The organism is uncultured Roseobacter sp. (genome assembly GCF_947496515.1).
Taxonomy (GTDB): Bacteria; Pseudomonadota; Alphaproteobacteria; order Rhodobacterales; family Rhodobacteraceae; genus Roseobacter.
Genome location: NZ_CANMDB010000002.1, coordinates 57,672 through 282,973 on the forward strand (window position 1 = coordinate 57,672; position 225,302 = coordinate 282,973).

Annotated in this window: 217 protein-coding genes, 2 tRNA genes and 1 pseudogene (2 of these 220 cut by a window edge); 116 read left to right on the forward strand and 104 right to left on the reverse strand. The window is 62.9% G+C overall.

The annotated features are described in order from the left end of the window. The 4 genes from Q1A53_RS03890 to recR form a co-directional block, all read left to right on the forward strand. Window positions 1-1,563 carry the 3' portion of a DNA polymerase III subunit gamma/tau gene (locus tag Q1A53_RS03890; RefSeq protein ID WP_299963156.1) on the forward strand. 207 nt of this gene lie to the left of the window's left edge, so 1,563 of the gene's 1,770 nt are visible here — the last part of the coding sequence; its start codon lies beyond the left edge, outside the window; the stop codon is at window positions 1,561-1,563. Window positions 1,564-1,708: 145 nt separating this feature from the next. Then, a complete protein-coding gene (locus Q1A53_RS03895; RefSeq protein WP_299963157.1) occupies window positions 1,709-2,053 on the forward strand; it encodes a YbaB/EbfC family nucleoid-associated protein in 345 nt (114 codons plus the stop codon). Between the two features lie 4 nt (window positions 2,054-2,057). Continuing rightward, window positions 2,058-3,032, forward strand: a complete 975-nt coding sequence (locus Q1A53_RS03900; protein ID WP_299963158.1) for a hypothetical protein — start codon at window positions 2,058-2,060, stop codon at window positions 3,030-3,032. A gap of 27 nt (window positions 3,033-3,059) precedes the next feature. After that, the gene (gene recR, locus Q1A53_RS03905; protein ID WP_299963159.1) at window positions 3,060-3,653 is read left to right on the forward strand and encodes a recombination mediator RecR; all 594 of its coding nucleotides are present in this window, start codon (window positions 3,060-3,062) and stop codon (window positions 3,651-3,653) included. Window positions 3,654-3,687: 34 nt separating this feature from the next. Here recR and Q1A53_RS03910 read toward each other — a convergent pair whose 3' ends face one another. After that, window positions 3,688-4,458, reverse strand: coding sequence for a DUF1013 domain-containing protein (locus Q1A53_RS03910; protein WP_299963160.1), 771 nt, complete (start codon window positions 4,456-4,458; stop codon window positions 3,688-3,690). Window positions 4,459-4,595: 137 nt separating this feature from the next. On the opposite strand from Q1A53_RS03910, the gene Q1A53_RS03915 reads away from it, so the two are divergent. Both Q1A53_RS03915 and Q1A53_RS03920 read left to right on the forward strand, forming a co-directional pair. Continuing rightward, complete coding sequence (locus Q1A53_RS03915) at window positions 4,596-5,225, forward strand: ribonuclease T2 (protein ID WP_299963161.1); 630 nt, start codon at window positions 4,596-4,598, stop codon at window positions 5,223-5,225. A gap of 29 nt (window positions 5,226-5,254) precedes the next feature. After that, a complete protein-coding gene (locus Q1A53_RS03920) occupies window positions 5,255-5,506 on the forward strand; it encodes a hypothetical protein (protein WP_299963162.1) in 252 nt (83 codons plus the stop codon). On the opposite strand, the gene Q1A53_RS03925 is transcribed toward Q1A53_RS03920, so the two are convergent. Together Q1A53_RS03925 and Q1A53_RS03930 are read right to left on the reverse strand one after the other, a co-directional pair. Then, window positions 5,503-6,492: an NAD(P)H-quinone oxidoreductase gene (locus Q1A53_RS03925; RefSeq protein ID WP_299963163.1), complete on the reverse strand. Its 990-nt coding sequence runs from the start codon at window positions 6,490-6,492 to the stop codon at window positions 5,503-5,505. The genes Q1A53_RS03920 and Q1A53_RS03925 overlap by 4 nt on opposite strands. 62 nt (window positions 6,493-6,554) lie before the next feature. Beyond that, on the reverse strand, window positions 6,555-7,253 hold the full coding sequence (locus Q1A53_RS03930; RefSeq protein ID WP_299963164.1) for a COQ9 family protein: 699 nt from the start codon (window positions 7,251-7,253) through the stop codon (window positions 6,555-6,557). Between the two features lie 115 nt (window positions 7,254-7,368). On the opposite strand from Q1A53_RS03930, the gene rpsU reads away from it, so the two are divergent. The 9 genes from rpsU to ccoS all read left to right on the forward strand — a co-directional run bounded on the left by rpsU (window position 7,369) and on the right by ccoS (window position 15,926). Beyond that, complete coding sequence (rpsU, locus tag Q1A53_RS03935) at window positions 7,369-7,575, forward strand: 30S ribosomal protein S21 (RefSeq protein ID WP_007118112.1); 207 nt, start codon at window positions 7,369-7,371, stop codon at window positions 7,573-7,575. 643 nt (window positions 7,576-8,218) lie between these two features. Beyond that, the gene (gene ccoN, locus Q1A53_RS03940; protein WP_299963165.1) at window positions 8,219-9,832 is read left to right on the forward strand and encodes a cytochrome-c oxidase, cbb3-type subunit I; all 1,614 of its coding nucleotides are present in this window, start codon (window positions 8,219-8,221) and stop codon (window positions 9,830-9,832) included. A 12-nt stretch (window positions 9,833-9,844) separates the two neighbouring features. Beyond that, window positions 9,845-10,570 carry a cytochrome-c oxidase, cbb3-type subunit II gene (gene ccoO, locus Q1A53_RS03945; RefSeq protein WP_299963166.1) on the forward strand — a complete coding sequence of 242 codons (726 nt, stop codon included), beginning with the start codon at window positions 9,845-9,847 and terminating at the stop codon, window positions 10,568-10,570. A gap of 13 nt (window positions 10,571-10,583) precedes the next feature. Then, on the forward strand, window positions 10,584-10,769 hold the full coding sequence (locus Q1A53_RS03950; protein ID WP_299963167.1) for a cbb3-type cytochrome c oxidase subunit 3: 186 nt from the start codon (window positions 10,584-10,586) through the stop codon (window positions 10,767-10,769). After that, on the forward strand, window positions 10,766-11,632 hold the full coding sequence (gene ccoP / locus Q1A53_RS03955; protein WP_299963168.1) for a cytochrome-c oxidase, cbb3-type subunit III: 867 nt from the start codon (window positions 10,766-10,768) through the stop codon (window positions 11,630-11,632). Before Q1A53_RS03950 ends, ccoP begins: the two co-directional genes overlap by 4 nt. A gap of 58 nt (window positions 11,633-11,690) precedes the next feature. Beyond that, window positions 11,691-13,124, forward strand: a complete 1,434-nt coding sequence (gene ccoG, locus Q1A53_RS03960; protein ID WP_299963169.1) for a cytochrome c oxidase accessory protein CcoG — start codon at window positions 11,691-11,693, stop codon at window positions 13,122-13,124. Further along, window positions 13,121-13,585, forward strand: coding sequence for a FixH family protein (locus tag Q1A53_RS03965; RefSeq protein WP_299963170.1), 465 nt, complete (start codon window positions 13,121-13,123; stop codon window positions 13,583-13,585). The genes ccoG and Q1A53_RS03965 overlap by 4 nt, the downstream gene beginning before the upstream one ends. Next, the gene (locus Q1A53_RS03970; protein WP_299963171.1) at window positions 13,582-15,771 is read left to right on the forward strand and encodes a heavy metal translocating P-type ATPase; all 2,190 of its coding nucleotides are present in this window, start codon (window positions 13,582-13,584) and stop codon (window positions 15,769-15,771) included. The genes Q1A53_RS03965 and Q1A53_RS03970 overlap by 4 nt, the downstream gene beginning before the upstream one ends. Continuing rightward, the gene (gene ccoS / locus Q1A53_RS03975; RefSeq protein ID WP_299963172.1) at window positions 15,768-15,926 is read left to right on the forward strand and encodes a cbb3-type cytochrome oxidase assembly protein CcoS; all 159 of its coding nucleotides are present in this window, start codon (window positions 15,768-15,770) and stop codon (window positions 15,924-15,926) included. Before Q1A53_RS03970 ends, ccoS begins: the two co-directional genes overlap by 4 nt. 371 nt (window positions 15,927-16,297) lie before the next feature. On the opposite strand, the gene Q1A53_RS03980 is transcribed toward ccoS, so the two are convergent. After that, a complete protein-coding gene (locus tag Q1A53_RS03980; RefSeq protein ID WP_299963173.1) occupies window positions 16,298-17,746 on the reverse strand; it encodes a D-alanyl-D-alanine carboxypeptidase family protein in 1,449 nt (482 codons plus the stop codon). Between the two features lie 172 nt (window positions 17,747-17,918). Continuing rightward, window positions 17,919-18,641 (reverse strand): HAD family hydrolase, encoded by a 723-nt coding sequence (locus tag Q1A53_RS03985; RefSeq protein WP_299963174.1) that lies wholly within the window; start codon window positions 18,639-18,641, stop codon window positions 17,919-17,921. An 86-nt stretch (window positions 18,642-18,727) separates the two neighbouring features. On the opposite strand from Q1A53_RS03985, the gene clpS reads away from it, so the two are divergent. The 4 genes from clpS (at window position 18,728) to hemF (ending at window position 21,860) form a co-directional block, all read left to right on the forward strand. After that, complete coding sequence (clpS, locus tag Q1A53_RS03990) at window positions 18,728-19,069, forward strand: ATP-dependent Clp protease adapter ClpS (RefSeq protein ID WP_299963175.1); 342 nt, start codon at window positions 18,728-18,730, stop codon at window positions 19,067-19,069. Window positions 19,070-19,072: 3 nt separating this feature from the next. Next, complete coding sequence (locus Q1A53_RS03995; RefSeq protein ID WP_299963176.1) at window positions 19,073-20,065, forward strand: class I SAM-dependent methyltransferase; 993 nt, start codon at window positions 19,073-19,075, stop codon at window positions 20,063-20,065. A gap of 27 nt (window positions 20,066-20,092) precedes the next feature. Next, window positions 20,093-20,893 carry an SDR family oxidoreductase gene (locus Q1A53_RS04000; protein ID WP_299963177.1) on the forward strand — a complete coding sequence of 267 codons (801 nt, stop codon included), beginning with the start codon at window positions 20,093-20,095 and terminating at the stop codon, window positions 20,891-20,893. 73 nt (window positions 20,894-20,966) lie between these two features. After that, entirely contained in the window at window positions 20,967-21,860 is an 894-nt protein-coding gene (hemF, locus tag Q1A53_RS04005; protein WP_299963178.1) for an oxygen-dependent coproporphyrinogen oxidase, read from the forward strand. A gap of 112 nt (window positions 21,861-21,972) precedes the next feature. On the opposite strand, the gene hemC is transcribed toward hemF, so the two are convergent. Continuing rightward, entirely contained in the window at window positions 21,973-22,920 is a 948-nt protein-coding gene (gene hemC / locus Q1A53_RS04010) for a hydroxymethylbilane synthase (RefSeq protein ID WP_299963180.1), read from the reverse strand. Between the two features lie 103 nt (window positions 22,921-23,023). On the opposite strand from hemC, the gene hemE reads away from it, so the two are divergent. From hemE to Q1A53_RS04035, 5 genes are all read left to right on the forward strand, one after another. Continuing rightward, window positions 23,024-24,058, forward strand: a complete 1,035-nt coding sequence (hemE, locus tag Q1A53_RS04015) for a uroporphyrinogen decarboxylase (RefSeq protein WP_299963182.1) — start codon at window positions 23,024-23,026, stop codon at window positions 24,056-24,058. An 85-nt stretch (window positions 24,059-24,143) separates the two neighbouring features. Further along, window positions 24,144-24,220 (forward strand) — tRNA-Met (locus Q1A53_RS04020). 220 nt (window positions 24,221-24,440) lie between these two features. Then, window positions 24,441-25,478 carry a TRAP transporter substrate-binding protein gene (locus tag Q1A53_RS04025; RefSeq protein WP_299963184.1) on the forward strand — a complete coding sequence of 346 codons (1,038 nt, stop codon included), beginning with the start codon at window positions 24,441-24,443 and terminating at the stop codon, window positions 25,476-25,478. A 57-nt stretch (window positions 25,479-25,535) separates the two neighbouring features. Further along, the gene (locus Q1A53_RS04030; protein WP_299963186.1) at window positions 25,536-26,036 is read left to right on the forward strand and encodes a TRAP transporter small permease; all 501 of its coding nucleotides are present in this window, start codon (window positions 25,536-25,538) and stop codon (window positions 26,034-26,036) included. A gap of 13 nt (window positions 26,037-26,049) precedes the next feature. Further along, window positions 26,050-27,369: a TRAP transporter large permease gene (locus tag Q1A53_RS04035; RefSeq protein WP_299963188.1), complete on the forward strand. Its 1,320-nt coding sequence runs from the start codon at window positions 26,050-26,052 to the stop codon at window positions 27,367-27,369. 40 nt (window positions 27,370-27,409) lie between these two features. Here Q1A53_RS04035 and Q1A53_RS04040 read toward each other — a convergent pair whose 3' ends face one another. Further along, window positions 27,410-29,074, reverse strand: a complete 1,665-nt coding sequence (locus tag Q1A53_RS04040; RefSeq protein ID WP_299963190.1) for an ABC transporter substrate-binding protein — start codon at window positions 29,072-29,074, stop codon at window positions 27,410-27,412. Window positions 29,075-29,317: 243 nt separating this feature from the next. Here Q1A53_RS04040 and Q1A53_RS04045 point away from each other — a divergent pair, with 243 nt between their 5' ends. Then, window positions 29,318-29,719, forward strand: a complete 402-nt coding sequence (locus tag Q1A53_RS04045) for a RidA family protein (protein WP_299963192.1) — start codon at window positions 29,318-29,320, stop codon at window positions 29,717-29,719. Here Q1A53_RS04045 and Q1A53_RS04050 read toward each other — a convergent pair. The 4 genes from Q1A53_RS04050 to Q1A53_RS04065 all read right to left on the reverse strand — a co-directional run bounded on the left by Q1A53_RS04050 (window position 29,701) and on the right by Q1A53_RS04065 (window position 32,701). Next, on the reverse strand, window positions 29,701-29,916 hold the full coding sequence (locus Q1A53_RS04050) for a hypothetical protein (RefSeq protein ID WP_299963194.1): 216 nt from the start codon (window positions 29,914-29,916) through the stop codon (window positions 29,701-29,703). The two genes, Q1A53_RS04045 and Q1A53_RS04050, sit on opposite strands and share 19 nt — an antisense overlap. After that, window positions 29,913-30,434, reverse strand: coding sequence for a DinB family protein (locus Q1A53_RS04055; protein ID WP_299963197.1), 522 nt, complete (start codon window positions 30,432-30,434; stop codon window positions 29,913-29,915). Before Q1A53_RS04055 ends, Q1A53_RS04050 begins: the two co-directional genes overlap by 4 nt. Beyond that, entirely contained in the window at window positions 30,431-31,681 is a 1,251-nt protein-coding gene (gene fahA, locus Q1A53_RS04060; RefSeq protein ID WP_299963198.1) for a fumarylacetoacetase, read from the reverse strand. The genes Q1A53_RS04055 and fahA overlap by 4 nt, the downstream gene beginning before the upstream one ends. Before the next feature lie 210 nt (window positions 31,682-31,891). After that, window positions 31,892-32,701, reverse strand: a complete 810-nt coding sequence (locus tag Q1A53_RS04065; RefSeq protein WP_299963200.1) for a division plane positioning ATPase MipZ — start codon at window positions 32,699-32,701, stop codon at window positions 31,892-31,894. A 304-nt stretch (window positions 32,702-33,005) separates the two neighbouring features. On the opposite strand from Q1A53_RS04065, the gene Q1A53_RS04070 reads away from it, so the two are divergent. Then, window positions 33,006-33,209, forward strand: a complete 204-nt coding sequence (locus Q1A53_RS04070) for a hypothetical protein (protein ID WP_299963202.1) — start codon at window positions 33,006-33,008, stop codon at window positions 33,207-33,209. A 125-nt stretch (window positions 33,210-33,334) separates the two neighbouring features. On the opposite strand, the gene Q1A53_RS04075 is transcribed toward Q1A53_RS04070, so the two are convergent. Beyond that, a complete protein-coding gene (locus tag Q1A53_RS04075; protein ID WP_299963204.1) occupies window positions 33,335-33,673 on the reverse strand; it encodes a hypothetical protein in 339 nt (112 codons plus the stop codon). Between the two features lie 93 nt (window positions 33,674-33,766). Between Q1A53_RS04075 and Q1A53_RS04080 the strand changes: the two genes are divergently transcribed. Next, window positions 33,767-35,041, forward strand: a complete 1,275-nt coding sequence (locus Q1A53_RS04080) for a methyl-accepting chemotaxis protein (RefSeq protein ID WP_299963206.1) — start codon at window positions 33,767-33,769, stop codon at window positions 35,039-35,041. Between the two features lie 193 nt (window positions 35,042-35,234). Here Q1A53_RS04080 and Q1A53_RS04085 read toward each other — a convergent pair. The 12 genes and pseudogenes from Q1A53_RS04085 to Q1A53_RS04140 form a co-directional block, all read right to left on the reverse strand. Then, window positions 35,235-36,496: pseudogene (locus Q1A53_RS04085) on the reverse strand (IS3 family transposase). 329 nt (window positions 36,497-36,825) lie between these two features. Further along, a complete protein-coding gene (locus tag Q1A53_RS04090; RefSeq protein ID WP_299963208.1) occupies window positions 36,826-36,954 on the reverse strand; it encodes a hypothetical protein in 129 nt (42 codons plus the stop codon). A 1,057-nt stretch (window positions 36,955-38,011) separates the two neighbouring features. Continuing rightward, complete coding sequence (locus Q1A53_RS04095; RefSeq protein ID WP_299963210.1) at window positions 38,012-38,386, reverse strand: hypothetical protein; 375 nt, start codon at window positions 38,384-38,386, stop codon at window positions 38,012-38,014. Between the two features lie 11 nt (window positions 38,387-38,397). After that, entirely contained in the window at window positions 38,398-38,784 is a 387-nt protein-coding gene (locus Q1A53_RS04100) for a response regulator (RefSeq protein ID WP_299963212.1), read from the reverse strand. A 41-nt stretch (window positions 38,785-38,825) separates the two neighbouring features. After that, the gene (locus tag Q1A53_RS04105) at window positions 38,826-39,671 is read right to left on the reverse strand and encodes a CheR family methyltransferase (RefSeq protein ID WP_299963214.1); all 846 of its coding nucleotides are present in this window, start codon (window positions 39,669-39,671) and stop codon (window positions 38,826-38,828) included. After that, window positions 39,668-40,126 (reverse strand): chemotaxis protein CheW, encoded by a 459-nt coding sequence (locus Q1A53_RS04110; RefSeq protein WP_299963216.1) that lies wholly within the window; start codon window positions 40,124-40,126, stop codon window positions 39,668-39,670. Before Q1A53_RS04110 ends, Q1A53_RS04105 begins: the two co-directional genes overlap by 4 nt. Next, entirely contained in the window at window positions 40,123-42,387 is a 2,265-nt protein-coding gene (locus tag Q1A53_RS04115) for a chemotaxis protein CheA (RefSeq protein ID WP_299963217.1), read from the reverse strand. The genes Q1A53_RS04110 and Q1A53_RS04115 overlap by 4 nt, the downstream gene beginning before the upstream one ends. 10 nt (window positions 42,388-42,397) lie before the next feature. After that, window positions 42,398-42,763 (reverse strand): response regulator, encoded by a 366-nt coding sequence (locus Q1A53_RS04120; RefSeq protein WP_299963219.1) that lies wholly within the window; start codon window positions 42,761-42,763, stop codon window positions 42,398-42,400. Then, complete coding sequence (locus tag Q1A53_RS04125) at window positions 42,760-43,035, reverse strand: STAS domain-containing protein (protein WP_299963221.1); 276 nt, start codon at window positions 43,033-43,035, stop codon at window positions 42,760-42,762. Before Q1A53_RS04125 ends, Q1A53_RS04120 begins: the two co-directional genes overlap by 4 nt. Before the next feature lie 225 nt (window positions 43,036-43,260). Beyond that, on the reverse strand, window positions 43,261-44,343 hold the full coding sequence (locus Q1A53_RS04130) for a methyltetrahydrofolate cobalamin methyltransferase (protein WP_299963223.1): 1,083 nt from the start codon (window positions 44,341-44,343) through the stop codon (window positions 43,261-43,263). 15 nt (window positions 44,344-44,358) lie between these two features. Further along, window positions 44,359-45,285 carry a methylenetetrahydrofolate reductase gene (locus Q1A53_RS04135; protein WP_299963225.1) on the reverse strand — a complete coding sequence of 309 codons (927 nt, stop codon included), beginning with the start codon at window positions 45,283-45,285 and terminating at the stop codon, window positions 44,359-44,361. A 48-nt stretch (window positions 45,286-45,333) separates the two neighbouring features. Next, window positions 45,334-45,630: a virulence factor gene (locus Q1A53_RS04140; protein ID WP_299963227.1), complete on the reverse strand. Its 297-nt coding sequence runs from the start codon at window positions 45,628-45,630 to the stop codon at window positions 45,334-45,336. A 279-nt stretch (window positions 45,631-45,909) separates the two neighbouring features. Here Q1A53_RS04140 and Q1A53_RS04145 point away from each other — a divergent pair, with 279 nt between their 5' ends. The 3 genes from Q1A53_RS04145 (at window position 45,910) to Q1A53_RS04155 (ending at window position 48,408) form a co-directional block, all read left to right on the forward strand. Beyond that, a complete protein-coding gene (locus Q1A53_RS04145; RefSeq protein ID WP_299963229.1) occupies window positions 45,910-47,025 on the forward strand; it encodes a Ppx/GppA phosphatase family protein in 1,116 nt (371 codons plus the stop codon). Beyond that, window positions 47,025-47,747, forward strand: coding sequence for an RlmE family RNA methyltransferase (locus Q1A53_RS04150; protein WP_299963231.1), 723 nt, complete (start codon window positions 47,025-47,027; stop codon window positions 47,745-47,747). Before Q1A53_RS04145 ends, Q1A53_RS04150 begins: the two co-directional genes overlap by 1 nt. A gap of 106 nt (window positions 47,748-47,853) precedes the next feature. Continuing rightward, complete coding sequence (locus tag Q1A53_RS04155) at window positions 47,854-48,408, forward strand: hypothetical protein (RefSeq protein WP_299963233.1); 555 nt, start codon at window positions 47,854-47,856, stop codon at window positions 48,406-48,408. Between the two features lie 135 nt (window positions 48,409-48,543). Here Q1A53_RS04155 and Q1A53_RS04160 read toward each other — a convergent pair whose 3' ends face one another. From Q1A53_RS04160 to acnA, 3 genes are all read right to left on the reverse strand, one after another. After that, window positions 48,544-50,088 carry an alanine/glycine:cation symporter family protein gene (locus Q1A53_RS04160; protein WP_299963235.1) on the reverse strand — a complete coding sequence of 515 codons (1,545 nt, stop codon included), beginning with the start codon at window positions 50,086-50,088 and terminating at the stop codon, window positions 48,544-48,546. An 11-nt stretch (window positions 50,089-50,099) separates the two neighbouring features. Continuing rightward, entirely contained in the window at window positions 50,100-50,537 is a 438-nt protein-coding gene (locus Q1A53_RS04165; RefSeq protein ID WP_299963237.1) for a universal stress protein, read from the reverse strand. Window positions 50,538-51,001: 464 nt separating this feature from the next. Beyond that, window positions 51,002-53,692 carry an aconitate hydratase AcnA gene (gene acnA, locus Q1A53_RS04170; RefSeq protein WP_299963239.1) on the reverse strand — a complete coding sequence of 897 codons (2,691 nt, stop codon included), beginning with the start codon at window positions 53,690-53,692 and terminating at the stop codon, window positions 51,002-51,004. Between the two features lie 230 nt (window positions 53,693-53,922). On the opposite strand from acnA, the gene Q1A53_RS04175 reads away from it, so the two are divergent. Next, the gene (locus tag Q1A53_RS04175) at window positions 53,923-54,618 is read left to right on the forward strand and encodes a thioredoxin family protein (RefSeq protein WP_299963241.1); all 696 of its coding nucleotides are present in this window, start codon (window positions 53,923-53,925) and stop codon (window positions 54,616-54,618) included. A 590-nt stretch (window positions 54,619-55,208) separates the two neighbouring features. Here the strand turns inward: Q1A53_RS04175 and Q1A53_RS04180 are convergent. From Q1A53_RS04180 to purB, 3 genes are all read right to left on the reverse strand, one after another. Next, window positions 55,209-56,264 carry a FliG C-terminal domain-containing protein gene (locus tag Q1A53_RS04180; RefSeq protein WP_299964426.1) on the reverse strand — a complete coding sequence of 352 codons (1,056 nt, stop codon included), beginning with the start codon at window positions 56,262-56,264 and terminating at the stop codon, window positions 55,209-55,211. Window positions 56,265-56,472: 208 nt separating this feature from the next. Beyond that, window positions 56,473-56,634 carry an adenylosuccinate lyase gene (locus Q1A53_RS04185; RefSeq protein ID WP_299963243.1) on the reverse strand — a complete coding sequence of 54 codons (162 nt, stop codon included), beginning with the start codon at window positions 56,632-56,634 and terminating at the stop codon, window positions 56,473-56,475. Between the two features lie 87 nt (window positions 56,635-56,721). Continuing rightward, window positions 56,722-58,035 (reverse strand): adenylosuccinate lyase, encoded by a 1,314-nt coding sequence (gene purB / locus Q1A53_RS04190; RefSeq protein ID WP_299963245.1) that lies wholly within the window; start codon window positions 58,033-58,035, stop codon window positions 56,722-56,724. 80 nt (window positions 58,036-58,115) lie between these two features. On the opposite strand from purB, the gene Q1A53_RS04195 reads away from it, so the two are divergent. Beyond that, complete coding sequence (locus Q1A53_RS04195; RefSeq protein ID WP_299963247.1) at window positions 58,116-58,559, forward strand: DUF6314 family protein; 444 nt, start codon at window positions 58,116-58,118, stop codon at window positions 58,557-58,559. 59 nt (window positions 58,560-58,618) lie between these two features. Further along, window positions 58,619-59,224: a biotin transporter BioY gene (locus tag Q1A53_RS04200; RefSeq protein ID WP_299963249.1), complete on the forward strand. Its 606-nt coding sequence runs from the start codon at window positions 58,619-58,621 to the stop codon at window positions 59,222-59,224. 133 nt (window positions 59,225-59,357) lie between these two features. On the opposite strand, the gene Q1A53_RS04205 is transcribed toward Q1A53_RS04200, so the two are convergent. After that, a complete protein-coding gene (locus Q1A53_RS04205) occupies window positions 59,358-60,578 on the reverse strand; it encodes a bifunctional alpha/beta hydrolase/OsmC family protein (RefSeq protein WP_299963251.1) in 1,221 nt (406 codons plus the stop codon). 371 nt (window positions 60,579-60,949) lie between these two features. On the opposite strand from Q1A53_RS04205, the gene Q1A53_RS04210 reads away from it, so the two are divergent. Next, window positions 60,950-61,837: a DUF3445 domain-containing protein gene (locus Q1A53_RS04210; RefSeq protein WP_366872340.1), complete on the forward strand. Its 888-nt coding sequence runs from the start codon at window positions 60,950-60,952 to the stop codon at window positions 61,835-61,837. Window positions 61,838-61,945: 108 nt separating this feature from the next. Here the strand turns inward: Q1A53_RS04210 and Q1A53_RS04215 are convergent, their stop codons facing one another. The 3 genes from Q1A53_RS04215 to Q1A53_RS04225 all read right to left on the reverse strand — a co-directional run bounded on the left by Q1A53_RS04215 (window position 61,946) and on the right by Q1A53_RS04225 (window position 65,101). Continuing rightward, window positions 61,946-62,866, reverse strand: coding sequence for an alpha/beta fold hydrolase (locus Q1A53_RS04215; protein ID WP_299963253.1), 921 nt, complete (start codon window positions 62,864-62,866; stop codon window positions 61,946-61,948). A gap of 443 nt (window positions 62,867-63,309) precedes the next feature. Beyond that, window positions 63,310-64,713, reverse strand: coding sequence for a type I glutamate--ammonia ligase (gene glnA / locus Q1A53_RS04220; RefSeq protein WP_299963255.1), 1,404 nt, complete (start codon window positions 64,711-64,713; stop codon window positions 63,310-63,312). A gap of 49 nt (window positions 64,714-64,762) precedes the next feature. Beyond that, a complete protein-coding gene (locus Q1A53_RS04225) occupies window positions 64,763-65,101 on the reverse strand; it encodes a P-II family nitrogen regulator (protein ID WP_299963257.1) in 339 nt (112 codons plus the stop codon). A gap of 165 nt (window positions 65,102-65,266) precedes the next feature. Between Q1A53_RS04225 and Q1A53_RS04230 the strand changes: the two genes are divergently transcribed. Beyond that, complete coding sequence (locus Q1A53_RS04230) at window positions 65,267-66,775, forward strand: NAD(P)H-hydrate dehydratase (protein ID WP_299963259.1); 1,509 nt, start codon at window positions 65,267-65,269, stop codon at window positions 66,773-66,775. A 421-nt stretch (window positions 66,776-67,196) separates the two neighbouring features. On the opposite strand, the gene Q1A53_RS04235 is transcribed toward Q1A53_RS04230, so the two are convergent. From Q1A53_RS04235 to Q1A53_RS04255, 5 genes are all read right to left on the reverse strand, one after another. Then, window positions 67,197-69,398, reverse strand: a complete 2,202-nt coding sequence (locus tag Q1A53_RS04235; RefSeq protein ID WP_299963261.1) for a DUF6851 domain-containing protein — start codon at window positions 69,396-69,398, stop codon at window positions 67,197-67,199. Window positions 69,399-70,178: 780 nt separating this feature from the next. Next, window positions 70,179-70,685 carry a DUF3299 domain-containing protein gene (locus Q1A53_RS04240; RefSeq protein WP_299963263.1) on the reverse strand — a complete coding sequence of 169 codons (507 nt, stop codon included), beginning with the start codon at window positions 70,683-70,685 and terminating at the stop codon, window positions 70,179-70,181. A 43-nt stretch (window positions 70,686-70,728) separates the two neighbouring features. Beyond that, window positions 70,729-71,979 (reverse strand): ABC transporter permease, encoded by a 1,251-nt coding sequence (locus tag Q1A53_RS04245; protein ID WP_299963265.1) that lies wholly within the window; start codon window positions 71,977-71,979, stop codon window positions 70,729-70,731. Next, on the reverse strand, window positions 71,976-72,677 hold the full coding sequence (locus tag Q1A53_RS04250; RefSeq protein ID WP_299963267.1) for an ABC transporter ATP-binding protein: 702 nt from the start codon (window positions 72,675-72,677) through the stop codon (window positions 71,976-71,978). Before Q1A53_RS04250 ends, Q1A53_RS04245 begins: the two co-directional genes overlap by 4 nt. Beyond that, window positions 72,674-73,288 (reverse strand): DUF2796 domain-containing protein, encoded by a 615-nt coding sequence (locus Q1A53_RS04255; RefSeq protein ID WP_299963269.1) that lies wholly within the window; start codon window positions 73,286-73,288, stop codon window positions 72,674-72,676. Before Q1A53_RS04255 ends, Q1A53_RS04250 begins: the two co-directional genes overlap by 4 nt. Before the next feature lie 249 nt (window positions 73,289-73,537). Between Q1A53_RS04255 and Q1A53_RS04260 the strand changes: the two genes are divergently transcribed. Further along, window positions 73,538-73,807: a hypothetical protein gene (locus tag Q1A53_RS04260; RefSeq protein WP_299963271.1), complete on the forward strand. Its 270-nt coding sequence runs from the start codon at window positions 73,538-73,540 to the stop codon at window positions 73,805-73,807. A gap of 618 nt (window positions 73,808-74,425) precedes the next feature. Here the strand turns inward: Q1A53_RS04260 and parE are convergent. Continuing rightward, window positions 74,426-76,384, reverse strand: coding sequence for a DNA topoisomerase IV subunit B (parE, locus tag Q1A53_RS04265; RefSeq protein WP_299963273.1), 1,959 nt, complete (start codon window positions 76,382-76,384; stop codon window positions 74,426-74,428). Between the two features lie 334 nt (window positions 76,385-76,718). Here parE and Q1A53_RS04270 point away from each other — a divergent pair, with 334 nt between their 5' ends. Further along, window positions 76,719-77,465: a PEP-CTERM sorting domain-containing protein gene (locus Q1A53_RS04270; protein ID WP_299963275.1), complete on the forward strand. Its 747-nt coding sequence runs from the start codon at window positions 76,719-76,721 to the stop codon at window positions 77,463-77,465. 90 nt (window positions 77,466-77,555) lie between these two features. Here the strand turns inward: Q1A53_RS04270 and Q1A53_RS04275 are convergent, their stop codons facing one another. Continuing rightward, a complete protein-coding gene (locus Q1A53_RS04275) occupies window positions 77,556-78,854 on the reverse strand; it encodes a dienelactone hydrolase (RefSeq protein WP_299963278.1) in 1,299 nt (432 codons plus the stop codon). A gap of 220 nt (window positions 78,855-79,074) precedes the next feature. Between Q1A53_RS04275 and Q1A53_RS04280 the strand changes: the two genes are divergently transcribed. Further along, the gene (locus tag Q1A53_RS04280; RefSeq protein WP_299963280.1) at window positions 79,075-80,448 is read left to right on the forward strand and encodes an MATE family efflux transporter; all 1,374 of its coding nucleotides are present in this window, start codon (window positions 79,075-79,077) and stop codon (window positions 80,446-80,448) included. A gap of 51 nt (window positions 80,449-80,499) precedes the next feature. Here the strand turns inward: Q1A53_RS04280 and Q1A53_RS04285 are convergent, their stop codons facing one another. Together Q1A53_RS04285 and Q1A53_RS04290 are read right to left on the reverse strand one after the other, a co-directional pair. Continuing rightward, the gene (locus Q1A53_RS04285; RefSeq protein ID WP_299963283.1) at window positions 80,500-81,294 is read right to left on the reverse strand and encodes an N-formylglutamate amidohydrolase; all 795 of its coding nucleotides are present in this window, start codon (window positions 81,292-81,294) and stop codon (window positions 80,500-80,502) included. 313 nt (window positions 81,295-81,607) lie between these two features. Beyond that, complete coding sequence (locus Q1A53_RS04290) at window positions 81,608-82,642, reverse strand: phosphotransferase family protein (RefSeq protein WP_299963285.1); 1,035 nt, start codon at window positions 82,640-82,642, stop codon at window positions 81,608-81,610. 103 nt (window positions 82,643-82,745) lie between these two features. On the opposite strand from Q1A53_RS04290, the gene Q1A53_RS04295 reads away from it, so the two are divergent. The 4 genes from Q1A53_RS04295 to Q1A53_RS04310 all read left to right on the forward strand — a co-directional run bounded on the left by Q1A53_RS04295 (window position 82,746) and on the right by Q1A53_RS04310 (window position 87,320). Beyond that, complete coding sequence (locus Q1A53_RS04295) at window positions 82,746-83,981, forward strand: acyl-CoA dehydrogenase family protein (protein ID WP_299963287.1); 1,236 nt, start codon at window positions 82,746-82,748, stop codon at window positions 83,979-83,981. A gap of 191 nt (window positions 83,982-84,172) precedes the next feature. Continuing rightward, window positions 84,173-85,189 carry a membrane dipeptidase gene (locus Q1A53_RS04300; RefSeq protein ID WP_366872449.1) on the forward strand — a complete coding sequence of 339 codons (1,017 nt, stop codon included), beginning with the start codon at window positions 84,173-84,175 and terminating at the stop codon, window positions 85,187-85,189. Next, a complete protein-coding gene (locus Q1A53_RS04305) occupies window positions 85,186-86,838 on the forward strand; it encodes a hypothetical protein (protein WP_299963291.1) in 1,653 nt (550 codons plus the stop codon). Before Q1A53_RS04300 ends, Q1A53_RS04305 begins: the two co-directional genes overlap by 4 nt. After that, window positions 86,835-87,320 (forward strand): hypothetical protein, encoded by a 486-nt coding sequence (locus Q1A53_RS04310; protein WP_299963293.1) that lies wholly within the window; start codon window positions 86,835-86,837, stop codon window positions 87,318-87,320. The genes Q1A53_RS04305 and Q1A53_RS04310 overlap by 4 nt, the downstream gene beginning before the upstream one ends. Before the next feature lie 9 nt (window positions 87,321-87,329). Here Q1A53_RS04310 and truA read toward each other — a convergent pair whose 3' ends face one another. Then, window positions 87,330-88,109: a tRNA pseudouridine(38-40) synthase TruA gene (gene truA / locus Q1A53_RS04315; RefSeq protein WP_299963295.1), complete on the reverse strand. Its 780-nt coding sequence runs from the start codon at window positions 88,107-88,109 to the stop codon at window positions 87,330-87,332. 114 nt (window positions 88,110-88,223) lie between these two features. Between truA and Q1A53_RS04320 the strand changes: the two genes are divergently transcribed. The 7 genes from Q1A53_RS04320 to Q1A53_RS04350 all read left to right on the forward strand — a co-directional run bounded on the left by Q1A53_RS04320 (window position 88,224) and on the right by Q1A53_RS04350 (window position 96,891). After that, window positions 88,224-89,636, forward strand: coding sequence for a YcjX family protein (locus tag Q1A53_RS04320; RefSeq protein ID WP_299964431.1), 1,413 nt, complete (start codon window positions 88,224-88,226; stop codon window positions 89,634-89,636). Beyond that, window positions 89,633-90,082 (forward strand): GNAT family N-acetyltransferase, encoded by a 450-nt coding sequence (locus Q1A53_RS04325; protein WP_299963297.1) that lies wholly within the window; start codon window positions 89,633-89,635, stop codon window positions 90,080-90,082. Before Q1A53_RS04320 ends, Q1A53_RS04325 begins: the two co-directional genes overlap by 4 nt. Further along, the gene (locus tag Q1A53_RS04330) at window positions 90,082-91,086 is read left to right on the forward strand and encodes a YcjF family protein (protein ID WP_299963299.1); all 1,005 of its coding nucleotides are present in this window, start codon (window positions 90,082-90,084) and stop codon (window positions 91,084-91,086) included. Before Q1A53_RS04325 ends, Q1A53_RS04330 begins: the two co-directional genes overlap by 1 nt. 45 nt (window positions 91,087-91,131) lie before the next feature. Then, window positions 91,132-92,748, forward strand: coding sequence for a cyclic nucleotide-binding domain-containing thioredoxin-disulfide reductase (locus Q1A53_RS04335; protein ID WP_299963300.1), 1,617 nt, complete (start codon window positions 91,132-91,134; stop codon window positions 92,746-92,748). 319 nt (window positions 92,749-93,067) lie between these two features. Then, window positions 93,068-96,142 (forward strand): isoleucine--tRNA ligase, encoded by a 3,075-nt coding sequence (gene ileS / locus Q1A53_RS04340; protein WP_299963301.1) that lies wholly within the window; start codon window positions 93,068-93,070, stop codon window positions 96,140-96,142. Next, window positions 96,123-96,389: a DUF3253 domain-containing protein gene (locus Q1A53_RS04345; RefSeq protein ID WP_299963303.1), complete on the forward strand. Its 267-nt coding sequence runs from the start codon at window positions 96,123-96,125 to the stop codon at window positions 96,387-96,389. The genes ileS and Q1A53_RS04345 overlap by 20 nt, the downstream gene beginning before the upstream one ends. Window positions 96,390-96,435: 46 nt before the next feature. Continuing rightward, entirely contained in the window at window positions 96,436-96,891 is a 456-nt protein-coding gene (locus Q1A53_RS04350; protein ID WP_299963305.1) for a methylated-DNA--[protein]-cysteine S-methyltransferase, read from the forward strand. A 96-nt stretch (window positions 96,892-96,987) separates the two neighbouring features. Here Q1A53_RS04350 and Q1A53_RS04355 read toward each other — a convergent pair whose 3' ends face one another. From Q1A53_RS04355 to fsa, 4 genes are all read right to left on the reverse strand, one after another. Then, window positions 96,988-97,695 carry a CDP-alcohol phosphatidyltransferase family protein gene (locus tag Q1A53_RS04355; protein ID WP_299963307.1) on the reverse strand — a complete coding sequence of 236 codons (708 nt, stop codon included), beginning with the start codon at window positions 97,693-97,695 and terminating at the stop codon, window positions 96,988-96,990. A gap of 617 nt (window positions 97,696-98,312) precedes the next feature. After that, on the reverse strand, window positions 98,313-99,233 hold the full coding sequence (locus tag Q1A53_RS04360; RefSeq protein WP_299963309.1) for a tyrosine recombinase XerC: 921 nt from the start codon (window positions 99,231-99,233) through the stop codon (window positions 98,313-98,315). Then, window positions 99,230-99,886, reverse strand: a complete 657-nt coding sequence (locus tag Q1A53_RS04365) for a DUF484 family protein (protein ID WP_299963311.1) — start codon at window positions 99,884-99,886, stop codon at window positions 99,230-99,232. The genes Q1A53_RS04360 and Q1A53_RS04365 overlap by 4 nt, the downstream gene beginning before the upstream one ends. 340 nt (window positions 99,887-100,226) lie before the next feature. After that, the gene (fsa, locus tag Q1A53_RS04370; protein ID WP_299963313.1) at window positions 100,227-100,880 is read right to left on the reverse strand and encodes a fructose-6-phosphate aldolase; all 654 of its coding nucleotides are present in this window, start codon (window positions 100,878-100,880) and stop codon (window positions 100,227-100,229) included. A 118-nt stretch (window positions 100,881-100,998) separates the two neighbouring features. On the opposite strand from fsa, the gene Q1A53_RS04375 reads away from it, so the two are divergent. The 4 genes from Q1A53_RS04375 to Q1A53_RS04390 all read left to right on the forward strand — a co-directional run bounded on the left by Q1A53_RS04375 (window position 100,999) and on the right by Q1A53_RS04390 (window position 105,994). Continuing rightward, window positions 100,999-103,203, forward strand: coding sequence for a primosomal protein N' (locus Q1A53_RS04375; RefSeq protein WP_299963315.1), 2,205 nt, complete (start codon window positions 100,999-101,001; stop codon window positions 103,201-103,203). Between the two features lie 382 nt (window positions 103,204-103,585). Continuing rightward, complete coding sequence (locus Q1A53_RS04380) at window positions 103,586-103,768, forward strand: hypothetical protein (RefSeq protein ID WP_299963317.1); 183 nt, start codon at window positions 103,586-103,588, stop codon at window positions 103,766-103,768. 62 nt (window positions 103,769-103,830) lie between these two features. Beyond that, window positions 103,831-105,063, forward strand: a complete 1,233-nt coding sequence (locus Q1A53_RS04385; protein WP_299963319.1) for an MFS transporter — start codon at window positions 103,831-103,833, stop codon at window positions 105,061-105,063. Between the two features lie 64 nt (window positions 105,064-105,127). Then, on the forward strand, window positions 105,128-105,994 hold the full coding sequence (locus Q1A53_RS04390; RefSeq protein WP_299963321.1) for a 50S ribosomal protein L11 methyltransferase: 867 nt from the start codon (window positions 105,128-105,130) through the stop codon (window positions 105,992-105,994). A 97-nt stretch (window positions 105,995-106,091) separates the two neighbouring features. Here Q1A53_RS04390 and Q1A53_RS04395 read toward each other — a convergent pair whose 3' ends face one another. Beyond that, entirely contained in the window at window positions 106,092-106,301 is a 210-nt protein-coding gene (locus Q1A53_RS04395) for a DUF1127 domain-containing protein (RefSeq protein ID WP_299963323.1), read from the reverse strand. A gap of 317 nt (window positions 106,302-106,618) precedes the next feature. Here Q1A53_RS04395 and ruvC point away from each other — a divergent pair, with 317 nt between their 5' ends. The 18 genes from ruvC (at window position 106,619) to folD (ending at window position 122,661) form a co-directional block, all read left to right on the forward strand. Next, entirely contained in the window at window positions 106,619-107,125 is a 507-nt protein-coding gene (ruvC, locus tag Q1A53_RS04400) for a crossover junction endodeoxyribonuclease RuvC (protein WP_299963325.1), read from the forward strand. Window positions 107,126-107,225: 100 nt separating this feature from the next. Continuing rightward, window positions 107,226-107,894, forward strand: a complete 669-nt coding sequence (gene ruvA, locus Q1A53_RS04405; protein WP_299963328.1) for a Holliday junction branch migration protein RuvA — start codon at window positions 107,226-107,228, stop codon at window positions 107,892-107,894. A 19-nt stretch (window positions 107,895-107,913) separates the two neighbouring features. Then, entirely contained in the window at window positions 107,914-108,933 is a 1,020-nt protein-coding gene (ruvB, locus tag Q1A53_RS04410; protein WP_299963330.1) for a Holliday junction branch migration DNA helicase RuvB, read from the forward strand. 37 nt (window positions 108,934-108,970) lie between these two features. Beyond that, window positions 108,971-109,600, forward strand: coding sequence for a hypothetical protein (locus Q1A53_RS04415; RefSeq protein WP_299963332.1), 630 nt, complete (start codon window positions 108,971-108,973; stop codon window positions 109,598-109,600). Continuing rightward, window positions 109,597-109,947 carry a nuclear transport factor 2 family protein gene (locus Q1A53_RS04420; protein ID WP_299963334.1) on the forward strand — a complete coding sequence of 117 codons (351 nt, stop codon included), beginning with the start codon at window positions 109,597-109,599 and terminating at the stop codon, window positions 109,945-109,947. Before Q1A53_RS04415 ends, Q1A53_RS04420 begins: the two co-directional genes overlap by 4 nt. Next, window positions 109,937-110,347 carry a tol-pal system-associated acyl-CoA thioesterase gene (gene ybgC, locus Q1A53_RS04425; RefSeq protein ID WP_299963336.1) on the forward strand — a complete coding sequence of 137 codons (411 nt, stop codon included), beginning with the start codon at window positions 109,937-109,939 and terminating at the stop codon, window positions 110,345-110,347. Before Q1A53_RS04420 ends, ybgC begins: the two co-directional genes overlap by 11 nt. Window positions 110,348-110,448: 101 nt before the next feature. After that, window positions 110,449-111,144 (forward strand): protein TolQ, encoded by a 696-nt coding sequence (tolQ, locus tag Q1A53_RS04430; protein ID WP_299963338.1) that lies wholly within the window; start codon window positions 110,449-110,451, stop codon window positions 111,142-111,144. Between the two features lie 3 nt (window positions 111,145-111,147). Next, window positions 111,148-111,624: a protein TolR gene (tolR, locus tag Q1A53_RS04435; protein WP_299963340.1), complete on the forward strand. Its 477-nt coding sequence runs from the start codon at window positions 111,148-111,150 to the stop codon at window positions 111,622-111,624. A gap of 9 nt (window positions 111,625-111,633) precedes the next feature. Beyond that, window positions 111,634-112,809: an energy transducer TonB gene (locus Q1A53_RS04440; RefSeq protein ID WP_299963342.1), complete on the forward strand. Its 1,176-nt coding sequence runs from the start codon at window positions 111,634-111,636 to the stop codon at window positions 112,807-112,809. Beyond that, window positions 112,806-114,134: a Tol-Pal system beta propeller repeat protein TolB gene (gene tolB / locus Q1A53_RS04445; protein WP_299963344.1), complete on the forward strand. Its 1,329-nt coding sequence runs from the start codon at window positions 112,806-112,808 to the stop codon at window positions 114,132-114,134. Before Q1A53_RS04440 ends, tolB begins: the two co-directional genes overlap by 4 nt. Window positions 114,135-114,221: 87 nt before the next feature. Further along, complete coding sequence (gene pal / locus Q1A53_RS04450) at window positions 114,222-114,743, forward strand: peptidoglycan-associated lipoprotein Pal (RefSeq protein WP_299963346.1); 522 nt, start codon at window positions 114,222-114,224, stop codon at window positions 114,741-114,743. 4 nt (window positions 114,744-114,747) lie between these two features. Then, entirely contained in the window at window positions 114,748-115,584 is an 837-nt protein-coding gene (gene ybgF / locus Q1A53_RS04455; RefSeq protein ID WP_299963348.1) for a tol-pal system protein YbgF, read from the forward strand. Window positions 115,585-115,588: 4 nt separating this feature from the next. Continuing rightward, the gene (tilS, locus tag Q1A53_RS04460) at window positions 115,589-116,836 is read left to right on the forward strand and encodes a tRNA lysidine(34) synthetase TilS (RefSeq protein ID WP_299963350.1); all 1,248 of its coding nucleotides are present in this window, start codon (window positions 115,589-115,591) and stop codon (window positions 116,834-116,836) included. A gap of 81 nt (window positions 116,837-116,917) precedes the next feature. Next, entirely contained in the window at window positions 116,918-118,843 is a 1,926-nt protein-coding gene (ftsH, locus tag Q1A53_RS04465) for an ATP-dependent zinc metalloprotease FtsH (protein WP_299963352.1), read from the forward strand. A gap of 115 nt (window positions 118,844-118,958) precedes the next feature. Continuing rightward, entirely contained in the window at window positions 118,959-119,555 is a 597-nt protein-coding gene (locus Q1A53_RS04470) for an MOSC domain-containing protein (RefSeq protein WP_299963354.1), read from the forward strand. Between the two features lie 146 nt (window positions 119,556-119,701). After that, window positions 119,702-121,378, forward strand: coding sequence for a formate--tetrahydrofolate ligase (locus tag Q1A53_RS04475; protein WP_299963356.1), 1,677 nt, complete (start codon window positions 119,702-119,704; stop codon window positions 121,376-121,378). A 60-nt stretch (window positions 121,379-121,438) separates the two neighbouring features. Next, on the forward strand, window positions 121,439-121,747 hold the full coding sequence (locus Q1A53_RS04480; RefSeq protein ID WP_299963358.1) for a chorismate mutase: 309 nt from the start codon (window positions 121,439-121,441) through the stop codon (window positions 121,745-121,747). Window positions 121,748-121,758: 11 nt separating this feature from the next. Next, window positions 121,759-122,661 (forward strand): bifunctional methylenetetrahydrofolate dehydrogenase/methenyltetrahydrofolate cyclohydrolase FolD, encoded by a 903-nt coding sequence (gene folD, locus Q1A53_RS04485; RefSeq protein ID WP_299963360.1) that lies wholly within the window; start codon window positions 121,759-121,761, stop codon window positions 122,659-122,661. A gap of 126 nt (window positions 122,662-122,787) precedes the next feature. Here folD and Q1A53_RS04490 read toward each other — a convergent pair whose 3' ends face one another. From Q1A53_RS04490 to tldD, 15 genes are all read right to left on the reverse strand, one after another. Beyond that, on the reverse strand, window positions 122,788-123,210 hold the full coding sequence (locus Q1A53_RS04490) for a PaaI family thioesterase (RefSeq protein ID WP_299963362.1): 423 nt from the start codon (window positions 123,208-123,210) through the stop codon (window positions 122,788-122,790). Beyond that, the gene (gene pdeM / locus Q1A53_RS04495; RefSeq protein WP_299963364.1) at window positions 123,210-123,872 is read right to left on the reverse strand and encodes a ligase-associated DNA damage response endonuclease PdeM; all 663 of its coding nucleotides are present in this window, start codon (window positions 123,870-123,872) and stop codon (window positions 123,210-123,212) included. Before pdeM ends, Q1A53_RS04490 begins: the two co-directional genes overlap by 1 nt. A 39-nt stretch (window positions 123,873-123,911) precedes the next feature. Next, complete coding sequence (locus tag Q1A53_RS04500) at window positions 123,912-126,356, reverse strand: ligase-associated DNA damage response DEXH box helicase (protein ID WP_299963367.1); 2,445 nt, start codon at window positions 126,354-126,356, stop codon at window positions 123,912-123,914. Window positions 126,357-126,583: 227 nt separating this feature from the next. Further along, window positions 126,584-127,810: an oxidoreductase gene (locus Q1A53_RS04505; protein ID WP_299963369.1), complete on the reverse strand. Its 1,227-nt coding sequence runs from the start codon at window positions 127,808-127,810 to the stop codon at window positions 126,584-126,586. Then, window positions 127,807-128,109, reverse strand: coding sequence for a metalloregulator ArsR/SmtB family transcription factor (locus tag Q1A53_RS04510; RefSeq protein ID WP_299963371.1), 303 nt, complete (start codon window positions 128,107-128,109; stop codon window positions 127,807-127,809). The genes Q1A53_RS04505 and Q1A53_RS04510 overlap by 4 nt, the downstream gene beginning before the upstream one ends. Before the next feature lie 59 nt (window positions 128,110-128,168). Further along, complete coding sequence (locus Q1A53_RS04515; RefSeq protein ID WP_299963373.1) at window positions 128,169-128,399, reverse strand: hypothetical protein; 231 nt, start codon at window positions 128,397-128,399, stop codon at window positions 128,169-128,171. Window positions 128,400-128,417: 18 nt separating this feature from the next. Then, complete coding sequence (locus Q1A53_RS04520; RefSeq protein WP_299963374.1) at window positions 128,418-128,612, reverse strand: hypothetical protein; 195 nt, start codon at window positions 128,610-128,612, stop codon at window positions 128,418-128,420. 207 nt (window positions 128,613-128,819) lie between these two features. Further along, window positions 128,820-129,110 carry a GNAT family N-acetyltransferase gene (locus tag Q1A53_RS04525; RefSeq protein WP_299963376.1) on the reverse strand — a complete coding sequence of 97 codons (291 nt, stop codon included), beginning with the start codon at window positions 129,108-129,110 and terminating at the stop codon, window positions 128,820-128,822. Beyond that, window positions 129,103-129,741, reverse strand: a complete 639-nt coding sequence (locus Q1A53_RS04530; RefSeq protein WP_299963378.1) for a 3-oxoacid CoA-transferase subunit B — start codon at window positions 129,739-129,741, stop codon at window positions 129,103-129,105. The genes Q1A53_RS04525 and Q1A53_RS04530 overlap by 8 nt, the downstream gene beginning before the upstream one ends. 7 nt (window positions 129,742-129,748) lie before the next feature. Then, complete coding sequence (locus Q1A53_RS04535) at window positions 129,749-130,774, reverse strand: PAS domain-containing protein (RefSeq protein ID WP_299963380.1); 1,026 nt, start codon at window positions 130,772-130,774, stop codon at window positions 129,749-129,751. 12 nt (window positions 130,775-130,786) lie between these two features. Next, complete coding sequence (locus Q1A53_RS04540) at window positions 130,787-131,500, reverse strand: CoA transferase subunit A (RefSeq protein WP_299963382.1); 714 nt, start codon at window positions 131,498-131,500, stop codon at window positions 130,787-130,789. A 208-nt stretch (window positions 131,501-131,708) separates the two neighbouring features. Further along, window positions 131,709-132,359: a hypothetical protein gene (locus tag Q1A53_RS04545; protein WP_299963384.1), complete on the reverse strand. Its 651-nt coding sequence runs from the start codon at window positions 132,357-132,359 to the stop codon at window positions 131,709-131,711. Window positions 132,360-132,437: 78 nt separating this feature from the next. Beyond that, window positions 132,438-135,149 (reverse strand): type I DNA topoisomerase, encoded by a 2,712-nt coding sequence (gene topA / locus Q1A53_RS04550; protein WP_299963386.1) that lies wholly within the window; start codon window positions 135,147-135,149, stop codon window positions 132,438-132,440. A 232-nt stretch (window positions 135,150-135,381) separates the two neighbouring features. After that, window positions 135,382-136,530 (reverse strand): DNA-processing protein DprA, encoded by a 1,149-nt coding sequence (dprA, locus tag Q1A53_RS04555; RefSeq protein ID WP_299963388.1) that lies wholly within the window; start codon window positions 136,528-136,530, stop codon window positions 135,382-135,384. Between the two features lie 453 nt (window positions 136,531-136,983). Beyond that, window positions 136,984-138,405: a metalloprotease TldD gene (tldD, locus tag Q1A53_RS04560; protein WP_299963390.1), complete on the reverse strand. Its 1,422-nt coding sequence runs from the start codon at window positions 138,403-138,405 to the stop codon at window positions 136,984-136,986. A 180-nt stretch (window positions 138,406-138,585) separates the two neighbouring features. On the opposite strand from tldD, the gene coxB reads away from it, so the two are divergent. From coxB to Q1A53_RS04615, 11 genes are all read left to right on the forward strand, one after another. Continuing rightward, a complete protein-coding gene (gene coxB / locus Q1A53_RS04565; protein ID WP_299963392.1) occupies window positions 138,586-139,467 on the forward strand; it encodes a cytochrome c oxidase subunit II in 882 nt (293 codons plus the stop codon). Window positions 139,468-139,520: 53 nt separating this feature from the next. Then, the gene (cyoE, locus tag Q1A53_RS04570; RefSeq protein WP_299963394.1) at window positions 139,521-140,459 is read left to right on the forward strand and encodes a heme o synthase; all 939 of its coding nucleotides are present in this window, start codon (window positions 139,521-139,523) and stop codon (window positions 140,457-140,459) included. A gap of 1 nt (window position 140,460) precedes the next feature. Continuing rightward, complete coding sequence (locus Q1A53_RS04575) at window positions 140,461-140,625, forward strand: cytochrome C oxidase assembly protein (protein WP_299963396.1); 165 nt, start codon at window positions 140,461-140,463, stop codon at window positions 140,623-140,625. After that, the gene (locus Q1A53_RS04580) at window positions 140,625-141,209 is read left to right on the forward strand and encodes a cytochrome c oxidase assembly protein (protein ID WP_299964433.1); all 585 of its coding nucleotides are present in this window, start codon (window positions 140,625-140,627) and stop codon (window positions 141,207-141,209) included. The genes Q1A53_RS04575 and Q1A53_RS04580 overlap by 1 nt, the downstream gene beginning before the upstream one ends. Before the next feature lie 22 nt (window positions 141,210-141,231). Continuing rightward, a complete protein-coding gene (locus Q1A53_RS04585; protein WP_299963399.1) occupies window positions 141,232-142,038 on the forward strand; it encodes a cytochrome c oxidase subunit 3 in 807 nt (268 codons plus the stop codon). Window positions 142,039-142,130: 92 nt separating this feature from the next. After that, window positions 142,131-142,799, forward strand: coding sequence for an SURF1 family protein (locus Q1A53_RS04590; protein ID WP_299963401.1), 669 nt, complete (start codon window positions 142,131-142,133; stop codon window positions 142,797-142,799). 4 nt (window positions 142,800-142,803) lie between these two features. Beyond that, entirely contained in the window at window positions 142,804-144,192 is a 1,389-nt protein-coding gene (gene thrC / locus Q1A53_RS04595) for a threonine synthase (protein ID WP_299963403.1), read from the forward strand. Next, window positions 144,189-145,451: a pitrilysin family protein gene (locus Q1A53_RS04600; protein ID WP_299963406.1), complete on the forward strand. Its 1,263-nt coding sequence runs from the start codon at window positions 144,189-144,191 to the stop codon at window positions 145,449-145,451. The genes thrC and Q1A53_RS04600 overlap by 4 nt, the downstream gene beginning before the upstream one ends. Continuing rightward, a complete protein-coding gene (locus tag Q1A53_RS04605) occupies window positions 145,451-146,035 on the forward strand; it encodes a GNAT family protein (RefSeq protein WP_299964435.1) in 585 nt (194 codons plus the stop codon). Before Q1A53_RS04600 ends, Q1A53_RS04605 begins: the two co-directional genes overlap by 1 nt. Window positions 146,036-146,269: 234 nt before the next feature. Further along, on the forward strand, window positions 146,270-147,088 hold the full coding sequence (locus Q1A53_RS04610; RefSeq protein ID WP_299963408.1) for an MBL fold metallo-hydrolase: 819 nt from the start codon (window positions 146,270-146,272) through the stop codon (window positions 147,086-147,088). A 41-nt stretch (window positions 147,089-147,129) separates the two neighbouring features. Then, entirely contained in the window at window positions 147,130-148,563 is a 1,434-nt protein-coding gene (locus Q1A53_RS04615) for an FAD-binding oxidoreductase (RefSeq protein WP_299963410.1), read from the forward strand. Between the two features lie 202 nt (window positions 148,564-148,765). Here Q1A53_RS04615 and Q1A53_RS04620 read toward each other — a convergent pair whose 3' ends face one another. The 4 genes from Q1A53_RS04620 to Q1A53_RS04635 are packed head-to-tail and all read right to left on the reverse strand — an operon-like array spanning window position 148,766 to window position 151,516. Further along, window positions 148,766-149,296, reverse strand: a complete 531-nt coding sequence (locus Q1A53_RS04620; RefSeq protein WP_299963412.1) for an adenine phosphoribosyltransferase — start codon at window positions 149,294-149,296, stop codon at window positions 148,766-148,768. 11 nt (window positions 149,297-149,307) lie between these two features. After that, window positions 149,308-149,928 (reverse strand): LysE family translocator, encoded by a 621-nt coding sequence (locus Q1A53_RS04625; protein ID WP_299963414.1) that lies wholly within the window; start codon window positions 149,926-149,928, stop codon window positions 149,308-149,310. 47 nt (window positions 149,929-149,975) lie between these two features. Beyond that, window positions 149,976-150,647, reverse strand: a complete 672-nt coding sequence (locus Q1A53_RS04630; protein ID WP_299963417.1) for a DUF2927 domain-containing protein — start codon at window positions 150,645-150,647, stop codon at window positions 149,976-149,978. Continuing rightward, window positions 150,644-151,516 carry an S-methyl-5'-thioadenosine phosphorylase gene (locus Q1A53_RS04635; protein ID WP_299963419.1) on the reverse strand — a complete coding sequence of 291 codons (873 nt, stop codon included), beginning with the start codon at window positions 151,514-151,516 and terminating at the stop codon, window positions 150,644-150,646. Before Q1A53_RS04635 ends, Q1A53_RS04630 begins: the two co-directional genes overlap by 4 nt. 295 nt (window positions 151,517-151,811) lie before the next feature. Between Q1A53_RS04635 and Q1A53_RS04640 the strand changes: the two genes are divergently transcribed. After that, a complete protein-coding gene (locus tag Q1A53_RS04640; RefSeq protein ID WP_299963421.1) occupies window positions 151,812-153,440 on the forward strand; it encodes a SulP family inorganic anion transporter in 1,629 nt (542 codons plus the stop codon). Between the two features lie 907 nt (window positions 153,441-154,347). Here the strand turns inward: Q1A53_RS04640 and Q1A53_RS04645 are convergent. Further along, window positions 154,348-155,175 carry a GMP synthase gene (locus tag Q1A53_RS04645; RefSeq protein ID WP_299963423.1) on the reverse strand — a complete coding sequence of 276 codons (828 nt, stop codon included), beginning with the start codon at window positions 155,173-155,175 and terminating at the stop codon, window positions 154,348-154,350. 182 nt (window positions 155,176-155,357) lie between these two features. Next, window positions 155,358-155,963 (reverse strand): flavin reductase family protein, encoded by a 606-nt coding sequence (locus Q1A53_RS04650; protein WP_299963425.1) that lies wholly within the window; start codon window positions 155,961-155,963, stop codon window positions 155,358-155,360. 85 nt (window positions 155,964-156,048) lie between these two features. Between Q1A53_RS04650 and Q1A53_RS04655 the strand changes: the two genes are divergently transcribed. The 16 genes from Q1A53_RS04655 to Q1A53_RS04730 all read left to right on the forward strand — a co-directional run bounded on the left by Q1A53_RS04655 (window position 156,049) and on the right by Q1A53_RS04730 (window position 173,835). Then, window positions 156,049-156,555, forward strand: coding sequence for an N-acetyltransferase (locus Q1A53_RS04655; protein WP_299964438.1), 507 nt, complete (start codon window positions 156,049-156,051; stop codon window positions 156,553-156,555). 99 nt (window positions 156,556-156,654) lie between these two features. Continuing rightward, entirely contained in the window at window positions 156,655-157,416 is a 762-nt protein-coding gene (locus tag Q1A53_RS04660; protein WP_299963427.1) for an EcsC family protein, read from the forward strand. A gap of 307 nt (window positions 157,417-157,723) precedes the next feature. Continuing rightward, window positions 157,724-158,185 (forward strand): NUDIX hydrolase, encoded by a 462-nt coding sequence (locus tag Q1A53_RS04665; protein WP_299963429.1) that lies wholly within the window; start codon window positions 157,724-157,726, stop codon window positions 158,183-158,185. 64 nt (window positions 158,186-158,249) lie between these two features. Beyond that, window positions 158,250-158,675 carry a DUF1178 family protein gene (locus tag Q1A53_RS04670; RefSeq protein WP_299963431.1) on the forward strand — a complete coding sequence of 142 codons (426 nt, stop codon included), beginning with the start codon at window positions 158,250-158,252 and terminating at the stop codon, window positions 158,673-158,675. Window positions 158,676-158,679: 4 nt separating this feature from the next. Beyond that, window positions 158,680-159,315, forward strand: a complete 636-nt coding sequence (locus tag Q1A53_RS04675) for an SDR family oxidoreductase (protein ID WP_299963433.1) — start codon at window positions 158,680-158,682, stop codon at window positions 159,313-159,315. A gap of 81 nt (window positions 159,316-159,396) precedes the next feature. Beyond that, complete coding sequence (locus Q1A53_RS04680; RefSeq protein ID WP_299963435.1) at window positions 159,397-160,635, forward strand: aspartate kinase; 1,239 nt, start codon at window positions 159,397-159,399, stop codon at window positions 160,633-160,635. A 47-nt stretch (window positions 160,636-160,682) separates the two neighbouring features. Continuing rightward, on the forward strand, window positions 160,683-162,926 hold the full coding sequence (ptsP, locus tag Q1A53_RS04685) for a phosphoenolpyruvate--protein phosphotransferase (RefSeq protein WP_299963437.1): 2,244 nt from the start codon (window positions 160,683-160,685) through the stop codon (window positions 162,924-162,926). A 311-nt stretch (window positions 162,927-163,237) separates the two neighbouring features. After that, window positions 163,238-164,518 carry an urea ABC transporter substrate-binding protein gene (gene urtA / locus Q1A53_RS04690; RefSeq protein ID WP_299963439.1) on the forward strand — a complete coding sequence of 427 codons (1,281 nt, stop codon included), beginning with the start codon at window positions 163,238-163,240 and terminating at the stop codon, window positions 164,516-164,518. 82 nt (window positions 164,519-164,600) lie between these two features. Beyond that, complete coding sequence (gene urtB / locus Q1A53_RS04695) at window positions 164,601-166,526, forward strand: urea ABC transporter permease subunit UrtB (RefSeq protein ID WP_299963441.1); 1,926 nt, start codon at window positions 164,601-164,603, stop codon at window positions 166,524-166,526. A gap of 3 nt (window positions 166,527-166,529) precedes the next feature. After that, window positions 166,530-167,693, forward strand: coding sequence for an urea ABC transporter permease subunit UrtC (gene urtC, locus Q1A53_RS04700; RefSeq protein WP_299963443.1), 1,164 nt, complete (start codon window positions 166,530-166,532; stop codon window positions 167,691-167,693). Beyond that, window positions 167,693-168,442, forward strand: coding sequence for an urea ABC transporter ATP-binding protein UrtD (urtD, locus tag Q1A53_RS04705; RefSeq protein ID WP_299963445.1), 750 nt, complete (start codon window positions 167,693-167,695; stop codon window positions 168,440-168,442). Before urtC ends, urtD begins: the two co-directional genes overlap by 1 nt. After that, window positions 168,435-169,130 (forward strand): urea ABC transporter ATP-binding subunit UrtE, encoded by a 696-nt coding sequence (urtE, locus tag Q1A53_RS04710; protein WP_299963446.1) that lies wholly within the window; start codon window positions 168,435-168,437, stop codon window positions 169,128-169,130. Before urtD ends, urtE begins: the two co-directional genes overlap by 8 nt. A gap of 168 nt (window positions 169,131-169,298) precedes the next feature. Continuing rightward, window positions 169,299-169,763 (forward strand): (2Fe-2S)-binding protein, encoded by a 465-nt coding sequence (locus tag Q1A53_RS04715; protein ID WP_299963448.1) that lies wholly within the window; start codon window positions 169,299-169,301, stop codon window positions 169,761-169,763. Window position 169,764: 1 nt separating this feature from the next. Then, window positions 169,765-171,945, forward strand: coding sequence for a molybdopterin cofactor-binding domain-containing protein (locus Q1A53_RS04720; RefSeq protein WP_299963450.1), 2,181 nt, complete (start codon window positions 169,765-169,767; stop codon window positions 171,943-171,945). Between the two features lie 77 nt (window positions 171,946-172,022). Further along, on the forward strand, window positions 172,023-173,375 hold the full coding sequence (locus tag Q1A53_RS04725) for an AarF/ABC1/UbiB kinase family protein (RefSeq protein ID WP_299963453.1): 1,353 nt from the start codon (window positions 172,023-172,025) through the stop codon (window positions 173,373-173,375). Beyond that, entirely contained in the window at window positions 173,365-173,835 is a 471-nt protein-coding gene (locus Q1A53_RS04730; protein WP_299963455.1) for a CIA30 family protein, read from the forward strand. Before Q1A53_RS04725 ends, Q1A53_RS04730 begins: the two co-directional genes overlap by 11 nt. Window positions 173,836-174,065: 230 nt before the next feature. Here the strand turns inward: Q1A53_RS04730 and Q1A53_RS04735 are convergent, their stop codons facing one another. The 12 genes from Q1A53_RS04735 to Q1A53_RS04790 form a co-directional block, all read right to left on the reverse strand. Next, window positions 174,066-174,995 (reverse strand): polysaccharide deacetylase, encoded by a 930-nt coding sequence (locus Q1A53_RS04735; protein ID WP_299963457.1) that lies wholly within the window; start codon window positions 174,993-174,995, stop codon window positions 174,066-174,068. 7 nt (window positions 174,996-175,002) lie between these two features. Then, window positions 175,003-175,704, reverse strand: a complete 702-nt coding sequence (locus Q1A53_RS04740; RefSeq protein ID WP_299963459.1) for an SDR family oxidoreductase — start codon at window positions 175,702-175,704, stop codon at window positions 175,003-175,005. Beyond that, window positions 175,701-176,480: an SDR family oxidoreductase gene (locus Q1A53_RS04745; protein WP_299963461.1), complete on the reverse strand. Its 780-nt coding sequence runs from the start codon at window positions 176,478-176,480 to the stop codon at window positions 175,701-175,703. Before Q1A53_RS04745 ends, Q1A53_RS04740 begins: the two co-directional genes overlap by 4 nt. Further along, window positions 176,470-177,267 carry an ABC transporter ATP-binding protein gene (locus Q1A53_RS04750; protein ID WP_299963463.1) on the reverse strand — a complete coding sequence of 266 codons (798 nt, stop codon included), beginning with the start codon at window positions 177,265-177,267 and terminating at the stop codon, window positions 176,470-176,472. Before Q1A53_RS04750 ends, Q1A53_RS04745 begins: the two co-directional genes overlap by 11 nt. A 2-nt stretch (window positions 177,268-177,269) precedes the next feature. After that, window positions 177,270-178,046, reverse strand: a complete 777-nt coding sequence (locus Q1A53_RS04755) for an ABC transporter permease (RefSeq protein ID WP_299963465.1) — start codon at window positions 178,044-178,046, stop codon at window positions 177,270-177,272. 9 nt (window positions 178,047-178,055) lie between these two features. Then, a complete protein-coding gene (locus Q1A53_RS04760) occupies window positions 178,056-179,063 on the reverse strand; it encodes an ABC transporter substrate-binding protein (protein WP_299963467.1) in 1,008 nt (335 codons plus the stop codon). A 146-nt stretch (window positions 179,064-179,209) separates the two neighbouring features. Next, a complete protein-coding gene (gene speB / locus Q1A53_RS04765) occupies window positions 179,210-180,157 on the reverse strand; it encodes an agmatinase (RefSeq protein WP_299963469.1) in 948 nt (315 codons plus the stop codon). Next, entirely contained in the window at window positions 180,154-180,600 is a 447-nt protein-coding gene (locus Q1A53_RS04770; RefSeq protein ID WP_299963471.1) for a nucleoside deaminase, read from the reverse strand. Before Q1A53_RS04770 ends, speB begins: the two co-directional genes overlap by 4 nt. Window positions 180,601-180,611: 11 nt before the next feature. After that, on the reverse strand, window positions 180,612-181,688 hold the full coding sequence (locus Q1A53_RS04775) for an ABC transporter ATP-binding protein (RefSeq protein WP_299963473.1): 1,077 nt from the start codon (window positions 181,686-181,688) through the stop codon (window positions 180,612-180,614). Window position 181,689: 1 nt separating this feature from the next. After that, window positions 181,690-182,472 (reverse strand): ABC transporter permease, encoded by a 783-nt coding sequence (locus Q1A53_RS04780; RefSeq protein ID WP_299963475.1) that lies wholly within the window; start codon window positions 182,470-182,472, stop codon window positions 181,690-181,692. Beyond that, window positions 182,472-183,326 (reverse strand): ABC transporter permease, encoded by an 855-nt coding sequence (locus Q1A53_RS04785; protein WP_299963478.1) that lies wholly within the window; start codon window positions 183,324-183,326, stop codon window positions 182,472-182,474. The genes Q1A53_RS04780 and Q1A53_RS04785 overlap by 1 nt, the downstream gene beginning before the upstream one ends. Before the next feature lie 42 nt (window positions 183,327-183,368). Next, entirely contained in the window at window positions 183,369-184,502 is a 1,134-nt protein-coding gene (locus Q1A53_RS04790) for a spermidine/putrescine ABC transporter substrate-binding protein (protein ID WP_299963480.1), read from the reverse strand. 469 nt (window positions 184,503-184,971) lie between these two features. On the opposite strand from Q1A53_RS04790, the gene Q1A53_RS04795 reads away from it, so the two are divergent. Then, window positions 184,972-188,193: a 2Fe-2S iron-sulfur cluster-binding protein gene (locus Q1A53_RS04795; protein WP_299963482.1), complete on the forward strand. Its 3,222-nt coding sequence runs from the start codon at window positions 184,972-184,974 to the stop codon at window positions 188,191-188,193. Window positions 188,194-188,241: 48 nt separating this feature from the next. Here the strand turns inward: Q1A53_RS04795 and Q1A53_RS04800 are convergent, their stop codons facing one another. Continuing rightward, window positions 188,242-188,724 (reverse strand): copper chaperone PCu(A)C, encoded by a 483-nt coding sequence (locus tag Q1A53_RS04800; RefSeq protein ID WP_299963484.1) that lies wholly within the window; start codon window positions 188,722-188,724, stop codon window positions 188,242-188,244. Between the two features lie 58 nt (window positions 188,725-188,782). Further along, window positions 188,783-189,145 carry a hypothetical protein gene (locus Q1A53_RS04805; RefSeq protein WP_299963486.1) on the reverse strand — a complete coding sequence of 121 codons (363 nt, stop codon included), beginning with the start codon at window positions 189,143-189,145 and terminating at the stop codon, window positions 188,783-188,785. 131 nt (window positions 189,146-189,276) lie between these two features. Here Q1A53_RS04805 and Q1A53_RS04810 point away from each other — a divergent pair, with 131 nt between their 5' ends. Continuing rightward, a complete protein-coding gene (locus Q1A53_RS04810) occupies window positions 189,277-190,731 on the forward strand; it encodes an aldehyde dehydrogenase family protein (RefSeq protein ID WP_299963488.1) in 1,455 nt (484 codons plus the stop codon). Between the two features lie 6 nt (window positions 190,732-190,737). Here Q1A53_RS04810 and Q1A53_RS04815 read toward each other — a convergent pair whose 3' ends face one another. Genes Q1A53_RS04815 through Q1A53_RS04845 form a run of 7 tightly spaced genes read right to left on the reverse strand, consistent with a single transcriptional unit; the run spans window position 190,738 to window position 197,017 of the window. Beyond that, window positions 190,738-191,673 (reverse strand): AEC family transporter, encoded by a 936-nt coding sequence (locus Q1A53_RS04815; RefSeq protein ID WP_299963490.1) that lies wholly within the window; start codon window positions 191,671-191,673, stop codon window positions 190,738-190,740. Between the two features lie 45 nt (window positions 191,674-191,718). Further along, a complete protein-coding gene (locus Q1A53_RS04820; protein ID WP_299963492.1) occupies window positions 191,719-192,519 on the reverse strand; it encodes an MBL fold metallo-hydrolase in 801 nt (266 codons plus the stop codon). Continuing rightward, on the reverse strand, window positions 192,516-193,325 hold the full coding sequence (locus tag Q1A53_RS04825; protein ID WP_299963494.1) for a TatD family hydrolase: 810 nt from the start codon (window positions 193,323-193,325) through the stop codon (window positions 192,516-192,518). The genes Q1A53_RS04820 and Q1A53_RS04825 overlap by 4 nt, the downstream gene beginning before the upstream one ends. A 33-nt stretch (window positions 193,326-193,358) precedes the next feature. Next, window positions 193,359-194,465, reverse strand: a complete 1,107-nt coding sequence (locus Q1A53_RS04830; protein ID WP_299963496.1) for a DNA polymerase III subunit delta' — start codon at window positions 194,463-194,465, stop codon at window positions 193,359-193,361. Continuing rightward, window positions 194,462-195,100 carry a dTMP kinase gene (tmk, locus tag Q1A53_RS04835; RefSeq protein WP_299963498.1) on the reverse strand — a complete coding sequence of 213 codons (639 nt, stop codon included), beginning with the start codon at window positions 195,098-195,100 and terminating at the stop codon, window positions 194,462-194,464. The genes Q1A53_RS04830 and tmk overlap by 4 nt, the downstream gene beginning before the upstream one ends. A gap of 4 nt (window positions 195,101-195,104) precedes the next feature. Continuing rightward, window positions 195,105-196,274: a D-alanyl-D-alanine carboxypeptidase family protein gene (locus Q1A53_RS04840; RefSeq protein ID WP_299963500.1), complete on the reverse strand. Its 1,170-nt coding sequence runs from the start codon at window positions 196,272-196,274 to the stop codon at window positions 195,105-195,107. 23 nt (window positions 196,275-196,297) lie between these two features. Further along, window positions 196,298-197,017, reverse strand: a complete 720-nt coding sequence (locus Q1A53_RS04845; protein ID WP_299963502.1) for an SPOR domain-containing protein — start codon at window positions 197,015-197,017, stop codon at window positions 196,298-196,300. Between the two features lie 253 nt (window positions 197,018-197,270). On the opposite strand from Q1A53_RS04845, the gene Q1A53_RS04850 reads away from it, so the two are divergent. Continuing rightward, a tRNA-Ser gene (locus tag Q1A53_RS04850) sits at window positions 197,271-197,360 on the forward strand. A gap of 237 nt (window positions 197,361-197,597) precedes the next feature. Here Q1A53_RS04850 and Q1A53_RS04855 read toward each other — a convergent pair. After that, window positions 197,598-198,476, reverse strand: coding sequence for a LysR family transcriptional regulator (locus tag Q1A53_RS04855; RefSeq protein ID WP_299963504.1), 879 nt, complete (start codon window positions 198,474-198,476; stop codon window positions 197,598-197,600). Between the two features lie 122 nt (window positions 198,477-198,598). On the opposite strand from Q1A53_RS04855, the gene Q1A53_RS04860 reads away from it, so the two are divergent. The 6 genes from Q1A53_RS04860 (at window position 198,599) to Q1A53_RS04885 (ending at window position 204,397) form a co-directional block, all read left to right on the forward strand. Beyond that, window positions 198,599-199,726, forward strand: a complete 1,128-nt coding sequence (locus Q1A53_RS04860; RefSeq protein ID WP_299963506.1) for an ABC transporter ATP-binding protein — start codon at window positions 198,599-198,601, stop codon at window positions 199,724-199,726. After that, window positions 199,726-200,646 (forward strand): sugar ABC transporter permease, encoded by a 921-nt coding sequence (locus Q1A53_RS04865; RefSeq protein ID WP_299963508.1) that lies wholly within the window; start codon window positions 199,726-199,728, stop codon window positions 200,644-200,646. The genes Q1A53_RS04860 and Q1A53_RS04865 overlap by 1 nt, the downstream gene beginning before the upstream one ends. 124 nt (window positions 200,647-200,770) lie before the next feature. Further along, window positions 200,771-201,577 carry a carbohydrate ABC transporter permease gene (locus Q1A53_RS04870; RefSeq protein WP_299964440.1) on the forward strand — a complete coding sequence of 269 codons (807 nt, stop codon included), beginning with the start codon at window positions 200,771-200,773 and terminating at the stop codon, window positions 201,575-201,577. Between the two features lie 101 nt (window positions 201,578-201,678). Continuing rightward, on the forward strand, window positions 201,679-202,941 hold the full coding sequence (locus Q1A53_RS04875; protein ID WP_299963510.1) for an extracellular solute-binding protein: 1,263 nt from the start codon (window positions 201,679-201,681) through the stop codon (window positions 202,939-202,941). A 68-nt stretch (window positions 202,942-203,009) separates the two neighbouring features. Then, a complete protein-coding gene (locus Q1A53_RS04880) occupies window positions 203,010-203,834 on the forward strand; it encodes a metallophosphoesterase (protein ID WP_299963512.1) in 825 nt (274 codons plus the stop codon). 203 nt (window positions 203,835-204,037) lie between these two features. After that, window positions 204,038-204,397 carry a hypothetical protein gene (locus Q1A53_RS04885; RefSeq protein WP_299963514.1) on the forward strand — a complete coding sequence of 120 codons (360 nt, stop codon included), beginning with the start codon at window positions 204,038-204,040 and terminating at the stop codon, window positions 204,395-204,397. 630 nt (window positions 204,398-205,027) lie between these two features. Here Q1A53_RS04885 and Q1A53_RS04890 read toward each other — a convergent pair. Then, window positions 205,028-206,071 carry an isocitrate lyase/phosphoenolpyruvate mutase family protein gene (locus Q1A53_RS04890; RefSeq protein WP_299963516.1) on the reverse strand — a complete coding sequence of 348 codons (1,044 nt, stop codon included), beginning with the start codon at window positions 206,069-206,071 and terminating at the stop codon, window positions 205,028-205,030. Between the two features lie 71 nt (window positions 206,072-206,142). Here Q1A53_RS04890 and Q1A53_RS04895 point away from each other — a divergent pair, with 71 nt between their 5' ends. Continuing rightward, window positions 206,143-207,045 carry a LysR substrate-binding domain-containing protein gene (locus Q1A53_RS04895; protein ID WP_299963518.1) on the forward strand — a complete coding sequence of 301 codons (903 nt, stop codon included), beginning with the start codon at window positions 206,143-206,145 and terminating at the stop codon, window positions 207,043-207,045. A 162-nt stretch (window positions 207,046-207,207) separates the two neighbouring features. Here the strand turns inward: Q1A53_RS04895 and Q1A53_RS04900 are convergent, their stop codons facing one another. After that, window positions 207,208-208,200 carry a GlxA family transcriptional regulator gene (locus Q1A53_RS04900; protein ID WP_299963520.1) on the reverse strand — a complete coding sequence of 331 codons (993 nt, stop codon included), beginning with the start codon at window positions 208,198-208,200 and terminating at the stop codon, window positions 207,208-207,210. A gap of 66 nt (window positions 208,201-208,266) precedes the next feature. On the opposite strand from Q1A53_RS04900, the gene Q1A53_RS04905 reads away from it, so the two are divergent. Continuing rightward, window positions 208,267-209,493: an MFS transporter gene (locus tag Q1A53_RS04905; protein ID WP_299963522.1), complete on the forward strand. Its 1,227-nt coding sequence runs from the start codon at window positions 208,267-208,269 to the stop codon at window positions 209,491-209,493. Between the two features lie 216 nt (window positions 209,494-209,709). Here Q1A53_RS04905 and Q1A53_RS04910 read toward each other — a convergent pair whose 3' ends face one another. Beyond that, window positions 209,710-210,639: a glutathione S-transferase C-terminal domain-containing protein gene (locus Q1A53_RS04910; RefSeq protein ID WP_299963524.1), complete on the reverse strand. Its 930-nt coding sequence runs from the start codon at window positions 210,637-210,639 to the stop codon at window positions 209,710-209,712. Between the two features lie 873 nt (window positions 210,640-211,512). Between Q1A53_RS04910 and Q1A53_RS04915 the strand changes: the two genes are divergently transcribed. Then, the gene (locus Q1A53_RS04915) at window positions 211,513-214,077 is read left to right on the forward strand and encodes a calcium-binding protein (RefSeq protein ID WP_299963526.1); all 2,565 of its coding nucleotides are present in this window, start codon (window positions 211,513-211,515) and stop codon (window positions 214,075-214,077) included. Window positions 214,078-214,685: 608 nt separating this feature from the next. Here Q1A53_RS04915 and Q1A53_RS04920 read toward each other — a convergent pair. From Q1A53_RS04920 to Q1A53_RS04940, 5 genes are all read right to left on the reverse strand, one after another. Further along, window positions 214,686-215,048, reverse strand: a complete 363-nt coding sequence (locus Q1A53_RS04920; protein ID WP_299963528.1) for a hypothetical protein — start codon at window positions 215,046-215,048, stop codon at window positions 214,686-214,688. Window positions 215,049-215,211: 163 nt separating this feature from the next. Next, on the reverse strand, window positions 215,212-215,583 hold the full coding sequence (locus Q1A53_RS04925) for a DUF2237 domain-containing protein (RefSeq protein WP_299963530.1): 372 nt from the start codon (window positions 215,581-215,583) through the stop codon (window positions 215,212-215,214). Between the two features lie 92 nt (window positions 215,584-215,675). Further along, window positions 215,676-216,710, reverse strand: coding sequence for a DUF2332 domain-containing protein (locus Q1A53_RS04930; RefSeq protein ID WP_299963532.1), 1,035 nt, complete (start codon window positions 216,708-216,710; stop codon window positions 215,676-215,678). Next, complete coding sequence (gene pth, locus Q1A53_RS04935) at window positions 216,707-217,420, reverse strand: aminoacyl-tRNA hydrolase (RefSeq protein WP_299963534.1); 714 nt, start codon at window positions 217,418-217,420, stop codon at window positions 216,707-216,709. Before pth ends, Q1A53_RS04930 begins: the two co-directional genes overlap by 4 nt. A 111-nt stretch (window positions 217,421-217,531) precedes the next feature. Next, complete coding sequence (locus Q1A53_RS04940) at window positions 217,532-218,197, reverse strand: 50S ribosomal protein L25/general stress protein Ctc (RefSeq protein ID WP_299963536.1); 666 nt, start codon at window positions 218,195-218,197, stop codon at window positions 217,532-217,534. A gap of 149 nt (window positions 218,198-218,346) precedes the next feature. Here Q1A53_RS04940 and Q1A53_RS04945 point away from each other — a divergent pair, with 149 nt between their 5' ends. After that, window positions 218,347-219,510 carry an MFS transporter gene (locus tag Q1A53_RS04945; protein WP_299963538.1) on the forward strand — a complete coding sequence of 388 codons (1,164 nt, stop codon included), beginning with the start codon at window positions 218,347-218,349 and terminating at the stop codon, window positions 219,508-219,510. Here the strand turns inward: Q1A53_RS04945 and Q1A53_RS04950 are convergent. Beyond that, window positions 219,507-220,673 (reverse strand): alpha-hydroxy acid oxidase, encoded by a 1,167-nt coding sequence (locus Q1A53_RS04950; protein ID WP_299963541.1) that lies wholly within the window; start codon window positions 220,671-220,673, stop codon window positions 219,507-219,509. The two genes, Q1A53_RS04945 and Q1A53_RS04950, sit on opposite strands and share 4 nt — an antisense overlap. 140 nt (window positions 220,674-220,813) lie before the next feature. Here Q1A53_RS04950 and Q1A53_RS04955 point away from each other — a divergent pair, with 140 nt between their 5' ends. Next, complete coding sequence (locus tag Q1A53_RS04955; protein ID WP_299963542.1) at window positions 220,814-221,959, forward strand: twin-arginine translocation pathway signal protein; 1,146 nt, start codon at window positions 220,814-220,816, stop codon at window positions 221,957-221,959. After that, window positions 221,952-222,434: a MarR family transcriptional regulator gene (locus Q1A53_RS04960; RefSeq protein WP_299963544.1), complete on the forward strand. Its 483-nt coding sequence runs from the start codon at window positions 221,952-221,954 to the stop codon at window positions 222,432-222,434. Before Q1A53_RS04955 ends, Q1A53_RS04960 begins: the two co-directional genes overlap by 8 nt. Before the next feature lie 13 nt (window positions 222,435-222,447). Here the strand turns inward: Q1A53_RS04960 and trpA are convergent, their stop codons facing one another. Beyond that, window positions 222,448-223,239 (reverse strand): tryptophan synthase subunit alpha, encoded by a 792-nt coding sequence (gene trpA, locus Q1A53_RS04965; protein ID WP_299963546.1) that lies wholly within the window; start codon window positions 223,237-223,239, stop codon window positions 222,448-222,450. Window positions 223,240-223,386: 147 nt separating this feature from the next. Here trpA and Q1A53_RS04970 point away from each other — a divergent pair, with 147 nt between their 5' ends. Further along, complete coding sequence (locus Q1A53_RS04970) at window positions 223,387-223,581, forward strand: hypothetical protein (RefSeq protein ID WP_299963548.1); 195 nt, start codon at window positions 223,387-223,389, stop codon at window positions 223,579-223,581. A 72-nt stretch (window positions 223,582-223,653) separates the two neighbouring features. Next, entirely contained in the window at window positions 223,654-224,751 is a 1,098-nt protein-coding gene (gene ychF, locus Q1A53_RS04975) for a redox-regulated ATPase YchF (protein WP_299963550.1), read from the forward strand. Between the two features lie 37 nt (window positions 224,752-224,788). Here ychF and Q1A53_RS04980 read toward each other — a convergent pair whose 3' ends face one another. Both Q1A53_RS04980 and Q1A53_RS04985 read right to left on the reverse strand, forming a co-directional pair. Next, window positions 224,789-225,190, reverse strand: a complete 402-nt coding sequence (locus Q1A53_RS04980; RefSeq protein WP_299963552.1) for a hypothetical protein — start codon at window positions 225,188-225,190, stop codon at window positions 224,789-224,791. An 11-nt stretch (window positions 225,191-225,201) separates the two neighbouring features. Further along, window positions 225,202-225,302 carry the 3' end of a pyridoxal phosphate-dependent aminotransferase gene (locus Q1A53_RS04985; RefSeq protein ID WP_299963554.1) on the reverse strand. The gene runs 1,102 nt beyond the window's last position, so the window shows 101 of its 1,203 coding nt (coding positions 1,103-1,203); its start codon lies beyond the right edge, outside the window; the stop codon is at window positions 225,202-225,204.

Consider the following 225,302-nt stretch of genomic DNA (forward strand, 5'->3'; position numbering starts at 1 on the left):
ATCGGACCTGCCGGCGAGGGCGGGCCGACCACCGAGCCCTGCGGTACCTGCGAGCATTGCACGGCGATCATGGAAGGTCGGCACGTCGATGTGCTGGAGATGGACGCGGCCTCCAACACCGGGGTGGCCAACATTCGGGAGATCATCGATTCGGTTCATTATCGCGCTGCCTCCGCGCGCTACAAGGTCTACATCATCGACGAGGTGCACATGCTGTCGACGGGGGCGTTCAACGCGCTTTTGAAGACGCTGGAGGAACCACCTGCCCATGTGAAGTTCATCTTTGCCACAACCGAAATCCGCAAGGTGCCGGTGACTGTCCTGTCACGGTGCCAGCGGTTCGATCTGCGCCGGATCGAGCCGGAGGAGATGATCGCGCTGATGCAGCGGATCGCAACCGCAGAAGGCGCGCAGATCGCCGGAGACGCGCTGGCGCTGATCGCGCGGGCGGCGGAAGGCTCGGCACGGGACGCGACGTCGCTTCTCGATCAGGCGATCAGTCACGGGGCGGGGGAGACGACGGCGGATCAGGTCCGCGCCATGCTGGGTCTGGCGGACCGGGGCCGGGTGCTGGATCTCTTCGATCTCATTCTCAAGGGGGATGCGGCGGGTGCGCTGAGCGAGCTTTCCGCACAATATGCAGCCGGTGCGGATCCACTGGCGGTGCTGCGCGATCTGTCCGAAATCACCCATTGGGTGTCGGTGGTCAAGATCACGCCGGAAGCGGCCGACGACCCGACCGTCTCGCCCGATGAGCGCGCCCGTGGTGTCAGCATGGCCGAAGCGCTGCCGATGCGGGTGTTGACACGGATGTGGCAGATGCTGCTGAAGGCACTCGACGAGGTCGCAAGCGCGCCAAATGCCATGATGGCCGCGGAGATGGCGGTCATCCGGCTGACCCATGTGGCGGATCTGCCCAGCCCGGAGGAGTTGGTGCGCAAGCTTCAGGGCAGCAGCGCCCCGACCCCATCGGCCGGTGCGGGTGGGCAGGCTGCGGGTCAGCCTGTGCAAAGCCCAGGCGCGCGTGCCGCGGGCGGGGGGGCCTCGGCTGTCGCCTCGGCCCGGACCAGCGGCTCCGGCAGCGCGGGGCCGTCTGCGGCGCGCGCCGTGGATCTGGATGCGGCGCTCGCGCGCTTTCCGACCTTTGATCACGTGGTGGAACTGATCCGGCAGAACAAGGACGAGGTGCTGCGGGTTCACGTGATCCAATACGTGCGGCTGGTCAGCTATCAGCCGGGACGGATCGAATTCGAACCCGCCCGGGATGCGCCAAAAGATCTGGCCCAGCGGCTGGGGCGCCAGTTGCAAAACTGGACGGGCAACCGATGGGCGATTTCAGTCGTGAGCGAGGGTGGCGGAGAGACGATCGACGAGGTCGAAAACGCCAAGAAGCACGCACTGGAAGCGGCAGCGGTGGCGCATCCGTTGATGCAGGCGGTCATGGACGCTTTTCCCAAGGCGCAGATCACCGCCATCCGCACTCCCGAAGAGATCGCCGCCGAAGCGGTTCAGGAGGCTCTGCCCGAAGTTGAGGACGAGTGGGATCCCTTTGAGGATGGGTAACTTACGCGTTGCGTTTCCGAACACCGTCGTGGGTTTTGCCCTGCCGGGCGTCATTTTCGAGCCGAAGGTGACAGCGTGGCTCGATAAGGATTAGATAGACATCAGACAACGGCTCCTCGGGCCACAGCAGATAAAGGAGGGCGGGATGCTCAAAGGATTAGGCGGGCTCGGCGATATGGCGGGCATGATGAAAAAGGCGCAGGAGATGCAGGGCAAGATGGCCCAGTTGCAAGAAGACATGCACAGCATCACAGTTGAAGGGGCCGCAGGTGCGGGGCTCGTGAAGGCGACCTGCACGGCCAAGGGCGAGCTCAAGACGCTGGACATCGACCCGTCGATTTTCAACGGCGATGACAAGGAAGTCGTGGAGGATCTGATCCTGGCGGCGATCAAGGACGCCCAGACCAAAGCGAGCGAACGCGCGCAGGAAGAAATGGCAAAGCTGACCGAAGGGCTTGGGCTGCCGGCGGATATGAAATTGCCGTTCTGAGGACGTGCAGCGGCACCCGCCCGTGACGGTCGAGATCCCCGCATACTGGACGCGGTGGGGCGGGGTGGTCGTGCTGGCGTCGGGGCTGATGGCTGCGGTCTACGCGGTTGTGCAGATCGCGCAGGTCGGCGTTCTGCGAGACGCGCCGCTGATCGTGCTGGTCACGGTCAATACGGTCTTCATCTACCGCTTTGGCATCTACCTGGCACCGCGGGTCGGCGCGTTGATCGCCGAGTTTCCGGCGGCGGGGCGAGATGCCCAAGCGGCAGTGAACCGCTTTTTCGGCGATCCGGCAACGGCTTTCCCGGCTGTCGTCTATGCGGGGCTCATCGCCTTTTCGGTCTGGCGTCTGGATCCCTGGCGCGATGTGGCAGGCCTGATGCCGTGGCTCTGCGCCTTCATCTTCGTCAACAACCTGATCGTAGGCACCGTTGTCATCGCGCTGGTGAGGTTCTGGCGGATCATGCTCAGTGAGTTGACCACGCTGGACATCCGCATCCTGAACCTCAATCGCGCGCCGGTGATCGGCCTTTTGCGGCTCAACAGCCAGATCGTCATGGCAACTGCGCTGGTGACCTGCCTGTCCATTCTGGGTCTGGTATTGTCCGACTACGTGATCGAGCCGATCATCATCTTCTTTTCTGCATCGGCTCTGGCGCTTGTGGTGGCGACCTATGCGGTCCCCGTCCTGCCGCTGTCCAACCTACTGGCAGCGCGCAAAACCGAAGAGCTCGACCGGATCGAACGGTTGATCGAGGCGCGGGTAAGGTTGCTGAGCGGTCAGCCGCTCCGCGCCGATCTTGGCATGGCTGAGGATGCGCTGCCGCCGCTCGAGGCGCTGACCGAAGCGCGGGATCTGTTGCTCAAGATCCGGACGTTGCCGCCGGGGGGGCAGATTTCTGTTTCCGCGGCGGCGATTGTGACGTTCTTGTCTTTCATCCCCACCATCATAGACTATGCCACGCGCTCCCTTTTCTGAGCGCCGGGGACAAGAGGCAGACAGCCCATGAGCAGCACCAGAGATATCGACGCGCTGATTGAGCTGATGGCCAAGATGCCGGGGCTCGGGCCGCGCTCGGCCAGACGTGCGGTGCTGCATCTGATCCGCAAGCGGGCGCTGCTGCTGACACCGTTGGCGGACATGATGCAGCAGGTCGCCGCAACGGCGCGGGAGTGCCTGAATTGCGGTAATGTGGGCACCTCGGAGGTCTGCGATATCTGTGCCAGTGAGGCGCGGGCCAATGGCGAGCTGTGTGTTGTGGAGGATGTGGCCGATCTCTGGGCCATGGAACGCGCGGGCGTCTTCAAGGGTCGTTACCATGTACTGGGCGGCACGCTTTCGGCGCTCGACGCGGTGGGCCCGGACGAGCTGCGGATCCCGCGGCTCGTCGACAGGGTCGAAAGCGAGGGCGTGCGCGAGGTGATCCTGGCACTGAATGCGACGATCGACGGACAGACGACAGCGCATTACATCGCCGACCAGCTGGAAGGCCGCGTAGCGCTGACATCGCTGGCGCAAGGCGTGCCGATTGGGGGGGAGCTAGATTACCTCGATGACGGCACGATCACGGCGGCGCTACGCGCGCGCAAGGCGCTTTGAAGCGCCTTGTCACCGCTGGTGTTCGCCGTATCGCCTATCTGGAACCGGTCTCGTCATCTTCCACATCGGCAGGACCGTCGGGCAGATTGAAGAAGCTGTCCGCATCGGCGAAGTCTTCTTTCTTTTTCTCTTCATCGTCCGCATCTGGCTTGCCAGTGAGGGTGAAGGTCTCAAGGCCTTCGATGGCCGTCGGGATCTTGGGTTCCGCTTCCATGCCGAGGCTCTGCTCGGTGCTGACCAGTTTGCGCCGCTCATCATCGCTCATCACGGGTGCGTCCGCAGCTTTCTTGGCGGCGGCTTTCTGAACCGCGCCATCAAGTTCGGATTGCTTGCAAAGACCCAGGGCAACGGGGTCGATCGGCTGGATATTGGAAATGTTCCAATGCGTCCGTTCGCGGATCGCCTGGATCGTCGGTTTTGTGGTGCCCACCAGCTTGCTGATCTGACCATCCGTCAGCTCGGGGTGAAATTTCACCAGCCACAGGATTGACGCGGGCCTGTCCTGCCGTTTGCTGAGCGGGGTATAGCGCGGGCCGCGCCGCTTTTCCTCACCCTGGGCGGCGGCGTTGAACTTCAGCTGCAGCTTGTGCAGCGGGTTCGCCTGTGCCGCGTCAATCTCATCCTGCGTCAGCTGGTTGTTGGCAATCGGATCGAAGCCCTTCACACCTTGCGCCACATCGCCATCGGCGATGCCCTGCACTTCCAGCTCATGCATACCCACGAAGTCTGCAATCTGCTTGAAGTTGATGGTGGTGTTATCCACCAGCCAGACGGCGGTGGCTTTCGCCATGATCGGTTTTGCCATTTTACTTACTCCTGTCTACGTGCCATCGCCCACATCTTTCCCGTCGCCTGAAAGGCGGTCCCGGGGGCCGGAACGGTTTCCATTGTGGGGGAACTTGTGATGTATATAGGCGGGTGAGCGGGATAAGGAAAGACCCAATGCGCGTGGTGATCTTGTGGTTCTTGATGGCGGTGCCGGGTCTCGCGCAGGAGCATCGCGCGGGCGCGTTCGACTACTACGTGCTGTCGCTGAGCTGGTCGCCCAACTGGTGCGCCCTCGAAGGGGATGCACGTGGCTCGGACCAATGTGATGCCCGGCATGATCATGGCTGGATCCTGCACGGGCTCTGGCCGCAGTACGACCGGGGCTACCCTCAGGACTGCACCACGACAGAACGACCGCCCACCCGCGCTATGACGGCGCGCATGTCGGATATCATGGGGACATCCGGGCTGGCGTGGCACCAATGGCGCAAACACGGCACCTGCAGCGGGCTGTCAGCGCAAGACTATTTCGCGCTGTCGCGGGACGCCTACGGTCGCGTCACACGACCCGGGGTGCTGCGGCAAGTGGAGGACACCCTGAAACTGCCCGCCGCCGTGATCGAGGCCGCATTTCTGGAGGCCAATCCAGCGATCTCCGGGAGCGGTCTGACGATCACCTGCCGTCAGGGCCACATTCAGGAAGCGCGCATTTGCTTGACCCGCGCGCTGGAGCCGCGCGCCTGTGGTGCCGATGTGCGGCGGGATTGCACGCTGGACGATGCTCTTTTTACGCCGATCCGATGACACTTCGTTCCATCGGTCTGGCGGCGGTGGTGAACATTGCACTGCCGCTTGCAACGTCACCGCTGATCAAATCAGTCACCTTCTCACATGCGCGGATCAGTATCTTCTTGATCGCGGTGATCGTAATTTTCACGCTTAATCAATATATTGGCCTGTCACGCCGGTGGCTTTGGCCGCTGCAAACCTGCAATATTCTGAGCGCGATGCTCGTCGGCGCACTCACCGTCTTCATGGCCTTGCCCGCGCTTCCCGGCCTTCTACGAGCGCTGGCGGCATCCTAATCGCCTGCCACCCGCAGGGCGATCTTGCCGATATGGTCGGAGCGTTCCATACGCGCATGCGCGTCGGCCGCGTTCTCCAGGTCGAAGACCTCGTCCATTACCGGGGCGACCTTGCCCGCGGCCAAAAGCGGCCAGACGTGCGCCTTGAGATCCTCTGCGATGCGCGCCTTGGCCAGATCACTTTGCGGGCGCAGCGTGCTGCCGGTGATCGTAAGCCGCCGCATCATCAGGGGCGCAAAGTTTACCTCAGCCTTGGGCCCGCCCAGAAAGGCGATCTGCACCAGGCGCCCGTCCTCGGCCAGCGACTTCAGGTTGCGCACGATGTACTCGCCGCCCACCATGTCCAAAATCACATCCGCGCCCCCCACGGCGCGCATCTCCGCCACGAAATCGGCCTCGCGATAGTTAAAGGCCGCTTCGGCCCCGAGGGCGACACACGCCTCGCACTTCGCGGCCGTCCCCGCCGTGGCGAAGACCCGCGCGCCGAAAGCGCAGGCAAGCTGGATCGCGGTTGTGCCGATTCCGGACGAGCCGCCGTGGACCAGAAACCGCTCCCCCGCACGCAGCCCGCCACGGGTAAAGACATTGGACCAGACGGTAAAGAACGTCTCCGGCAGGCAGGCGGCCTCTTTCAGGTCCAGCCCGTCCGGGACCGGCAGACAATGCGCGGCAGGGGTGGCAACATACTCCGCGTAGCCGCCGCCCGGCAGCAGGGCGCAGACCGCATCACCCACGGCCACATCACCGACGCCTGCGCCGATGGCGACGATCTCACCCGCAGCTTCCAGCCCAGGCAGATCACTGGCACCCGGGGGTGGCGCATAAAGCCCCGCGCGTTGCAGTGCATCGGGCCGGTTCACGCCTGCCCAGGCCACTTTGATCACCACCTCGCCCGCGCCTGGTTCCGGCCGAGGGCGGGAGGTGAGCTGCAGGACGTCCGGGGCCCCGGCCTGGGTGATCTCAACGGCGCGCATCATCTGGGACATTTCGGATTTCCTTTCTGTTGCACCTGCCTAAGCAGCCGGGGCGAGAAAGGCAAACCACGGCGTCAGCTGCGCGGCGCCATCCAGGTGCCGGGGAAATCGCCCTGTGAGGGTCGGTTGGGCGCCTTGATCCGACCCAACAGCCAGGCGGGCCCGGCAAAGACACGGCTGAGCGTGGGGCTGTTGCGCATCTGTGACTTGAGCTTTTCGATCTGCATAACCTCCCCGATGCGGCGATCGAGAAAATCCCAGGTGGCCGAATTATCGGGGCTGTCATCGCCCAGCCAATAAAGCACCGTGGACGCGTAGACCCCGCTGAGCGTGGCGCGTTTGGTGTACCAGTTCACATCGTCGGAGGTATCGCCCAAGGCGGTCCAGATGGCATCCGCCGTGCCCCAGATCAACCGCGCGCCCTCGGCGGCGTGCATGGGAAGCGCAAAGAGTGTGCTGCCGCGGCGCACCGCTTCCTTGTCGGTCACCGCCTCGATGCGAAAGCGCACGGCGGCGGCGACCTTTTCGCGGAACTTCATCTCGCTGAGATCTTCCGACGCAATCCGTGCCACCATCGCCGCATCGCCCCTGTGGTGAAACGCCACGGCGAGATCCACCGCGCCGCGCGGAAAGATCGCGGCGGCCACGGTTGGGTTGATGTCGGTATCGGCTACGGCGGCCTGAAATGTCGCCCGCGACCAGCCATCAAACGGCACGTGCACCAGTGCTGCATCCAAAAGCTGTGTTTTTGCGGTTTCATATGATGTGGTCACGGCTGGCTCTCCCCGATGTTGCGGCATCCTCGACTGGACAAACTAGGTCGTCCTTGCTATAGGCCCACTTCCTGCAATTCATTGCAACTCAACTTAGAAAGGTGGTGAAAACCACATGCAGGTCAGTGTTCGCGACAACAATGTCGATCAGGCGCTTCGTGCCCTGAAGAAAAAGCTCCAGCGTGAGGGTGTCTTTCGCGAGATGAAGCTCAAGCAACATTTCGAGAAACCGTCCGAGAAAAAAGCACGCGAGAAAGCTGAAGCGATCCGCCGCGCCCGTAAACTGGCGCGTAAAAAGGCCCAACGCGAAGGGATGATGTAAGCATCTCGCCGCTACGGCCTTGGTAGTTCTGAACCCCCGCACGCCAGGCGCGCGGGGGTTTTCTTTTTTGATCCAAGCGGGCACTCAGAGCTTGCTCCGCCCAACGCGACAGAAGCGCGCAGGTCCGGCGCCGTGCGTCGCGCATGTGCTGCCTGTGCGATGCCGGACCGCCGTGGATTTCGGGCGGGAATGGTGTGCTGAACCTCGTTGGAAGAGCCAGGGTCATGGCTGAGGAAACGCGCCCGTCGGAAATGGCATAATTCAACTTTGGGGCCGGTAAACAGCGGTTTTTGTGCGGCATAACCAGCCCAACGCCAAAGCCGAGCCACCTTCAAGCTGAAGGCAGGTCTGATTGCGATGCCTCCTGACTGTCTTAAGGGTTCGCAAACCACGTCCCGGCTAGACACTGTGACCGCCCGCCGCCGCGCGCGGCACAGCACATGCGAGGGGCAGATGTGAATGGCAACCGGACCACACCGCAGGCTTTCAAAATTTCCAATACACGCTAACGTAGCGACAGAAGACGAAAAATCTGCGGGTTGATTGATGCAGATCAAAGCGCGCCAAATCTCCGCAGGCCAAACCGACCGTATGATTACGTCCCCACGCCTGCGCGGGGCCAATCGAAAGGGAACCCGGATCAATGAACACCGGTACATTCAACTACATAAAACTGGTGGTGCTGGCGCTCGCCACGTTGTTCACCATGATTGCTGCAAGCTACGCGCGCGATCTGGCCTATCAGGTGCACATGATCCTCTTCATGGTCATCGCGGCAGGTTTGTTTCTGGTCACGTTACGGGCCACGGATGAGCCGGCAAGGCCGACACCGACCCATGAGTATTTTGACAGCGTCGTGCGCGCGGCAGTCATCGCGACAGCGTTCTGGGGCGTGGTGGGTTTTCTGGCAGGGACATGGATCGCTTTCCAGCTCGCCTTTCCCGCGCTCAATTTCGAGTGGTCGGAGGGCTACGCCAATTTCGGGCGCCTGCGGCCTCTGCACACCTCGGCGGTGATCTTTGCCTTTGGTGGCAACGCGCTGATCGCGAGCTCTTTTTTCATCGTGCAACGCACCTGCGCCGCGCGGCTCTGGGGCGGTAATCTGGGCTGGTTCGTGTTCTGGGGATACCAGCTTTTTATCGTGCTCGCGGCCACGGGCTATCTGCTCGGCGGCACGCAGTCCAAGGAGTACGCGGAACCCGAGTGGTATGTGGACATCTGGCTGACCATCGTGTGGCTGGCGTTTCTGGCCTGTTTCCTCGGCACGCTGATCAAGCGCAAGGAGCCGCATATCTACGTGGCCAACTGGTTCCTGCTTGCTTTCATCGTCACCGTCGCGATGCTGCATGTGGTCAACAATATTTCCATTCCCGTGTCGATCTGGGGCAGTAAATCCGTACAGGTCTTCTCCGGTGTGCAGGACGCCATGGTGCAATGGTGGTACGGGCACAACGCTGTGGGCTTCTTCCTGACCGCGGGTTTCCTCGGCATGATGTACTACTTCGTGCCGAAACAGGCCGAACGCCCGGTGTTCAGCTACAAGCTCAGCATCATTCACTTCTGGGCGCTGATCTTCTTGTACATCTGGGCCGGGCCGCACCATCTGCACTACACCGCCTTGCCTGACTGGGCGGCGACGCTGGGCATGGTGTTTTCGATCATCCTGTGGATGCCCAGCTGGGGTGGTATGATCAACGGCCTGATGACGCTGCAGGGCGCCTGGGACAAGCTGCGCACCGACCCGGTGTTGCGGATGATGGTCACCAGCCTCGCGTTCTACGGCATGTCCACCTTCGAGGGACCGATGATGTCGATCCGCTCGGTCAACTCCCTGAGCCACTATACCGACTGGACCATCGGGCACGTGCACTCCGGTGCGCTCGGCTGGAACGGGCTGATCACATTCGGTGCGCTCTATTACCTGGTGCCCGTGCTGTGGAAGCGCGAGCGGCTCTACAGCCTGACCCTTGTCAGCTGGCACTTCTGGCTCGCCACGATTGGCATCGTGCTCTACGCGGCCTCGATGTGGGTGACCGGCATCATGGAAGGTCTGATGTGGCGCGAAGTGGATGCCAACGGCTTCCTCGTCAACAGCTTTGCCGATACCGTCAGCGCCAAGTTCCCCATGTATGTGGTGCGTGGCCTCGGTGGGGTGCTCTTCCTCTCCGGCGCCCTGATCATGTGCTACAACCTGTGGATGACCGTCCGCGCAGCGCCTGCCAAGGCGTCGCTCGGCACGGCTGTCCCCGCTGAATAAGGAGGGGCTGGTATGTCGATCCTCACAAAACACAAGGCAATCGAGACCAACGCGACCCTTCTGCTGGTGCTCAGTTTTCTGGTGGTCTCCATCGGCGGGCTGGTGCAGATCGTGCCGCTGTTCTATCTGGAGAACACCATCGAGGAAGTGGAGGGCATGCGCCCCTACTCGCCTCTGGAACTGGCCGGTCGCGACATCTACATCCGTGAAGGCTGCTACGTCTGTCACAGCCAGATGATCCGGCCCATGCGCGACGAGGTGGAGCGTTACGGCCACTACTCGCTGGCTGCGGAATCCATGTACGACCATCCGTTCCAGTGGGGGTCCAAACGCACGGGCCCGGATCTGGCGCGGGTCGGTGGTCGCTATTCGGACGACTGGCACATCGACCATCTGCGCAACCCCAAATCGGTCGTGCCGGAATCGATCATGCCCCCCTACGGCTTTCTGGAACGCACGCTGATCGACGGTGAATACATCGGTGATCTGATGCAGACCCATGCCATCGTGGGGGTGCCCTATACCGAAGAGATGCTGGCCGAGGCGCGCGCTGATTTCCGCGCTCAGGCCGATCCGGACAGCGATTTCGACGGGCTGCTGGAGCGCTACCCGGGCGCGCAGGTGCGCAACTTTGACAACGCTCCGGGCATTTCCGAGGCCGACGCCTTGATCGCCTATCTGCAGATGCTGGGCACGCTGGTCGATTTCTCGACCTTCACCCCAGACGCCAGCCGGTAGAGGGGAAACCAGCATGGAAACCTACACCTTCTTACGCGAATTCGCCGATAGCTGGATGCTGCTGCTGCTCTTTTGCATCTTTATCGGCGTGGGATTTTGGGTCTTTCGACCGGGTAGCCGCAAGGTGCACGACGAGAGCGCCAACATGATTTTCCGAAACGACGACCGACCCGCCCCGGAACAGGAGGCCAAGAAATGAGCGAGATCCCCCCGAAGCAAGAGGGCGACCCCAACACCACAGGCCACAGCTGGGACGGGATCGAGGAGTTTGACAACCCGATGCCACGCTGGTGGCTCTGGACCTTTTACGCGACCATCGTCTGGGGCATCGGCTACGTGATCGCCTATCCGGCCTGGCCGCTCGTTTCTTCCGCGACAGCGGGCTTGCTGGGCTACTCCACCCGTGGTGAGGTTGCCGTGGAAATCGCAGCCGTCGAAGAGGCCAATGCCGGGATCAACGCGGAGCTTGCCGCGGCCGAACTCACGGAAGTGTCCGCCAATACCGAGCTGAATACCTATGCGGTCTCTGCGGGTGCTGCCGTTTTCCGGACATGGTGTGCGCAATGTCACGGCTCGGGTGCGGCTGGTTTCGTGGGCTACCCGAACCTGCTGGACGACGCGTGGCTTTGGGGCGGTGATATCGAGGCGATTTACACGACGATCGCCCACGGTATCCGCAACGAGGATGATCCCGACGCGCGGTTCTCCATCATGCCGGCCTACGGTGAGATTTTCAGTGAGGAAGAGATCGCGCAGGTCGTGAACTACGCCATGACCCTCTCTGGTCGCACGCCGCAGGATGCCAGCCTCGTGGAACCCGGTTCTGCGCTTTTCGCGGACAATTGTGCCGCGTGCCATGGCGACAACGGGCTCGGCAATACCGAGCTGGGCGCGCCGAACCTCAGCGATGCAATCTGGCTCTATGGCGGGGACTACGACACGCTGATCGAAACTGTGACCTATAGCCGCTATGGCGTTATGCCCCCTTGGACCCAGCGGCTGTCCGAGGCAGAGATCCGCGCAGTTGCACTCTACGTCCACCAGCTCGGGGGCGGCGAATAACATTGCCCTCGGGGCGCTCAAATCTTCGCCCTCCCGTGCCAAACCCGCAAGGACTGTCGTGACCGATCAAGCGCCACCTCCCAGCCTATACGCCGCCCGCGAACCGATCTTTCCGCGGCGTGTTTCGGGCCCGTTCCGCAATCTCAAGTGGATCATCATGGGGGTGACGCTTGGCATCTACTATATCTTCCCGTGGATCCGCTGGGATCGTGGGCCTGAACTGCCCAATCAGGCGGTGCTGCTCGATCTGGCGAACCGGCGGTTTTATTTCTTCTGGATCGAGATCTGGAGCCACGAGTTCTACTTCGTCGCCGGGCTGCTCATCATGGCGGGGCTGGGGCTGTTTCTCTTCACCTCGGCCCTCGGTCGTGTCTGGTGTGGGTATGCGTGCCCCCAGACCGTCTGGACCGATCTCTTCATCAAGGTCGAACGCATGGTCGAAGGTGACCGCAACGCGCGCCTGCGACTGCACCGGCAGGAAAAGATGGATGCGCGCAAGCTGCGGCTGAGGCTGACCAAATGGACACTGTGGCTGCTGATCGCTGTGGCGACGGGCGGGGCCTGGGTCTTTTACTTCGCCGATGCGCCGACGCTTTTCGTCGACCTTTTTACCGGGCAGGCGGCTGCCGTGGCCTATATCACTGTGGCGATCCTGACCGCGACGACCTTTGTTTTTGGCGGCTTCATGCGCGAGCAGATTTGCATCTATGCCTGTCCCTGGCCGCGCATCCAGGCTGCGATGATGGATGAGGACACGCTGACCGTCGCCTACAGGGAATGGCGCGGCGAGCCGCGCAAGCACAGTCAGGAGGCCAAGGATGCCCCGCAGGGTGACTGCATCGATTGCATGGCCTGCGTTAACGTCTGCCCGATGGGGATCGACATTCGCGACGGGCAGCAACTGGAGTGTATCACCTGCGCGCTCTGCATCGACGCCTGTGATGACGTGATGGAGCGGATCGGCAAACCACGCGGGCTGATCGACTACATCGCCCTGTCCGATGAGGAGCGTGAACGCGCCGGGGCGGAGCCGCGCCCGGTGTGGAAGCACGTGTTCCGCCCGCGCACACTGCTTTACACGGCCCTTTGGGGCGGGGTCGGGGTTGCGCTGATCGTGGCGCTCTTTATCCGCTCGGACATCGAGATGACCGTGGCTGCCGTGCGCAACCCGACCTTCGTCACCCTTTCGGATGGCTCGATCCGCAACACCTACGACATCCGCCTACGCAACAAGAACAACGAAGAACGCCTGTTCCGCATCTCCGCCGTCGGGGATCCGGCGCTCCGCGTCCAGTTGGAAGGCACCCCCTATGCCTCCGTCGATGTGCCTGCGGATACATCGTTCTTGCAGCGGGTCTATGTCGTGGCGCCCCCCGGATCCGACCCCGCCGCGGCGGAGCGGACGGAGGTGCGGTTCTGGATCGAGGATCTCAGCAATGGCGAGCGCGCGTACCGCGACAGCAGTTTCAACGGGAGAGGGCAAGCCCAATGACCAAGCAACTGACCGGCAAGCATGTGGCCATCATCTTCGTCTCGGCCTTCAGCGTGATCATTTCTGTCAATCTGCTGCTGGCCTACAGCGCGATCAGCACCTTCCCCGGGCTGGAGGTCAAAAACTCCTATGTGGCCAGCCAGACCTTCGATGTGGATCGGGCGGCACAGAATGCGCTTGGCTGGTCTGTGTCGGCGCAAAAGCAGGGCCCGCAGGTTGTGCTGTCGATCACCGATGCAGCCGGAGCGCCAGTAGAGGTTGCCGCCCTGGATGCAACCCTGGGCCGCGCAACCCACGTGCGCGATGACCAGCGCCCTGATTTCGTGTTCGACGGCGCACGCTACGTGGCGCCCGCAGCGCTGGCGCCCGGCAACTGGAACCTGCGTATGAAGGCCACGGCACTGGATGGCACCAAGTTTCAGCAACGGGTCATTCTTCACATTCCCAAAGAGGCGTCTTGAGCAGCGTCGCCACAAACGGGCCGGTCGCCTGCCCTGGCTGCGTTGCCGGTGTGGCGCCGGTTGAGGCCGCTCCCGTGGCCGGGCAGATCATGTTGTCCTTGCCGACGATCCACTGTCAGGCCTGTATCGCGCGTGTCGAGGACGCGCTTGCTGCGTATCCGGGCGTCACGTCAGCGCGAGTGAATTTGACGCTGAAACGTGTCGCTGTCGATGCTGCCCCTGATGTCGCTGCCGCAGATCTGGTGGGTTTATTGGAGCGCCAGGGGTTTGAGGCACATGAGCTTGACGTCTCCGTTCTGACCGAGACGACGACCCGAACTGCGGGCCGCGACTTGCTGATGCGGCTTGCGGTTGCCGGGTTCGCCTCAATGAACGTGATGCTGCTGTCGGTGGCGGTGTGGTCGGGGGCAGCGGATGCCACACGCGATCTTTTTCACTGGATCTCAGCGGCGATTGCACTGCCGGCCATCGCGTTTTCTGCGCAGCCGTTCTTTCGCAACGCATGGGCTGCCTTGCGCGCCGGGCGTCTCAACATGGATGTGCCGATCAGTCTGGCCATTGTGCTGGCGCTCGCCACATCCCTTTGGGAGACGTGGCTGTCAGGGCATCATGCGTATTTCGACGCCGCACTGACACTGACCTTCTTTTTGCTTGCAGGGCGGTGGCTGGATGCACGGGCGCGGGCTGCCGCGCGCTCTGCAGCCGAGGAGTTGACCGCGCTCGAAGTGCCCCGCGCCTGGCGTGTGGAGGCGGGAACAGCGGTCGAGGTGCCGGTGGCCGACTTGCGTCTGGGTGACGCGGTGCTGGTCAAGCCTGGCGCACGCGCCGCCGTTGACGGTGTGGTGATGAACGGTCGATCAGAGGTCGACCGCGCGCTGCTGACAGGCGAGACGCTGCCCGAGGTGCGCGGACCCGGTGACGTGGTCGCTGCGGGAGAGCTGAACCTCACCGGCCCCCTGACGGTGCGTGCGAAGGCCGTAGGTCAGGACACATCACTGCACCGAATGGCGGCGTTGGTGGCTGTCGCGGAAAGCGGGCGGTCGCGCTATACCTCGCTCGCGGACCGCGCGGCCAAGCTCTACGCCCCCGGGGTGCACATCCTGTCGGCGCTGGCGTTTCTGGGGTGGCTGATCTGGTCGGGCGATCTGCGTGTGTCGCTCAATATTGCGGCTGCGGTGCTGATCATCACCTGCCCCTGTGCTCTCGGTCTGGCTGTTCCCGCGGTGACGACAGCCGCTTCGGGAAGGCTGTTTGGCAAGGGTCTTTTGATCAAGAATGCAACAGCGCTGGAGCGGTTGGCAGAGGTTGATACGGTCGTCTTCGACAAGACCGGGACGCTGACCACCGGTGCACCGGAATTGACCAACTGGGATGATCTGACCGCAGCTCAGAAATCGGTGGCCCGGGCGCTTGCGGCCGGATCAGCGCACCCGCTTTCCGCTGCGATTGCCGAGGCGGCACGTCAGGAAGGATGCAGTCCGGCACTTCTTGATGCGCTTCGGGAAAAGCCTGGTTTTGGTACAGAGGGCGAGATGGCGGGGAGACCGGTGCGGCTGGGGCGGCCCGACTGGGTGGGTGTCGAAGACGACGGTCAGACGGACACGATTGCGGCACTTGATGCGGGCACCGGGTCGCCGATCGTCCTGCGGTTTCGTGATGCTCCACGGTCGGATGTGGCAGAGACGATTGCGGCGCTGACGGCGCAGGGGCTCAACGTCAGTCTTCTGTCAGGGGATCGGGAGACGAGCGTCGCACAGTTCGCAGGCACATTCGGGATCGACGATTGGCATGCCGGGATGCGGCCCGAAGACAAACTGAACATGATTGCGAAGCTGCAGGAGCAAGGCCGCAGAATCCTCATGATCGGCGATGGTCTGAACGATACCGGAGCCTTGGCCGCGGCACATGTTTCCATCAGTCCGGGCAAGGCGCTCGATGCCGCGCGCGCCGCGTCCGATATGGTCCTGTTAGGGGCGGAACTGGCGCCGATTGCCGAAGCAGTCTCGGTTGCGCGCCAGGCCACCAAACGGATTCGCGAGAACTTTCAGATCGCGACAATCTATAACGTGGTTGCGGTCCCGCTGGCGGTGGCCGGTCTGGCAACGCCGCTGATTGCCGCTCTGGCGATGTCCACGTCGTCGATTTCGGTCTCGCTCAACGCGCTGCGGGTCAGGGGGCGGGGATGAACGTTCTGGCGTATCTCATCCCCATTTCGCTGTTTTTGGGCGGTATCGGGCTTGTGGGATTTCTGTATACGTTAAAGACCCGTCAGTACGATGATCCCGAGGGTGACAGCCGCCGGATCCTGAGTGACAGGTGGGACGATGCACCCAAACCCTAGGGTCATGGAATTAGTCCGTCGGCGTCGGGTTGGTGGTATATCTGTTCAAAAGAGCTCGACTTAGCGCAACGGGGTGTCGCGCAACACAGGTGCCATTTAACATGTCTACATCATTGGCGCCGTCACATAGGCTGTGACGAAAAATAGCCTGAGCCGCGCGACCCGAGACCCGGGATAGCCAGAGCGACGTGGCACACCGATGACCATAAAGGGCCATGGCATTCTTACGCAGGCGGGGCAGGGGTCGCCGTGCCCAGGTTGGCGCTATGCTTTGGGGCAGACCAGCGCTGCATCAACCTATGTAAAGGCCGCATCTGGCCATGCGCGACGTCGTCAAGCGGCGTGCCCGCCAAGGCCAGATGTATGATGCGTCAAGATGGGCCAACCATCATGCAGCTCAGGTTGCGCGCGGCCAGCCGCCGACAGGCCAGATCAGCGCTGTCCCGGGTCATGCCAAGGAAGTTCGCGTCAAAACCTGTCGGCTGTCTGACGACCTTCCGCAGCGTGCCTTCGAGCGTTGCCATTTCCGCCAGTGCCGTTGTGACCAACGCGCGCTCCGCATTATAACGGGTGGCAAAGCGACCGACATTCACGCCCCATTGATGCCCGCCGGAAGTTGATAGCCGGGTGACAATCTCTGTTTCCTGAACGGCTGGCGTCGCTTCGGCCATTTCCGTCACCGTGCCCGTGTCACTGGCGCTGCCTTCCGCGGGGCGCATGATCGGGCGCAGGTTTGCCGTCGCTAGTGCTGCGTTACGTGGCACGATCGGTGCTGCGACAGGTTCTGCTGGAATGTCCTGTGCCGCAACGAGCGCCATCTGAATGTCTGCCGACAAGACACCGCTCGCGCTGGCAAGTGCGGCCGGAGGGGGTGGTGTTGTACCTGCGCGCACCTGTGGTCGCAGACTGGTCCGGGTGATGCCGCTGACCCGCGTAATCGCGCCCGGTCCGCCCGGTTGATATGCCGGTTTCTTGGGCTTTCTCAGGGCCACCCGGCTGGGCGCACGCTTGAAGCCCATATCCAGCAGCTCGGCGACGCGCGCGTTGCGCGCACGGGTGGAGGTGCCCCCGAACATCGTGGCGATGATACGTTCGCGTCCGCGCTCCGCAGAGGCCACCAGGTTGAAACCTGCCGCGCGGGTGTAGCCGGTCTTGATCCCGTCCGCACCACGGTAGGCTGCGAGCAACCGGCGATTTGTGTTCGCGACCTCACGGATGCCTGCGTGGGTCGAGCGCCGCGAGAAGAGGTTATAGTACTCGGGATAGTCATAGAGCACGTGACGCCCCAGGATCGACATGTCTCGCGCCGTTGAAAGATGCCCCTTTTCTGTCAGCCCATGGGCATTCTTGAAGGTGGTCCGTGACATGCCCAGTGCCTTGGCCGTGCGGTTCATCCGACGGGCAAAGGCCGCCTCCGACCCTTCGAGCGCTTCTCCGATGGCGGTGGCTGCGTCATTGGCCGATTTCACAGCTGCCGCGCGGATCAAATACCGAAAGGCGATGCGCTGCCCGGATTTCAGCCCAAGCTTCGACGGTGGTTCGGATGCGGCGAAGCGTGAGATGCGCACTTTGGTATCGAGCGAAATCTCGCCCCGCTCGACCGCCTGGAAAGCGATGTAGAGTGTCATCATCTTAGTAAGCGATGCAGGATGCAGCCGGGTATCGGCGTTGCGCGAATGCAGCACCTCGCCGGATCGTGCGTCCATAACGTAGGCGGCATAGGGTGCGGCGGCCGCGCTGAGCGGCAAAATCACCAAAAGCCAAAGTGCTGCGAGTACAAATAGCCCGTAACGGGCCGGCACAAAACGCCGAACCTTCATGATAACCTGCCTTTTCTGCCTCATGCCGCCGATTGTTTCGACTGGCTTTTCTGCGCCAAAGCGTAGCACAGGTTTCCAGTTCCATAAAGCCTATGAATTAAGGTATTTACGTTAACTTTTGGTAACCGTGATCGCACTCAATGCTTGCGCAATTGCCGTGGTGTTTTGTCACTCATTCGCCCTGTTTCCGATCCACCTCTATCTGATCTATCAGTGGCATCAGTCCAGCCAGGCAACTCAACATGTGGTAGCGCGCGCTTGGTTCAGGAACAGGAGCATGCTCGTAGTCCCAGGCGTATGGGTGATCAAGCAGAATGCCCCAGCCGCCCGCCGCGATCATGGGCAGGACGTCGGAGCGCATGGAATTGCCGATCATCAGCCCACCGCTGGCGCCCTCGCCGTACCGGGAAAAGATCTCTCCGTAGACCTGCGGTGTCTTGTCGGAGACAATTTCGACGCCATGAAAAAGATCGCGCAGCCCAGACTGCGCCAGCTTGCGCTCCTGATCCAGCAGATCCCCCTTGGTAATCAGCACAGTGCGGTGCGTCCGGCTGACCGCCTGAACCGTCTCGCGCGCATCCGGCAAGAGCTCCACCGGATGGCGCAGCATCTCGCGGCCTGCGTCGAGGATCTCACTGATCACCTGCGCCGAAACCTCGCCATCGGTTACTTCTATCGCGGTCTCGATCATCGACAGGGTAAAGCCTTTTACCCCGAACCCGTAGTGCTGCAGATTGCGCTTTTCAGCGTCCGTGAGCCGGGCCAGCAGCCCGTCCCGTTCCGTGTAATCTGTCAAGAGCGTCGCGAAGTGGGCCTGCGTCAGTTGAAAGAAGCGCTCGTTATGCCAGAGCGTGTCATCGGCATCAAAACCGACGGTATGCAGTGCCGCAGCCATGACCACGCCCCCTTTTCTAAATGACCAAACGGGTTATATAGAGCGCTCAACGACTCATCACCCCATCCTTTGAAGCAGGAGCAGAAATGCATCGCGACCCGATCCTGATGGCAGACCGGTCAGACGACGATGGCGATACATCCATCCTGACCGCCACCAAGCCCAAGACCAAACGGCCGCCGCTCTACAAGGTGTTGCTGTTGAACGATGACTTCACGCCGATGGAATTCGTTGTGCACGTGCTTGAGCGCTTCTTCGGTCTCAACCATGCGCAAGCATTCGAGATCATGCTGACGGTACACAAGAAGGGCGTCGCGGTGGTCGGTGTGTTCAGCCACGAAATCGCGGAAACGAAAGTCGCGCAGGTCATGGATTTCGCGCGCAGACACCAACACCCGCTGCAGTGCACGATGGAAAAAGAAGAGTAGCCGTTGATTGATACGCGCGTTGCGCTGGCGCTTGAAGCTGGCAGTGCGGTCCTGCCCCCTGATGGGCTGATCGCTGTCTTCCGTCCTCCGGCGCAGGCACGTCTGGACAGATTGCCCAAGGATCGTACCGAGATCATCGTTGATGCCAGACCGGACTACGATCTCTGGCAAGCTCGGGGTTTCAGGTGCACGGTCGATCCGCAGGAAAGCTACGCCGGCGCGATTGTCATCATCCCTCGCGCCAAGGCCGAGGCGCGCGCCCTGATTGCAAAAGCGTCAGCACTGACCGGGGGCGCGCTGGTCATCGACGGGCAGAAAACCGATGGTGTTGACAGCCTGCTGCGCGAGATGCGCAAGAGGGTGGTCGTTGAGGGGCCTATCAGCAAGGCCCATGGCAAGCTCTTCTGGATCAATAGATCCGACGATGTAAGCTTTGAGGATTGGGTCGCGGGACCCGCGCTGACCCCGGGCGGTTTCTGGACAGCGCCCGGGGTTTTTTCCGCCGATGGAATAGATCCTGCCTCTGCCCTGCTGGTCGAGACCTTGCCGGATGATCTTGGCCCTTGTGTCGCGGATCTGGGTGCGGGCTGGGGGTTTCTCTCGGCGCATATCCTGACGCGGCCGGAGGTGAGAGAGGTGCATCTGGTCGAGGCGGGCCATATGGCGCTTGCCTGCGCGCAGCATAATGTGACCGACGCACGGGCGCATTTTCACTGGGCGGATGCGACCACCTGGCAACCGGCTGAGGCCCTCGATACCATCGTCATGAACCCGCCTTTTCATGCCGGGCGCAAGGCCGACCCGTCGCTCGGTCAGGGATTCGTTGAGGCTGCAGCGCGACTGCTGAAACCACAGGGGCAGCTCTTCATGGTGGCAAATCGGCACTTGCCATATGAGGCGACATTGCACAGGCTCTTTACCAACTGCGCCGAGATTGACGGAGACAGCCGCTTTAAAGTGTTCCACGCCAGCCGTCCTCGGCGCACGCACCGCTGAGCCTCTTTCCACCGCAAGGAAACGCCTATGTCATTTTCCATCAACGGCAAGACCGCCATCGTCACCGGTGCCGCCAACGGCATCGGACTTGCCATTGCCCGCCAGTTCGCGGACCGGGGGGCCAATGTCATGTGCGCTGACATGGACGAAAAGCGGCTGCAGGATGAATGGGGAGATGCGGCTGAGGAAGGAACGGTGCGTTACTTTGCCGGGGATCTGCGTCAGCGGCTGACCATCGCCAATCTGGTCTCTGCCACCATTGACGCTTTCGACCGGGTGGATATTCTGGTGAACGGATCCCGTCAGGTCATGCCGACGGAGGCGCTGAATGTGGAGGATACCTCCGTTGCGGTGCTGCTGGAGCAAAACCTGATGACGGCCCTTCAACTGACCCAGCAGGTGGCCAAGCGCATGATCAAGCAAGGTGCTGATCAGGCCGAAGGGCAGCTGGGGTCGATCATTAACCTCAGCTCCATCGCGGCCCGGCAGACCCGGCCGGAACTGATGGGCTATTCCATCGCCTCGGCGGCACTGGAGCAGATGACCCGCTCCATGGCGCTGGCGCTGGCGCCCGAGCGGATCCGCGTGAATGCGGTTGCCTTTGGGTCGGTGATGAGCGCGTCGCTGAAATCCTCCGTCGTTGAGCACACCGATTGGCGGGAGGAAATTCGCGATCACACGCCGCTGGGCCGGATTGCGGGGCCAGCGGAGCTTGCCGAGGCGGTGCAGTTTCTGGCGGCGGAAAGCTCGGGCTTCATGACCGGCGAGGTGATTACCGTGGATGGTGGGCGCAGCCTTCTCGATGTGGTCGCAGCACCCGCGCACTGACGATTGCCACTTTTTCTTCGCCTCTGATACGCGCTAGACATACTGTCAGACTGATCTGACAGATGGACCCTAGATGACCGACAGCTTTGAGACTGAAAAGGCCCGCGCCGCCGCGTGGTTCCGGCAACTGCGCGACGAGATCGTCGAAGCCTTCGAGACGCTGGAGCAAGATCACAGCGATGGGCCTCTGGCGGAGGCTGCGCCCGGGGCGTTCGAGGTGACGGAGACGACCCGCATGAGCGAGGATGGCTCCGATGCCGGTGGCGGTCTGATGAGTGTCATGCGGGGCGGGCGCGTCTTTGAGAAGGTGGGCGTCAATATCTCGACTGTCTACGGCACGCTGGGCACCCGTGCACAGGGTGCCATGGCCGCACGCAAGGGTATTCCCGGAATGGCGGAGGATCCGCGGTTCTGGGCGAGCGGTATCAGCCTCGTGGCCCATATGCAGAACCCGCATGTGCCAGCAGTTCATATGAATACGCGGATGTTCTGGACGCCCCATGCCTGGTGGTTCGGTGGTGGGTCGGACTTGAACCCCTGTCTGGAGTATGACGCCGATACCGCCCATTTCCACGACACCCAGCGGCGGCATCTCGACCCGCATGGGACCGATCTTTATCCTCGGCTGAAGACCTGGGCGGATGAGTATTTCTACATTCCGCACCGCAACCGTGCCCGGGGGGTCGGTGGCATTTTCATGGACGACCGCAATACCGGGGACTGGGAGGCGGATTTTGCCCTGACTAAGGACATTGGTCGTGCCTTCCTGCCCGCCTACGTGCCTTTGGTGCGCAAGCGTCGCGCGTCGGAGTGGTCAGAGCAGGACAAGCAGGCCCAGTTGGTACACCGCGGGCTCTATGCAGAGTACAATCTGGTCTATGATCGAGGTACGAAATTCGGGTTGGAGACGGGGCATAATGCGGACGCCGTGTTGATGAGCCTGCCACCGCTGGCCATGTGGACCTGAGAGCGGTCGCGCTGCGCTGCAGGTCGTCGGTTGGTCGGTAGGTAGGGGGCGCTGCCCCCCGGCCTGCGGCCTCCCCCCGGAGTTTATCTGGCAAGATGAAAGAGCGGGCCGGTCAACCGTGCCAATCGAAAAAGCCAGGTCCGGCACGGGTGAGGAGTTCTTCGGCGAGATCCGCCCCCATGGCAGCGGCGTCGGAAATGCGACCTTCGCGTGCGGCTTTGAGTGCCTGGCTGCCGTCGGGGCGCAGCACCTCGCCGCGCAGCCGGAGCCCGTCACCGCTATGCTCGGCCAGACCCGCGATGGGCGTCTGGCAGGACCCGTCGAGCGTCAGCAGGAAGCTGCGTTCGGCAGCCAGACGCTCTCCCGTTGGAACATCGTGGATCGCCATCAACAGCTCAGCGGTCGCTGCGTCGTCCTTGCGCCGTTCAATTCCGATGGCGCCCTGGGCCACGGCGGGCAGCATCTCGTCAGGATCGACCGGGGTGGCGGGGACATCCGTTCTGCCTAGCCGCTTCAGACCGGCAGCCGCAAGAAAGGTGCATTCCGCCACACCATCGGTGAGCTTTTTCAGGCGTGTCTGCACATTGCCGCGAAACTCGACCACCTTCAGGTCGGGTCTGCGATGCAGGAGCTGAGCCCGGCGCCGCAGGCTGGACGTCCCAACAACCGCGCCCGTTGCAAGATCTGCAATACCACCTAACGCGGGCGAGATGAAAGCATCGCGCACATCCTCGCGCGGCAGGTAGGTGTCGAGGATCAGCCCGTCTGGCTGCAGTGTCGGCATGTCCTTCGTGGAATGCACTGCGATGTCAATTTTGCCTGACAGCAGGTCTTCTTCGATCTCGCGGGTAAAGAGCCCCTTGCCACCGATCTCTTTCAAGGGGCGATCCTGGATTGCATCACCGGTCACCTTGATGACAACGATCTCGAAACATTCGTGCCCCAGATCAAAGGCTTGGGCGAGCCGATCACGGGTCTCATACGCCTGCGCCAGCGCCAGCGGCGAGCCGCGGGTGCCGATTTTGAGGGTCGAGTCGGGGGTCGGGAGCGATACTGTCATGCCGTCCTCTTTATGCGCGTCAATTTCGACTGACAACCCGCCCAGTGTCTTGACAACCGGCTGGCATCCACCGACCAACGGGGAACAACAGGTGAGGACGACCATGGCTCCGACAAAAACCATTCTGCGCGCGCTGGCGGGCGAGACACTTCCCACGCCGCCCATCTGGATGATGCGGCAAGCGGGCCGCTACCTGCCCGAATACCGCGCGACCCGGGCCGAGGCGGGCGACTTCCTGTCGCTGTGCTACAATCCGGAGCTCGCGGCCGAGGTCACGCTGCAACCCATCCGCCGCTACGGGTTCGATGCCGCTATCCTCTTTGCGGATATTCTGTTGCTGCCCCAGGCGCTCGGGGCGGATCTGTGGTTCGTGACGGGCGAGGGGCCAAGGCTCTCGACCGTGCAAACCCAGGCGGATTTCGACAAGCTCGGACCGGTTGAGGATATTCACGAGACGCTGAACCCCATCTATGAGACCGTCCGCATCCTGCGTGGCGCGCTGCCCAGCGAGACCACGCTGATCGGATTCGCGGGCGCCCCGTGGACAGTGGCCACCTATATGATCGCCGGGCGGGGGACGCCGGATCAGGGACCGGCTCACGCATTGAGGCAGGAGAATACCGCGCTGTTCGAGGCGCTGCTGGCCCGGATCACGGCGGGCACCATCGACTATCTGGCTGCGCAGATTGATGCAGGTGCCGAGGTGGTGAAGATCTTTGACAGCTGGGCCGGGTCGCTCAAGGGCGAGGCCTTCGAAAAATACGCCGTGGCCCCGGCGCAAGAGATTACCGCCGCGCTCAAGGAGCGGCACCCGCATATTCCCGTGATTGGTTTCCCGCGTGAGGCGGGGGATGCCTATATCGGGTTTGCGCGGGCCACCGGGGTGGATTGTGTGGCACTCGACAACTCCGTGAGTGCCGAGTGGGCGGCCCAGCACGTGCAGGTGGATGGCTGTGTGCAGGGTAACCTCGCCAGCCGTCACATGGTGACCGGTGGTGCGGCACTGGTGGAGGAGACAAAAGCCATCGTCGCGGCGCTGTCCAAAGGCCCGCATATCTTCAACCTGGGGCACGGGATCACGCCGGACGCCGACCCGGACAACGTGCAGCGGATGATCGACGCGGTGCGCGAGGGCTGACCATGTTCGCGACAGCCGGACGATGGGCGAATCGGGCAATTCCGGCTTGACGCGCTGCGGCACCTGTCATAATCCACCGGCTCGTGGCGTTATAGCTCAGTTGGTTAGAGCGAACGACTCATAATCGTTAGGTCCCTGGTTCAAGTCCAGGTAACGCCACCATTCCATCCCCCTTACAAAAGCGGACAGACGCGCGTCTACTTGTGAAACAGCGCGTTCCGGCAGGCTGGTCCAGGCCATGCAGTCGGCCCTTTGCATCGCACGCAACCGCAGCTAGAACGCGCAAACCCCGGGGTGACAACCTGCGTCATCTACACTAGCAATTCCCTGAGGGGACACGCCGGAGCAACCGCCCCGGCACAGTCAGGGAGACGCCGACACTATGATGCTGAGAAAATCGTTTTTGAGACTGGCGGGTGCAGCAGCACTCTTGGCCGGTCTGACCGCAGGGCCGCTGAGCGCACAGGATGTGACCTTGCGGCTGCACCAGTTTCTGCCTGCGCAGGCAAACGTGCCCAAGCTGATCCTGGACGTCTGGGCCGACACCATTGAGGAGAAAAGCGGCGGACGGATCGAGATTGAGCGCTACCCATCGATGCAGCTGGGCGGGCGACCGCCCGAGCTGATGGATCAGGCGATCGACGGCATTGCAGACATCGTCTGGACGGTGGTTGGCTATACGCCGGGGCGCTTCCCCTCGACGGAAGTTTTTGAGCTGCCCTTCATGATGACGAACGCGCCTGCCGCCTCCCGCGCCTATTGGGAGATGTTCGAGACACATATGAAAGACACCGAGTTCAAGGATGTGCATATCCTTGGCACCTGGGTGCACGGGCCCGGTCTGATCCACGTCAACAAGGAAGTGCGCACGCCGGCCGATATGGAAGGTCTGAAAATCCGCGGCGGCTCGCGTCTGGCCAATGCGCTGTTGGAGAAGATGGGCGCATCGCCCGTCGGCATGCCGGTGCCTGCGGTGCCGGAAGCGCTGTCCAAGGGGGTGATCGACGGCACCACCATTCCATGGGAGGTGACAGCCGCGCTCAAGATCCCGGAGCTGGTCGATAACCACACCGAATTTCCCGGCAATGCGCTTTACGTGCTGACCTTTGTGCTGGCGATGAACAAGGACAGCTACGAGAACCTGCCCGATGACCTCAAGCAGGTGATGGACGAAAACTCCGGGGTGGAGTTCTCTGTTTTTGCTGGCAAAACCATGGCCGAAAACGACGCGCCCGCACGTGAGGCAGCGCTGGCGCGTGGCAACAACGTGGTGATGCTCAGCGACAGCGAGGCCGCCGAATGGGAGGCCGCCGCACAGCCGATCTATAATGAATGGGTGGCTGAGATGAGCGAAAAGGGCATTGATGGTCAGGCGTTGATTGACGAGGCCCGCATGCTGATTGACCGCTATACCGAGTAATCAGGCACGCCGACCTGCGGCGACATGCGGCGGGTCGGATTGGTGAACGGAGCCATCATGCATCAGGCGGTCACATTTCTGGCCCGTGCCACCGCGGTGATCGGTGGTCTGGTGCTGCTGGCGCTGGTGTTGCTGACGACCGTTTCCACATTGGGTCGTGAGTTGGGTCCGGGCGAGATCAACGGCAACTACGAGATCCTGGAGGCGGGCGTGGCCTTTGCGATCTTCTCGTTTTTTCCGGTGTGTCAGCTTTACGGCGCGCATGCGACGGTGGATATCTTCACCTCGGCCCTGCCACCGCGGTTCAACCGTGCGATCGTCGCTTTCTGGGAAGTGGTTTTGACAGCGGCGCTCATTCTCATCAGCTGGCGGCTCTACGAGGGGATGCAGCGCTATATCGGCAATGGGGAGACGACGTTCTTTTTGCAGTTTCCTGTCTGGTGGTCCTATGCGGCGAGCTTTGCGGCCTCTGTGGTGACCTGTGTCGTCGGGCTCTATTGCGCGGCAGTGCGGGTGCGCGGCTGGGCGCATGACCGCGACTTGCTGCCAACCGCGTGAGGGACGACCGCCCGTGAGCAATCTTGAGCTTGGTTTTTGGTCCTTCCCGCTGCTGTTGATCATGATCTTCCTGCGCGCGCCCATTGGGCTGGCCATGCTGCTCTGTGGCTTTGCGGGCTGGTACTTTGCCATGGGTGGCAACGCCTCCGTGTTGCTCAACAAGCTGAAATCCGAAACCTACACCCAGTTTTCGAACTACTCGCTGTCGATCATCCCGATGTTCCTGCTGATGGGGCAGTTCGCGACGCTTTCGGGCATGTCGAGCGCGCTCTTCAAAGCAGCCGAGAGTTTTCTGGGGCATCGTCGCGGCGGGGTGGCGATGGCATCTGTGGGGGCCTGCGCGGGCTTTGGTGCGATCTGCGGGTCCTCGTTGGCGACCGCGGCCACCATGTCCAAGGTCGCGCTGCCGGAGCTGCGGCGCTATGGCTATGTCGGTGGTTTTTCCACCGCAACACTGGCCGCGGGAGGCACGCTTGGCATCCTGATCCCGCCGTCGGTGATCCTCGTGATCTATGCGATCATCACCGAGCAGAACATCGCCAAGCTGTTTCTGGCGGCTTTTGTTCCCGGCATACTCGCCGCCATTGGCTATATGTTGACGATCTCGCTTTACGTGCGGCTCTACCCGGCGGCGGCGGGCACGCGCGCGCCTCAGCCCATGGCCGAACGCTGGGCGGCGCTGGCGGCAACCTGGCCGGTGCTGGTGATCTTTGGCGTGGTCGTGGGCGGTATCTATCTGGGCTGGTTCACCCCCACCGAAGGGGCCGCCATCGGCGCTGCGGGCACCGGGCTCGTCGCATTGCTTTCGCGGAGCCTCAACTGGGCGGTGCTGCGTGAGAGCCTGCTCGGCACTGCGCGGACCACCGCCATGATCTTCTTCATCGTGCTGGGAGCAGGGTTCTACAACAGCTTTCTGGCGCTGTCGGGCGTGCCGCAGTTCATGGCGGACTGGGTGCTGGAGCAGGGGCTCGACCCGTGGATTGTCCTGTCGGTGATCCTGCTGTTCTACCTGCTTTTCGGGTGTCTGATGGACAGCCTGTCGATGATCCTGCTGACAGTGCCCATTTTCTTCCCTGTGATCTCGGCCATGGATTTCGGTATGTCGCCGGAGCATCTTGCGATCTGGTTCGGGATCCTTGTGCTGATCGTGGTGGAGGTCGGGCTGATCACGCCGCCTGTGGGCATGAACCTTTTTATCATCAACACGATGGACCGTGACACACCGATGACCGAAACCTACAAGGCGGTGATGTTCTTCGTGGGCTCGGACGTGCTGCGGGTGATCCTGCTGGTCATGTTCCCGGCGATCACACTCTTTCTCATTCCGGCCTGAGAGAGGGCCGCGCCACGGGCGCGACCCTTCGCGTTTACTATCAGGTCCAGGCCATGCGAGCCGGATGGAATTCGTTGCTGATGTGGTGTTCGGCCCCCACCAACCCGTCGCGCGTGAAATTGTACAGCGCGCGCCAGTAGGGCTGGATCGTCACGCCTTCTTCCTGCACGAGCGCCTGCATTTCTTTCATCAGCGCGCGCCGCTCGCCCACATCGGGGGTTGCCAGCGCGGACTTGAGCATTGCGTCAAATTCAGCGTTGGACCAGCCGAACTCGTTCCACGCCTCGCCGGTTCTGTAGGCGAGCGCCCAGACCTGCACACCCAGTGGACGATGCGCCCAGTCCGTCGAGGAAAACGGGTACTTGGACCAGTCATTCCAGAAGGTGCTGCCTGGCAGGATCGTCCGGCGGACCGCGATGCCCGCGTCCCGCAGCTGGGCCGCGACCGCATCGGTGGTGTCCTTGCGCCAGGCATCGTCGATAGAGATAAGCTCATGTTCGTAGTCAGCCATCCCCGCCTCTTCCATGAGAGCAAGCGCGCCTGCAGGATCATGCTTCATCGGGGGCAGTTCGGCGTAGTCCGGATGCATCGGGCCCACGTGGTGGTTCTCCGCGGTGATCCCGCGCCCGGCGTAGCCAAGCTCCAGCAACACCTCGTTGTCCACCGCCATGGCCAGGGCCTGCCGAACCCGTTTGTCGGCATAGGGGGTCTGACCTTCGACCTCAGCCAATTGGTTCGGGCGGATCACGATGGTGGCCGCTGTGGCGATGGAGTTCTCGTTCCAATTGTCCAGGGTGGCGAAGATGTCGATGAAGTCGCCTTCGATGGAGTAGAGCGCGTCGATCTCGTCAGCTTCCGCAGCGGCGATGAAAGCCGACGGGTCGGTGCCGTAGTCGATGTATTCGAGCGTGTCGATGTAGGGCCCACCGTAAATCTCGGTGCCCCACCAGGTATGATCCGTATTGCGGACCAGAACGGCCTTGACGCCGACTTCCAGCGATTGTGGCAGGTAAGCGCCTGTACCTACGGGGTTTTCCAGCATCGTTTCTGCATCAAAACCTGCGGGCGTGATGGCTGCGGGGTAGTCGGCCATCCCGGCAATCAGCGAGATATCGGGCTCGGGCAGGCTCAGCCTGACGGTGTGTGTATCGATCACCTGGATCGCGCCATCGATCGCTTGGCCGGTGTCCGCGTCAATCAGCGTGGCGAAACGGCCCGCCATGGAGTTGCCCTCGACCCCCCTTTCGCACCATCCGGCGATGTTGCGGGCAACGTCCTCGGCGGTGAAGTCCTCGCCGTTGTTCCATGTGACGCCGCGGCGGACGTTCAGGGTGTATTCTGTTGCATCGTCGTTGATCTCCCAGCTTTCCAACAGGGTGGGCGTGAAGGTGCCGTCGTTCTCGTATGTCACCAGATACTCCAGCCAGCCACGGGAGAAGTTGGAGATCTGCGGCCAGTCAAAGGTTCGCGGCTCCTTGAGCGCGCGCACCTCTTGCTGAATGCGCACTACTCCCCCTTGCTGATGACCCGCCGCGCGCGCTGGTGGTGTCATGCCGATCATGGCATAAGCGGTTGCCGCGGTTGCGCCAAAGGTGCAGGCCGTTGCCAGGAATTCGCGGCGGTTGATCGGGTCGGTGCCGATCTTGGCTGCCGATGCTACCACGGCCTCGGGCAAGGCTTTGCCCGTACGTGTCAGAAATTTCATTGTTTTCCTCTCTGTTGTCGCGCGATGCGCCTTGGGGCTTGCCGCCCCGGTGTGCCGCGAGGCTTATGCTGCGGCCGTGCGTGTCTTGCACCCTTTCAGGAACAGGCGAAGTGTCAGGTCTCGGAGAGACGGCGTCAACCCTTCCGCCCGTCTGGGGTGCGCGGATTGGCGCAGCGCATTCAGTCTTTCAAAGAGCGCGGGCCTGCGCCATGGTTGCGCCGCATGGCCAAGAGGACCCGACCCATGAAATCGCTCTCTCCCGCCGGTATTCCACCGCCGTTTGCGCGGTACTCCCATGGCGTAGAAGTGCCGGCCGGCGCACGTCTGGTGCGCACGTCCGGCCAGTTGGGGCTGGATGCGGATGGCACCACCCCCGAGGATGCCGAGGCGCAGGCGCGGCTGTGTTTCGCGAATATCGACGCGATCCTGCGCTCGGGCGGGATGGGGCGGGCACAGATCTGCCATCTCAGCGCCTATGTGACGGACCGCGTGCATATGGCGGGCTACATGGCTGCGCGGGATGCGTATCTGGCCGAAGTGACGGTGCTGCCGTCTTCGACACTGATGATCGTATCGGGCTTTACCCGACCCGAGTTCGTGGTTGAGGTGGAGGTCTGGGCGGCGGATCAGGGCGCGTCGGAGTAGTCCTTGCGCATCAGTTTGCGTAAGGTCCAGATCAGCGTACCACCGAAAAAGGCGCTCGCAATACCGATGGTCTCTATCATCACCGGGCCAGCGGGCAGGCCACGGTACAGGATGCCGCCGATCATGAGCAGCAGACCCGCAACGGAGACATAGATCCGAAACCAAAGCTCGTTGCGGGTGGGGCCATATTTGCTCATGACAGATATGCCTTCGCCGTTGGTGCGCGGTCGTAGCGCAGGTGAAAGTCATCAAGCTGCGGCGGCGCTGTCCCAAGACTGTGCAACTGCACATGCGCTTGGCCGCGATGATGGACCTGATGCTGGAAAAGATGCAGGAGCAGGTCTGCAACCCGCTCTGTGACAGGTCCCTCGGGGCGCTCCGTCTGGCGCGTTTCGGTCAGGATCTCAGGCGTCAGCGCGGCGCAGAAGCTGATGAGCCGGGCGTCCGCCTCTGCCTGCAGCCGGGCGAGTGCCTCCAGCGAGGTCTCTGCCTCCCGGTCATAGACGCGCCGTCCCAACCCGCCTGCCGTCAGAGCATCGGTGTAGTAGAGATCGACCGCGTAGATGTGATCGAGCGTCGCGCGGAGCGAGGGGAAAAACCCAGGTGCGGGTGCTGCGGCCTGCGCGTCGGTGAGTGTGGATGCAGCGGCGTAGAGCGTCGCATTGGCCCAGGCGTTATTTTGCGCCATGCGCAGATAGGGATGCGCCGCGCTCATGGTTCAAGCGCGGGCAGGATCTGGCCTGCACAGGCACCAAACCCCACCCGGTACCCATCGCCCGCGGCGTGTCCGGTCAGCGTCAGCATGTCCCCGTCCTCGACAAAGCGCCGCTCGGTGCCGTCTTTCAGGGTCAGCGGTTCTGTCCCGTTCCACGTCAGCTCCAGCAACGAGCCCCGGGCGTCCGGTGCCGCACCCGAGATCGTGCCCGAGCCCAGCAGGTCGCCCGCGTTCATCGCACAGCCAGACGTCGCGTGATGGGCCAGTTGTTGGGCAGCACCATAGGTCAACTCGGCGTAGTTGGTGCGTGCGATGACCTCTGCCGCCCCGCCCTCAGGCGCCATCAGCACCGACAGATCGATATCGTAAAGCAGCGGCCCGGGTGCCTGCAGATGCGGTAGCAGCGGCACGTCGGGGTCAGGCGCTGCCGCGCGGAAGGGGGCCAGTGCCTCTGCCGTGACAATCCAAGGGCTGATGGAGGTGGCGAAGGCCTTGGCCTGAAACGGACCCAGGGGCTGATACTCCCAAGCCTGAATGTCGCGCGCGGACCAGTCATTCAGCAACACATAGCCAAAGATCATCGCCTCGGCCTCGGCCACCGACAGCCGGGTGCCCATGGGAGAGCTGACACCCACCACCGCGCCCAGTTCCAGTTCGATGTCCAGCTTTTCGGTGGGCGCAAACCGCGGGGCATCAGCCTCGGGTGGTTTGATCTGGCCGCAGGGACGGCGCACTTGTGTGCCACTGATCACGACGGTGCTCGCCCGGCCGTTGTACCCGATGGGCATGTGCAGCCAGTTGGGCGGCAGTGCATTCTCGGCGCCGCGGAACATCGTGCCGACATTGGTGGCGTGATGGCGGCTGGCGTAGAAATCCGTGAATTCCGATACGACGAACGGCAAATGCAGGCGCACCTCGCTCAGCGGCACCAGGAACGGTGCCAGTTGGGCCTGATCGGGTGATGCCTCTTTCAGCATATCCTTCAGAAGGGCACGCAGCGCCGCCCAGGCCTCCGGACCCAGATCCATCACGTCATTCCAGTAAGGCAGATCAAAGACCGGCGCATCAGAGAGCGCGATCAGCCCCGCCGCCTCCACCGCGGCCAGATCGAGCACCTGATCGCCGATGGCAACGCCACAGCGCGCATCCTGCGGGTCGGTCGAGAACACGCCGTAGGGCAGGTTGTTCAGCGGGAAATCACAGCCCGCATCATTGGCGCTGGCCACCCAGCTTCGCATCAGCGGCATTCAGTCATCCTTTGGTGGCTGGTCTCGTTTCGCGCGCGTTTGCCGCCACCGAAAAAAGGCGAAAAGGGCCGCCATCACGGCAATCCCGGCGATAAGGTCGATCATGCTTTCCGTCATGAGGCGAACATAGGTCGTGTGGCCCGGGCCGTCGAACCTTTTTCCCTCAGCTCGACGCGGAGTGCCACACCGCGCGCCCGTCGGCAGGGTGGCTCAGAAATCGACGATGACACCCGGAAGCGCCAGCGCCTTCATCAGGTCGCGCAATTCCTGACGTGCGGCGATGTTGGAGATATTGAGTTGCTTGACCCCGATGTCCTTGAGATCAAGCAGGGTCAGCCCGCGCGGGAACAACTCGCGGAAGATCACCCGCTCGGAAAACCCCGGTGCGGTGCGAAAGCCGATCCGCTTGCTGAGATTGCGGATCGCGCGTTCCATCTTTTCCTTGTTGACCATCCGCTGCGCTCCGATGCGGTTACGCAGGACAATCCAGTCGATGGGGGCAAGGCCTGCCTGTGCGCGCAACTGCCGCGCGCTCCAGACCATCTCGGAGTAGACCGCGGGGCCGAGGATCTTGTCGCCGGTGGAGTCCGTATGCGCCAGCAGGTCAAAATCCACAAAGCTGTCGTTGAGCGGGGTCACCAGCGTATCGGCCAGCGAATGTGCGACCTGGCTGAGCCGCGTGTGCGAGCCCGGGCAGTCGATGAGAATGAAGTCGCAGGACGGCGACAAGGTGCTGACCGCCGCGGCAAGCTGGCGATCTTCCATGTGCTCTTCGGGGGCGAGCTCTTCGGGTGCGATCTGCGGTAGGGGATGGGTTTCGGGCGTGCCGAGATCAATCCCGGTTTGGTGCAGATATGCCTTGCGGTTCTCGGTATAGCGTCCGAATGTGCGTTGGCGCAGGTCCAGATCAAGCGCATTCACCCTGTGCCCCATGCGCGCAAGCGCCGTTGCCACATGCATGGACACGGTCGATTTGCCAGCGCCGCCCTTTTCATTCCCGACGACGATGATATGCGCCATCACCCGATCCTTCGCCCAGACCGCTTTGGGCGGCATCTCAATTGTCACTACTATATGTAGTGTCACAGCCTTTGGAAAGACGTGATGCGTGGGGTGGATGTGCTTTCTCGGACATCTCCGGGTGCAGCGGCAACCGCGACCAGTCTCGGGGGATGTTAGGATTTTTTAAAGACAGGATTGATACACCAAGCAAAGTCTTGGGAGTAGAACGTTGCGATTCATTTCGTGTCTTGCAGTGATATTCACGCTTCTCAGCGGGCCACTTTTGGCGCTGACGATGTCGAAACCGGTACCGGGAGAAATCATGTTGATCATCTCTCCGGACCCGGTCGAGTTGCAGCAGGCGGTGATCGCGTCGGGCGGGCAGATGATCGGGCCTGAAGTTGCGCGCTTTGGGTTTTTTGCAATCGCATCGGATGCCGCGTTTGCCGCGTCGATGTTGGGCCATGGCGCGTGGTTTGTTGTGGATGGACGGCAGATTGCCGCTCTTTGTGGGATCAGAGTATGAGTATGGGTAACGCAATGAAAGATGATGCTTGGGAGCAGGCCGCAAACAAGGCGGGCTGGCAGGTGGCGATTGGCGCGTCGGCCATGGTGCCTTTGTCTTTCGCTGCTGCGTGGGCTGCTGGGAACTCATTGGTATTTGTCAGTGTCGCGGCTCTTGTTTTTGCGGCCATCGCGCTCTTTGGCGCCAGCCTGAAAAATCTGCACGGGCGGATACTGGTCAGCTTGGGTCTGGTCGGTCAGGCAATCTGCATTACTGCCGCGCTCGCGGGGCACCCGTGGCAACTCGACAGCCATATGATCTTTTTTGCGATATTGGCCGTTTGCATGGTTATGTCGGAGCCGCTGGTCATCTTGGCTGCGGCGGGGATCATCGCGGTGCATCACCTTGGTCTGTCGATCGCTCTGCCGGCCCTCGTTTACCCGTCGGCTGACCTGCAGGCCAGCCTGGAACGGACGGTGCTGCATGGTCTTGTGGTCGTAGTCGAGGCGGCGATGCTGTGGTTAACGCTGCGACAGCGCAACAAGGCGTATCGGCAGAGCGTCGAGAATGCGCGCGAGATGCAGATTGCCGCCGAGGAAACGCGTACTGCGTTGGCGCAGGCCGAAAGTGCGCAGAAAGAGGCGGAGGCGGCCGTGCAATCTGCCGAAGCCGCTCAGCAAGAAGCATTGGCAGCTCGCAAGGAAGCCGAGCGTGAGACAGCCAATGCAGTGGAGGCCGACCGGAAAGCACGAGAGGCCGAAGAAGCGGACCGTCAGAACCGCGAACGAACGGAGGCGGAGCAAAACCGCGTGGTGAACACCCTGCGCGAGGCGCTCAAGAGCCTGTCCACCGGCGATCTTGCGAAACCAATCGAGACACCGCTGCCGAGCCAGTACGAAGATCTGCGTCAGGACTTTAACAGTGCCTTGTCAGGGTTGCGGGAGGCGATGACCCTCGTCGATCAAAATGCGCAGACAATCTCGGATGATGTTAACTCTATTGAAAGCGCTGCGGATACGCTTGCCAAGCGCACCGAGGCGCAGGCCTCGACACTGGAGGAAACGACGGCTGCCATATCGCAGATCGCGACCAATGCTGGAAGCACAGCCCAAAGTGCCAAGAAGGCGCGAGATGCTGTCTCACGTGCGCGGCATGAGGCCGACAGCTCTGACGAAGTCGTCAAAAATGCGGTCGCTGCAATGGCGCAGATTGAAGACTCCTCCGGCCAGATCGCCAAGATCGTCGGCGTAATCGAAGATATTGCGTTCCAGACCAATCTGCTCGCTCTGAACGCGGGTGTAGAGGCAGCCCGGGCCGGAGAAGCAGGGCGAGGGTTTTCCGTCGTGGCCTCCGAGGTGCGCGCTCTTGCACAGCGCTCCTCCGAGGCTGCACATGAGATAGGAGATCTGATTACGTCCAGCGGAAAACAGGTGAAGGAAGGCGTTGATCTTGTGAGTAATACCGGCGACGCCTTGCAAAGCATCAACGGCGCTGTGCAGGAAATCTCCGAGTTCGTGTCGTTGATCGCGACGGCTGCAGAGGAACAATCGCTGGGCATATCTGAATCCAATGACGCCATGCAGCAGCTGGAAGATGTAACACAGCAAAATGCCGCCATGTTCGAAGAGACCAATGCGGTGACCCAGTCACTTGCAACTCAGGCAGATAACCTCAGAGCCGCGGTGGGCCGCTTCTCTTTTGGCAAATCGACCCAAGCGCCCGTAGCTCCAGTTGCATTGCGAGACGCGCCAGCACCAAAAGTCTCCACCAGCCCGAGGCCGGCAACCGAGGGCAACGCGGCACTGGCAGTTTCTAATCCGGATCCGTTAGACAGCGGTTGGGATGAATTCTGATGGGCTTGCAAAGCAAGCGGTATCAAACGGCAGAGGTGTCTTTTCGAAAGCGGCCGCCCGAATTTGACCGTATGATCTGACAGGTCAAATCGCTGGTTTGGGATCCCCGACAGAATAAGCAGCTGATACAGTGATCTTGCTGCAATTGAACGAAGTGACCTGCTCCCCATTGAGTCCGCTAATTTGAGTTAGCTCAGTTCAGGTTTTGGTCTTTCTTTGACCGGTCAGCATATTCGTGTGGCGTCAGGCCAGCGAGACTGGAATGAGGCCGGTTGTGATTGTAGTCGTCGCGCCATGCCGCGATCATGGTCGTTCATTTTCCGCCATTGGTCCGAGGACAATGGACGACGGCATGGCGCAGGCTGTCGAACAGATGTTCGTTGAGGCACTCCTCGCGCATCCGCCCGTTGAAGCTTTCGACCAGACCGTTCTGCACGGGCTTGCCTGGTGCGATGTAATGCCAACCAACTTTGCGCTCCTCCTGCCGCTTCAGAATGGCGTTGCTTGTCAGCTCCGTCCCGTTGTCCCAGACCACCAGGCAGGGATAGCCAAGCAGTTCAGCGCTTCGATCCAACTCGCGGGCGACACACGCACCGCCGATGGATGTGCCCACCACGGCAGCAAGGCATTCCCGGCTGAAGTCGTCGATGACGTTCAACACTTGGAACCGACGCCTGTCTTCCAACGCATCCGACACGAAGCCGAGCGACCATCGCTGGTTCGGCCCCTGCGGGATCGCCATTGGTGTCCTGATGCCCACTGCGCGCTTGCGTCCGCCCCGTTTACGGACGGTTAACCCTTCTTCGCGGTAGAGCCGGTACAGCTTCTTTCAGTTCTCCCATTGCCTGGCAGGCGATTTGGCAAGGCCAAATCTGCCGAGAGAGGGCCAGCCTCTCCGCTTTAGCAGGATGTGCAGCCGCCGATAGCCGAACCGACGCCTCTCGGACGCCAGCTCCCCCATCCTAGTGCGGAGCACGGTGTCTGCCAGATGTTTCGACGTCCGTCGATAGACACGCGGATCAATACCGGCCAACGCACAGGCGCGTCACTGATTGTACCCCCGTCGCCATTTTTGTTCGGACCAATGGCGCTTCAATGGCAATTCTTCATCGCCCAGTCCACGGCATTCCTCCTTGAACCAGGCCTCAGAAATTTTTCCAAGCATCTCTTTCAGCGTCGCCACATCCATCATCTGTTCGGCCAGCGCTGTTCGGGGAAAACGCCCCGCCGGGGCCTTTTCTGACCCCTCCAACTCTTCAGCTTGGCGTTCTCAGCTTCCGACGTCTTCAAGGGTCACGCGTCGGACACGTCTATGCCGCCATACTTCGAGCGCCACTTATAGAAGGTTTCATCGCTTATCCCATGGTTGCGGCACAGTTCCTTCGCGCCAAGCCCAGCCTGATGCTCTTTCAATGTCCCAATAATCTGCTCTTCACTGAAACGGCTCCTCTTAATCGTCTGTCTCCTCAGCTGGAGAACAGGCTAACCTCAAATCGAGGACTTTTCAGGGGAATAGGTCAGAAGATATCTTTAGATGCGGAGCTGCGATGGTTTTTTGAGTCTAGAGTGCTGCATTCTGTCGCAACAACCTATAGGGTGTTTCATCTTCTGAATTCAATGTGGCAACGGTACGTTGCGGGCTGAATAATACTGCCAAGTTACAAGATTTGGCACCGGCAAGCGCATAGTGACATGCCGGGGTACATTGACGATCTTTTGTGACTTGGGGATGACTTGGTAGGTCGCCAGGACAGTAAGGCGTGATTACCAACTAGCGTCCACGGCTAGTCGCGCTGGCAGAAGAAATCATCCAGTTCACAGGTGGTGTGCGCGCCAAACGGTGAACGATCCACGATCGTGACAGAAGCTTCGCGGGTGCCATCAGCCTCGATTTCCATAGGCGTCGACGCCATGTGTGTCCTGGTGATTGCGGGCTAGGGTGTGTCTAGCCGGGCGTTAGTCGACCTGGGCCCATGCCACTGATCGGGGGGCTCTGTCCGATTTCCTGGCTGCGTTCAGTCTGAGCATCGGACGGCCGTGACGCGGTTGCCGCGCGTCCGGAGAGCATTAAAGACCGGTTGGATCATATCCGCTTCACCCGCGTCCCTCTCTGACACGGTCGCAAGCCTCGTGCAGACGTCACGTTCATGCGCAGAGGTCCGGGGGCGCTGCGGAAGTTTCCGAGTTTTCAGTACTGAAGGAAAGGTTGCCCCGTACAGATCCACCAGTTCGGACGACCCTGTCAGTAGATTTTCTTTGCAAATCGCCTGCCGCACAATGGACGCTAAGATGGGCTAGGCCGATCCATCATATCCTACACAGCCCTGCGCTTCACATGATTGGTATTGTCCTCGGTCCGATGGCTGTCTCATGCTGAACCGTTCGCGACTCTTTTGTTACGAGGTTTTTCTGTGTGGCATTGTCCAGCATGGCGTCGGTCAGTAACCACTTCATACGATTGTTCTCTTCTTCGAGCGTCCACGGCATACTCGCATCTGACACGGTCACTTCCGATCAAGCTATGCACTGCCTGTCGTACAATGCATGCCGCCAAATCTGGTTTTGCACCTGTCGAATGCAGCATCGCTATTCTGTTGTTTGCTGTAATCAATCGGTATTCTGTCATTTTAGTGGGATCTAGCTCTAGCACTGACGCGGCTATTTAGGGTGCGGGAAAATTGGGAATCTGGAGCTGCGAGTCTACGGTATAAGTCTGTCGGGTGCTATTTAGAGAGCGGGCCGTGCGCGCGTCGAGCCATCGGAGCTCATTGAAATCAATGATTTTTATCGCGCTCGAAACTCGCCCGTTCCGTAGGCGATGGCTTGCAATTGAAGGTTAGAAAAAAATACGCGACATGCACTGTATGCGCTTAGGTCAGCCAAAAGTGATAAGAAATACAAATGCTATGTGTTCCCGCAGTATATCTAGTTCATCAGAGCAGATGGAGCCCCAGGACAACCAAAAGGGTGTTAAAAAAAGTCAATATCGTCCGGTCGAGCCTGGTCCTTTCTACAACCGCCATCCTCATCTCCAACTATAAGTACTTTGGTTGCTTGCAACTTTAACTTCTTAGCGATTACTTCAGGAGAGCTAAAGTCAACTGCAAACTCAGTTTTTTGTGATAGCAGCAAGTTCAGCATGGATAAGTCCTCAAAAGACTGCCTCAAGAAATCAAGAGACTGCAAGTCTAATATGGTTGTCGCGTCAGTTGGTGCTTCGCTAGAGATAAATTTCCCTATTGTACTCTCAACTTCAAATACTTGCCCTGCCAACTTATCAATATGGACTGACAACCTATACAGGACATCTGAAAGGAGTAGAGTACTTTGCGCTGAATTAGTCATATTCGTTCGCATTAGAGCCGACCAACGACCGCTTCAATGCAATTCTTTAAATCAGCCTGTTCAAAAGGTTTCTTTAGGTAGTTGTTCATTCCAAGCTTCTTTCCGTGATCAATAATCTGTTGTTCTGCGCGCCCAGTTATTAGAATGAATCCAACACCTTTAGTTTTCGGTGCACCTCGTAATTGGTGAAGAAGCTGCAGGCCGTCCATCTCAGGCATATTATAGTCGGAAATGACCAAGTGAACTGGATGAGTTGCGAGCGATTTCAATGCATCAACACCATTCTCGGCCGTTGATACATTTCTAACCCCAAAAGCATCCAGAGCCTGAGTAATTAAACCACGACTTGTAGACATGTCGTCCACTACCATTATCCTAATCTGATCTCGCAGTGACATCGCTAATCGTCCTTCATTTTATGATAGTTACAGGTGTTCGCTCACAAAGGGCGGTAAGTAGTTGGGCCATCTGTCCGAAAACCGGCCAATTGCGGATCTGCGATGCGCTCGGAGTGACCGAGGAAGAGATGTCCATCACTATTTAGAGATTGGTGAAAGCGGGGCCATAAAGCATTCTGTGTTTCTAAATCAAAGTATATTACAACATTTCGGCAAAAAATCACATCCATTTTCTGCTTCATAGGCCAGTTGCCGAGTAGGTTTAATTCTTTAAACGATACTAAGTTAGTCAGGCAGTTAGTTGCGGTGTAGATTTTTTCTTCGTCTATCACATCTTTGACAAAGAATTTATTAAGAAATCTGTCAGGTATTCCTGATGTAAGGCGGTCCGAATAGCGGGCGGCTTGCGCATGTCTAACGACCTTCGAGTCGATATCCGTGGCAAGAATTCGTACATTGTATTTTTCGGCATCCGGTAGCAGTTCCAGGAGAGTCATTGCAATGGAAAAGGCTTCTTGACCATTTGAGCATCCTGCAGACCATATCCGTACAGCCCCTCCAGACTTTAGCCTTGGAATGAGGTTATTCTCTAAGTTATTTGTGAGAATATCAAAATGGTGGGCCTCACGAAAAAAATGCGATACATTCGTGGTTAGAGCGGATATCATATGTTTGCGCTCATCACGTCCACTGTCTGAACAAACAAGTGCAGTATATTGTTTAAAGTCTTCAAGATCGAGTGCTCGTAAGCGATGACGTAGTCGGGATTGAATCATTGATTTTTTTTCGGTGGCAAGCTGAAGTCCGCTCTCGTTATAAGTCAGACGAGCGATTGACTCGAAACTTGCCGAATCAATAGTAGTGTCTGTCTCTGTTGATTTTGTCATGCAGCTGTACTCTGAACTGATACGACAACAGAACTCAAATCCAGTACCCTGATCATTCTTTCATCAATGAGGGTCAATGCACTTACAACATTTGGAGCGGAACTGGATTGCATTTCAGGCGGCGGCTGCAGATCGTCAGCGGTAAGCGCGATAATATCGGAAACCGCATCGACTAGTAACCCTGTCATAACATCTTCGTGGCTGACGACGATGATGACATTTCGATCGGTTTGTTGTTGTGGTTTGAGACCAAGTCGCTCAGACAGATCCATAACAGGCAGAACCGTGCCGCGCAGGTTGATAACGCCTTTCATGTAGCTTGGTGCGTGCGGCAATGGCGTTGTTTTAGTCCACCCGCGAATTTCTCTAACAGACATGATGTCGAGAGAGTATTCCTGCTCAGCTAATTGAAAGGTCAGCAATTCAATAGTCTTTGATGTGTCTTTTTCGCTCATACTGAGAGTCCTGCTGAAGATTGTGCGGATGCGGGCCCGCTTGTACCAATCGCGTTGGTAATGATGTCGGAGGTGTCAAGAATGAGGGCAATTTGGCCGTCGCCAAGTATGGTTGCCGCAGCGATTCCTGGTGCTCGGTAGAAACTATCGTCCAGCCCCTTGATCACAACCTGTCGCTGATCTTGGATGCTGTCGATGATCAGCGCTGCGCGGCTTCCATCTTCATGAGCGATCAGAAGTACGACCGATCCCTCGTAATCGTTGATAGGTTCGCGATAGCCGAGTTCTTTTCCGAGGTCGAATAATGGCACAAACCCGCTTCGTACGCGGACGACATGTGCGCCAGGTTTGACCATTTCAACATCCGCGCCTGTCAGTGTAAGTGTTTCGATGACTACATTTAGCGGTAGGACGAGTGTCTCGTCTGCAACCTGGACAACCATTCCGTCCAAAACGGCAAGAGTGAGAGGCAACGATATTGAAAATGTCGTTCCCTCTCCTGGAGTGGACGAGATCGAAATACGCCCACCTAAAGATTGAATGGATGTTCGGACGACATCCATCCCAACGCCCCGGCCAGAGAGGTCCGATACGACAGTTGCTGTGGAAAAGCCGGGCAAGAACAACAGGTTGTCGATCTCTGTGTCTGAAAGTGATGCCTCTGGAGACACCAAACCCTTGTCGGTAGCAATCTGCAGGACTTTCGGGCGATTGATACCGCCTCCATCATCTGACACTTCAATCACCACGCGACCGGAACGATGCGCGGCGGTCAGGTAGACACGGCCCTGCTCGGGTTTCCCCGCTGCGACCCGATCTTCTGAATTCTCAAGACCATGGTCTACTGCATTTCGGATCATATGGGTCAGCGGGTCTGCCAACCTTTCGATTACTGTTTTATCGACTTCGGTCCCTTCACCCTCCGTATGCAGCCGGACGTCCTTTCCGACGGCTGCCGAGGCCTCCCGGACAATCCGTGACATTCGTTGAAAGAGTGACTTCACGGGCTGCGCCCGTATCATCATCACGCTGTCTTGGATATCACGTGTCAGGCGCTGAAATTCTTCCAGCCCATTCATCGCATCTGAATGCGGTGATAGACCTGATCGCTCCAGACTCTGCGAGAGCATTGCCTGGTTGATGACCAGTTCCCCGACGAGGTTGACCAACCGCTCGATACGATCGAGATCTACGCGCACAACCGACTTTGCCGCTGCTGGTGCGCTGGCTTTGGCAGGTGCGGTGGATGCGGTAGGAGCTTTTGATGGCGTAGCCTCGGTCGATTTTTCATCCGCTTGGGGTGTCGTCTGAGTCGCTTCGACGTCGTTTTTCATCTCGGGAGCTTTTTCGGTTGCTTCGGCTTCGGAGTTTTCCGCCGGTGCATCGCTCTCGCACGTCGCTGTTGGATTTGTGTTGGTGACCGGTTTTTCATCTCCGACTTCCATCACATTAGATTTTTTTTTAATGTCGAGTGTGCACAGACCTTCAACAAATTCAAAAGCTGCAGAGATTTCAGCTTCGTCAACATCTGCGTCGAGCTCGATGGTCCAAGACAGATAGGCATTTTCGGGTGCGAGGGCATCCAGCTCGGGAAGATCATCGGCGTGGCACGTGATGACGCATTCACCCATCTCACTGAGTGAGCGAAGCATGTGGAAAGGCTCATTGCCGGTTTCATAGAGGTCGTTGTCGGGTTTGAATTTGATAACATATCCGGAACCACCTGTTTCAGGAAGCGGGTCCAACGCTGGCAAGGCGGTGTCATCATCCTCGTCGCCGCCACCAAGATCGAGGTCCAGGGACAGGGTGGCTGGCTGGAATTCGATTTCCTCGTCTTCGGCCTCGTCTTCCTCGTGCGCTGCATCTTCGCCCAACAGACCATTGAGCAGGCCAAGTAGGTTGGCAGTTACCTCGTCAGGAAGGGGCCCCTCATCCCTGCTGATCCGAACGAGGTCAGAGAGGTGGTCGGCGCACTGAAAGAAGATCTTTCGCGCTTCTGTGTCGGGTGACATGCGACCGGCGCGGACTTCGTCAAGAACGGTCTCAAAGCGATGCGCAAAACGGACCAAAGCTTCGAGACCAAAAGCTCCGGCGCCGCCTTTGATCGAGTGAACGGCCCGGAAAACGATGTTGATGGTTTCGGGATCATCATCGCCGTCATCAAGAGCTTGCAGGCCGTCCTGAAGCGCTTCCAGCAATTCCTCGCACTCGATAAAGAACGAGGCGCGGATTTCGGCCATTGGGTCATTGGGATCTGACATATTTCTTTCCTCAGCCTGCGACCATCTGCAATGCTTTGACCAGTTTCGCAGGATCAAACGGTTTTACGATCCAGCCTGTCGCCCCAGCGTCACGGGCGCGTGCCTTGAGCTCTGGTGCAGCTTCAGTCGTCAAAACGAGAATGGGTGTGGCGCGGTGCTGGTCCTGCCCACGCACGGCATCTATAAATCCAAAACCATCCATGCGCGGCATGTTGATATCAGTAATAATGGCGTCAGGTTGAAGACCATCGAGTACCTCGATCCCGTGTACGCCATCGTCTGCTGTGTGCACCGTAAAACCGGCAGGTGTCAGAGCAAGGCGTATCATATCACGCATCGTTCTGCTGTCATCAACTGCGAGTATTTCCAGGCTCATGGCTGCCCCCTCGAAATTGTTTCCGGTGTCACGCCCATCACGCGCAGCTGATCAATGACCCGATCAGATGCGTTGATCACCGAAACCGAAATACCGTCGGCAACCTTGCTCTTGGCCGCTGCAAGCATCACCTGCAGGCACAACGCTCCTAGATGTTTGACGTCTGATAGATCCATCACGAGCTCGTCGCCCTTGTGATCGGTCAAAGTCGATTTCAATGCGGCCGCTGCGGAGAGGTCGAGCCGTGGCTGGAGCTTAACCGGATCACTCATGTGGCTCTCCTAACTGGGACCAAACTGGCAAGATCATCGCGCTCTCCACGTCCACTTAAAAATCAACTCTCGGGTTGTAGAGCGCAGGACGTTAAGACCGGGTTACTCGAAAAGATCTTTTTCAGGATCTGCAGATCCCGGCTCCTGACAGCAGTTTGGTATGCACGCGAGAAAAAGCCCCGGTGCATCTGCATCGGGGCCAAACCTGCCTTTTCACAATAGATTTCAGGCGCGTCGGCGACGTCCGCCAGCCCGGCCAGCGCGGCCCCGACCTTCCTGCCCCGGTTTCGGCGCTTCCTTGTTGAAAGCGATCCAAGCGCCGCCATGAGGGTCGTTGTCGGTCAAAAAATTGGCGGCGCGGATCGCCTCCATCTCCTTGCCGGGCCGCGGCGCGGTCGAGCCCAGACCTGTCAGCTGACAGAAAACCTCCGGGTCAATCCCTGCGGGTACCGTGAAACCCGCCGCCACAAGCTCCTGCATTTTCGCCTCGATCTTTGTGGCGGAAACGGGCAGTGCCACCGGGTTCATGATGGCCGAGGTCATACCCGCACCCATTGCCATGGGAAGAAAAGCGTTGTTGATGCCGTGCCGGTTCGGCAGCCCGAAAGAGATGTTGGAGGCGCCGCAGGTGGTGTTGACGCCCAATTCCTCACGAAGACGCCGCACCAGAGTTAAGACCTGCTTGCCTGCGGTGGCCATGGCCCCAATGGGCATCACCAGCGGGTCCACGACAATGTCATGGGCCGGAATGCCGAAATCCGCCGCGCGCTCGACGATTTTCTTTGCAACGTCAAAGCGGACCTCCGGGTCCTCGGAAATGCCGGTATCGTCGTTGGAGATGGCCACGACCGGCACGTTATACTTCTTGACGAGTGGCAGCACGATCTCCAGCCGCTCTTCCTCGCCGGTCACGGAGTTCAGCAGCGGACGGCCCTCCGCTGCGGCGAGGCCCGATTCAAGCGCGCCGGGTACGGAGCTATCAATGCAAAGGGGCACGTCGACGATGGCCTGAACCCGCTCCACCAACGCCCTCATCAGCGGTGGCTCGACAAAGTTGTTGTCCGCATAGCGGGCATCTTCGGCCATCTTGTTGGTGAAGACGGCGCCGGAATTGATGTCGAGCACTATGGCACCGGCCGCGACCTGCGCTAAGGCGTCTGCTTCGACGGTCGAGAAATCCCCCGCCTCCAATTCCAGTGCCAGCTTCTTGCGCCCGGTGGGGTTGATCCGCTCTCCGATCACGCAAAAGGGCTCGTCAAAGCCGATGATCGCGGTCTTGGTCTTGGATTCGACGATAGTGCGGGTCATGGATGTGTCCTTGGATCAGGCGTTTGCGGGCCGGGCGGCGGCGCCACCGTTCTGGGTCGCCCAGGCGGCGTTGGTCTTGATCCCACCAAGCGGGAAGAAATGAACCTGGTCGATGTTGAAATCGGGGTTGGCTGCCTTGTGCGCGGCCAGGGCGGCAACAACATCGGTCGGCTCGTAGGGCAGCAGCAGCTTGGTGACATCCATCGCGCGCTTTTGCAGGACCTTGAGCGAGGGGCCCACACCGCAGGCAATGGCAAATTTGATCAGCGTCTGCAGTTTGGCGGGCCCCGCGATGCCGATGTGGATGGGCAGGGTAATGCCCTGAGCGGCCAGATCGTCTGCCCAGGCGATGATGGGGTCGGCGTCAAAGGCGAACTGCGTAGCCAGCGCCATCTTGGCATCGGTTCGGCTTTGAAAGTCGTTCTTCCAGCGCAGTGCAGCCGTCACATTGGTCATCGAGCCATCGGCATCAATGTCACGGTTGCCTTCGGGGTGACCCGCCACATGCAGCCGTTCAAAGCCCGCTTCGTCAAAGAGCCCGGTTTCCATCAGCTGCATAGAGCTGTCGAACGCGCCCACAGGTCTTGCGATACCACCGGCGAGCAAAAGCGCCTGTTTCACGTTCGCTTCGCCCTGATAGCGCGCGATCCAGTCGGCAAGCGTCGCGCGATCCTTGATGATGCGTGCGGGAAAATGCGGCATCACCGGATAGCCCTCGGCGTTCAGTCGTTTCGCTGTCGCGGCCATTTCCTCGATGGGGGTGCCTTCGATGTGGGCGATATAGACGCGGGTACCTTCGGGCAGCAGATCCTGAAAGCTCTCCACCTTCTCTGCCGTCCGCGGCATCACCTCAATGGAATAGCCTTCAAGAAAGGCCTCGACCCGGTGGTCTGCAGGGGTCGGTGCCGCAGTCGTCTTCTTCTTGAAATTGAGCAGAGCCATCAGAGCCTCCAGTCGGCAGTGCAGGGAAGAAAAGGGAAGGGCCAGCGGTTAGGCCCAGCCGTCGTTGTCGATCAGCGCCTTGATGCGCGCGCGGTCATACTCAGCATCCAGGCGAGTGGCCTGCGCATCGGCAATCGCATCCGGTTCCCCGTCAACCGAGAACGGCGCCGCCTTGCGCCACTCGGAGAGATACGCATCACTCTCCGCGGCGCCCACCTTCATGGCGGCCCGGTCGATGGCCTGTTCAAAGCGCTCGGGCAGCGGGCGCTTGGACCCACGCCGCCCCTTGCCGACGATCACCTGTGCCGGGATATCGCGCCAGTAGACAATGGTGACATCAGGCATGGCTGATTCCTTACTGTAACTCTTCTTCTGTCTAGCGGCACATCATCTAAGACCAAGGCTGGTTTTCGACAAGAAATCCGCTGTCCGCGACTTGGTTACGCTACCGCAAAGCCGTTCCAGCGACGAGGGGCAGGGGCCATCATATTTCTCATGAAGACCATGTGGCGGGGTTGATGGCTTCCGCTCGGCGCTTTGTGGCGCTCTTGTCCGTTGCCGATGCTTGCCAGCGCAGACGGTAGGCAGTACGCTTGACCCAACTCGAATTGAAAGGCGCGAAAGATGGCGCCACAGCGTCCCAAAGGTGCGGGCGCGCTCGATAAAACGACGGCTCTGAGCCCCGCGCCAGTTCCGTCCAGATCAGGTGAGCTTTATGCAGCACTCGATCTGGGCACTAATAGTTGCCGCATGTTGATCGCCCAGCCGCGAGGCACGGGCTTTCATGTGGTCGATAGCTTCTCCAAATCCGTGCAACTGGGCGCGGGTCTCGAACGCACGGGCCGTCTGTCGCGCGGGTCCATGTCGCGCACCATCCAAGCGCTGCGGATCTGCCAGCAAAAACTGCGTCGCAACAAGGTTCGGCGCATGCGGCTGGTGGCGACCGAAGCCTGCCGTCGGGCGTTGAACGCCCGTGAGTTCATTCGCCGTGTGCACCGCGAAACAGGGTTGAAGCTCGACATCATCAAGCCGCAGGAAGAAGCGCAGCTGGCCGTGATCTCCTGCGCGCCACTGGTCAGCCACAGCACAGAGAACCTGCTGGTCGTGGACATCGGCGGCGGCTCGACGGAGCTTGTCTGGATCGATCTGGCTGACGTTCCTCCCCGCGACAGACCGCAGGCGATCATGCGGCTGCACAGTGGGTTTCAGCAGGCGGTGTCCGATCTGCCGGCCGCCCGTGTGGTGGATTGGATTTCGGTCCCGCTCGGTGTGGCGACACTGCGCGATCAATTCAACGATGTGGAAGACGACGCGGCGCGCTTCGCCCTGATGAGTTGGTTTTTTGAGGAAAATCTCGCTGATTTCACCCCCTATCATGACACGCAACCGCACAGGAAATTCCAGATTGTCGGCACCTCCGGCACCGTGACGACAGTTGCTGCCAGTCATCTGGGGTTGAAGCGTTATGACCGGACCAAGGTCGATGGATTGCACATGACCTCCGAACAGATTGACCGGGTCATCCGATCCTATCTTGCGCTTGGCCCCGAAGGACGAAGGGCCGATCCGCGGATCGGCCAGGACCGGCAAGCGTTGATCATGTCGGGCTCGGCCATTCTGCAGGCGCTCATGCGCTGTTGGCCGACCGACAGGCTGTCGGTGGCGGACCGCGGTCTGCGTGAGGGGTTGCTCTACGCACAGATGAGCGCGGACGGCGTATTGGAAGAGGGCGTGCTCTGATGGCAAAGACACCGCGTGGCAAGAATACCTCCGGGCGTGGGCAGCGCGATCTGAAGGTCAAAGTGAAATCTGCCCGTGGGCGCAAGCTCAGCTCGACACGATGGCTGCAGCGGCAGTTGAACGACCCTTACGTGCGGCGGGCCAAAGCCGAAGGCTACCGCGGCCGGGCAGCCTTCAAGATCATGGAATTGGACGACAAATACCGCTTTCTGGTGCCGGGCGCCCGGGTGGTTGATCTGGGCGCGGCGCCCGGTGGCTGGTGTCAGGTCGCGGTGCCGCGTGTCAATGCGCTCGGCGAGAAGTCCGGCAAGGCCGTGGGCCGCATCCTCGGGGTCGATCTGCAGCCGATGGAACCCATTGCAGGGTGCGAGTTGCACCAGCTGGACTTCATGGCCGATGATGCGGACCTGCGCGTCAAGGAATGGCTGGGCGGACCGGCGGATGTGGTGATGTCCGACATGGCCGCCAGCAGTTCCGGGCACAAACAGACTGACCACCTGCGGATCATCGCGCTGTGCGAGGCGGCTGCATACTTCGCCTTTGATGTGCTGGAAGAAGGCGGCACCTTCGTCGCCAAAGTCCTCGCAGGGGGGGCCGAGGGCGGGTTACAGGCCCTGTTGAAGCAGCGATTCTCCAAGGTTGCGAACATAAAACCTCCGGCCTCGCGTGCCGATAGCTCCGAGAAATTCGTTGTAGCGACAGGGTTTCGCGGCGAAATCTGAGGCATTTACCGCGCGTTAAAGCACCTTTGGCTACCGTAGGGCGTCTTCAAGCGCCGAGCGCGCTGTGTGCAGAGAAAAGGATGCATTGATGTTTCGCAATTTTGTAATGGCCACGCCGCTGGTCTTCGCCGCTACGGCTGCGCTGGCCGTGGATGCACCGCCCGCCATGACAGCTTTCGTTGAGGCCGAGATCATGTCGTGGGCGCAAGGTCCCGAGGTGATTGCTGCGGTCAATGAGCAAAACGCGCGCACTACCAGCGCGACGTCGGATCAGATCACCGCGTGGGACACCGCTTGGCGTGCTGAGGTCGGACAAACAGACCAGCCGATGATCAGCGAAGTAATCGAACATCCGCTCTCCGCTGCGCTGCGCGATCAGGTGGCCGCTTCCGGCGGACGGATCACAGAGCTGTTCGTCATGGATGCTCAGGGCTTGAACGTTGCGGCCAGCGACATCACGTCGGATTACTGGCAGGGTGACGAGGCAAAGCACAGTGAGACCTATGGCGCCGGTCCCGGTGCGGTCTTTGTTGACGAAATTGAGCTGGATGAAAGTACCCAGACCTATCAGGGTCAGGTGTCATTTACCTTGACGGATCCCGCCACAGGAGAGGCTGTCGGAGCCGTGACCGTTGGTCTGAATGCTGAGTCTTTCTACTAAGACCAGCAGTGCACGGCGCGAAGACTAATCGCCCTGCTTGCCTCTTACAGTTACCAAAAAGCGCGCCCCTATTGGGACGCGCAATTTTTATAGGCAGTGATCGTCGGGGCGGCTAAACCGCGGCCCCGATGGTGATTAATGCACGAACTTCTTGATCTCGCCACTGCGCAGGCGGTCTGAATAGGACTTCAGCTCCTGCTTGACGATCGACATCAGGAAGTAGAGTGCCGTGATGTTCACCACCGCCATGGAGAAGATGGCAGCGTCCGAGAAGTCGATCACCGGGCCAAGGCTCGCGGCAGCGCCGATCACGATGAACACACAGAAGATGATCTTGAACGTCAGCTCCGAAACTTTGCCTTCGCCAAAGAGATAGGTCCAGCTCTTGAGCCCGTAGTAGGACCACGAAATCATGGTCGAGAAAGCAAAGAGCACGACCGCGATGGCCAAGACAAACGGGAACCAGCTGATTGAACTGCCAAAGGCAGCGGACGTCAGCGCGACGCCTGAGTTGCCATCAACCGTCGCAATCGACGAGCCGTCCAGAATGTAGAGGCCAGTATCGGCGTCAACCAGCAACTGACCCGAGATCGTGATGACCAGAGCCGTCATCGTGCAGATAACAACCGTATCGATCAGTGGCTCCAACAGTGACACGAAGCCTTCAGTGATGGGCTCTTTGGTCCGCACCGCGGAGTGTGCGATGGCAGCTGAGCCAACGCCCGCCTCATTGGAGAAGGCCGCACGCCGGAAGCCCTGGATCAATGCGCCGACAAAACCGCCCGCAACACCAAGACCGGTAAAGGCGCCCACAAAGATCTGCCCGAATGCCCAGCCGATCTTGTCGTAATTCACCAGCAGAATGATCAGTGCCGCGCCCACGTAGAGCAGCCCCATGAAGGGCACGACTTTTTCCGTCACGCTGGCAATGGATTTGATCCCACCCACGATGACAGCAAAAACGACCGCCGCAAAGACCAGCCCCGTGATCCAACCGGGGTAGTCACCGACAATACCTGCGATCTGCGCGTGTGCCTGATTGGCCTGGAACATGTTGCCGCCGCCAAGAGCCCCCAGAATGCAAAAGATTGAGAACAACACGGCAAGGATGCCGCCGCCCGGCAAGCCCCTCTCGGCAAAGCCCTTTTTCATATAATACATCGGGCCACCGGACACCGTACCATCGGGGTATTCGTTGCGGTACTTGACGCCCAAGGTACATTCGGTGAATTTCGAGGCCATGCCCAGCAGACCGGCAAGGATCATCCAGAACGTCGCCCCTGGACCGCCGATCCCGACTGCAACCGCCACGCCCGCGATGTTGCCGAGCCCGACTGTCCCAGACAGTGCCGTAGCGAGCGCCTGAAAGTGGCTGACTTCGCCTGCATCGTTCGGATCCGAATAGTCTCCCTTGACCAATGAGATCGCGTGGCCAAAGAACCGCAGCTGTACGAAAGCGAAGTAGATCGTGAACACCGACGCGGCCACAACCAGCCAAAGCACGATCCAGGGAAAGTTTGTCCCCGGAAGCGATGAAAAGATAAAGCCGACAAACGGTCCGGTAAACTCGGCAAAGATGGTATTAACGCGTTCGTCCAGTGTCATTGCGTCCTGCGCCGCGACCGGCAGGGCGCCGAGCGTCAGCGCGGTGGCGAACAGTCCTCTTTGAAGATATTTCATGATCAAATCCTTTATCCAATCACCGTGACCGGCACGGTTGCGCTCATCACCAGGTTTGCTGTCGAACTGCCGAAAATGCGCGATGCAATACCTCCCTCGGAGGACCGGCATACGATGATCTGATGGCCACCCTCGCTCTCGCAGATCGCGTTCAGCGCATGGGCGACATCACCGTGACGAACGATCCCCTTGGCTTCGAGCCCCTTGGCCTGCAGCGCCTCCACCGCGGGGGTCACGACCCGCTCCTTGGCCGTGGAAATCTCCTCTTCACGACGCTTGTGGCGTTGGGCATTTTCCTCGGCGGTCTGGAAAGAGTAGGGCGACCACTCGATCACGTAGGCCACCACAAGGGTGCAGCCGTCTATTCGCTTGGCCAGATCGACGGCAAAGTCGAGAGCGCGATCTCCCGAGCCCTCACCGTCTAGGCCAATCACCAGTTTGGTTGTCATGTCTGTCCCTTTTCCCTTGTTGGTCGGTGGTTTGTGAGTTGATGTTCAACACAGGCGTGTGTTCGGGCAAATGAAAAATGCCCAAGCGACCCGGCGATGTCGTTGATCAACCTCCCGCCACATTACCCAATTCTGAAAGCCAGTTGACCTCATTTGCGCGCCAATCTGCGTAAATGGCCTTCTATTTCAGTTTTTTGAAGGAGAAATGGATGACGTCATCTGCCAGGAGCACCAGCAAAAACCAGCTCGGTTCAGAGCGACCACTGATTAAAATAGCGGTCTTGTTGCGCTTCTGATGGGTTTATACGGGTTCAACCTGAAACGGCCGCGGATGCGCGGGCGGCGCCCGACGACAGAAAACTACGCCCGCTTCCGCCCGGATTGAACGTGGTTTAACGCAGTCTCATACGCTCGAACGCAGGGGCGAAGAGGCGTCCTAAAACGCCTTTTCGCATGTTCACTCGTCAGGCAGCCTGCTGTGCCAGATTTCGCAGGACATAGTGCAGGACGCCGCCGTGTTCGATGTATTCGATCTCAATCGCGGTATCGATCCGACATTTGATCATGATCTGCTTTTCGCTACCGTCTGCCATGGTGATGGTGCAGGGAACTTCTTGCAAAGGCTTGATCGTGTCTAGGCCAGAGATGGAGACGGTCTCCTCACCGGTCAGGCCCAGCGACTTGCGCGTATCGCCACCGGTGAACTCAAACGGGATGACGCCCATGCCGACCAGGTTGGACCGGTGGATCCGCTCGAAACTCTCGGCAATCACGGCCTTCACACCCAGCAGCGCGGTGCCCTTCGCCGCCCAATCGCGGGAGGATCCGGCGCCGTACTGCTCGCCACCAAAGATCACCAGCGGTGTGCCCGCCTGCTGATAGGCCATCGCCGCATCGAATATCGAGGCCTGCGCGCCATCGGGGCCTTTGGTGTAGCCGCCTTCAACGCCATCCAGCATCTCGTTCTTGATGCGGATATTGGCGAATGTGCCGCGCATCATCACCTCGTGATTGCCGCGACGGCTGCCGTAGGAGTTGAACTCCCGCGGCGGCACCTGCCGGTCGGTCAGGTATCGACCGGCGGGCGTGGTGTCCTTGAAAGAGCCTGCGGGCGATATGTGGTCGGTCGTGATCATGTCGCCCAAGACGGCCAGAACCTTGGCGCCCTCGATATTGGTGATGACGCCCGGCTCCTTGCCCATACCCTGGAAATAGGGCGGATTCTGCACGTAGGTGGAGGCCGGTGGCCAATCATAGGTCTTGCTATCCGTGGTCTCCACATCCTGCCACTTGTCGTCGCCTTTGAAGACGTCGGCGTATTTTTCCTGGAAGGACTTGCGTGTCACGGTCTCTTCTACCAGTTCCGCGATTTCCTTGCTGCTTGGCCAGATGTCCTTGAGGTAGACATCTTTGCCGTCCGTATCCTGGCCCAGAGGCTCCGTCGTCAGGTCAATATCGAGCGTGCCAGCCAAAGCATAGGCGACCACCAGCGGTGGCGAGGCGAGGTAGTTCGCGCGCACATCCGGGCTGATCCGCCCTTCGAAGTTGCGGTTGCCCGATAGCACCGAGGTGGCAACCAGGTCGCCCTCCGCAATGGCGTCCGACAGTTCCTTCTGGATGGGGCCGGAGTTGCCGATACAGGTGGTGCAGCCGTAGCCCACAAGGTTGAAGCCGATCTTGTCGAGGTCCTCCTGCAGCCCTGCGGCCTCCAGATAGGCGGAGACGACCTGGCTGCCGGGCGCCAGCGATGTCTTGACCCAGGGCTTTCGGTCGAGGCCAAGGGCGGCAGCCTTGCGCGCCACCAGCCCCGCGCCGATCATCACGTAAGGGTTCGACGTGTTGGTGCAGGAGGTGATGGAGGCGATCACGACCTTGCCGCTTTCCATCGTATAATCCTCGCCCGCCACGGCGACCTCTTTGCCCATCGGCCGCTTGAATGTCTCGGCCATTTCCTTGCTGAAGGCCGACTTCGCGTTATCAAGCGTCACGTAGTCCTGTGGCCGTTTGGGGCCGGAAATCGCGGGCACGATGGTGTTCATATCGAGGTGCAGTGTATCGGTGTAGACGGGCGCGTAGTCCGCTGCCCGCCACATGCCGTTCGCTTTGGCGTAGGCCTCGACCAGCGCGATGCGCGCCTCTTCTCGGCCGGTGTTGCGCAGGTAGCGCAGGGTCTCGTCGTCGATGGGGAAGAAGCCACAGGTCGCCCCGTACTCGGGCGCCATATTTGCGATGGTCGCACGGTCGGCCAATGGCAGCCGGTCCAGCCCTTCTCCGTAGAATTCCACGAACTTGCCCACGACACCCTTGGCGCGCAGCATCTCCACCACTTTCAGCACCAGGTCCGTGCCCGTCGTGCCTTCCATCATGTTACCGGTCAACTCAAAGCCCACAACCTCGGGGATCAACATCGAGATGGGCTGGCCCAGCATCGCGGCTTCGGCTTCGATCCCGCCGACCCCCCAGCCAAGAACAGCGGCCCCGTTCACCATCGTGGTGTGGCTGTCGGTGCCCACCAGCGTATCGGGGTAGGCGACCTCGCGCCCGTCCTGATCGGTGTCTGTCCAGACCGTCTGGGCCAGATACTCCAGATTGACCTGATGGCAGATGCCGGTGCCGGGGGGCACCACACGGAAGTTGTTGAACGCTTTCTGCCCCCATTTCAGGAAGGTGTAGCGTTCCATGTTGCGCTCATATTCGCGGTCCACGTTCATCTGGAAAGCGCGTGGGTTGCCGAACTCGTCAATCATCACCGAATGGTCGATCACCAGATCGACTGGGTTCAGCGGGTTGATCTTTTCCGGATCACCGCCCAAGGCCACGATGCCATCCCGCATGGCTGCCAGATCCACGACGGCCGGAACCCCGGTGAAATCCTGCATCAGCACACGGGCCGGGCGATAAGCGATCTCCCGCGGGTTCTTCCCGCCATCCTCAGCCCAGACCGCGAAGGCCTTGATGTCGTCCGTGGTCACAGTCTTGCCGTCCTCGAACCGCAGGATGTTCTCCAGCACCACCTTGAGTGCGGCGGGCAGCTGTGAGAAATCACCCAGACCTGCGTCTGTGGCGGCGTCGATGGAGTAGTAATCGATGCTCTGCCCGTCGACTGTCAGCGTCTTGCGGGTTCCGGATGTGTCGTGACCAACGGTAATGGGCATAGAAAGCTTCCTCTGGCTAGGGGGCTGCAGGAACGTGGGATTGGGGGTTGAATGCCCTATGAAACACGGCAGTTCAACTTAAATCCGCGTTCGACTGAGAAAACTGTATACAATTGTGTACCAAATGGCTGGTTTGGCGATCTTTACCGTTTCAAGAAACCTTGATTGGTTATTACACCCGACCGCCACTAGGGTCGGGCGGGGCGAAAAGAAACGTGAAAAGGAATCACATGAAGTACGTGTTGCAGGCCATCCTTGTCAGCTGGTTGATGGTACCGCCGCTTTTTGCCGACGATCGCCCCGTGGTCGTTGAACTGTTCACATCGCAGGGCTGTTCGTCCTGTCCACCAGCGGATGCGTTGCTGCACGAGCTTGCCAAGCGCGACGATGTGATCGCGCTGGCGCTGCACGTCGACTACTGGGACTATATCGGCTGGAAAGACGAGTTTGCCGATCCGCGCCATGCGAAACGCCAGCGCGCCTACGCAATCGCGGCGCAGCGGCGCTCCATCTATACGCCAGAGATGATCGTGAACGGGACGACAGACATCGTCGGCTCCAAACCGATGCAGCTGGCCCGGGCGATCGACAAGCACAAAAACACGCCAGCGCGCGTGGCGCTGTCGATCTCGCGTCAGGGGGAGACCGTGCAGATCGATGCGCGTAACCTGCGCTCGACAACTGAGACAATGGTCGTGCAAGTCGCGCGCTACACGCCGCTGCGCGAGGCACGGATCACGCGTGGCGAGAATGCGGGGCATACGCTGTCTTACGCCAATGTTGCCCATTCCTGGACCGTTTTGGGCGAATGGAACGGAAGAGCACCTCTTTCGATGGCGGCCAAGGTCAAAGGGGAAGAGCCTGTGGTCGTTGTCATTCAGATCGCGGGCATGGGCCCCATCGTCGCGGCGGCGCAGCTCCGATAAGTGCGGGCGTCCAAGGGCTGCTGTGCTATGAAGTCATCAGAGGCGGTGAATCGAGATTGTGGTGCCCGGGGATGATCATTTGCAACCTTCCACGTCTTGACGGCGTGAGAACGGGGGGACCCGCTGTTGGCTCATATTGCACCGACGTGTAGTCAGCTCTTGAAGGGCATTTGATCGTCGATTTCCCTCTCGTCGCCGTGGTCGCTATCCGTGCTGTTCCAGTGGTATGGCGATTGCGGTCTTTTGTGACCCGTTTCCGATGTGCTGGCAGACCGAGCTTGCCGGAGCTGAAATGCTCCTTGTCCTGCGGATGAGCGGCGCGTCGTCTGCCCAGATCGCGGACAATAAGATCATGTGGCGGCGTTGTCGCCTGGATCCGCGTCGACGTGTTCATCTTGTGCCTTCAACTGGCGAAAACGCGACGGCTTTCGCACGACGACATCGCGACGAGGAGACGTCGTGGTCTCCTGGTCAGAGGCTTGTCGTCGGTGCTTATCAAACCTTGTGGAAACGATGGACGAAGCGACCTATGGCAGAGACAGTCCCTTCGGACAGTCGTTGCGGTAACCCTCGTCTGGAGCTGAAGCAGATCAGTCTTCGTCATCCTGCACGACCAGCAGCAGATCGCCGTTTGCCTCCATCTCGCGGATCGCAGCCACGATGGTCGTCATGGCTTCTTCGCATTCCGATGGCCGGACCTTCTCGCGTTCGCCGATCTCTTCGCGCAGCTGATCGGCCATCCGACCAGACATGTTCTCCAGTATGAACTCCGCACTGTCTTTCATTCCGGCGGCTTCGGCACCAGCGAGGGCAACGATCAACACTTCCTGGTCCAGCGTACGAATGACGCGCGGAATATCCCGTGGTGCGATCCGTTTCGGGATGTTGGCGAAGGTAAAGATCGCCTCGCGCACGCGGGTTGCAAACTCCGCATCCGTCTCATCGAGCCCTTCAAGCACATCGTCCCGTGTCACCGAGGCGGTGGAGTTCAGGATCGCCCCCACCCGTTCGACCGGCCCATCGTCAAAGGCCTTCTTGGGCTCTGCGTCCAGCTGGGTTGCAAGAGACAGTCCGATGCGGTCCACCGCATCGGGTGTGACAGCGCTGGTCTTGGACACGGCATAGGTGATCCGGCGCGCTTGAGGACCGGGCAGCTTGCCCAGCAACTCCGCGGCGCGCGACACCTCGATCTTGGACAGCAGAACGGCAGCGACCTCGATGCTTTCATTTTCCATGACCGGCAGGAGCTTGTCCGTATCCATCTGGCGCAGCCGTGCCCAGGGATCGCCGTATTGCCGCACGCCCGCTTCCTTGCGCAGACGCGCTGCCGTTTGCTTGGAGATGCGCCCATCCAGCGAATCCAGTGCCCCGGCGATTCCGCCCGGGAAGGACAGACCAACGCTCTCCAATTCATCGGCGAACTCACCGACCACGTCGCTGAGCGTTGTGCGGTCGACGAGACGCATCGACCCCATCTGTTTGGTCAATTGGGCTTGCAGCTCTTCGGGCAGATCTTCCAGAGGAATATCAGCGCCTTCGTTCAGCAGAAGACGGACGACAATGGCTGCCTTCGCCTTGCGGCTCAGCTGTGTTGGTGCCGGGCTATCCGACCCGGGCAACGCTGGAAAGGGCGCCATTGGTACCATATCTGTCATCTTGACCCGCCTGTTTTGAACTCGTTTTGTTCTGGCAGATAAAGGTTAAAGATTGGCTGAGTTTGTCAGCCGTTCGCGATGGAAATTCAAAAATGTCTATCGGGGAACGCGCTTGCCACGCACAACAGGACATATGTAAATCCGCGCAAGGGTCAAACAGCCCTGCACAGTGCGAACACCAGGCAGGGCCGGGTCAGTCTCAGGTCGTGGTTGCCACGCAGGAATTGCTCGCGCTGTCATAGACCGTGCCAGCGGCACAGGACATGGTAAGCTCTTCCTTGCCGTAATTGCATCCGGCGGCAAATGCGAGCGCGGGCACAAAAGTCAGGGCCACTGCGGCGGCCAAGGTCTTGATCGTCATTGCAGGTCTCCTCTGGTGTGATCAATCAAGAGTAGCAGCCGTTGACCTTGGGTCAATGAAAATGGGGTCCTGCGGCCGCAGGTCGCATCATCCCGCCCGATCTTTGAACACCCGCGCAAAGATCGTCTCCACGTGTTTGGTGTGATAGCCAAGGTCGAATTTTTCTTCGATTTCCGCGGGGCTGAGCGCGGCGGTCACCTCGGTATCGGCGAGCAGTTCGGTCTTGAAGTCCTTGCCCTCTTCCCAGACCTTCATGGCGTTGCGTTGTACCAGTTTGTAGGCGTCTTCACGGCTGACACCTGCCTGGGTCAGGGCCAGCAATACCCGTTGGCTCATCACCAGTCCGCGGAATTTATTCATATTGGCCAGCATGTTGTCGGGATAGATGACCAGTTTATCCACCACCATGGTCAGCCGTGCCAGGGCAAAGTCCAGCGTGATCGTGGTGTCAGGGCCGATGTTACGCTCAACCGAGCTGTGAGAGATGTCACGCTCGTGCCAGAGGGCCACGTTCTCCATGGCAGGCACCACCGCCATGCGCACCAGCCGTGCGAGCCCGGTGAGGTTTTCCGTCAGCACCGGGTTGCGCTTGTGCGGCATGGCAGAAGACCCCTTTTGCCCCGCGGAGAAAAACTCTTCCGCCTCCAGCACCTCGGTGCGCTGCATGTGGCGGATCTCGGTCGCGATGTTTTCGATCGAAGCGCCGACCACGCCCAGAGCGGCGAAGAAAGCGGCGTGCCGGTCCCGCGGGATCACCTGGGTGGAGATTGGCTCGGGCACCAGCCCCAGCTGCGCGCAGACGTGCTCCTCCACGCGTGGGTCGATGTTGGCGAAGGTGCCCACCGCACCGGAGATCGCACCGGTGGCGATCTCGGCCTGGGCGGTCTCCAGCCGGGTCAGGTTGCGGTCCATCTCGGCGTAAAAGCGCGCGAAGGTGAGGCCCATGGTGGTGGGCTCTGCGTGGATCCCGTGCGACCGCCCGATGCGGACCGTGTCCTTATGTTCGTGTGCGCGGCGTTTCAGCGCGGCGAGCAGCGCCTTCACATCCGCAATAAGGATGTCTGCGGCGCGGGTCAGCTGGACATTAAAGCAGGTATCCAGCACGTCGGAGCTGGTCATGCCCTGATGGACAAAGCGCGCCTCGTCACTGCCCACATGCTCTGCCAGATGGGTCAGAAAGGCGATGACGTCGTGCTTGGTCACGGCCTCGATCTCGTCAATGCGGGCCACGTCAAACTCGACGTCTTTGGCTTTCCAGACCGCTTCCGCGTTCGCGCGGGGGATCACGCCCAGATCGGCCATGGCATCACAGGCGTGGGCCTCGATCTCGTACCAGATGCGGAACTTGCTCTCGGGCGACCAGATAGCCACCATCTCGGGGCGGGAGTAGCGGGGGATCATCGGGGCACCTTTCGGGGTTTTGTCTATCTGGGCGTGCTCATAAACTGCCACCCGAAGGGCCACAAGGCAGCAGGGGTGAAATGAGCGGGCAAGACGGCGATACGGTTCTGGTACAGCGCGTTCTGGGGGATTTTTCGGGCGACTGGCTGTTGACCAAATCGATCACCCACGGCGACGGGACGGTCGCTGCGTTTCGCGGAACGGCGCGTTGGCGGCCAACGCCGGAGGGGGCGGAGTATGAGGAGACCGGATGGCTCAAAGTGGGTTCCGGCACAGCCTTGAGCGCGCGTCAGACATATCGCTGGACGCGCGCGCTTGAGATATTCTTCAGCGATGGCCGGTTTTTTCACCGGGTCCCTCCCGGTGGTGGGCTGGCGCGGCACCTGTGTGACCCCGATTACTATGAAGCCACCTATGATTTCACGGACTGGCCGGGTTTTTCGGTGGTTTGGCGGGTGACCGGTCCGGCCAAGGACTACCGCATGCAGTGTCTATATCGCAGGGCAGCGCCCGACGGGGCTTGAACCGGCAGCACGGCTGCGGCATTGAGGGCGCAGAGTTTTTCAGCAGGAGACAGCACGTCATGCAACTGACCGCATCCCACGCCGTTCTGGCGGATCACTTCGGCCCGAGAGCGGGCACCGCGCGGCGCATCAAGCAGGCAGCGCTGGTCGTGCTGGGGATTGCACTGCTGATCACCGCAGCGAAGATCAAACTGCCGGTACCGGGCTCTCCTGTGGCGATCGGGTTGGGGACCTTTGCGGTTCTGAGCATCGGGGCGGCCTACGGTGCGCGGCTGGGGCTGGCGACGATCACCGGATACATGCTGATCGGGGCCCTGGGCTTTGACATATTCCAGAGCTCGACCGCGGAGTTGAACGGGTTGAGCTACATGACCGGCAGCACCGGCGGCTATCTTGTTGGCTACATTCTGGCGACGCTGCTGCTGGGGGCGCTGGCGCAGCGCGGCTGGGACCGGTCGATGGTCTGGATGGGGCTGGCGATGTTGCTGGGCAACGTGCTGCTCTATGTGCCGGGTCTGCTGTGGCTCGGGCAGCTTTACGGGTGGGATCAGCCGATCCTCGCGTGGGGTCTGACACCGTTCCTGCTGGGCGATGCGCTGAAGCTTGCGCTGGCTGCGCTGCTGTTCCCGGCGCTGTGGAAGCTGGTGGGCGACGCGCGCAGTTAAGCGTCTCTTTCTATTGTCAAAATGCGAGGCGCAACCCTGTCGGGTCGCGCCTCATTCTTTTTGTGGGGAGCTGTGGCTGGCCTGAGCCCGCGGGGCAAGCGAGCCTTACGTGTCACGGTTGCGCCGGGACGTGTCAGGCCGGTTCGACCAGTTCGGTGATCACGGTGGAGCTGCGCTCCAGCGTGCGGTGGACAGGGCATTTATCGGCAATTTCCAGCAGCCGTGCGCGTTGTGTCGCGTCAAGATCGCCGGTCAGCGTGATGCGTCTTTTCCAGGTGTCGATCTGCTGGTTGACGGCGGTTTCGGCGTCCTGGGCGTGAACCTTGTCGTGGCTCACATCAACCGACACATGGGCCAGCGGCCAGCCCTTGCGGCGGGCGTACATGCGCAGGGTCATGGAGGTACAGGCGCCGAGACCCGCAGAGAGAAAACCGTAGGGGCTCAGACCCTTGTTGGTGCCGCCGTAGGCATGTGGTTCATCGGCGAGCAGGTGGTGGCCGTCCGACGAGGTGATGTCGGTGAGGTAGCCGTCGGGGTCTGCCTCCGAGATGCGCAGCACCCCTTCGGGCGCGCCGGGGGGCGGTGCGGGAGGGGTGAGGGTGACGTAGCGCCGCGCCCAGGCGGTGATGACGTCGGCGGCGTATTCCGCATCCTCGGCGCGGGTTATCAGGTGATCTGCGGTGTCGAGCGTGATAAAGCTTTTGGGGTGTTTGGCGGCCTGGAAGATCTCGCCAGCGTTGTCGATGGAGACGGTCGCGTCCCGCGGCGCGTGAAGGACCAGCAAGGCGGCATCAAGAGTGCGGATGGCGTCGCTGAGACGCTCTTGCGTCACATCCTCGACGAACCCTTTGCCGATATGGAACGGGCGCCCGCCCAGGCTGACTTCGGCGGTGCCCTCGGCCATGATCTGCGGCAGCGCTTCGGCGAAATTATGGGTGACGTGGCCTGGATCGAAGGGCGCGCCGAGGGTGGTCACAGCCTTGATATTGCTGAGTTTCGAGGCCGCGCGCAGGACCGCGGCCCCCCCCAGCGAGTGGCCGATCATCAGGCTAGCGGTCATGTCTCGATCGCTCAGGTAGTCGTTTGCGGCAATCAGGTCGTTCACGTTCGAGGTGAAGGAGGTATTGGCGAACTCTCCTCCGGAATGCCCCAGCCCGGTGAAATCAAACCGCAGCACGGCGATGCCGGCGGCGGCGAGGCGGGCGGCGATGCGGCGGGCGGCGGGGATGTCCTTGCCGCAGGTGAAGCAATGGGCAAAAATGGCCGTGGCCAGCACCGGACCATCGGGACGGTCCAGGCGCGCGGCCAGTGCCGTGCCATCGTGGCCAGGGAAGGTGATGCGGTCGGTGGGCATGGGGCAGCTCCTTTGTCTGGCAAGAGTGGGGGGCGGGCGGAGACCTTGCAAGGGCTGTGTCAGAGGTATCACGCGGAGGTGACGCCGCAGGTCCCGGGGTGAGGGCGTTTCGGATGGGTGCACCGACGTGGGAGCGCGGTCTGTCGTGAGGCCTTTTTCAGCCATGAAACAAAGGGGTTTGGCCCTGCGGTATCACGTCGGTATCGTGTCGGTATCACGTCGGTGCGCAGCGCGCGGTGGGTCAGGGGGATGGTAACGTCGGGTGGTTCAGGATGGACATGGGATCGGAGCGGATCGCCGCGGGGTGCGGTGGGATATGAGTTTATCTGGCAAGATGAGAGAGCTTTTGGGTGCGGGCGGCGGGATCTGGTGTGCGGTGGCGCGATCAGGGCAGCGCTCGCCCGGTCGCCATCGCGGGTATCATGCGGTCGGGCTGTACCGCCCGGGGCGGCGGGCCCTTTGGGATGAGTGATATGCCGGTCGTGCTGCAAGCGGAGATCCCTCCCGAGATGCGCGCGCCGCGGGCGCTGCCGGGCGTGCAGCCGCTGGGGGAGGCCGCGTGGCTGCGGGTGGATGAGGCCTACGCCGGGCAGATGGCGCAGCGGCGCGCCTTGATCGCCACCAGACGGGAGGCGGTTTTCTGGCAGGATCCGGCGTCTGGGGTGGCGGCGCAGGAGGTTTTGGACACGGCGCTGGAGCTGCTGCCCGCCTTGGGCTTTGCGGTCTCGGAGGATGTCTGCCTGTGCCCGGACGGGGTCGAGGTGCCGCTGGGGCGGGATTCGCCGCTGGCGGTTCTGGGTCAGCTGGTGCAGGAGGATATCTGTCTGATGGAGAAGCGCGCGGAGGCGCATGTGCTGGTGGGGGCCTGCCTGTGCTTTCCGGCGAGCTGGCAGCTCAGCGAGAAGGCTGGTCAGCCGTTGGTGGCCATCCATGCGCCTGTGCCGGAGTATGACGCGGGGCTGGCGGCCCGTGTGCAGCGGCTTTTTGACGGGGTGCAGGTGGGCCGGCCGCTGTGGCGATCCAACCGGCTATGGTACGATGATCCGGCCTTGTTTCAGCCCCGCTCTGCCACCGCGCCACGGCGCATGGACCCCGGTGCGGCGTGCGCGAACTATGAGCGGGCCGAGCGCCAGTGCATCCTGCGGCTGCCGCGCAGCCGCACGGTGGTGTTTTCCATTCACACCTATGTGGTGGCCGCCGGTGAGCCGGTCTCTCGCCGCGCCGCGCCGGGTGCTGCGGTGGACAGCAGCCCGGGCTGACAGTGGCGGGTTGTCCGGTTGCACAGTTCCAGTGCCCGGCGGGACAGCAGGCCGGGGACGGGCCGAAATCTACGGTTTAGCGTCATGGCCTGCCAGGGGGGCAAAGGGTCAGCTGAGCAAGGCGAGATCCGTGGTGTTCATGCGTTGCCGCGTGGGCATCGCATGGGCGTCAGCACCGGCCAGCGTGAGGCTGGCGTCCCTGTAGAAGGCGGCGTTCTCGAACCACCAGCGGTGGGAATAGAGCGCCGTGCGTTGGCGGACCGTGGTATTCTTGAGGTATTGCTCGTGGCTGTAGACATCGACGTGAGATCGGTGGATGAGGGGTTTGATCCCGCTGCGGCCCACGCGTTTTGCGCCGCCGTTGAGCACCACCGCGCCGTTGAGGATCTCGTCCAGCTGGCTGAAGTAGTTGGTGAAACGTCGGCACCGGTGGGCCAGCAGCAGCGAGCCCCAGGCGCCTTTGCTCAGCCAGTCCTGATCCGCATCGCCCGAGACGAAGAGGATTTCATCCAGGCGCCAGGCGCGGCCGCGGGGACCGCTGGCGTCGTTGAAGGCGCTCAGCCCGCGCAGGGTGGCGTAGGCGCCCATGGAGTGCGCGATGAGGTTGATCCGGGGGCGCGGGCGCAGGTCGAGCAGCGGCAGGATGCCATCTGCGACCAGCGAGGGGGCCGTTTTCTTGACGGCGCGCCGGTCACGCCTGTAGGCGCTGAGCGTGCTGCGCCCGGCGCTGGGCCAGTCAAAGGCGATGAGCGCGCCGCGGTATCCACAGCTGCGCAGGTTGCGGTCGATCAGGGCGGCGCGGCTACGCATTTCGGATTGCTCTGTGTTGTAGCCATGCACGAAGAGCGTGATCTCGCCGCTCCGGGCTTCTGCCTTGACGCGGGAGAGCCAGTCAGCCCGGGAGAGGATGTGCTGACGGGTGACGGGACCTGTGTCAGGGGGCGCCACGTAGTAAGTGTTTTGCGATGGGTTGGCGGTAAAGCAGTTGGATCTGGTGTCATAGGCGCGACGGGAAAGAAAAAGGGTCATCAGGAAAACTCCGGGCTTTGAATAACTTGAACTGATGCGTCTCAAGAAAAGGTGGCTGTGCCGTTCGGTGCCCCTGTCCCCGGCGCAATTGCCGGAACGAGACGGGGCACGGCGCAGGAGATCTCGCGACGCGTTAATGGGGGTAGAATGCACCGGAAGGCTCAAAATACCAAATCATCGGGGATTTGCGGGCAGGAGAGGGGCGCGCGCCGTTGAGATGGCCGGCGGGCGGGGGCGTTGCGCCGTGAGTTTATTTGGCAAGATGAAAGAGCTCCGGCGCGCGGGAGACCGGGTGGGGCGCACCGGTTGGTTCCGGGGCGTTCCGGTAGTGGTCGATACGTAAAAAGGCGCCCCCGGGGAGGCGCCTTTTGTCGTTTGAAGGCCCGGGCGTCAGACGCCGCGGGTTTCGTGTGAAAACCCGTAGGTTTGCGCCGGGCCGTCGATCAGCAGCTGTAGTACATCGCGAATTCGACCGGGTGGGGCGTGTGCTCGTAGCGTTCGATCTCTTCCATCTTGAGGTCGATGTAGCCGTCGATCTGGTCTTTGGTGAAGACGTCGCCTTTGAGCAGGAAGTCCATGTCGGCCTGCAGCTCTTCCATGGCTTCGCGCAAGGACCCGCAGACGGTCGGGATGCCGGCCAGCTCTTCGGCGGGCAGATCGTAGAGGTTCTTGTCCATCGCCTCGCCCGGGTCGATCTTGTTCTGGATGCCGTCGAGACCGGCCATCAGCAGAGCGGCAAAGCACAGGTAGGGGTTGGCCGACGGGTCGGGGAAGCGGGCTTCGACGCGTTTGGCTTTGGGGCTTTCTGTCCACGGGATCCGGACGCAGCCCGAGCGGTTGCGCGCGGAGTAGGCGCGCAGCACAGGCGCCTCGAACCCTGGGATCAGCCGCTTGTAGCTGTTGGTGCCGGGGTTGGTGAAGGCGTTGAGCGCCTTGGCGTGTTTCAGGATGCCGCCGATGTAGTAGAGCGCCTCCTGGCTGAGATCGGCGTATTTGTCGCCCGCGAAGACGGGTTTGCCGTCCTTCCAGATCGACATGTTGACGTGCATGCCGGTGCCGTTGTCGCCCGCGATGGGCTTGGGCATGAAGGTGGCCGATTTGCCGTAGGCGTGGGCCACGTTGTGGATCACGTATTTGTATTTCTGCAGCTCATCCGCCTGTTTGGTCAGGCTGCTGAAGATCAACCCCAGCTCGTGCTGGCAGGAGGCGACCTCGTGGTGGTGCTTGTCCACCTTCATGCCCAGACGCTTCATGGTCGAGAGCATCTCGGAGCGCAGGTCCTGGGACTCGTCCGTGGGGTTTACCGGGAAGTAGCCGCCCTTGACGCCGGGACGGTGGCCCATGTTGCCCATCTCGTAATCGGTGTCGGTGTTCCACGACCCGTCCGAGGCATCGACCTCGTAGGAGACCTTGTTCATGGTCGCCGAGTACTTGACGTTGTCAAAGAGGAAGAATTCCGCCTCGGGACCCATGTAGGCCACGTCGCCGATGCCGGTGGATTTGAGGTATTCCTCGGCTTTCTGCGCCGTGCCGCGGGGGTCACGCTCATACGCCTCGCCGGTGTCGGGCTCGACCACGGAGCAGTGCAGGCAGACGGTTTTTTCGGCGTAGAAGGGATCGACATAGGCGCTGTCGGTGTCGGGCATCAGCTTCATGTCGGAGGCTTCGATGGATTTCCAGCCCTCGATGGAGGAGCCGTCAAACATGAAGCCTTCTTCCAGAAAGTCCTCGTCCACCTGGTCGGCCATCACGGTCACGTGCTGCAGTTTGCCGCGCGGATCGGTGAAGCGGATGTCGACGTAGGCTACGTCCTCGTCGTCGATCATCTTCAGTAGCTCTTTGCTCATTGTTGTCTATATCCCTTTTGATTGGACTGATACTATTCCGGGCTGCGCGTCAGAGTGCGTCCGACCCCATTTCACCGGTGCGGATGCGGATGGATTGCTCCACCGGGGTGACGAAGATCTTGCCGTCGCCGATTTTTTCGGTCTTGGCCGCCTGGACGATGGCCTCGATTGCCGCATCGAGCATGTCGTCGTCGAGCACGATCTCGATCTTCACCTTGGGCAGGAAATCCACCACATATTCGGCGCCGCGATAGAGCTCCGTGTGGCCTTTCTGGCGTCCGAAGCCCTTGACTTCGATCACCGACAGACCCTGCACGCCCACGTCCTGGAGCGCCTCCTTGACTTCGTCGAGTTTGAACGGCTTGATCACCGCTTCGATCTTTTTCATCGGGGGCCTCCCTGGCTCATGTCACGCCGTAGAGACCATCTGGGACCGGGAGGGTCCATGGACCAGCGGGACCTGCGCTGGACGGAGGGGATTTTTTAGACATGAAGAGCCTGTTTTTCAGTCGATGTGCATTATTTTTGTGCAGTAGTGAATCTTGGAGCAAAAATGACGGATGATGGGGCGCCGTTGATGACGGCGGCGCAGATGCAGGCCCATGAGGCGGCATGTTTCGAAGCAGGGGTCATCGGCTCTGCCGAGGCGATGGCGCGGGCGGGCGACGGCGTGGTAGCGGCGGTGTTCACGCGCTGGCCAAAGCTGCGGGCGTCACCCGGGCGTGCCGTGGTGCTGTGCGGTCCGGGTAACAATGGCGGCGACGGCTTTGTGGTGGCGCGGCTGCTGCGTGCGGCGGGCTGGACGGTGCGGGTCCATGCCATGGGTGTGGACCGGTTGCCCGGGGATGCGGCGGCAGCCCAGGCCGCGTGGTCGGCGCAGGGGGAGGTGGCGCCATTGGCCGCGTTCGATCCGACGCGCGCGCCCGATCTGATCATCGACGCGCTCTTTGGTATCGGGCTGACACGTCCCATCACCGGCGAGGTGGCCGAGGTGGTTGCGCGCGTCAACGGGGTGGCCGGGGCGCGCATTGTGGCGGTGGACATCGGCTCGGGCCATTGCGCGGACAGCGGGCGGGTGCTCGGGACGGCGATCCGGGCGGAGCTGACGGTGACGTTTCATTGCCGCAAGCCCGGGCATCTGCTGATGGCGGAACCGGGCGAGGTTGTGGTCTGCGATATCGGACTTGATGCTGCGGAAGTGTCCCTGCATGAGAATGCCGCGCCACCTTATGCGCTGCTGGCGAAATCGGGAGACCGGCACAAGTTTGACTACGGTCATGCGCTAGTGATGAGCGGGCCACCCGGGCGTACGGGTGCGGCACGGCTGGCGGCGCGTGGCGCGCTGCGGGTGGGGGCCGGTGTGGTCAGTGTCGCGGCGCGGTCTGACACCGTGCAGGAGCTGGCTGCACATCTGACAGCGATCATGCTGCGGCCTTATGAAACGGCGCGGGATCTCGCCGCGCAGCTGTCAGAGGATCCCAGGATCACGGCGCTGTGCCTCGGGCCCGCCTTTGGGACGGACGCGGCCGCGGCAGATGTGCTGGCAGCGGTCCTGGCGCAAGCGCGGCCTACGGTGCTTGATGCGGATGCGTTGACGCTGCTGGCGCAGGAGGCCGCGCCAGAGGTGAACGGGGCCTGTGTGCTGACGCCGCATGCGGGTGAGTTTGCGCGGCTTTTTCCGGACATCGCCGCGCGTCTCGAGGCCCCGCCGGAGAGTGGGCCTGCCTATTCCAAGGTGGATGCCGCGCGGGCTGCGGCGGTGCGGGCGGGTGCCGTGGTGCTGCTGAAGGGGCGCGCGACCGTGATCGCTGATCCCGGCGGTGCGTGCATCCTGCAGTCGGGCGATGACGCGACCGCCTGGCTGGCAACCGCCGGTGCGGGTGACGTGCTCGCCGGGCTGATCTGCGGCTTGCTCGCGCGGGGGATGACGCCCTTTGCCGCAGCCGCAACCGGGGCCTGGCTGCACAGTGCAGCGGCGCGGGTCGTCGGACCGGGTCTGATCGCAGAGGATCTGCCCGACGCCATGGGGGCGGTCTTTCGCGAGCTGGCTTCGGGCGCGTGACAGTCGCACGGACCCAGGCGGACCGCTATTGAGCCCGAGGGCTGGCGCATCCTTGCGGCCCTGCCCGGGGGGCGCGGGCCAGGTTGCTTTGCGGTGGCTCGGGCGCTGAGGGCGGGCGGGCGCAATGAGCGGTGGCGTCGGGACGTTTCAGGCACAGGACCGGCCCGATGGTCTCGCACGGTCACTGCGCATGAGGTCCGGACATCGCCCCGGTCGTCGCGTCGGTAAGCAGAGCGTGTGCCGCCGACCCACCCCCATCGAGGGCGTGCTTTCGCAAGGCTGATGGCGGCAAAACTGCCCGCTCCGACACTACGGCTGTGATAACGGACCTTACCGCGCCGCTATGCCACCCGGCCAATCGGCCGGGCAGCCACCGATCCTCCTCGATGGAGGTGAGGGGGCTTCCTCTCTTTCCCCTCCGTCAGGCGACAAAGCTGTCCACGAAAAGGATATTGCTCTCCACGATCAGATCATTGGCGTCAACACCTCGCAGGGCGGCCACCTCATCGCCATCCACGCGCAGCATCACCTGACTTGCCTGCTGTTGCAGCACGAGGTTTGCCCCGGGTGCGAACCCCACCAGAAAGAGCGTGTCTTCGTCCGCATCGAAATCGCGCAGTTGATCCATGCTCGTCTCGCCGTTCTTCAGCAGGAAGCTGTCCGCCCCCGCTCCGCCCCAGATCATGTCAAAGCCGTCGCCGCCCGAAAGCGTGTCGTCGCCCTTGCCGCCGCGCAATTCGTCAAAGCCAGCGCTGCCGTAGATCACGTCGTCGCCCCAGTCTCCCAGCAGCCGGTCGTCGCCAAGCTCCCCTTTCAGCAGATCGGCACCGGCATCGCCCCGCATGAAGTCATCGCCGCGCCCGCCCGAGAGGTTGTCATCGCCGTGACCACCTTCCAGCGTGTCGTCGTCGCGCCCCCCGTCGAGGTCATCGTCGCCCGTGCCTCCCGACAGAGTGTCGTTGCCGCGCCCGCCACTGACGGTGTCATCACCGCTGCCACCCTCGACCGTGTCATTGTCGCGCCCGCCGGTGACCGTGTCATCGCCCGCGCCTGCAATGGTCAGCCCGCCCGCGCGGCCCGTGTCGATATCATCATCACCCCCGCGCGAGAAAAGCGCCTCCCACCGGGTCTCGGCGTTGGCGGCGACGCTTTTGCCGACCTCCAGCCCGTTGAGGTTGCCGTCCTGAATATGGATGCCGCCGTAGAGCCGTGAGATACCCGCCTCTTCCGCGGCTTCCGTCAGGGTGTTCCAGCGCAGCACCACGGGCGCACCGCCGCCGAAGTCCTCGAACGCCAGTTCGCGGGCCTCGTATTCGCCAAGCAGGTCAATGCCCGGTGCGTTATCGAGATCGTAGTTGCTGAGCGAGGTCCCGTCGTAATAGACATCCGAGCCCACAAAGCTGGCAATGGTCTTCGCCGCCGCCATGGAGAATGTGGAATGGCCCGAGACGTATTCCGGAAAGGGCGGCGTGACAAAGGTGACATTCTGGTAGGGCTGCCAGGTCTCGCCCGCGATCTCCCGCCGGCCCTTGTTGACACCGCCCCAGGCCTCGATGGTCGCGCCGAAGTAGAGATCACGGATGGCCGATTGCGGCCGCACGTAATCATAGGTGTATTTCGCCTCCCAGGTGGCGATACCTGCGTCAAAGACGGCAGCGTTGAGGGCAAAGAACATCTTGGCATCCTCGTCGATGCCGTGACCTTCACGCAGGGCGATGTCCTGCGCGATCTGGTTCCAGTGACCGGGGGGCGATTCCGTGCGCGGCCCGTCGGCCCACAGTTCGGCGATGACCTTTTGTTCGGTCGTCAGCCGGGCCGAGATCTCGATCACTTCGGTAATCTGATCGCGGTAGGCCTGATCGCCGGTGGTCAGCTTGCCGGTCCCATCGACGTAGGCGCTGAAATCGCCCAGCTTGGGCGGCGCATCGGGGCGGAACATATCATTCTCCGCCAGCGCAAAACTCGTCACGCTGCCCCAATGGGGGGTCAGCGCGATCTGGTCCACGTAGCTGGCGGGGTTGGTCTCATCAACGATGGGCAGGCCGTCCGCGTCGGTCACGACCCCCGTGGGCACGCGCAGCGGCTGCCAGTGGTTGGGGTTGAAGTCATCCCCGCCCGGGGCGCGCCCGGTGCCCGGATCGGCGGAGTTGACGGGGGAATAGCCACTGGTGTCGGCGAGGCCGTTTTCCGCGTTGGAGCCATCGTCCTCTCGCGCCTTGAAGACGTTCTGAGCCGCAAGCGTACCCAGTCCCGCAGCCGTCGCCGGGCTGGTGCTGGCGTCCGCGGGATCGTACCCCAGCTCGTCCATAAAGGCGTCAAAGGCAGCTTGTTGCGCCGGAAAGAGTTTGGTGAGCGCGGCATAGGCAGCAAAGCTGACCGCTTCGGCCTTGTTGGCTTGGGAGCCTGCGAGGTTTGTGGTAATTTCCGAATACTGCCCGTAGGCATCCTCATCCAGCGCGGCCCAGGCGTCATAGATCGCGGTTGATGCCAGATAAAGCTGGTAGGTGGTCTCGGTGGGTTTGGCGCTGCCGGTGCGAATGGCCTCCAGCATGAGCTCGTTCCATTGCGCGACGAGTGACTGATTGGGAACGGCGGCACCTACTCCGGTAAGAGCATAATTCATACCTGAAAACTCCGAATAAAAGGACGTAAAAAAAATGGGATATTAAAGCGTGCAAAGGGTCGCACAATTGCGTGACTTCACCAAGGATTATATCCGCTTTCAGCTTATAGTTGCATATACAACAGGGGGTTACGCGGTTCCCGGGTGGTTCTTCGTGGCAAAAGAGAAGCGTCGGCGCCGTGTCTCAATCAGGGCGCGAGCGGGGAGCGATGTCGTCACTACCAAAAGCACTCTTGAAGCGGTGGTGTTGAGGACATTTCAACAAAGACCCGTGGACCCTCGTGTGTCTTGAGCGCGTATGCCCCAGCCGGGCGGTGGTGGCTGGTTCGGACCGCCGGTTGCATGAGCAAGGATTGGACGTTGTCCGTCGACCCGTGCTGGTCGCCCCGGCCGACAGGCCGGGCAGCGCCCGAGCCTCCTCGATGGAGGCGAGGGCGCTTGCCTGCTTCGGCGACACCGGCAGGCGAGCGTCCCGGTGCCTTCACCCTTCGTTCAGGCTGCCAGGCTTGAGGATCAGGGCTCAACAAGCTCCCACCTGTTTTCGTCCGGTTTTCATGGATACCAAATGCAGGACCGCGACACGCGTGGCTCCGCTCCAGTTTTCCGAAACGATGCGCACAGCGGGACATGGGTCGACCCGCCAATGCGGCGTTTTCATTTCAGCCCTGCGGCTCGGGTCACCTGCTCGAAGGACACCGACGGTCGATGCAACGCAGGCCCCTGATCGTTGTCAGGACCGCTACCGCTGGTACGCCGTTACCGGGTCCTAGCTCTCGACCGTCACCACTCGTAGATCTCGATGTGGGAGGCCGTCAGTGCATAGCCGATATCGGCCAGCTCGGTCGATTGTATCTGGTGGTGCATCTGACCTTCGACCCAGACGGCGTCCCATAGATCGTTGCCGGGCCAGGGGGTCGCGGTATCAACGATCACCAGCTGGTTCGCGGGCGGGGGCGGCACGTGGATGCAGGCACCCACGTAGGGCACCAGAATGAAGCGGGTCACCCCGGCCGAGCTGACATCAAGCGGGATGGTGTACCCCGGCATCCGGATATGCGCCCCGTCTAGCGCGTCGTTCAGCTTGGTCGCATTGGCATCAAAGACCGGCCGCCAGGTGTCGTTGACCATGTCGATGGCGCCTTCACCGATGATCTCGGAATAGGGCACGCCGGGGGGGATCAGGTCGTCCCAGGTGATCTCGCGCGGGGTGGCGGCGCGGGCCAGATGCGGGCTCAGGGCCAGCAGGGCAGGAGCGGTGGTGATCAGTTGACGGCGGGACAGCGGCATGGGTCTGATGATCCTTGGGTCGGGCGTTGAGGCGGGCCTGAGGTCACGTTTTTACCATCATACCATCTGCGAGCGACAGCCGGTAGGCGTGGAATGCGGGCAGCATGCTCACGATTGCGCCAGCGGCCACCACGGCCAGAAGCGTCAGCGCCTCACGCGCGCCGGGGGCGGTGAGGGGCAGAAAGAGGCCATAGCGGGCATCGATCGTGGGCTGCAGCACGACCAGCCCGGCATAGAGCAGCCCCAGCCCCAGCCCAGCCCCGAGCGCTGCCATCAACGCACCCTCCAGCACCAGAAGCCCCAGGATCACCCGGGGCCGTGCGCCCATGGCGCGAAAGATGGCCATCTCGCGGCGGCGTTGGTGGAGGCCGGAAAAGATCGTGGCCATCATCCCGATCAGCGCGGTCAGGATCACCATGGCCGACACGCCGATCAGCGCTGTTTCGGCCACACCGACGATCTGCCACAGCTCCTGCAGGGCGACGCCGGGCAGGATCGCTTGCAGCGGCTCGGCGCGGTAGTCGTTGACGGCGCGCTGCAGCGCAAAGATCTGCAAGGGGCTCTTGGTGCCCACAAGCGCAGCGGTGATGGCCTGCGGTTGCAGATCCATCTGGCGGATCGTCTCGATTGGCGTCGCGGCCCCCGGCACCCGGGCTCCGCCCTGCCAGTCAACGTGGATCGCCTCAATGGCCTCCAGGCTCACGATGACGGTTCGGTCCACCGGGGTGCCCGTCTTCGCCAGGATGCCTGCCACGCGAAATGGCTGGTCCTTGTGCTCGGTAAAGGAGGCCAGCCCGTGGGCCACCACCAGCGGCGCACCCACCTCATAGCCCAGCGTGCGCGCCACATCCGCACCGATCACCGCGTCAAAGAGATCGTCCATCGGCTGCCCCTGCGCCACCACCAGCGCCCGGTCGCCGCGGTAGCGGTAGCGCTCAAAAAACGCGGAGGTCGTGCCCATGACACGGAACTGCCGGTGGCTGTCGCCCAGCGAGATGGGCACGATCCAGTCGACCTCGGGCCGCGCGGCGATGTCGCTGTAACTTTCCCAGGTCAGGTTGGCGGTGGCATTGCCGATGCGAAACACCGAATAGAGCAACAGCTGCACCGAGCCCGCGCGCGCGCCAATGATGAGGTCCGTGCCGGAGATCGTGTCGGCAAAACTTGCCTTGGCACCGGTGCGGATCTTTTCCACCCCGAGAAAGAGCGCGACGGACAGCGCGATGGCCAGCACGGTCATGCCCACGGTCACCGCGCGCGCCATCAGTGAGCCGAAGGCGAGCCGCAGGATCACGCGGCCTGCCGCCCGGTGGTGGCGATGTCGGCCATCTCCAGTGTCTGGTCAAAGCGGTCGGCCAGCCGGGCGTCGTGGCTGACCATGATCAGCGTGGCATCGCGCGCGGCGCATTGGGCAAAGAGCAGGTCGAGAAAGGCGCCCTGATTGGCGGCATCCAGCGCCGAAGTGGGCTCATCCGCAAGGATCAGCGGCGGCTGACCGATCAGTGCTCGGGCGACCGCGACGCGCTGCTGCTGACCCACGCTGAGTGTGCCTGCGCCTTGCCTGAGCAGGTTTTCGGGCAGGCCGAGGGCGCTGCACAGTCGGCGCGCTTCGCCCTGCGGGTGGGCAACCCGGTCGCGGCGCGCGGGCGCAAAGCGCAGCGGCAGCAGGATGTTGTCCATCACGCTGGCGAAGGGCAGGAGGTTGAACTGCTGGAAGATCACCCCGATGCTCTCCGCCCGGAAGCGGTCGCGCGCGGCAGCCCCGAGCGACGCCATATCGGTGTCGAGGATCCGGACGGTGCCGCTTTGGGGCAGAACCGTGCCGCCGAGCAGCGACAGAAGGGTCGATTTGCCCGACCCGCTTTCACCGCGCAGCAGGAGCGTCTGCCCCGGGGTCACCCCCAGCAGAGGGATCTGCAGGTCGAAACCGGACCTGCCGGGCCAGCGGTAGCGGACGGCGTCCAGCTGCAGGATCGGCCGGGCTTGCGTCAAGAACCGAGGAGCCCGCCCAGGTCGAGCACCGGCGCGTCGCGCTCTACCTCAAAGGCCTGCGCGCCGCCTTGCGACACGACCTGAACCTCCAGTTCGCGGGCGTTCGGAAACGTGTCGAAATAGGCGAAACCGATCCGGGTGATGGCCGATGGATTGGCGCAATCCAGTTGGTATTCAGCATGAAATTCCGTGTGCTGCGCCTCTTTTGCCTCGTCGTGGCCCGCGTGGTCATGTTCGTGATCATGCTTATGTTCGTGGTCATGATCATGGTCATGGTCTGCGTGCGCATCACCATCGCCTTCCAACGCGACGGATCGGTCCACCACGCTGCATTGAGCGGCGTCGGGTATCTCAAAGAGCCGCAGCGGTTCTGCCAGCAGCGCCAGCGCACGGTCAATCGCGGCGCGGTCATCCGCCGTCTCCGCCGTATGCTCAAAGCCTGCGATGTCTGCACCCGGTGCGGTGAGTTCGATGGCGATGGTCGTTGCCTCCACGGCAATGTTGAGCTGGCCGACCCCATGCTCATGGGCGTCCAGCTGGCGTTCGGTCTCCGCCACCGCGGTGCCCGCAGTGAGCAGGAAGGGGACAAGCAGGGAGTAACGTGCGGTCATGGGACGGGCTCCTTTGAAGGGGGTGGGCTGGGATATAGGGTCGTTACCTTATAACACTACCATGCCGCATGAATATCGGCTGTGCAATGGATCGGCGGCAAAACTCTGACGTGAGGTGCTTGCCTCGCCCGGGATAGTCCTTTCTTCCCGCGGTCCGGGGCCTCAAAAGCGGCTCCGCCGCAGATTTCGTGTAGAACGCTCAGGGGCCGCTTTAGAAACGATAGCCCGGGGTCTTCGGGACAGGTCGGAGTGGCAGCAGCGATACGCACCGTTCCGGGCAAGCGGCGGCTCGCGACCGGGGCTGCGCGCACGTCCATCATCTTGTCGCGGTTGGTCTACAGTGGGTGGCACGTTTCAAACCGCGTCAACACTCCGCTGATGGAGGTGGCCGTGGCGCGCGCCGGGCTGGTTGCGGGACGTGTGGCGGCGCAGATTTCGGGGGCGCGTTCTGCCAGCCTTGCGCTCGGCGGGGTGGGTGCGGGCTACCTGCCGACGGGAGAGGCTATTCCCATCGACTAGGATCGCCATGATCGGCGCGATGTCCGGCCAGTATGATGCGCTGTTCAGGGCCTGGATCAGTGGCCTTCGATGAACAGTTAAACGCCGCGTCGTGAGCGGGCACAGGCTGAACATCTCCTCGCGGTTTGCCGGATCAACCGGAGCTTGGGAGATCTTATTTTCAATACCTTAGAAGTGCAGTGAATCGCGAACGATACGCCCCTCATCGGCGAGGGCAGGTTGCCGTTCACGGCATGAACGCGAGCGGAGCGTCGCTGGTGAGTGGCGGGTCTATCGTCCTTGTGGCTTTGATTACCGCGCATCCTAGCTGGCGATTGCCGATACGCCTCAGCTTGTGGGAGTTATCCATTCGAATCCGCCAGACGTCCCCAAAGGACGCGGCATGAGTTCCGCGCGTGTTGTCGGTACTTCGCGCCGCAGAAACGAGGGCGGGAAGGGGCTGCCATGAGCCGAATGCGTAGCCCAACCGGCGGTCAGCGCCTTGGGCCTTCTGCAGGCGTCGGCACATACCGGAGAAGCGGCGTCTCCAGCGAAAACTTCGACAACACGTCGCCGATTGACCGGCACCAACCGGTTACAGGCGGGACCGTCGATCCGAGCCGTGGCTCGACCGCGGCCTCAGACGTCCAGTTCCTCCACGAATTTTGCGTTCTCCTGTATGTACTGAAAACGCAGCTCGGGTTTCTTGCCCATCAGCCGCTCCACCAGATCGCCGGTTTCGCCGGGGGTGTCTTCGTCGATGGAGACGCGGATGAGCTTGCGGGTCTTCGGATCCATCGTGGTTTCCTTGAGGTCCTTCGCGTCCATCTCGCCCAGCCCTTTGAACCGGCTCACGTCGATCTTGCCCTTGCCGCCAAGGCCCTTCTCCAGCCAGATGTCCCGCTCTGCCTCATCGAGGCAGTAGACCCGCCGCGCCCCCTGGGTCAGCCGAAAGAGCGGCGGACAGGCCAGGTAAAGGTGTCCGGCGTCGATCAAGGGCCGCATCTGGGTGTAGAAAAACGTCATCAGCAGGGCGGCGATATGTGCGCCGTCCACATCCGCATCGGTCATGATGATGATCTTGTCATAGCGCAGATCGTCGAGGGCAAACCGCGTGCCCATCCCGACGCCGAGCGCCTCGCACAGATCGTTGATCTCTGCGTTGGAGCCGAGCTTGCTGGAGGCCGCCCCCAGCACGTTGAGTATCTTGCCCTTGAGGGGCAGGAGAGCCTGGGTTTCGCGGTTGCGCGCGCCTTTGCCCGAGCCGCCAGCGCTGTCGCCCTCCACAATGAAAAGCTCCGTGCCTGCGCGGTCCTTTGAGGTGCAGTCGGTCAGCTTGCCGGGCAGGCGCAGTTTCTTGGTGGCCGATTTGCGCGCTGTCTCCTTTTCCTGACGGCGGCGCAGCCGTTCTTCGGCCCGCAGCACCAGAAAGTCGAGGATCGCGCCTGCGGATTTGGTGTCGCTGGCCAGCCAGTTGTCAAAGTGATCGCGCACCGCGCCTTCGGTCATCTTTTGCGCCGCTTCGGTTGACAGCCGGTCCTTGGTCTGACCCACAAAGGCAGGCTCAGCAATGAAACAGCTCACCAGCGCGCAGCCGCCCGAGGTCAGATCCTCGCGGGTGATCTGTCCGGCCTTGCGGTTGTTGGCAAGCTCGCCGTAGGCCTTGATGCCTTTCAGGATCGCGGCCCAGAACCCTGCCACATGGGTGCCGCCCTCGGGCGTGGGCACGGTGTTGCAATAGGACTGGATGAACCCATCGCGCGATGGCGTCCAGTTGATGGCCCATTCGACCTTGCCCGCCGCCCCGAATTTCTCACGGAAATCGACGGTTCCCGCAAAGGGACGGTCGGCATAGGTGGTGGCGCTGCCCAGCGTCTCGGCCAGATAGTCCGAGAGGCCGCCGGGAAAATGAAACGTGGCCTCTGTCGGGGTTTCGCCGTCTTCAATGGCGGATTTCCAGCGGATCTCCACCCCGGAAAAGAGATAGGCCTTGGACCGGATGGATGAGAACAGCCGGGCCGGTTTGAACCGGTGACTGCCGAAAATCTCGGCGTCGGCGTGAAAGGTCACGGTGGTTCCGCGCCGGTTGGGCGCGCTGCCGATCTTTTCCACCGGGCCCAGCGGCAGCCCGCGGGAGAACCGCTGTTCAAAAAGCTGCCGGTCGCGCGCCACCTGCACCACCATGCTGTCGGAGAGCGCGTTGACGACCGAGGCGCCGACACCGTGCAGCCCGCCCGAGGTTTCATAGGCTTTGCCGGAGAATTTTCCGCCCGCGTGCAACGTGCACAAGATGACTTCCAGCGCGGATTTATCCGGGAACTTCGGGTGCGGATCGATGGGAATGCCGCGCCCGTTGTCGCGGATGGTGATGGCGTAATCGGCGTGCAACTCGACCTCGATCCGGCTGGCGTGGCCCGCCACGGCCTCGTCCATGGAGTTGTCCAGCACCTCGGCAACCAGATGGTGCAACGCGCGCTCGTCCGTGCCGCCGATGTACATGCCCGGCCGTTTGCGCACGGGCTCCAGCCCCTCCAGCACTTCGATGGAGGACGCGTCGTAGGCAGGCGTTGCAGCCGCGCCGAGCAGATCGTCTGACATGGGGCTCGAACCTCTTTTTTCGTCTTTGCGCGTACTATGGCAGAGCGGTGCGGGCGGGGAAAGGGAGCCTGCCCGCTGCGGTCATCCTGATGCGATTCTGTCCTGCGGTGGCGTGTTGGGCGACGGGCGAGCGGTCAGGCGGCAGCTAATTTTCTACTAATGGGTGAATTTAGACATCAAATCAAAGATTTATGTTGGCAGGTGGTCGGACCCGTGCAAAGGTTTTTGACGGAATAATATTTCAAGCCCCAGGGAAGGGGAGGTTCGAGCGTTTTCCGATCCGGTTTACCGGAGGCTCGTAACCAGTGTGGTTAAACGTATGAGGGATAGAGAGATGCGTTTTGATATGATGAAGGCGGGGGCGGTCGCTGTGACGCTCACCGTCGGGTCGCTGTTCGGTGCGGAAGCACAGGCAGCCACCCAATACGAAGGCTTGTATGACGCGACCAGCGTCACCACCGGCAGCAATGATCACTCGGTCTGGTTGCCCAATCTTTTCAACGGTGCCAGCGCTTACTGGCAGTTCGCTCCTGATGCCGGCAGCCTGGCTGTTGCATCGGGCAACAGCACCGCTGATCTGACCGGGACCATCCAGAACAACTCGGTGTCCAACTACCAGATGAACGTCGATGTCAGCTACGCGCTGCGGAACCCGAATGTACCGGGTGACAAGGTCAAGACCGGCGGTGGCAACTATGACGGGACGTGGTCCTTCTTTGACATCGTGTCCGCCACGCTGACAGGGATCGGCGATCTGGCCGGGCTGACACTGACGCTGAGCGCGTTCCCCGACCCGCTGAAAGAGGACATCCCCTTCCAGCTGGGCGAAGGCGCGAATGACAAGAACGCCGGTCTGGGCGCTTCGGGGTGGTTCAGCTGGACGGCAGCGGTGGACTCCAGCTACACGGGGCCGAGCGCTTTCGCCTCCGCTCAAGGCAAGCACGGCGATATCAACGTGAACCTCGCGTTGGACGATGATGGCAACAATCCGAGCCCCGTTCCGGTACCGGGCGCGGGTCTGCTGATGCTGGCAGGGCTTGGTGGTCTCGGCGCGATGCGGATGCGCAAGCGCAAGAACTGATAGCAGATATGCTGCACTGCCTGCGCGGTGCGATGGCCCGCCCCTGTCAGGGGGCGGGTTTTTTCGTTACGCAGGTGCAATGAAGGGGGCTTATTCGCCCTTCAGCAGCGTCTCAAAGCGCAGACCCTTTGCCGTCCGGGGGGCAAATCCAGTCCAATAGGTGTGATCCTCGCTCGGCAGGCCATCTTCGTCGAGCGCGATGATGCCCGCGTCGGCATCCGGCGTCAGCTCAAAATAAGCCTGTTTGTCCAGATCTGCCTTGAGATGCAGATCGAAGAAAGCGGTCGCAAAATGCTGTGCGATGTTATTCATGCGCGTGGTATCCCAAACCGCATCTGCGTAATGCTCAAAGGGTACGAAATCGAGCTCTGCAACGGGCGCCCAGGCTTCTGCCGGTGCGGGGATCGGGGCCGCGGCATTGTGATTGGCATGCTCGAAGGTCAGCAAATGACGGTCGGTGCCGGTGGCCTCATCAAAAATTGCGCGGATCGCGGCATAACCTGACACGTCGTCGGATCCACCCGCCATGAGCAATGTTGGCACCCGCAGCCCGGCGAGGCCGTTGGCATCCCAGAAATCGGCATTTCGACCCCAGGGACCGATGGCGATGATCGCTTTGAGCCGCGGATCCATCAGCGCCTCATGTGTCTCGGACCCGGCCAGGTGCCGGGTCAGCAGACCCGCTGGCGCGCCCCAGGTGAATTCGGTGGCGGCCTGGGTCACCCCCGCCCCTCCGAAAATCAGAGCACCGTAACCGCCCATGGAATAGCCGATCAGCCCGACGGTGTCGCTGTCGATGATCGACCCCAGCTCCCCCGGCAGCGCTGCCATCTGATCCAGTACAAAGCTCTGGTCAACGGGGCGGTGGTAGAGCGTCGCGCCAAAGGCGTCCTGGTCGGCGTAGGTGCTGTCCGTGTGATCAATGGAGACGGTCACAAACCCTTTCGAGGCGAGGTTTTCGCCCAGATGCGACATCAGAAAGCGGTTGCCGGGATAGCCATGGCTGATCACGATCAGCGGGTATTGCGCGCCCGTGGCAGGGGCTGCGTCCCGCGCGGCGCGTCCGCTCAGGCTCACTTCCGTCCGGCCATCCCGGAGCAGACTGGTGTATGTACCGCCCGGCACTGTGCCCGCTGCGGCCGGATACCAGATCTCGACCGTGAGCGGCCGGTCGTACACCGGTTCCAGTCCGTCGACCGTGTTGACGATGTCGATTTGATCAGGGTTGGTCAGGGTCAGCGTGCGAACACCGACAGGCGACGTGCCGTAGGGTGCCAATTCCGGCGCATCGGGTCGGATGAGGTCGATTGGATTGGCAAGCGCAGCGGTTGCCAGAACGGGGGCCGCGATCACGGCTGCCACTGCCGCGAGCGGTCTTCTTTTCTTCATCTTCAACTCCTTGCGGGCCTCGTCCCGCCCGCGCCGATAGATTGCGCAGGTTGTGCCCGCGGATCAACCATTTATCGGCAGTTTCCTGCCTTCTGGGCTCGATTTCTGGATTTGGTCTTGATCGCCGGAGACGGGGCGGACGCCTGCATCTTTGCGTTTTTTCCTCTGCCGAGTATCGCTGACCCTTCCCTGCGCGCTTGGGTCGGCGTAAGGCAGGGTCATGCGCAAGATCATGACATATCGCCAGCACATGCGGGCCGTGCTCACGCTCGGCCTGCCGCTGGTTGGTGGTCACCTCGCCCAGGTGGCCATCGGGATCACCGATACGGTCATGGTTGGATGGTACGGGATCGAGGCGCTGGCCGCTGTGACCCTGGGATCGACGTTCTTTTTCGTTCTTTTCATCTTTGGCTCAGGCTTTGCGTGGGCGGTGATGCCGCTGGTGGCGTCCTTTTACGCCGAAGGCGATGAAACCGGGATACGCCGGGCCACGCGCATGGGGCTTTGGCTCAGCCTCGGCTTCGCAATATTGGCGATGCCCGTGATGATCTGGTCCGAAGCAATCCTGCGGTTGCTGGGCCAGTCGGAGACGCTGGCCGTTGCCGCGGGCAGCTATCTCAGGGTCGCTGGCCTCGGCATTCTCCCGGCGCTGCTGGTGATGGTGATGAAGTCTTATCTGGCCGCGCTGGAGCGCACGCAGGTGGTGTTCTGGATCACCGTGATGAGCGCCATCGTCAATGGGCTTGCGAACTATGCGCTGATTTTCGGGAACTGGGGCGCCCCGGAATTGGGGATCATCGGTGCGGCGCTTGCCTCTGTGGCGACCCACGGGGTCGCACTGGTGGGCATTGTGATCTACGCCCGTCTGGCGCTGCCGCATCACGCGCTGTTCCAGCGGCTCTGGCGGCTTGACCGGCAGATGCTCGCGCGGGTTTTCAAGCTTGGTTGGCCCATCAGTTTCACCGTCCTGAGCGAGGTCGGGCTCTTTGCCGCCTCGGCGCTGATGATGGGGTGGCTGGGCACGGTCCCGCTGGCGGCACATGGCATTGCGCTGCAACTGGCGTCGATCACCTTCATGGTGCACATGGGACTGAGCAATGCCGCGACAATTCGGGCGGGCAACGCCTATGGCCGCCGCGATCCGGCGCATATGGAAAAGGGCGCGCGCGTCGTCACCCTGATGTCGCTTGCGATGGCCGTGGCCACGATTGCGGTTTTCGTGACGGTACCGGAGCCACTGATTTCCGTCTTTATGCAGTCAGACGAGCCGCAGCGGCCCCAAATCCTGGCCATTGGTACCGGGTTGCTGGCGATGGCGGCGCTGTTTCAACTGGTCGATGGCGCGCAGGTGATTGCCCTGGGCCTGCTGCGGGGCGTGCAGGATACGCGGGTGCCCATGGTCCTGGCCGCAGTGAGCTACTGGGTGGTGGGGATCCCGTGCTCTTACTATTTCGGGTTCCGCCTCGAGATGGGCGGCATCGGTGTCTGGCTGGGTCTCGTCGTGGGTCTGGGGCTGGCGAGTGTCCTTTTGTCGGCTCGGTTCTGGGGAGCGACCTTGCGCAAGCTCAAACGGGAAGTCTCCGTTGTCGCATGAGCAAAAAGCCTCAAGTATTACATGAGAAATAGGCCATAAAGAATTGATAAATCATATATAAGAGGCGGCGTAGTTCGGGCGCCACTCCTGCAGTGACTGCAGCATGTGGGCGATCAGATGACGCAAGGGCTCGGCCTTTTCGGGGTCATAGAGCCAGGGGTCCGCTTCTTCGGTCAGATAGGTTGAAAGCCGCAGGACAAGCTGTAGCGCCTGCACATGGCGTTTGGGTTGCCCGTGCCGCTGAACGGTCCAGCTGGCGTCGTCGCCGCGCTCGCTGATCGTCGTCCGGTAGTCTTTGGCCTGCATCAGCAGACCAGCCACCTTGGCGCTGAGCTGCTGATTGCATCCGGCGCCCAGAAAGGTACGCAGCGTGATATCGGGCGGCTCGGTGGAGGTTTGCGACAACACCTCACTGCGGCTGGCCTTGCAATCGACGATCAGCGCAAAACCGTGCATCGCGCGCAGCCGTGCCACCTGTGCCGCAATGGCGGCGTGGTAGGGCGCGTGAAAGGCCGAGGTCCATCTGCTGATCTCGCGCGGCTCCGGCCAGACGCGCCAGATGGGCTGATCATTGAACGTATGGGCCGGAACGATTGCCCGCAGGTTTTGCTTGGCCAGATCGCGGGGGTCGGCATTCGCGTTGCACAGATAGCGGTGAAAATTGGCGCGCACGATTGTGGCGTCCTCCACCAGCCCGCTGACCAGCCTGTCCACATGCCAATCCGTATCCATCATGGCCTGCCCCGCCTCCGTCATGCGCCCCAGGATGGCATTGGGGATGTCCGTGCTTGCATGTGGCACTGCAAGGATAAGTGGGCTGCTACCCGAGATAACCGTCACTGGCATCGAAGCGTCCTCGAAAATGGGAATGCGGCGTGGCTGTCTCGCCGCTGACCTTTTGCCGAACTATCACAAGGCAGGAAACAAAGGTAAAGCGCGCCGAACGCTGGGTTGGTTGCAGGGTCCGGAAGCAAAGCCTTTTGACCGGGTATTGAAGCGGCGATGGCGATTCCCCGACGACGCTGCGGTGCTGGCTGGGGTGATCCGGACAGAGAGACCTGGCCGGACTGGTTGCGCTCTCCGGCGATGTCGTTGGACGTGTCACGGCAGCAAAAAACGCGACATGGCCGGTGAGTGAGCCGGTCGGAACAGCGCGCCGCTAGCTTGAAGCGTCACCAGGGTTTTCGGCGAGGCGGCGCGCGTCGCGCGCCAGCAGCACGATGATTTCACGCAACCGGCTTTGGTACTTGGGGTTGGAGGCGGTGCCCTCAAGCCCCCGCCGCAGAACGCCCTGCAGGATCGCCAGCAGCCGAAAGTACGAAAACACCACATAGAAGGTCCAGTTGTCCGGCGGCGCGATACCCCGACGGGCGCAGTATTCGTCAACATACGCGTTCTCTTCCGGCAGACCGAGCGCGCTGCGGTTGACACCGCCCAGCCCGCGGAACTGGCCCGCGTGCGGCAGCCGCCAGTGCATGCATTGATAGGCCAGATCCGCCAGGGGGTGGCCCAGCGTGCTCAGTTCCCAATCGAGCAGCGCCACGATCTCCTCGCTGTCGGGGGCAAAGATCATGTTGTCGATGCGGTAGTCGCCGTGAACGATGCTGCTGGTCCCATCATCCGGGACCATCGCCTCATCCAGCCACTCCATGAGCCAGTCCGCATCCGCCAGCGGCTCTGTCGCGCTTTGTCGGTATTGCCCCGACCACCGCGCCAGCTGCCGCGCAAAGTAGTTGCCGGGCTTGCCATAGTCGCCGAGACCGATGTTCGCCGGCGCGACCTCATGCAAGGCGGCAAGTGTCTCGTTCATCGACGCGTAAACCCGCGTGCGTGCAGCCGCGTCCAGCTCCGGCAGGGCGGGGTCCCAGAAAATGCGGCCCTCGACCATTTGCATGACCATGAACTGCGGGCCCATGGGGCTTTCTTCGCCCGACAGGTGATAGACCCGCGGCACCGGCACATCCGTCGCGGAGAGCGCGGACATCACCCGGTATTCGCGGTCCACCGCATGGGCTGATTTCAACAGCGTGCCGGGTGGTTTGGCGCGCAGCACATAGTCGCGGTCGCCGCTTGTCAAACGGTAGGTGGGGTTGGACTGGCCATCCCCGAATTTCTCCATCGCGTCGAGCGTCGTGAAACCAGGCAGATGCTGCCTGAGATAGGTGGCCAGCTCGTCTGGATCGTAGCGGTGCATGCGCTGGTCCTCCCCCGGTTGCCCATGGACATTCCCACCGGATCTAAGCAACTCTGCCGGCGCGGGGAAACCCCCCGATTGCTGAGGTGGGAGGCGCTGGCGCATGCAAATGGATTTGGGGCTGAGGCCGGAGACTGCTGCACTGCTGGACCGGGTGCGCGAGATGATCCGAACCGAGATCATGCCGCTGGAGGCCGAATACCATGCCGAGATCGGCAAGGGCGACCGCTGGCAATACACTGACCGGCAGGCAGAGATCCTCGAAGGGCTGAAGGCGCGGGCCAAGGCGGCGGGCCTTTGGAACTTCTGGCTGACTGATTCGGCGCGCGGGTTGGGTCTCAGCACCGTTGAATATGCCTATTTCGCCGAAGAGATGGGCCGCACGCCGCTGGGGGCAGAAGTCTTCAATTGCTCTGCGCCTGACACCGGCAACATGGAAGTGTTCGAGCGCTACGGCACCCCCGCAATGAAGGACCGCTGGTTGACCCCCTTGCTCGACGGGCAGATCCGCTCTGCCTACCTGATGACGGAGCCGGAGGTGGCCTCCTCCGATGCCACCAATATCGCGCTGTCCTGCACGCGGGATGGTGACCACTACGTACTCAATGGCGAGAAATACTGGGCCAGCGGGGCAGGGGATCCGCGCTGTGCCGTCTATATCGTCATGGTGCGGACGGGGCAGGAGGATGATCCGAAGCACAGGCGCCATTCCATGGTCGTCGTGGATGCCGCGACCCCCGGCATCGACATCCTGCGACCAATGCAGGTCTTCGGCCACGATGATGCACCGCACGGGCATATGCACATTCGTTTTACCAACGTGCGGGTTCCGGCGGAGGATATGCTGCTGGGCGAGGGGCGCGGTTTTGAAATCGCGCAAGGACGGCTGGGGCCGGGGCGGATCCATCACTGCATGCGGTCGGTCGGGCAGGCGGAAGCAGCGCTGGAACTGCTGTGCAACCGGGCGCTGCACCGCGATGCCTTTGGGAAGCCGCTCGTACAGCTGGGCGCCAACTATGACATTATCGCCGAGGCGCGGATCGAGATCGAGCAGGCGCGGCTGTTGTGCCTCAAGGCGGCGTGGATGATGGACCAGGGCGACGCCCGCGCCGCAGCGCCCTGGATCAGCCAGATCAAGGTGGTGGCCCCGCGGATGGCGCTCAAGGTGATTGACGAGGCGATGCAGATGCACGGCGGCAGCGGCATCAGCCAGGACACGCCGCTCGCCATGGCCTGGACCTGGCAGCGCGCCCTGCGGTTTGCCGACGGGCCCGACGCGGTGCACCGCCGTCAGGTGGCCCGGGCAGAGTTGCGCAAACACACGCAAGAGCCGGTCTGACGCGCCGGGCGCTTTCGGAACAAAGCGCGCACATCGGGCGTTAACTATTCATGGTCTGCTGGTTCTATCCGCAGGCCTTGACGCAGATAATAAGTACGTCGGGGAGTTAACCGGTGCACTGCGTCACCGGCGGAGGTGTCCTGAGGGGCGCCTCCTGCCGGATCATCCGGCGCAGCCGCGGCACCTTTTTCATTGAGGGAACCGGCGATCTTGCGCAGACTGCGCCCATGCGTGCACCCGTGATAGACAACCTGCAGTATTTCAACGCCTCTCCGCGGATCTTTGAGCAGATGCGCGCGGGTGGTGTGAATGCGGTGCATGTCACCATCGCCTATCATGAGAACTTTGCCGAAGTTGTGCAGAACCTCGTGCAGTGGAACCGCTGGTTCGAAGCCCATCCAGATCTGATCTTTCGCGGATTGACGGCACAGGATGTGATCCGCGCACAGGAAACGGGCCGCACGGCCATCTTCTTTGGGTTCCAGAATCCCAGCCCGATCGCCGATGACATCGGTCTGGTGGAGATCTGCCATCAACTGGGCATTCGGTTCATGCAGCTGAGCTACAATAACCAGTCGCTGCTCGCCACGGGGTGTTACGAGGACGAGGACCCCGGCCTGACCCGCATGGGCAAGCAGGTGGTGGCGGAGATGAACCGTGTGGGTCTTGTGATCGACATGTCCCATTCCGCAGAGCGCTCCACGCTGGAGGCGATTGCGCTGTCCACCCGGCCCATCGCGATCACACACGCCAATCCGCAGTGGTGGCACGACGCGCTGCGTAACAAATCCGACGCGGTGCTGCGGGCGCTGACCGAGGCGGGCGGGATGCTGGGCTTTTCGCTCTATCCGCATCACCTCAAAGGCGGCAGCGACTGCACATTGGAGAGTTTCTGCGAGATGGTGGCGGAGGCCGCCCGGCGCTACGGGGCCGCGCATCTCGGGCTCGGCTCGGATCTTTGTCAGGACCAGCCCGACAGCGTGGTTGAATGGATGCGCATCGGGCGCTGGTCGCGCCAGATGGACTATGGCGAGGGCTCGGCCACCGCGCCCGGCTTTCCGCCCATGCCCGCATGGTTCCGCGACAACCGGGACTTCGGCAATCTGCGAAGCGGTCTGCGCGCGGCGGGGCTGACGGCGGCGGAAGTTGATGGCATCATGGGGGGCAACTGGCACCGCTTTTACCAAGAGAGCTTTGGCCCCGCATGAAAGACCTGGTCACGCCCCCACAGATGCCTCTGAGACCGACCGGGACAGTGATGCGGCTCGCGCGCATGGGGGCGATGTTTCCGACGCGGCTGTCGTTTCTGCGCACTCTGCTGCGCCGTCTGGCCCGCGAACGGGTCGAGGTGGTGCGACCGGTCTGGAGCATCTGCGCGCAAGGCTATGGTCACGCCGTCTACACGCTCAGCCTTGGCGGGCACCGCTATTCGCTGGTGGCGGTCGCCACCGCGCTGCCGGAGGCGGCGCGCACCGACCGGGTGATCGCCGAGGCTTGGGACACGGCCTATGTGCTCTACGACGGCGTGCCCGACGCCGGTGAGATCGCGCGCATCTGTGCGACGGCGCCGCGGCAGGAGGCCGCCCGTTTCACCGAGCGTGATCTGGTGCTGAGCCGGGCCAATAAATCCGTGCGGTTGTTCGACCATGTGGTCGGATCTCTGCGTGCGGGCCGCCAGCCTGACCCGGCAGAGGTGCAGAAGACCGGATATCTGATGCGCACCACCGCCGTCTACGGGAACGGCAAGTTCGGGATCGCGGACCGTGCGGCCATTGCCGCGCGACCGGGGCTGTCGGGTCCCTTCATGGCCGAGATGCTGACCGTCTGGCTGATCCGTCACTTCACCCATGATCTGGCGGAGCATATGGGGGGTGGCACGCTCGATCCTGCAATCAAGCGTCATCTGGGCATCGGCAACGCGACGGGCCTCGGAATGGCGCCGTTTCTGGTGACGCATCCGGTGCTGCTGAACAACTGGATGGCCGCACGCGAAACGGCGCTGGCCCGGGTCCGCGCCGTGCCGGCGCTGGAGGCGGAGCAGGTCGCGCAGCTGACGGCACTGGCCACGCGCGCCGCCGGGCATCTGGCCGAATGGCAGGTGCCCGACACTGCACATCAGGCGCGAATTGACCAGCTGAGATCAGCCTGGGCGGGGGTCGCTTCCCGGATCACACCGGAGATGTGCGCGGCTCCGCGCCCGCTGGACCGGCTTTTTCGCGCAGCCGCAACCGGCGGCCCGGATCTGGAAGAGCTGACCGTCGCGCTGCTGCTGGAGCCGTTCGGCGCGCTGGTCGACGATCTGGCGGAGGGGATGGCCGATCCCTTTGACCCGCCACCGGAACAGACCACCCACACGGATAAATTACGCGCGCGGCTGGAGACGGCGTTCGCCTGGGCGCTCGGACGGGACTATGACACGCCTGAGCACTGTCGCCGCTTCTGGTATGTGAGTGCCGCCAAACAGGAACCCCGGCTGGGTGACCGCTTTGCCGAGCCGGGGGCGGCGCTGGAAAGCCCGCTCGACGTGGCGCGGCGGGTGGCGGCCTTGCATGCGGCGCTACCGGACAAAAGGACGCCGGTGCTGGAATTCCTCGACGCCCACCCGGAACATCTCTTTGCAGTGGAGCGGGTGGAAATGGCGGCGGCCTATCCTTACGCGGAGATTCGCGACAACCTGATCGCGGCGGACTGCCTGCCCATTGATCTGCTGCGCTGCAAGCTGTCTTTCTTTGGCGCGGCGAAGTTCGACCCGAAATCGGATCTCTGGACGCGGATCACCCTCTTTCAGGGCGCCCCTCTGGCGGAGGAAGTGGCAACGCGCCGCGATCACGGATGGTTGCCGGTCCTCCAGGCATGAGCTGGTCGCGCGCCGAAGTGCAGGCGCTGGCCACCCGCGCGGCGCGCGGTGCCGGTGCGCCCGCCGCACAGGCGGTGCATTTCGGTCGGGCGGCAGCGCTGCATCTGGCGCGCGGCCGTCCCGCGTCGGAGGTATCGCAGGCGCTGGCGGCCTTGCCGGAGGGGCCCGTTCTGCGCCTGCCGCTGGCGCTGCAACGGCTGAGGCGCGCCGGTGGCGGGGATGAGATCGACACCGGCGGCCTGCCCGATCTGGCGCGCAGTTACGTGGAGACGCTGGGAATGCCGCTGACGATCCGGGAGGTCTCGCCGGATGCGCTGATCGTCAGCCCGACCAAGACCGCGCCCCTGCCGGATCCGGGCCGCATCACCGGTTGCGAGGCGCTCATCGCAGAGATGACGGAGCTGGCCGCCCACACTCTCGTCCCCGAGAGCGATGTCTCGCGGCAGGCGGGTGCAGGCGCTGGCGTAACCGACACCGATTGAGCGATCCGCTTACACATCCGGGGACGCGAAGGGATCCTCGGGGTATTGAACCCCTGCGAGGTACAAGCCCTGCGGTGGGCAGACCGGTCCGCACGCGGCTCTGTCCCGCGCCACCAGCGCCTCGCCCACCTGCCCGGGCGTCCGCGACCCGGTGCCCACCCGTTCCAGCGTGCCCACGAAGCTGCGGACCTGATTGTGCAGGAACGACCGGGCGCGCACGTCGAAGTGCACTTCGGGTCCGTGCGGGGTGTCCACCCGCGTCACCTCCAGCCGGTCCAGCGTCTTGACCGGGCTGTCGGCCTGACAGATCGTGGAGCGGAAGGTGGTGAAATCGTGCCGCCCGACCAGCTGTGCGGCACCTGCCTGCATTGCGGCGACGTCCAGATCCTGTTTGACCTGCCAAACCAGCCCCGCCTGATGGGTGGCGGGCGCGCGGCGCATCAGAATGCGAAAAAGATACCGCCGCTGCAGCGCCAAGAACCGCGCGTGCCAGTCATCCGCGACCCGCGCGCAGGCGACAATGGCGACGGGAGCGGGCTTCAGGTGATAGTTCAGCGCCTCGGACAGCCGAAAGGCGGACCAGTCGCGCGCGAGATCGCAGTGCGCCACCTGCGCCAGAGCATGCACACCCGCATCGGTGCGCCCGGCGGCGGCGATGGTATGCTCGCCCGGCTCCAGCCGTGCCAGTGCGGCCTCTACCGCACCTTGGACCGTGGGCTGTTCGCGCTGTCTCTGCCACCCGGCAAAGGGTGCTCCGTGGTATTCGATCTGCAAGGCGTAACGCGGCATGGGCGGTCCCCTAGCGCGCAGGGGGCGAGCCGTCAAATGGCTTTGCCACCTCTGGCGCGCGCGCGGAGGAGCGCGTATGTAGCGCTCAAGGAAAACGCCGGGGGCTGCCAGATTTTGGGGATCACGTCATTCGCCGATACGGTGCTGCGCCAGATCGAGACCGTGCAGGACACGGTGCAGGAAGCGCTTTTCGAGCCGGTGACCCGCATCGGTGTCACGGGGCTGGCGCGTGCGGGCAAGACCGTTTTCATTACTTCGCTGGTGGCCAACCTGCTGGATCGTGGCCGGATGCCGCATCTGCTGGCTGCCGCCGACGGGCGTATCGAAGCCGCTTTCCTGCAACCGCAACCCGATGACACGGTGCCGCGTTTCGCCTTTGAAAGCCATCTGGCGCAGCTGACGGCGGCGCGCCCGAGCTGGCCTGACAGCACGCGCGCTGTCTCGCAACTGCGGCTGTCGCTCCGGGTGCGCCGGGCGGGGTTGTTGGCCGGTGTGCAGGGACCGCGCACGGTCCACGTGGACATTGTCGATTACCCCGGCGAGTGGTTGCTGGATCTGGCGTTGCTGGACAAAAGCTATGACGCGTGGTCGGCGGAGGTGCTGGCGCGACTGGAAAACCGCGAGGAGGCGGCGGCCTTCCGGTCGGTGCTGGCCGAAACCGATCCGGCGGCCCAATTAGAGGAGCCGCGCGCCCAGGCGCTGGCGCAGGCGTTCACGGGCTATCTGACGGCAGCGCGGGCGGCGGGGTATTACGACTGCACGCCCGGACGCTTTCTGCTGCCGGGGGATCTGGCAGGCTCGCCGGTGCTGACATTTGCCCCCTTGCCTGCCGCGAGCGCACCGCGCAAATCGCTGCGCCGCGAGATGGCGCGGCGGTTCGAGGCCTACAAGAGCGAGGTCGTCCGGCCCTTCTTCCGGGATCATTTCGCCCGGCTCGACCGGCAGGTGGTGCTCGTTGATGCGCTTGGTGCGATCCACAACGGTCCGCGCGCGGTGGAGGATATGCGCGGTGCGATGGCTGATATCCTCGGTGCCTTCCGGCCAGGGCAGAACGCCTTTCTGACGGAGCTTTTCCGGGGCAAGCGGGTGGAAAAGATCCTCTTTGCCGCGACCAAGGCGGACCATCTGCACCACAGCCAGCACGCACGGCTGACCGCGATCATGGAGGCGCTGCTGCGCGGTGCGGCAGACCGCGCCCGATTTGCTGGTGCGCAGACGGCAGCGATGTCCATCGCAGCGCTGCGGGCGACGACCGAAGCGCAGATCACCCATGACGGTCAGCCGCTCGACGTGGTGCGCGGCACGCTGCTGGAGACGGGCAAGCAAGCGGCGCTCTATCCCGGTGCGCTGCCCGAGGACCCGCGCCAGTTGCTCAGCCCCGCGCGCGACGGGGCCGAGGAATGGCTGGGTCAGGACTACCGTGTGATGAATTTCGCACCTTCCGCGCTAAGTTTGCGCGTGGGTGACGGACCGCCTCACATCCGACTTGATAAGGCCGCCCAATTCCTTTTAGGGGATAGGCTATGAGTACGATCACCATCACCCCGGCGCGCACGCTCGATGCAGGTGCCGTGGGTCACATCCTGTCCGTCGCGAACGACACGATGCCCTGGCTGCCGCGCATGCATTCCGCAGCTGAGGAAATCATGTACGCCGGTGACATGATCGAAGCGGGCTGGATCCGCGTGGCCAAGCGGGATGGCAAGGTCGTGGGTTTCATCGCCCGCTGGGAGGAAGAGGTACACGCGCTTTACGTCCTGCCGGAGTTGCAGGACACCGGGATCGGCACCGCTTTGCTGGACGATGCCAAGGCGCAGAGCGACAAGCTCTGCCTCTGGAGCTATCAGGCCAATATGGGGGCAACGCGGTTCTACGGGCTGCGCGGCTTCAAGGAGGCCCGGCGCACCGATGGCAGCGAAAACGACGTGGGCCTGCCCGACATCCGCTTTGAATGGACGCGGGACAGCGCCTGATGGCGCGGGGACCCGTTCTTATCGACATGACCGACGCGGCGGAGCCGCAGCCCAGCGTGGCCGAGGCACCCCCTGTCCCAGAGACGGATGTGCCACGCCCCACCGGTCAGGCAATGCAGGCAGCGGCGGGTCTTGCCATGCGCAGACCCTCACGACTGATGCGGTGGTTCTGGTCTCTTGCGGTGGCACTCATCGGCGCGGTGATCTCCATCAAGGCGTGGGGGTTTGTCACGGCACTTGTGGCGCAGAACCTGATTGTCGGCTGGGCGGTCAGCGGCTTGCTGGCGGCGTTCCTCGCCGTTCTCACGGCTGTCATCTTGCGCGAAACCGCTGCTCTGGGACGGCTGTCGCGGCTCGACGGGCTTCGACGCGCCGCGGAAGAGACGCTAACGGAGGATGACCTCACCGGTGCGCGGGCGGTCACGGACCGGCTCGTGGCACTCTACAAGGGACGAGAGGATACCCGCTGGGGCCGCGACCGGCTGGCCGCGTTGCGCGGTGACCAGTTGGATGCCGCGGGGCTTCTGGCGCTGGCAGATAGCGCGCTGCTGGAACCGCTGGACGCCGCTGCCCGTCACGAGGTCGAGGCGGCCGCGCGTCAGGTTGCGACGGTCACTGCGCTGGTGCCCCTGGCGCTCGCGGATGTGGTGGCGGCGCTGGCGGCCAACCTGCGGATGATCCGGCGCATTGCCGAAGTTTACGGTGGCCGGTCGGGCTTTCTGGGTGGCTGGCGGCTGACCCGGGCGGTGATGACCCATCTGGTGGCGACCGGTGCTGTCGCGGTCGGCGACGACCTGCTGGAGCCTTTTCTGGGAGGCTCGATCGTCGGCAAACTGTCGCGCCGCTTTGGCGAAGGGTTGGTCAACGGCGCGCTGACGGCCCGCGTTGGCGTCGCTGCGATGGAAGTGTGCCGCCCGCTGCCGTTCCCGGCTGGCAAAAGACCCAAAGTGCGCGATATAATCAGGACCAGCCTGACCGGTGTTTTCGGATCGGCCAAGACCTGACGGGCGCCGCCCTGTCAGGGCATATTTCTGACAGGAGCACGCGCGATGGAGAGTTTTGCCGCTGATCTGGCGACGATGGTACGCCGCCCGCTGGAGCCCGAGCATGTGGCCGCCATGCGCAGGAAAGGCGTGATCAGCACCAAGAAGGCGGGCGAGATGGTGCAGGAACCGGGCGCGGCCTTTGATGAATTCCACTACGTGATGGACGGCGAGGTCGAAGCCGTCGATCCCAACACCATGGCGCGGATGGGCAATGCCACGCTGGGGCCGGGGCAGTTCTTTGGCGATCTGCCGTTCCTGTCGGGTGGTGTGTCGCTGGCTGGTGCCCGGGCAGTGGTGGACAGCACCCTGCTGTGCGTGCCGCGGTCCGACATGCTGCGGATGATGTCGGACATGCCGGAGATGAGCGATATCGTCGTGACCGTTCTGGCCGCGCGGCGGCGCCGGGCGGTGGAGGAATCCGACAGCGGGCTGACGCTGATCGGCGCCGAGAGCAGCCGCGACATTCGCCATGTTGCCAGCTTTGCGGCCCGCAACCGCATCCCCTACCGCGAGATCGAGCTGAGTTCCGAAGAGGCCAGATCGTTGGCGCAGCAATGTGGTCTTGCCGATGCCGAGCCGGGCGTGATCTTTGGCCGCGACCGCAAGATTGAGCCCGCCACCCCTCGCGGTGTCGCGGGGGCATTGGGGCTCCATCTCGAAACGGATGCCGACACCAGTTTCGATGTGCTCATCGTGGGGGGCGGCCCCGCTGGTGTGGCCGCGGGTGTCTATGCGGGGGCCGAAGGGCTCAGCGCGCTGGTGTTGGAGGATATGGCCGTGGGCGGGCAGGCCGGGACCTCCAGCCGGATCGAGAACTACATGGGCTTTCCCACGGGCATTTCGGGCGGTGATCTGGTGGGCCGCGGTGAAGTGCAGGCGATGAAATTCGGCACCCGCTTTTCGGTGCCGCGGCGCGCGACCGCCCTGCGGCAGTGCGACGACAAGTGGTTTCACGCGACCTTCGACGATGGTCGGGAGGTCGCGGCCAAGGCGCTGATCGTCGCCACCGGTGTGCAATACCGCCGCCTGCCCTTGCCCGGGCTGGAAGCGCTGGAAGGCGCGGGCGTCTACTATGCAGCGACCGAGGTGGAGGCACGCTACTGCCGCGATGCGGAGGTGGCGGTGATCGGGGGCGGTAACTCCGCGGGTCAGGCGGCGATGTATCTGGCGCGCACCACCCGACATGTGCATGTGCTGGTGCGGGGTCCCTCGCTGGCCTCTTCCATGTCGGACTATTTGCTGCAGCGCCTGCAGACCCATCCGCGCATCACCATCCACACCCGCACGGAGATCGCCGAACTCCACGGCGAGGAGGCGCTGGAGCGGGTGACGATCTGTGACAAGATGTCAGGACAGAACTGGGATCTGCCCACGGCGGCACTTTTCGTGATGGTGGGCGCCGCACCCAACACCGAATGGCTGCCGGGGCTGATCAAGCTCGACCCCAAGGGGTTCGTGCTCACCGGCGATGCGGCGGGGGGGCGCTCTCAGTTTGAAACATCTTGCCCGGGTGTTTTTGCCGTCGGCGACGTGCGCGCGGGGTCGGTGAAACGGGTGGCGTCTGCCGTGGGCGAAGGTTCCGTGGTGATGTCGGCGGTCTGGGCGCATGTGAATGACTGATCACTGTGCGAGGCGTGATTGGGGCGGAGCCGTCCATCCTGGGATCCCGCAAAAGATAGGCCTGCCGCGCGCAAAGGGCGCTTTGCCACTCCGCTGCGGGTCTTGAGGCGGGCTGTCTGAATGGTTCCAAGAAAGGCCGCCCGCGGGACTTGTTTGGCCGGGCCGCGCTGACTATAAGCCCGGTCATGCGTTTGATCCTCCGCATTCGAATTACTTCCCCGGCGCTCTGAGTTGATGAGACGCCGGGCCAAGGTGTTTGAGCCGCTCGCACCGACCGCTTTCCCCGCTATCCCACCGCTATCCGAAGGACGCCTGTCATATGTGCGCCGATACGACCGACACCGCCCCGAAACACGACTATAAGTCGACGCTGAACCTGCCGCGCACCGATTTTCCGATGCGCGCGGGTCTGCCCAGGCGCGAGCCTGAGTGGCTCAAACGCTGGGACGAGATTGGTGTCTACGACAGGCTGCGCGAGAAGGCCGTCGATCAGCGGCGCGACGGTGGCAAGGGCGCGCGCGCGCCCTTCACGCTGCACGACGGTCCCCCCTACGCGAATGGCCATCTGCATATCGGGCACGCGCTCAACAAGACCATCAAGGACATGATCGTGCGCTCGCATCAGATGATGGGATATGACGCGCGCTACGTACCGGGGTGGGACTGCCACGGGTTGCCCATCGAGTGGAAGATCGAAGAGCAATACCGCAAGAAGGGCCGCAACAAGGACGATGTGCCGATAAACGAGTTCCGGGCCGAGTGTCGCCAGTTCGCCGAGCATTGGGTGCACATCCAGCGCGAGGAGTTCAAGCGGCTGGGCATTACCGGCAACTGGGCGGATCCGTACCTCACCATGGACTTCCACGCCGAACGGGTGATCGCCGAGGAATTCATGAAGTTCCTGATGAACGGCACGCTCTACCAGGGCTCCAAACCTGTCATGTGGTCGCCGGTGGAGCAGACAGCGCTGGCCGAGGCGGAAGTGGAGTACCACGACAAGGAAAGCTTCACGATCTGGGTGAAGTTTGCCGTCGTCGCTGCAGGCGACGACGGCAACCCCGGCCCCCGAGCCGGGGTCTCCGGCAGTGGAGAGATCCCGGGTCAAGCCCGGGATGACGCGGGAGTGGGAGTGCAGGAGACCCCGGGTCAGGCCCGGGGGGGCGACACAGGCGACCTGAAGGGTGCCTATGTCGTCATCTGGACCACCACGCCCTGGACCATGCCCTCCAACAAGGCTGTCGTTTACGGGCGCGACATCTCCTACGGGCTCTATGAGATCACCGGTCGGCCTGAGGAAAGCTGGGTCAAGATCGGCGAGCGTTACTTGCTCGCCGATAGTATGGCTGCAGACGTACTGATGCGCGCCCGGCTCGACGACAGCATGTACCGTCGGCTCCGCGACGTGAGCACCGAGGAGTTCCAAGGGCTGCGGCTCAGCCACCCTCTGAATGCACAAGAGGGTGCGGAGGGCGAATGGGACGACCTGCGCGATTTCCGGGCGGCAGACTTCGTGACGGACACCGAAGGCACCGGCTTTGTGCACTGCGCGCCGTCGCACGGGATGGAGGAGTACGAGCTCTACCGCGATCTGGGCATGCTGCAGCAGGTCATCACCTACAATGTCACCGACGAGGGCATGTTCCGCGCCGATCTGCCGTTCTTCGGCGGCAAGTTCATCCTCAACCGCAAGGGCAAGGAGGGCGATGCCAACACCGCTGTGATCAACAAGCTGGCGGAGGTCGGCGGCTTGCTCGCACGTGGCAAGATCAAGCACAGCTACCCGCATTCCTGGCGCTCCAAGGCGCCGGTGATCTACCGCAACACGCCGCAGTGGTTCGCAGCCATCGACAAGCCCGTCGGCGACGGTCTGGACATGCACGGCACCACGATCCGGGAACGCGCGCTGACCGAGATCGACAATGTGAACTGGACGCCCAGGACGGGGCGCAACCGCCTGCATTCCATGATGCAGGCCCGGCCCGACTGGGTGCTGTCGCGCCAACGGGCCTGGGGCGTGCCGCTGACCTGTTTCACCAAGAAAGGCGCATTGCCGACGGATCCTGATTTCCTTTTGCGAAACGAAGCGGTCAACCAACGGATCGTGGAGGCGTTCGAGGCCGAGGGCGCGGACGTCTGGTATGCAGACGGCGCAAAGGAGCGGTTTCTCGGCGGGATCGTGGATCCGGACGCCTATGAGCAGGTGATGGACATCCTCGACGTGTGGTTTGACAGCGGGTCCACCCATGCCTTCACCCTGCGTGACCGGGCGGATGGGACAGAGGACGGCATCGCGGACGTCTATATGGAGGGCACGGACCAGCACCGCGGCTGGTTCCATTCCTCGCTACTGCAATCGGTGGGCACCACCGGGCGCGCGCCTTATCGCAATGTGGTGACCCATGGCTTCACGCTCGATGCCAAGGGCATGAAGATGTCGAAATCCATCGGCAATACCATCGTGCCGGAGGAGGTCGTCAAGCAATACGGGGCCGATATCCTGCGGCTGTGGGTGGCGCAAACGGACTACACCGCGGATCAGCGCATCGGGCCGGAGATCCTGAAAGGCGTGGCCGACAGCTACCGCCGCCTGCGCAACACGATGCGCTACATGCTGGGATCGCTCAGCGATTTCACGGAAGCCGACCGTGTGGCGCCCGAGGAGATGCCGGAACTGGAACGTTGGGTGCTGCACCGTCTCGCGGAGCTCGATCAGGTCGTGCGCGAAGGCTACGCCGCATTCGATTTCCAGCGGGTGTTCTCGGCTGTCTTCACCTTTGCGACGGTGGATCTCTCGGCGTTCTACTTTGATATCCGCAAAGACGCGCTCTACTGTGATGGCGATACGGTAGAACGGCGGTCCGCGCGCACGGTGCTGGATCTGCTGTTTCACCGGCTGACCACGTGGCTGGCACCGGCGCTGGTCTTTACCATGGAAGAGGTCTGGCTGGAGCGGTTCCCGGGTGAGGGCAGCTCTGTCCATCTTCAGGATTTCCCTGAGACGCCAGACACTTGGCTGGATGCTGAACTGGCCGAGAAATGGGCGGCGGTACGGGCCGCCCGCCGTGTCGTGACGGCAGCACTGGAAGTCGAACGAACCGCCAAGGTGATCGGTGCCTCGCTGGAAGCGGCGCCGGTGGTGTATGTGGCGGATGAGACGTTGCGCGCGCATCTGCAGGCGCTGCCAGCTGCGGATATCTGCATCACCTCGCAGATCACGGTGAGCGGAGAGGCCGCCCCCGACGGTGCCTTTACCCTGCCTGAAGTCCCAGGTGTGGCGGTCGTTTTCGCCAAAGCAACAGGTGAAAAATGTGCCCGTTGCTGGAAGGTGCTGCCGGATGTGGGGACGCACAGCGTGCCTGGCGTCTGCGAGCGCTGTGACGCAGCGGTTGGTTGATCGGGACAGGATCGCCGGTGAAATCCGCGCCCAAGCCCGCGCGCGCGGGCTTGGCGCCTCGCTCTGCCCGTCGGAGGTGGCTCGCGCGCTTGCGCCCAGCGGCTGGCGGGACCTGATGGAAGCGGTGCGCGGGGTGGCCGATGATCTGGCGGATCAAGGCGAGATCACGGTGACACAGCGCGGGAAACGGGTGCGCGCTGGAACGGCGCGGGGCCCGATCCGCCTGGGTCTGCGGGCGCGGGAATAGCAGCTTTCGGGTTGCAGTTGCGGCATCCCAGAGACAAGGCTGGTGTATGCACCGTCTTGGCGTTGATACACAGTTTGGCCGGCTGACCCTCACGCAGGAGGAGGAGGCCATCACGGCTCTCACCTGGTCCGGTCGTGACACTGGTACCGCCACCGATCTGTTGAGAGAGGCGGCACGGCAGCTGATTGAATACGATACTGGCACGCGCCAGGCGTTCGATCTGCCGCTGAGGGTGCGGGGGTCTCAGTTTCAACAGGATGTCTGCGCGGCGATGCAGAGAATTCCCTTCGGGGATACAGTGACTTACGGCGATATTGCAAAAGCGTTAGGGGCCATGCCGCAGGCGGTCGGGCAAGCCTGTGGTGGCAATCCGATCCCTGTCATTATCCCCTGCCACCGCGTGATGGGGGCCAAGGGGCTCACTGGGTTCTCTGGCGCGGGCGGGGTGGAGACGAAGGTCGCACTTCTGCGGCACGAGGGGGCTGCCGGGCTGCTGATCTGAGCGGGCTCAAAGCGTCGTGCGAACATTCTGAAGCGCAGTCAGGCTGCCTGACATCAAAGATTTCAAGGTGTTATGCGCAGTGTTTCGGGCAGCTCGTCAGACGCTATGATCGCCGTTGCGCAGGGGCAGGATTTGCTGAGCAACCCCGGCGAAGACCAGATAGACTGACGTGACCACCAGCCCCCAATGCGCCCAGCTGTCGGGGTAGAAATCAACCCAGGCCGCCCAGCCCGCAAAGAAGGTCCAGGCCAGTGCCATGGGCAGCGTGATCACCCGCCAGCGTTCCGTGCGCACGGGATGCACGAACTTCAGCGGCAGGAACATCGCAACCGCCAGCGCCGTGACCAGTGCGAGGCTGACCCAGAAATTCGGCTGTAGCGCAAAGATCACCAATACCAGCATGTTCCAGCAGCCGGGAAAGCCGGAGAAGGAATTATCCTTTGTTTTCATGCGGGTATCGGCGAAATAGAGCGCCGAGGCGAAGGTGATGACGATGATCGCAAACCAGCCGGTCCAGCCGTCCATCAGCCCGGACTTGAAGAGCGCAAAAGCCGGAATGAAGACGTAGGTCAGATAGTCGATGATGAGGTCGAGCAAGACGCCGTCGAACTCGGGCGCGTTCTCCTTGACATCATAGTGCCGGGCGAGCGGGCCGTCGATGCCATCCACGAAGAAGGCCACAACGAGCCACAGGAACATGAGGTCCCATTTCTCATCGACCGCCGCCAGCATCGACAACATTGCAAAGACCGCGCCGGTCGCGGTGAACAGATGCACGCCGAGCGCGCGTAACCTCAATCCCATCCGGTGTTGATGCCGCATGATCGGGTGACATGCAAAAGGAAAAACGATCCGTGCGGATCTGCTGTGGAAGGATGAAGGACGCGTACGCGCAACGGCCGAGCGAGGCGAGAGGCGTGCCGGGAACGAGGGCGCGTCGCGCCTTTGTTTTGCGGAGGGATGGCGCGTCGGTATCCTGTCGGTATCACGTCGGTATTGTGTCGGTGCGCGCGGCGGTATCCGGCCTGTGCCTTGGGTTTGTTAAGCCTGCGGAAAGAGAGTTTGCGCAGAGGGTTAAGCGCGCGTCCGGACCTTGCGCGGTGTCGGTCGGATGTCTGTTCAACCGCGCCGCACGGATGTCTGACGAGCCCCTGCAGGTGTTTCGGCTGCAAAGACGGCGATATGGAATACCGCGGCCGGTCGGCATACGCGCTGTTCCGACGGTTTCGACAGGCCAGATTGGCGCGCCCTTCCGGCCCGATGGTCCGGGACGCCGGTGATGCCGAGGCACTACGAGAGCCCCCGTACTGCCTTCAGGACGTGGTTTCGCGGTGCAGGAGAACGCGTCAGCGCAGGCGCGACTTGTGGGCCTGGGCGAAGGGCCTTGCAAGGCCCTTGGCGCCTAGCGGCGACCGAGGGGCTCAGGCCCTGGGGTGGGCGCGGGCGTAGACCTCCATCAGCCGGGTGGTATCGACGGCTGTGTAGGCTTGGGTGGTGGAGAGCGACGCGTGGCCCAGCAGCTCCTGGATGGAGCGCAGGTCGCCGCCTGCGTTCAGCAGGTGGGTGGCGAAGCTGTGGCGCAGCGCGTGGGGCGTTGCGGTGGCGGGCAGGCCCAGTTGCATGCGCGCCCGTGCCATGACCTTCTGGATCACCGACGGGCCGAGCGGGCCGCCGCGCGCCCCGCGAAAGAGCGCCTCTTCGGGGGGCAGGATGCCTGGATAGAGGTCGAGGTAATCCGAGACCGTGCGCCGGGCGGCGGGCAGCACGGGCACCAGCCGTTCCTTGCGGCCCTTGCCCAGAATGCGCAGCGTCTCGGGCAGGGGGGCATCGCTGCGGCGCAGGCCGAGCGCTTCGGAGATGCGCAGACCGCACCCCCAGAGCAGGGTCAGCACCGCCACATCACGCGCAGCAATCCACGGGGTTTCGCTTTGCAGCTCGACCGTGTCGATGAGGTTGCGCGCGGCCTCCTCGACCACGGGCCGCGGCAGACGTTTCTGAAAACGCGGTGTGCGGACGGTCAGCACCGCCGTGGGCTCGAACCCCTCGCGGTGCGCCAGCCAGCGGTAGAAGGTCTTGACCGCCGAGAGCTTGCGCGCCATGGACCGCGCCCCGACGCCGCCGCCGCGCAGCTGTGCCATCCAGGCGCGCATGTCGCTGATGGTGATCCGCTCCAGCGCCCCCAGCCCCTGCGGCGCGCCCTTGTGGGCGGAGATGAAGGCGAGAAACTCCACCACATCGCCGCGGTAGGCGGTGAGCGTCGCCTCCGCTGCGTTTTTGAGCGCGCGCTCGTGCTCCAGCCAGCTGTGCAGCGCGTCCGACGCCGCCGGGCTGATCAGGCTCACGGGATCCAGCGGCGCAGCATCCGTTCGACGACGCCCGCGAAAAACGCGAGAAGATCCGTGCCCTGCTGCGGGTTGAACATCTGCGGGTCGGTGGAGGCCATGACCAGGAGCGCCGGGGCGCTGCCCGTGCCCAGATCCAGCCGCAGGCAGCCCTCGGACCGGACGGCGGCTGCGTGATCCCCGTGCACCAGCGCGGAGCCTGCCGGGATCTGGCGCAGCGTGACGGGTTTGTCCTGCTTGACGTAGTGCTGCACAAAGCCGGGATCGACCGGGACAAGCGTCGCATGCCCGCCTTCGATGAGCAGCCGGATCGCATCGACGCGCAGGATGTCGGCGGCGGCATCAAGCGCGCTTTGGAAGCCGGTAAGGTCGGTTGCTTCCATCAGGAGCAGGATCGCGCGCTGGATCTGCTGGGTGCCGGCGAGATTGTCATAGGCGGCGGCGATCACCGAAGCGTGGGTGTCTTCCAGCTGGCCCAGCCGGTTCTCCATGCGCGCCATCGCGACGCCGCGCAGGTCAATGATGTTGTCGCCCATCGCACCGGCGTTAGCGGCGATCAGGGCGTGCATCACGTCCGGATCATCGAGGATGACATCGGGACGTGACAGGATGGCCGCCCGCAGGGCGTCGTCGATCTTTGGGGTGCTGCTCATGCTTACCTGCTCTTTGTTTTCGGGCAAGGTAGCACGGCAGGGCGCGTAAATCTGCCTTGATGACGATGGTGTCGCGTCACGGTGGCAAGGTGTTGCCATTGGGTTGCAGCGGGGGCAGCGCCTGCCAGGCCAGGCGCTAAGGGCATTGCCCGACCTGGAGGGCGTTTGGTAACATACCCGGTACGCGCATCAGCACCAATCGGACGGACCTTGGTGCCGCGTGCGACCGTTTGAATTAACTTCCTGCCGGAGGTCGGGCGATGCCCGGTCTACCAACCGGATGGATCGGTAGGGCAGTATGTGCCCGGTGATCCACCCGCTTAGTCCAATTCCTGTGATCTCAGAGGATGTTCTGACCGGTTTTGGCCCAGTCGGACATGAACTGCTCCAGCCCCTTGTCGGTCAGAGGGTGGGTGGCGAGTTTCTTGATCACCTCAGGCGGGGCGGTGATGACATCCGCGCCGATCAGCGCTGCATCCTGCACGTGGTTGACCGACCGGATGGAGGCGGCGAGGATCTCTGTCTGGAAATCGAAATTGTCGTAGATGGTGCGGATGTCCTGAATGAGCTCCATCCCGTCCAGATGAATGTCATCGAGCCGCCCGATGAAGGGGCTGATGAAGCTGGCGCCCGCCTTGGCGGCCAGCAGCGCCTGATTGGCGGAAAAGCAAAGCGTCACATTCACCATCTTGCCCTCGCCCGACAGCACCTTGCAGGCCTTGAGCCCGTCCCACGTAAGGGGCAGTTTGACGGTGATGTTGGGGGCGATTTCCGCCAGTTTGCGGCCCTCGGCGATCATCGCCTCGGCCTCAAGCGCCACAACCTCGGCGCTGACGGGGCCGTCGACGATGCCGCAGATCTCTTTGGTGACCTCAAGGATGTTGCGGCCTGACTTCAGGATCAGCGAGGGGTTGGTCGTGACCCCGTCCACCATGCCGAGGTCGTTGAGGTCGCTGATGGCTTGTGTGTCTGCTGTATCGACAAAGAATTTCATCGCGTGGTCCTTTCCGGAGATGGCTGTGAGCGCTAACAACTGTCAGTCTTGCGCTTGGCTTTAGCGCATGTTCTGCCATGCTTAAACCCTCAAGCATGATATTTCGGGGACCAGCCTGGTGAGCGAACCGCAGTTTTTCGATGAAGGATGCCTGATTGCGGTGCTGACAACGCAGGCGATGGGGCGCGGGTCGGGGGCGCTGGATTACCGCGCGCCGGAGGGGGGCTGTGCGCTCGGTGCCTTTGTGGAGGTGCCGCTGGGGCCGCGCAAGCTGGTGGGGGTGGTCTGGGGACCGGGGCAGGGGGATTACGATCTGGCCAAGGTGCGGCCGGTCTACCGGGTGCTGGACGCAGCACCCATGCGCGAGGAGCTGCGCAGTTTTCTCGCCCGTGCGGCGGCCTACACGCTCACGCCGCTGCCCGCGATGCTGCGGCTGGCCACGCGCGCGCCGGGGCTGGGGGATCCGCCCGGCATGCGCAAGATCTACCGGCGGGGGGCGGGTGAGCCCGACAAGATGACCGCCGCAAGGGCCAAGGTGCTGGCGGCACTGAGCGACTACGGTGATCTGGCGTTCACGCTCAAGGAACTGGCGGAGATGTCGGGGGTTGGCACGTCTGTCGTCAAGGGGCTGGTGGCACAAGGCGCCGTGCGCGAGGAGGAAAGCCCGCGCGATCTGCCTTATCCGCGGCTTGATCCCGATCTGCCGGGCAAGGCGCTGACCCAGGATCAGGCGGCGGGCGCGGGGCAACTGGCGGAGGCCGTAGGCTCGGAGGCCTACGGCACGACATTGCTGCGCGGGGTCACCGGATCGGGCAAGACGGAGGTCTATCTGGAGGCGGTGGCAGCGGCGCTGCGGTCGGGCCGACAGGCGCTGGTGCTGCTGCCGGAGATCGCGCTGACGGTGGAGTTTCTGACCCGGGTGGAGGCGCGGTTCGGCGCGCGGCCCGCGGAGTGGCACTCCGGTGCGACGATGACCGAGCGGCGGCGTATCTGGCGCATGGTAGGTGCGGGCGACGTACAGCTGGTGATCGGTGCGCGCTCGGCGCTGTTTTTGCCGTTTCAGAACCTCGGGCTGATCGTCGTCGATGAGGAGCACGACACCTCCTACAAGCAGGAGGAGGGGGTGCTCTACAACGCGCGCGACATGGCGGTGCTGCGGGCGTCGATCTGCGGCGCGCAGGTGGTGCTCGCCTCGGCCACGCCGAGCCTGGAGAGCTGGGCCAATGCGCAAGCCGGACGCTACGCGCGGCTGGAGCTCACGGCGCGGTTCGGACCTGCGGTGATGCCCCAGATGCGGGCCATCGACATGCGCGCCGAAAGCCTGCCGTCCGATCGCTGGATCTCGGGCGTGCTGCAGCAGGAGGTGACCAAAAGGCTGGAACTGGGCGAGCAATCGCTGCTCTTCATCAACCGGCGCGGCTATGCGCCCATCACGCTCTGTCGGGCCTGTGGTCATCAGGTGGGCTGCGATCACTGCGACGCGCGGCTGGTGGAGCACCGGTTTCTCAAGCGCCTCGTCTGCCACCAGTGCGGCGAGAGCAAACCCATGCCGGAGCTGTGCCCCTCCTGCGGGGTCGAGGGGCGGATGGCGGCGGTGGGTCCGGGGGTCGAGCGGCTGGGCGAGGAGGCCACCGCGCTCTTTCCGGAGGCACGGATCGCCACGCTGAGCTCGGATCTCTATGGCTCGGCACGGGCGCTCAAGGCGCAGATCGAGGAGATCGCCGAGGGGGCGGCGGATGTGATCATCGGCACACAGCTGGTGGCCAAGGGGCACAACTTTCCCAATCTGACACTGGTCGGTGTGATCGACGCGGATCTCGGGCTGCAAGGATCGGATCTGCGGGCCGCCGAGCGGACGTTTCAGCTGATGCGTCAGGTGGCTGGGCGCGCGGGCCGGGTCGAGCGCCCGGGCGTGGCGTTGATGCAGACCTACCAGCCCGAGCATCCGGTGATCCGGGCCATTCTGGCGGGGGATGAGGAAAGGTTCTGGACGGCGGAGGCGCGCGAGCGCGAGGCGGCGGGCGTGCCGCCCTACGGCAGGATGGCGGGCATTATCCTCAGCGGCGGGGACGTGGGGCAGGTCTTTGATGCTGGCAACCTTCTGGCGCGGCACGACGGGGCCCTGCGGGCCGTGGGCGCGCAGGTTTTCGGGCCTGCACCTGCGCCTATCGCGCGGGTGCGCGGGCGGCACCGGGTCCGTCTGCTGGTGAAGGCAGAGAAATCAGTGCCGCTGCAATCTGCACTGGCCGCCTGGGTGGCGCCGCTGCCGCTGAAGGGAGACCTGCGGCTGGCCATCGATATTGATCCGCAGAGCTTTTACTGAGGCGGCCTCCAGGGGTCGGGAAGCAAGGTCCGGCAGTTGATCGTGAGGCTATGTCGCGTGGATCAAAGGCCGACTGGATCTCCACCGCGGAGCTATGCACCGAAAGGCCGGTTCACGGCGCAGGTGCTTTGGACGCGCGCCGCTGGCCTGGTGGCACCACGCGAGGCGGGACCTGCCGGCCTTTGGAAACCCCGGATGTTGGGGCGCCGGAATATGCGACATCCCGGGCCGGGCCTGCGCAGTTCCATCCATCTTAATTCGTGATTATTGATATGATAAACATTCGTTTTACTAATATATGGAGTGTCCTTATCTCAGGGTCATCGCGGATCTTCCGCAGCATCACCCAGAGAAAGGAATGACAATGTCTGTTTCCCAAAAAATGACCGCTGCTCAGCTTTGGGCTCTCGAACCTGCGGTCTCGCCCTTCTCTGCCCGCGGCGCGCTGCTCGTCGGCGCGGTGGTGGCCGGGATCTTGGTCAGCCTGGCATACGGCACGACGCCGGTGACGCAAGGCGAAGACTGGCACGGCAATGTCGCCGTCTCCACCAGCCTCGCGCGGTAAAACCCGGGACGAGGCGGTAAAATCGCCTCGTCAAACCCGCGCCAAGGTCCTATGCAACGGGAATGGCGCGTTTCATCACACTAGCTGAGGGCGAACAATTGCCGCTCTGGCGCAGGCCGGTGGCGCTGCTTTTCGTCATGGCGCTGGCGATGCCGCTGGCCTTCCATACCTGGTCGGCACTGCTGAACAACTTTGTCATTGAGGCGGCCAGCTTTGACGGCCGGGACATCGGGCTTTTGCACACGGTGCGCGAGATCCCGGGGTTTCTGGCCGTGGGTGTCATCGCCATCATCCTGATCGTGCGCGAGCAGGTGCTGGCGCTGGTGTCGCTGATCCTGCTGGGGGTCGCCACGGCGCTGACGGCCAAGTTCCCGTCCATGGCGGGGATCCTAACGCTCACGATGCTCAGCTCCATCGGGTTTCACTATTACGAGACGGTCAACCAGTCGCTGCAGCTGCAATGGCTGAAGAAGGACGAAGCGCCGCAGATGCTGGGCTGGTTGCTGGCCGCGGGCTCCGGCGCGACGCTGGTCGCCTATCTGGCGATCATGATGTTGTGGGAGCCGTTGGGCCTGAGTTTCGACATCGTCTATCTGGTGGGCGGTGGCGCGACGGTGCTGATCGCGGCGGCGGCGATGGTGCTCTACCCGCAGTTCGAGGCGCCCGACCCGCAGATCAAGCGGATGGTACTGCGCCGCCGCTACTGGCTGTATTACGCGCTGCAGTTCATGTCGGGCGCGCGGCGGCAGATTTTCGTGGTCTTTGCCGGTTTCATGATGGTGGAGAAATTCGGCTATCAGGTGCATGAGATCACGTGGCTTTACACGATCAATCTGGTGATCAACATCGCGGTGGCGCCGCTCTTGGGCCGGGCCGTGGGGCATTTTGGCGAGCGCAAGGCGCTGGCCTTCGAATACGTGGGTCTGATCGGGGTGTTCCTGTGCTACAGCGGCGTCTACCTGCTGGGCTGGGGGGTGCTGATCGCCGCGGTGCTCTACGTGATTGATCACATCTTTTTCGGGCTGGCGCTGGCCTTGAAGACCTATTTCCAGAAGATCGCGGACCCCGGTGATATCGCGCCCACTGCGGCGGTGGCCTTTACGATCAACCATATCGCGGCGGTGTTTCTGCCGTTCCCGCTGGGGCTGTTGTGGCTGGTCTCGCCCGCGGCGGTCTTTGTGCTGGCGGCGGCCATGGCGGCGGTGTCGCTGATCCTCGCGATGATGATCCCGCGGCATCCCCAGAAGGGGCGCGAGACGATCTTTGCCGGGCCTGTGGCCGCCGCGGCGGAATAACCGGTCGCTTGACGTTTCTGTGGGGCGGGCCTAGGCGGAGCGGGATTCAGGCCGGAGATCTTTCATGACGACTTTCACTGCGCTGACCACCTTGCAGGGCAAGGCCGCAGCCGAAGCCCTTGGGGACGCGATGGAGGCCTTGCAGCCCGAGCCAACGGGTGTGGGCGTTTTCGAGATGGAGGACGGATCGGGCCTGTGGGAAGTGGGCGGCTATTTCACCGCTGCCCCCGATGACACCGGGCTCGCGCTGCTGGCGGCGGCCTGGGGGGCGAAGCCTTTCGTGGTGTCCGAACTGCCGGAGACTGACTGGGTCGCGCATGTGCGGCGCGAGCTTGCGCCGGTGGCGGCGGGGCGGTTTTTCGTCTACGGCAGCCATGATGCGGAGAAGGTGCCGGAGGGGGTGGAGCCCCTGCTGATCGAGGCGGCGATGGCCTTTGGTACCGGGCATCACGGCACCACGCTGGGTTGTTTGCGGGCCTTTGACCGGCTGCTCGACCAGGGTGTCGCGGGCGGCGCGGTGGCCGACATTGGCTGTGGAACGGCGGTGCTGGCCATGGCGGCGGCGCGGGTCTGGCCGGGCACGGTGCTGGCCAGCGATATTGACGCTGTCGCTGTCGAGGTAGCCGAGAGCAATGTGGTGGCCAACGGGCTGGCGGGCCGGGTCACCTGCGTGGAGGCGGCGGGCTTTGATCACCCTCAACTGGCGGCGGCGGCACCGTTCGATCTGATCTTTGCCAATATCCTCAAAGGGCCGCTGATGGCGCTGGCCCCGGATATTGCCGCGCATCTGGCGCCCGGTGGCTGCGTGATCCTGTCGGGTCTGCTCAATGAGCAGGCAGATGAGGTGATCGGTGCTTATGGGCAGGCGGGGCTCGCGCTGCGGCACCGGGACGAGATCGGCGACTGGAGCACCCTGACGCTCGGCCGCTGAGGCGCGACGTGTCTTGCGGACCACGGGATCCGCATGAAAAAGCCGCTGCCGTCCGAATGGACAGCCGCGGCTTTTGGCATCAGGGAGCGCTTTGGTTTCAGCGGCGCATTTTGCCGGCTGCGACAAGCTCGATATCGCCGCGTACCAGACCGATGTCTTCAAGCTCACGGTCGGTCAGGCTGTCCAGTGCGGAGCGGGTCGCGCGTGCGGCGTTCCAGGAGATGACGGAGGCCATCAGCCTGGCGAAGAAGGGGGCGACAACGGGAGCGCTGTCATAGGTTGGGCGGGTTGTATCAAAAGCGGCCATTGGTATTTCCTTGTCTAAAGCTGGGCCGATTGGCCCGTCGGGGTATGACCGGGAGATAGGGTCTGCCCGATTTTTCAGCAAGATGTGAAAGTGCATGGTCGATATGCGTTTTTTGCATAGGTGGAGATAGGGTTAACCAATTGTAAATGAAACGAAAAAATGACGCCGGGGAATGTCGAAAATGTACCTTGAGGGGGCGTTTTTGTCCCTTGACGCCGCGCAGGGGCGGGCGGGGTCGGTCCTATGGAAGCGCTTGGCGAATGTTCGCCTTTCGTGCTAATGCACAGAAAAAGAGTAAAACTGTCGAGGCATGGCTCATGGGACGCATCATCGGGATTGACCCGGGGCTACGGAACCTCGGATGGGGCGTCATTGACGTCGCGGGGAGCAGGATCACGCATGTGGCGAACGGGATCTGTCAGTCCAGTGGGCCGGATCTGGCGGCGCGGCTGCTGTCGCTGTTCCAGCAGTTGCAAACGGTGGTCAGCACCCATGCGCCCGGTTCGGCGGCGATCGAGCAGACCTTTGTGAACAAGGACGGGGCTGGCACGCTGAAGCTGGGTCAGGCGCGGGGCGTGGCGATGCTGGTGCCTGCGCAGGCGGGGTTGCCGGTGGGGGAATATGCGCCCAACAAGGTCAAGAAGGCCGTGGTCGGTGTGGGACATGCGGACAAGCGGCAGGTGTTGCACATGGTGCAGTTGCAATTGCCCGGAGCGGTGATCGCGGGACCCGATGCGGCGGACGCGCTGGCCATCGCCATTTGCCACGCGCATTATTCCGGGGCGAGCGGGCTGGGGGCTGCGATTGCGCGGGCGGGCGCATGATGGTGGGCGGCTGTCGGCACCGGCGGATGGCGCAGAGAGCCACCGCGGGTAGATCTGCGACGTGCGGGCGCCTGTCTGTGGCGATGAGGAGAGAGGACGCATGATCGGCAAGATCACAGGACGGATCGACTACCGCGGCCCGGATCATGTGCTGGTGGACGTGCGCGGGGTCGGCTATCTGGTCTATTGCTCGGATCGTACGCTGGCGAGCCTGCCCGGGGTGGGCGAGGCGGTGGCGCTCTTTACGGATCTGGTGGTGCGGGAGGATCTGCTGCAGCTTTTCGGGTTTACGACACTGGTCGAGAAGGAGTGGCACCGGTTGCTGACCTCTGTGCAGGGGGTGGGTGCCAAGGCGTCGCTGGCCATTCTGGGCACGCTGGGTCCCGAGGGCGTCGGTCGGGCGATTGCGCTTGGCGACTGGAATGCGGTGAAGGCGGCCAAGGGCGTGGGGCCCAAGATCGCGCAGCGGGTGGTATTGGATCTGAAAGACAAGGCGCCGGGTGTCATGGCCATGGGCGCCATGGGGGGCACGGTCGCGCAGGTGGCGGGGGAGGCTGTGGCAGAGGTCATCGAGACCCCTGCCACAGCGGCCCCTGCGGTGCAGGGGCGGGCCTCCGCTCAGGCCGATGCGCTGTCGGCGCTGGCCAATCTGGGCTACGGGCCGGGTGACGCGGCGGGGGCAGTGGCGCAAGCCGCGGGCGAGGATCCGCAGGCCGAGGCCCCCGCCCTGATCCGCGCTGCGCTGAAGCTGCTGGCGCCCAAGGGCTGAGGGAGGCGATGAGAGCCCCATGAGTGACATCGACCCCACCGTGCGGCCAGAACCCTTACCGGAGGATGTGGACCGCGCGCTGCGGCCCCAGACACTGGCCGATTTCGTGGGCCAGGCGGAGGCACGTGCGAATTTGCGGGTGTTCATCGAGTCCGCCCGGCGGCGGGGCGAGGCGATGGATCATACGCTGTTTCACGGCCCCCCTGGCCTGGGCAAGACGACGCTGGCGCAGATCATGGCGCGCGAGTTGGGCGTGGGGTTTCGCATGACCTCTGGCCCGGTGCTGGCCAAGGCGGGCGATCTGGCGGCGATCCTGACCAATCTGGAGGCACGCGATGTGCTGTTTATCGACGAGATCCACCGGCTGAACCCGGTGGTGGAGGAGGTCCTCTATCCGGCGCTGGAGGATTTCGAGCTGGATCTGGTGATCGGCGAGGGGCCTGCCGCGCGCACGGTGCGGATCGAGTTGCAGCCTTTCACGCTGGTGGGGGCGACGACGCGCATGGGGTTGCTGACCACGCCCTTGCGGGATCGCTTTGGCATTCCCACGCGGTTGCAGTTCTACACCGAGGATGAGCTCTTTGTGATTGTGGAGCGGAATGCACGGCGGCTGGGCGCGCCTGCGGATGAAGGGGGCGCGCGGGAGATTGCGCGGCGGTCGCGCGGGACGCCGCGGATCGCCGGTCGGCTCTTGCGTCGGGTGGTGGATTTCGCGGTCGTGGACGGGGATGGCACGGTCACGCGGGATCTTGCGGATATGGCGCTGACCCGGCTGGGGGTGGATCATCTGGGGCTGGACGGGGCGGACCGGCGGTATCTGTCGCTGATGGCGGAGCACTACGGTGGCGGGCCGGTGGGCATCGAGACGCTGAGTGCGGCCCTGTCGGAAAGCCGCGATACGCTTGAGGAGGTGATCGAGCCCTTCTTGTTGCAAAAGGGGCTGATCCAGCGGACGCCGCGGGGACGTCTGTTGGCGCGACATGGCTGGTCGCATCTGGGGCTGGAGGCGCCCCGGGGGCAGACGGATTTGTTTGAGTGATGGGGCGGGAGCCTCCGGCGGGAGTTTATATGGCAAGATGACAGGGGACGCATCGCAGATTGAGGCGCTGTTCACGCGGCAGGATGGGACGTTTTTGTTTGCGCGGTGGGGCAGGCCGATCGCACCCGTGGTCTTTGGTGTGACGGATGAAACGCTGGCGGTCGTCAAGGGCGCGCTGGAGGCGGTCGTGGTGTTGGCGGGCCATGAGATGGCCGAGACCGATCCGGAGCTGGGCAGCAACCTGATGGTGTTTTTCTTTGAGCAGTGGGATGAGTTGCCCCAGGTGCCCGGGCTGGATCGGTTGATCCTTGGGTTGGCGCCTTTGGTGGAGACGTTGAAGGCGGCGGAGGCGAACCAGTACCGGGTGTTTCATTTCGATGAAACCGGTGCCATCAAGGCATGTTTCGTGTTTCTGAGTATGGATGCTCAGCTGGCGGCGGTGCCCGCCGAGACGCTGGCCTTGAGCCAGATCGTGCAATCGGTGCTTTTGTGGTCGGACGGGGCGTTTCGCGAGCGGTCTCCGCTGGCGGTGGTGGGAGAGCGGACGATCCTGCGGCCCGAGATCGCGGCACTGGTGCGGGCGGCTTATGATCCGGTGATGCCCGCGGTTGCCACGGATGCGAGCCATGCCTTGCGGCTGGCGGCACGGGTGGGGCGGATGCAGTGAGCGACACGGACGTACAGGCTTTTGCGCGCGCCTGGCAGGCGGGCTGGAACAGTCACGATCTGGACCGGATCCTGGCCCATTATTCGGACGATGTGCTGTTTCATTCACTGAAAGCGCGCGCGGTGACCGGCTCGGGCGAGATCTGTGGCAAGGCGGCACTGCGGGCATATTGGGCACAGGCGCTGGTGGCGCAGCCCGATCTGCTCTTTACCGTGGAGGATGTGTTTGCCGGCCATGAGATGATGGTGATCACCTACCGCAACCACCACCGTGTGCTGGCGGCCGAGACGCTGTATTTCGGGCTGGACGGGTTGGTCAACCGGGCGGCGGCCTGTCATGCCGAATAGGGCGGCGCACCGGTTCGAGGTTCGGGTCTATTATGAGGATACCGACATGGCGGGGATCGTCTATCACGCGAACTATCTGCGCTATATCGAGCGGGCGCGCAGTGACTGGGTCCGGCAGATGGGGATCGATCAGCTGGCGATGAAGGACGCGGGGCAGGTCTTTGCGGTCCGCAGGATCGAGGCCGAGTACAGGCGGCCCGCGCGGTTTGACGATCTGCTGGTGGTCGAGACATGGGTCGAGACGTTGACGCCTGCGCGCATGGTGATGGGCCAGATCGTGCGCCGGGAGGATACGGAGATCTTTGGCGCGCGTGTCACCGTGGCGGTGATCGGACCGGGCGGGAAACCGGCGCGTTTGCCAGCAGAACTTCGCGCATTGCCGGTTGCGCCGCCGCCGTAACGGCATAGTGATGGCTATTGGTCTCGTTCTTGGTTAGTGTCATGCCCAATAGAGGTCGCACAAGCGGCCCATCGAGCGGCGAATAGACAAGAGCAGGCATCATGGAAGCAGAGACGCTGGCAGTGGCGCATGAGATCGACTTCTCATTCTGGGGGTTGTTCATGCGCGCGACCCTGATCGTCAAGATCGTGATGATCATGTTGATCGCGGCCTCCTTCTGGTCGTGGTCGATCATCGTGATCAAGCTGATCACCTACCGGCGTGCGCGCGCCGAAGCCGCGGCCTTCGATCAGGCGTTCTGGTCGGGCGAGCCTCTGGACGGTCTGTACGAGACGCTGGGGCCCGCGCCGTCGGGCAGCTCGGAGAAGATCTTTGCCGCCGGGATGACGGAGTGGCGGCGCTCGCACCGGGACGATGGCGGGATGATCGCGGGGGCGACCTCGCGCATTGACCGCTCCATGGATGTGGCGATCAACAAGGAGGCGGATTACCTGCGTGGCGGGTTGACGGTGCTGGCCACGGTGGGATCGTCGACGCCGTTCATCGGGCTTTTCGGCACGGTGATCGGGATCATGAATGCCTTCATCGAGATCGCCGAGCAGCAGAATACCAACCTGGCGGTCGTCGCACCCGGGATTGCCGAGGCGCTGCTGGCCACCGGTCTGGGGTTGCTGGCGGCGATCCCGGCGGTGATTTTCTACAACAAGCTGAGCGCCGATTGTGATAAGATCCTGTCGGGCTACGAGGCCTTTGCGGATGAGTTCGCGACCATTCTCAGCCGCCAGCTGGACGGGTAGATCATGGGTGCGGGTATCATTCAGAACCAGGGCGAGGGGACGCGACGCAGACGGCGCGGCCGCGGCAAGACCCAGCCCATGGCCGAGATCAACGTGACCCCTTTTGTGGACGTGATGCTGGTGCTGCTGATTATCTTCATGGTGGCTGCCCCCTTGCTGACCGTCGGGGTTCCGGTGGAGCTGCCGCGCACGGCGGCGGGTGCGCTGCCCACCGATCAGGAGGAGCCGCTGACCGTGACGCTCACGGCGGAGGGGTCCGTTCAGATCCAGACCACCGAAACGGCGCGGGAGGAGCTTGTTCCCAAGCTACGGGCGATTGCGGCGGAGCGGGCCACCGATCATATTTTCCTGAGGGCGGATGGGGCGGTGCCTTACGCGCGGGTGATGGAGGTGATGGGCGCGCTCAATGCGGGTGGTTTTGCCAACATCGGGCTGGTGACGGACATCGGTGGGCCGACGCTGGACGGACAGGATCAGTAGGCGGGCCCCGTGCATACCGGACACTATATCTCTGGTGCGGGGCATGTGGTCCTCATCGGGTGGATGATCTTTGGCGATGTCTTTGCGGCGGAGCCTTTGCCCATCGAGGCGGTGCCGGTGTCGGTGATCTCAAGCGCTGACTACGCGGCGCTGACCGCCGGGGACCGAACGCCCCAATCCGCGACCGAGATAGCACAGCCTGCCACGCCCGAGGTGGCAGCGCCCCCCGAGATCATGGAGCGTGAAGACGCGGTGAGTGATCCAACCCCGCCCGCGCCCGCGGCTGCCCCCAGTGCCGATGATGCCCCCGATGTGTCGCAGATCGCGCCGTTGCCGCGCGCGGATGTCAGCGATGCCGCCCCGGTGCTGCCGGAACCGCCCGCGGATGTGGCCGTTCTGGTGCCGGAGATCGCCGAGCGGCCCGTGCCGGAGGCGGCCGAGCGGGTGGCGCCCGAGCCTGTGGCCCAGCCTGATCCGGATGCGGCGCCCGATCCGATTGAGCAGGAAGCCGTGGCCCCGGACGCGGAGGGCGAGCAGACGCAGGAGCCAGCGGAGGCGACCGCGCCGGAAGCGGCTGCCACAGAGATCGTGACCGAGGCGGAGGAGCCCAGTGCCGCGCCGCAGACCTCGCCAAGACCCCCCGCGCGGCGGCCCGAGGCCCCCGTTCAGACGGCCCAACCCGCGCCGACAGAGGACGCGCCGGTAGAGCAGCCGCCTGCCGAGGAGCCGCCGGTCGAAGAGGCGCCTTCGGAAACGGTGGAGGACGTGCCCTCCGACACCGATGATGCGGTGGCCGCTGCCTTGGCGGAGGCGCTCGGGGAGGCGCCCGCCTCCGCGGGCGCGCCGGACGCGCCGCAGGGACCGCCGCTCACGGCAGGAGAGCGCGACGCGCTGCGGGTGGCGGTGCAGGCGTGCTGGAATGTGGGCTCGCTGTCCACGGATGCGCTTGGCACGACCGTCGTGGTCAGCGTCGCCATGAGCCAGGACGGCAAGCCGCTGACGTCGTCGATCCGCATGACATCCAGTAGTGGCGGCAGCGAGCAGGCGGCGCAGCAGGCTTTTGAGGCCGCGCGCCGCGCCATTATTCGCTGCGGTGCCAGAGGCTTTGATTTACCGGTGGAAAAATACGACCAGTGGCAGGATATTGAGATGACGTTCAATCCCGAAAGGATGCGGATCAGATGAGAGTTTTGGCGATGCTCTGCGCGTGTGTGACCGCGCTGGTCCTGGGTGCCGGACAGGTGGTGGCGCAGGGTAGCGGCCCGCTTCGGATCGAGATTACCGAAGGGGTGATCGAGCCCTTGCCCTTTGCCCTGCCGGTGTTCGAGGCGGAAACGGGCGATGCGGGCAGCCTTGCGGCGCAGCTCAGCCAGGTGGTGGCCGCGGATCTGACCGGCACGGGCCTGTTCCGGCAGATCCAGCCGGATGCCTTTATCAGCACGGTCGCCAGCTTTGCCGCACCGGTGCAGTTCGCCGACTGGAAGGCGATCAACGCGCAGGCGCTGATCACCGGTGCTGTGGCGGTTCAGGGGACGCAGGTCAGCGTCAAGTTCCGGCTCTACGATGTCTTCTCCGGCGCGGAGCTGGGATCGGGCCTGCAGTTCACCGGCACCACGGAGGGCTGGCGGCGCATGGCCCATAAGGTCGCTGACGCGGTCTACAGCCGGATCACCGGCGAGGGCGGCTATTTCGACAGCCGGGTGGTCTATGTCTCGGAAACCGGCGGCAAGGACGCGCGGCAAAAGCGGCTGGCGATCATGGATTACGACGGGGCCAACGTGCAGTACCTCACCGACAGCAGCGCGATCGTGCTGGCGCCGCGGTTCTCGCCCGGCGGCGAAAGGGTGCTCTATACCAGCTACGAGACGGGGTTCCCGCAGATCTACGTGCTGGATGTGGGATCGGTGCAGCGCCGGGCGCTCGACGCGCAGGAGGGCACCATGAGCTTTGCGCCGCGGTTCGCGCCGGATGGCCAGACGATTGTCTTTTCGCTGAGCCAGGGGGGCAACACGGACCTGTGGAGCACCACGATCAACGGGGGGGCGGCGCAGCGCCTGACCTCTGCACCATCCATCGAAACCGCGCCCAGCTTTTCGCCCGACGGTCGCCAGATCGTGTTCGAGAGCGACCGCTCGGGCAGCCAGCAGCTTTACATCATGCCCGCGGGCGGCGGCGAGGCGCAGCGGATTTCCTTTGGGCCGGGGCGCTACGGCACGCCGGTGTGGTCACCGCGCGGGGATCTGATCGCTTTTACCAAGCAGAACGCGGGCCGGTTCCATATCGGGGTGATGCGCACCGACGGGGCGGAGGAGCGGTTGCTCACGGCGTCGTTTCTTGACGAGGGGCCGACCTGGGCGCCAAATGGTCGGGTGATCATGTTTACCCGCGAGACCCAAGGCGAGGGCGGGCGCGCGTCGCTCTACTCGGTCGATATCTCGGGGCGTAACCTGCGGCCCGTGCGCACGCCCGAAGGGGGATCGGATCCGTCTTGGTCGCCGCTCCTGGACTGAGAGGCGCGATAGGCATTTCCAAGGGGCCGGGCCTTGTGCTAAAACCCGAGTAAAATAAGGCGATAATGACCCAATGAGGCACAGAGCATGACAGTAACATCTAAAATTCTTCTTCTGGTTGCGGGCTTAGCACTTGCGGCCTGCACCAATCCCGACCGCTTTGGCGGAAACGGCGCCGGAGGTGCCAATGGCGTAGGCGGTGCCGGTGGCGCGCTGGTGCCCGGCAGCGTCAATGATCCGACCTCGCCTGCGTATTTCAACCAGACCGTGGGCGACCGGGTGCTTTTTGCCGTGGATCAGTCTACGATTTCGCCCGAAGGGCGCGCGGTGCTCGACGGGCAGGCCAACTGGCTGAGCACCAACACTGATTTTACCGCGGTGATCGAAGGCCACGCCGATGAGCAGGGCACGCGGGAGTACAACCTGGGATTGGGCGAGAAACGGGCAAACGCGGTGCGCGAATATCTCGTGTCCCGGGGTGTGGCGGGCAACCGGCTGCGTGTTGTCAGCTACGGCAAGGAACGCCCGATCGAGATCTGCTCCACCGAAGTGTGCTATGCCAAGAACCGCCGCGCGGTCACCGTGCTGGCCAGCGGTCTGACGGGCTGATCCGGTGCGCAGGCTGCTCGCCGTCTGTGTCGCGCTGACGCTGGTGCCCGGTGCGGCACTGGCCCAAGAGCGCGACCAGACCCTTGCCGATATCCGGCAGGAGATGACCATTCTCTATGTGGAGATCCAGCGGCTGCGCCGGGAGCTCTCCACCACCGGGGGGGCCGGTGTTCAGGTGGGCGGGGACACAGCACTCGACCGGCTCAGCACGATCGAGACGGAGATGCGGCGGCTGACCTCCAAGACCGAAGAACTGGAGTTCCGCATCAACCGCATTGTCGAGGACGGGACCAACCGGCTGGGGGATCTGGAGTTCCGGCTGGTGGAGCTGGAGGGCGGCGATGTGGCGGCTCTGGGGGAGAGCACGACGCTGGGCGGCGATACAGGCGCGCCAGCAAGCCCGGTTGCCCCGGGTGCTGCAACGCCGGTGCCACCCGGTGATGCGGGCACCCAGCTGGCCGTCGGCGAAGAGGATGATTTCAAGGCCGCTCAATCCGCACTCACAGAGGGCGATTACCAACGTGCGGCCCAGCTTTTCGAGACCTTCTCGCAGACCTATCCCGGCGGGCCGCTGGCGGCGGGTGCCGATCTGGGCCGCGGCGAAGCGCTGGAGAAACTGGGCAATACGCGCGAGGCTGCCCGCGCCTATCTGAGCAGCTTCAGCCTTGATCCCACGGGACCGGTGGCAGCACAGTCGCTGTTTCGTCTGGGCCGCAGCCTTGGCGGGCTCGAGCAACGCGACGAAGCCTGCGTGACCCTGGGAGAGGTCGGTGCCCGCTTTCCCGGTGATCCCGCGAGCGGCGAGGCCCGTGCAGAGATGCAACGCCTGGGATGCCCGTGATCCCATGACGGTGGATCTTGGCAGTCAGATCGCAGAGCATCTGCTGCCATCGCCGCCGCCTGCCATTGGCATCGCCGTTTCCGGTGGCGGCGATTCCATGGCGCTTTTGCATCTGCTTTATGATTTCGCACGTGATCATCCGGTTCAGCTGCATGCGGTGACCGTTGATCACGGTCTGAGGCCGGACGCAGGAGCGGAGGCGGCGGCGGTTGCGGCGCGTTGTGCCGAGCTGGGCATCCCGCATCAGACCCGGCGGTGGACCGGCTGGGACCATCAGGGCAATCTGCAGAAGGCCGCGCGCGATGCGCGCTATGCGTTGATCACCGACTGGGCGCAGGACAACCGTCTGCAGACGGTGGCTCTGGGCCATACGCTGGACGATCAGGCCGAGACCTTGCTGATGCGTCTGGCCCGCGGGGCGGGGGTGGACGGGTTGACCGGCATGAGCCCGCGGCGCCTCTCGCTTGGCATCACGTGGCTGCGGCCGCTGCTGGGCGCCAGCCGCGCAGATCTGCGCGCGGATCTGACGGCCCGTGGTGTCGCCTGGATCGAGGATCCGTCGAACGAGGATCTGCGCTTTGACCGGGTGCGCATGCGCAAGGCGCTGGACCTGTTGAGCCCCTTGGGCATCGACGCGCATGCGCTTGGTCAGGTCGCGTCAAACATGGCGCGCGCGCGGGACGCCCTGAGCTGGCAGGCCTTTCTCGAAGCGCGCCGCATCGCCCGGTCGGAGGCGGGGGCCGTTTGCCTCGACTGGCGTGTGTACCGAACCCTGCCAGACGAGACGGCCCGGCGCATCCTGCTGAGTGCTCTTGGCTGGATCAGCGGGTCCGATTACGTGCCGCGGCGCAGGCCGGTGCTGGGTCTGATCGAGCTTTTGAAAGCCGGGACGGGCGGCACCGTCGATGGATGCCACGCGTGGCGCAACCACGATATGCTGTGGGTCGCGCGGGAGTACCAGGGGGTGCGCGATGTGACCTGCTCCACGACCGAGTTGTGGGACGGGCGATGGCGGGTTGAGGGTGGCCCGGAGCATGCCAATCTGCACGTGGCCGCACTTGGTACCGCTGGGCTCGCGCAACTGCCCGCGTGGCGCAAGACGGGCCGGCCCGGCGAGGTGTTGCGGGTCACGCCGGGTGTCTGGCGTGGTCCCGAACTGGTGGCCGCACCCGCCGCGGGGCTGGAGAATGGCTGGCGCGCGCAGGTCGAAGGCGGTGATGACGCTCTATTTGCCGCACTTTTATCGCATTGAACAAAGCGGTCGGGTGTCTATCTTAACACCGTACTGCTAAGATGGCAGTCCGCATCATGCGCAAATCGGGGAGATATCTCGTTGGGTAACGCACGCAACATCGCCTTTTGGGTCGTTCTGTTTTTACTGATCCTGGCATTGTTCAACCTGTTCAGTGGCCCCGGCAGTACGCTGCAAAGCCGCGAGATCAGCTATTCCGAATTCGTCAACGCGGTCGAATCCGGCGACGTCAGCAATGTGACGCTGGACGGAGAAGAGGTTCGCTTTCGTCAGGGCGATGGCACGGACTATGTGGCCATCAAGCCTGAAGATGCTGAAATCACGCAGCTTTTGATCGAAAATGACATTGCCGTCCGGGCTGAGCAGCAACAACAATCGGGCTTTCAGACTTTCATCCTGTCGCTGTTGCCCTTCCTGCTGCTGATCGGCGTCTGGATCTACTTCATGAACCGGATGCAGGGCGGCGGCAAAGGTGGTGCCATGGGCTTTGGCAAGTCCAAGGCCAAGATGCTGACCGAAAAGCATGGTCGCGTGACCTTTGACGACGTGGCAGGAATCGATGAGGCCAAGGAAGAGCTCGAAGAGATCGTCGAGTTCCTGCGAAATCCGCAAAAATTTAGCCGTCTGGGCGGAAAAATTCCCAAAGGCGCGCTGCTGGAGGGTCCTCCCGGGACCGGTAAAACTTTGCTGGCGCGCGCGATTGCCGGTGAGGCAGGCGTCCCCTTCTTCACGATCTCGGGGTCGGACTTCGTTGAAATGTTCGTCGGTGTGGGTGCGAGCCGCGTCCGTGACATGTTCGAACAGGCCAAGAAAAACGCACCCTGTATCGTGTTCATCGACGAGATTGACGCTGTGGGTCGGCACCGGGGTGCAGGCTACGGCGGCGGCAACGACGAGCGCGAACAGACGCTCAACCAGCTGCTGGTGGAAATGGACGGGTTCGAGGCCAACGAAGGCGTGATCATCATCGCCGCGACGAACCGCAAGGACGTGCTGGACCCCGCGCTGCTGCGCCCGGGCCGGTTCGACCGCCAGGTGACTGTGGGCAACCCCGACATCAAGGGCCGCGAGAAGATCCTTGGCGTACATGCGCGCAAGACGCCGCTGGGCCCGGATGTGGATCTGCGCATCATCGCCCGCGGGACGCCCGGTTTCTCCGGCGCGGATCTCGCCAACCTCGTGAACGAGGCGGCCCTGGGGGCTGCCCGTGTTGGCCGGCGGTTCGTGACGATGATCGACTTCGAGAACGCCAAGGACAAGATCATGATGGGGGCGGAGCGCCGCTCCATGGTCATGACGCCTGAGCAAAAGGAAATGACCGCCTATCACGAGGCCGGACACGCGCTGGTGGGCATGATGCTGCCGAAGTGCGATCCGGTCTACAAGGCGACGATTATCCCGCGCGGCGGTGCGCTCGGCATGGTCATGAGCCTGCCCGAGATGGACCGGCTCAACATGTTCAAGGACGAATGTCACCAGCGTCTGGCCATGACCATGGCAGGCAAGGCGGCGGAGATCCACAAATACGGTCCCGATGCGGTCTCCAACGGCCCGGCGGGCGATATCATGCAAGCCTCGGGGCTGGCACGCGCCATGGTGCTGCGGTGGGGCATGTCCGACAAGGTGGGCAACATCGACTATTCCGAGGCCGCCGAGGGCTATCAGGGCAACACCGCGGGCTTCTCCGTGTCGGCCAATACCAAGGAGCTGATCGAGGAAGAGGTGCAACGCTTTATCCAGGACGGCTATGACTGGGCACTCAAGATCATCACCGAGCATGAGACGGAGTTTGAGCGTCTGGCGCAGGGCTTGCTGGAGTACGAAACGCTCACCGGCGACGAGATCAAGCGTGTGATGAACGGCGAGCCGCCCGTGCCGCCCGCGGATGAGGATAACAAACCCGATAGTGGCTCTGCTCCAAGCGTGATCGGCATCCCGAAGGCCAAGGCCAAAGGCAAAAAGGCACCGCCCAGCGACGGCGGGATGGAGCCGGAGCCCTCGACCTAGAACGCGGCGTTATCCTGCCTTCACGAATGATCATGGACCCCGCCACGTGCGGGGTCTTTTCATTTGGCCCAAGGTCTGGTCTCACTTCCGTCAGATGATTTGAGGAGACCGCCCCATGCCTGCCTTGTTGCCGACCCGCTTTACCGGACGTGTTACCTGGCTGGGACTGGTGAGGGACAGCGGCAAGACGCTGCGCGCCGAACCGCTGGAGGCGGCCGAACTGACCTTTACCGGGATCGAGGGTGAATGTCACAGCGGGCTGACGCGCCCGGCCTGTGTGCGCACCAAGGCGCAATACGCCCTGGGCACGGAGATCCGCAATGTGCGGCAACTCTCTGTGCTCTCCGCCGAAGAACTGGCGCAGATCGCCGAGGACATGGGGCTGGAGGTTATTGATCCTGCGTGGTTGGGGGCCTCGCTGGTGGTTGAAGGCATTCCCGATTTCACACGCGTTCCGCCGTCGTCCCGGTTGCAGGCACCCAGCGGGGCGAGCCTGACCGTGGACATGGAAAACCGGCCCTGCATCTATCCCGGGCGCGAGATTGAAAAGGACCGCGCGGGCTTTGGCCCCCGCTTCAAACCGGCGGCCAGGAACCGCCGCGGTGTGACCGCCTGGGTCGAGCGGGAAGGCAGCATCGCGGTCGGTGACACACTCACCCTGCACATCCCCGATCAGCCGGTCTGGGCACATCTCGAGCAGGCGCGCGCGTAACATTCGTTTCCGAAACGAAACGATTGGCAGCCGCGCTGCCGTTCAAAGCGAACGATCCGTCGGAATCCCCCTTCTGTGGTTAACGGCCTGCTTCTATGCAGGGGACAGCAACATCGCCGAACGCGGCGCAACGAGGGGATCTATCCATGGCCTACAAGTCCGATATCGAAATTGCGCGCGCCGCAAACAAACTGCCGATCCAGGAGATCGGGGCGCGTCTGGGGATCGCGGAGGCGGATCTGCTGCCCTACGGGCATGACAAGGCGAAGGTCTCGCAAAGCTTCATCAACTCGGTGCAGGGCAACGACAACGGCAAGCTGATCCTCGTGACAGCGATCAACCCCACACCCGCGGGCGAAGGCAAGACCACAACCACCGTGGGTCTGGGTGACGGTCTGAACCGCATCGGGAAAAAGGCTGCTGTGTGCATCCGCGAGGCCTCACTGGGCCCGAACTTCGGCATGAAGGGCGGGGCCGCGGGCGGTGGCTACGCGCAGATTGTGCCGATGGAGGAGATGAACCTGCATTTCACCGGCGATTTTCACGCCATCACCTCGGCGCATTCGCTGCTGAGCGCCATGATCGACAACCACATCTACTGGGGCAACAGCCTTGAGATCGACACCCGCCGTGTCGTCTGGCGCCGGGTGGTCGACATGAACGACCGCGCGCTGCGCCAGATCACGGCGTCCCTGGGCGGTGTGGCCAATGGCTTTCCGCGCGAGGCAGGCTTTGACATCACCGTGGCCTCCGAGGTTATGGCGATCCTCTGTCTGGCGAAGGATCTAAGCGATCTGCAGAAACGTCTCGGTGACATGATCGTGGCCTACCGCCGCGACCGCTCGCCTGTCTACGCACGCGACATCAAGGCGGATGGGGCGATGACCGTGCTGCTGAAGGACGCGATGCAGCCCAACCTCGTGCAGACGCTGGAGAATAACCCGGCCTTCGTGCATGGCGGGCCTTTTGCGAATATCGCGCATGGGTGCAACTCTGTCATTGCGACGACCACGGCGTTGAAACTGGCCGACTACGTGGTGACCGAAGCCGGTTTTGGCGCCGATCTCGGGGCCGAGAAATTCCTCAACATCAAGTGCCGCAAGGCAGGGCTCGCGCCTTCCTGCGTGGTGGTCGTGGCCACGGTGCGCGCGATGAAGATGAACGGCGGCGTGGCCAAGGCGGACCTCGGCGCGGAGAATGTGGAGGCGGTGAACGCGGGCTGCGCCAACCTTGGGCGGCACATCGAGAACGTCAAATCATTCGGTGTGCCGGTAGTGGTGGCGATCAACCATTTCGTCACGGACACCGATGCCGAAGTGCAGGCGGTCAAGGATTACGTGGCAAGCCAGGGTTCTGAGGCGGTGCTGTCACGGCACTGGGAACTTGGCTCCGAAGGTTCGGCCGATCTGGCCACCAAGGTCGTGGAGACCATCGAGGCCGGTGGGTCTGATTTCGCGCCGATCTACCCCGACGAGATGCCGCTGGCCGACAAGATCAACACCATTGCTACCAAGATCTACCGGGCGGATCGGGCGGTGATGGATCAGAAGGTCCTGAACCAATTGAAGGATTGGGAAGAGCAGGACTATGGCAACCTGCCCGTCTGCATGGCCAAGACGCAATACAGCTTTACCACTGATCCCAACGAGCGCGGTGCGCCCACGGGCTTCGAGATCCCCGTGCGGGAAGTGCGGCTGAGTGCGGGGGCGGGCTTTGTCGTGGCGATCTGCGGCGAGATCATGACCATGCCGGGTCTGCCCCGGGTACCCTCGGCCGAGAACATCAGGCTCAACGCCGATGGGGATGTGGAAGGGTTGTTCTGACGCATTGCCCTTCGGGTGGGGGCAGGTACGGTGAGGTGGCCCCCAACACGGAGAACCCCCATGCGCCTGCCCGCTGACTGCACTGACATGACGGAGCTGCGTGCTGGTATCGATGCGCTCGACCGGGAGATCATCGCGCTGCTGGCGCGGCGGGTGGGGTACATCGACCGGGCGGCGGAGATCAAGGCGCAGGCAGGCCTGCCCGCGAACATTCCCGCCCGTGTCGAAGAGGTCGTGGCGCGGGTCCGGGCGGCGGCAGGGGAGGCGGGGTTTGACCCTGCCCTGGCAGAAACGATCTGGCGCGAAATGATCGGCTGGTCGATCGCGCGGGAGGAAGAGAAACTTGGGGCGCAGGCTCCGACGGAATAAGGAAAGACAGCATGTCCGCCACCATCATCGACGGGAAAGCCTTTGCCGCCACAGTACGCGCGCAGGTCGCCGAGCATGTGACGCAGTTGAAAGAGGCGCATGGGATCACCCCGGGGCTGGCCGTGGTGCTGGTTGGAGAGGATCCGGCAAGTCAGGTCTACGTGCGTTCCAAGGGCAAGCAGACCGTTGAGGTCGGGATGAAATCCGTCGAGCACCGGCTGGAGGCGGATACGTCCGAGGCGGATCTGCTGGCAGTGATTGACGGGTTGAACAAGGATCCCGAGATCCACGGTATTCTGGTGCAACTGCCGCTGCCGGGGCATCTGGATGAGGATCTGGTGATCAACTCGATTGATCCGGCCAAGGATGTGGACGGGTTTCATATCTCCAACGTAGGGCTTTTGGGGACCGGGCAGAAGTCTATGGTGCCCTGTACGCCGCTGGGGTGTCTGATGATGCTGCGCAACCATCACGACAGCCTGTCGGGTCTGGATGCGGTGGTGATCGGGCGGTCGAACATCGTGGGCAAGCCGATGGCGCAGTTGCTGCTGGGCGACAGCTGTACGGTGACGATTGCGCATAGCCGGACCAAGGATCTGGCGGAGGTTGTGCGCCGGGCGGATATCGTTGTGGCCGCCGTGGGGCGGCCCGAGATGGTGCCGGGCGACTGGATCAAACCCGGGGCGACGGTGATTGACGTGGGCATCAACCGGCTTGATGCGCCGGAGCGGGGCGAGGGCAAGACCCGGCTGGTCGGCGATGTGGACTATGACAGCTGTGCTGCGGTGGCGGGGGCGATCACGCCGGTGCCGGGCGGCGTCGGGCCGATGACCATCGCCTGCCTGCTGGCCAATACGGTGACCGCCTGTTGCCGCGCCAATGGGGTGGCGGAGCCGGAGGGGTTGACGGCCTGAGTTTTCTTTTATGGTCAGTGCTTTGGTGGCCGGCACGGGGAGAAGCCCTCTCACCCCCGTCGAGGGGGATCGAGGGCTGCCCGGCCTTGCAGCCGGGCGGCGCGGGCGGTGAAGGCCGGGTAGGAGTTACGCGCTTGGGACGGGCACCATCGTGCCCTGGAGAATGGCGATGAGGGTTTCGGTGTCGTCGGTGATCGCGTGGACCTCGCTGGTGACGACCACCAACCGCCTGCCGGGTTTGATCACGCAACCGGTGGCGCGCAGCTGATCGCCTGTGGCGGGCGCCAGCAGGTTGATCTTGATCTCGGCGGTGACCACTTCGCTGTCGAGCGGCAGCAGGCTGAGGGCGGCATAGCCCGCCGCGCTGTCGCCGATGGAGAAGGTCAGCCCCGCGTGTCCGAAGCCTTGCTGCTGTTTTGACCCTGGCAGGATGGGGGCGGTGATCCAGACCTCGCCCTCGGCAATATGGGTGAGGCGTGCGCCGAGGGTCGTCATCATCGCCTGGGCGGCAAAGCTCGTCTCGATCCTGCGGCGGTTGCGAGGATCCATCATCGTGGCATGGGCACGCAGGTGGGCACCGGGCCGGTCAGAATGGCGATGGCCGAGGGGGCCATGAGGCCGCGCAGCGCGTCGCTGTGGCTGTGGAGCCCGCCGGTGTAAGTGCCGTAGGCGGGGAGGATCAACCTATTGATATCTAAAAGGAAAGCGGGGCGGCTGATGCGCCGCCCACGGGCCTGGACGTCTGCCTTGGGGTGGTAGTGGCCCGACACTTCGCCCGTGCCATCCGCGGTCGCGATGTGGCGGAAGATGAGCGGGCCGAGCACCACATCGCCGCGCTGTTCACCGCCGAAGTCCACCGGAGCGGGGTCGTGGTTTCCCGCGATCCAGATCCAGCGGCGTCCGGCCTGCAGCGCTGCGATCGCGGCGCGGTCTTCACCGGGCAGGCTTGCGGCGGCGCCCGCGTCATCGAAACTGTCGCCCAGACAGATCACCGCGCGCGCGCCCGTGCGCTCCAGATCGGCGGCGAGCCGGGTGAGCGTGTCGCGGGTCTCGTAGGGTGGCAGCGATTGTCCGCTGCGGCGTGCGACCCGTTCGGATTTGCCCAAGTGCAGATCGGAGACGCAAAGCAGCGCCTGATCCGGCCACCAGAGCGCGCCGGAGCCGAGCGCCCGCAGGTCCGCCCCGGAGAAGGTGAAGGCATGATGGTTCATGCTTTGTTCATCGCGCATCCTCGGGCGCTGCGCAAGGGGTCAGTAGCCCACCCGCCACTGGGGTTTAGGGGCGGGCAGGTTGGCGATGCCCGCCGTTTCCATGAGGCGCGCGGCCTCTTCGGCCAGCAGCTTCTCCTCCGCCAGCCCTTTGACGGGGACGCGACCCGCTTCCAGAAAGAGAGGGGCGGCCAGCGGCGTCACCCGGGACAGGACCAGATGGTCGATGCGACCGTCGATGCGGGTTGCCATCTCCTCAATCCGGCCGAAATCCACCAGACCGCGCAACGCTTCCTCGCGGGTGATGTCCAAGAGCAAGTGCTCGGGATCATATTTATGCAGCGTATCGTAAAGAATGTCTGAACTGAACGTTGCCTGCCGTCCTGACTTGCGCGCCGAGGGCGTGTTGCGCTGGATGAGACCGGCGATGGTGGCGCTGGCGCGGAAGGTGCGCTTCATCACGGCGTTACCCGCGAGCCATGTTTCCAACCCGTCCTGCAAGGCCTTGATATCAAAGAGTGGTGCGGGATTTTCCAAGGGGTCGAGCCCCCAGATCAGCGTGGCGTAGTCGGTCGCGACGAAGCCCATTGGATTGAGCCCCATCTCTTCCATCCGCTTGGAGAGCAGGAGGCCCAGCGTCTGCTGGCCGTTGCGCCCGGCAAAACCGTAGATGACCGTCTGCTCGCGCCCGTCATGGGGAAAGCTCTCGATGAGCAGGCGCCCGGGGCGGGGCAGTTGGCTGACCTCGCGCTGCAGCGCCAGCCACTGGGCGGTGTGATCGGGCAGGTCGGGCCAGCTGTCTTGCTGGAACATCTCCACCACCCGGGCTGACAGCTGGGTCGAAGTGGCGAATTTGGTGCCCATGAAGGTGGCCACCTTGGGCTTCTTGGCGGCATTGCGGCTGACCTCCACCGTCATCTCGCGCAGGCCCTCGTAGCGCACGATCTGGCCGCCGATGAGGAAGGTATCGCCGGGGGTCAGGGTGGCGGCGAAGCCCTCCTCGATCTCGCCCAGAGGCTTGCCGCCGCGCGCGCGCCGCAGCCGCACCTTTAGGGTATCGGTGTCCTGTATCGTCCCGATATTCATACGAATTTGCCGGGCGGCCCGGGGATCGCGCAGCTGCCACTGGCCGTCGGGGCGCTGTTGCAGACGCTGCCAATGATCATAGGCGCGCAGGGCGTAGCCACCGGTCGCGCAGAAGTCGAGACAGGCGTCGAATTCCGCCCGGGTCAGGGCGGCGTAGGCACCGACGGTGGTGACTTCGGCGTAGAGATCGCCCGCGTCGAAGGGGCCGGCGGCGGCGGTGATCAGCATGTGTTGGCAGAACACGTCGCGGGGGCCGCGGCCGCGCGGGTCGCCGTCGAGGGTGCCCTCGCGGACAGCATCCAGCGCGGCCACGCATTCGACCACTTCAAAGCGGTTGGCGGGCACCAGAAGCGCCTTGGACGGCGCATTGTAGCGGTGGTTGGCGCGCCCGATCCGCTGCACGAGCCGCTTGACGTTCTTGGGCGCGCCGATCTGGATGACGAGGTCCACATCGCCCCAGTCGATGCCCAGATCGAGGCTTCCGGTACAGACGATGGCGCGCAGGTCGCCGCGTACCATTGCGGCCTCCACCCGTTCACGCTGTGTGCGATCCAGCGAGCCGTGGTGGATCCCGACGGGCAGGCTGTCTTCATTGGCAAGCCACAGATTATGAAAGAAAATCTCCGCCTGCGCGCGGGTGTTGTGAAAGATCAGCGTGGTCTTGTGCTGGCGGATCTGGTCGAGCACGGCGGGGATCGCGTAGGCCGCACCGCCCCCCGACCACGGCGGTGCCTCGGCGGTTTGCAGCATGGAGATGTCGGGGGCGGGGCCCGGGTCCGCCTCGAGGATCTCGCAGGGATCGGGATGGCGCGCGAGCTGGTGGGCGATGGCTTGCGGGTCCTCCACCGTGGCCGAGAGGCCGACGCGCTTGAGATCCGGGCAGAGCCGCTGGAGGCGGCCCAGGGCCAGCATCAGCTGATCGCCGCGTTTGCTCTCCGCCAGAGCGTGGATTTCATCGACCACCACGCGCTGCAGGCCCTTGAACATGCGCGGCGCGTCCTCGTAGGAGGTGAGCAGCGCGAGGCTTTCGGGCGTGGTCAACAGGATGTGCGGCGGGTCGGCGCGCTGGCGCTTTTTGCGGCTGGCGGGCGTGTCGCCGGTGCGGTCCTCGATGCGGATGGGCAGGCTCATCTCGGTCACCGGAGTGGTGAGATTGCGTTTGATATCAGCGGCTAAGGCCTTGAGAGGCGAGATGTAGAGCGTATGAAGCCCGTCGCGGGGATGCTCGGCCAGATCGACGAGGGTTGGCAGGAAACCGGCCAGCGTCTTGCCGCCCCCGGTGGGCGCGATGAGCAGGAGGGCGGGGGCTGCCGCCCGGTCGAGCATCTGTCGCTGGTGGGGGTGGATGGACCACCCGCGGGCGGCGAACCAGTCGGTGAAGCAGGCGGGCAGAACAGTCATGACACGCAAGATAGAGGGGCAGGCGATGGGCGCCAGCCCCGAAACGGCGCAACGCACGGTGGGGGGAAGCGCCCGGCGGGCCGAATCAGCGGTTAACGCCTGTTTTGCGGGGGAAAGCCACGTCGGTATGACGTCGGTAAAACGTCGGTATTGCGTCGGTGCCATGTCTGTCCCGGGCGGGATTAACAGGGCGACCACCGGGGTTTGTTGACAAAGGGTGAAGATGGTCAGGCGCAGCGTGCGGGTGCCGCGGCGCGGGCGGCGAGAAGGCGCCGGGTCAGGCGGTCGCTGCGCGCGAGGTAATCCGCGTGGCCTTGCAGCAGCGGCAGGGACGGGTCGGGGCGACCGGCGCGCGCAAGCTGGCTGCAGAACCAGTTGAGCACGGCACCGCGGGGCAGCTCGGCCGCCGGTGGGAAGCCCTGTTCCGGCGCAGGCGCGCGCGCGTCGGGGGCGGTGAGCAGCCGGGCGGCGACGCCGGGTTCCGTGATGAAGGGGCGTCCCATGCCGATGAGGTCGGTTTGCCGCTGAGCCAGGGCTGCGTCCATCGCCGGGCGGGAGCGGAAGCCGCCCGTGACCATGAGCGGGATGCCGAGCGCGGATTTGATGGCCTGGGCGTAGTCGAGAAAATACGCCTCGCGCGCGCGGGTGCTGGGCTTGCTGTGCTGGTAGGCGGTGGGCGCCTCGAAGGTGCCGCCCGAGACCTCGATCAGATCGACGCCTTCGGCCTCCAGCATCACGGCGACCTTGACGGCGTCGGGTAGCTCGAAACCGCCCTTTTGAAAATCAGCGGCGTTGAGCTTGACCGCGAGGATGAAGGGCGCTGGCACCGCGGCGCGGACGACGCGCACGACCTCCAGCGTGAGGCGCGCGCGACCGCCGAGCGATCCGCCCCAGCGGTCGGTGCGGGTGTTGATCCGCGGCGACAGCGCGCTGCTCAGCAGGTAGCCGTGGGCAGCGTGCACCTCGACGCCATCGAACCCTGCCGCCTTTGCGAGCTCGGCGGACCGGACGAATTGCGCGACAACTGCGGCCAGATCCGTATCGCGCGCGGTGCGCGGTGTGCCGTAGCCCGGCAGATCCAGCGGCTGATCGGAGATCGAGAGCGGCGCGGGGTTGATCGCGGCGGGCACCTGGCGTCCCGCGTGGGCAAGCTGGGTGAGCACGCGCGCACCGCCGCCCTGTGCTGCGCGTGCCAGACGGGACATGGCCGCGAGGTCGGTCGCATCGTCCAGCACCACGTTGCCCGCATGCTCCAGATGCAGCCTGTCGACGGGCGTGTTGCCGGTGATCAGGAGGCCCGCGCCGCCCGCACCCCAGCGGGTATAGAGGTCGATAAGCGCCTCGGTCGGGTTGCCGTGGGCGTTTGCAAGCGCTTCGGACATGGCGGATTTCACCAGCCGGTTGCGCAGGGTTGCCCCGCCGGGCAGCGTGAGTGGTTGGGCGATGTCGGTCATTGCAGATCCTCCGCCAACGCCTGCATCAGGGCGGCAATGGCGGCCTCCTCCCGCTGGTAGAAGGTCCACTGACCGTGGCGGTCGGCGCGCACGAGCCCGGCGTCCTTCAGCGTTTTCATGTAGGTGGAGATGGTCGACTGCGAGAGCCCCGCCTTGTCCTGAATGTAGCCGACGCACACACCCGGGGCATCGGCGTGTTCGGGCAGGGCGGGGGGGAAATTCGCGCGGTCTTTCAGCCAGATCAGGATCTGGCGGCGCTGCGGGTTGCCGATGGCGGCGAGGGCTTGGTCAATATCCATAAATCGAGATATTGCGATATACTGATATTATGTCAAGAGGCGTTTGTAGGAAAATGCGGTCAGGGAGGGCTGCAGGGGAAGGGCACGACCACCGGTTCGGCGCCGCGCCGGACGCGGATCCGGCAGTTGGGGCCTGTGTTGCTCTCCGGCTCCGTCGCGGCCCCGGCAGGCGGTGGCGTGCGGACAGCCGCCTCCATCAGCGTCGCAGGCGGAGACTGCCTGTCTGGCGGCGCGTCGGCTGCTGCGGCCACCGGCAGCGCGCCGAAGAGGAGGAGAGCGATGTGTTTCATGGGCTGCTCATGTGGGGCTCACTGGCCCGCAACAGGTGTCTCCGTGATTTCGCTGATGAAGGCTTCGGTCGAGTGGGTCAGGGCCGTCGCGCCGCCTTCGATGGATTGGTAGGCAGCCACGGCGAGGCCGACAACGGCGGCGGTCAGGATGATCCAGTCGAGAGCAAGCGGGGTGGTTTTTTCGCGGGGGAGGGATTTGATCTGTCTGTTCATGCGCTGGGTTCCCAAAGGTTGGCGTTACAGGGTGTGCGAAGCTGTCGACCCGCGGCAGGATCGCTGTGTGACCCCATATGGGCGGAGAAATGCGGCATGATTTGGGCAAAAGGGGGGTGCCCTTCGGGAAAGTTCCCGCGGAAGTAGTGAGAATTTTAGGATGTTTTCGGGACGGTAGCAGGCCCGGCCCGGTGCACCCGCCGCGCCTCAGACGTTGAAGGCGTCGGCCCAGTCGGGGTGGCGGCGTCGCTGCGCGTTCACGAAGGGGCACAGGGGCACGATACGGAAGCCTTCGGCCCGGGCGTCTGCCACCAGCCGTTCCACCAGCCGCAGCCCCGCGCCGGTGCCGCGCAGCGCCTCGGGCACCGCGGTGTGATCCGCGATCACGGTCTGGGGCGAGAGGATCGAGTAGGTGAGGTCGGCCTCAAAGCCGTCCATCACCAGGACATAGCGGCCCTTGGAGCCATCGACGTCTCGGGTGATCCGGGGCTCAGACAATCGTGGCGTCGGTGGCGGTGCGCAGGTCGTCCTCGCTGATGCCGTCAGCGCATTCGACGATCCGCAGGCCGCCTTCCACCACGTCGAGCACGCCGAGGTTGGTGATGATCCGGTCCACCACGCCCTTGCCGGTGAGCGGCAGGGTGCAGGCCTTGAGCAGCTTGCTGTCGCCGTGTTTGTTGGTGTGATCCATCACGACGATGACGCGGCCGACGCCTGCCACCAGATCCATGGCGCCGCCCATGCCCTTGACCAGCTTGCCGGGGATCATCCAGTTGGCCAGATCGCCGTTCTCGGCCACCTCCATGGCGCCGAGGATCGCGGCGGCGATCTTGCCGCCGCGGATCATCCCAAAGCTGGTCGCTGAATCAAAATAGGAGGTGCGGCGCAGCTCCGTGATGGTCTGCTTGCCCGCGTTGATGAGATCGGCGTCTTCCTCCCCTTCGAGCGGGAAGGGACCCATGCCCAGCATGCCGTTTTCGGATTGCAGGGTGATGTCCTTGTCGCCCACGTAGTTGGCGACCAGCGTGGGGATGCCGATGCCGAGGTTGACGTACATGCCGTCTTCCAGTTCTTCGGCGGCCCGCGCCGCCATGCGGTTGCGATCCCAGCCCTTGGCTTGCTGCGTCATATGGGTCCTATTTGGTGAGGGACGCGCCGGCGGGCACGTCGATTGTGATGAAACTGCCAGCCGCGCCGCGGCTGAGCTGCAGCGTGCCTTCGAGCCCTTCGATCAGCCCGCCCACGATGCGCCCGCCCACGGTGGCGGGGTTGGGCCAGGCCATGGAGGTGGGGATGCCCACGCCATCGTCGGAGATGATCACGCGCAGCCCGCCCGCGCTGAGCCGGGACATGCGCACCTCCACCAGGCCGCTGTCGATGCGGTCAAAGGCGTGCAGATAGGCATTGGTCAGAAGCTCGGAGACGACAAGACCCACGCGGGAAGCGATCTCGATCGGGACCTCCAGAGGGTCGATCTGCAGGTTGATCCGCAGCCCGGGGCGACCGTAGACATGCCCGATGGCGCAGCAGAGCCGCGACAGGAAACTGCCCATCTGGACGGTGTCGCGGGCCTGGCGCTGGTCGGCCAGTGTCATTTCCTCGTAAAGCAGTTGCAGTGTCTCGATGCGGCGGCTGAGGGCCGCGTATTCCGCCGGGACGGAGGTGGCATTGGACTGGTGCCGGATCATGCCGATGATCATTGACATATCCGTTTCGACCCGGTCCTGCACATCCGCAAGCTGGGCGTTGATCTGCTCCACCGACGTGCCGCGGTCGCCCTGACGCAGCTCTTTCTGGATGCCTACGAAATACTGTACCGCCCCTGCTTCGTCACAGAGCGGCGCGATGACCAGCCGGTTGACGAATGGCTCGCCATTGGCGCGGTAGTTGAGGATGTCGACCGTCGCCCCGCGCCCTTCCTTGACCGCCGCGCGGAGCAGGTCCACGGACGCCTTGTCGGTATCCTCGCCCTGCAGAAAGCGGCAGTTGCGCCCGATGGCAGCACTGCGCGCGTAGCCTGATTGCTGGGTGAACGCATGGTTCACGTAGACGATCGGGTTGTCCGGCAGATTGGGGTTGGTCACCACCATGGAAACCTGCGTGCGCGCGAAATCGCGGAAGGCGTTGTTCTCTGCAACGATGGTGTCGAAGGTATCCGCCATCCAAGCCCCCCTTCAGGCCGCCCGCGTTGTACGCTGTTCGATGCGTTTCTCGTGCGCGCCCTGGATCAGCCGGTTCACGTAGATGCCGGGCAGGTGGATCGTGTCTGGATCGAGCGAGCCAAGCGGCACGATCTCCTCGACTTCGGCCACACAGACGCGCCCGCACATGGCCGCGGGCGGGTTGAAATTGCGCGCGGTCTTGCGGAAGACCAGATTGCCCGTCTCATCCGCTTTCCACGCCTTGACGATGGAGAGGTCGGCGAAAAGGCCGGTTTCCATGATGTAGGTCTCGGGTGCGCCGTCCGGACCGGTGGGGAACTCCTTGTGCTCCTTGCCCTCGGCGATTACCGTGCCCACGCCCGTTTTGGTGTAGAAGCCGGGGATGCCGCAGCCACCCGCGCGCATGCGTTCAGCCAGCGTGCCCTGCGGGTTGAATTCCAGCTCCAGCTCGCCCGAGAGGTACTGGCGCATGAATTCCGCGTTCTCGCCCACGTAGGAGCTGATCATCTTGCGGACCTGTTTGGTCTGCAGCAGGATGCCGATGCCGAAGTCATCGACGCCCGCGTTGTTGGAGGCAAAGGTCAGATCCTTGGTGCCTGCGTCCTTGATCGCCTGCAACAGCAGCTCCGGGATGCCGCAGAGCCCGAAGCCACCGGCGGCGATCAGCATGCCATCTTGCAACACACCTTCGAGCGCCTCGGACGCGGATCCGTAGACTTTTTTCATCTTGTGTCCTTTGCTTCCACCAGCGTTTTTTGGTGTCCCCCCGGGCGAGAGAGGCGAAAAAACGCAGACCGACCTGATCCCTCGTATATAACTGTATACCGTGTGAGTGATGCACAGAAAAGACCATGTGGCAGCGGGACGCAGAAAAAACGCACGCCCCGCGGGAACGGGGCGTGCGGTGGGGTGTCCGGTCCGGTGGGCGGCGGTGCTACCGTCGGCGGCGCGCGGCCCCGCCCAACAGGGCCATCCCGCCCAGAAGCAAGAGCGCGGAGGCGGGCAGCGGCACGGGCGAGACCGGATCGTCGTTTTGAAAGAATTCCAGCTTGTAGGCGAAGTCGAGCATGTAGCCATTGGTCTGGTTGTCCGAGAGGTCCTCAACGGTCGACTTCTCGACGACCAGCCGGATCAGGTCCACCTTGGCGCCTGTCAGCAATGGCCCGCCCAGAGCACCGATCTCAGTGACGCTACGGCCGCCGAGCCCCCGAAAGATCTCGGTGCCCACAGGGCTTTTGATGCGGACTCCGTACCTGAAATAGAAGGTGTCGTCGCTGCCATCGGTCAGCGAGGCCACAAAGGCGTCGAACCCGGGTGTTCCGCTGGTGAAATCCACTGTGCCGGTCTCGGATCCGGCGGGATCGAGCGCCCAGTCCCGGGAGCAGCCCAGCGTGTCCGCGCAGGAACCCGCGGGACTGGTGCCGATGTATGTGCTGAACCGGATGGCCGATGGCACAAAGGCGAACTGCCCGGTGGTCTTGTACTTTTGGGCGACCGTGATGGTTTCACCCAGCTTGATCGGCGCAGCCTGGGCGACCGAACAGGAGATGACCAGCGCCACAGCACCGGCGATAACTTGCCTCATCATAAAGTATCCCTTGATTTGCGATAACGGGATACTGGCCACACGTCCAGGTAGTGGCAAGATGTCGGTGCGGCCCGGTTAGGACTTAGACGCTGCTTTCTTGGCGGCCGGTTTCTTTGCAGTTGTTTTCCGGGTCGGTGCCTTCTTGCGGCGGGTGCCTTTCTTGGCGGCCTTTTCGTCGATCAGCACGATCGCCTCTGCCACGGTCAGCTTTTCGGGATCGCTGTCCTTGGGCAGGGTCGCGTTGACCTTTTCCCACTTCACGTAGGGGCCGTACTTGCCCTCCATGATGCTGATATTGCCACCGGATTCCGGATGATCACCCAGATCGCGCAGGGTCTTGGCGGCCCCGCCGCGGCCCTTGCGGCTGGCGACCTTCTCGGCCAGCAGCTGGACGGCGCGGTTCATGCCAACGGTCCAGACCTCGTCGATGCCCTCAAGATTGGCGTTGGTGCCGCCGCGTTCCGATGTGGATGCCGCGTGTTTGAGATAGGGCCCGTAGCGGCCGATGTTGGCCCAGACGGGCACGCCATCCTCGGGGTGGGGTCCGATCTCGCGCGGCAGCGACAGCAGCATGACGGCCTGCGCCAGATCCACGTTTTCGGGCGGCCAGTCCTTGGGGATCGACTGGCGCGGCGGTTTCTTGACCTCTTCGGTGACCTCGCCGCGCTGGACATAGGGACCAAAGCGGCCCTTGAAGGCGTAGATCTTGTCGCCCGCATCCTCGCCCAGCATCTTGCCCTCTGGGGGGATGCCGCTGTCGTCTTCCTCACCGGGGGGGCCGAAGGCGCGGGTGTAACGGCATTCGGGGTAGTTCGAGCAGCCGATGAAAGCGCCGCCCGCACGGGCCGTGCGCATGGACAGCCTGCCTGCGCCGCAGTTGGGACACAGCCGCGGGTCGGTGCCGTCCTCATTGGGCGGGAACAGATGCGGCTCCAACACCTCGTTGATCTTTTCCAGCACCTCGGTGATGCGCAGATCCGCGGTCTCGGCCACGGCGGCGGAGAAATCGCGCCAGAAGCGCCGCAGCACGTCTTTCCATTCCGCGTCCCCGGCGCTCACATCATCGAGCTGGCCTTCGAGATCGGCGGTGAAGTCATAGCCGATGTATTTGCGGAAATAGTTTTCCAGAAACGCGGTGACCAGCCGCCCCTTGTCCTCGGGGATCAGGCGGTTCTTGTCCTTGCGGACATATTCACGGTCCTGGATCGTGGTGACGATGGAGGCATAGGTGGAGGGGCGCCCGATGCCGAGCTCTTCCATCCGCTTGACCAGCGTCGCCTCGGTGTAGCGGGGCGGCGGCTGGGTGAAATGGCGCAGCGATAGCACGGCGTGGTCTGCGTCGAGCACGGCGCCCGCGTTGGTCATCCGGCCGGAGGAGGGGGCGTCTTCTTCGACCACCGCGTCCTTGTCGTCGGCCGCCTTGCTGAACTCGCCGTGGAATTTTGCGGCGTCCTGCTTTTGGATGGCGTCGCCCGTGTCGATCTGGGGCAGGCGCTTGTCGTCATCTTCCACCACATCGTCGCGGCCCTCCTCGTAAACGCGCAGGAAGCCGTCGAACAGCACCACCTGGCCGGTGGCACGCAGCATGACCTGACCGTCGTCGCTGCCCACATCGACCGTCGTGCGCTCCATCCGGGCGGCTTCCATCTGGCAGGCCAGCGTGCGCTTCCAGATCAGATCATAGAGCTTGCGCTGATCGGCGTCGGAGGTCTTCAGATCCTCCGGTTTGGTCATCATGTCGGTGGGACGCACGCATTCGTGGGCCTCCTGCGCGTTCTTGGCCTTGTTTTTGTACATCCGCGGAGAGCCGGGCACGTAGTCCTTGCCGTAGAGCGTCTCGATTGCGCTGCGCGCGGCCTGCACGGCCTCGGGGGCCATGTCGATGCCGTCGGTCCGCATGTAGGTGATGTAGCCCGCCTCGTAGAGCCGCTGGGCGGTGGACATGGTCTGCCGCGCGCCCATGCCGAACTTGCGGCTGGCCTCCTGCTGCAGGGTCGAGGTCATGAAGGGGGCGGAGGGGTTGCGGTTGGCCGGTTTGGCTTCCACCGATTTGACGGAGAGATCGCGCGAGGCGACGGCCTGCACCGCGATCTCCGCCTGGGTGGCGTTCTCGATGTCGAAGCGGTCGAGCTTTTTGCCCGCGAGCACGGTGAGCCGCGCTTCGAACTCCTGACCGCGGGGCGTGGCGAGCAGCGCCTTGACCGACCAGTATTCGCGGTTCCGAAAGGCCTCGATCTCCATCTCGCGTTCGACGATGAGCCGCAGGGTGACCGATTGCACGCGGCCTGCGGATTTGGCACCCGGTAGCTTGCGCCAGAGCACCGGGCTGAGGTTGAACCCCACCAGATAGTCGAGCGCGCGGCGGGCGAGATACGCCTCCACCAGCGGCATATCGATCTGGCGGGGGTTTTCCATCGCCTCGGTCACGGCCTTCTTGGTGATCTGGTTGAACACGACCCGGGACACGGGCGTGTCCTTCTTGATGGATTTGCGTTTGGTGAGCGCTTCCTGCAAGTGCCAGCTGATCGCCTCGCCCTCGCGGTCGGGGTCGGTCGCGAGGATCAGCGCGTTGTCGTCTTTCAGCGCATCGGCGATGGCCTTGACGTGTTTCTTGCTGTCGGAGGCGACCTCCCACAGCATGTCGAATTCATTATCGGGATCGACCGAGCCGTCCTTGGGCGGCAGGTCGCGCACATGGCCGTAAGAGGCGAGCACGGTATAGTCGTTGCCCAGATATTTATTGATTGTCTTGGCCTTAGCGGGCGATTCGACGACAACGACTGGCATTTATCTCGGCACCTTCGGGTAAGCTTTACGGGGTCTATGACTTTGGCAGATGTGCTGCGCAAGTCGATTTGTCAATCGGGCGGTGGCGGTTTCGCTCCGCGGTCGGGGTTGGTGCTGGCTGGCGCAGCGGGTGCGCGTGGCGGGCGGTTTTTGCGCGGTCAGAGGGCGATTTGCGAGCTCTCTGCGGAGGCGAATTTTCGCCGGTCTCGGTGTGTCTGATGCGGGGGAGCGGTCAGCCGCGGGACAAAAGGCCGCCCGAGCGCCGGGCGATTTTGCCCTCCATCTCCAGATCCAGCAGCACCGGGGCGGCGTCGGCGGGAGCGACGGCGAGATCGCGAATGAGCTGGTCTTCGGCCATGGGGGCAGGGCTGAGCCGCGACAGGATCTTGCGGTGCAGGCTCGCCACATCGCGCAGCCCGTGCCGGGGGGCGGGCGGTGCCGGGCGCGGCAGGGTGAGCGGCAGTTCGGGGGCGGATCCGTGCAGCGGTGTCAGCGCCTCCAGCACGTCCTCGGCGGAGCGGATGAGCGTCGCGCCGTCGCGAATGAGCTGATTGCACCCGGCAGCACGCGCGTCGATCGGGCTGCCGGGGACGGCCAGCACGTCGCGACCCTGATCCAGCGCGTCGCGCGCGGTGATCAGGCTGCCGGATTTGGCGGCGGCCTCGACCACCACGGTGGCGGCACTCAGACCGGAGATGATGCGGTTTCGGCTGGGGAAATGCCGTGCGACAGGCTTCAGGCCCATGGGCTGTTCGGACAGACGCAGACCGCGGGCCGCGATGTCCTGCGCCAGCTCGGTATTCTCGGTGGGGTAGATGACATCGACGCCGCCTGCCTGCACCGCGACGGTGCCCGTTTCCAGCGCGGCACCGTGGGCTGCGGCATCCACGCCGCGCGCCAGGCCCGAGACGACCACGTAGCCTGCAGCCCCCAGATCGCGGGCGAGCGCCTTTGCCATGCGCAGCCCGAGCGAGGAGGCGTTGCGCGCGCCCACCAGGGAGATCATCGGGCGGCTGAGCAGGCTGGGATCACCGATCACCCACAAAAAGGGCGGGGCGTCTTCCACATCGACGAGGAGGTCGGGGTATCCGGGGCCACCCGCCATGATGAGCCGCGCACCGGCGGCGCGGGCGGCGTTCAACTCGGCCTGAACGACCGCTTCGGGGCAGATTTCGTATCCCTGAACGCCGGCGGCACGCGCTACCTCAGGTAGCGCGGCCAGCGCGTTCTGCGCGGTGCCGTGTTCAGTCAGCAGTCGTTTATACGTCGTTACGCCAACCCGGCGGGATCGCAAAAGACGGAGCCGGGAGAACTGTTCATCTTCCGAGGTGGGTGGGAGTGGGGGGTGAGTGGAAGAAGGATTGTGGTCCTTATCAGTCATCCGCGGCTCCGTCCGTTGCAGGAATAGATTTAGGCCGAGATGGTTAACAACCCATGAACGAAATGGCTCAAATTCCCTCGCTATTTATGGGGAGTTGGCTGGAAAAATCATCGACAGGAAACCGCGCCGAAGACGTATGTTCGCTTTGAATCAAGTAATTACGGGGATTTTGCTCGGATTGGCAAAAAATGTCCTCTCCAAAAAAACCCGCTCAAAGGACGAATCGCACTCTTTAGGCCCGGGTCTGAGCCGCGCTCCGGGGTCACGGTTCGCAGGCGAAAACACCCGAAACTTGCGCGATGCAGGTCGTGAAAGGATCTGTGCGTTCTGCGCGCCTGAGGGCGGGGCGGTGTCATCCCTGCCGGACATGACGCCGCCTCACCGATCTGTGGGGGGCTTGTGGAAAGACTGCTCCGGATACGCCAGCCGCGCTGGGTTGAGCGGCCGGGATGCTCAAGCCGCCGAACCGCCCACCGTCAGCCCGCCGATCATCAGCGTGGGCTGGCCCACGCCCACCGGCACCCACTGGCCCGCCTTGCCGCAGTTGCCCATGCCGGGATCCAAGGCCATGTCGTTGCCGATCCCGCGGATCTGCTGCAGCGCCGTGGCACCGTCACCGATGAGCGTCGCGCCCTTGACCGGGGCGCCCACCTTGCCGTTCTCGACGCGGTAGGCCTCGGTGCAGCTGAAGACGAACTTGCCATTGGTGATGTCCACCTGACCGCCGCCGAAGCCGACGGCATAGATGCCGTCCTTGAGGTCTGCCAGAATGTCGCCGGGCTCGCTGTCTCCGCCGAGCATGTAGGTGTTGGTCATGCGCGGCATCGGCGTATGCGCATAGCTTTCGCGACGACCGTTGCCGGTTGGGGCCACGCCCATGAGGCGCGCGTTCTGCCGGTCCTGCATATAGCCCACGAGGATGCCGTCCTCGATCAGGGTGTTCTTGCCCGAGGGCGTGCCCTCATCATCGATGGTGAGTGAGCCGCGGCGGTCCGGGATGGTCCCATCGTCGAGCACGGTAACCCCGGGGGCGGCGATGCGGCTGCCCATGAGCCCCGCGAAGGCCGACGACCCCTTGCGGTTGAAATCCCCCTCCAGCCCGTGGCCGATGGCTTCGTGCAACAGGATGCCGGGCCAGCCGGGGCCGAGCACCACGTCCATCACCCCGGCGGGTGCAGGCACCGCGTCGAGATTGACGGTGGCGATGCGCAGCGCCTCGCGGGTCTTGGCCTGCCAATCCGCAGGGTCCAGCAGACCGTCGAGGCCCACGCGCCCGCCGCCGCCCGCCGAGCCGCTCTCGCGCCGCCCGTCCTGCTCCACGATCACGGAGACGTTGACGCGGGTCATGGGACGGGTGTCGCGCAGGGACTGGCCATCGGGGCGCAGGATCTCGACCTCCTGCAGGCTGGCGGCGATCTGGGCGGAGACCTGAACGACCCGGGCATCGAGCCCGCGGGCAAAGGCGTCGATCTCGCGCAGCGTGTCGATCTTGACCGGAAAGGCGGCGCTGTTGATGGGATCCGCATCCGTATAGAGCCGGGTGTTGGTGGGGTTGGGCGCATCCGCGAGTGTCCCGCCACCGTCCCCCACGGCGAGGCGTGCGGTCTCGGACGCGCGGCGCAGGGAGGCCTCGGAGATGTCGGTGGAATGGGCGTAGCCTGCCACCTCGCCCCGGACGGCGCGCAATCCGAATCCCTCCGCCGCGTCGTAGCTGGCGGTCTTGAGCCGACCGTCGTCATAGACCAGCGCCTCGGCGCGGCGGCGTTCCAGAAAGAGCTCCCCGTCATCGGCCCCGGCCGTGGCCTCACGCAGGATATCCAGAGCCGTCTGCCGGTCCAGCAGCGTCTCAAAGGGTTGAAAGGGCGCATCGGGCATGGGGCAGGTCCTTTGGTGGGGGTGGGAATCTGGGGTCAGCGGCTCTATGACGCAAGCTCAACTCTTTATCTTGCGTATAGAATATGATTGTAAGATGTCAGAAGACAACCAGCCGAGACAGTGCGCAACCTTTCCTCGGGCTGGTCCACATCCAGGTGATCCCAAGATCAGGACGACCACATGACACGTATTTTTACCCTCTCCGGCCTTGCGGCCATCTGTGCGGCGGGGGCCGCGCAGGCGCAGGATTCGCTCGAAATCATCGGCCGTCCGGTTGATGGCGGGATCGGCTTTCAGCCGGCCGTGACGGAACTGGCGAGCGATTTGCAATGGCTCGACGGCATGATCCTCGTGGTCATCACCGTGATCACACTCTTCGTGACAGCGCTGATCGCCTGGGTGGCCATTCGTTACAATGCCAAGCGGAACCCGACGCCCGCGTCCTTTACCCACCACACGCCGGTGGAGATTGCCTGGACCGTGGTGCCTATCGTGATTCTGGTTTTCATCGGGGCGTTCTCCCTGCCCATCCTGTTCAAACAACAAGAGATCCCGGAAGCCGACGTGACCATCAAGGTGACCGGCTACCAGTGGTACTGGGGTTATGAGTATGTGGACGAGGGTTTCGGCTTTGACAGCTACATGATCGGCGCGCCCGCGACCGGCGGCGAGAACAAAAAGACACCCGAGGTGATCGCACAGCTGGAAGAAGCGGGCTATACCGAGGCTGAGTTCCTGCTGGCCACCGACACCTCTGTCGTGGTGCCGGTGAACCAGACCGTGGTGATGCAGGTGACCGGCGGCGACGTGATCCACTCCTGGACGATCCCGGCCTTTGGCGTAAAGCAGGACGCGGTGCCCGGTCGTCTGGCGGAGCTGTGGTTCAAGGCGGAGCAGGAAGGCATCTATTTCGGTCAGTGCTCTGAGCTTTGCGGCATCGCGCACGCTTACATGCCGATCACCGTACGCGTCGTCTCCGAAGAGGCCTACGCCGCCTGGCTGGAGGAGGCCCGTGCGGAATACGCAGGCACCCCCCAGACCCGTGTGATCGCTTCCAATTGATCCGGCGGAGGTAGCGCGGGCTACCCCTCCCTTTCCAGAACCAAGGCACAGAGATGGCGGACGCAAGCTATACCTCTCTCCCCCAGGACTACGATACCCAGTTGGGCGATTACTTCGCGCTGCTGAAACCGCGTGTCATGTCTCTGGTGGTGTTCACGGCGCTGGTGGGGCTGCTGGCGGCGCCGGTCAGCGTGCACCCCGTCATTGGCTTTGCCTCCATCCTCTTTGTGGCCATCGGTGCGGGTGCGTCCGGTGCGCTGAACATGTGGTGGGACGCGGACATCGACGGCGTGATGCAGCGCACGGCCAAGCGGCCCATCCCCTCGGGCCGGGTGCCCGCAGGCGAGGCGCTGAGCCTGGGTCTCGCGCTGTCGGGGCTGTCGGTGATGATGCTGGGGCTGGCGGCGAACCTGCTGGCGGCGGCGCTGCTGGCCTTTACCATTTTCTTTTACGCGGTGGTCTATTCCATGTGGCTCAAACGCGCCACGCCGCAGAACATCGTCATTGGCGGTGCCGCAGGCGCGTTCCCGCCCGTGATCGGCTGGGTGATCGCGACCGGGTCCATGTCGGTCGAGGCCTGGCTGATGTTTGCGCTGATCTTCATGTGGACGCCGCCCCATTTCTGGGCCTTGGCGCTCTTTATGAAGTCCGACTACAACGACGCCGACGTGCCGATGCTGACGGTGACCCACGGTCGCCGGGTGACACGCGCGCATATCCTGGCCTATACCGTTCTGCTGGTGGTGCTGGCGGTGGGCACGGCGTTCACCGCGGTGGGCGGACCCGTCTATCTGGCCACGGCGCTTGTGTTCAACGGGCTCTTTCTGATCGGCGCGCTGCGCATCTGGCGGCGCCCGGAGGCGACGGCGGTCGAGGATGGCTACCGGACGGAGAAGAAGTTCTTTCGCCTGTCGCTGTGGTATCTCTTTGCGCATTTCGGTGCGATTCTGGTCGAGGCGCTGTTGCGCCCCTACGGCTTGGGAGGGTGGTGAGATGACTTTCCGAACGGAACATGACCTGCACCGCCGCCGCAAAGGGCGCAACATCGGCGTCGGTCTGATGCTGGTGGGCTTTGTGGCGCTGGTGCTGGCGCTGACCTTCACCAAAGTCACCAGCGGTGATTTCGAATTGCCCCGGGCGGAGGAGTTGAGCGGATGATGCCCCTGACCGGACCGCGCAAGACCGTGGCGCAGACCGTGGGTCTCGTCCTGCTGATGGGCGGGCTCGCCTGGGCCTCGGTCCCGTTTTATGACTGGTTCTGCCGGGTTACCGGTTTTGGCGGGGTCACCGGCGTGTCGGACGTGGCGCCCGATGATGTGCTGGACGACACCATCACCGTGCGCTTTGACGGGTCGCTAAACAACCGCATGGCGTGGGAGTTCAAGCCGGTGGAGCGTGAGATGGAGGTTCGCATCGGCGAGACGGGGCTGGCGTTTTACGAGGCCTACAACCCGACGGACCGGCCCATCGCAGGCTCTGCCAGCTACAATGTCACCCCCTATCAGGCGGGTGGCTTTTTCAACAAGATCCAGTGTTTCTGCTTTGAAGAACAGGTGCTGGCCCCCGGCGAACGGGTGCAGATGCCGGTGACCTTTTACGTCGATCCCGAGATCGTCGAGGACCGGGACGGAAAGTATATACACACCATCACCCTCTCCTATACATTCTACGAAATTGATCTGCCCGAGGACTATGCCGCGGCGCAGGACAGTGCGACCAGCTCAGGCACGGGCCTGAACTGACAAGACAAGGCAAGGACGCATCATGGCGCATGAGAAAAACCACGACTACCACATCCTGAACCCCTCAATCTGGCCTTTCCTCGGCTCCGTTGGCGGGTTCGCCATGCTCTTTGGCGCCGTGCTCTGGATGCAGGGGATCACGCCGTTCCTGTTCCTCGGCGGTCTGGCGGCGGTGCTCTACGTGATGTTCGGCTGGTGGGCCGAAGTGGTGGCCGAAAGCCGGGTGGGCGATCACACCCCGGTGGTGCGGATCGGCCTGCGCTACGGCTTCATCCTCTTCATCATGTCGGAAGTGATGTTCTTTGCCGCTTGGTTCTGGAGCTTCTTCAAACACGCCATCTATCCGATGAACGAATACGTGGGCTCCGAGTATATCCCGCCGGAGATCTACCAGGTCGACGCCCTGCACCTGCCACTGATCAACACGCTGATCCTGCTCTTGTCGGGCTGTGCTGTGACATGGGCGCACCACGCGCTGGTGCATGAGAACAACCGCAAGGATCTGATCTGGGGTCTGGCGATCTCCATCATTCTCGGTGTGCTCTTCACCGCGCTGCAAGCCTATGAGTATTCCTATCTGCTCTACAAAGGCTGGGAGTTTGGCGGCGACAAGTTCTTCTCCAACTTCTTCATGGCAACAGGCTTCCACGGCGCGCATGTGATCATCGGGACGATCTTTCTGACGGTCTGTCTTTTCCGCGCGATGAAGGGTCATTTCACGCCCGAGAAACACGTAGGCTTCGAGGCGGCGGCCTGGTACTGGCACTTTGTCGATGTGGTCTGGCTGTTCTTGTTCTTCGCCGTCTACATGTGGGGCGTGCCGGGCTGATCGCGGCCCGCTTGCAAATCCCGCAAGCCTGCTTAAAACACAGAAAACGCGCGTCAGGGTGGCGCGCGTTTTTCGTGTGAACCGGAGCATTCATGGGGCGCTTGGCCTTCCTTTTAATCTTTGGTCTGGGCGGGGCGGCGATCCTGATCAGCCTCGGCATCTGGCAGGTGCAGCGGCTGGCGTGGAAAGAGGATCTGCTCGCCCGCATCGAGGCGGAGATCGCGGCTGATCCGGTTGCACTCGCCCCCGGTCTGCCGCGCTACGCGCCGGTGCGGCTGACGGGGCAATTCGGCGATGCCCAACCGCTGCAGGTTCTGGCCTCACGCAAGACCATCGGTGCGGTTTACCGGATCATCCGGCCGTTCGAGGTCAACGGCCATGGCCCGGTGCTGGTTGATACCGGCTGGATCCGGGATGACGCCCCGCTGCCTGCCGCGCCGGACGGTCCGGTGACGCTGACCGGTAATCTGGACTCCCCGATTGAAGCGGATGGCTTTACCCCGGCCCCCGATCTGGCGGAGAATATCTGGTTTGCCCGCGATGTGCCCGCGATGGCCGAGACGCTGGGCACGCAGCCCGTGCTCGTCGTGCTGCGCGAGACGCCGGAAACCGACCTTGGCGTGACGCCCTGGCCGGTCGACACCGCTGGTATTTCCAACGACCATTTGCAATACGCGATCACCTGGTTCTCGCTCTCGGCCATCTGGCTGGCGATGACCGCCGTTTTCCTGCGCCGCAAACCCGCGGCCAACAAGGGCTGAGCCCATGCGCTACATCTCCACCCGCGGCACAGCACCAGTGCTGAATTTCGAAGAAGCGATGCTGAGCGGCTTGGCACGTGACGGCGGGCTCTATGTGCCGGAAACCATCCCGCAGATGAGCCTGACGGAGATCGCAGCGCTGGAGGGCCTGAGCTACGAGGCGATTGCCTATCGCGTCATGCGGCCCTTCGTGGGCGATGTGTTCACCGACGCGGAGTTCGAAGGGATCATCGAGCGTGCCTATGCGGGGTTTGGTCACGCCGCGCGCGCACCTTTGAAGCAGCTCGATCAGGGACACTTCCTGCTGGAGCTGTTTCACGGGCCGACACTGGCGTTCAAGGATTTCGCGATGCAGCTCATCGGGCAGATGTTCCAGACCGCTCTGGGGCGCAAGGGTGAGCGGGTGACGATCGTGGGGGCCACCAGCGGTGACACCGGATCGGCGGCGATCGAGGCATTCCGGGGCCTCGACAATGTGGATGTCTTCATCCTCTACCCCCATGGCCGCATATCCGAGGTTCAGCGGCGGCAGATGACGACACCCACCGAGAGCAACGTGCACGCGCTGGCGATGGACGGTGATTTTGACGACTGTCAGGCGCGGCTCAAGGACATGTTCAACGACTTTGAGTTCCGCGACGGGGTGCGTTTGGCGGGGGTAAACTCGATCAACTGGGGCCGGGTGCTGGCGCAGGTGGTCTATTACTTCTCCGCCGCGGTGGCCCTTGGCGCGCCGCACCGGCCCGTCAGTTTCACCGTGCCCACGGGCAATTTCGGGGACATCTTTGCGGGCTACATCGCCAAGCGCATGGGGTTGCCCATTGACCAGCTGGTGGTGGCGACCAACCAGAACGACATTCTGCATCGCTGTCTGAGCGGGCGCGGGTATCACAAGGGGGACACGGTGCCCTCGATCAGCCCGTCCATGGACATTCAGGTCAGCTCCAATTTCGAACGCGCGCTCTTTGACGCCTACGACCGAGAGGCGCCCGCCATCGTGCAGCTGATGGATGAGTTGAAGGCAGGCGGCTTCGAGGTGAGCCAGGGAGCGATGCAGGTGCTGCAGCAGCATTATCTGTCAGGCCGCGCCTCCGAGGCGGAAACCATGGCCACCATCACCGAAACCTTGGCGCGCAGCGGCGAATTGCTGTGCCCGCATTCCGCGGTCGGTGTGAAGGTCGCCGAAGAACTGCGCGTGACCGGCACGCCGATGATCACGCTCGCCACGGCGCACCCCGCAAAGTTCCCGGACGCGGTGGAGAAGGCAAGCGGTCAGCACCCCCCCTTGCCTGCGCGCATGGGCGACCTGTATGAACGGTCGGAACGGGTGAGCCGGGTGCCCAATGACCTCGCCGCGCTCATCGCGCATATCAAAGGACAGATACCGGCGTGACAGTGAACCAACATCGCCTGCCGAACGGCTTTCGCATCGTGACCGAAGAAATGCCCGGGCTCGCCTCGGCCTCCATCGGGGTCTGGGTGACCGTCGGCGCGCGCCACGAAGCGCCAGCGCAAAACGGCATCGCGCATTTCCTCGAACATATGGCCTTCAAGGGCACGGCGCGGCGCACGGCGTTGCAGATCGCCGAAAGCATCGAGGATGTGGGCGGCTATATCAACGCCTATACCAGCCGTGAGGTGACCGCTTATTACGCGCGGGTCCTGCAGAACGATGTGCCGCTGGCGATGGATGTGATTGCCGACATCCTGCTGAACCCGACGTTGGAGCAGGCGGAGATCGAGGTGGAGCGCGGCGTGATCCTGCAGGAGATCGGCCAGGCCTTGGATACCCCCGACGATGTGATTTTCGACTGGGTCCAGGAAGAGGCCTATCCCGATCACCCCATGGGCCGGACGATTCTGGGGCCCTCAGAGCGGGTGGCGGCCTTCTCGCGCAAGGATTTGCAGCGGTTCATCGGACAGCATTACGGGCCGGGTCAGATGATCCTGTCTGCCGCCGGGGCGGTGGATCACGATGCGATCGTGAAGCTGGCCGAAACGCTCTTTGGCGGCATGGAGGCACGTCCTCAGGCAGAGGTTGATGCCGCGCGTTTTCTGGGGGGGGAGCGGCGCCAGACCAAGGCGCTGGAGCAGGCGCATTTCGCCCTGGCGCTGGAGAGCCCGGGCTACCGTGATGACGCGATCTACACAGCCCAGATCTACGCCTCCGCTTTGGGTGGCAGCATGTCGAGCAGGCTCTTTCAGGAGATCCGGGAGAACCGCGGGCTATGCTATTCGATCTTTGCGCAAGCCGGGGCCTATGCGGATACCGGCATGACGACGATCTACGCGGGCACCAGTGCCGAGCAACTGCCCGATCTGGCGCGCATCACCATCGACGAGATGAAACGCGCGGCAGGCGATATGAGCCCGGCGGAAGTGGCGCGGGCACGGGCGCAGATGAAGGCGGGGCTGCTGATGGGGCTGGAGAGCCCGTCGAGCCGGGCGGAACGGCTGGCGCGGCTGGTGCAGATCTGGGACCGGGTGCCGGCGCTGGAAGAAACCGTGGCGATGATCGATGCGGTGACGACCGGGGATGTGCGCGAGTTTGCCGAGCGTATGGCCTCTGCGGCACCGGCGGCGCTGGCGCTTTACGGTCCGGTGGAGGCCGCACCCAGCTTGGGTGAATTGCAGGAGAGACGGGCGGCGTGATCTTACGCGGGTTTCGCAGACTGCGGATCGAAACCGAAAGGATGACCCTGCGCCCGCCGATCCATTCGGATTTTCGGGCGTGGTCCGGGCTGCGCACCCGCAGCCGCGGCATGCTGACCCCCTGGGAGCCCAGCTGGGCGGTGGATCATCTGACACGCAAGGCCTTTACCAACCGGGTCTACTGGGCACAGCGGTCGATCTCGGGCGGGACGGCCCTGCCGCTCTTTCTGATCCACCGCAAGGAAGAGGTGCTGATGGGGGCGATCACGCTGGACAACATCCGCCGCGGGCCTGCGCAATCGGGAACACTGGGGTATTGGACCGGCGCGCCTTTCGTCCGTCAGGGCTACATGCGCGAGGCGATCACGGCGCTGGTGCATTACGCCTTTACGCAGCTGGATCTGAGCCGGATCGAGGCGGCCTGCCTGCCGGAGAATGCCGCCTCCCGCGGGTTGCTGGAGCGGTCCGGGTTCAAATACGAAGGGGTGGCCCAGAGCTATCTGCAGATTGACGGGCGTTGGCGGACCCATGTGCTGTATGCAGCGCTGCGCAGTGACCGGCGGGGCAAGACCGACGCCGGGTGAAGCAGTTTGCAAACTGGTTCTGGGGTGTTTGCAAACCGGGGCGGCTGCGCCGCACACGATATTTGCGCCTTTCTCCGAAAGCCGCGTTTGGCGCGGGATGCGCCCGGTGCGCCGCTGTTGCGGGGCATGTGCCGATTTTTGCGGCAGGGGGGCTGATCTGGTGCGGCTGGCGGAAAAAAAGGGGCAGACAGTCTGTGGCCTTGCGCTATCGTCATGTCCGAGGGGGACGGTGGCATGCTGATACGTGTATTTCTGCTGGTGATGGGTCTGGCGCAGGGCGCGCTGGCGCAGGAGCGCACGCCCAGCCATTGCATCGCTTTGGCGGAGGCTGCGCCAGGCATGGACTACGTGGTGCCCGCCAGTCTGGGCCCCGTCGCCACGGAGACAGTACGCATCCACTATATCACCCACGCCAGCTTTCTCATCCGCAGCCATGGCGGCTTGAACATGGTAACGGATTACACCGGCTTTACTGGCTCGGCTCCGATGATCCCGGATGTGGTGACCATGAACCACGCTCATTCCACCCATTGGACGGCGAACCCGGATCCCGCGATCCCGCATGTGTTGCCGGGCTGGGGGGAGTTCGGGCAGGGCATCTCGCATCATCTGGATCTGGGTGAGGTGCTGGTGCGCAATGTCTCCACCGATATTCGGTCGCAGTTCTCCGGGATCGAGGAGAAGGGCAATTCGATCTTTGTGTTTGAGCTGGCGGGGCTGTGCGTGGGGCATCTGGGGCATCTGCATCACGAGCCTGATCCGGCGCAATACGCGGCCCTCGGGCGGCTGGATGTGGTGATGGCGCCCGTGGATGGAGGGTATACACTCGATCTGCCGACGATGATCCGGGTGTTGAAGCGGCTGAGGTCCTCGGTGGTGATCCCGATGCATTGGTTTTCGCTGAGCGGGCTGGACCGGTTTCTGGCGGGGATGTCGGATGAGTTTGCGGTGGTGGAGGTGGGCGGGCCGTCGCTCGATATTTCCCTGGACCGGTTGCCGGGGCGGCCCACGGTGATGGTGCTGCGACCCGCGCTGCTCAGCGCGGCGGAGTAGAGCCCCCTTGCATCCCGGCGCGCGCCGCGGGATCAAGGAGCATGGATCTGAAAGATGTGGATAGCGGGTTTGAAGAGGCGCTGAGAGCGCAGCTGCCCGAGGATGTGCTGCGCCGCGCGGGTCCCGGCTATCTGGAGGAGCCGCGCGGGCGGTTCCACGGGCGCGAGACGCTGGTGGCGCTGCCGCGCGGGGTCGAGGAGGTTGCGACACTGGTGCGGCTGGCCGGGGCGGCGCGGGTCGGCGTGGTGCCCTACGGTGGGGGGACCGGGCTGGTGGGCGGTCAGATCTCGCCCGAGGGTCCTTTGCCGCTGTTACTGTCGCTGGAGCGGATGACGGCGATCCGCGCCGTCTACCCCGAGGAAAACGTGCTGATCTGTGAGGCCGGCGCGGTGCTGGCGGATGTGCAGGCGGCAGCAGCAGAGGCGGAGCGGCTATTCCCGCTGTCGCTGGCCTCCGAAGGGTCGGCGCGGATCGGGGGCAATCTGGCGACCAACGCAGGCGGGACGGCGGTGCTGCGCTATGGCAACACCCGCGATCTGTGTCTGGGGCTGGAGGCGGTGTTGCCGGACGGTCAGATCTGGAACGGGCTGAAACGGCTGCGCAAGGACAACACCGGGTATGATCTGCGGCATTTGCTGATCGGCTCGGAGGGCACGCTGGGGATCATCACCGCGGCTGCATTGAGACTGAGCCCGCAGCCGAGCGCGCGCGGCACCGCGGTTTTCGTGGTGCCGGATCCGGCGGCGGCGCTGTCTTTGCTGGCGCTGGCGCAGGGGCGGTTGGGCGAGATGGTCAGCGGGTTCGAATTGCTGAGCGGTCAGGGGCTGCGGTTTCTGGCGGAGACGATGCCGGAAGTGCGCCAGCCCTTTGCAGCGCCACCGGACTGGTCGGTTCTGATCGAGGTGGGGCTGGTGGACGGGCTGGATCCGCAAGCCGCGCTTGAAGGCGTTTTCGAAGCCGCACTTGCGGCGGATCTGGTACTGGACGGGGTGATCGCCCAGAGCGGGCAGCAGGCGGATGCGTTCTGGGCGGTGCGGGAGAACATTCCGCAGGCAAACAAGCGCGTGGGGGCCGTGATCTCCAGCGATGTATCGGTGCCGCTGGGCGCCATCCCGGCGTTTATCGCGGCTGGCACGGGCGAGATCGCCGAGGTAGGTGCGTTTCGCATCAACTGTTTCGGGCATGTGGGCGACGGAAATCTGCACTACAACGTCTTTCCGCTGGCAGGCGCGCGCGCGTCGGATCACGCCAATCAGCGGGCGGAGCTGCAGCGACGGGTGCATGATCTGGCGCATAGGTTCGGTGGCTCGGTCAGTGCCGAGCACGGGATCGGGCGCTTGAAGGTCGAGGATCTGGAGCGCTACGGGGATCCGGCGAAGCTGTCGGCGATGCGGGCGATCAAGGCGGCGCTGGATCCGTTGGGCATCATGAACCCGGGCGCCGTCCTCAAGGCTGGCGCCGCGCTCCCGACATGAGGCGCTCACGCGCCATGTGATGTTTTTCAAATCCCTCCGGGATTTGGTTCTGGCGCTCAGTGGCGGTGGCAGCATGGGGTGGCGTTGCCTGTGGCGTCTGACAAAACGCCCGAGATATCATGCATCACGCAGAGCGTCGAAATGCTGGATGTCAGCCAGCGGTGCGGAGTGCCGGTTTTTTACGGGACGCTTTGGGCGCGTCTCAGTCGCCGTCGAAGGCGCAGAGCGCGTGGACCTCCATGCCCATGGCTTCCAACCGGGCGCGGCCGCCCAGATCCGGCAGGTCGATGATGAAGGCGCAGGAGACGATCTCTCCCCCCAGTCTTTCGATGAGCTTGATCCCGGCTTCTGCGGTGCCGCCTGTGGCCAGCAGATCGTCCACAACGAGGACTTTCTCACCCGCTGCGATGGCGTCGTCGTGGATCTCGACGATGGCTTCACCGTATTCCAGCGTATAATCCTGACTGATGGTGGTGCCGGGCAGTTTGCCTTTCTTGCGGATCGGCACGAAGCCCACCGAGAGCTGATGCGCGATGGCGCCGCCGAGGATAAAGCCGCGCGCTTCGAGCCCGACGACCTTGTCGATTTCCAGCCCGGCGTAAGGGTGCAGCATCTGGTCGATGGCCATGCGAAACCCGCGCGGATCGGCAAAGAGCGTGGTGACATCGCGGAACATGATCCCTTCGTGCGGGAAATCGACGATGGTGCGGATATAGTCCTGAACGGTTTTCATCGGGAGGTCTTTCAGTTGGCGCGGCGCAGGGTTGCGGTGAGCACCCCCATGCCGATGAGGGTGGCGCCGCCGGCACGGGTCAGCCAGGTGACGATGGCGGGCCGCGCGATGACACCGCGCAGACGGTCGGCGAGCAGGGCGTAGGCCAGTGCGTTGAGGGCGGCGAGCGTGCAAAAGGTGGCGATCAGGAGTGTGAACTGCGGCAGCAGGGGGGCGTCGGGCCGGATGAACTGGGGCACGAAGGCAATGAAGAAGGCGATGGATTTGGGGTTGAGCGCGGTGACAGCCGCGGCGTGGCTAAAGACACCTCCGGCGGTGACGTCGCGCGCCGGTGTCAGCCCGTCGCGGGGCGCGGTCCGGATCAGCTTGATCCCCAACCAGATGAGGTAGAGCGCGCCAACCCACTTGAGCACCGTAAAGGCGGTGGCCGAGGCCAGCACCAGTGCGCCCAAACCCAGCAACGAGGCGGTCATGGCCACCAGATCGCCCACCGCAACGCCCGCGGCGGAGGCCACGGCGACTGAGCGTCCTTTTGACAGCGCGTAGCTCAGCACCAGCAGCACGGTGGGGCCGGGGATGAGCAGCAGCGCGGTGGAGGCGGCGACGAATGTGAGCCAGAGGTCAAGCGGCATGTCGGTATCCTTTTCGAAGATAGTGTGAGAGCCAAAGGGTCAGAGCATCAGGGCGGATAGTGGCGGCGCAGCGCCATGAGATCCTGAGGCTGGAGCCGGGTCACTTCATTGCTGTCTTGGGAAAAGATCGACCGCCGCCTGTACCAGGGATTGTCGATATCGGTCAGCAAACCGGTCGCTTGAACAAGTTCTTCCAGTGCGATGGACCGGATATCATCGGGATGAATATCGCGCGCAAAGGCGATAATGGCGCGGGTGATTTCGCCCCGACCGTTCCACCAGACATAGACATAGCCAGCACCCATCTCGCCCCCGGCGAGGTCAGGGTCGATGCTGCCATCAATGACATCCGTTTCCTCCAGCCCGAGCAGGTGAACGGCGATATCCGGACGCGCACCCACCGGTGCAAGCCGCAGTGTCAGCCCGGCACCTGCTGCATTGATCTCGGCGATTGCGGTCGAGAGCGCGCGTCGGATCAGCGCCCGGCTTGAGCGTGGGAAGTCAGGATCGATCGCAACGATCCCGACGGTCAGGTCTGCCGCGGCAACCACTGGCCAGCGGACGATCCTGTCCTTGCAGGCCGCCTTTGGCGACGCGGAACAGGCGACCAGACGATAGAAATCCTTATCTGAGAGGGGTCCCTCCGGTACCGAGACGAAGTCATCGGCGCTTGCCCCCGTGCCCACAAGCAACATCAGGCTGACAAGCAGTGGTTTCACAGAACGCGACCTGCCACCGCGTCCAGCTTGGCGACGAGGGACGGATCACGGGCGTCCGGCCTCGTGAGGATGGCGTATTCCAGCGCGCGGTCGCAGCCATGTGGGCAGGCCGGGCGTTCGGGGCCGAGGATTGCGGGCAGGCGGCGGACCAGCTCGCGCCCTTTGTCGGCGTTGCCCATCAGGGTGGCGATGATCTGTGTCACATCGACCTCGCCGTGATCGGGATGCCAGCTGTCGTAATCGGTGATCATGGCGACGGAGGCGTAGCAAAGCTCCGCTTCGCGGGCGAGCTTCGCCTCCGGCATGTTGGTCATGCCGATCACATCCGCGCCCCAGCTTGTCCGGTACATCTTGGATTCCGCCAGCGTCGAGAACTGCGGCCCTTCCATCGCGAGGTAAGTGCCGCCGTCGTGTACGGTGATGCCCGCGTCCGTGGCGGCCTGCTTGCAGGCGGCGGTCAGCCGCGGGCAGGTGGGGTGCGCCACGGAGACATGCGCCACGCAGCCGGTGCCAAAGAAGGATTTTTCCCGTGCGAAGGTTCTGTCGATGAACTGGTCCACCAGCACGAAATCTCCCGGCGCCATTTCTTCGCGAAAGGATCCGCAGGCCGAGACGGAGATGACATCCGTGCAGCCCAGCCGTTTCAGCGCGTCGATGTTGGCGCGGTAGGGCACGGTGCTGGGCGAATGGACGTGTCCGCGCCCGTGCCGGGGCAGAAAGACCATGTCCGTCCCGTCCAGCGTGCCGGTCAGGATCGCATCGGACGGTGTGCCCCACGGGCTGTCCACGCTCTGCCAGTCGGCATTTTCCAAACCGTCGATCTCGTAGATGCCGGAGCCGCCGATCACGGCGATCTTGGGGGCTGTCATGGGCGGTTCCATCCTGTTGGGCAGGGTTGATCGTGCCGGGATTGCGGGGTGAAATCAATGGGCTGGGGCAGAGAAATTCGCTGGATCACTCCCGGCGAGGTCCCCTTGGCAAGTGGGTGATACGTGCCGGGCTGGGCAGGCCTTATCCTTTCAGGGGGCGTCGGTTCATCGCTTCTTTACCTTGATCTGGCACCACAGGCGGGGTTTTCATTTCAGGCGAATGGGTCTAGGGACCGCATCAACGGGGCCCGGGCTGCCGCCGGTCTGCCCTTTGACCCGACATCAGGATATTCATATGGCGCGCGCGACGTTCCGCAGCTTTACTAAGAACCTTGCAATCACGGACCTGCGATGGATGCCGGAGGATGGCTTTTCGCCGTCGCGGTTGCGGATCGAATTACTGTCGGGCCTGACCGTGGCGCTGGCGCTTGTGCCGGAGGCGGTCGCCTTTGCCTTTGTGGCCGGGGTGCACCCGCTGGTGGGGCTCTATGCGGCGTTTCTTGTGGGGCTGATCACCGCGCTGATCGGTGGCCGGCCCGGTATGATTTCGGGTGCGACGGGCGCGTTGGCTGTCGTCATGGTCGCGCTGGTGGCGCAGCATGGTGTGGAATATCTCTTTGCCACTGTGGTGCTGATGGGCATCCTGCAGATGATTGCGGGGGTGATGCAGTGGGGCAAGTTCATCCGGCTGGTGCCGCATCCGGTGATGTTGGGTTTTGTGAACGGGCTGGCCATCGTGATCTTTCTGGCGCAGATGAGCCAGTTCAAGGTGCCGGGCACGATGGAGAACACGGGCCACGGGATGGGTGGTGGTGAATGGTTGTCGGGTCCGCCGCTTTACCTGATGCTGGCGCTGGTGGCGGTGACCATGGCGATCATCTGGGTGATGCCGCGGATCACCCGTGTGATCCCTGCACCGTTGGCGGGCATCGGCATTGTCGCGGCTGTCGTGATCGCCTTCGGTCTTGACGTGCCGCGCGTGGGCGATCTGGCCTCGATCCAGGGTGGGTTCCCGAGCCTGCACATTCCGATGGTACCGCTCAACTGGGATACGTTCGAGATCATCCTGCCTTATGCGGTGATCCTGGCCGCTATCGGGCTGATCGAGAGCCTGCTGACGCTCAACTTGGTGGGTGACATGACCAACCAGCGCGGCGGGGCGAGCCAGGAGTGTATCGCGCAAGGGGTGGCCAATACGGTCACGGGCTTCTTTGGCGGCATGGGCGGTTGTGCGATGATCGGACAGTCCATGATCAACGTGAAATCCGGCGGTCGGACGCGGGTGGCGGGGATCTCGGCGGCCGTTTTCCTGCTGCTCTTTATCCTCGTGGGGTCGTCCGTGATCGAGCTCATCCCGCTGGCAGCGCTTGTTGGTGTGATGTTCATGGTGGTGATCGGGACGTTCGCGTGGAACAGCCTGACCATCCTGCGAAAGGTACCGCTGATGGATGCCTTTGTGATCCTGCTGGTCACGGTGGTGACCGTGATGGAGGATCTCGCCGTGGCGGTGGTCGTTGGTGTGATCGTCAGTGCCTTGGCCTATGCGTGGAACAATGCGCGGCGGATCTACGCCAAGACCTATACGACGCCGGAAGGCGCGCGGGTCTATCAGGTGCAGGGGCCGTTGTTCTTTGGCTCGTCGGAGGGGTTTGCGGAGCTTTTTGACGTAGCGGGTGACCCCTCCGAGGTGATCGTGGATTTCGCGGACAGCCGGGTGGTGGACCAGTCGGCGCTGCAGGCGATCGAGGCGGTCGCGGGCAAGTACGAAAGTGTCGGCAAGCGGTTGCAGTTGCGGCATTTGTCGCGGGACTGTCACCGGTTGCTCACCAAGGCCGGACACCTGATGGTCGATAGCGACGATGATCCGGAATATGAGCTGGCGGTGAACTACCAGGTGCGCACCGGGATCCTCGGAGGGCACTAACGGTGGCCGGCGCTGTTGGCCTTTCGGCCAAGGCGCCCCGCCCACCGTCCCACTGCGGGATGCGATCGTCGGTGGGTCCGGCTGTATCCGGCTTTCGTGGGTGGCAGGTCTATGCGGGCTTCTCTACATCCGACGGGTCGGGGATAGTTGCTGCTGCGCCTGAGGCGTGTCATGTTTTGCGCCAGCGCTCTTTGCGTCTATAGCGTGCCCGCAGTTGTTACAGAGCGCCGGGTCTTGTCGGGCCAGCAAGTCGGCACAATTGACCGGATGCGACAAAGACATGCTCTGTGGGGTCCAGTGTCGATGACAACGGGTCGCATTGGGGCAGATCTGCCGGAGCGCTCTTTCGCCCCTCAAGTTCCAACACGGTGCAAGGCAGGTTACCCAGACAGCGCTGGCGTTACAGGAAGTGCGGATATCTCCAGGTTGCCTTGGGCTCTATCGCCGAAGATACCACAGGCTCATCCTCTAAGCTGCACATGGATGGTGCTACCGGCCGCAAATAGTTGGCTGCAATCGGCACCTGCGAGTGATGTCCGGAACCGATGGTGTGTAGGGCGACGTTCAGAACGCGGATCACGCCGGAAGCTGACACTTTGCCGTCCGGCACGATGGTTGGATCGGGCCTCTCGCGGCTCTCTGCGCGCGAGGGTTCGGTGTGCCCAGCTGCGTCCGGATGCCCTTGGTGTTTTACGGTGCGGGCAGCCGCTACGCGAACCGGACGCGCGTCCGGTTTGTCGCGCAATTCGACCTCTGTCGCGTGCCCCTTGCAAAGACATGAATTTGCAAACGGGGCGAACCACTGAGATGGGCTATTGAGCTCGCCAGCCGGGAACCCGGTTTGATCGTTGCGGTGGCAAGGGCCATCGATGGCCCTTGGCGACGGTTCAACTGGCCTCAACCATGACTAGTAGATCTTGAAGCTTGCCACAAAAGGTAAATGGTCCGAAACACTGCGCCGGAACGCTTCCCGACCCATGTCCATGGTCCAGTGCATGGGGAACAGCCGCAGGCTGCCTTTGATGTAGTCGGTTGAGAAATTGCGACTGACCGCAAACCCATCAAGCAGATTGGCGCGGCCCTTCTCCAGTATGTGCGAGAAGCGATCCTGCAGATCCCAGGATGAGACGAAATCCATCACGTCATCGCCGCCCAGATAGTGGAAGTTGGAGACATCCTGCCCGGGGATCATGTTGAAATCCCCCATGAGAAAGATGGCACGACGTTTCAGGCCCGGCGTCTGGTGGATGCCTGTAATATGCTCGCCAATGGCTTTGCACTGGCTGTCGCGCATCTGCTGGTCCTTGCGGTTGCGGCCGGATTTGAGGTGAACGCCGATCACAATGGCCTTCAGCTTGGCGATCTTCACGTCAACGGCCAGCGCTTGCCTGCCACGCGCGTACGTGCCCTCGGAGCCCTCGATGAAGCGCGGGTTGCTGACCGTGATGCCGGGCTTGTGCAGAAAACCGATGTGAATGTTGCCAGATTTTTGCGGCAGGACGGTGTAGTTGTAGTCCACCCCATATGCCTTGAGCTTGTCGACCAGCGTTTCGATGTAGCCCAGCGGCGAGACCTCCACGAGTGTGACAAACTCCGCATCGAGCAGGGCCAGGCCTTCGGCCTGTTTCTCCGCTTTTTTGGAGCGCGCCGAAATGCCCACAGATCGCCCGGGCAAGGTAAAGCCAGCGAGATTCCACACCGCCGCACGGATAATCGAATGATTGAAATGCGTCATAATACTGTCCTTCGGAAATCGAGGTGACGAGGGCCACCCTTGCGTCAGACTATCATAAAATGCCGTCTCTGACGCGGAGATCCGAAAGCCTGCCCGATCCTGCGCCAGCGGCGCGCGGCTGTACGCCGCCTGATCGTAGCCGGGGCGTGGTATCGCCAGACCATGCTCGATACCGGCCGGCGCTAGTCCCCCGGGCGCCTGAGCTCAAAGACGTCCCGGACCCGGGTGTAGTCGCGGTAGCCCATCCGGCTCAGCGGGTGAAAGCGGGTGACGTCAAAACGGCCTTCCACCAGCGTATCATCGCGGATGTGAACGCCGACCACCTCACCGAAAACGGCATAGTTGCTTTCGCCTTCCAGTTTGATGATCTGTGTCATCCGGCACTCCAGCGAGGCGGGCGCGTTCCCCACCCGGGCGCAGTCGATCTCGCTGCAGGGGGTGGGGGTGATTCCTGCAGTTTCGAACTCGTCCTGTTCCCGGTCCAAGGGCGCCGAGGAGGCGTTCATCGCGTCCCGCATCGCGTATTCCACGATGTTGACGCAGAAGACACCCGTCTCGCGGATGTTGGCCACGCTGTCCTTGGTGTCGCCCCGGTCGGCCTTGGCGCTGGTGGAGGCGAACATGACCTGCGGCGGTACGTACGCTACGGCGTTGAAGAAAGAATAAGGGGCCAAGTTGTTTTGTCCGGCTGCGTCGCGGGTCGAGATCCAGCCGATGGGGCGCGGGCTGACGATGGCATTGAAGGGGCTGTGGGGCAGGCCGTGGCCGTCGGCGGGGCGGTAGAACATGGGGCACTCCGAGATGTTTGCAGCCGGTGTAGCCCATGTGCTAGGCCCCAGCTACCCGAAACCAGCTCCGGTCCCGCGCGCCACCATGTACCACCTGATCCCCGAGCGTGCGCAGGACGTCTATGAGGTCGAGGCGCTCTTTGATCTGAGCTTTGCGCCGGGGCGGGAGGCGCTGTCGTCCTACCGCTTGCGCGATGATGTGGCGCCGGTGGCCGCACTGAATACGGTCGCGAGAGACGCCGATGGGATCCTCGCCGGGGCCGTCCGGTACTGGCCCGTGCTGACCGGGGGGCAGCCGAGCTTGTTGCTGGGGCCGATTGCGGTACATCCGACCCGTCAGGGAGAAGGGCTCGCAGGTCAGCTGATGCGCCATTCGCTGGTTGCAGCCGCGGCGCGCGGCTGGTTGCGTGTCATGCTGGTGGGGGACGCCCCCTACTACCAGCGTTTTGGGTTTACCAGGCTTGATCATGTGGTGATGCCACCGCCCACGAACCCAGAACGTGTGCTGGGCCGGGCACTTGCCGGGGACGCCTGGGTGGGGGTCACGGGCCCTGTCACCCGCTGGCCTGAGGCGCGTGCTTTTCCTGATTGAAAACTGCCGGACGTTCCCCACCTAGAGCGTATAGGCGGAGACCACGGTGGATCCCGGATGGGATGCGCCAAGCTGGCCGGACAGCGTAAAGGGGCGCACATGGAGAACATCACACAGGTGGCGCCGGTCGAACTGGACCGGGAGCTTGACGCGCTGGCAGAGCGCTACGCACGGGCTGGCAGCGGTGCGATCGATGTGCTCAACCTCGTCGGAGGGCGGGCCGAAGGGCTGCTTGACCGGTTGCCGAAACCGGCGCGGACCGGGTTGCAAGATGCAACCCGCCGGGCGTTGGAACAGGCGATGAAGCTGGCGCAGACCAGCCGCGGCGTGGTCCCGGACCAGAGCGGATGGCTCAACCGTGCCGTGGGCACGGCGATGGGGGCTGCGGGCGGCGCGGGTGGCCTGCCGACCGCGCTGGCTGAACTGCCGGTGACGACCACCCTGCTGTTGCGGATCATTCAGGGGGTCGCCGCAGAACACGGGTTCGACCCCACGAGCCAGAGCGTGCAGTTTGATTGCATCGAGGTCTTTGCGTCGGCAGGACCGCTGGAGAAGGACGATGGCGCCGATCTTGGGTTCCTGTCCGCACGCGTGACTCTGACCGGTGCGGCATTGCAGGGCATCATCGCGCGCGTGGCACCACGGCTCGCAACCGTGCTGGGCCAGAAGCTGGCGGCCCAGACCGTTCCGGTTCTGGGTGCCGTGGCGGGCGCGGTGACGAATTACACCTACACCAATTACTACCAGGAAATGGCGCATGTTCATTTCGGATTGCGCAGGCTGGCCATCGACGCGGATGTCCCGTTGAACGATCTGGTGGCGCGCCTGCGTCAGCGTTTGGTGGCGCGCAAGCCCCGCTAGGACAGCTGCGCGCCGAGGGCCGCGGGTGTCGCCCGGCCACTGGACGGTGCCCTTGCTGGGGCGTGCCCTGACCCTAAGGTCGTGCCCGCCGAGGAATGCCAGATCTCGCCGGAGAAATCGGGCGACCAGAGAACCGCCCGCCACTACTCCTGCTGTGCAGGGCGTCTAGCAGGCGAGCGGGTCGGCATCCCCAGGCATTCTGACCTTTGCGACCCGCTCCATTGTGAAAACACCCTTTGTGCGGCATAGTTCCGCCCATGTTTCTCGGGAACGGCCGTATCCACGCGCCGGATAGTGGGACCGGTTGATGATCAAGCAATTGCCCATATCCATTGCCGGGGCGGGCAAGCGCAATCTGCGCACCCAGTTTGCCGCGCTCTGCTACCGGATCCGCAAGAACAAGGTCCGGGTGTTGATGATCACCTCGCGCGGGTCGGGCCGCTGGATCGTGCCCAAGGGCTGGCCGATGGACGGGCGCACGCCCGCCGCCTGCGCCATGCAGGAAGCCTGGGAGGAGGCCGGTGTGCGCGGGACATCGGACGGTCGCTGTCTGGGCATTTTCTCCTACCGCAAGGATGCCGAAGAGTTCGGTGCACTGCCCTGTCTGGCCATGGTCTTTGCGGTGCGGGTTGATACGCTGGCCGATGACTATCCCGAGGCGCACCAGCGGACCCGCCAGTGGATGTCCCGCAAAAAAGCGGCCCAAGTGGTCGATGAGCCGGAGCTTGCGCGCATCCTGCGCGATTTCGACCCACGGGCGACGGCTTGACCCCGGGGGCATCCTGTCCCATCTCATAAAGAGTTGTTAAGGACTTTGGGAAAGACTTCGCCGCATGATTCAATACGCGCTCAGATGCGAAGAAGGTCATGATTTCGACAGCTGGTTTCAGTCTGGCGCTGCATTCGATCAACTCAAGGCAGCGGGCCACGTGTCCTGCGCTGTCTGCGGCTCGGTCGCGGTGGACAAGGCGGTGATGGCACCGCGGGTATCGGTGCCTGCAAAGGTGGAGACGGGCAAAGCGCTCTCCACGCCCGCAACCGCGCAGGAAAAGGCCCTGGCCGACCTGCGCCGCCACGTGGAGAGCAACGCGGACTACGTAGGCCCCCGCTTTGCCGAGGAGGCGCGCTCCATGCATCTGGGCAGTGTGCCCGACCGTGCGATCTACGGCGAGGCCAATGGCGCGGAGGCGCGCAAGCTGATCGAGGACGGCGTGCCGGTCGCACCTTTGCCCTTTGTGCCCAACCGCAAGACGAACTGAGCCTGTGCGGGTCGTGATCACCGGCGCGAGCCGCGGGATTGGCGTGGGGCTTGCCGAGGGGTATGCAGCGCGCGGCGATAGTGTGATCGGCACGACACGCGACGGCCCCCACCCGCTTGACGTGTCGAACCCGGAGCGCCACGCCGCTTTTGCCCGCAGCCTTGAAGGGCAGCCCGTCGATCTGCTGATCTGCAACGCCGGCGTCTACCTCGACAAGGGCGCGCGGCTTGAGGACGGCTACCCCGCTGCGCAGTGGGCCGAAAGTTTCGCCGTGAACGTGACCGGCGTGTTTCTCAGCATTCAGACGCTCTTGCCCAATCTGCGCGCGGCACACGGGCGCATCGCGATCATCTCCTCGCAGATGGCCTCGACCGAGCATGCGCCCGGTGGCAGCTATATTTACCGCGCCTCCAAGGCCGCGGTGCTGAACATTGGCCGCAACCTTGCCAGTGACCTGAAGGCGGACGGCATCGCCGTCGGCATCTACCATCCCGGCTGGGTTCAGACGGATATGGGCGGCAGCGCTGCCGCCATCACCGTTGCGGAATCCGTCCGCGGTCTGATGGCACGGTTCGATGCGCTGGATCCCGGGCGCACCGGTGTCTTTGAGACATGGGATGGCAGGCCACATCCTTATTGAGCGCAGGCGGCCACCGGCGTGGCTTGTGGTTCGGCGCGCCAGCGCGTACACCCGCCGCGATTAACGCAAGGGGCGCGAGATATGCCTGTTCTGGTGATGAAATTCGGTGGCACCTCGGTCGCCACGCTCGACCGTATCCGGCGCGCGGCCAAGCGGGTCGGCGTGGAGGTGGCCAAGGGCTACGACGTGATCGTCATCGTCTCGGCCATGTCCGGCAAGACCAATGAGCTGGTGGGCTGGGTCAGCGAGACATCCCCACTCTATGATGCGCGCGAATACGACGCTGTCGTGTCCTCGGGCGAGAATGTGACCGCCGGGTTGATGGCGTTGACCTTGCAGGAAATGGATGTGCCCGCGCGCAGCTGGCAGGGCTGGCAGGTGCCGGTGCGCACCACTTCTGCCCACGCTTCCGCCCGGATCGAAGAGATCCCCAGCGACAATCTGATGGCCAAGTTTGCCGAAGGCATGCGCGTGGCGGTGGTGGCCGGGTTCCAGGGGATCAGCCCCGAGGGTCGGATCACCACGCTGGGCCGCGGTGGCTCGGACACGACCGCGGTGGCCTTTGCCGCAGCTTTCGAGGCGGAGCGCTGCGATATCTACACTGATGTGGACGGCGTCTATACCACCGACCCGCGCGTCAGCACCAAGGCCCGTAAGCTCGAAAAGATCGCCTTTGAGGAGATGCTGGAACTTGCCAGCCTCGGGGCCAAGGTATTGCAGACACGGTCCGTGGAATTGGCGATGCGCTACAAGGTGCGCCTGCGGGTACTGTCGAGCTTTGAGGAACAATCTGATAACGCGGGCACGCTGGTCTGCGACGAGGAGGATATCATGGAAAGCAATGTGGTGGCCGGTGTGGCCTTTTCGCGTGACGAGGCCAAGATGACATTGGTCAGTGTGGCCGACCGGCCCGGGATCGCGGCGCGCATCTTTACCAGCCTCAGCGATGCCGGGGTGAACGTGGATATGATCGTGCAGAACATCGCCGAAGAAGGCCGCACGGATATGACCTGGTCCTGTCCAACCGATCAGGTGGCGCGGGCGCAAAAGGCGGTCGAGGATGCCAAAGCGGACGGCCAGATCAACTATCACGACGTGATTGCCGATACCGATGTGGCCAAGGTCTCCGTCGTGGGCATCGGCATGCGCAGCCACACGGGCGTGGCCGCCAAGATGTTCCAGGTGCTCAGTGCGGAAGGGATCAATATCCGCGTCATCACCACCTCCGAGATCAAGATTTCGGTGCTCATCGACCGGAAATACATGGAACTCGCCGTGCAGGCGCTGCATGATGCGTTCGAATTGGAAAAGGCTGCCTGATCCGCGACACGCGGACCGCTGCCCGCAGAAGTGGGAGACCCTTTCAGTTGAGCGAGCGTCTTGAGACCGGATCCCGCAAATTGCTGGGGCGTCTTCGGGATGCCATGGCGGGGGATGTGGAGGGCCAGGAGCGGCTCGACAAGATCACCACCCTGATCGCGGACAGCATGAGTTGCGACGTCTGCTCCATCTATCTGTTTCGCGATGAGAATACGCTGGAGCTTTGCGCGACCGAGGGCCTCAACCCGGATGCGGTCCACAAGACCCGCATGAAGCTGGGCGAGGGGCTGGTGGGCCGTGTGGCGCGCGGTCGCCGCGTGGTGAATGAGGCCGATGCGCCGCAGGCCAAAGGGTTCCGCTACATGCCCGAGACGGGCGAGGAGATATTCTCCAGCTTTCTCGGCGTGCCCATCCAGCGGCTGGGGGACGCGCTCGGTGTGCTGGTGGTGCAGTCCAAGACCGCGCGCGAATTCTCCGCCGATGAGGTCTATGCGCTGGAAGTCGTCGCCATGGTGCTGGCAGAGATGACCGAGCTGGGCGCCTTCACCGGCGATGGGGCCGCGATGTCGGCGCGCCATTCGCAACCGGCGATGTTCCGCGGCACGGTGGGACAGGAGGGCGCCGCCGAAGGCCACGTCTGGCTGCACGAGCCGCGGGTGGTGGTCACCAACCCCATCGCCGAGGATCCCGCGCGCGAGCTGGAACGCTTGCGCGAGGCGGTTGAGCAGCTGCGCGTCGGCGTGGACAAGATGATGGAGCTGGCCGGTCAGCAGGACGCGGATCAGCGCCAGGTGCTCGAAGCGTACCGGATGTTCGCCAACTCCAAGGGCTGGATGCGCCGGATGGAGGAGGATGTCGGCAGTGGCCTCTCCGCCGAGGCGGCGGTGGAAAAGGAACAGTCGGTCGCACGTGCCCGCATGGGGCAGGTCACGGATCAGTACCTGCGCGAGAGGCTGAGCGATCTGGATGATCTCAGCAACCGGTTGCTGCGGATCCTGACGGGGCAGGGCAAGGACACCGGTGCCGAGATGCCCGCTGATCCGATCCTGATCGCCCGCAACATTGGTCCGGCGGAACTGCTGGAGTATGGCCGTGCGCTCAAAGGCATTGTGCTGGAGGAAGGCTCCGTTGGCAGCCACGCGGCCATCGTCGCGCGGGCGCTTGCCATTCCGCTTGTCGTCCACGCAGAGCGGGCAACCACCGAGGCGCTGAACGGGGACCACATCCTGATCGACGGCGAACAAGGGATCGTGCACCTGCGCCCCGATGATACGGTGGTCACCGCCTTTCGCGACAAGATCGCGATGCTGGCGGCTGCACAGGAACGCTATGCCTCGATCCGCGATATGCGCGCGGAAACCCCCGATGGTGCCGTTTTGTCGTTGCATATGAATGCGGGGCTGATGGCGGATCTGCCCTCGCTGCCCAGTTCGGGGGCCGAAGGGGTGGGGCTTTTCCGGACGGAGCTGCAGTTTCTGGTGCGCAACCAGATGCCGCGCCGGTCAGAGCTGGTGGCGCTCTACGCCCGGGTGCTGGATGCGGCGGCGGGCAAGCGGGTGATCTTTCGCACGCTGGACATCGGCTCGGACAAGGTGCTGCCCTATATGAAGCCCAATGACGAGCCAAACCCCGCGCTCGGCTGGCGGGCGATCCGGGTCGGGCTGGACAAACCCGGTATCATGCGCATGCAGCTTCAGGCGCTGATCCGCGCAGCCAACGGGCGCCCTTTGACGGTGATGTTCCCCTTCGTGGCGCAGTTCGAGGAATACCGCACGGCGCGCCGGTTGATGGACAAGACCCTCGCCGCCGAGGAACGGCTGGGTCATGTACTGCCTGAAACCGTCGAGATCGGCGCGATGCTCGAAACTCCCAGCCTCGCCTTTGCGCCGATGAAGTTCTTCGAGGAGGTGGATTTCCTCTCTATCGGGGGCAATGACCTCAAGCAGTTCTTCTTTGCCGCCGACCGCGAGAATGAACGCGTGCGGCGGCGCTATGACACGCTGAATGTGTCGTTCCTCAGCTTTATTGAAGGGATCGTCGAGCGCTGCGCCCGCACGGGCACACCCCTGTCCTTTTGCGGCGAGGATGCGGGCCGCCCGGTGGAGGCGATGTGTCTGGCCGCCATCGGTCTGCGCAGCCTGTCCATGCGGCCTGCCTCCATCGGTCCTGTAAAAAGCCTGTTGCGCCGCAGTGATCTCGGCCAGGTCCGCAAGGTGATCGCCGATGCGCGTCACCGCGGCGAGATGTCGGTACGCCCGGCGGTCATGGAGTGGCTCCGCAGCCAGGGCTGACCGCCGCGCATTTCATCGAGAGATCGCCCTCTATTTGCGCAGTTATACGCAATTCCGACCGGATTTTAGGCGTTTCAGCGCAGTTACTGTGCGATCTGCTGCCTTTTATGGCGTCCCGGCGGAACTTGGCTCTTACTCCGGCCAGTCCCAGAAAGGGGCGTGAAATCTGACTGCCGGGGGAGCTGTCAAAATGCATTCGACCTCCTCCCCTTTAGATACAACCGTTGCGGGTTTGTCCGGGGCCGATGCTCCCAGAAAAAGGCTCAAATGCTTTGCCTCATCCGCAGCACAAACAGGGGTCTATACGAACCATGACGTTTAAACTTTCTTCCATGACTGCCGCGGCCTTGCTGGGATCGACCGTCCTGGCGGCGGCGGAATGCGCCGATCCGATCAAGGTCGGCGTGCTGCATTCTTTGTCCGGCACCATGGCCATCTCTGAGACGACGCTGAAAGACACGATGCTGATGCTGATCGAAAAGCAGAACGCCGCCGGTGGCGTGCTGGGCTGCGAGATCGAGGCCGTGGTGGTGGATCCGGCGTCTGACTGGCCGCTTTTCGCTGAGAAAGCACGCGAATTGCTGACCGTGCACGAGGTTGACGTGATCTTTGGCAACTGGACGTCTGTCAGCCGCAAATCGGTGCTGCCGGTGATCGAAGAGCTGAATGGCCTGCTGTTCTACCCGGTGCAGTATGAGGGTGAGGAAAGCTCCAAGAACGTCTTCTACACCGGAGCGGCGCCCAACCAGCAGGCGATCCCGGCGGTGGATTACTTCCTCGAAGAGCTGGGTGTTGAGAAGTTTGCCCTGCTAGGGACCGACTACGTCTACCCGCGCACCACTAACAACATCCTGGAGCAGTATCTGCAGGACAACGGCATAGCAGAGGACGACATTTTTGTGAACTACACGCCGTTCGGCCATTCGGACTGGGCGACCATCGTGTCGGACGTGGTGGCTTTGGGTGAAGACGGCAAGCAAGTGGGCGTTATCTCCACGATCAACGGCGACGCCAACATCGGCTTCTACAAGGAACTTGCAGCGGCAGGCGTGTCGGCGGACGACATCCCCGTGGTGGCGTTCTCCGTGGGCGAAGAAGAGCTTTCGGGCCTCGATACGTCCAACCTCGTGGGCCATCTGGCGGCGTGGAACTACTTCCAGTCCGCCGAGACGGATGCCAACGCCGAATTCATCGCCGCGTGGAAGGATTTCGCAGGCGAGGACCGCGTGACCAACGATCCGATGGAGGCGCATTACATCGGCTTCAACATGTGGGTGAACGCTGTCGAAGCAGCCGAAAGCACCGATGTGGATGCGGTGCGCGACGCCATGTACGGTCAGGAATTCCCGAACCTCACAGGCGGGACGGCGGTCATGTTGCCCAACCACCACCTCGCCAAGCCGGTTCTGATCGGTGAGATCACGGCGGACGGTCAGTTCGACATCATCTCGCAGACCGCAGAGGTGCCGGGCGATGCCTGGACGGATTTCCTGCCCGCCTCCAAGATCCTGAAATCGGATTGGCAGGAACTGGGCTGCGGCATGTACAACGTGGAAACCAACACCTGCGTGCAGCTGACGTCCAACTACTGACATCAGATGTCGGGTCCGGCACGCACCGGGCCCGACGCCTTCCCCAAGGCGATTGACGTCCTTCCCCCGAAAGCCTCCTGATATGCGCGCGATTTTCCTGGCCTTTGCGGTGCTCTGCGGCACCTGCATTAAGGTGCAGGCCCAAGACCTGCAGCCGCTTTTGCAAACCCACGCAGAAGAAGTTGCGAAACCGTCCCGGCGCAGTGTCGGTGTGATGCTCGACGATCTGGTAGCCTCCGGTCTGCCTCAGGTCCCGCGGTTTCTGGAGCAGTGGGCTGGCCGCAGCGTATGGCAGGGCCCTGACGGCGTTTTCTTTTTCGGTACCGAGGACGGCGATACGCTGGTGCTGGAGGACGTGGACAGCGGCGAGACCCGCACGGTGCCAGACGATGGCTACACCCAGTTGCGGCCCAACGGCGGCGTGCGGCGCGTGATCGGCACGGCGCTGGTGCAGTTCCAGCTGGCAGACCCGGATATCGCGCGGCGTCAGTCCGCCGTGGAATCCATCGCGCGGCGCCCCGCAGCGGATCAGCTGGCGCCGCTGGTGGCGTCCATCGACGGTGAGGCGGACGAAGAACTGCGCGCGCGCAAAATACAACTGGCAAACTTCCTGACCGCGCGCTTTGGCGAAACGGCAGAAGCGCGGATCGAGGCGATCAATTCGTTGGCGGCTGATACCTCGGTGGAGGCGCGCAGTGTCCTCAACCAGATCCTGACGCGCGATACGGGTGTCGCCTCAACCGAGCCAGAAGGAAACATCGCGCGTATCCTCGACCCGATGGAGGCGCCGGATGACTTCTATGCCGAGTTGGTAGAAGCAGGCTTCGCCCCTGCCCAGACCGGTCCCGCGACCATTCGTGCTGCACTGGAGGCGAATATCGACGGTGGGACCGTGGGTGGTGTACCGCTGGCGCAGCTGAGCACCGATGCCGCGCGTGAACGGGCCTACGCCGCGCTCGCACGCGACGGGCTGGCGCCGCCGCTGGTGACGCAGACGACCCGCGATGCGGCTCTCGCGGCGTTCGTGTTCTACGAGCTTTATGATGAGGACAATGCGGCGATTACCGAGGCCGCAGAGGCCGCGCTCGCCTCGGTCGAGCAGCGCGTGGCATTCGCCCAAGCGGCGGATCTGGCGCTCGATGGGTTGTCGTTGGCGTCGATCTACTTTCTGGCCGCCATCGGTCTGGCCATCACCTTCGGTGTAATGGGCGTCATCAACATGGCGCATGGCGAATTCATCATGATGGGCGCCTACACCGGCTACGTGATCCAGTTGTTCATCCCGGACTACACCATTGCCATCCTTGTCGCTCTGCCGGTGGCCTTTGCGGTGACCTTTGCCGCAGGTGTCACGATGGAGCGGCTGGTGATCCGCCATCTTTATCACCGCCCGTTGGAGACGCTGCTGGCCACCTTCGGGATCTCCATCGCATTGCAGCAGTTGGCCAAGAATATCTTTGGCACACAGGCCCGGCCTCTGACCTCGCCCGACTGGCTGAGCGGGGCCTGGGTGATCTCTGACGTCATCCAGATCAGCTATATCCGAATCGCGATCTTCGTCTTGGCGCTGTTGTTTCTGGCGCTCATCCTCTTCGTGCTCAAACGCACCCGGCTGGGTCTGGAGGTGCGCGCGGTCACCCAGAACCCCGGGATGGCAGCGAGCATGGGCATCAACCCGGACCGCATCAATATGCTGACCTTCGGTTTGGGTTCCGGTATCGCTGGCATCGCGGGGGTGGCGATTGGTCTATACGCCAAGGTGACCTCCGAGATGGGCGCGGATTATATCGTGCAGAGCTTCATGACCGTGGTGGTGGGCGGTGTCGGCAATGTCTGGGGCACGCTCGCGGGTGCCTCGCTGATCGGCTTTTTGCAAAAGGGGATCGAGTGGCTGAACCCCTCGAACACGCTTGCGGCGCAGACCTACATGATCCTCTTCATCATTCTTTTCATCCAGTTCCGACCCAAGGGCATCGTCGCGCTCAAGGGCCGGGCGGCGGCGGACTGATCCATGCGGCAAGGCTTCCTCTACCAAAATCCCTCCGTGCTGTGGTTCCTCGCAGCCCTCGGCTTGTTCACCGTCTCGGTCGTGATGCTGTCGGAGGTCACGGGCGTGGCCGTCGTCTCCACCTCCTTCGTCAAGACCTTGGGTAAGACACTGTGCCTGTGCCTCGTGGCCATCGCGATGGATGTGGTCTGGGGGTACTGCGGGATCCTCAGCCTCGGACATTTCGCGTTCTTCGGCATTGGGGGCTACGCCATCGGCATGTGGCTGATGTACGCGCGCACGGAGATGATCGTGCTCGGTAGCCTCGAAGGTCAGGTGATCCCACCGACCCCGCAGGAAGTATCAGATGCCATCGGCAACCAGATCTTCGGGGTCGTGGGCAGTTCTGAGTTCCCGCTGATCTGGGCCTTTGCCGACAGCCTGTTTCTGCAATTGCTGATGGTCGTACTGGTGCCGGGATTGCTGGCGCTGGTCTTTGGCTGGCTGGCCTTTCGCAGCCGTGTGACGGGCGTCTATCTGTCGATCCTGACGCAGGCGATGACGCTGGCGCTGTCGCTATACCTGTTTCAGAACGACAGCGGGTTGCGCGGTAACAACGGCCTGTCGGGTCTGCAGAATATTCCGGGCTTCGAGGCGACCTCACAGGCCGCCATATCGGTCGTGTTCTTTGTCGCCTCGGCGGTGGCACTCGGTGCGGGCTACGTGTTCTTTGCCTGGGTCGTCTCCGGTAAGATGGGCAGCGTGATCAAGGGCATCCGCGATAACGAGGCGCGTGTGCGCTTTCTGGGCTACCATGTGGAGAGCTACAAGCTCTTCGTCTTCACCATCACGGCCGTTGTCTCTGGCCTTGCGGGTGCGCTCTATTACCCGCAGGCGGGCATCATCAATCCCGGGGAAATCGCGCCCATCGCGTCGATCTATCTGGCCGTTTGGGTCGCCATCGGCGGGCGCGGCAGGCTTTACGGTGCCGTTATCGGTGCGGCTTTTGTCTCTCTGCTGTCCAGCTGGTTCACGGGTGGCGGCGCGCCGGACATCCCGCTGGGCTTCTACACCATCCAATGGACCGATTGGTGGCTGGTGCTCTTGGGCGTGTCCTTTGTCGCCGTGACGCTGTTTTTCCCCAAGGGGATCGGCGGGCTCTTTGACTATCTGGTGAGGAAGCCCTGATGGCGATGCTGCTTGAGGTCTCCGGCGTGTCGGTCAGTTTCGACGGATTCCGCGCGATCAACAACCTGTCGATCAATTTCGCGGAGCCGGAGCTGCGGGCAATCATCGGGCCCAATGGCGCGGGCAAGACGACTTTTATGGACATCGTCACCGGCAAGACCAAACCGGATGAAGGCACTGTGATCTGGGGCGAACGGAATATCTCTCTGCTGGGGATGTCGGAGAGCCAGATCGCCATGGAGGGGATCGGGCGCAAGTTCCAGAAACCCACGGTTTTCGAGGCGCAGACCGTGCGGCAGAACCTGGCCCTGGCGCTGCACAACCCGCGCGGTCCCTTTGCCGTGCTGACGCACCGCAGGACCGCCAAGAATGCCGCCCGGATTGAGGCCATCGCCGATGAAATCGGCCTGACGGGCAGCCTCACCCGCACAGCGGGAGAGCTCAGCCACGGGCAGAAGCAATGGCTGGAGATCGGGATGCTGCTGGCGCAGGAACCGCGGCTGCTGCTGGTGGATGAGCCCGCGGCGGGTATGACGGTAGAAGAGCGCGAAAAGACGACCGATATTCTGCGCCGTGCCGCCAAGACTCGCGCCGTGGTGGTGGTGGAGCATGACATGGAGTTCGTGCGCCGCCTGGGCTGTAAGGTCACCGTGTTGCACGAAGGCTCGGTTCTGGCGGAGGGGAGCCTCGATCACGTGACCTCCAACCAGACGGTGATCGACGTCTATCTGGGGCGTGCCCATGCTTGAGGTTGCATCGCTCGACCTGCACTACGGGCAGAGCCAGATCCTCTATGGTGTGTCGCTCTCGGCAGCGGTGGGCGAGATCACCGCGCTGATGGGCAACAACGGGGCTGGCAAGACGAGCCTGCTGAAGGCCATCGCCGGGCGGCATCCGGCCTCCGCGCGTACGCTCCGGGTGGGGGGCGACACCGTGGCGCTGAGCACGGCCTATCATGCGGCGCGCGCGGGCATCGCCTACGTGCCGCAGGGCCGCGAGGTCTTTCCGATGATGAGCGTGCTGGAAAACCTGGAGACGGGCTTTGCCTGCCTGCCCAAGGCCGACCGCGAGATACCGTCTTTCGTTTACGATCTCTTTCCGGTCCTGCGCGACATGCAGAACCGGCGTGGGGGAGATCTCTCCGGCGGGCAACAGCAGCAGCTTGCCATCGCCCGCGCCCTGATCACCCGGCCCCGGGTCCTGCTGCTGGATGAACCCACGGAAGGCATTCAGCCCAACGTGATCCAGCAGATCGGCGACGCGCTGGCGCAGCTGCGCGCGGGCGGCGAGATGGCGATCGTGCTGGTGGAACAGAACGCCGACTTTGCCTATCGTCTTGGCGATCGTTTCACCGTGATCGAAGGCGGGCGGGTCAAGCGTCGCGCCGCCAAGGCTGACTATGGCAAAGATCAGCTGATGGCGGATCTGGCGCTCTGAACCGCCGCAGGTTTGCAACGGTGGCCTGCCGCGCTTGCCATTCCGCTCCTGCTGCACCGTGGATGACGCCGGGGCAGGCCGCTTTGTGATGTGACACAACCCCCGAGCGTGCTACCTTGCCGGGTGGCGGCGCAGGATCGCACAGCAACAACATGGAGGAATACCCAAATGGCAATCTCCCTTAATCTCAACGGACAGACCCACAGCGTGGAGGCGGACCCGGATACGCCCCTGCTCTGGGTGATCCGCGATGAACTGAAGATGACCGGCACCAAGTTCGGTTGTGGCGTGGCATCCTGCGGGGCCTGTACCGTGCATTTGAACGGCGAGCCGGTGCGGTCGTGTCAGACCTATCTTGGCGATGTGGAAGACGCGGAAATCACCACCATCGAGGCCATCGGCGAGGACCGGATCGGTGCAGCACTCCAGCAGGCCTGGGTGGAGCTCGATGTGGTGCAATGCGGCTACTGCCAGTCGGGTCAGATCATGTCTGCCGTGGGCTTGCTGGCCGAGAACCCCAAGCCCTCCGCCGAAGAGATCGACAGCTACATGCACGGCAACGCCTGCCGGTGTGCCACCTACCAACGCATCCGCGCCGGAATTGAGCGCGCGTCCGAGATCCTGGAGGCTTGATATGACATTGACCACATCCCGCCGCGGTTTTCTCGCCGCGACTGCCGCCACCGGTGCCGTGCTCTTCGTCGGGCTGCGCCCGGGCGGTGCCATGGCCGCTGCTGCGACTGACACCTCGTTGAACCCTTTCGTTCGGATTGACGCCGACGGGCGCGTCACCGCCATCATCAAACACGTGGAGATGGGGCAGGGCCCCAGCACCGGCCTCGCCACGCTCATCGCCGAGGAACTGGGCATGCGCATGGACCAGATGGCCTATGACTTCGCGCCCTCCAATCCGCAGGTGTATAACAACCTGCTCTTTGGCCCCATGCAGGGCACCGGCGGCTCCACCGCCATGGCCAACTCGTTTGAGCAATACCGCCGCGCAGGGGCCGCGGCGCGCGAGATGCTGATCGCCGCCGCCGCGCAAGAATGGGGGGTCGATGCAGGATCGCTGGACATCGTGGATGGCAGGATCACCGGTGCCGGGCAAGACGCCTCCATCGGTGATTTCGTCGCTGCGGCCAGTGCGCTTGACGCCCCCGCAGAGCCGCGGCTGAAGGAAGCGTCAGAGTTCCGGCTGATCGGCAACGCTGACGTGCGCAGGCTCGATAGTGCGGCCAAAGGCAATGGTACGGCGAAATTTGCCATCGACACATATCTGCCGAATCAGATGGTGGTGATGATCGCCCGTCCCGCGCAGCGCGGTGCCACAGCGACGGACTTCGATGACAGCGCCGCCACAGAGGTTGCGGGCTTTATTCGTGCCGCCCTTCTGCCCAATGCCGCCGGTGTCGCGGTCTACGCGGAAAACACCTGGTCCGCGATGCAGGCGCGCGATGCGCTTGATGTGACCTGGGACACGAGCGCGGCGGAGACCCGCAGTTCGGAAGACATCCGGGATGAGATCATGGTCGCGCTTGATGCCGAGCCAACCTATAACGTCACGGGAGCAGACCGCGCCGCGACTGATGCGGCACTGGCCGAGGCCGATCAGGTGGTGGAACAGACGTTCTATTTTCCGCTGCTGGCCCATGCCGCACTTGAGCCGCTGAACTGCACCATCGAGCAGACGGAAGACGGCCGCGTTGTCTTGCATGACGGCACGCAGATCCCCACACTTGTGCACGGCGCTCTGGCGCAGATCCTCGAGATGCCGATGGAGCAGATCGAGATCAACACCGTGCTGGCGGGCGGCTCCTTCGGGCGGCGGGCCACACCGCAGGCGGACTACCAGTCCGAGGCGGCGATGGCGTTTGCCATGACGGACCGGTCGCGCCCGGTAAAGCTCGTCTATTCGCGCGAGGACGACATGCGCGCGGGCTACTACCGCCCTGCCTTTGGCCACAAGATCCGCGTGGGGCTCGATGCGGGGGGTCAGATCACGGGCTGGGATCACCGTATCGCCGGTCAACCCGTCATCAAGGGCACCCCTTTTGAGGCAGCCTTTGTGAAGGACGGCGTCGACCATAGCTCGGTCGAGGGGACATCGGACACGCCCTACCGCATCCCGGGGGCTGTTTTTGGCCTGACGGACATCGAAAAGGCGACGACGACGCTCTGGTGGCGTGCGGTGGGGCATACCCATACTGCCTACGCGATGGAAGTGATGATGGATATGGTCGCACGCGCTGCGGGCGCTGATCCGGTAGCGTACCGGCTGCAGTATCTGGATGCCGATGGTGCCGATCAGGCGCGCATGGCTGGTGTGCTGCGCCTTGCCGCGGAAAAGGCCGGTTGGGGCAACCCGCAGGATGGTCGCGCGCAGGGTGTGGCGGTGCACAAGTCTTTTGGCAGCTACGTGGCCGAAGTCGTCGAGGTTTCGGGCACACCAGAGGACGGCATCCGCATTGAAAAAGTGACCTGCGCCGTTGATTGTGGCATCGCCGTCAACCCCGACACCGTCAAGGCCCAGATGGAAGGCGGGATCGGCTACGGCATCGGTCATAACATGCGCGACCAGATCACACTGACCGACGGTGTCGTGGATCAGTACAACTATCCCGACTACGAACCCTTGCGCATCGGCGATATCGGCGAGATCGAGGTGCATGTGGTACCCTCGACTGCCCCGCCCAGCGGCGCGGGCGAGCCGGGCACACCGCCCGCAGCACCCGCGCTGGCCAATGCCATCGCCGCGGTGAGCGATCTGCGCATCGGCAGCCTGCCCATGGACGAGGCGGGGGTCAGCTTTGCCTGATCGTGGCTGAGCCCCGGGCGCATCCCGCGTCCGTAATCAGCGGTTGCCCGGGCGCCGGGCACCGCTATCTGCTGGGAATGGCTGAACGCTCCCCAGATCCCCGTCCGCTCGCTGTTCCTGCCAGCCGCCTCGCGCGGCTGGGCCGTCTTGGCTCGCTGACGGCGGGGGTGGCGGGTAACATGGCGCTCAACGGGTTGGCTCAGGTGGGGCAGGGGCAGCGGCCCTCCATGCGCAATCTGCTGCTCACCCCGCGCAACATCGGGAAGGTCGCCGACCAGCTTGCGCAGATGCGGGGGGCTGCGATGAAGATGGGGCAGCTCATCTCCATGGATACCGGCGATGTGCTGCCGCCGGAGCTTGCGCAGATCATGGCGCGGCTTCGGGACGACGCACACATCATGCCGCCTGCGCAATTGAAACAGGTGCTCAATACCGAATGGCCAAAGGATTGGCTGCGCGCTTTTAAGAGGTTTGACGTGCGCCCGATTGCGGCGGCGTCCATCGGGCAGGTTCACCGGGCGGAGACGAAGGACGGGCGGGAACTGGCCATCAAGGTGCAGTATCCGGGTGTTAGCCGCAGCATTGATAGCGATGTGTCAAACGTGGGCGCGATCATCCGGATGTCCGGCCTGCTGCCCAAGGGGTTCGAGCTGGGCCCATATCTTGAGGATGCCAAGCGTCAGCTTCATGCGGAGACGGATTATATGGCCGAGGGCGCGCAGATGAACCGCTTTGCCGATCTGCTGCGCGAGATGCCGGAGTTCGTGGTGCCCGCGCTGCAGAGCGACTGGACCACCCCTCAGATCCTCGTGATGAGCTTTGAGGCGGGCGCGCCCATAGAGGACGCCGCCACCGAATGCCAGGAGATGCGCGACCGGATCGCCACCCGGATGATAGATCTCACGCTGCGCGAGCTTTTTGAGTTCGGCCATATGCAGACCGATCCCAACTTTGCCAATTACAGATACCGGGCCGAGACGGGGCAGATCGTGCTGCTGGACTTCGGGGCTGCCGGTGAGATCGAACCTGTCGTGGTCGACCAGTATCGGCGCCTGATGCAGGCGGGGCTGGCGCAGGAGGCCGGTGCATTGACGGGGCTTCTCGACGAGATCGGCCTGACGGGTGCCCAGACGGTCGAGGCGCACAGGGCGCAGATCCTGCGCATGATCGGCATGGTTTTTGAGGCGCTGCAGCAAAGTCCGGTCTATGACTTCTCGGACAACAGCCTGTCGCAGCGGATGCAGCGCGAAGGAATGGCACTTGCCGAGGCAGGGTTCGTGCCGCCGCCCCTGCCGATGGGCTACCTGCTGGTGCAGCGCAAGCTGGGTGGTGTGTTTCTGCTGGCCGCGCGGTTGCGGGCGCGGGTGGATGTGCTGGCACTGCTGGAGCGATATCTGGGCAGACCCGAGGGCCCTGCAGATGGATCTTGATCCGCAGTGGGAATTTGTCACCGACGGCGTGATGGGCGGTTTTTCGCATGGAGCACTGTCACAGGAGACGGTGATGGGTCGGGCGGCGACCGTTCTGCGCGGAGAGGTGTCGCTGGAGAACGACGGCGGGTTTATCCAGATGGCTTTCGATCTTGAGCCGGACGGTGGTGTCTTTGATGCCTCGGCATGGCAGGGTCTTGAGCTTGATGTGCTGGGCGACGGTCAGCGGTATGACCTGAGGCTGCGCACCGATCAGCTCAGCCGTCCCTGGCAGTCTTTCCGCACCGGTTTTGCCGCCAGGCCCGATTGGACGCATCACAGGCTGCCGTTCGTTGAATTGGTGGCGCATAAGACGAAGGCCGTGTTCGATCCGTCACGGCTGCGCCGCATCGGTCTGCTGGCGATTGGCGCGCCGGGACCGGTGGAACTGGCTGTGGCGCGGATCGGCTTTTTCCGCTGACGCGTCGCAGGCTTGCTGGGCAGATGCTTGGATCGGTGACCTGAACAGGGCGCAAGCCCCCTCACCTCCATCGAGGAGGATCGGTGGCTGCCCGGCCTGAGGGCCGGGGGAGACATCTTTCGGCGGTTGGGCCGATGCTCCGGGGTCAGGATCCGCTGTTCCTGCGCAGATCCTCCTTGTGATTGGTGCGATCTGACAGGCTGGGGGTACATCAGGGATGGGCCTGGAGCCTAGTCCCTTGCCCCCGGCATGGATGACGGCAGGGGATCGGGGAGGGGGGATGTCCCGCCGTAGAGCGGCAGCGTTTCGCGCCGCAGGGTGATGTGACCTTCGGCCTGCATCTTGAGGCAGTGGCCGGCGATTTCTTCCAGGGGGGCGAACCAGGCATCGCCTGTTTCCATCATCTCCTCGATCATCCGCTCGATCCTTTGCCACCGCGACAGGCGACCCGACACGAAAGGGTGCCAGACACCGATCCATAGCCCGCCACCGGCCATGCGCATGGCGTTGAACTCGGCCATGAAGATCTCCATCGCGCGATCCGGCGACATGATCTGAAACATGTAGTCCAGATCGATCGAATGGACGTAGGGCGGCCAATCGTCGGTCGTCCAGCTGACGGGCAGTTCCACCAGATCGCCCTGCTGCGGCGCCAGCACGTAAGGCACATCATCGCCCATGAGCGAGCTGTCATAGAGAAACCCTTCCTCCGCGAGAAAGCCGGGCGTGTGCTGGGACATGTTGTAGAGCGGCGAGCGGTTGCCGCGCGGGCGCTTGCCGGTGAAGCGTTCGATCACCTCGATGGAGCGCTGCATCCAGTAGCGTTCTTCGTCGGGTTGCAGCGCGTTGGGGGCCTCATGGATATAGCCGTGAAAGCCGATCTCGTGACCGGCCTCCACGATTCCCTCGACGGCCTTGGGGTGTTGTTCGATGCACCACGCAGGCACAAAGAACGTCTGGGTCAGCCCAAAGCGCCGGTAGCCATCGAGGATCCGCGGAATCGCGACCTCCGGCCCGTAGCGCAGCATGGACAGCGACGACAGGTAGTTGACGCCAGCCTTGCCCTTTTCAATGTGGATGAGACTGTCGGCGTCCATGTCAAAACTGATGGCGACAGCCACCTTGGCGCCGTTCGGCCAGGGGATGGGGTTTGCGATCATGGTGTCCTCATAGCATGACGGCCCCGCCGGAGGGGCAAATGGTTTGTCCGGTCATAAAACTGCCGCCGGGTCCGGAGAGAAAGACCGCGGCTGCCGCAATCTCCTCCGGTCTGGCAATGCGGCCCAGGGGGTTTTGCGTCTCCAGCGCGAGGGCCTCGGGTGACATGGTCTGCGCCGAGAGCATTGCCGTATCGGTCGGGCCGGGGGCGATGGCATTGACCAGAACATCGGGTGCAAACTCCCGCGCCAGCGCGCGGGTCAGCCCGATCACACCGGCCTTGGACGCACAGTAGCCCGCGAACCCTGCCCGGCCCAGATGTGCGAGCTCGGACGCGATGAGGATTAGCCGACCGTGTTTCTGCGCGGCCATGCCGATCAGGGCGGCGCGTGCCACGAGAAAGGAGCCGCGCAGGTTCACCGCGATCTGCAGGTCGAATGTGTCCAGATCCGCCTCCAAAGTCGGCGCTTCGATCAGGATGCCGGCAGCGTTGATCACGATGTCCTGCGGGCCGGCTTTGTCAAAGAGCGTTGTGACCGCCTGCGGGTCGCTGATCTCAGTGGTGAAAACAGCACCGTTGAGAGGTTCCGGCGGCGCGATATCGACACAGGTGACCTTGGCGCCCGCCTCCGCCAGCGCCACGGCGCAGGCACGCCCGATGCCACGGGCGGCTCCGGTGACCAGCGCGCGCTTGCCACGCAGCGCGCTCATTGCATCAGCTCCCCGCGGTCGACGGTCCAGGCCTGGCCCGTGATGTTACGTGCCGCGGCAGAGGCGAGAAAGAGGTAGATGTCGGCCATATCCTGCGGCGTCATCAAGCCGGGAAGGGCCTGTGCGCCGGTGATTTCAGCCAGCAGATCGTCTTCGGCGCGTCCGTTGCGTGTCGCCATCGCGGTGAGCGAGCGCAGGGATGCCTCCGTGCGCACCCAGCCTGGGCAGACCGCGTTGACAGAGATCCCGCGCGGGGCCAGTTCCAGCGCGAGGCTGCGGGTGAGCCCGATGACCGCGTGCTTGGAGGCGCAATAGGCCGAGAACTCCGCCACCGCCGTCTTGCCCCACATGGAGGCCGTGTTGACGATCCGTGCCCCGTCCCTGAGATGCGGCAGCAACGTTCGGATGACGGTGAAGGTGCCGATGATGTTGATCTCGGTGATCCGGCGAAACATCGTGTCGACCTCACTGCCCGGATCGTCAATCGGCGTGATCCGTTCAAGCCCGGCGTTGTTGATCAGAACATCAATGGGCCGGTCGATCGCGTTCAGCATCAACGGGGCCTCCGGTGCCGCGATATCACACGTCATGCCCATGACCGGGCGGCCAAATTCCTGTGACCAGTCAGCCGCCACGTCGGCCACGTCTTCCTCCAGCCCGATCACCGTCAGGGTGGCACCTGCTGCGAGGAACCCGCGCGCGACACCTGCGCCAAGCCCCATATTGCCGCCGGTGATCACCACGTGCCGGCCGGTGAAATCGTAGCTAGGCGACATCAGCCTTGCTCCCTTCATGGTGCTCTTGCCGCAGCACGGTCTGGATGCGTTTGCGCAGATCCAGAAAGGCGGGCTGGTCACGGGTTTCTGTGTCGCGCGCAGCGGGCGGTAGCAGCGTGCTCACGTCGATGTCCTCGATCACCCGGGCGGGGCGCGCGGAAAAGACCAGCGTCCGGTGGGCCAGCAGGATTGCCTCCTCGACATCATGGGTCACGAAGATCGTCGTCTTGCCCTCTGTCCGATTGATGCGCATCAGCTGGGTTTGCAGATGCTCGCGCGTCAGCGCATCCAGCGCGCCAAAGGGCTCGTCCATCAGCAGCACATCCGGATCCGCGGCCAGCGTGCGTGCAATCGCCACGCGCTGGCGCATACCGCCCGAGATGCGGCTGGTGTAGCTGTCCTCGAACCCCGTCAGCCCCACAAGGTCTATCAGCCGCGCGATCTGGTCTGCTTGCTCGGACCGGCTGATACCGGGGCGGTAGCGCAGGCCTGCGCGGATATTGCCCGCAACCGTCAGCCAGGGGAAGGCCGCGTAGGATTGAAAGACCATGCCGCGTCGCCGGTCCGGACCACCCAGCGGTTGGCCGTCCAACAGGATCTGCCCTGTGGTCGGCCGCTCCAGCCCGCCGACCATACGCATCAGTGTGGTCTTGCCGCAGCCCGAGGGGCCGAGAAAGGTCACGATCTCTCCCTGCACGATATGGAGGCTGAGCGGTGCCACCGCCTCGACATCTCCCGTGGCAGTGCGGAAGGTCTTGGAGACATCCTGGAGCGACAGATACGACATGCTCAGCGATCCAGATAGACGAAAGCGCGGCGGTGCAGCAGCCGGAACGCCTGATCCGTCAACAGGCCGATGATGCCGATGGCAATGATCCCCGCCATGACCTCCGGTGTCTTAACGAAACGCCGCAGCGACCAGATCACGTGCCCCACCCCCGAGGATGCGGCGACGATCTCTGCGATGATCAGATACGTCCAGCACCAGCCCAGCGTGATGCGCAGGTTATCGACCATGTTGGGCAGAGCCGCAGGGCAGATGATGTCGCGCATGACCTGCCATTGGTTGGCGCCAAGGGTCAAGCCCGATTCGATGTATTCGCGCGGCACCCGTTTGGTATCCTCGTTGATGAGCAGGACGAGCTGAAAGAACGTGCCCATCCATAGCACCGCGATCTTGGAGGCTTCGCCGACGCCAAACCAGATGATCAGCAGCGGCACCAGAGCCGGTACCGGCAGATAGCGAATGAAGTCGATGAAAGGTTCAAAGAACGCGCCGATGGCCCGATAGCTCGACATCAACAGGCCCAGCGGCACGGCGATGATCACGGCGAGAAAGAACGCAAACCACACCCTGCCCACGGAGATCGCAATATCCCCCGCGAAGCCCGCTTCGGTAAAGAGCCGCCAGAAGGCCGCCAGCACCGCGCCGGGCGTTGGCAGGAATTGCGGTTTTATCCAACCGGAGACCGCCACCAACTGCCAGACAACGAGAAAAGTGACGAGCCCCGCGACCCCCAGCGTCACCTCCTGACGCCGGGGGATGGCCGTGCGAAAGCTGAGCATCGGGTGTGCTCAGCGTGTCTTGCCGTCAAAGAGATCTGGCAGCAGGGATCCGTCGATGTAGGGCGCGTACTCCAGCGGCGCATCCTGCAGCTCGAGCGAGATATTGATGTCGTTGAAGCTGTCCAAGACGTCGCGCAGTTTGCCATCGCCAGCCGCGGGCATGTAGTTCAGCGTTTCCTCGTAAGTGGTGTATTTCACGCCCGCCAGCGCCTCTTTCATCTCGGCTGCCGGCACGTTGAACTCTGGCGCGGAGATCGCGATGAAGTCGTCGGGATCTTCCATATAGTCATCGATGGCCCGGTAGATGCCGCGCAGGAACTTTGCGTATTTCTCGGGGTTCTCGGTGTAGTCGTCCGTGCGCACGATGATGACATCGGTGATCAGCCCTTCGTAATCCGCGGAGGACAGCAGCACCTTGGATCCGTCCCGTGAGGTGTTGTTGACGATCTGGCTTAGCATCGGCTCCCAGGTGGCGACGGCAGCGATGCTGTCATCCTCGAAAACGGCGATGGAATCGTCGGTGTTGATAAGGCGCATGTCCATATCCGATATGGATTTGCCGATCTCGTTCAGCGCGAATTGCGTCAGCACCGTGCCCGGGTGGTTGATCTCGCCCGCGAAGGTCTTGCCCACCAGATCTTCCACCGTCTCGATGCCCGGACCGGCCACCACGCCGTCTGCCCCGATGGAGATGTCGATGGTACCGATGATGGTGCCGGAGGTCTCGGGCGTGCGCGGGCGCGCCATGCTCTCGCCGATGGTGCGCATTGTGCAGTCGATGGCGCCTGTCTCCAGCGCGGGCAGCACGTTGGCGCGGTCGTTGTCAAAGGCCCATGTGACAGTCAGATCCTCTTGGGCGAAGTATCCCTTTTCGTCGGCCACAAAAACCGGTGCAAAGCCGAACCAGAACGGAAAGACGCAGGAGATGGTATCCTGCGCCCGAGCCGTACCCGCAGGTAATGCCAGTATCAAAGTGCCCGCCGCAAAGGTCAGGCCGCGTGTCAGTCTCAAAAGCATGTGAAATCCCCTCGTATCCCTGTCCGTCAGGCTAGCGAACATTCGTCAAAGCGTGCAGCGGCATCTCGAGGTCTGGAAGGGTGCTCGGCAGGTTTGCCCATTTACTGGACACCGCTGCCGGATTTTATGGCACTACGCGGCTGCGCTCAGGTCGCGAAGCGTTCCGCAAGCAGGCACAGGATCTCATAGCTGAGCGCGGCCCCCGCCAGCGACGTGACGGTGCCGTTATCCAGCGGCGGGGAGACTTCCACCAGATCCGCACCGACATACTGGAGCCCGCGCAGACCACGCAGCAGCACCTGCGCCTGATGGGTGGTCATGCCGCCGATCTCCGGCGTGCCGGTGCCGGGGGCGTAAACCGGATCGAGGCTGTCGATGTCAAAGCTGAGATAGACGGCGCGGTCCCCCACCAGCGCCCGCGCCTCTTCGGCGATGGCCTGGGGGCCACGGTCGTGGAGTTCTTCGCAGAAGACCACCCGCATGCCGCAGCTTTCGGAATAGTCCCAGCCTTCGGCGGCGTTCTGGGTGCCCCGGATGCCGATCTGGATGGTGGCTGTGGGGTCGATCAGCCCTTCCTCCACCGCGCGGCGAAAGGGGGCGCCGTGGTTGAACTTCGATCCCTGAAAGCTGTCCCATGTGTCGGTATGCGCATCCACGTGAATGAGGGCGACGGGTCCGCCTGTAGCTACAGCACGCAAAAGCGGCAGGCTGACCGAATGATCGCCGCCGATCCCGAGGGGCAGCACCTTCGCCGCAACCAGATCGCCCGAAAACCGCGCGATGGCCTCATGCGTGGCCTCAATGTCAAACATGGACTCGAACGGCACGTCGCCCATGTCGCGGACCCGGGCAAGTGCAAAGGGGTCCACGCGGGTCGCGTGATTGACCGCGCGGATCAGCGAGGACTGGTTGCGGATCTCCCGGGGGCCGTGACGCGCACCGGGGCGGTTCGTCAATGCGCCATCGTATGGAATGCCGAAGATCCCGATATCCGCATCCGTGATCGCCTCAGCCAAAGGCGCGCGCATGAAGGTGGCAAGCTCCGCAAAGCGCGGCGCGAAGCGATCAGGCGCGGCGGGCGGACGAAAGCTCATTCCGCGATGTCCTCGGCCCAGAGCTCGGGCTGTTCGGTGATGAAGCGTTTCATCAGCGCGATGCAATCGGGGTCTTGGGCGATGATCACCTCGACGCTGCGGCTGCGCAGGAAGTCTTCGTTGCCGCCGAAATTCACCGTGTCGCCGATCACCACCCGGGGGATGCCGAACTGGATGATCGTGCCCGAACACATCATGCAGGGGCTCAGCGAGGTATAGAGCGTCGTGTCGCGGTAGGTCTTTTGCCGGCCTGCCTTGCGCAGCGCGTCCATCTCGCCGTGCGCAATGGGGTCGCCGCCCTGCACCCGCTGGTTGCGGCCCTGGCTGACGACCTCGCCGCCGCGCGCCAGCACCGACCCGATGGGGCAGCCGCCCTCGTCGAACCCGGCCTTGGCCTCATTGTAGGCGATGTGCAGCAGCCGTGCATCCGTATCGGTCAGCATGAAAGTCTCCCTTACCCGTCGTCCAGAATATGCGCGTGCGCGGCCTGCCAGTCCAGCCACAGCGCCTCGCCTCCCTTGAGATCGAATTGGGACAACTGACGCTCCTGCATCTGCACTTTGAACTCATGCCCGTCTTCGGACTCCAGAAACAGGGTCACGACCGAGCCCACGAATTCTTCGGACAGTAAACGGCACCCGAGTGTGTTTTCCGCCTCTGGCCGCTCGGAGTGCACATGCACCAGATCGGCGGAGACCGCAAAGCTCGCCCGCTGTCCCTGCGTCAGGGTGCCGTGAACGGTAAAGGTTCCGCTGGGGGTCGCGATCCGGGCTTGCCCGGCCTCGGCGGCGGTCACGGTACCGGAGAGGATGTTATTGCGTCCGACGAATTCGGCGACAAAGCGGTTGGCGGGGGCGCGGTAGATCTCTTTGGGCGTACCTATCTGGGCGATCTCGCCTTGGGACATGATCACTACCCGGTCGGCCATGGCGAAGGCTTCGGATTGTGAATGGGTCACGTAGACAAAGGTGATCCCAAGCTCTCGTTGCAACTGGGTCAGCACAGCCTGCATTCGGATCACAAGATGGGCGTCGAGCGCGCTCAGCGGCTCATCCAGCAGCAGGATCTGCGGCTCCATCACCAGCGCACGGGCCAGCGCCACCCGCTGGCGCTGACCGCCCGAGAGCGTGGCGACATTACGGTCCGCGAACTCTGCGATGCCCATCCGGTCCAGCCAGTCCATCGCGCGGCTCGTACGGGTCGCCTTGTCCACACCGCGCATCCGCAGTCCGAACTCAACATTCTCTCGTGCGCTGAGAAAGGGAAACAGCGCCAAGGACTGCCAGACCATCGGCGTGTCCCGTTCGTGCGGTTTGACATCGTTCATCACCCGGCCGTCCAGCCGGATCTCGCCGGTGCTCGGCGCCTCAAGCCCCGCCAGCATGCGCAAGGTTGTCGTCTTGCCACAGCCCGAAGGACCCATGATGGCCACGAACTCGCCTTGACCAATGGTCAGGTTCATCTGCTTGACGGCGACAAACTCACCAAAGCTTTTGCGGACATCGTCAAAGACGACCAGATCACCCGACATGTTATGTATGGCCCTTGAGTTGGCGACCCACGAGGAAGATCTGCGCGAGGATGATCAGGCTCATGGAGATGAGAAAGACGAAGGTGCCGATGGCATTGACCTGCGGGTCGATATTGCCCTGCACGATTTCCAGTATCGCGACGGGCAGGGTCTTGTTCAGCCCCGAGACAAACCAGGAGATGGCGAATTCATCGAAGGAAACAGCGGCTGTCAGGCAGAGTGCTGCGATGATCGCCGGGCGGCAGAAGGGCACGATCACGTGGCGCATGGTAGCCCACTCGCTGCCCCCGAGGTTCCAGGCAGCGGCCTCCAGGTTTTCGTCCATCTGGTTGAGCCGCAGCCGGATCACCGCCATGGCAAAGGGGGCGGTCAGCACCGTATGCGCGATGATGATCGAGTATAGCTGCCCGGACATACCGATTTTCGACAGCCAGGCCAGCATCGCCAGCGCCATAATGATGAGCGGAATGGTCGGCGGCAGCAGGATGAGCGCGAGGTAGGCGCCCTTGAGCCGGAAGCGGTAGCGGTAGTCCGAATAGGCTGTGCAAAACCCCAGAAACGTCGCCAGCACCGCGGTGCAGCTGGAAACGATCAGGCTGTTCAGGGCCGCTTGCCAGATGTCGGGATCGGCGAGGATCTTGGCATACCACTCGGTCGAGAACTCGCCCAGCGGGATTGTCGGAAACCGTTGGGAGTTGAAGGAGAACACCACGCTGAAGAGGATCGGCGCAAAGACGAAGGCGAAGACCAGCGCGGTATAGATCCAAAGGACCGCGCTCCGCATCACGACATCGCTCGCTTGCGGTAGGCCAGTGCGATGCCGGCGAAGGCCACCGCGAACAGCGTCAGCATCATCATGATGGCCACGACCGCCGCGCGCGGCCATTGCTGGCCGGATTTGGTGGTGTCGATGATCAGGATAGGCAGGGTCGGATCCTGCGAACCGCCCAGATAGAAGGGGGCGACGAAATCCCCGAAGGACAGGATAAAGCAAAAAACGGCGGCCACGATCATCCCGGTCTTGGCCAGCGGCAGGATCACCCGCCAGATCGTTTGCAGCGGTTTACAGCCGAGGTTATGCGCTGCCTCCACCAGCGACCGGTCGATGTTTGCCATGGCCAGGGTCTGAAGGATCACCACCAGCGGCAAGGTCAGGGTCATATAGCCTACCAGCGTGCCAAAGGTGGTATTGAGCATCGTATAGGGCCCCAACCCCACCCAGCCCAGCATGGCATTCAGCACACCACTTTCCGACAGGATCACGAACCATGAAAACGTCCGCACCAGGTAGCTGGTGAAAAACGGGATGATCAGCAGAAAGATTGCCATGCGCCGGGTGTTCTCCGACGCGCGGAACGCGAGCGTATAGGCCACCGGGAAGGCGATCAGCATACCGCAGAGGGTTGACAGCGACGCAATCCAGATGGTGTGCCAGTAGCTGTCCCAGAAATACCCCCGCGTCATCATGCGACCCCAGTTCACGAACTCGAAGGCCTCGGTCATGCGGTAGTTCTTCACCAGAAAGAACGACATGGCGATCATGAAGACGATCGGCCCCAGAAAGAACAACGCCTGCCAGATGATGATCGGCAAGCGCCAGCTGAGCGCATAGAAATCGGGTTTGGTGTTGCGGGTCATTGCGGTCTTTCAGGGGGCGACGCGCGCCACCCCCGGGCGCGTTCAGGCGTTCTTGTATTCCGACCAGAAGTCGTTCCAGTCCTCCAGCGTCTGCTGCTTGGGCACGTCGCGGTAGTGAATGCGGCCTTCGCGGATCAGTGTGATCGGATCATCGGCCATGCCGTCCACCTGACCGGTGCGCTCGGCCTCGGCCATATCGACCTCGTTGAGCATCGCGCGGCCCGCCTTGGTCACACAGAAGCCGGGATAGGCCAGCATCTGGGCGGATTTCACCTGCCCCTCCGGTGACAGCATGTACTGGATGAATTGCTTGCAGATATCAGCCTTTTCGGTCTCCACCCCGATGGAATAGCTCTCCGTCCACTGGATGCCGCCCTCCTTTGGGATGACGGAGGCGACGGGCGCGCCGTCGCGTTCCAGCACGCCGGTGATCCAGTCGCCGATGCCGCACATGGCCTGCATCTCGCCGTTCTTGAGACCGTTGAAGGTGCCGCCGTAGTCGAAGTATCCGCCCACCTGGGGCCGCAGACTCATCGTGGTATCCTGCACCGCCTGCCACTGGTCATCTGTCAGGTCGAAGAGGCTTGCACCATTGCCGTTCTTGAGGCTCATCATCCCTAGCGACGGCAGGTGCCAGTCGAAATGACCGACCTTGCCCGCCAGCTCCGGTTTCCAGAACCCATCGTAGCTGGAGGCTTCCTCCTCGCTCATGGCATTCCGGTTGTAGGACACACCCAGATGCCCGCCGCGCAGGATCATGGAATAGAGCTTGCCATCCGCCCAATGGCCCGGAAATTTGGTAAAATCCTCGTGCAGCATGTCATCAAAGGGGTAATCCGCCGCCTCCATCTCTTGGATATAGCCCGCGGCGTTGAGCTGCTGCACGAACTCGCCATCCGACAGGATCAGGTCATAGGTGCCGGGAGGCGACTGCGCGATCAGCGCCAGCATGTTGTCACCGCCTGCGTAGTATTTGGGAACGAAACGCACGTTGTTGGCGGCCTCGAACTCGGCGACCATATCGGGCTCCGCATGGCCATACCACGCCAGCACGTTGATGTCGGTTGTCTGTGCCCAGGCACGGCTGACGAAAGGTGCCGAGAGCAGCGCGCCGCCGCCCACTTGCATCAGATGCCGCCGGGTGAGCGCGCCGGTCGTCTTGGTGTTGTTACCCATGGAAAGATCCCCCTGTTGACGGTGGCAGAACCGGTTGCCCGCCGCTTGCCTGTTTTTCTGAGGCAACGCTACGTCAGCGTCTGAGCAGAAGAAATGCCGTCTTTGGTCTGCGCGCGTTCGCCGTATGGTTGAGACGGGTTTTTGATGCCCGCTCTGGGTGACTATCCGCACATGAAATCCTGGCGTTCGGCGGTGGTCGAGCCTCTTCGACGTACCGAGCCTCGCGGCATGCGGGAACGCGTTTCTTTGGCCCCTTGCTTAAAAAATGAGCGGATATGACTGTTGCTTCCGCAGTATTCCGACATGAAGGTTCAAGACTACCGTCAGAAAGCGGGCTCTTTGCTGAATGTCAGAGGGCCGATCCTGCAAGCCCACCGGCAATCGAGCCTCGCCGCGCGGCTGTCGTTTCGTGTTTTGACATCCCCGCGCGGTCGGTGCATGGCCTATCGGACCTGACAGGTAAAAGACGATGAAAGGGCGCGCAATGCGTGCGGCGATGTTCTCTTCCAGGCGGCGGCCTTTCCACCTCGGTACCTATCCGTTGGAGCGGCTGGTGCGGCGTGTGGACCCGCCCGACTTGAGCCGCGTGCCCCCGATGCAACCCGTGTCTTTCGAGCGGCAGCCGGATCCGGGCGCGATGGTCAATGCGATTGCCGAGTATCAGGGCATGCTCGACGCGATCCGCGACGGGCTGATCAACATGGCCCCATCGGACTGCCCCGAAGACCCCGAAGAACGCGCGCGGCACATCAAGTCGCTGGGCTATTTTCAGGATGCCCCGATGGTTGGGATTGGCCGGTTCGATCCCTCGCAGCTGCTGGAGACACCGCTGCGCAATCCGGAAATTGACAGGCTCGCCGACGTGCTCCGGACCCGTCAGACCAAGACGCTGGCCGCCGGGATTGACGTGATGATGGCCGATCTGCGCGACAGCATGACCGCCCCGCCGCGTGATATCGCGGACCACACCCACACCATCGTGCTGATGTATGACTACAGCCGCGATCCTGACCGTGACGAGCCGGGATACGACTGGATCGCGGGCGCGCAGGCCCCCCGCGCCAGCCTGCGGGCCGCTGAAACGGCGGTGATCATCGCGAGCTATCTGCGCATTCTCGGCCATGACGCAAAGGCGCATACCGTGTCCTCCTCGGATGTGGATCTTGGCAAGCTGGCGGTTGGTGCGGGGCTCGCGACGGTCGAGGATGGCGTGCTCATGAACCCTTTCGCCGGTGCTCGGTTCCAACTGGCGGCGATCACCACAACCTTTGCCATGACGGCGGATCTGCCGCTGGCGCCCTTGACCGACCAGCCCCGCGGCCTTGGGTTTGGCGCGGCGCGCGCCGGGGCCAAGGCACCGGATGATCCTTTTGCGGCCCGGGACTATGCCAAGGGTCCGCACCCCTTCGAGACGCTAAAGCGCGTGGACAAACCCACCACCTATATCGACGAGGCGCGTGTCGCGCGGGTGCCCAAACGCACGGATATGTTCGCCCGAGCGCAGTTCGGCGATATGGGCAAGGCCAATCAGCGGGCCGCGGCGGGTGGATACTTCGCGCAGAAATTCCCCATCAGTAACGCAATCCGCCGTCCGTCCGGCGCGCTGATGCTGCTCCAGAAAGGGCCGGTGGCACAGACGGTGGCCGAGGGCGCGCAGGATCCCGCGCGCAACGCGGCTGGTATCAAGGCCGCGGCCTATTTCCTCGGCGCGGATGCCGTGGGCCTGTCGCGCTGCCCGGACTGGGTCTGGTACTCGCATGATGCGGCGGGTGAGCCCATTGTGCCCACCCACGACAATGCCATCAGCCTGATCATCGACCAGGGGTTCGAGACGACCGAAGGCTCCTCCGGGGACGACTGGATCGCGGTGGCGCAATCCATGCGGGCGTATTTGCGGTTCTCCCTCTTGGGCGGGGTGATCGCGCAGCAGATCCGCAACCTGGGGTATGAGGCGCGGGTGCACAGCAACCTCGACGGCGAGGTCCTGCAACCACCGCTCCTGTTGCTGTCGGGTCTGGGCGAGGTCAGTCGCATCGGCGAGGTGATCGTGAACCCGTTTCTGGGTCCGCGGCTGAAGTCGGGCTGTATCACCACGACGATGCCGATGACCCATGACAAGCCAATCGATTTCGGCATGCAGGCGTTCTGCGAGGCTTGCAACAAATGCGCACGCGAATGCCCCGCGGGGGCGATCACTGCGGGCCCGAAGCTGATGTTCAATGGCTACGAGATCTGGAAATCCGACAGCCAGAAATGCATCACCTATCGCCTGACCCAGGATGGCGGGGCGATGTGCGGGCGCTGCATGAAGACCTGCCCGTGGAACCTCGAGGGGCTGCGGCACGAACGCCCCCTGCGTTGGATCGCGATGAATGTGCCCGCGATGGCGGGCGTCTTGGCCAAGGCCGATGATCTGGTGGGTAACGGCAACATGAACCCGCAAAAGCGCTGGTGGTGGGACCTCAAGATCACCGAGACGGGCGGGTTTGCGCCGCCGCCCACGCCTGCGAACGCCCGCAGCCTGCAACCGGGGCTGAAGGTCACGCCAGAGGATCAGACTCTTGCGGTCTACCCCGCCACGCTCGCCCCGCATCCAGCACCCTTTCCCGCACCGATGGACCGCGAAAAGGGGATCGAGGCCTATCAGGCGCTGATTACCGCGGAGACCTATCAGGCAAGGCTCGCCCGTGGCGACACGGACGGGCTGGCGCATACCTATCTGGGCGCGGGTGATGCCCCTGTGACACGGGTTGAGGTAGCGCGCGCCACGGAACTGACCGACCGGGTGACCGAGTATGAGTTGCGCGCCGTGGACGGCAGCCCGCTGCCACCTTGGGAAGCCGGGGCGCATATCGAAATCGTGGTGGCACCTGAGTTTGTGCGACCCTATTCGCTCTGTGGCGATCCCGCCGACCGCAGCCGGTACACCATTGCCGTGCTGCGCGAAGACGCAGGGCGTGGTGGCTCGCAGCTCATGCACCGGATCTTTGCGCAGGGGCGGCGGATCTTTGTCTCGCACCCGATCAACCATTTCCCGCTGGTGCAGACGGCCAGCCATCACCTGTTGATGGGCGGTGGTATCGGCGTGACGCCGATGATCGCCTTTGCCCACGCCTGCCACCGGTCGGGTGCCTCCTTTGAGCTTCATTATTCCGCGCCCGGTTGCGCGGAAGCCGCGTTTGCAGGTCCATTGCAGGCGGTGCCCTGGGCCGACCGGGTCCAGGTGCATCTTAGCGCCGAGGGCCGCCGCGCCGATCTCGGCAAGATCCTGTTGTCAGACCCGCCTGCGGGCGCGCATGTCTACGCCTGCGGTCCAGAGCCCTATATGCGGGCCGTGATGGACGCGGCCGCACGTGCCGGGTTTCCCGAAGAGCATCGGCATATGGAGTATTTTGCTGTGCCGGATGTGCCCGACTACGAGAACCATCCTTTCACCCTGCACCTCACCCGCAGCGGGCGGCGTTTGGAAGTGCCCGCCGATCGGTCCGCGGCGGATGTCTTGCGCGGCGAAGGCGTTCACGTTGATATCAAATGCGATGATGGCATCTGTGGCGTGTGCAAATGCGGCGTGGTGGGAGGCGCGGTTGAACACCGCGACTTCGTGCTCAGCAACCGCCAGCGTGAGACCGCGATGATCCTGTGTCAGAGCCGCGCGGCGGAACCCGGCGGCGTGGTTGAAATCGATCTCTAGGCGCTCGTCGGGGGGAGGGACCCGCCTGTTGAGCGGGCCCGCATGCGCCTAGTTGGACATCCCGTGTCCCGAGTGATCGACCGCGTCGGCGCCGCGTTCCTCGATGTTGAATATCACCTCAAGTTCACCGGCGCGCTCAAACACAAGCGTGGCGGGGATCTGCTCGCCCACCTCGAAGCCATCGCCGCCAAGCCCCATGAACATCACATGCAGCCCGCCGGGTTGAAGGGAGACGGTTTCGCCCGCGGGGATTTCGATGGCGTCGACATGCATCATGCGTGCGATGCCGTCTTTCTCTTCGGTGGTGTGCAGCTCCACCTTCGGGAAGTCGGCGCGCACGGCGATCAGCCGGTCGTCGGTCTCGCCGCCGTTGGTGATGCTCAGATAGCCGCCGCCGCTCTTGGCCGTGGGGGCGGTGTTGAAGGCCATCGGGTGGTCAACGGACAGATCTCCGACGGTGTATTCATGGGCGGAGACGAGGCCGGGCAGCGACAGAAAGACGGCCGCGGCCGTTGCAAAGAGGGTTTTCATGGTGTGATCCTTGGATATGCGCGGCTCCGCGCGTGAGGTCTAAGAAAGAAAGGGCGGATCAGACCCGAGGTGGGGCGCGCACCGGGGGAGCTTGCCCAGCTTTCACCGGCACTATCGTGCGCGTGCGTGGCGGCGCGAAGACCATGGTTTGGGTATCAAGCGGCGCTGCTGCGCTGTCATGCGGCGCTGGCCCGGGGGCCGCGGCACCCAGCAGACAGGCGGCGCACCGGGTGCCCGCACTGTCCTGACCTGCCTCACCGCAAAGCGCATCAAGCGTGCCGCCGACACTGAGGTAGGCGATCATCTCCGGCGTGGGATCTTTCAGCGCAAACCTGTGCGCAAGGCTGGCTGCCGCCATGGCGAGGCTCGCGGTGATCAAGAGCATCCCAGCGACAGTGGATATGGCACGACGGATCGACATCATTCTTGAGGTACCGGGTTCCGGCGGATCGGTCCAGCGGCAAAAAGACAGGGCTGGCGCGGCAAATCGCGCTTGACGCGGCGCGCGCGGGTCGGTCCCCTTGACTCGCTGGCAACACGGGAGAGACAAACATGAGCATCAGACCCCTGGGATGCGATCCGTCGCTGTGTCTAATCGCAGGGCGCTGGCAGGCGGCGCAATCGGGAGAGACCCATCCGCTGTTCGATCCCTCGACGGGAGAATTACTGGCGCAGATCGCACGCGGGCAGGCGGCGGACATTGACCTTGCGGTAACGGCAGCGCAGGCGGCGCTGGACGGCGCGTGGGGCCGGATGCCCGCGGTGGAACGCGGCCGGATCCTCGCGCGGCTGGGTCAACTGGTGCTGGAGCACGCGGAGACGCTTGCGGATCTGGAAGCGCGAGACGTGGGCAAACCGCTGTCCCAGGCGCGGGCCGATGTCACGGCGCTGGCGCGCTATATGGAATTCTACGCAGGTGCGGTCGACAAGATCCACGGCCAGACGATCCCCTATCTGGAGGGCTACACCGTCTACACCCTGCGCGAGCCGCATGGGGTGACGGGCCATATCATCCCGTGGAACTACCCGATGCAGATCATCGGACGGTCGGTCGGTGCTGCGCTGGCCATGGGCAACGCGGTGGTGCTGAAACCCGCCGAAGAAGCCTGTCTGACAACGCTCGCCTTTGCCGAGCTGGCGATGCGGGCGGGCTTGCCCGTCGGCGCGCTTAACCTCGTGCCGGGGCTTGGAGGGGAAGCGGGTGCAGCGCTGGCGGCGCACCCGGGCGTGCAGCATGTCTCCTTTACCGGGTCGGTGGAGACGGGGCGCAAGGTGCAGCAGGCCGCGGGGCAGAACGTGGTGCCTGTCACGCTGGAGTTGGGGGGCAAATCCCCGCAGATCGTCTTTGATGATGCCGACATCGACGCAGCCTTGCCTTTTCTCGTTGGTGCAGGGATCCAGAACGCGGGCCAGACCTGCTCTGCCTCCTCGCGCATTCTGGTGCAGCGCGGCGTCTACGACGCTGTGGTTGAGGCCATGTCCGAGCGTTATGCTGCGCTGCGCGTCGGTCCGGCGCTGGAGGATCCGGAGGTGGGTCCGCTTATCTCCACGCGCCAGCGGGACCGGGTGGCGGCCTATCTCGCGCAAGGGCAGGATCTTGAGGTCGCCGCCGCGGCCACGCTGCCCGCGACGCTGCCGGCCGCGGGCGCCTATATCGCGCCGACACTGTTTGCGGGTGTGTCGCCTGACCATGTGCTGGCGCAGGAAGAAATCTTTGGCCCCGTGCAGGTCATCATCCCGTTTGAGGATGAGGCAGAAGCGCTGGCGCTGGCCAATGGCACCGCCTTCGGTCTTGTCGCCTCAGTCTGGACCCGGGAGGGTGCGCGGCAGATGCGGATGGCGCGGGCACTCAGGGCCGGGCAGGTGTTTCTCAACAACTATGGCGCGGGCGGCGGGGTGGAGCTGCCCTTTGGTGGCACGGGTCTCTCCGGGCACGGTCGCGAGAAGGGGTTTGAGGCGCTCTACGGTTTTTCCAGCCTCAAAACCGTGGCGGCGCACCATGGCTAGCGCGCCTCACGCGCCCGCCAGCACTTCGAGCCAGAACCAGACAGTGAGCACCGATAGGCCCGTGGCGAACAGCACCGAAGACGCCGCCACCCGTTTGGCGCATCCGTACATATTGGCGAATATGTAGCTGTTGACCCCCGGTGCCATGGCCGCCGTGAGCACACCGGAGCGGAACGCGTCCTGCGGCATGTCCTGTGCTGTGCCGAGGATCCAGACGATGCTGGGGTGTAGCAGGAGGGCGATGGCGCAGATCATGGCGATGGTGCGGCTGTCGCCTTCGGGCTTGTACTGCAACAGTACACCACCCAGGGCAAAGAGCGCTGCGGGCAGTGCCGCGCGCGCCACCAAGGACAGCGCATCATCGACCACGCCCGGGACTGCGAAACCCGACAGGTTGACGATGAAGCCGAGTGCAATCGCCAGCACCAGCGCGTTGCTGAACATTGCCGTCAGGATACCGCGCAGCATCACCAGTGGCGACTTGCCCCGGTTGCGCACCACCTCCATCGCGGTGATGCCGAGCCCGTAGCAGAAAGGCGAGTGTATGGAGATGATGGCGTAGTTGCCGGTCAGTGCGTCGGCCCCGTAGGCGCGTTCGGCGATTGGCAGTCCGAGAAGAACGGAGTTCGAGAACAGGCAGCAAAACCCGATGGCCACGCAATCCTCCCACGCGCGGCCAAAGAACAGCCGTGCGCCAAAGAGCCCCGCGGCAAAGCATGTGGCGGCACCTGCGTAAAAGCTGCCCAGCAGCGCGGGATCGAAGGAGGCACCCAGATCAATGCCCGCGATGGCCTGAAACAGCAGGCAGGGGATCGCGAAATGCTGGGTAAAGCGCATCAGCGCATCGATCCCCGCGCCAGAGAACAAACCGCGCCACACCGCCACATAGCCAAAACCGATGACCAGAAAGACGGGCAGGATAACGTCGAGCAGGGTCTGCATCAGCGGGCCTTTATGGGCTTGAGGCGGGTCCGGGAGCCGCCGAGGCTAAGGCGCCGGAAAGGAGAGCGTCAGCCCGTCATAGGCGGGTTCGATATGATCCGGCGTTTCCGCCAACAGCGTGGCATAGTCGAGGTCGATATGCATGTTGGTCAGAACCGCGTGTCTGGGCTGTACCCGGTCGATCCATTCCAGCGTCCGGGCCAGGTGACTATGGGTCGGGTGTGGCTCCCGACGCAGCGCGTCGACGATCCAGCAGTCGAGGTTTTCCAGCATCGGCCAGACCGCATCGGGGATCTCTGCAACATCGGGCAGGTAGGCCAGATCGCCGATGCGAAATCCCAGAGCGTTCATACCGCCGTGCGCCACTTCGAACGGGGTAAAGGTGATGAGCCCGCCCGCGCCGTCGATGGTGACATCGCCTTCCATCAGGTTCATGTCCAGGATCGGCGGGTAGGACGATCCTTCGGGCTGCACAAAGGCGTAGCTGAACCGGTCAAGCAGCGCGTCGCGCGTTGGCAGATCGGCCCAGACCGGCAGGCGTGCGCGCATGTTGAAGACGATCATGCGCAGATCGTCGATGCCGTGCACATGGTCGGCATGGCTGTGGGTATAGATCACCGCATCGAGCCTGCCGATACCGGCGCCGAGCAGCTGGTTGCGCAGATCGGGTGAGGTGTCAATCAGCACGCTGGTGCTTCCCGCCTCGCCGTGGCGCTGAACCAACAGCGAACATCGCTGGCGGCGGTTCTTCGGGTTGCCCGGGTCGCAATCGCCCCAGAGCCCGCCCAACCGCGGCACGCCGCCAGAAGAGCCGCAGCCCAGAATGGTCACCTCCAGTCGGCTCATGCGGCGGCTTGCCCGTAGGCTGCGGCCTTGGCAAAGAGCCGGTCGAAGTTGCGCTGCGTCTGGGCGGCGAACGCCGCGTAGGACATGCCGAAGGTCTCTGCCGCGCGCGCGGCGGTATGGGCTGTGTAGGCAGGCTCATTGCGCTTGCCGCGATAGGGAGGGGGCGCAAGGTAGGGGGCGTCTGTCTCGACCAGGATCCGGTCGAGCGGCGCTGCCGCAAAGATCTCGCGCAGATCGCCTGATTTCGGAAAGGCGGTGATACCCGACATCGAGAGGTAAAAGCCAAGCTCCAGCGCCGTCTCGGCGAGCATGCGGGAGGAGGAAAAGCAGTGCATCACGCACCCAAAAGCACCCGCCGCATGCTCTTCGCGCAGGATGTGCGCCATGTCCTCATCGGCATCCCGGGCGTGGATGATCAGAGGCAGACCGGTGGCGCGCGCCGCCGCGATATGGATGCGCAGGGAGCGTTGCTGGATCTCAGCGCTCTGGGCGGTGTAGTGGTAGTCAAGGCCCGTCTCACCGATGCCCACGAATTTTGGATGCGCCGCGAGCGCCACCAGCTCATCCACGCTGACCAGCGGTTCGTCCGCCGCGCTCATCGGGTGGGTGCCTGCTGCGTAAAAGACACCGCTATGCGCCTCTGCGATGGCGCGCACCTGCGGCTCCAGCCGCAGCTTGGTGCAGATGGTGACCATGCGCGTGACACCTGCCGCGGCTGCATTGGCAACAATGTCGCTCAGCTGGCCCTCGAAGTCGGGAAAATCGAGATGGCAATGACTGTCGGTGATCTCTGGGGTATCGGTCATGCCTGTCCGGTCTTGATGCGCCCGCGCGCGAGGTCACGCGGTGGCGGTTTGGCTCATCTTGATCACGGTATCTAGGACCAGAGCCGCAGGGTCAAGGTTCACGGCCAGCCCGTGGCGGACGCGCGCGCCGGTCTCCTGTGATAGCTGCGCCCAGGCGCGTGCAGAGGCAGCATCGGGGGCGAGGCGCGCGAGGATTGCCGCCTCATTGGGAGCGGCCTCGGCCCCAGGAGCAAGCCCCGTCGCCCCTGTCCGCGCCAGCCGCGCAAAGAGCAGATCAATCAGCTCAAAAAGCAGCGCGCGCCGGTCTTCGGCACCGCGGGCGGCGGCAGCTTCGGCCAGCTTGATGGCGGCGGCGCGGTCAAACTGCGGCAGCGCGTCCGCGAGGGCGACAAGATCCGCGTAGGTCTGTAGCCCGCCGAGATGCGCCAGCCGCAGGGCTGCCCCCACCGAGCCGCCAGACAGTTCGGCGAGCGCATCGGTGTTCTGATCCGCCGTGATGCCCGCCTGTGCCAGAGCGCTTGCCATATCGTCGCTGTCGAGCGTTTCCAGCCGCAGGCTCCGGCAGCGAGAGCGGATGGTGGGCAACAGGCGCGACGGCTGGTGACTGATGAGCAGCAGCGTGGCGCGGTCCGGCGGCTCCTCCAGCATCTTCAGCAGGGCGTTGGCAGCCGACGGGTTCATCTCGTCCGCAGCATCGACAATGACGACCCGGCGACCGCCGTCCGTGGCCGATAGCTGAAAGAAACCGGCCAGTGCGCGGATATCATCCACGACGATCTGGTCGCGCATCCTGTCCGTGGTCGGGTTGGGTGTTCGGGTGATCACCTTCAGCCCAGGTTCAGCCCCGGCGGTGATCCTGCGCGCAACGGGATGCTCGGGGTCGATATGCAGTGTCTGGGGGGGTGGTGGCGCCTCGAACAGTCCGCCATCCTGTGCGGGAGGTGTGCTCAGCAGAAACCGCGCGATGGTCCAGGCCAGTGTTGCTTTGCCGATACCGCGCGGCCCGCTCAGCAGCCAGGCGTGATGGAGCCGACCGCTGGTGTAGGCGTCCAGAAAGGTCTGTTGCGCCCGGTCCTGCCCAAAGATCCGGCCAGTGTCCCGGGGGTGTGGCGCGCCCTCGATCTGATCCGGGGCGCTCATGCAAGCGCACGCTCAACCACGGCGGCAACGTCGCGCGCCACGGTCTCTACCGGCCGGGCACCATCCACGATGCGGAACCGTGCCGGGGCATCGGCAGCCAGATCAAGGAACCCCTGCCGCATCTTGCGTTGTAAATCCTCACCGAACGCTTCGAACCGTTCATCCGCCGTTTGCCGGGAAAGCGCGCGTGCGAGGCCCACGCTCGGGTCCATGTCGATCAGCACCGTGAGATCCGGCTCGCGCCCGATCATCAGGTCGTGCAGCTGGTCCACAAGCGCCCGGCGCGCAGAGCTGCCGCGCCCCTGATAGAGCCGGGTGCTGTCGGCGAAACGGTCACACAGCACGATCTTGCCTGCCGCTAATGCCGGGGTGATGGTGCGTTCCAGATGATCCCGGCGCGCAGCGGTAAAGAGCAAAAGCTCGGTCTCTGGCGACCAGCGGTCCGGATCGCCCTGCAGCACCAACGCGCGAATTTCCTCGGCCCCGGGCGAGCCGCCGGGTTCGCGGGTCAGCACGACGTCGTGACCCCGGCTGCGCAGGTAATCTGCCAGCAGCCTGATCTGGGTGGATTTGCCGGAGCCGTCGATGCCTTCGAAGGAAATGAACCTGGCTGTCCCGCGCGCGGGGGCGGTCATGCGGTCACGACGCCTCCTCTGGCCCTTCGGCCAGCATGCGGAACAGGACCAGTGCGGCCGTGCTCACGCGGCTGAGAAAGCCACCCTCAGGCACGTCCCGGTCGGCCACCAGCGGCAGCCGAGTTTCGGGCAGCCCTTCAAGGGTAAAGACCAGTTCCGCCAAGGGATCCCCTGCGCTGATGGGCGCGCTGAGGGGCCCGGTATAGACAACCTCGCCTTCGATCTCGCCGGTGGCAAGCGCGGGCATCAGAATGCTGACGTCTTCCGGCACGACGAGGCCCACGGTGGGTTCGCGACCCATCCAGACATTGGCCTGACCAAAGTTTTCGCCTGCCTCGGCCAGAGGGCGCATGGCGAACTGCCGGAAGGCCCAGTTGACGATGGCCTGAGATTCCTGCGCCCGCGCCCGGACGGTATCGAGCCCGGAGATCACGAAAATCACGCGCCGGTCGCCCTGCTTTGCAGAGCCTGTGAGACCGTAGCCTGCCTCTTCGGTGTGGCCTGTCTTCAGCCCATCTGCGCCAATTCCCATGGTCAGCACGGGGTTGCGGTTGCGCCGGTTGCTTGGCACGCGGTTGTCAAACTCGAACTCCGTTTCGGCAAAGAGCGGGTAGAACTCCGGGAAGTCGGTAATCAGCCGGTCGGCGAGCGTTGCCAGATCGCGCATTGACATCAGATGGCCGGGTTGCGGCCAGCCGCTGGAATTGACGAAGGTCGAGTTTGGCATCCCCAGTTCTTGCGCGCGTTGTGTCATCAGCCGGGCAAAGCCGTATTCTGTCCCATCGGGCGACAGCGCCTCCGCGATTACCACGCAGGCGTCGTTGCCCGACAGCACGATAATGCCGCGCACCAGATCCTCCACCGTGACCCGCTCGCCTGACCGCAGGAACATGGAGGAGCCGCCGAAGGATTGCGCGTGTTCAGAGACCAGCAGCTCTTCGTTCAGATCAAGTCCACCATCGGCCTTGCCGCGGCGGATGGCCTCGAACGCCATATAGAGCGTCATGAGTTTCGACATGGAGGCAGGCGGCAGCGGCGTGTCGCCTTCCTTGTTGAGCAGCACAGTGCCGGTGGTTTGATCCATCACGAAGGCAGAGGTCGCCTGGGTGTCGAAGGCAGCGGCAGGTTGGAATGACAGGCACAGGGCCAGCAGGGTGGCGAGGGGGCGGATCATTGGTTTGGTCTCCTCAGGTCTCGTCAGTTGGCGACGGCGTAGGCGTCCGAAAACCCTTCGCGTCTGATCTTGTCAAGCAAAGCGGCATGTTCATCGGCGGTTCTGGCCGGTCCTACAACGACCCGCCAGAAGGGTTTTCCACCGAGCTGTTGCGGGTCGATGGTCGGTATCAGGCCGGTGTTGCGCATCTGTTGCGCTGCGCGGTCAGCGTTGGGTCTTTGGCTGAAGATGCCGATCTGGACGAATGGCCTATCGAGCGCGATGGCCACAGGGCGGGTCGCTGCAGTAGTTGCGACGGTTTGGGTCGGCGTGGGCGCCTTGTTGGCGATGGCTGCATGGTCGAGCGGCGTGTCCGTCTCGCTGCGCAGGGCAACGACTGTCAATTCTACCGGTACACCCGCGGTCACGCCAAGCGATGATGCAGCGTCCGAGGACATCTGCAGACGTGGCCCGGGAATGCCTTTTGCCTTGGCGAACAAGGCGCCGACGGCGAATTGGTCGTTCTGCAGATTGCGGATGATGACCCGTTCGGGTTCGGTCACGTCGGGATGTGCAATCCAGACACCACCCAGCGAGGGCCGTCCGTCCCAGAGACCGGTTTCCTTGACCGAAAAGACCTCGGGCGCTTCGACATCGCGTGTGGGCGTTTCGGAGGCCGGTGTCGGGGGAGCCTCTGCCGCTGTGGGCTGAGCGCCGAGTGCTTGGGCCAGATTGAAAGGTGCGGCTTCACTGCAAGCGCTCACCAGGCTGCAGAGCGAGAGCGCCTGCGCACATCGCCAAGGCGTCCTTGCAGCACGACGGACCGCCGTCTGTCGGTATGCCTCAAGCGGGTATGTCATTGCGCCTTCTGCCCTTTGCCCGGAGGTTTTAACGTCACCTTAGCCCTGCGCTGTGAGAGTGGGAAGGTCCATCCGAGCCGGTCGGCGAGAATTGCACGGCGTTTACGCTTGATTTCATAAGTCGTGATGGGTTTATACGGGACGGATGACCGTCGCCGGAGGAGTGGCAGAGTGGTCGAATGCACCGGTCTTGAAAACCGGCGTGCGTGAAAGCGTACCGTGGGTTCGAATCCCACCTCCTCCGCCACTGGCTTTTCTGGAACAGAAAGGCCAGTTGCGTTCAGTTCGAATAGAACCATTGGGCGGGGAAGCCGTTCGGCATGGAAATCAAGCTGGCACTGAACATGAGGAATCACGCTGAAGCCGTCCGCTTCAGGGACAGTATGCTGGAGCAGATACGGCAGCTTGAAGCGAATGCGCTGGTCGCGAGAGACATCGCAATGCCCGTTGATGTTCTAGCATCTCCATCCTCAGGTTGCTGGCTTCAGACGTCGATTGGCAGTTCATCCAGAATAGCCAGAAAACTCTGCGTCACTCTCAGCCCCATCTTGTGCTTTGGAATGACCACGCTGGTGGTGAACTGTGTGCCTAGTTCGGCAATGGGTACTTCGGTCAGACACCCGTCTCCGACCGAGCTGGCTTCCAGGAAAATGCCGACTCCGATGCCCTGCAAGATGGCCTCTTTCATGACGGGGAAGGTGGTCATGGTCACAAGTCTTTTCGGGGTCAGACGCTGATCCGCAAGCGCTTTTGAGACGATGCGTTGGGTCAGGGACCCCGTTTCCGGCAGGATCAGCGTATGTGCCGCGATCTCAGCGAGGCTCACCTCTGCCTGTTGCGCTATGGAGGTCTCCTGTCTGGTGTAGCAAACATAGCGTGTGCGCGCGATCGGGCGGATGTAGAAATCCGTCTGTCTGGTCGGTTCGGTGACAATGGCGATGTCTACCCGCCTTTCTTGCAGCCTTTGCATGGCCGACGACCAGTCAAACAGCGTGAAGTCGACCGATATCTTCGGATACCGTTCTGTATAGCGCGCGATGAGATCCAACGCGGGTTGCGGTGCGTTTGCGATGACGGTCAGGTGCCCGTGATCAAGAGCAGCGTGTCCGCGCAACCGTTCCTCGATCTGCTGATTGAGCGATGCGTAAGCGTCCGCAAGTTCGAACAGTTCCTGACCAACGGGTGTCAGTGTAACACCGTCACGGCCCCGGATCAGAACCTGCGCGCCAACCGTGGCTTCCAGGTTGGCGATGTGCTGGCTGATGGCCGATTGCGACACGCCCAGACGGCGCGCCGCACCGGAGATCGACCCCTCACGAACCACATGGGCAAAGGATTTCACTTGGTGCGTGCTGACTGACATGACCTACCTCGGTATTCCCGAAACGACTGTAGAGCCCATAAGTCTCGCTAATATGACGTCACAGAATCGAGACTGTTCCGATGCATCATGTCCCTGACGCGCAGGTGCCTTGGGAGGCTTTGATGTCGCAGATATCGTTGAAGTCGATCACCAAGACCTTTGGCAACACGCCCGTGTTGAACGGTGCGTCACTCGACATTGAGGATGGTGAGTTCGTCACCCTCGTCGGTCCATCGGGCTGTGGCAAGTCCACCCTTCTCCGCATTCTGGCGGGGCTCGAGGCAGCGGATGCGGGGCAGGTGACGATCGAGGGGCGCGACGTCAACGCCGTGCGACCCGCGGATCGAAACCTTGCGATGGTGTTCCAGAGCTACGCGCTCTACCCGCATCTGAGCGTGGCGCAGAACATGATGACCCCGCTTCGGATGCGCGATCTGAACCGGTTGGGTCGGCTGCCGCTGCTCGGGCCCCTGGCGGCTCGTGCCGCGCATCGCAAGATGCGTGAGCAGGTGGCGGAGGTTGCGGAGACCTTGCAGATCACCCCGCTGCTGGACCGCAAACCGGGGCAGCTGTCTGGCGGGCAACGGCAACGGGTGGCACTGGGGCGAGCGATGGTGCGCGCGCCCGTGGCCTTCTTGATGGACGAGCCGCTGTCGAACCTGGATGCCGCACTGCGGGTACACATGCGCGCCGAACTGAGCGAGCTGCACCGTCGTCTTCAAGCGACGTTCGTCTACGTGACCCATGATCAGGCCGAGGCGCTGACGATGTCAGACCGGATGGCGGTTATGATGCATGGTAATATCCTGCAGATCGGACCGCCCAACGACATCTACCTGAACCCCGCTTCACTGGATGTCGCGCGCTTTATCGGATCGCCACAGATCAACACCCTTCCCGGGGAACTGACCGGTGCGGGCAAGTTGGAATTGCTCGGCGTAGCCTCTGACACGCGATATGTGGGCACGCGGCAAGCGGTAACCGTAGGCCTGCGGCCAGAGCATCTGACGGTGCGCCCCACCGGACGCTTCTCCGGCGTCGTCAGACGCAGCGAAAATCTGGGTGCGGATGTCTTTCTGCACGTCGATGTGAATGGTGCGCCAGCGCCCGTGGTTCTGCGCGTGCCGCCGGCAAAGGCGCGGGTGCGCGGGCAGCGGGTGGCGTTCGATTTTGATCTGAATGATGCTCTTTATTTTGACGTGGATGGCGCACGGGTCAGCGTTCCCAAATCCGCACGCGAGGTCGCGTGATGGCGCAAAGCCGCGCGTATATCTGGTTCATCGCGCCCGCGCTGATCTTGATGTTTGTGATCTTGCTGATCCCGATCCTGATCGCAGGCGGGTTGAGCATGACAGACTACTCGCTCGGCAATAGCGGCGCATCCTTTGTAGGGTGGGAGAACTACGAGCGCATCTTTAGTCGTTCGCAATACGAAAAGATGTTCGGGGCGACATTCCGCTATGTCTTTGTGGTGGTGCCCTTGACGGTGGGGTTGGGTCTGGGTGCAGCGCTTCTGATCCATTCGCTGGGGCGGTTCGGGGATCTCTACAAGACGATCTACTTTTTGCCTGTCATGGCGGCGCTGATTGCCATGGCCATTGTGTGGGAGTTTGCATTTCACCCCACCATCGGGATCGTCAATGCGACGCTGGAACGCGGCTGCGGCACCATTCTGGAACACTGGAACTGGTACGCTCAAGGCTGCGAACGGACGTTTCCGCTGTGGCTCAACGATCGGGACTACGCCATCTGGACGGTGAGCTTTATCGGCGTCTGGCAGGGCTTTGGGTTCAACATGGTGCTGTATCTCGCGGGTCTCGCGTCAATCCCGCCATCGCTTTATGACGCGGCGGAGATGGACGGCGCCACGCGCGGGTGGGATCGTTTTCAGCTGGTCACCTGGCCGCTGCTGGGGCCTACGACCGTCTTTGTGGTGACCATCAGCTTTATCCGCTCGTTCCAGGTCTTTGATATGGTCGAGGCCTTCTATCCACAGGGCGGCGGACCCTCGAAAAGCGTCTATGTGATGATGTTCGCTATCTATGAAAAGGGTATCCAGCAAAACCTTATGGGAATTGGGGCGGCTATTACCGTCATCTTTTTAGGCTTTGTCATGATCCTCACGCTGATCCAGCGCTGGCTGGTAGAACGCAGGACACACTATGTCTGACATTACACTCTCGGGCACATCGGCGGATGCAAAGGCGACGGGCTTCCGGTTCAACACCCGCGCCGCGGTAACCCATGCGGTGCTGATCCTCGGTGCACTCCTCGTGCTCTTGCCGTTTTACACGATGCTCAGCCTGTCGCTGAAGGCGCCACATGAGATCATGCAGCAGACGGGCGGGTTCTGGGGTGCACAAGAGCCGTTCCGCGACGATTTTTGCGTCAAGCTTGGCAATGCGGTCGAGGACTGCATGGTGAACCCGATCATCTACAACTACACCACCGCGTTCGAGAAAGCGCCGCTGCTGCGTTATCTGCTGAATGGGTTGGTCGTGACGGTCTCGATCTTTGTCATTCAGGTGATTGTCGCGCTGCCCTGCGCCTACGCACTGGCCAAGCTCCGCTTTTGGGGGCGCGAGGCGGTGTTTGCCCTGGTCCTGTTTTGCCTCCTGATCCCGGTGCACGCCATTGCGCTGCCGCTTTACATCATGCTGGCCAAGGTCGGGCTCACCAACAGCTATGCCGCCCTCATCATCCCGTGGACGATATCGGTCTTTGGCATTTTCCTGATGCGCCAGTTCTTCATGACGGTGCCGGATGACCTGGTTGATGCGGCCCGCATGGACGGGATGAGCGAATACGCTATCATCTGGCAGGTCATGTTACCCACCGCGATCCCGGCGCTGATGGCCTTTGGCATCTTCAGCGTGGTGGCACATTGGAACGACTATTTCTGGCCCCGCATCGTCATCACCGGAAACCGGGATCTCTTCACCCCACCCTTGGGCCTGCGAGAGTTCAAGGGGGATGCCGACGGGGACAACTTCGGCCCCATGATGGCCACCGCCTGCATCATCGTCACACCGTTGATCGTCTGTTTCCTGCTGGCGCAGCGCCGGTTCATCGAGGGGATAACGCTGTCTGGAATGAAGTGAGGAGCATCGCGCCCCTCACCCCACCCATCCCACGAGAGGGATTCATCACTGGGGTCTGCCAATCGCCAAACCGTCAGGCCCCGCAACAGGAGAGTACCGTAATGAAACATGCATTGACTGCAATGGGCCTTGTGCTCGCGGCCACCACCGCGACGATGGCCGAAGACAAGATCGTTGTTGAGTTCGCCTATCCTTACAGCCACCTTTTCGACGTGACCTATGAGGCGATCCTGCCCAAATTCTATCAGGCGCATCCGAACATCGAGATCAAGATGCGCGCCACCTATGAAAGCTACGAGGATGGCACCAACACCATTCTGCGCGAAGCGGTTGCGGGTACGCTTCCTGATGTGACCATGCAGGGGTTGAACCGTCAGGCGATCCTTGTGGAAAAGGGCATCGCCAAGTCGCTTGAGCCTTTCATCTCCGCCGAAGCCGATTTCGCCAAGGACGGATATCACAAGGCGATGCTTGATCTCGGGACTTTTGATGACGCGGTCTACGGGCTGCCGTTTTCGATTTCGCTGCCTGTGGGTTATTACAACATGGAAGTGATGGCCAAGGCCGGCTATGACAAGACCAATCTGCCCACGACGTGGGAAGAAGTGGTTCAGGCCTGTGTCAATCTGCGCGAAGCGGGTGTCGACAACCCGATGTTCTGGGGCTGGAACATCACGGGCAACTGGTTCCTGCAGGCGCTGATGTGGAGCCAGGACAAGCCTACCGTTCAGAATGCTGACCTTCAGTTAGATACGGAGGAGGGATTGATTGCGCTCACGACGATGCAGGACATCTTTCAGGGGTGCGAGATGCAGAACCTGGAATGGAAAGCGGCGCTTGCATCGTTTTCGGCCGGTGATCTGGGGATGATGTACTGGTCGACCTCCGCGGTTGGCGCGGTCGAGCGGGCCATGGGGGACTTCACGCTGGTGACCAGCGAATTCCCCGGAATTGAAGCGTCTGGCCCGATGGGTCTTCCGGCAGGCGGCAATTCGGCCATGCTGGTGTCCACCTCCGAAGACCCCGCTGAACTGGAAGCCGCTTGGGCCTGGCTAAAGTTCATTACCTCGGGTGAGGGTGCTGCCGACGTGGCACGCACCACCGGTTACATGCCGCCAAACCAGGCGGCGAATGAGATTATTCTTGCCGACTTCTATGCCGAAAACCCGGCCAAGGCGACGGCTGTGCGCCAATTGCCGCTTTTGCGCGAGTGGCAAGCCTATCCTGGTGATAATGGTCTGGCCGCGACGCAGATCATCTACGATGGGCTCGAAGGTATCGTGACCGGTGAATTCGACGATATGAAGGAACTGCAGAAGGACCTGACTGACGACGTGCAGGATCTGCTGCCGTCAGGCTCCTGACAGTATGCTCCGGGGGGCGGGCATGCGCTGTCCCCCGGAACCTTCCGCGCGAGACTGAGGCGACATTCATGAAATTGCTGCACTTCACCGACATCCACCAGACAACACCTGGGGAAACCATCGGCGGGCGCGATCCCAATGCGAACTTTGCCAAGGGGTTGGCCCATGCCATGGAGCACCATTCCGATGCCACGGCGCTCTTCATCACCGGCGATCTATCGGACTGGGGAGATGCCGATGACTATGCGCGGCTCAAGGCGCAACTTGCGGGGCTGCCCATGCCTGTGCACCTCATGATCGGGAACCACGATGACCGGCCTACCTTTGCAACGACGTTTCCCGAGTGCGTAAACGAAGAAGGCTTTGTGCAATACGCGGTGCCGTTACCGATTGGAACGGCGCTTTGCCTTGACACATGGGGCCCGGAAACCCACGCGGGGCATTTTTGTGCGCGGCGCCGGGCATGGCTTTCAGCCCAGCTCGACCTGACGAATGGCCCGTTCTGGATCTTCATGCACCACAACCCGGTACCCATCCGCATCGCGCCGATGGACAAGATCATGCTGCTGGATGCCGACCGCTTTGCGGATACGGTGGCGCTCAATCACAGCAAGATCCGCCACATTTTTCATGGTCATTGCCATCTGCCGTTAACCGGATCACTGCACGGCATTCCGGTCTCCGCCCCGCGGGGCACGAACCATGCAGGTTGGCCAGATTTCGGTGCAACACGGTTGCTGTCGTCAGCCGCGCTAACCGAGGCCTATAGTGTTATTTTCGCGACGCCCACGACAACCATGGCTCACATGGTCGAGTTCGGCTACGAGGGCGAGATTGTCGGCGAAGGTACTCCCGACTATGCCGACTGGGACCGCATGACGATGGCGCGATGACGTCAATACCCCCGGGGATGTCTGTCACTGATGCGGTGTTCGTCTGAACACGTAAAGGATGTGCAAACCGTTTTGCTGCGTGGTGAGTTTCGGCGTCGGTCAAGGTCTTCTGTTCGGGGATAACTCTCAAAAGCTGCGTTTTGGACCAAGGACCCGTTCCGGAGCCGCGCGATTTCTTCGATCCGGGTATGCAGGTGGCTCAGGTGAACCTGCCGGATACGATCATCGGGTCCGCTCACAACGCGCATTTCCCCTATTATCTGGGAGCAATTGTGGGTTTTGTCCGCCGCGATAAACATCGACCAGCAGCAGCGCACGGTGTCTCTTGCCGGGCGCATGAAACCCTCTACCGCATCGGTTTTCCGACATCCAGTCGGTTTGATGGCGGTCAGCGGACCCCGCTCGTCGACGGCCCACCAAAGGCAGTACGTTGCCTATTCACCCAGACGTCGGTTTCATCCCTTCCCATACCACCCGGCCCAAGCGAAAACGTCCGACTGAAGACCATGTCAGGGGTGCTGCCGGTCACGGGCGCGCTTTCGGACGTCACATCCGCCTTTTGAGCCCGGCAATGGATCGTTGCTCCATCGACTGTAATAGAGCGCCGCGCTGCCAGCACGCTGCCGGATCCCGGTTCTGGATAAGGACGCTGGTCAGATCACTTCCTCACCGGTCCCGCCTATTTTCCAGACCCTCTACCCGGGCAAAGAATGCATGCGGCGCGAGAGCGATCGCGGACGCTGTTTGCGCGATTGCAGTGGTTGCGCGCTCTTTCCAGCGTTTCGTTGGTTCACGTGGCACCAGAATTTCCGCGCGCGGCAAGCGCGGGCGGAAACCGACTGCCACAGCGGTACTGCAAAGGTCCAGTCCAGCTTCGGACTATGGATTTCCTCAAATTTCGTGGAGGGGTACGGGCCTATAGTTTCGCACCTTTTGGGGGCGATCCTTTCATGGCGTCGGTGACACGCCGCGGTTTAAGGTCATTGCCTAGGGCCGGGCTGATGATGCGACGGCCAGATACAGAAGGCCTGCGCGGGCTGGCACGCTGGTGATGTCCGCAACCCACAACACGTGCGGCGCATCGGCATAGAAGGCGCGATCCACCGGATCACGTATTGGCCGGGCGCGCGGATTGCATTCAGTCGTCAACACGAGCTGTCGTCGTCTGACACGCTTCAAGCTTGTGGCCTTCATCAATCGCTCGGTGCGTTTGCGCCAGACTTCGATGCCTTCATCTGCCGGTTCGGCGTGAGTGCGCGGCGCACCCCTGTTCTCATTTGACCGGCGGCAGACGCATCCGATATCGCTTTTTCAGCGTAATCGTAAGTTCCATGCTCTTTCAGCTCTGTTGCGGCCCGGATCATTTCACCAAGGGCCGCCCGTGCAAGCGAGCCACCGGTGCTAATCCGTCGTACCCCGGCTTTTGAGAGATCGTTTACCGAATAGGTCGCGGCGGAAAGCCCCACAACCACGTTGACGGGTACAGTAACCGCTGCACACACCTGTTGAACGCATTGGATGTCCGGCAGTCCCGGAGCATAGACAACATCCGCACCAGCCTGTTCGAAGGCTTTCAGGCGTCGGATCGTGTCGCCCAGGTCAGGGCGGCTATAAACATAGTTTTCCGCCCTTGCGGTGATCAGGAATTGCTTTGATGGCTTGGCCTCGACGGCCGCTCTTATCCTGTCGACCGCAAGCTCGAGGTCGAAGATCGGGTTGCTGGGGTCGCCGGTCGAATCCTCGATGGTGCCACCGCACAAGCCGATCTCGCCTGCTTCGCGCACCGTTTGCGCCACATCGTCGGGCGATGCGCCAAAACCGTCCTCGAGATCTGCAGAAACGGGAAGGGACGTTGCGTCGACAATCGAACGGGCGTTGTCCAAAACCTGTCGGCGCGAAAGGCTGCCGCTGGAATCCCGCAACCCCATCGAAAAAGCCAGCCCCGCACTTGTCGTGGCCAAAGCTGGAAAGCCCAGCCCTTCCAGAATGCGAGCGGTGCCAGCATCCCAGGCGTTCGGCATCAGAAATGCACCCGGCGCGTGGTGAAGCTGCGTGAACACATCAAGTTTCTGCTGATGCGAGGTTGGTGGCATATGCTGGCGTCTCTCCTTCAGTGTGACGGGCTCTTTGTTGATTTCGCCCTGTGGCGCCAGATGGCATTCCCGTCCGTGCTGGCGCGTTTCCAAAGGAGACGTGCGTGTTGCAACAAACATGCTTCGAGCGAGAATTCCCAGCATCCCGATCACCTCCGAAGTCAGGTTAGAGGCATTCCTATGGATTGAGGAAATGAATTATATTGCTAAATGTGATGAGCATTGAATATGACAAAGGCATGAAACGCGATCTCGAAATCGATCTTCTGCGGTCATTTGTGGCCGTGGCGGCGCACCTCAACTTTACGAAAGCAGCGATTGCGATCGGCCGTACCCAGTCGGCAGTGAGCCTCCAGATCAAGCGGCTCGAAGAGATCGTCGGCAAGCGCCTGTTCGACCGGAGCCGGCAGTCGGTGTCGATTACTCGGACCGGGGAATCCTTGCTGGTTTACGCCAACCGTATCCTTGCTGCCAATGACGCTGCCCTTTCCCACATTCAACGGCCTGAGGCAGCGGGACTGGTCCGGATCGGTGCCCCAGATGACTACGCGGCATTCCTGTTGCCGCCAGTTCTCTCGGCAATTCGCAAGGAACATCCCCGACTCCAGCTGGAAGTCACATGTGATAATACCTGTGACCTGCTGCCCCAAATAGACAACGGGGGTCTTGATGTCGTCTTGGCGACCCATCAAACGACCGCCGTCGCCGGTGAGATCGCGCGATACGAGCCGCTTCACTGGGTTGCCGCGCCTGACTATTCGGACGACCCGGCGGCGGCGCTGTCACTGGTACTGTTTCCAGCAGGATGTGTCTGCCGCGACATCGCCCTGGACGCATTGCGGCGGATCGACCGTACGTGGCATGTGGCCTATTCCACCCGAAGTATCGGATTGATAGAGCAGGCCATACTTGAGAGCTCTGGCGTGTCTGTGATGGAAGCCTCGACCATCCCGCCCAGCCTCAAGGTCATAGACGGCAGGCCGGGCTTTCCTGCGCTGCCTGATGTGGTGATCTCTGTCCACCGGTCGACCATAAGCGAAGCGCATGTCTCGCTCGTCGCCGACTATCTTTTGTCAAAGCTGGCGGGCAAACCTCGGGGAAATGCAGTCGGGACATGAAGTTGACCGATTGCAGAGGCGCTATTTATCCAGGCTGGAAATCGGTTCATCGTGCGTTTCGAGCCGCCGCCCAGATCACTGTGGATGTTAGGATCGAGCCCGATTTGTGATGTCTCCGCGGAGTGGTTCATGACTGCGCAAGACTTCGAGGCGTGTAGAGCACTAGTTTTCGCCGAACGTGTCTCTGTAAGCCAAGGGAGAGACCCCTACGTGCCGCTGGAAGGCCCGTCGAAGACGCTGTTCATCGGAGAAACCGGTGTTAAAGGCAATTTTCGCCAGTTGAAGATCACTTCGGGCCAGGGCGCGTTTCGCTGCATCCACACGCATGATCTCGACAGCCTTTGCGGGCGTCATACCCGTTTTCTCCTTGTACTTCCGGGAGAAACTACGAGGGCTCATGGCGATCCGTTCTGCCAGTTTCGGAACGCTCAGATCGCTTTGCAGATGTCCGGCGATCCAGGCATGAAGGTCCGCGAATAATCCTTCGGTTTCCGCAGCCTGAATGTTGAGTGCGTCGCTGAACTGGGCTTGTCCGCCCGGTCGTTTGAAAAATACGACCAGCGCCTGTGCAACCTGCATGGCAGCTTCGTGGCCCATGTCTTCTTCGATCATCGCCAGCGCGAGATCAATACCAGCCGTCACACCGGCGGACGACCACATATTCCCGTTTCGGACGAAAAGCGGATCACGCTTGACGTCGATTTCAGGAAAGCGCCGCTTCAGTTCATCCACCTGACGCCAATGGGTGGTGACGCTGTGCCCGTTGATCAACCCGGCAGCTGCGGTTAGAAACGATCCCATGCACGTCGAGGCAATCCGCTTGCACCCTTGGCTGGTCGTTCTGACCCAATCCACAAGGTCTTTCTGTTCCACCGCATCAAATACCCCGTTGCCACCGGCGACAATGAGGGTGTCAATCGGTTCACTGGCAGCCTGTTCAAGAGAGACGCTGCCAAGTTCCACCGCACAGTCTGTAAGAACCGGACCGCCACCCGGGGATGCCACGTCGATCTGGTAGCGTTTCCGACCACCGGCGATTTCGGTGTTGTTCGCGCTGCAGAACGCCTGCAGCGGTCCCGTGACATCAAGGAGCGTGACACCCGGGTAGATGACAAAGACAACGCGGTGCACGGGATTGGCTGTTTTTGACTGCATATTGTCATTTATGCCAATTCCGGCGGCATGTAAACCGATCTGGCCCTAGATAGCGGAGCCAGTCAGTTGACCCTCAAGCCCCAAAACAAGACCGCAGCACTCATCATCGGATTGTCTTTCGTCGCCCTTGCCCTGACATTTTCAGCAAGAGCGGCCTTGGGGCTGGTCATGCCAATATTGGAACAGGAGCTCGGCTGGTCCAGGAGCTTCACGTCAGGTGCTGCGGCGGGCGCCCTCCTGGTCATGGCCGCGATTGCTCCGTTTGGTGGGCGGCTCGTCGACAAACAAGGCGCGCGGGCAATCCTGCTGATCGGGCTCGGGGCGCTGGCCGCCGGGTGCTTTCTGGTTGCGGCGACCGTCAACCCCATTGCCTTCCTTCTGGCGTTCAGTGGCATTGCAGCCGTCGGCTTTGGCCTCGTCGCCACCCATGTGGTCTCCACCGCCGTTGAACAGGAAGTCAAAACAGACCGAGGTCTGGCGACCGGCATCGCAACATCGGGATCCACAGGCGGTCAATTCATCTTTGTTCCACTTCTGGCTGTACTGATCAGCGCTTATGACTGGCGGTTGGCCTTTGTCGCACTTGGCATTGGAACACTCGTTGTCATGGGGTGTGTCTTTCGCTGGTTTCCCAAGACCACGAAGGGCACGACCGACGGCTCAGCAGCGAACAGGTCCACCGGTACACTGTGGCGGGACCTAACAAGCATTCTGAAACTGCCGGCGTTTCAGATCCTGTTCTGGAGCTACTTCATCTGCGGCTATACAACCTCTGGCGTGATCGAGACCCACTTTCTGCCCTATGCCGCGTTTTGCGGGTTCGGACCGGTCCCGTCTGCAACGGCCTACGGTCTCTTGTCGGCAATCAACCTTGTCGGGATGATCTTGGCGGGGTGGCTGACCGATCGGGTAAACAGGCCGCTGCTGTTGGGGATGATTTATCTGGTGCGCGGTCTTACCTTCGTCATCCTGCTCAACGTCGGTGCCAGCTTTGAGACCTTGATCTTCTTCTCGATCCTCTTTGGTCTGGTGGACTACTCGACAGTGCCGGTGACGGCGAGCCTTGTGGCCTCCCATATCGGCAGGGGAGTTATGGGATTGGCGTTTGGCCTGATCTCCGCAGGACACCAGATCGGAGCCGCTGCCGGTGCCTATTTCGGAGGAGTTCTCTTTGATCTCTATGCCCAATATGATTGGGTTTGGTGGTCTTCTGTCTGGCTGGCCGTATGTGCGGGTGCCCTGGTGTTTTTGATGAAAGACAAACCGCAAGACCGATGCCTTTTGCAGGTCTGAGAAATGTCGTTGAATTTCACCAGAACCTGCCGCACCAGCTGAATTGAAACCGAGTGCCGGGTGGCGCCTTTCGTAAGGCCGGACATGGGCCTTGGCCGACGCCCCCTCCGTTCGTTTTCAGAGCGGTCATCATGGGCAATTCTTCCGTACATTTTCAAAAGAACGCGCAGTCTTTCAGTACTATCAGTCCCAGGCAGCCGATGCTGTGGGTGTCAGCTACTCAGAAATGCCTTCCCGGCTTTCCCAGTCTATGTCGGGCTGCTGAGCGATAATACCACAAGGATTGTGAGTGCCGTCATTCACGTAGTAACCGAAGCGGATTTCTTCAAAATCCACCGTCTCGCGAATACCTGGCAATTGAACTACCTGGCGCGTGAAACGCCACAGGTGCGGGTAGTCCACCAATCTCCGGCGGGTACAGCGAAAATGTGTCGCATATACCGTATCGAAGCGGACCAAGGTCGCAAACAGTCTAACATCAGCAAGCGTTAGGTTGTTTCCGAACAGGAAGGTTCTGCCATCGAGCCGCGTTTCCAATTCGTCCAGCGTGTGAAAAACAAGGTCAACGGCTGCATCATAGTCGCCTTGCCGTTGGGATTTCCCGGCGCGATAGACCGCATTCGAAAGGCCGTCGAAAATATGCTGGGTGAGCACGTCGATTTCGTCGCCGAACTCCTCTGGCCGCAGAGCAATTGATGGGCTTACCGCATCGAACGCCCGCATAATGTCAGACGATGAGTTCGATAAGATCTTGCGTTGCTTCGCATCCCACAAGATCGGGACCGTTGATCGCCCGGTGTAGTCGGACACCGTGGAGGTGTAGAATTGATGCACATGCGTGAACTGCGCGCGATCGGGAAGCGGCCCGCCGGGCAGGAGGCCGTAACCTTCTCGGCGTGGACCGCCAGCCCATTGGATCTGCACAGCGTCGGTCATCTTTGAAAGCACAAGAGCGATCACAGCACCATGTGACCAGGGACAGCTTGCCGACGCGATCAGAAAGAAACGGCCACGCTCCTCCAACAAGTGGCGCAAGACTTCTGGTTGGATGGATGTGGGCAGGGCGCTTTGCTCTCGGCGGTAGGTGCCCGAAACCATCGAGCGGTCCGCGTGATCATCCCATTTTCCATCTATCAGCATACCCATGCACGCCCACCTTTTTTGAGGATTGGAAGGCTCTACCTGACACTAAAAGCAACCGTCGGCGCAACAGCAACTCTGCCCCGCCTCGACGTCGGAACGGATGCCGGCGTGACCCGGGTCAGTCCACGATAATCCGGGCGCAGCACCGCGGTGCGCTATATGTATGCTGCCCATAAGATAGCCCGTTGCATCGTCAGCCAACACGGGATGTCGGAGAAACCGCACGAACACACCGTCGGTCGGGGACCGAAGTAGCCGCACGGGCAGTTGCTAAGGCTGACCGGGGATGTCCCTCGAACGCCGATGTGTAGTCCGATTTCTGCAATAGCCTTCATTGGGTGCCCTATGGATCGCAGTCACAGGCGGGGGTCATCAACCCAACGGTCATCGACGCCGATATCGTTGCTGCAGGGGACAACGTCTTCGGCTTCCTGAGCTGCCGCGGCGCTTGACGCTGACAAACAGACCTCGCTTTGCGCGCTCACCAGCCGCGACGCATCGTTGACCTGTCCGCCTCGACCGAGGACATGATCAAGGCCTATACCTCCGCAGACTACCTTCTTTGACGGCTCAGCTTGGTTTTCGCGGGCTTGGTCACCGAAAAGCAGACGTGCCGCAACCCTGCGACAGCAAGGAAACAGCAGTGCAGGATATGACGACTATATTCCACAGATCTGGCGTTTTTCTTGCTCGGGCGTGGATTTGCGTTGCCGCCGGACCCGAGCCTCATTATTCAATGGTCAACAGTTTTTAACCATTGGACTTGTTATGACGATCCCGACCCTTTGGCGTGCGCCATTTCAGATTACGACCGGAGCTGCGAGTGAAGGGGGCAAGTCTTCCTTCGAGGTGATCGGATTGGCCAACGGAGGGCTCATGTTTGCGTGGGGCTTGCGTGAGGCGCAAGCCGTCGGCGGTACCGGAAGCGATATCATCGGTAAAATCTATGACGCGGACGGAAAAGTTGTTTACGATTCCTTCTTTCTGAACAGAGCGGTGACACTGGGCGACCAGAAATCCTTCACCCTGGCGCCGACGCATGATGGCTTCGTATTGGCTTACACAGACGGCGAGCTTCGTTCTTCGGCGATCCGGATCGAACGAACCTTCGAAGACCTGTCCTATGTATACGGGTCGGTCACCGCTGAACGCGGATTTGATAACGCAAAACTTGCAGTGAACCTCACGCCCACCAACGATGACATATTTGTTGCGTATACGACATCCCTTAGCTCTAACCGGGAGTTCAACGCGCGCATCATCGATGAGAATGATGTGTTTTCGCCGACGTTCTCCGAGCAGAATCCAGCACATAATTCTACAATCAACTCAATCTCCGATGTTGTGGTTCTGAGCGACGGAAGCTTCGCCTCACTCATCAAGAATGGCACCAGCGCTTACGTATCCGTCGTTTCTGAAAATAATCTGTTGCTTTCTGAGACCGCGGTAGACACCTCAATACCGGTGATCGCGGAAGGTATCGCAAGCCTTGCAGGTGGTGGATTTGTCGTCGTCAACGAGGTGCTACTGGAGCAAAAGGCGATTACCGCCCAGGTGTATGCCAGCGACGGTCAGTTGGTGGGGGGCACCGGCCCGATTGTGGTTGAGGGTCAGAACGCAACACGCCCCTTGGTGCAGGCTCTGCCGGACGGTGGTTTCGCCATTCTGTTTGAAGCCGGGAGCGCCCGCTACTTCATGCAACTCTTCAACGCCGACGCTACCAGTGCCAGTGAATTGTTTCTTCTTGCGGATGAAAGCGCGGTAACGTCATTTCCCGCGATCCCGGCAATGACGGTCACGGCGGACGGCCGGATTGTCTTGGTAACCGAGCGCAGCGAAAGTATACGGGACAGCGGTGACTACTATGCGTCTATCTGGGATCCGCGCGGCAAGGTTATAGACCCTGACGATTACGGTCAGATCCGCGCGAATTTCCTCGCAACCGATACGATCACTACAGGTGTAAACGGCTCGATTGTGTTGCAAGGGGCACCGGGGGACACGATCCTCGGCCAGGGCGGTGATGATGTGATCTACACCTCGGCCAGCGGTGACTTCCGGGGAGGTGGCGGCAACGATCGGTTCGTTCTGGCAGCCCAGTTCCCCGCCACGGGCGATTTCCGCGCCATTGACGGTGAAACGGGCATCGATACCTTGGACACCCGGGCCGTTACGGTCTGCTACACCATCAATCTCGAAACGGGAGAGACGAGCTATCCAGGCGCGCCTGCGACGCAGGCCGAGGCGGTCCTCAATATCGAGAACCTGATCACCGGCAAAGGCAATGACACCATAACCGGGTCTTCTCTGCGCAACGAGATCGAGACGGGGCAAGGTAACGACACGGTCTTTGCCGGAGACGGCGATGATGTGGTGCGGGGCCAGCGCGGTGATGACATCCTTAATGGCGAGAACGGCAACGATACGCTGAACGGTGGTGAGGGGAACGACACGATCTTGGGCGGCGGTGGCGCGGATACCGTCTACGGCCAGGACGGTGACGATGTAATCGGAGGTGGCGATGGCAACGACCAGCTCTTTGGCGAAGACGGCAATGACACGATCAACGGCGGTGAGGGCGATGACACCATCGGCGGGGCATTCGGCAATGACGTGATCAACGCAGGTGACGGAAACGACACCGCCTTCGGTGGCGAGGGCGATGATACCGTTCGAGGCGGCGCCGGAAACGACCGGCTCTTCGGCAGCGGTGGGGCGGACTTTGTCGACGGCGAGGACGGCGACGACGAGATCTTTGGCGAGACCGGTGCCGACACCCTGCTGGGCGGCGCCGGAAACGATGAGATCAACGGCGGCGGTGGCAATGACCTCATGGAAGGCGGCGACGGCGCTGACCGGATGTTCGGCGGTTCGAACGATGATAGGATGTTCGGCGGCAACGACGATGATCTGATAGACGGCCAGCAGCAGGACGACGAGCTCTACGGGCAGGGCGGGGACGACACGCTCTTCGGCGGCGACGGCTCCGACTACCTCGACGGCGGTATGGGTAACGACACGCTCTTCGGTGGCGCGCAGGGCGACACGCTGATCGGCGGCGGCGGGGCGGATCTGCTGAATGGCGGCGGTGGTTTTGACACTTTTGACTTCAAAGCGCTTTCGGACTCGGCCTTCGGCGCGGCGGACACCATCGCGGGCTTCGAGGGTGCTGGCATCTTTGGCGGGGACGTGATCGACCTCTCGGGTATCGACGCCAACACGATCCTTGGCGGTAGCCAGGCCTTTACCTTCTTGGGAGCGGTGACGAGCGCGGTGGGTCTGGGCTTCGGTGCGGGTGCGCTGTGGGTGCAGGAGTTCGGCGGTCAGACGCGGCTTTATGGCGAAGTGGACGGCGACGGCGCCATCGATCTTGAGGTGCGCATCAATGACGGTGCTGGCACAATAGCCGCGGACTATACCGCAGACGATTTCCTGTTCTGAGACGCGGTAAGGTCTCAGAAGGAAACGCAGTTTGCACGAAGGATGTCATGCGGCAGCGTGCTTCGCCGCCGTTTGCCCGGCCTGTGACCCGGTTCTGCACGTGCTGTACAGCAGTGCGGATCGCGATGGCGGAAAGTGAACACCGAGCTGAATGTCCGGAGTACGTTATAGCCGTCGATGGTCAGGGTCATCTCGCAGGGTGTTGCTACCATTGGTCATGTCGCGGCTCGAAGTCTGCAATGCCGATTGCGGCGTGACACATAAAGCATACTACACGTTTAGCTCGTTTGCTGGCTACGTGTTGAGATGGTCAGTGTTTGGACGCGGTTCATGCGAGGCGCTGCGAAATAGCGGAACTCTGGTGGTCGTTCGATCTTTACCGTGCGGTGCTTGAGAGATTTGCCGTCGGTGATCGTCCTGTCTGTAGCGCTGGCCAATTGCGGCAGGAGAGTGGCTTGGCCAACGAGTGTATCGCGCCAGAGGGCGTAGCAGTTCTTCGTTTGATCCCTGTGACTTAGAAGAGCGGCGCGCCGGTCGGCGTCGCTATCATCGAAGTTGCAGGGCCTCGATAGGAAGTGTCTTCGAAATCCCGCAACTTTATCGTCTCACTACTCGATCAGACCGAGCAACGCCGCCCAACCAAGCCCAGACAGCAGTGCATCGAACCATCTTCGAGCGTCCACCAGATGCCGGTTGTCGCGTGCTGCGATCCCATCTGGAAGCGCAAAAGCTGCGTTGGACGTTGACGCTGCAGCCTGTGGATACACTGCACGTGAGCATGAAGTTTCGCCCGCAAATACTTCGAACCAGCAGGATTTCATGGATTCATGTGTAAAATCAGTACCACAGTCCAGAGGTTCGAAATGCTTTAGTCCCGCTGTGGTTGATCCTGCCTGAACCCGGTTGCATGGGAAGCCTTCATCAGTCTCGAGATCCAGTTCTAGGTAAGTGGTGGCGGCACAGACTGTCATGCGCGACTGCTCGCCCGCCCCAAGACCAAGTCTCGACGGCTCGTCCGGGCCGGGTCAGGTTCATGATGCGATTAGGGTGCATCTCGCAGACACGCTGGCCTACGACCGGTTCCGACGGATCTGTGGAGCCCTCCGGTCACCTGGCGGTGCACAAAGCGTCTCATCACTCCAGGGCGTTTGCTTCCAATACTTCGATGGGCACGATGTCCAATGCGCGTCTGTGGGTCGCAGACAAGTTGACCCGCGGGGCGCAGCCCTCGTCATGTGCCTGTAGGAAGCGGCCTGCGCACAGACACCATGGATCCCCCGGCTTGAGACCTGCAAAGCCGAACTCCGGCCGCGGCGTGCTGAGATCGTTGCCTACGTATTTGGAATAGGCCAGGAATTCCTCGGTCATGACGGCGCAAACCGTGTGGCTGCCTTGATCCTCGGCACAGGTATTGCAATGCCCGTCGCGGAAAAAGCCCGTGACCGGATCGGTGCCGCAGACCGCGAGCGTCTGTCCGAGCACGTTGATGCTGTCGTCCTGGTCCATCTGTGACTCCTCCGTGCGTCGGACTCCTCGGGAAGGGTTCGTTTGCCAAGGAAAAGATAGTACCGCCGCGTTGCTTTGCCATGCCGGATTAATCAGCCCTGGGTCCACTGGATCCAGCGTCCGTGAAAATCCGCGCGTCCCAAAGACAGACGCAGATCTCCGGGCCAGAACCGCAGGGTGACAGCGGCACCTATCTTTCCGGTCGTATCGCCATCGCTCTCCATGCTCAGCCAGGCAAGCGGGCGGTTTTCCGTGGCCAGCGCGCCTGCTGCCTCGATCAGCGCCTGCCCGCGCGCTTGTGCGTGGGGCGGGAAATACTGCCACGCGACGGTGTGCTGTATCAGGTGCAAGTGGCCCTCCGGCACGTCGTGGAGGCGCTGCTCCAGCCAGTCAATGGCATCGCCGCGGTCAATGAGTGCGGTCATCACCGCAGCTGCCGCACGGGTCAGTGCCAGACGCTCCGGTTGATCGGGCCAGAGATAGGCCGTGAGACGCAGCATGTCCTTTGCCTGTGTCGGGTCAAGCGGAGAGAGATCGACGCCCGCGCGCGCCGCGATGCGGGGCAGGGGGCCCTTGGGCACCGGGCCGCTCCACTCCGGCGTCAGGCGCAGCACAGGGTCCGGCGCGCTCAGCACGCCGCACGGCAGATCCAGCGCATAGTGATCCCACATCAGGTTGAGCCCACCGCTCGCCCCAAGCTCCGATAGCACGATCGGCCGCTTGGCGTGATCGGCCGCCACGCATGCCCCGGCCATCAAGGCGGCTGAGCGGCGCACTTCGTTTGTCTGGGGCGCAGTCTTAGTCCACTGGATCAGGAAATCGGCGTGGGTCTCAAACGCTGTCAGAACCCGGTCACGCAGCGCCGTCTCGTCGGTCTGTGCCGGGGGATAGAGCGCCGCCAGATCGGGGTCGCGCCCTGACAGAACCAGCGCGTGCAATCCGCCTGCGACACGCAGGGGCAGTGAGGCGCCCGCAGGCCCCAGATCCCCCTCGAACTGGGTCAGATGGTCGGCCAAGGGGCCATCGGGCCAGTGGGCGGCCAGCAGCTCCATCAACTGCGCCATGAAGGGCGATCCGAGCGCCGCGCAGCTGAGCGACTGATGCGCGAAGGCGTCGCGCAGATTCACCGAAAGCGGTCCATGAGCTTTTGCATGGGCGAGCGGGTGTCAGGCAGCTCTGGCGCAGGATCGGGTGCTGATGGCATGCTCTTGGGGGATGCCACCTGTTTGCTGGCAGCGGATGCTGCGTGTTTGCCGGTGCCGGATCGCGGCGGGTTCACCCGCAGCGCAACGGCGTTCATGAATTTCGCGGGATCAGCCGCGGCGAGATGCGGTGCACCGTCGCTGACCCCCCTCAGCACATCCTCCAGCCAGTCCGCGTCCGCTTTGGCGAAATCGCGCAGAACATAGCCGGGCACTGCGTCCTTGTGACCGGGATGACCCACCCCCAGACGCACCCGGGCGTACTCCGGCCCGATATGCGCGTGAACCGAGCGCAGACCGTTGTGGCCCGCGTGCCCGCCGCCCTGCTTGTGCTTGACCTTGCCGGGGGCGAGGTCGATCTCGTCGTGCAGGACGATCACATCCTCCACCGGGATCTTGTAAAACCGCATGGCCGCCTGCACCGATTGACCCGAGTTGTTCATGAAGGTCTCGGGCTTCAGCAGCACCGCCCGGTCAGAGCCAAAGCGCCCTTCGCTGACGCTGCCCTGGTGCTTGCCCTTCCACGCCGCAAAGCCGTGATCCTGCGCTATCCGGTCCAGCGCCATAAAGCCGATGTTGTGCCGGTTGCCAGCATATTTGGCGCCGGGATTGCCCAGACCCACGATCAGTTTCATCGCGCCTCTCCTCGATATTGCGGTAGAGCATAGCAAGCCAGGGTGCGAAACGAAATACGGGGCCGCGACGGGCCCCGTATTTTGATCGTGTCATATCTGACAGCGGCGGGATCAGTCCTCGGACTGCTCTCCGTCGGGCGGGCCCATCTCTGTGGTGGGTACCTCATCGGCGTCCACATCTTCGTCGTCGTCATCCTGCGAGGCGAGGCCGGAGGGTGCTGCGACCTGCGCAATCACGAAGTCGCGGTCGATCGTTGGCTTGGCGCCGGTGGGCAGCTTGACGGAGGAAATCGTCAGGTTGTCGCCGATCTCCATTTCGGACACGTCAATCTCGATGTGATCGGGAATGTCGCCCGCGGTCACGATCAGTTCCACCTCGGGCCGTACCAGTGTCAGCACGCCGCCCTTGCGGATCCCGGGCGCTTCCTCTTCGCCCACGACTTCAACCGCGATAAAGAGGTTGATCTTGGTGGTGCGTTTCAAGCGCATGAAATCGATGTGCGTGGGCAGATCCTTGACCACGTGGCGCTGCACGTCGCGGCAGATCACGCGGACATCGTCGTGCCCGTCGACCTTCATGTTGAACAGGGTCGACTTGAACCGCCCGGCGCGCAGCTTTTTGATCAGCACGTTGAACGGGATGTTAATGGGCAGCGGATCGGTGTCACCACCGAACACAATCCCAGGAACCATGCCGTCTCGGCGTGCCTGACGAGCGGCGCCCTTGCCTGTCCCCGTCCGTTCCTGAGCGATCAGATCTGGTATTTCTCCAGCCATCGTTCGTCTCCAATTTGATTAGGGCGGGGCTCCTCCAAGGCTGTAGCCCCGCGTGAAGTCGCGCGTATAGACCGGTTCCGAGCCTGTGAAAAGAGGTTTTTCGCAAGGCCTCTCTTGCAGTAGCGCAGTCCCCGTGCAACCGCTGGCGGATGAGTATTCGGACAGATCTGTGGCTGTCGCGCAAACCGCTGGCAGGTTTCGCCATCGTTGGCGCGGCCTGGTCGAGCTATTTCGCCCAGATGCCGGTGATCAAGGCTGCTGTGGGAGCCTCTGACGGGGTCTATGGCGGGGTGATGCTGCTGGCGTCTCTGGGCGCGTTGGCGGCCATGTGGCTGGCGCCGCTGGCGCATGGGATGTTCGGTCGCTGGGCGTTGCCGCTGGGCGCGCTTTTGATGTCCGCAGGGATGCTGGCGGCGGGCATGTCCTCGGCGCTCGTAGCCTTTGGACTGGCGATGACGCTGGCATCGGTTGGGGCAGGGGTGACCGATGTGCTGGTCAACGTGCGCGTAAGCGAGATCGAGAGCGCATCGGGGCGGCATCTGATGAACCTCAACCATGCGATGTTCTCCTTTTCCTACGCCGGCTGCGCGCTGACTACGGGCGCCCTGCGCGAGCTTGGCTGGTCACCGGCACAGGTATTTTCACTGCTGGTCACGCTGTCCCTGCTGGCAGGTTGGACGATGCTGGAGCGACGGGCACCGGATCTGCCCTCAGAAGAGATCGAGACAGACGCCCCGCTGCCGCATCTGCTCGTCTGGGGCACAGGTGCAATCGTGCTGGTCGCCTTCCTTGCCGAAGCCTCCGCCGAAGGGTGGTCTGCCCTTCATCTGGAGAGGACGCTGGGCGGTGGTCCGGCGGAGGGTGCCTTGGGACCCGCACTGCTGGGGCTCAGCATGGGGATCGGGCGTCTCACCGGGCATTTTCTGGCCAATCGGCTGCCCGCGCTGCCCTTTATCACCGCGGCGTCGCTACTGGCGGCTGCGGGGCTCGTGCTGGTCGGCGCAGCGCCAACGCTCGGGGTGGCTTATCTGGGTTTTGCGCTCGCCGGTCTGGGGATCTCCGTGGTGGCGCCGTTGGCGCTGGCGCTTGTCGGGCGGATCGTGCCGCCCAAGGCCCGGCTGACCGCGATCAGCCGGGCAGCGGCTCTGGGATATGGCGCGTTTTTCGTGGCCCCGCCGCTGATGGGGCTCACGTCCGAGATCCTTGGCCTGCGCGCCGGGTTCTGGGTCGTCGCCGGGTTGCTGACTTTCAGCATCGGCGCGCTTGTCCCCCTGCTGGCTACACGGATCGCAGCGCGTCCGGTGCTGGACTAGGTCTGCCAGCGTCCTTCGAAACCTTCGGGGATCAGCAGGTTGTGCCGCCCCAGATCCGCCACGTTGGTCTCACCGCAGAGCGCCATCGTGGTGTCGAGCTCCTTGTGGATCACCTCCAGCGCGCGCGTCACCCCCTGCTGGCCCATCGCCCCCAGACCATAGATGAACGCGCGCCCGATGTAGGTGCCCCTGGCCCCCATTGCCAGCGCCTTGAGCACGTCCTGACCAGAGCGGATGCCGCTGTCCATATGCACCTCGATCTCATCCCCCACAGCCTCGAGAATGGCCGGCAGCATCCGGATCGAGCTGAGCGCACCGTCCAATTGCCGCCCCCCGTGGTTGGAGACGATGATCGCGTCCGCGCCCACCTTGAGCGCCATCTTGGCATCTTCTGCATCCAGAATGCCCTTGAGGATCACCTTTCCGCCCCATTCCTCCTTGATCTGGGCGATCTTGTCCCAGTCGAGCGAGGGGTCAAAGCTCTCCGCCGCCCAGACGCTGAGCGAACTGGGATCGGAGATGCCCTTCACATGGCCCACGATATTGCCGAATTCGCGGCGCTTGGCGGTCATCATCTCGATACCCCAGGCCCATTTGGTTGCCAGATTGGCCATGGTCTTGAGCGTGAGCTTGGGCGGGGTGGAGAGCCCGTTCTTGATGTCCTTGTGCCGCTGCCCGAGGATCTGCAGATCTAGCGTGATCACCAGTGCCGAGCATTTCGCATCCTTGGCCCGCTGGATGAGGCGGCTCACATAGTCGGTGTCCTTCATCATATAGAGCTGGAACCAGAAAGGTTTCGATGTGGCGCCCGCCACATCTTCGATGGAATTGATGGACATGGTGGAGAGCGTGAAAGGCACGCCGAATTTCTCCGCCGCGCGGGCGGCCTTCATCTCGCCGTCCGCGTGCTGCATGCCCGTGATGCCAACGGGGGCGAGCGCCACGGGCATCGCCACGTCTTCGCCGATCATCTGCCCCGCCGTACTGCGCCCGGTCATATCGACGGCCACACGCTGGCGCAGGCGGATCTGATCGAAATCACTGGTGTTCTCGCGGAACGTCTGCTCCGTCCAGCTGCCGGATTCCGCATAGTCAAAGAACATCCGCGGCACGCGGCGTTCGTGCAGTTTTTTCAGATCGGCGATGCTGGTGATGATGGGCATGAGAGTTCCTGAATTTGGTAAGAAAAGGTTACCAATCTCCCATGCCTCGTTCAAGGCGGAAATATAGTCCTATTTCGCACTTGTTAATTCGATATCGCACGATATATTTAGTGCGATATGATACTAACAGGAGTAAGGCAATGACCCTGACACGCAGAAAAACGATCGGGCTGATTGGCGGCGGCGTGATCCTCGCCGCTGGTGCAGCGACTGGCACAACCTTGGTTCGGAAACCCACGGAAGCGCTTGCCCCCTGGGCGCAGGCGGGCGGCTATGACGACCCCCGCAAGCGCGCGCTGAGCTATGCGCTGCTGGCGCCCAATCCGCATAACCGCCAGCCGTGGCTGGTGGATTTGTCGCGACCGGACGAGGTGACGCTGTACGCGGACACGCAGCGGTTGCTGCCGGAGACGGACCCTTTTAATCGGCAGATCACCATCGGGCTGGGATGTTTTCTGGAACTGATGCGGATCGCCGCTCTGGAGGAGGGCCTGCGGGTCGACATCGAGCTCTTCCCGGAAGGTATGGCCGACGCGGGTCTCGATACACGTCCGGTAGCCCGGTGCCGATTTGCGCCGACCACCGCGCCGCGTGATCCGCTCTTTGCGCAGGTCCCCCATCGCCGGACGCTGAAAGAACCCTACGATACGACCCGAGCGGTCCCGCTTGCCGTTCTGCAGCGCATTGCCGCTGCCGCGATGCACGGCAGCGAGGTACAATTGACCGCCGCACCTGACCGCGTAGCCGCGCTGCGCGAGATCTCGGCGGAGGCCTTCCTTATCGAATTCCGCACCGAACGCACGCTCAAGGAAAGCGTCGATCTCTTTCGCATCGGCGCGCGCGAAGTCAACGCCAACCCCGACGGCATTGATTTCACAGGGCCCACGTTCGAGATGCTGCGTATGGCGGGTCTTTTCACCCGAGAAAGCGCGATGGACCGCAACAGCACCAGCTACAAACAGGGCGAGCGGATGATTGTGGAGAACATGATGACCGCCATGGCGCATCTGTGGCAGATCACACCGGACAACTCTCGCGCGGCCCAGATCAGGGCCGGGCAGGACTGGGTGCGCATCAATCTCGCCGCTACCGCCGAAGGCATCGGGCTGCAACCGCTGTCGCAGGGCCTGCAGGAGTTTCCGGAGATGGCCGACATCCACGCAAGCTTGCACGAAACGCTGGCCCCGGAGGGCGGCACTGTGCAAATGTGGTGTCGCCTGGGGTACGGACCGCAGGTGCCGGTCAGCCCGCGCTGGCCCCTCGATGCAAAGATTGTGAATGCCTGACCCTGATGCCCGTGTCTTCTTCGAGTTCTTCAACGAAATCGGAATCATCGAACAGTTGAGCCGCACGCTGCTGGAGGCGCGCCTGCCCGAAGGCCTGATCGCGCCGCATTTCACGGTGCTCAATCATCTGGTGCGTCTGGGCGACGGGCGTGCGCCCATCGACATGGCGCGCGCCTTTCAGGTGCCCAAGACCTCGCTGACCCACACGCTGAAGACGCTTCAGACGCGGGGTCTCGTCACACTGGCGCCGAATCCGGGTGATGGCCGGTCAAAGCTCGTGTGGCTGACGGATGCCGGGCGCCGCCTGCACGGGCAAACCATCACCGCTCTCGGTCCGGACTTCGCAGCACTCGCAGAAAAGATCGACCCTGCCGACATCGCGCCCATTCTGCCGGTACTCAAAGCCGTTCGGGTGACCCTGGACAAGGCGCGTGACGCGCCGCAGGCGGCGGTGCTGCAGAGTCACAAGGGTTGAAAATCCCGCGCACTCAGCCGCTATGCGCCCCGTCGGCGAGCGATTTGACAAAGCTCAGTACGTCCTCGACCGGCTCGCCCGCAACGATCTTGCCCACGATGGCCGAGCCCACAACGACGCCATCGGCAATCTCTGCGATGGCGCGGGATTTCTCGGGCGTATTGACGCCAAAGCCCACGATCACAGGCAGATCTGTCGCTGATTTGATGCGTGCGACCTCCGGTGCCACATCGCTGGCCTGCGGTTCGGCCGACCCGGTGATGCCGGTGATGGAGACGTAGTAGACAAAGCCGGAAGTATTGCGCAGCACCTGCGGCAGACGTTTGTCGTCGGTGGTGGGTGTGGCCAGCCGGATGAAGTTCAGCCCGGCAGCCTGCGCGGGCAGACACAGCTCGCTGTCCTCTTCGGGCGGCAGATCGACGATGATCAGCCCGTCGATGCCTGCTTGCCTGGCCTCTGTCAGGAACCGGTCGACGCCGCGGCTGTAGATCGGGTTGTAGTATCCCATGAGCACGATGGGGGTGTCCTGGTCGTCCTCACGGAACCGTTCTGCAAGCTCCAGCGTGCGCGCCAGCGTCATGCCCCCGGCCAGGGCGCGTTGGCCTGCCAGCTGGATTGTCGGGCCATCGGCCATCGGGTCGGTAAAGGGCAGACCCAGTTCGATAACATCGACACCCGCGGCGGGCAAGCCCCGCATCACGTCCAGTGTGGTGTCAAAGTCGGGGTCGCCGGCCATGATGTAGGCCACGAACGCCTTTGTCCCGGCGTTGGACAGGTCTGCGAATTTGGCGTCGATCCGGCTCATCCACCGCTCTCCTTTTTTGCGTGCCGTTCGCAATGCCGAAAACCGCCGGGGAAATCAATGTACCAATTGGTGCCTCCGCGCGGCATGTGTGAGAAAATTCGCGCCCGGCCACTCACGCCTGCGAAAAAATACCCTATATGACGGATCATGAATTATCTGCTCGCCATTCTGCTGCCCCCGCTGTCGATCGTTCTGACGGGTCGCCCGATCATCGGGATCCTGGTCTTTTTCATCTGGATCCCGGCGCTGTTCTTTTCGGGCGGGCTGACGCACCCGATGTTCATCCTGCTGGCCTGGTTCCTCATTTTTCACGCCCGCGAGGACAGGCGGCACCGGCATTGAGCCTTCGGGCGGCCCTTGCCTTGGGGACAGCGAGGCCCTAAGCACGGCGCCAACTGAAAAAGGGACGCCGAGATGGGTTTCAAGATGGGCATCGTGGGTCTGCCAAATGTTGGCAAATCCACACTTTTCAATGCGTTGACGCGGACGGCTGCTGCACAGGCGGCGAACTTTCCGTTCTGCACGATCGAGCCCAATGTGGGGGAGGTCGCCGTCCCTGATGCGCGGCTGGACAAGCTCGCCGGGATCGCGCAGTCCAAGCAGATCATCCCCACCCGCATGACCTTCGTTGATATTGCCGGGCTGGTGAAAGGCGCCTCCAAGGGGGAGGGGCTGGGCAACCAGTTTCTGGCCAATATCCGCGAGGTTGATGCCATCGCCCATGTGCTGCGCTGTTTCGAGGACGGGGATGTGACCCACGTGGACGGGCGCGTTGATCCTGTCGCGGACGCCGAGACGATCGAAACGGAGTTGATGCTGGCCGATATCGAGAGCATCGAAAAGCGCCTGCAGAACATCGTCCGCAAGGTGCGCGGCGGCGACAAGGAAGCGGTCCAGCAGGAGCGGCTGATGAAAGCGGCTCTCGAAGTGCTGGAGCAGGGTCAGCCCGCGCGCGTCGTCGAGGTGGACGAGGAGGACGCCAAGGCCTGGAAGATGCTGCAGCTGCTGACCACGAAGCCGGTGCTTTATGTCTGCAACGTGGGCGAGGCGGAGGCCGCTGACGGCAATGCGCATGCCACCAAGGTGGCCGAGATGGCGGCCGCCCAAGGCAACTCCCACGTGATCATCTCAGCCCAGATCGAGGAAGAGATCAGCCAGTTGGACCCCGACGAGGCGGAGATGTTCCTGGAGGAAATGGGACTGAAGGAAGCAGGGCTCGACCGGCTCATTCAGGCAGGCTACGCGCTTTTGCATCTGGAGACCTATTTCACCGTCGGTCCGAAGGAGGCGCGCGCCTGGACGATCCGCTCCGGGACAACGGCGCCCAGAGCCGCAGGGGTGATTCACGGTGATTTCGAAAAGGGCTTCATCCGGGCGGAGACCATCGCCTACGATGATTTCGTTGGTCTGGGGGGCGAGCAACCGGCCAAGGAGGCTGGCAAGATGCGGGCGGAGGGCAAGTCCTACGTGGTCAAAGACGGGGACGTGCTCCACTTTCTCTTTAACACGTAGCGGTCTGGCGCTGCTCCGTCCGCGCGGCGACAGATGTCTAGCTCTTTGTCAGCCGGTCCGCCTTCTTTCGGACAAGGACGCCGCGCAGGTCGTGCATGGCGAGCAGCAGTGTATCGGTGACTTCTTCCAGCTGTTCGGGCGTGGCGCGCGATTGCGCCCATTGTGTGGTCAGGTTCAGGTGATCGACCGCGCGCAGGATATCATCGACCGCGCGGCGCTCCAGCAGATCGCTCCGCGCGCGCATCCAGTCGTCAATCGCGTCTCTGTCAGCGTCGGACAAGGCGTGCGCACCTTGCGCTTTCACCTCGCCGTTGCGGATGTTGATCACGGCGATCTGGTCCATCTCGATCCTGCGTTGCCGGTTTTCCGTATCCACACGAAACACGGCAGCACCGTTTTCCCGAACGCGGAAGTAATACTCTGGCAGATCGGCGCTCATGGATCCTCCCGTCAGGTGAGCCCTGCGCAGAAGCTCTGGATGCGGGTGCAGGCCTCCGTCAGGGCCGCGTCCGAAGTGGCGTAGCTGACGCGGAAGTTGGGCGAGAGGCCAA

Excerpts from the sequence above, each read along its gene's own strand:
- Q1A53_RS04980 (WP_299963552.1), bottom strand. The coding sequence starts at position 225,190 with ATGAGCGCCGATCTGCCAGAGTATTACTTCCGCGTTCGGGAAAACGGT.
- Q1A53_RS04135 (WP_299963225.1), bottom strand. The coding sequence starts at position 45,285 with ATGGCTCTGCTCAATTTCAAGAAGAAGACGACTGCGGCACCGACCCCT.
- Q1A53_RS04140 (WP_299963227.1), bottom strand. The coding sequence starts at position 45,630 with ATGCCTGATGTCACCATTGTCTACTGGCGCGATATCCCGGCACAGGTG.
- thrC (WP_299963403.1), top strand. The coding sequence starts at position 142,804 with ATGCGCTACATCTCCACCCGCGGCACAGCACCAGTGCTGAATTTCGAA.
- Q1A53_RS04155 (WP_299963233.1), top strand. The coding sequence starts at position 47,854 with ATGGCCACGCCGCTGGTCTTCGCCGCTACGGCTGCGCTGGCCGTGGAT.
- Q1A53_RS04545 (WP_299963384.1), bottom strand. The coding sequence starts at position 132,359 with ATGAGGCAAGTTATCGCCGGTGCTGTGGCGCTGGTCATCTCCTGTTCG.
- Q1A53_RS04760 (WP_299963467.1), bottom strand. The coding sequence starts at position 179,063 with ATGCTTTTGAGACTGACACGCGGCCTGACCTTTGCGGCGGGCACTTTG.
- Q1A53_RS04195 (WP_299963247.1), top strand. The coding sequence starts at position 58,116 with ATGAGCGGGCAAGACGGCGATACGGTTCTGGTACAGCGCGTTCTGGGG.
- Q1A53_RS04910 (WP_299963524.1), bottom strand. The coding sequence starts at position 210,639 with ATGGGTATGCTGATAGATGGAAAATGGGATGATCACGCGGACCGCTCG.
- ruvA (WP_299963328.1), top strand. The coding sequence starts at position 107,226 with ATGATCGGCAAGATCACAGGACGGATCGACTACCGCGGCCCGGATCAT.
- folD (WP_299963360.1), top strand. The coding sequence starts at position 121,759 with ATGTCCGCCACCATCATCGACGGGAAAGCCTTTGCCGCCACAGTACGC.
- Q1A53_RS04795 (WP_299963482.1), top strand. The coding sequence starts at position 184,972 with ATGAAAGGGCGCGCAATGCGTGCGGCGATGTTCTCTTCCAGGCGGCGG.
- Q1A53_RS04330 (WP_299963299.1), top strand. The coding sequence starts at position 90,082 with ATGGCGCGGGGACCCGTTCTTATCGACATGACCGACGCGGCGGAGCCG.
- Q1A53_RS04875 (WP_299963510.1), top strand. The coding sequence starts at position 201,679 with ATGAAACATGCATTGACTGCAATGGGCCTTGTGCTCGCGGCCACCACC.
- Q1A53_RS04945 (WP_299963538.1), top strand. The coding sequence starts at position 218,347 with ATGAGTATTCGGACAGATCTGTGGCTGTCGCGCAAACCGCTGGCAGGT.
- Q1A53_RS04520 (WP_299963374.1), bottom strand. The coding sequence starts at position 128,612 with ATGAACAGACAGATCAAATCCCTCCCCCGCGAAAAAACCACCCCGCTT.
- Q1A53_RS04645 (WP_299963423.1), bottom strand. The coding sequence starts at position 155,175 with ATGACGCATTTCAATCATTCGATTATCCGTGCGGCGGTGTGGAATCTC.
- ccoO (WP_299963166.1), top strand. The coding sequence starts at position 9,845 with ATGTCGATCCTCACAAAACACAAGGCAATCGAGACCAACGCGACCCTT.
- fahA (WP_299963198.1), bottom strand. The coding sequence starts at position 31,681 with ATGCCGCTGATGCGAAGCTGGGTGGCCAGCGCCAATGATGCGGGCTGT.
- Q1A53_RS04125 (WP_299963221.1), bottom strand. The coding sequence starts at position 43,035 with ATGAGTGATCCGGTTAAGCTCCAGCCACGGCTCGACCTCTCCGCAGCG.
- Q1A53_RS03915 (WP_299963161.1), top strand. The coding sequence starts at position 4,596 with ATGCGCGTGGTGATCTTGTGGTTCTTGATGGCGGTGCCGGGTCTCGCG.
- Q1A53_RS04810 (WP_299963488.1), top strand. The coding sequence starts at position 189,277 with ATGAGCATCAGACCCCTGGGATGCGATCCGTCGCTGTGTCTAATCGCA.
- Q1A53_RS03980 (WP_299963173.1), bottom strand. The coding sequence starts at position 17,746 with ATGAAGGTTCGGCGTTTTGTGCCGGCCCGTTACGGGCTATTTGTACTC.
- pth (WP_299963534.1), bottom strand. The coding sequence starts at position 217,420 with ATGAAACTGATCGTGGGTCTGGGCAATCCCGGCGCCAAATATGCTGGC.
- Q1A53_RS04145 (WP_299963229.1), top strand. The coding sequence starts at position 45,910 with ATGGCGCCACAGCGTCCCAAAGGTGCGGGCGCGCTCGATAAAACGACG.
- Q1A53_RS04575 (WP_299963396.1), top strand. The coding sequence starts at position 140,461 with ATGACTTTCCGAACGGAACATGACCTGCACCGCCGCCGCAAAGGGCGC.
- Q1A53_RS04590 (WP_299963401.1), top strand. The coding sequence starts at position 142,131 with ATGGGGCGCTTGGCCTTCCTTTTAATCTTTGGTCTGGGCGGGGCGGCG.
- pal (WP_299963346.1), top strand. The coding sequence starts at position 114,222 with ATGACAGTAACATCTAAAATTCTTCTTCTGGTTGCGGGCTTAGCACTT.
- Q1A53_RS04610 (WP_299963408.1), top strand. The coding sequence starts at position 146,270 with ATGCTGATACGTGTATTTCTGCTGGTGATGGGTCTGGCGCAGGGCGCG.
- Q1A53_RS04130 (WP_299963223.1), bottom strand. The coding sequence starts at position 44,343 with ATGACCCGCACTATCGTCGAATCCAAGACCAAGACCGCGATCATCGGC.
- Q1A53_RS04870 (WP_299964440.1), top strand. The coding sequence starts at position 200,771 with ATGCTCAGCCTGTCGCTGAAGGCGCCACATGAGATCATGCAGCAGACG.
- Q1A53_RS04275 (WP_299963278.1), bottom strand. The coding sequence starts at position 78,854 with ATGAAGAAAAGAAGACCGCTCGCGGCAGTGGCAGCCGTGATCGCGGCC.
- urtB (WP_299963441.1), top strand. The coding sequence starts at position 164,601 with ATGCGCGCGATTTTCCTGGCCTTTGCGGTGCTCTGCGGCACCTGCATT.
- Q1A53_RS04240 (WP_299963263.1), bottom strand. The coding sequence starts at position 70,685 with ATGCCGCTGTCCCGCCGTCAACTGATCACCACCGCTCCTGCCCTGCTG.
- Q1A53_RS04380 (WP_299963317.1), top strand. The coding sequence starts at position 103,586 with ATGACCGCTGCTCAGCTTTGGGCTCTCGAACCTGCGGTCTCGCCCTTC.
- Q1A53_RS04285 (WP_299963283.1), bottom strand. The coding sequence starts at position 81,294 with ATGCCAGTGACGGTTATCTCGGGTAGCAGCCCACTTATCCTTGCAGTG.
- Q1A53_RS04960 (WP_299963544.1), top strand. The coding sequence starts at position 221,952 with ATGCCTGACCCTGATGCCCGTGTCTTCTTCGAGTTCTTCAACGAAATC.
- Q1A53_RS04615 (WP_299963410.1), top strand. The coding sequence starts at position 147,130 with ATGGATCTGAAAGATGTGGATAGCGGGTTTGAAGAGGCGCTGAGAGCG.
- fsa (WP_299963313.1), bottom strand. The coding sequence starts at position 100,880 with ATGAAATTCTTTGTCGATACAGCAGACACACAAGCCATCAGCGACCTC.
- ychF (WP_299963550.1), top strand. The coding sequence starts at position 223,654 with ATGGGTTTCAAGATGGGCATCGTGGGTCTGCCAAATGTTGGCAAATCC.
- Q1A53_RS04950 (WP_299963541.1), bottom strand. The coding sequence starts at position 220,673 with ATGCCCATCATCACCAGCATCGCCGATCTGAAAAAACTGCACGAACGC.
- Q1A53_RS04160 (WP_299963235.1), bottom strand. The coding sequence starts at position 50,088 with ATGAAATATCTTCAAAGAGGACTGTTCGCCACCGCGCTGACGCTCGGC.
- Q1A53_RS04900 (WP_299963520.1), bottom strand. The coding sequence starts at position 208,200 with ATGCAGTCAAAAACAGCCAATCCCGTGCACCGCGTTGTCTTTGTCATC.
- Q1A53_RS04255 (WP_299963269.1), bottom strand. The coding sequence starts at position 73,288 with ATGACCGCACGTTACTCCCTGCTTGTCCCCTTCCTGCTCACTGCGGGC.
- tolB (WP_299963344.1), top strand. The coding sequence starts at position 112,806 with ATGAGAGTTTTGGCGATGCTCTGCGCGTGTGTGACCGCGCTGGTCCTG.
- ccoP (WP_299963168.1), top strand. The coding sequence starts at position 10,766 with ATGAGCGAGATCCCCCCGAAGCAAGAGGGCGACCCCAACACCACAGGC.
- Q1A53_RS04650 (WP_299963425.1), bottom strand. The coding sequence starts at position 155,963 with ATGTTCTACCGCCCCGCCGACGGCCACGGCCTGCCCCACAGCCCCTTC.
- Q1A53_RS04500 (WP_299963367.1), bottom strand. The coding sequence starts at position 126,356 with ATGACTGTTCTGCCCGCCTGCTTCACCGACTGGTTCGCCGCCCGCGGG.
- Q1A53_RS04280 (WP_299963280.1), top strand. The coding sequence starts at position 79,075 with ATGCGCAAGATCATGACATATCGCCAGCACATGCGGGCCGTGCTCACG.
- purB (WP_299963245.1), bottom strand. The coding sequence starts at position 58,035 with ATGATCCCCCGCTACTCCCGCCCCGAGATGGTGGCTATCTGGTCGCCC.
- hemE (WP_299963182.1), top strand. The coding sequence starts at position 23,024 with ATGGCTCCGACAAAAACCATTCTGCGCGCGCTGGCGGGCGAGACACTT.
- Q1A53_RS04820 (WP_299963492.1), bottom strand. The coding sequence starts at position 192,519 with ATGAGCCGACTGGAGGTGACCATTCTGGGCTGCGGCTCTTCTGGCGGC.
- Q1A53_RS03950 (WP_299963167.1), top strand. The coding sequence starts at position 10,584 with ATGGAAACCTACACCTTCTTACGCGAATTCGCCGATAGCTGGATGCTG.
- Q1A53_RS04655 (WP_299964438.1), top strand. The coding sequence starts at position 156,049 with ATGTACCACCTGATCCCCGAGCGTGCGCAGGACGTCTATGAGGTCGAG.
- Q1A53_RS04325 (WP_299963297.1), top strand. The coding sequence starts at position 89,633 with ATGAGTACGATCACCATCACCCCGGCGCGCACGCTCGATGCAGGTGCC.
- tolR (WP_299963340.1), top strand. The coding sequence starts at position 111,148 with ATGGGTGCGGGTATCATTCAGAACCAGGGCGAGGGGACGCGACGCAGA.
- urtE (WP_299963446.1), top strand. The coding sequence starts at position 168,435 with ATGCTTGAGGTTGCATCGCTCGACCTGCACTACGGGCAGAGCCAGATC.
- Q1A53_RS04100 (WP_299963212.1), bottom strand. The coding sequence starts at position 38,784 with ATGTCACTGCGAGATCAGATTAGGATAATGGTAGTGGACGACATGTCT.
- Q1A53_RS04825 (WP_299963494.1), bottom strand. The coding sequence starts at position 193,325 with ATGACCGATACCCCAGAGATCACCGACAGTCATTGCCATCTCGATTTT.
- Q1A53_RS04855 (WP_299963504.1), bottom strand. The coding sequence starts at position 198,476 with ATGTCAGTCAGCACGCACCAAGTGAAATCCTTTGCCCATGTGGTTCGT.
- Q1A53_RS04625 (WP_299963414.1), bottom strand. The coding sequence starts at position 149,928 with ATGCCGCTTGACCTCTGGCTCACATTCGTCGCCGCCTCCACCGCGCTG.
- Q1A53_RS04940 (WP_299963536.1), bottom strand. The coding sequence starts at position 218,197 with ATGGCTGGAGAAATACCAGATCTGATCGCTCAGGAACGGACGGGGACA.
- Q1A53_RS04230 (WP_299963259.1), top strand. The coding sequence starts at position 65,267 with ATGACGGATGATGGGGCGCCGTTGATGACGGCGGCGCAGATGCAGGCC.
- acnA (WP_299963239.1), bottom strand. The coding sequence starts at position 53,692 with ATGCCCATTACCGTTGGTCACGACACATCCGGAACCCGCAAGACGCTG.
- Q1A53_RS04310 (WP_299963293.1), top strand. The coding sequence starts at position 86,835 with ATGAGCTGGTCGCGCGCCGAAGTGCAGGCGCTGGCCACCCGCGCGGCG.
- Q1A53_RS03965 (WP_299963170.1), top strand. The coding sequence starts at position 13,121 with ATGACCAAGCAACTGACCGGCAAGCATGTGGCCATCATCTTCGTCTCG.
- Q1A53_RS04355 (WP_299963307.1), bottom strand. The coding sequence starts at position 97,695 with ATGGGATTGAGGTTACGCGCGCTCGGCGTGCATCTGTTCACCGCGACC.
- Q1A53_RS03985 (WP_299963174.1), bottom strand. The coding sequence starts at position 18,641 with ATGGCTGCGGCACTGCATACCGTCGGTTTTGATGCCGATGACACGCTC.
- Q1A53_RS04215 (WP_299963253.1), bottom strand. The coding sequence starts at position 62,866 with ATGACCCTTTTTCTTTCCCGTCGCGCCTATGACACCAGATCCAACTGC.
- Q1A53_RS04745 (WP_299963461.1), bottom strand. The coding sequence starts at position 176,480 with ATGTCGCCTAGCTACGATTTCACCGGCCGGCACGTGGTGATCACCGGC.
- Q1A53_RS04290 (WP_299963285.1), bottom strand. The coding sequence starts at position 82,642 with ATGCACCGCTACGATCCAGACGAGCTGGCCACCTATCTCAGGCAGCAT.
- Q1A53_RS04090 (WP_299963208.1), bottom strand. The coding sequence starts at position 36,954 with ATGGCGTCGACGCCTATGGAAATCGAGGCTGATGGCACCCGCGAAGCT.
- Q1A53_RS04175 (WP_299963241.1), top strand. The coding sequence starts at position 53,923 with ATGAAGTACGTGTTGCAGGCCATCCTTGTCAGCTGGTTGATGGTACCG.
- Q1A53_RS04335 (WP_299963300.1), top strand. The coding sequence starts at position 91,132 with ATGGAGAGTTTTGCCGCTGATCTGGCGACGATGGTACGCCGCCCGCTG.
- Q1A53_RS04030 (WP_299963186.1), top strand. The coding sequence starts at position 25,536 with ATGCATCAGGCGGTCACATTTCTGGCCCGTGCCACCGCGGTGATCGGT.
- Q1A53_RS04055 (WP_299963197.1), bottom strand. The coding sequence starts at position 30,434 with ATGAGCGCGGCGCATCCCTATCTGCGCATGGCGCAAAATAACGCCTGG.
- Q1A53_RS04395 (WP_299963323.1), bottom strand. The coding sequence starts at position 106,301 with ATGGCCGCTTTTGATACAACCCGCCCAACCTATGACAGCGCTCCCGTT.
- topA (WP_299963386.1), bottom strand. The coding sequence starts at position 135,149 with ATGCCAGTCGTTGTCGTCGAATCGCCCGCTAAGGCCAAGACAATCAAT.
- Q1A53_RS04040 (WP_299963190.1), bottom strand. The coding sequence starts at position 29,074 with ATGAAATTTCTGACACGTACGGGCAAAGCCTTGCCCGAGGCCGTGGTA.
- ruvB (WP_299963330.1), top strand. The coding sequence starts at position 107,914 with ATGAGTGACATCGACCCCACCGTGCGGCCAGAACCCTTACCGGAGGAT.
- Q1A53_RS04000 (WP_299963177.1), top strand. The coding sequence starts at position 20,093 with ATGTCATTTTCCATCAACGGCAAGACCGCCATCGTCACCGGTGCCGCC.
- urtC (WP_299963443.1), top strand. The coding sequence starts at position 166,530 with ATGCGGCAAGGCTTCCTCTACCAAAATCCCTCCGTGCTGTGGTTCCTC.
- Q1A53_RS04515 (WP_299963373.1), bottom strand. The coding sequence starts at position 128,399 with ATGAAACACATCGCTCTCCTCCTCTTCGGCGCGCTGCCGGTGGCCGCA.
- coxB (WP_299963392.1), top strand. The coding sequence starts at position 138,586 with ATGACACGTATTTTTACCCTCTCCGGCCTTGCGGCCATCTGTGCGGCG.
- Q1A53_RS04880 (WP_299963512.1), top strand. The coding sequence starts at position 203,010 with ATGAAATTGCTGCACTTCACCGACATCCACCAGACAACACCTGGGGAA.
- Q1A53_RS04720 (WP_299963450.1), top strand. The coding sequence starts at position 169,765 with ATGACATTGACCACATCCCGCCGCGGTTTTCTCGCCGCGACTGCCGCC.
- urtD (WP_299963445.1), top strand. The coding sequence starts at position 167,693 with ATGGCGATGCTGCTTGAGGTCTCCGGCGTGTCGGTCAGTTTCGACGGA.
- Q1A53_RS04180 (WP_299964426.1), bottom strand. The coding sequence starts at position 56,264 with ATGGTACCAATGGCGCCCTTTCCAGCGTTGCCCGGGTCGGATAGCCCG.
- Q1A53_RS04365 (WP_299963311.1), bottom strand. The coding sequence starts at position 99,886 with ATGAGCAGCACCCCAAAGATCGACGACGCCCTGCGGGCGGCCATCCTG.
- Q1A53_RS04670 (WP_299963431.1), top strand. The coding sequence starts at position 158,250 with ATGATTCAATACGCGCTCAGATGCGAAGAAGGTCATGATTTCGACAGC.
- Q1A53_RS04065 (WP_299963200.1), bottom strand. The coding sequence starts at position 32,701 with ATGGCGCATATCATCGTCGTCGGGAATGAAAAGGGCGGCGCTGGCAAA.
- Q1A53_RS04580 (WP_299964433.1), top strand. The coding sequence starts at position 140,625 with ATGCCCCTGACCGGACCGCGCAAGACCGTGGCGCAGACCGTGGGTCTC.
- Q1A53_RS04725 (WP_299963453.1), top strand. The coding sequence starts at position 172,023 with ATGGCTGAACGCTCCCCAGATCCCCGTCCGCTCGCTGTTCCTGCCAGC.
- Q1A53_RS04480 (WP_299963358.1), top strand. The coding sequence starts at position 121,439 with ATGCGCCTGCCCGCTGACTGCACTGACATGACGGAGCTGCGTGCTGGT.
- Q1A53_RS04665 (WP_299963429.1), top strand. The coding sequence starts at position 157,724 with ATGATCAAGCAATTGCCCATATCCATTGCCGGGGCGGGCAAGCGCAAT.
- Q1A53_RS04755 (WP_299963465.1), bottom strand. The coding sequence starts at position 178,046 with ATGCTCAGCTTTCGCACGGCCATCCCCCGGCGTCAGGAGGTGACGCTG.
- Q1A53_RS04120 (WP_299963219.1), bottom strand. The coding sequence starts at position 42,763 with ATGAGCCTGGAAATACTCGCAGTTGATGACAGCAGAACGATGCGTGAT.
- pdeM (WP_299963364.1), bottom strand. The coding sequence starts at position 123,872 with ATGAACCATCATGCCTTCACCTTCTCCGGGGCGGACCTGCGGGCGCTC.
- Q1A53_RS04105 (WP_299963214.1), bottom strand. The coding sequence starts at position 39,671 with ATGACAAAATCAACAGAGACAGACACTACTATTGATTCGGCAAGTTTC.
- Q1A53_RS04660 (WP_299963427.1), top strand. The coding sequence starts at position 156,655 with ATGGAGAACATCACACAGGTGGCGCCGGTCGAACTGGACCGGGAGCTT.
- speB (WP_299963469.1), bottom strand. The coding sequence starts at position 180,157 with ATGAGCTTTCGTCCGCCCGCCGCGCCTGATCGCTTCGCGCCGCGCTTT.
- Q1A53_RS04095 (WP_299963210.1), bottom strand. The coding sequence starts at position 38,386 with ATGACTAATTCAGCGCAAAGTACTCTACTCCTTTCAGATGTCCTGTAT.
- Q1A53_RS04225 (WP_299963257.1), bottom strand. The coding sequence starts at position 65,101 with ATGAAAAAGATCGAAGCGGTGATCAAGCCGTTCAAACTCGACGAAGTC.
- truA (WP_299963295.1), bottom strand. The coding sequence starts at position 88,109 with ATGCCGCGTTACGCCTTGCAGATCGAATACCACGGAGCACCCTTTGCC.
- Q1A53_RS04045 (WP_299963192.1), top strand. The coding sequence starts at position 29,318 with ATGAAATCGCTCTCTCCCGCCGGTATTCCACCGCCGTTTGCGCGGTAC.
- Q1A53_RS04305 (WP_299963291.1), top strand. The coding sequence starts at position 85,186 with ATGAAAGACCTGGTCACGCCCCCACAGATGCCTCTGAGACCGACCGGG.
- recR (WP_299963159.1), top strand. The coding sequence starts at position 3,060 with ATGAGCAGCACCAGAGATATCGACGCGCTGATTGAGCTGATGGCCAAG.
- Q1A53_RS04235 (WP_299963261.1), bottom strand. The coding sequence starts at position 69,398 with ATGAATTATGCTCTTACCGGAGTAGGTGCCGCCGTTCCCAATCAGTCA.
- Q1A53_RS04785 (WP_299963478.1), bottom strand. The coding sequence starts at position 183,326 with ATGACCCGCAACACCAAACCCGATTTCTATGCGCTCAGCTGGCGCTTG.
- Q1A53_RS04110 (WP_299963216.1), bottom strand. The coding sequence starts at position 40,126 with ATGAGCGAAAAAGACACATCAAAGACTATTGAATTGCTGACCTTTCAA.
- Q1A53_RS04770 (WP_299963471.1), bottom strand. The coding sequence starts at position 180,600 with ATGCTGACCGATACGGATGCACGGCTGCTGCACATCGCCTACAATGAG.
- Q1A53_RS04740 (WP_299963459.1), bottom strand. The coding sequence starts at position 175,704 with ATGAGCGCGCTGCGTGGCAAGCGCGCGCTGGTCACCGGAGCCGCCCGT.
- clpS (WP_299963175.1), top strand. The coding sequence starts at position 18,728 with ATGCATCGCGACCCGATCCTGATGGCAGACCGGTCAGACGACGATGGC.
- Q1A53_RS04050 (WP_299963194.1), bottom strand. The coding sequence starts at position 29,916 with ATGAGCAAATATGGCCCCACCCGCAACGAGCTTTGGTTTCGGATCTAT.
- Q1A53_RS04620 (WP_299963412.1), bottom strand. The coding sequence starts at position 149,296 with ATGAAAACCGTTCAGGACTATATCCGCACCATCGTCGATTTCCCGCAC.
- Q1A53_RS04715 (WP_299963448.1), top strand. The coding sequence starts at position 169,299 with ATGGCAATCTCCCTTAATCTCAACGGACAGACCCACAGCGTGGAGGCG.
- Q1A53_RS04470 (WP_299963354.1), top strand. The coding sequence starts at position 118,959 with ATGCCTGCCTTGTTGCCGACCCGCTTTACCGGACGTGTTACCTGGCTG.
- Q1A53_RS04780 (WP_299963475.1), bottom strand. The coding sequence starts at position 182,472 with ATGCGGAGCGCGGTCCTTTGGATCTATACCGCGCTGGTCTTCGCCTTC.
- Q1A53_RS04025 (WP_299963184.1), top strand. The coding sequence starts at position 24,441 with ATGATGCTGAGAAAATCGTTTTTGAGACTGGCGGGTGCAGCAGCACTC.
- Q1A53_RS04805 (WP_299963486.1), bottom strand. The coding sequence starts at position 189,145 with ATGTCGATCCGTCGTGCCATATCCACTGTCGCTGGGATGCTCTTGATC.
- Q1A53_RS04680 (WP_299963435.1), top strand. The coding sequence starts at position 159,397 with ATGCCTGTTCTGGTGATGAAATTCGGTGGCACCTCGGTCGCCACGCTC.
- Q1A53_RS04505 (WP_299963369.1), bottom strand. The coding sequence starts at position 127,810 with ATGACCGACATCGCCCAACCACTCACGCTGCCCGGCGGGGCAACCCTG.
- tilS (WP_299963350.1), top strand. The coding sequence starts at position 115,589 with ATGACGGTGGATCTTGGCAGTCAGATCGCAGAGCATCTGCTGCCATCG.
- parE (WP_299963273.1), bottom strand. The coding sequence starts at position 76,384 with ATGTCAGACGATCTGCTCGGCGCGGCTGCAACGCCTGCCTACGACGCG.
- Q1A53_RS04865 (WP_299963508.1), top strand. The coding sequence starts at position 199,726 with ATGGCGCAAAGCCGCGCGTATATCTGGTTCATCGCGCCCGCGCTGATC.
- Q1A53_RS04165 (WP_299963237.1), bottom strand. The coding sequence starts at position 50,537 with ATGACAACCAAACTGGTGATTGGCCTAGACGGTGAGGGCTCGGGAGAT.
- Q1A53_RS04200 (WP_299963249.1), top strand. The coding sequence starts at position 58,619 with ATGCAACTGACCGCATCCCACGCCGTTCTGGCGGATCACTTCGGCCCG.
- Q1A53_RS04185 (WP_299963243.1), bottom strand. The coding sequence starts at position 56,634 with ATGACGATCAAGACCTTGGCCGCCGCAGTGGCCCTGACTTTTGTGCCC.
- Q1A53_RS04270 (WP_299963275.1), top strand. The coding sequence starts at position 76,719 with ATGCGTTTTGATATGATGAAGGCGGGGGCGGTCGCTGTGACGCTCACC.
- Q1A53_RS04815 (WP_299963490.1), bottom strand. The coding sequence starts at position 191,673 with ATGCAGACCCTGCTCGACGTTATCCTGCCCGTCTTTCTGGTCATCGGT.
- tolQ (WP_299963338.1), top strand. The coding sequence starts at position 110,449 with ATGGAAGCAGAGACGCTGGCAGTGGCGCATGAGATCGACTTCTCATTC.
- Q1A53_RS04475 (WP_299963356.1), top strand. The coding sequence starts at position 119,702 with ATGGCCTACAAGTCCGATATCGAAATTGCGCGCGCCGCAAACAAACTG.
- Q1A53_RS04205 (WP_299963251.1), bottom strand. The coding sequence starts at position 60,578 with ATGCCCACCGACCGCATCACCTTCCCTGGCCACGATGGCACGGCACTG.
- Q1A53_RS04840 (WP_299963500.1), bottom strand. The coding sequence starts at position 196,274 with ATGATCCGCCCCCTCGCCACCCTGCTGGCCCTGTGCCTGTCATTCCAA.
- Q1A53_RS04535 (WP_299963380.1), bottom strand. The coding sequence starts at position 130,774 with ATGGCGGATACCTTCGACACCATCGTTGCAGAGAACAACGCCTTCCGC.
- hemF (WP_299963178.1), top strand. The coding sequence starts at position 20,967 with ATGACCGACAGCTTTGAGACTGAAAAGGCCCGCGCCGCCGCGTGGTTC.
- Q1A53_RS04925 (WP_299963530.1), bottom strand. The coding sequence starts at position 215,583 with ATGGACCAGGACGACAGCATCAACGTGCTCGGACAGACGCTCGCGGTC.
- Q1A53_RS04070 (WP_299963202.1), top strand. The coding sequence starts at position 33,006 with ATGTTGATCATCTCTCCGGACCCGGTCGAGTTGCAGCAGGCGGTGATC.
- tmk (WP_299963498.1), bottom strand. The coding sequence starts at position 195,100 with ATGACCGCCCCCGCGCGCGGGACAGCCAGGTTCATTTCCTTCGAAGGC.
- Q1A53_RS03910 (WP_299963160.1), bottom strand. The coding sequence starts at position 4,458 with ATGGCAAAACCGATCATGGCGAAAGCCACCGCCGTCTGGCTGGTGGAT.
- hemC (WP_299963180.1), bottom strand. The coding sequence starts at position 22,920 with ATGACAGTATCGCTCCCGACCCCCGACTCGACCCTCAAAATCGGCACC.
- ccoS (WP_299963172.1), top strand. The coding sequence starts at position 15,768 with ATGAACGTTCTGGCGTATCTCATCCCCATTTCGCTGTTTTTGGGCGGT.
- tldD (WP_299963390.1), bottom strand. The coding sequence starts at position 138,405 with ATGCCCGATGCGCCCTTTCAACCCTTTGAGACGCTGCTGGACCGGCAG.
- Q1A53_RS04490 (WP_299963362.1), bottom strand. The coding sequence starts at position 123,210 with ATGGATCCTCGCAACCGCCGCAGGATCGAGACGAGCTTTGCCGCCCAG.
- Q1A53_RS04730 (WP_299963455.1), top strand. The coding sequence starts at position 173,365 with ATGGATCTTGATCCGCAGTGGGAATTTGTCACCGACGGCGTGATGGGC.
- Q1A53_RS04385 (WP_299963319.1), top strand. The coding sequence starts at position 103,831 with ATGGCGCGTTTCATCACACTAGCTGAGGGCGAACAATTGCCGCTCTGG.
- Q1A53_RS04890 (WP_299963516.1), bottom strand. The coding sequence starts at position 206,071 with ATGCTGGGAATTCTCGCTCGAAGCATGTTTGTTGCAACACGCACGTCT.
- trpA (WP_299963546.1), bottom strand. The coding sequence starts at position 223,239 with ATGAGCCGGATCGACGCCAAATTCGCAGACCTGTCCAACGCCGGGACA.
- Q1A53_RS04895 (WP_299963518.1), top strand. The coding sequence starts at position 206,143 with ATGAGCATTGAATATGACAAAGGCATGAAACGCGATCTCGAAATCGAT.
- Q1A53_RS04860 (WP_299963506.1), top strand. The coding sequence starts at position 198,599 with ATGTCGCAGATATCGTTGAAGTCGATCACCAAGACCTTTGGCAACACG.
- Q1A53_RS04540 (WP_299963382.1), bottom strand. The coding sequence starts at position 131,500 with ATGAAAAAAGTCTACGGATCCGCGTCCGAGGCGCTCGAAGGTGTGTTG.
- Q1A53_RS03895 (WP_299963157.1), top strand. The coding sequence starts at position 1,709 with ATGCTCAAAGGATTAGGCGGGCTCGGCGATATGGCGGGCATGATGAAA.
- Q1A53_RS04585 (WP_299963399.1), top strand. The coding sequence starts at position 141,232 with ATGGCGCATGAGAAAAACCACGACTACCACATCCTGAACCCCTCAATC.
- Q1A53_RS04970 (WP_299963548.1), top strand. The coding sequence starts at position 223,387 with ATGAATTATCTGCTCGCCATTCTGCTGCCCCCGCTGTCGATCGTTCTG.
- Q1A53_RS04510 (WP_299963371.1), bottom strand. The coding sequence starts at position 128,109 with ATGGATATTGACCAAGCCCTCGCCGCCATCGGCAACCCGCAGCGCCGC.
- Q1A53_RS04790 (WP_299963480.1), bottom strand. The coding sequence starts at position 184,502 with ATGGGTAACAACACCAAGACGACCGGCGCGCTCACCCGGCGGCATCTG.
- Q1A53_RS03925 (WP_299963163.1), bottom strand. The coding sequence starts at position 6,492 with ATGTCCCAGATGATGCGCGCCGTTGAGATCACCCAGGCCGGGGCCCCG.
- Q1A53_RS04115 (WP_299963217.1), bottom strand. The coding sequence starts at position 42,387 with ATGTCAGATCCCAATGACCCAATGGCCGAAATCCGCGCCTCGTTCTTT.
- Q1A53_RS04830 (WP_299963496.1), bottom strand. The coding sequence starts at position 194,465 with ATGAGCGCCCCGGATCAGATCGAGGGCGCGCCACACCCCCGGGACACT.
- Q1A53_RS04640 (WP_299963421.1), top strand. The coding sequence starts at position 151,812 with ATGGCGCGCGCGACGTTCCGCAGCTTTACTAAGAACCTTGCAATCACG.
- Q1A53_RS04295 (WP_299963287.1), top strand. The coding sequence starts at position 82,746 with ATGCAAATGGATTTGGGGCTGAGGCCGGAGACTGCTGCACTGCTGGAC.
- Q1A53_RS04955 (WP_299963542.1), top strand. The coding sequence starts at position 220,814 with ATGACCCTGACACGCAGAAAAACGATCGGGCTGATTGGCGGCGGCGTG.
- urtA (WP_299963439.1), top strand. The coding sequence starts at position 163,238 with ATGACGTTTAAACTTTCTTCCATGACTGCCGCGGCCTTGCTGGGATCG.
- Q1A53_RS04415 (WP_299963332.1), top strand. The coding sequence starts at position 108,971 with ATGACAGGGGACGCATCGCAGATTGAGGCGCTGTTCACGCGGCAGGAT.
- Q1A53_RS04920 (WP_299963528.1), bottom strand. The coding sequence starts at position 215,048 with ATGACAGTCTGTGCCGCCACCACTTACCTAGAACTGGATCTCGAGACT.
- Q1A53_RS04735 (WP_299963457.1), bottom strand. The coding sequence starts at position 174,995 with ATGATCGCAAACCCCATCCCCTGGCCGAACGGCGCCAAGGTGGCTGTC.
- ccoN (WP_299963165.1), top strand. The coding sequence starts at position 8,219 with ATGAACACCGGTACATTCAACTACATAAAACTGGTGGTGCTGGCGCTC.
- cyoE (WP_299963394.1), top strand. The coding sequence starts at position 139,521 with ATGGCGGACGCAAGCTATACCTCTCTCCCCCAGGACTACGATACCCAG.
- Q1A53_RS04075 (WP_299963204.1), bottom strand. The coding sequence starts at position 33,673 with ATGCAGCACCGTCCGTTCCAGGCTGGCCTGCAGGTCAGCCGACGGGTA.
- Q1A53_RS04635 (WP_299963419.1), bottom strand. The coding sequence starts at position 151,516 with ATGACAGCCCCCAAGATCGCCGTGATCGGCGGCTCCGGCATCTACGAG.
- dprA (WP_299963388.1), bottom strand. The coding sequence starts at position 136,530 with ATGACTGATAAGGACCACAATCCTTCTTCCACTCACCCCCCACTCCCA.
- ileS (WP_299963301.1), top strand. The coding sequence starts at position 93,068 with ATGTGCGCCGATACGACCGACACCGCCCCGAAACACGACTATAAGTCG.
- Q1A53_RS04800 (WP_299963484.1), bottom strand. The coding sequence starts at position 188,724 with ATGAAAACCCTCTTTGCAACGGCCGCGGCCGTCTTTCTGTCGCTGCCC.
- rpsU (WP_007118112.1), top strand. The coding sequence starts at position 7,369 with ATGCAGGTCAGTGTTCGCGACAACAATGTCGATCAGGCGCTTCGTGCC.
- Q1A53_RS04775 (WP_299963473.1), bottom strand. The coding sequence starts at position 181,688 with ATGTCGGGTGATCTGGTCGTCTTTGACGATGTCCGCAAAAGCTTTGGT.
- ruvC (WP_299963325.1), top strand. The coding sequence starts at position 106,619 with ATGGGACGCATCATCGGGATTGACCCGGGGCTACGGAACCTCGGATGG.
- Q1A53_RS04390 (WP_299963321.1), top strand. The coding sequence starts at position 105,128 with ATGACGACTTTCACTGCGCTGACCACCTTGCAGGGCAAGGCCGCAGCC.
- Q1A53_RS04150 (WP_299963231.1), top strand. The coding sequence starts at position 47,025 with ATGGCAAAGACACCGCGTGGCAAGAATACCTCCGGGCGTGGGCAGCGC.
- glnA (WP_299963255.1), bottom strand. The coding sequence starts at position 64,713 with ATGAGCAAAGAGCTACTGAAGATGATCGACGACGAGGACGTAGCCTAC.
- Q1A53_RS04080 (WP_299963206.1), top strand. The coding sequence starts at position 33,767 with ATGCAGATTGCCGCCGAGGAAACGCGTACTGCGTTGGCGCAGGCCGAA.
- Q1A53_RS04750 (WP_299963463.1), bottom strand. The coding sequence starts at position 177,267 with ATGTCGTATCTGTCGCTCCAGGATGTCTCCAAGACCTTCCGCACTGCC.
- ybgC (WP_299963336.1), top strand. The coding sequence starts at position 109,937 with ATGCCGAATAGGGCGGCGCACCGGTTCGAGGTTCGGGTCTATTATGAG.
- Q1A53_RS04915 (WP_299963526.1), top strand. The coding sequence starts at position 211,513 with ATGTTTGCGTGGGGCTTGCGTGAGGCGCAAGCCGTCGGCGGTACCGGA.
- Q1A53_RS04530 (WP_299963378.1), bottom strand. The coding sequence starts at position 129,741 with ATGACGCAGCAAGCCAAGGGCTGGGATCGCAACCGCATGGCGGCGCGG.
- Q1A53_RS04350 (WP_299963305.1), top strand. The coding sequence starts at position 96,436 with ATGCACCGTCTTGGCGTTGATACACAGTTTGGCCGGCTGACCCTCACG.